Annotated in this window: 179 protein-coding genes and 4 tRNA genes (2 of these 183 only partly in view); 58 read left to right on the forward strand and 125 right to left on the reverse strand. The window is 69.8% G+C overall.

Annotation, left to right across the window (positions count from 1 at the left end):
- The 5 genes from rplA to SM116_RS14865 all read right to left on the reverse strand — a co-directional run.
- Nucleotides 1-676, reverse strand: partial view of a 50S ribosomal protein L1 gene (gene rplA, locus SM116_RS14845; protein WP_320941741.1) — the 5' portion only. The gene continues 14 nt to the left of window position 1, outside the view; only the first 676 of its 690 coding nucleotides appear in the window; its start codon is at nucleotides 674-676; its stop codon lies beyond the left edge, outside the window.
- Between the two features lie 14 nt (nucleotides 677-690).
- Nucleotides 691-1122: a 50S ribosomal protein L11 gene (gene rplK / locus SM116_RS14850; protein ID WP_320941742.1), complete on the reverse strand. Its 432-nt coding sequence runs from the start codon at nucleotides 1120-1122 to the stop codon at nucleotides 691-693.
- A 99-nt stretch (nucleotides 1123-1221) separates the two neighbouring features.
- Nucleotides 1222-2241 (reverse strand): transcription termination/antitermination protein NusG, encoded by a 1020-nt coding sequence (gene nusG / locus SM116_RS14855; protein ID WP_320941743.1) that lies wholly within the window; start codon nucleotides 2239-2241, stop codon nucleotides 1222-1224.
- 54 nt (nucleotides 2242-2295) lie between these two features.
- The gene (gene secE / locus SM116_RS14860) at nucleotides 2296-2568 is read right to left on the reverse strand and encodes a preprotein translocase subunit SecE (RefSeq protein ID WP_320941744.1); all 273 of its coding nucleotides are present in this window, start codon (nucleotides 2566-2568) and stop codon (nucleotides 2296-2298) included.
- A gap of 46 nt (nucleotides 2569-2614) precedes the next feature.
- A tRNA-Trp gene (locus tag SM116_RS14865) sits at nucleotides 2615-2687 on the reverse strand.
- Nucleotides 2688-2885: 198 nt separating this feature from the next.
- Between SM116_RS14865 and SM116_RS14870 the strand changes: the two genes are divergently transcribed.
- Complete coding sequence (locus SM116_RS14870) at nucleotides 2886-3506, forward strand: tetratricopeptide repeat protein (RefSeq protein ID WP_320941745.1); 621 nt, start codon at nucleotides 2886-2888, stop codon at nucleotides 3504-3506.
- A gap of 59 nt (nucleotides 3507-3565) precedes the next feature.
- Here SM116_RS14870 and SM116_RS14875 read toward each other — a convergent pair whose 3' ends face one another.
- The 4 genes from SM116_RS14875 to gabT all read right to left on the reverse strand — a co-directional run bounded on the left by SM116_RS14875 (nucleotide 3566) and on the right by gabT (nucleotide 9305).
- Nucleotides 3566-4930 carry an NAD-dependent succinate-semialdehyde dehydrogenase gene (locus tag SM116_RS14875; RefSeq protein ID WP_320941746.1) on the reverse strand — a complete coding sequence of 455 codons (1365 nt, stop codon included), beginning with the start codon at nucleotides 4928-4930 and terminating at the stop codon, nucleotides 3566-3568.
- Nucleotides 4931-4963: 33 nt separating this feature from the next.
- Nucleotides 4964-6430, reverse strand: coding sequence for an NAD-dependent succinate-semialdehyde dehydrogenase (locus SM116_RS14880; protein WP_320941747.1), 1467 nt, complete (start codon nucleotides 6428-6430; stop codon nucleotides 4964-4966).
- A gap of 31 nt (nucleotides 6431-6461) precedes the next feature.
- Nucleotides 6462-7841, reverse strand: a complete 1380-nt coding sequence (locus tag SM116_RS14885; RefSeq protein ID WP_320941748.1) for a flavin monoamine oxidase family protein — start codon at nucleotides 7839-7841, stop codon at nucleotides 6462-6464.
- Nucleotides 7842-7952: 111 nt separating this feature from the next.
- A complete protein-coding gene (gabT, locus tag SM116_RS14890; protein ID WP_320941749.1) occupies nucleotides 7953-9305 on the reverse strand; it encodes a 4-aminobutyrate--2-oxoglutarate transaminase in 1353 nt (450 codons plus the stop codon).
- Between the two features lie 90 nt (nucleotides 9306-9395).
- On the opposite strand from gabT, the gene SM116_RS14895 reads away from it, so the two are divergent.
- Nucleotides 9396-10931 (forward strand): PucR family transcriptional regulator, encoded by a 1536-nt coding sequence (locus SM116_RS14895; protein WP_320941750.1) that lies wholly within the window; start codon nucleotides 9396-9398, stop codon nucleotides 10929-10931.
- 53 nt (nucleotides 10932-10984) lie between these two features.
- Here the strand turns inward: SM116_RS14895 and SM116_RS14900 are convergent, their stop codons facing one another.
- Both SM116_RS14900 and SM116_RS14905 read right to left on the reverse strand, forming a co-directional pair.
- Nucleotides 10985-13189 carry an OmpL47-type beta-barrel domain-containing protein gene (locus tag SM116_RS14900; protein ID WP_320941751.1) on the reverse strand — a complete coding sequence of 735 codons (2205 nt, stop codon included), beginning with the start codon at nucleotides 13187-13189 and terminating at the stop codon, nucleotides 10985-10987.
- A 47-nt stretch (nucleotides 13190-13236) separates the two neighbouring features.
- Nucleotides 13237-17868 carry an alpha-L-arabinofuranosidase C-terminal domain-containing protein gene (locus SM116_RS14905; RefSeq protein WP_320941752.1) on the reverse strand — a complete coding sequence of 1544 codons (4632 nt, stop codon included), beginning with the start codon at nucleotides 17866-17868 and terminating at the stop codon, nucleotides 13237-13239.
- A gap of 218 nt (nucleotides 17869-18086) precedes the next feature.
- Here SM116_RS14905 and SM116_RS14910 point away from each other — a divergent pair, with 218 nt between their 5' ends.
- Together SM116_RS14910 and SM116_RS14915 are read left to right on the forward strand one after the other, a co-directional pair.
- Nucleotides 18087-19460, forward strand: coding sequence for an NAD(P)/FAD-dependent oxidoreductase (locus SM116_RS14910; RefSeq protein WP_320941753.1), 1374 nt, complete (start codon nucleotides 18087-18089; stop codon nucleotides 19458-19460).
- Between the two features lie 256 nt (nucleotides 19461-19716).
- Nucleotides 19717-20544 carry an endonuclease domain-containing protein gene (locus SM116_RS14915; protein WP_320941754.1) on the forward strand — a complete coding sequence of 276 codons (828 nt, stop codon included), beginning with the start codon at nucleotides 19717-19719 and terminating at the stop codon, nucleotides 20542-20544.
- Nucleotides 20545-20748: 204 nt separating this feature from the next.
- Here the strand turns inward: SM116_RS14915 and SM116_RS14920 are convergent, their stop codons facing one another.
- Nucleotides 20749-22206 (reverse strand): helix-turn-helix domain-containing protein, encoded by a 1458-nt coding sequence (locus SM116_RS14920; protein ID WP_320941755.1) that lies wholly within the window; start codon nucleotides 22204-22206, stop codon nucleotides 20749-20751.
- A gap of 231 nt (nucleotides 22207-22437) precedes the next feature.
- On the opposite strand from SM116_RS14920, the gene aceB reads away from it, so the two are divergent.
- The 4 genes from aceB (at nucleotide 22438) to SM116_RS14940 (ending at nucleotide 27838) form a co-directional block, all read left to right on the forward strand.
- Entirely contained in the window at nucleotides 22438-24078 is a 1641-nt protein-coding gene (gene aceB, locus SM116_RS14925) for a malate synthase A (RefSeq protein WP_320944192.1), read from the forward strand.
- A 28-nt stretch (nucleotides 24079-24106) separates the two neighbouring features.
- Nucleotides 24107-25702, forward strand: coding sequence for an isocitrate lyase (locus SM116_RS14930; RefSeq protein ID WP_320941756.1), 1596 nt, complete (start codon nucleotides 24107-24109; stop codon nucleotides 25700-25702).
- Nucleotides 25703-26151: 449 nt separating this feature from the next.
- On the forward strand, nucleotides 26152-26496 hold the full coding sequence (locus SM116_RS14935; RefSeq protein ID WP_320941757.1) for a YciI family protein: 345 nt from the start codon (nucleotides 26152-26154) through the stop codon (nucleotides 26494-26496).
- A 112-nt stretch (nucleotides 26497-26608) separates the two neighbouring features.
- On the forward strand, nucleotides 26609-27838 hold the full coding sequence (locus tag SM116_RS14940; RefSeq protein WP_320941758.1) for a pyridoxal phosphate-dependent aminotransferase: 1230 nt from the start codon (nucleotides 26609-26611) through the stop codon (nucleotides 27836-27838).
- A gap of 99 nt (nucleotides 27839-27937) precedes the next feature.
- Here the strand turns inward: SM116_RS14940 and SM116_RS14945 are convergent, their stop codons facing one another.
- Genes SM116_RS14945 through SM116_RS14960 form a run of 4 tightly spaced genes read right to left on the reverse strand, consistent with a single transcriptional unit; the run spans nucleotide 27938 to nucleotide 30820 of the window.
- Complete coding sequence (locus SM116_RS14945; RefSeq protein ID WP_320941759.1) at nucleotides 27938-29134, reverse strand: UDP-N-acetylmuramate dehydrogenase; 1197 nt, start codon at nucleotides 29132-29134, stop codon at nucleotides 27938-27940.
- Entirely contained in the window at nucleotides 29127-29546 is a 420-nt protein-coding gene (locus SM116_RS14950) for a MaoC/PaaZ C-terminal domain-containing protein (RefSeq protein ID WP_320941760.1), read from the reverse strand. Before SM116_RS14950 ends, SM116_RS14945 begins: the two co-directional genes overlap by 8 nt.
- Entirely contained in the window at nucleotides 29543-29989 is a 447-nt protein-coding gene (locus SM116_RS14955) for an FAS1-like dehydratase domain-containing protein (protein ID WP_320941761.1), read from the reverse strand. Before SM116_RS14955 ends, SM116_RS14950 begins: the two co-directional genes overlap by 4 nt.
- 9 nt (nucleotides 29990-29998) lie before the next feature.
- On the reverse strand, nucleotides 29999-30820 hold the full coding sequence (locus SM116_RS14960; protein ID WP_320941762.1) for a sulfite exporter TauE/SafE family protein: 822 nt from the start codon (nucleotides 30818-30820) through the stop codon (nucleotides 29999-30001).
- Between the two features lie 377 nt (nucleotides 30821-31197).
- Here SM116_RS14960 and SM116_RS14965 point away from each other — a divergent pair, with 377 nt between their 5' ends.
- Nucleotides 31198-31590, forward strand: coding sequence for an SHOCT domain-containing protein (locus SM116_RS14965; RefSeq protein ID WP_320941763.1), 393 nt, complete (start codon nucleotides 31198-31200; stop codon nucleotides 31588-31590).
- 96 nt (nucleotides 31591-31686) lie between these two features.
- Nucleotides 31687-32610 carry a cytochrome c oxidase assembly protein gene (locus SM116_RS14970; protein ID WP_320941764.1) on the forward strand — a complete coding sequence of 308 codons (924 nt, stop codon included), beginning with the start codon at nucleotides 31687-31689 and terminating at the stop codon, nucleotides 32608-32610.
- 12 nt (nucleotides 32611-32622) lie between these two features.
- On the opposite strand, the gene SM116_RS14975 is transcribed toward SM116_RS14970, so the two are convergent.
- On the reverse strand, nucleotides 32623-34308 hold the full coding sequence (locus tag SM116_RS14975) for an AMP-binding protein (protein ID WP_320941765.1): 1686 nt from the start codon (nucleotides 34306-34308) through the stop codon (nucleotides 32623-32625).
- Between the two features lie 4 nt (nucleotides 34309-34312).
- A complete protein-coding gene (locus SM116_RS14980) occupies nucleotides 34313-35299 on the reverse strand; it encodes a Dyp-type peroxidase (protein WP_320941766.1) in 987 nt (328 codons plus the stop codon).
- A 90-nt stretch (nucleotides 35300-35389) separates the two neighbouring features.
- Between SM116_RS14980 and SM116_RS14985 the strand changes: the two genes are divergently transcribed.
- Nucleotides 35390-35800, forward strand: a complete 411-nt coding sequence (locus SM116_RS14985) for an SRPBCC family protein (RefSeq protein WP_320941767.1) — start codon at nucleotides 35390-35392, stop codon at nucleotides 35798-35800.
- A gap of 6 nt (nucleotides 35801-35806) precedes the next feature.
- Here the strand turns inward: SM116_RS14985 and SM116_RS14990 are convergent, their stop codons facing one another.
- From SM116_RS14990 to SM116_RS15025, 8 genes are all read right to left on the reverse strand, one after another.
- Nucleotides 35807-37084 (reverse strand): RNA polymerase sigma factor, encoded by a 1278-nt coding sequence (locus tag SM116_RS14990; protein WP_320941768.1) that lies wholly within the window; start codon nucleotides 37082-37084, stop codon nucleotides 35807-35809.
- Entirely contained in the window at nucleotides 37081-37434 is a 354-nt protein-coding gene (locus tag SM116_RS14995) for a YciI family protein (RefSeq protein WP_320941769.1), read from the reverse strand. Before SM116_RS14995 ends, SM116_RS14990 begins: the two co-directional genes overlap by 4 nt.
- A gap of 15 nt (nucleotides 37435-37449) precedes the next feature.
- Nucleotides 37450-38019, reverse strand: coding sequence for a dihydrofolate reductase family protein (locus SM116_RS15000; protein WP_320941770.1), 570 nt, complete (start codon nucleotides 38017-38019; stop codon nucleotides 37450-37452).
- Nucleotides 38020-38113: 94 nt separating this feature from the next.
- Nucleotides 38114-39595 (reverse strand): aldehyde dehydrogenase family protein, encoded by a 1482-nt coding sequence (locus SM116_RS15005; protein WP_320941771.1) that lies wholly within the window; start codon nucleotides 39593-39595, stop codon nucleotides 38114-38116.
- Nucleotides 39592-40737 (reverse strand): M20 family metallopeptidase, encoded by a 1146-nt coding sequence (locus SM116_RS15010; RefSeq protein ID WP_320941772.1) that lies wholly within the window; start codon nucleotides 40735-40737, stop codon nucleotides 39592-39594. Before SM116_RS15010 ends, SM116_RS15005 begins: the two co-directional genes overlap by 4 nt.
- Nucleotides 40730-41401, reverse strand: coding sequence for a DUF1028 domain-containing protein (locus SM116_RS15015; RefSeq protein ID WP_320941773.1), 672 nt, complete (start codon nucleotides 41399-41401; stop codon nucleotides 40730-40732). Before SM116_RS15015 ends, SM116_RS15010 begins: the two co-directional genes overlap by 8 nt.
- A complete protein-coding gene (locus SM116_RS15020) occupies nucleotides 41398-41820 on the reverse strand; it encodes a RidA family protein (protein ID WP_320941774.1) in 423 nt (140 codons plus the stop codon). The genes SM116_RS15015 and SM116_RS15020 overlap by 4 nt, the downstream gene beginning before the upstream one ends.
- Entirely contained in the window at nucleotides 41820-43166 is a 1347-nt protein-coding gene (locus tag SM116_RS15025) for a flavin-containing monooxygenase (RefSeq protein WP_320941775.1), read from the reverse strand. Before SM116_RS15025 ends, SM116_RS15020 begins: the two co-directional genes overlap by 1 nt.
- Nucleotides 43167-43270: 104 nt before the next feature.
- Here SM116_RS15025 and SM116_RS15030 point away from each other — a divergent pair, with 104 nt between their 5' ends.
- Complete coding sequence (locus tag SM116_RS15030) at nucleotides 43271-44194, forward strand: LysR substrate-binding domain-containing protein (RefSeq protein ID WP_320941776.1); 924 nt, start codon at nucleotides 43271-43273, stop codon at nucleotides 44192-44194.
- Between the two features lie 117 nt (nucleotides 44195-44311).
- Here the strand turns inward: SM116_RS15030 and SM116_RS15035 are convergent, their stop codons facing one another.
- The 6 genes from SM116_RS15035 to SM116_RS15060 all read right to left on the reverse strand — a co-directional run bounded on the left by SM116_RS15035 (nucleotide 44312) and on the right by SM116_RS15060 (nucleotide 50907).
- The gene (locus SM116_RS15035; protein WP_320941777.1) at nucleotides 44312-46270 is read right to left on the reverse strand and encodes a primary-amine oxidase; all 1959 of its coding nucleotides are present in this window, start codon (nucleotides 46268-46270) and stop codon (nucleotides 44312-44314) included.
- Between the two features lie 26 nt (nucleotides 46271-46296).
- Nucleotides 46297-47808 (reverse strand): APC family permease, encoded by a 1512-nt coding sequence (locus SM116_RS15040; RefSeq protein WP_320941778.1) that lies wholly within the window; start codon nucleotides 47806-47808, stop codon nucleotides 46297-46299.
- A 234-nt stretch (nucleotides 47809-48042) separates the two neighbouring features.
- Nucleotides 48043-48243 carry a hypothetical protein gene (locus SM116_RS15045; RefSeq protein WP_320941779.1) on the reverse strand — a complete coding sequence of 67 codons (201 nt, stop codon included), beginning with the start codon at nucleotides 48241-48243 and terminating at the stop codon, nucleotides 48043-48045.
- Nucleotides 48244-48364: 121 nt separating this feature from the next.
- Nucleotides 48365-49177, reverse strand: coding sequence for an SGNH/GDSL hydrolase family protein (locus SM116_RS15050; protein ID WP_320941780.1), 813 nt, complete (start codon nucleotides 49175-49177; stop codon nucleotides 48365-48367).
- A gap of 72 nt (nucleotides 49178-49249) precedes the next feature.
- Nucleotides 49250-50056, reverse strand: a complete 807-nt coding sequence (locus SM116_RS15055) for an isocitrate lyase/PEP mutase family protein (protein WP_320941781.1) — start codon at nucleotides 50054-50056, stop codon at nucleotides 49250-49252.
- Between the two features lie 95 nt (nucleotides 50057-50151).
- Nucleotides 50152-50907: a DeoR/GlpR family DNA-binding transcription regulator gene (locus SM116_RS15060; protein ID WP_320941782.1), complete on the reverse strand. Its 756-nt coding sequence runs from the start codon at nucleotides 50905-50907 to the stop codon at nucleotides 50152-50154.
- A 54-nt stretch (nucleotides 50908-50961) separates the two neighbouring features.
- Here SM116_RS15060 and SM116_RS15065 point away from each other — a divergent pair, with 54 nt between their 5' ends.
- Nucleotides 50962-51330, forward strand: a complete 369-nt coding sequence (locus SM116_RS15065; RefSeq protein ID WP_320941783.1) for a DUF4406 domain-containing protein — start codon at nucleotides 50962-50964, stop codon at nucleotides 51328-51330.
- Between the two features lie 3 nt (nucleotides 51331-51333).
- Here SM116_RS15065 and SM116_RS15070 read toward each other — a convergent pair whose 3' ends face one another.
- A complete protein-coding gene (locus tag SM116_RS15070; RefSeq protein ID WP_320941784.1) occupies nucleotides 51334-52761 on the reverse strand; it encodes an NAD(P)-binding protein in 1428 nt (475 codons plus the stop codon).
- Between the two features lie 87 nt (nucleotides 52762-52848).
- Nucleotides 52849-53877, reverse strand: coding sequence for an alpha/beta fold hydrolase (locus SM116_RS15075; RefSeq protein ID WP_430691822.1), 1029 nt, complete (start codon nucleotides 53875-53877; stop codon nucleotides 52849-52851).
- A gap of 138 nt (nucleotides 53878-54015) precedes the next feature.
- On the opposite strand from SM116_RS15075, the gene SM116_RS15080 reads away from it, so the two are divergent.
- The 5 genes from SM116_RS15080 (at nucleotide 54016) to SM116_RS15100 (ending at nucleotide 60260) form a co-directional block, all read left to right on the forward strand.
- Nucleotides 54016-54858, forward strand: a complete 843-nt coding sequence (locus tag SM116_RS15080; protein ID WP_320941786.1) for a pyruvate, water dikinase regulatory protein — start codon at nucleotides 54016-54018, stop codon at nucleotides 54856-54858.
- 43 nt (nucleotides 54859-54901) lie between these two features.
- Nucleotides 54902-57286: a phosphoenolpyruvate synthase gene (gene ppsA / locus SM116_RS15085; RefSeq protein ID WP_320941787.1), complete on the forward strand. Its 2385-nt coding sequence runs from the start codon at nucleotides 54902-54904 to the stop codon at nucleotides 57284-57286.
- Between the two features lie 97 nt (nucleotides 57287-57383).
- Nucleotides 57384-58460, forward strand: coding sequence for a LolA family protein (locus SM116_RS15090; protein ID WP_320941788.1), 1077 nt, complete (start codon nucleotides 57384-57386; stop codon nucleotides 58458-58460).
- The gene (locus tag SM116_RS15095) at nucleotides 58457-59428 is read left to right on the forward strand and encodes an ABC transporter ATP-binding protein (RefSeq protein WP_320941789.1); all 972 of its coding nucleotides are present in this window, start codon (nucleotides 58457-58459) and stop codon (nucleotides 59426-59428) included. Before SM116_RS15090 ends, SM116_RS15095 begins: the two co-directional genes overlap by 4 nt.
- Nucleotides 59415-60260, forward strand: a complete 846-nt coding sequence (locus SM116_RS15100; RefSeq protein WP_320941790.1) for an ABC transporter permease — start codon at nucleotides 59415-59417, stop codon at nucleotides 60258-60260. Before SM116_RS15095 ends, SM116_RS15100 begins: the two co-directional genes overlap by 14 nt.
- 75 nt (nucleotides 60261-60335) lie before the next feature.
- On the opposite strand, the gene SM116_RS15105 is transcribed toward SM116_RS15100, so the two are convergent.
- Genes SM116_RS15105 through SM116_RS15115 form a run of 3 tightly spaced genes read right to left on the reverse strand, consistent with a single transcriptional unit; the run spans nucleotide 60336 to nucleotide 64129 of the window.
- Nucleotides 60336-61688, reverse strand: coding sequence for an MFS transporter (locus tag SM116_RS15105; protein ID WP_320941791.1), 1353 nt, complete (start codon nucleotides 61686-61688; stop codon nucleotides 60336-60338).
- Between the two features lie 39 nt (nucleotides 61689-61727).
- Nucleotides 61728-63518: a sulfatase gene (locus SM116_RS15110; RefSeq protein ID WP_320941792.1), complete on the reverse strand. Its 1791-nt coding sequence runs from the start codon at nucleotides 63516-63518 to the stop codon at nucleotides 61728-61730.
- Nucleotides 63515-64129: a PadR family transcriptional regulator gene (locus SM116_RS15115; RefSeq protein ID WP_320941793.1), complete on the reverse strand. Its 615-nt coding sequence runs from the start codon at nucleotides 64127-64129 to the stop codon at nucleotides 63515-63517. Before SM116_RS15115 ends, SM116_RS15110 begins: the two co-directional genes overlap by 4 nt.
- Nucleotides 64130-64254: 125 nt before the next feature.
- Here SM116_RS15115 and SM116_RS15120 point away from each other — a divergent pair, with 125 nt between their 5' ends.
- On the forward strand, nucleotides 64255-65250 hold the full coding sequence (locus tag SM116_RS15120; protein ID WP_320941794.1) for a formylglycine-generating enzyme family protein: 996 nt from the start codon (nucleotides 64255-64257) through the stop codon (nucleotides 65248-65250).
- 19 nt (nucleotides 65251-65269) lie between these two features.
- Nucleotides 65270-66424, forward strand: coding sequence for a flavin-containing monooxygenase (locus SM116_RS15125; protein WP_320941795.1), 1155 nt, complete (start codon nucleotides 65270-65272; stop codon nucleotides 66422-66424).
- Here SM116_RS15125 and SM116_RS15130 read toward each other — a convergent pair.
- The 4 genes from SM116_RS15130 to SM116_RS15145 form a co-directional block, all read right to left on the reverse strand.
- The gene (locus SM116_RS15130) at nucleotides 66402-68201 is read right to left on the reverse strand and encodes a phospholipase D-like domain-containing protein (RefSeq protein ID WP_320941796.1); all 1800 of its coding nucleotides are present in this window, start codon (nucleotides 68199-68201) and stop codon (nucleotides 66402-66404) included. The two genes, SM116_RS15125 and SM116_RS15130, sit on opposite strands and share 23 nt — an antisense overlap.
- A gap of 74 nt (nucleotides 68202-68275) precedes the next feature.
- Nucleotides 68276-70600: a hypothetical protein gene (locus SM116_RS15135; protein WP_320941797.1), complete on the reverse strand. Its 2325-nt coding sequence runs from the start codon at nucleotides 70598-70600 to the stop codon at nucleotides 68276-68278.
- Nucleotides 70601-70725: 125 nt separating this feature from the next.
- Entirely contained in the window at nucleotides 70726-71619 is an 894-nt protein-coding gene (locus SM116_RS15140; protein ID WP_320941798.1) for a hypothetical protein, read from the reverse strand.
- Nucleotides 71620-71743: 124 nt separating this feature from the next.
- On the reverse strand, nucleotides 71744-72397 hold the full coding sequence (locus tag SM116_RS15145; protein ID WP_320941799.1) for a hypothetical protein: 654 nt from the start codon (nucleotides 72395-72397) through the stop codon (nucleotides 71744-71746).
- A gap of 179 nt (nucleotides 72398-72576) precedes the next feature.
- Between SM116_RS15145 and sigK the strand changes: the two genes are divergently transcribed.
- Both sigK and SM116_RS15155 read left to right on the forward strand, forming a co-directional pair.
- Nucleotides 72577-73167 (forward strand): ECF RNA polymerase sigma factor SigK, encoded by a 591-nt coding sequence (sigK, locus tag SM116_RS15150; protein WP_320941800.1) that lies wholly within the window; start codon nucleotides 72577-72579, stop codon nucleotides 73165-73167.
- On the forward strand, nucleotides 73164-73916 hold the full coding sequence (locus SM116_RS15155) for an anti-sigma factor (RefSeq protein WP_320941801.1): 753 nt from the start codon (nucleotides 73164-73166) through the stop codon (nucleotides 73914-73916). The genes sigK and SM116_RS15155 overlap by 4 nt, the downstream gene beginning before the upstream one ends.
- A gap of 40 nt (nucleotides 73917-73956) precedes the next feature.
- Here SM116_RS15155 and SM116_RS15160 read toward each other — a convergent pair whose 3' ends face one another.
- The 11 genes from SM116_RS15160 to SM116_RS15210 form a co-directional block, all read right to left on the reverse strand.
- Nucleotides 73957-74454: a hypothetical protein gene (locus tag SM116_RS15160; protein WP_320941802.1), complete on the reverse strand. Its 498-nt coding sequence runs from the start codon at nucleotides 74452-74454 to the stop codon at nucleotides 73957-73959.
- A 20-nt stretch (nucleotides 74455-74474) separates the two neighbouring features.
- Nucleotides 74475-74888: a DUF4383 domain-containing protein gene (locus SM116_RS15165; RefSeq protein ID WP_320941803.1), complete on the reverse strand. Its 414-nt coding sequence runs from the start codon at nucleotides 74886-74888 to the stop codon at nucleotides 74475-74477.
- Nucleotides 74889-74990: 102 nt separating this feature from the next.
- Entirely contained in the window at nucleotides 74991-75794 is an 804-nt protein-coding gene (locus tag SM116_RS15170; RefSeq protein ID WP_320941804.1) for a DUF1206 domain-containing protein, read from the reverse strand.
- 63 nt (nucleotides 75795-75857) lie between these two features.
- Nucleotides 75858-76523, reverse strand: coding sequence for a phosphatase PAP2 family protein (locus SM116_RS15175; RefSeq protein ID WP_320941805.1), 666 nt, complete (start codon nucleotides 76521-76523; stop codon nucleotides 75858-75860).
- Nucleotides 76520-77461, reverse strand: a complete 942-nt coding sequence (locus SM116_RS15180; protein WP_320941806.1) for a diacylglycerol/lipid kinase family protein — start codon at nucleotides 77459-77461, stop codon at nucleotides 76520-76522. Before SM116_RS15180 ends, SM116_RS15175 begins: the two co-directional genes overlap by 4 nt.
- A 69-nt stretch (nucleotides 77462-77530) precedes the next feature.
- On the reverse strand, nucleotides 77531-78364 hold the full coding sequence (ppk2, locus tag SM116_RS15185; protein WP_320941807.1) for a polyphosphate kinase 2: 834 nt from the start codon (nucleotides 78362-78364) through the stop codon (nucleotides 77531-77533).
- 295 nt (nucleotides 78365-78659) lie between these two features.
- The gene (locus SM116_RS15190; RefSeq protein ID WP_320941808.1) at nucleotides 78660-78992 is read right to left on the reverse strand and encodes a cupin domain-containing protein; all 333 of its coding nucleotides are present in this window, start codon (nucleotides 78990-78992) and stop codon (nucleotides 78660-78662) included.
- Nucleotides 78993-79113: 121 nt separating this feature from the next.
- Nucleotides 79114-79187: transfer RNA gene (locus SM116_RS15195), tRNA-Met, on the reverse strand.
- Nucleotides 79188-79221: 34 nt separating this feature from the next.
- Nucleotides 79222-79293 (reverse strand) — tRNA-Thr (locus tag SM116_RS15200).
- Between the two features lie 70 nt (nucleotides 79294-79363).
- Nucleotides 79364-81139, reverse strand: a complete 1776-nt coding sequence (locus tag SM116_RS15205) for a peptidoglycan DD-metalloendopeptidase family protein (RefSeq protein WP_320941809.1) — start codon at nucleotides 81137-81139, stop codon at nucleotides 79364-79366.
- 171 nt (nucleotides 81140-81310) lie between these two features.
- Nucleotides 81311-82117, reverse strand: coding sequence for an inositol monophosphatase family protein (locus SM116_RS15210; protein WP_320941810.1), 807 nt, complete (start codon nucleotides 82115-82117; stop codon nucleotides 81311-81313).
- A gap of 43 nt (nucleotides 82118-82160) precedes the next feature.
- Between SM116_RS15210 and SM116_RS15215 the strand changes: the two genes are divergently transcribed.
- Nucleotides 82161-83738: a phytoene desaturase family protein gene (locus SM116_RS15215; protein ID WP_320941811.1), complete on the forward strand. Its 1578-nt coding sequence runs from the start codon at nucleotides 82161-82163 to the stop codon at nucleotides 83736-83738.
- Nucleotides 83739-83795: 57 nt separating this feature from the next.
- On the opposite strand, the gene SM116_RS15220 is transcribed toward SM116_RS15215, so the two are convergent.
- Complete coding sequence (locus tag SM116_RS15220) at nucleotides 83796-84629, reverse strand: hypothetical protein (RefSeq protein WP_320941812.1); 834 nt, start codon at nucleotides 84627-84629, stop codon at nucleotides 83796-83798.
- 108 nt (nucleotides 84630-84737) lie between these two features.
- The gene (locus SM116_RS15225; RefSeq protein WP_320941813.1) at nucleotides 84738-85409 is read right to left on the reverse strand and encodes a TetR/AcrR family transcriptional regulator; all 672 of its coding nucleotides are present in this window, start codon (nucleotides 85407-85409) and stop codon (nucleotides 84738-84740) included.
- 88 nt (nucleotides 85410-85497) lie between these two features.
- Between SM116_RS15225 and SM116_RS15230 the strand changes: the two genes are divergently transcribed.
- Nucleotides 85498-86154, forward strand: a complete 657-nt coding sequence (locus tag SM116_RS15230) for a DUF4386 domain-containing protein (protein WP_320941814.1) — start codon at nucleotides 85498-85500, stop codon at nucleotides 86152-86154.
- A 40-nt stretch (nucleotides 86155-86194) separates the two neighbouring features.
- Here SM116_RS15230 and SM116_RS15235 read toward each other — a convergent pair.
- The 9 genes from SM116_RS15235 to SM116_RS15275 form a co-directional block, all read right to left on the reverse strand.
- Nucleotides 86195-86279, reverse strand: a tRNA-Tyr gene (locus SM116_RS15235).
- A gap of 92 nt (nucleotides 86280-86371) precedes the next feature.
- Entirely contained in the window at nucleotides 86372-87271 is a 900-nt protein-coding gene (locus SM116_RS15240; RefSeq protein WP_320941815.1) for a PfkB family carbohydrate kinase, read from the reverse strand.
- Nucleotides 87268-87759, reverse strand: coding sequence for an FBP domain-containing protein (locus tag SM116_RS15245; RefSeq protein WP_320941816.1), 492 nt, complete (start codon nucleotides 87757-87759; stop codon nucleotides 87268-87270). The genes SM116_RS15240 and SM116_RS15245 overlap by 4 nt, the downstream gene beginning before the upstream one ends.
- A gap of 5 nt (nucleotides 87760-87764) precedes the next feature.
- Nucleotides 87765-88595: a hypothetical protein gene (locus tag SM116_RS15250; protein WP_320941817.1), complete on the reverse strand. Its 831-nt coding sequence runs from the start codon at nucleotides 88593-88595 to the stop codon at nucleotides 87765-87767.
- Entirely contained in the window at nucleotides 88592-90475 is a 1884-nt protein-coding gene (locus SM116_RS15255) for a glycoside hydrolase family 13 protein (protein WP_320941818.1), read from the reverse strand. The genes SM116_RS15250 and SM116_RS15255 overlap by 4 nt, the downstream gene beginning before the upstream one ends.
- Nucleotides 90476-90581: 106 nt before the next feature.
- Nucleotides 90582-92042, reverse strand: coding sequence for an alpha-amylase (locus SM116_RS15260; RefSeq protein WP_320941819.1), 1461 nt, complete (start codon nucleotides 92040-92042; stop codon nucleotides 90582-90584).
- Nucleotides 92043-92045: 3 nt separating this feature from the next.
- Nucleotides 92046-92954 carry a sugar ABC transporter permease gene (locus SM116_RS15265; RefSeq protein ID WP_320944193.1) on the reverse strand — a complete coding sequence of 303 codons (909 nt, stop codon included), beginning with the start codon at nucleotides 92952-92954 and terminating at the stop codon, nucleotides 92046-92048.
- A gap of 94 nt (nucleotides 92955-93048) precedes the next feature.
- Nucleotides 93049-94677 carry an ABC transporter permease subunit gene (locus tag SM116_RS15270; RefSeq protein WP_320941820.1) on the reverse strand — a complete coding sequence of 543 codons (1629 nt, stop codon included), beginning with the start codon at nucleotides 94675-94677 and terminating at the stop codon, nucleotides 93049-93051.
- An 85-nt stretch (nucleotides 94678-94762) separates the two neighbouring features.
- A complete protein-coding gene (locus SM116_RS15275; RefSeq protein ID WP_320941821.1) occupies nucleotides 94763-95995 on the reverse strand; it encodes a sugar ABC transporter substrate-binding protein in 1233 nt (410 codons plus the stop codon).
- Between the two features lie 256 nt (nucleotides 95996-96251).
- Here SM116_RS15275 and SM116_RS15280 point away from each other — a divergent pair, with 256 nt between their 5' ends.
- A complete protein-coding gene (locus SM116_RS15280; protein WP_320941822.1) occupies nucleotides 96252-96740 on the forward strand; it encodes a YajQ family cyclic di-GMP-binding protein in 489 nt (162 codons plus the stop codon).
- Here SM116_RS15280 and SM116_RS15285 read toward each other — a convergent pair.
- On the reverse strand, nucleotides 96737-97864 hold the full coding sequence (locus SM116_RS15285) for a tyrosine-type recombinase/integrase (protein WP_320941823.1): 1128 nt from the start codon (nucleotides 97862-97864) through the stop codon (nucleotides 96737-96739). The genes SM116_RS15280 and SM116_RS15285 overlap by 4 nt on opposite strands.
- Nucleotides 97839-98441 (reverse strand): helix-turn-helix domain-containing protein, encoded by a 603-nt coding sequence (locus tag SM116_RS15290; RefSeq protein ID WP_320941824.1) that lies wholly within the window; start codon nucleotides 98439-98441, stop codon nucleotides 97839-97841. Before SM116_RS15290 ends, SM116_RS15285 begins: the two co-directional genes overlap by 26 nt.
- Nucleotides 98442-98537: 96 nt before the next feature.
- On the opposite strand from SM116_RS15290, the gene SM116_RS15295 reads away from it, so the two are divergent.
- Entirely contained in the window at nucleotides 98538-98717 is a 180-nt protein-coding gene (locus SM116_RS15295; protein WP_320941825.1) for a helix-turn-helix transcriptional regulator, read from the forward strand.
- Nucleotides 98718-98754: 37 nt separating this feature from the next.
- Here the strand turns inward: SM116_RS15295 and SM116_RS15300 are convergent, their stop codons facing one another.
- The 4 genes from SM116_RS15300 to SM116_RS15315 all read right to left on the reverse strand — a co-directional run bounded on the left by SM116_RS15300 (nucleotide 98755) and on the right by SM116_RS15315 (nucleotide 105261).
- Entirely contained in the window at nucleotides 98755-101430 is a 2676-nt protein-coding gene (locus tag SM116_RS15300) for an AAA family ATPase (RefSeq protein ID WP_320941826.1), read from the reverse strand.
- A 232-nt stretch (nucleotides 101431-101662) separates the two neighbouring features.
- Nucleotides 101663-102424 (reverse strand): GntR family transcriptional regulator, encoded by a 762-nt coding sequence (locus SM116_RS15305; RefSeq protein WP_320941827.1) that lies wholly within the window; start codon nucleotides 102422-102424, stop codon nucleotides 101663-101665.
- Between the two features lie 181 nt (nucleotides 102425-102605).
- The gene (locus tag SM116_RS15310) at nucleotides 102606-104435 is read right to left on the reverse strand and encodes a right-handed parallel beta-helix repeat-containing protein (protein ID WP_320941828.1); all 1830 of its coding nucleotides are present in this window, start codon (nucleotides 104433-104435) and stop codon (nucleotides 102606-102608) included.
- Between the two features lie 43 nt (nucleotides 104436-104478).
- Entirely contained in the window at nucleotides 104479-105261 is a 783-nt protein-coding gene (locus tag SM116_RS15315) for a FadR/GntR family transcriptional regulator (RefSeq protein WP_320941829.1), read from the reverse strand.
- A 158-nt stretch (nucleotides 105262-105419) separates the two neighbouring features.
- Between SM116_RS15315 and SM116_RS15320 the strand changes: the two genes are divergently transcribed.
- From SM116_RS15320 to SM116_RS15340, 5 genes are read left to right on the forward strand one after another with little or no spacing between them, the layout of a single operon-like run.
- Complete coding sequence (locus tag SM116_RS15320; protein ID WP_320941830.1) at nucleotides 105420-106703, forward strand: mandelate racemase/muconate lactonizing enzyme family protein; 1284 nt, start codon at nucleotides 105420-105422, stop codon at nucleotides 106701-106703.
- Nucleotides 106700-107764, forward strand: a complete 1065-nt coding sequence (locus SM116_RS15325) for a zinc-dependent alcohol dehydrogenase (RefSeq protein ID WP_320941831.1) — start codon at nucleotides 106700-106702, stop codon at nucleotides 107762-107764. Before SM116_RS15320 ends, SM116_RS15325 begins: the two co-directional genes overlap by 4 nt.
- Entirely contained in the window at nucleotides 107761-108618 is an 858-nt protein-coding gene (locus SM116_RS15330) for an SMP-30/gluconolactonase/LRE family protein (RefSeq protein WP_320941832.1), read from the forward strand. The genes SM116_RS15325 and SM116_RS15330 overlap by 4 nt, the downstream gene beginning before the upstream one ends.
- Before the next feature lie 37 nt (nucleotides 108619-108655).
- Entirely contained in the window at nucleotides 108656-109552 is an 897-nt protein-coding gene (locus SM116_RS15335) for a fumarylacetoacetate hydrolase family protein (RefSeq protein ID WP_320941833.1), read from the forward strand.
- Between the two features lie 23 nt (nucleotides 109553-109575).
- Entirely contained in the window at nucleotides 109576-111000 is a 1425-nt protein-coding gene (locus tag SM116_RS15340) for an aldehyde dehydrogenase (NADP(+)) (RefSeq protein ID WP_320941834.1), read from the forward strand.
- 94 nt (nucleotides 111001-111094) lie between these two features.
- Here the strand turns inward: SM116_RS15340 and SM116_RS15345 are convergent, their stop codons facing one another.
- The 12 genes from SM116_RS15345 to SM116_RS15400 form a co-directional block, all read right to left on the reverse strand.
- The gene (locus SM116_RS15345) at nucleotides 111095-111778 is read right to left on the reverse strand and encodes a FadR/GntR family transcriptional regulator (protein WP_320941835.1); all 684 of its coding nucleotides are present in this window, start codon (nucleotides 111776-111778) and stop codon (nucleotides 111095-111097) included.
- 105 nt (nucleotides 111779-111883) lie between these two features.
- Nucleotides 111884-113221 carry an L-fuconate dehydratase gene (locus tag SM116_RS15350; RefSeq protein ID WP_320941836.1) on the reverse strand — a complete coding sequence of 446 codons (1338 nt, stop codon included), beginning with the start codon at nucleotides 113219-113221 and terminating at the stop codon, nucleotides 111884-111886.
- Between the two features lie 22 nt (nucleotides 113222-113243).
- Entirely contained in the window at nucleotides 113244-114332 is a 1089-nt protein-coding gene (locus SM116_RS15355; RefSeq protein WP_320941837.1) for a mandelate racemase/muconate lactonizing enzyme family protein, read from the reverse strand.
- Nucleotides 114329-115093: an SDR family NAD(P)-dependent oxidoreductase gene (locus tag SM116_RS15360; protein WP_320941838.1), complete on the reverse strand. Its 765-nt coding sequence runs from the start codon at nucleotides 115091-115093 to the stop codon at nucleotides 114329-114331. Before SM116_RS15360 ends, SM116_RS15355 begins: the two co-directional genes overlap by 4 nt.
- Entirely contained in the window at nucleotides 115090-115941 is an 852-nt protein-coding gene (locus SM116_RS15365) for a fumarylacetoacetate hydrolase family protein (protein ID WP_320941839.1), read from the reverse strand. Before SM116_RS15365 ends, SM116_RS15360 begins: the two co-directional genes overlap by 4 nt.
- Nucleotides 115938-116942 carry an aldo/keto reductase gene (locus SM116_RS15370; protein WP_320941840.1) on the reverse strand — a complete coding sequence of 335 codons (1005 nt, stop codon included), beginning with the start codon at nucleotides 116940-116942 and terminating at the stop codon, nucleotides 115938-115940. Before SM116_RS15370 ends, SM116_RS15365 begins: the two co-directional genes overlap by 4 nt.
- A complete protein-coding gene (locus tag SM116_RS15375) occupies nucleotides 116935-117258 on the reverse strand; it encodes an L-rhamnose mutarotase (RefSeq protein WP_320941841.1) in 324 nt (107 codons plus the stop codon). The genes SM116_RS15370 and SM116_RS15375 overlap by 8 nt, the downstream gene beginning before the upstream one ends.
- Nucleotides 117259-117273: 15 nt before the next feature.
- Entirely contained in the window at nucleotides 117274-118143 is an 870-nt protein-coding gene (locus tag SM116_RS15380) for an amidohydrolase family protein (protein WP_320941842.1), read from the reverse strand.
- A 19-nt stretch (nucleotides 118144-118162) separates the two neighbouring features.
- Nucleotides 118163-119251, reverse strand: a complete 1089-nt coding sequence (locus SM116_RS15385) for an enolase C-terminal domain-like protein (protein WP_320941843.1) — start codon at nucleotides 119249-119251, stop codon at nucleotides 118163-118165.
- A gap of 31 nt (nucleotides 119252-119282) precedes the next feature.
- Nucleotides 119283-120239, reverse strand: coding sequence for a carbohydrate ABC transporter permease (locus SM116_RS15390; protein ID WP_320941844.1), 957 nt, complete (start codon nucleotides 120237-120239; stop codon nucleotides 119283-119285).
- Nucleotides 120239-121129, reverse strand: a complete 891-nt coding sequence (locus SM116_RS15395; RefSeq protein WP_320941845.1) for a carbohydrate ABC transporter permease — start codon at nucleotides 121127-121129, stop codon at nucleotides 120239-120241. Before SM116_RS15395 ends, SM116_RS15390 begins: the two co-directional genes overlap by 1 nt.
- A 93-nt stretch (nucleotides 121130-121222) precedes the next feature.
- Nucleotides 121223-122518, reverse strand: a complete 1296-nt coding sequence (locus tag SM116_RS15400) for an ABC transporter substrate-binding protein (RefSeq protein ID WP_320941846.1) — start codon at nucleotides 122516-122518, stop codon at nucleotides 121223-121225.
- 190 nt (nucleotides 122519-122708) lie between these two features.
- Between SM116_RS15400 and SM116_RS15405 the strand changes: the two genes are divergently transcribed.
- The 3 genes from SM116_RS15405 (at nucleotide 122709) to SM116_RS15415 (ending at nucleotide 127186) form a co-directional block, all read left to right on the forward strand.
- On the forward strand, nucleotides 122709-123404 hold the full coding sequence (locus SM116_RS15405; protein ID WP_320941847.1) for a GntR family transcriptional regulator: 696 nt from the start codon (nucleotides 122709-122711) through the stop codon (nucleotides 123402-123404).
- A 28-nt stretch (nucleotides 123405-123432) separates the two neighbouring features.
- On the forward strand, nucleotides 123433-124581 hold the full coding sequence (locus SM116_RS15410; protein WP_320941848.1) for a GDSL-type esterase/lipase family protein: 1149 nt from the start codon (nucleotides 123433-123435) through the stop codon (nucleotides 124579-124581).
- A gap of 115 nt (nucleotides 124582-124696) precedes the next feature.
- Nucleotides 124697-127186 (forward strand): glycoside hydrolase family 38 N-terminal domain-containing protein, encoded by a 2490-nt coding sequence (locus tag SM116_RS15415; protein WP_320941849.1) that lies wholly within the window; start codon nucleotides 124697-124699, stop codon nucleotides 127184-127186.
- 481 nt (nucleotides 127187-127667) lie between these two features.
- On the opposite strand, the gene SM116_RS15420 is transcribed toward SM116_RS15415, so the two are convergent.
- The 6 genes from SM116_RS15420 to SM116_RS15445 form a co-directional block, all read right to left on the reverse strand.
- Nucleotides 127668-128309, reverse strand: a complete 642-nt coding sequence (locus SM116_RS15420; RefSeq protein WP_320941850.1) for a Fic family protein — start codon at nucleotides 128307-128309, stop codon at nucleotides 127668-127670.
- A gap of 124 nt (nucleotides 128310-128433) precedes the next feature.
- Complete coding sequence (locus SM116_RS15425) at nucleotides 128434-129249, reverse strand: thioredoxin-like domain-containing protein (protein WP_320941851.1); 816 nt, start codon at nucleotides 129247-129249, stop codon at nucleotides 128434-128436.
- A gap of 78 nt (nucleotides 129250-129327) precedes the next feature.
- Complete coding sequence (locus tag SM116_RS15430; RefSeq protein WP_320941852.1) at nucleotides 129328-130344, reverse strand: synaptic vesicle VAT-1 family membrane protein; 1017 nt, start codon at nucleotides 130342-130344, stop codon at nucleotides 129328-129330.
- A gap of 130 nt (nucleotides 130345-130474) precedes the next feature.
- Complete coding sequence (locus SM116_RS15435; protein WP_320941853.1) at nucleotides 130475-130636, reverse strand: hypothetical protein; 162 nt, start codon at nucleotides 130634-130636, stop codon at nucleotides 130475-130477.
- A 28-nt stretch (nucleotides 130637-130664) separates the two neighbouring features.
- The gene (locus SM116_RS15440) at nucleotides 130665-130940 is read right to left on the reverse strand and encodes a metal-sensitive transcriptional regulator (protein WP_320941854.1); all 276 of its coding nucleotides are present in this window, start codon (nucleotides 130938-130940) and stop codon (nucleotides 130665-130667) included.
- Nucleotides 130941-130981: 41 nt separating this feature from the next.
- Nucleotides 130982-132718: an FAD-dependent oxidoreductase gene (locus tag SM116_RS15445; RefSeq protein ID WP_425563203.1), complete on the reverse strand. Its 1737-nt coding sequence runs from the start codon at nucleotides 132716-132718 to the stop codon at nucleotides 130982-130984.
- A gap of 222 nt (nucleotides 132719-132940) precedes the next feature.
- Between SM116_RS15445 and SM116_RS15450 the strand changes: the two genes are divergently transcribed.
- Nucleotides 132941-134041 (forward strand): fatty acid desaturase family protein, encoded by a 1101-nt coding sequence (locus SM116_RS15450; RefSeq protein WP_430691820.1) that lies wholly within the window; start codon nucleotides 132941-132943, stop codon nucleotides 134039-134041.
- Nucleotides 134042-134084: 43 nt separating this feature from the next.
- Here the strand turns inward: SM116_RS15450 and SM116_RS15455 are convergent, their stop codons facing one another.
- Nucleotides 134085-134798: a GAF and ANTAR domain-containing protein gene (locus tag SM116_RS15455; protein ID WP_320941856.1), complete on the reverse strand. Its 714-nt coding sequence runs from the start codon at nucleotides 134796-134798 to the stop codon at nucleotides 134085-134087.
- A gap of 24 nt (nucleotides 134799-134822) precedes the next feature.
- Nucleotides 134823-135527 carry a GAF and ANTAR domain-containing protein gene (locus tag SM116_RS15460; protein WP_320941857.1) on the reverse strand — a complete coding sequence of 235 codons (705 nt, stop codon included), beginning with the start codon at nucleotides 135525-135527 and terminating at the stop codon, nucleotides 134823-134825.
- A 200-nt stretch (nucleotides 135528-135727) separates the two neighbouring features.
- Between SM116_RS15460 and SM116_RS15465 the strand changes: the two genes are divergently transcribed.
- The 4 genes from SM116_RS15465 to SM116_RS15480 all read left to right on the forward strand — a co-directional run bounded on the left by SM116_RS15465 (nucleotide 135728) and on the right by SM116_RS15480 (nucleotide 139510).
- Complete coding sequence (locus tag SM116_RS15465; RefSeq protein WP_320941858.1) at nucleotides 135728-137371, forward strand: MFS transporter; 1644 nt, start codon at nucleotides 135728-135730, stop codon at nucleotides 137369-137371.
- 169 nt (nucleotides 137372-137540) lie between these two features.
- Complete coding sequence (locus SM116_RS15470) at nucleotides 137541-138206, forward strand: GTP cyclohydrolase II (protein ID WP_320941859.1); 666 nt, start codon at nucleotides 137541-137543, stop codon at nucleotides 138204-138206.
- A 131-nt stretch (nucleotides 138207-138337) separates the two neighbouring features.
- A complete protein-coding gene (locus SM116_RS15475; RefSeq protein WP_320941860.1) occupies nucleotides 138338-138574 on the forward strand; it encodes a hypothetical protein in 237 nt (78 codons plus the stop codon).
- A 141-nt stretch (nucleotides 138575-138715) separates the two neighbouring features.
- Nucleotides 138716-139510, forward strand: coding sequence for an IclR family transcriptional regulator (locus SM116_RS15480; protein WP_320941861.1), 795 nt, complete (start codon nucleotides 138716-138718; stop codon nucleotides 139508-139510).
- Here SM116_RS15480 and SM116_RS15485 read toward each other — a convergent pair.
- Together SM116_RS15485 and SM116_RS15490 are read right to left on the reverse strand one after the other, a co-directional pair.
- Entirely contained in the window at nucleotides 139507-140274 is a 768-nt protein-coding gene (locus SM116_RS15485) for an IclR family transcriptional regulator (protein WP_320941862.1), read from the reverse strand. The genes SM116_RS15480 and SM116_RS15485 overlap by 4 nt on opposite strands.
- Before the next feature lie 75 nt (nucleotides 140275-140349).
- Nucleotides 140350-141903 (reverse strand): amino acid permease, encoded by a 1554-nt coding sequence (locus tag SM116_RS15490; RefSeq protein ID WP_320941863.1) that lies wholly within the window; start codon nucleotides 141901-141903, stop codon nucleotides 140350-140352.
- A 280-nt stretch (nucleotides 141904-142183) separates the two neighbouring features.
- Between SM116_RS15490 and SM116_RS15495 the strand changes: the two genes are divergently transcribed.
- Nucleotides 142184-143239: a homoserine dehydrogenase gene (locus SM116_RS15495; protein WP_320941864.1), complete on the forward strand. Its 1056-nt coding sequence runs from the start codon at nucleotides 142184-142186 to the stop codon at nucleotides 143237-143239.
- Nucleotides 143236-144651: an aldehyde dehydrogenase family protein gene (locus SM116_RS15500; protein ID WP_320941865.1), complete on the forward strand. Its 1416-nt coding sequence runs from the start codon at nucleotides 143236-143238 to the stop codon at nucleotides 144649-144651. The genes SM116_RS15495 and SM116_RS15500 overlap by 4 nt, the downstream gene beginning before the upstream one ends.
- A 6-nt stretch (nucleotides 144652-144657) precedes the next feature.
- On the opposite strand, the gene SM116_RS15505 is transcribed toward SM116_RS15500, so the two are convergent.
- Nucleotides 144658-145101 carry an Lrp/AsnC family transcriptional regulator gene (locus tag SM116_RS15505; protein ID WP_320941866.1) on the reverse strand — a complete coding sequence of 148 codons (444 nt, stop codon included), beginning with the start codon at nucleotides 145099-145101 and terminating at the stop codon, nucleotides 144658-144660.
- A 116-nt stretch (nucleotides 145102-145217) separates the two neighbouring features.
- Between SM116_RS15505 and SM116_RS15510 the strand changes: the two genes are divergently transcribed.
- Nucleotides 145218-146417 carry a trans-sulfuration enzyme family protein gene (locus SM116_RS15510; RefSeq protein WP_320941867.1) on the forward strand — a complete coding sequence of 400 codons (1200 nt, stop codon included), beginning with the start codon at nucleotides 145218-145220 and terminating at the stop codon, nucleotides 146415-146417.
- Between the two features lie 58 nt (nucleotides 146418-146475).
- Here SM116_RS15510 and SM116_RS15515 read toward each other — a convergent pair whose 3' ends face one another.
- Nucleotides 146476-147477, reverse strand: coding sequence for a LacI family DNA-binding transcriptional regulator (locus SM116_RS15515; protein WP_320941868.1), 1002 nt, complete (start codon nucleotides 147475-147477; stop codon nucleotides 146476-146478).
- Nucleotides 147478-147546: 69 nt separating this feature from the next.
- On the opposite strand from SM116_RS15515, the gene SM116_RS15520 reads away from it, so the two are divergent.
- Genes SM116_RS15520 through SM116_RS15530 form a run of 3 tightly spaced genes read left to right on the forward strand, consistent with a single transcriptional unit; the run spans nucleotide 147547 to nucleotide 150490 of the window.
- Nucleotides 147547-148731, forward strand: coding sequence for a Gfo/Idh/MocA family protein (locus SM116_RS15520; RefSeq protein WP_320941869.1), 1185 nt, complete (start codon nucleotides 147547-147549; stop codon nucleotides 148729-148731).
- Nucleotides 148728-149432, forward strand: a complete 705-nt coding sequence (locus SM116_RS15525; protein ID WP_320941870.1) for a ThuA domain-containing protein — start codon at nucleotides 148728-148730, stop codon at nucleotides 149430-149432. Before SM116_RS15520 ends, SM116_RS15525 begins: the two co-directional genes overlap by 4 nt.
- Nucleotides 149411-150490, forward strand: a complete 1080-nt coding sequence (locus tag SM116_RS15530) for a Gfo/Idh/MocA family protein (RefSeq protein ID WP_320941871.1) — start codon at nucleotides 149411-149413, stop codon at nucleotides 150488-150490. The genes SM116_RS15525 and SM116_RS15530 overlap by 22 nt, the downstream gene beginning before the upstream one ends.
- Before the next feature lie 75 nt (nucleotides 150491-150565).
- Here SM116_RS15530 and SM116_RS15535 read toward each other — a convergent pair whose 3' ends face one another.
- Nucleotides 150566-150793 carry a hypothetical protein gene (locus SM116_RS15535; protein WP_320941872.1) on the reverse strand — a complete coding sequence of 76 codons (228 nt, stop codon included), beginning with the start codon at nucleotides 150791-150793 and terminating at the stop codon, nucleotides 150566-150568.
- 561 nt (nucleotides 150794-151354) lie between these two features.
- On the opposite strand from SM116_RS15535, the gene SM116_RS15540 reads away from it, so the two are divergent.
- Nucleotides 151355-151558: a cold-shock protein gene (locus SM116_RS15540; RefSeq protein WP_320941873.1), complete on the forward strand. Its 204-nt coding sequence runs from the start codon at nucleotides 151355-151357 to the stop codon at nucleotides 151556-151558.
- Between the two features lie 57 nt (nucleotides 151559-151615).
- Here SM116_RS15540 and SM116_RS15545 read toward each other — a convergent pair whose 3' ends face one another.
- A complete protein-coding gene (locus SM116_RS15545) occupies nucleotides 151616-152323 on the reverse strand; it encodes a phosphatase PAP2 family protein (RefSeq protein WP_320941874.1) in 708 nt (235 codons plus the stop codon).
- Between the two features lie 182 nt (nucleotides 152324-152505).
- Here SM116_RS15545 and SM116_RS15550 point away from each other — a divergent pair, with 182 nt between their 5' ends.
- From SM116_RS15550 to SM116_RS15560, 3 genes are all read left to right on the forward strand, one after another.
- On the forward strand, nucleotides 152506-153444 hold the full coding sequence (locus tag SM116_RS15550; RefSeq protein ID WP_320941875.1) for an ETEC_3214 domain-containing protein: 939 nt from the start codon (nucleotides 152506-152508) through the stop codon (nucleotides 153442-153444).
- Nucleotides 153445-153611: 167 nt separating this feature from the next.
- Nucleotides 153612-154370 (forward strand): patatin-like phospholipase family protein, encoded by a 759-nt coding sequence (locus SM116_RS15555; protein ID WP_320941876.1) that lies wholly within the window; start codon nucleotides 153612-153614, stop codon nucleotides 154368-154370.
- A 53-nt stretch (nucleotides 154371-154423) separates the two neighbouring features.
- Complete coding sequence (locus SM116_RS15560) at nucleotides 154424-155884, forward strand: MFS transporter (protein ID WP_320941877.1); 1461 nt, start codon at nucleotides 154424-154426, stop codon at nucleotides 155882-155884.
- Between the two features lie 237 nt (nucleotides 155885-156121).
- On the opposite strand, the gene SM116_RS15565 is transcribed toward SM116_RS15560, so the two are convergent.
- The 7 genes from SM116_RS15565 to SM116_RS15595 form a co-directional block, all read right to left on the reverse strand.
- A complete protein-coding gene (locus SM116_RS15565; protein ID WP_320941878.1) occupies nucleotides 156122-159187 on the reverse strand; it encodes an alpha-mannosidase in 3066 nt (1021 codons plus the stop codon).
- Between the two features lie 189 nt (nucleotides 159188-159376).
- On the reverse strand, nucleotides 159377-160591 hold the full coding sequence (locus SM116_RS15570; RefSeq protein ID WP_320941879.1) for an ROK family transcriptional regulator: 1215 nt from the start codon (nucleotides 160589-160591) through the stop codon (nucleotides 159377-159379).
- Between the two features lie 117 nt (nucleotides 160592-160708).
- Complete coding sequence (locus SM116_RS15575) at nucleotides 160709-161695, reverse strand: alpha/beta hydrolase (protein ID WP_320941880.1); 987 nt, start codon at nucleotides 161693-161695, stop codon at nucleotides 160709-160711.
- 74 nt (nucleotides 161696-161769) lie between these two features.
- On the reverse strand, nucleotides 161770-163143 hold the full coding sequence (locus tag SM116_RS15580; protein WP_320941881.1) for an FAD-dependent oxidoreductase: 1374 nt from the start codon (nucleotides 163141-163143) through the stop codon (nucleotides 161770-161772).
- A gap of 75 nt (nucleotides 163144-163218) precedes the next feature.
- Entirely contained in the window at nucleotides 163219-164280 is a 1062-nt protein-coding gene (locus tag SM116_RS15585; protein WP_320941882.1) for a polyprenyl synthetase family protein, read from the reverse strand.
- A 9-nt stretch (nucleotides 164281-164289) separates the two neighbouring features.
- A complete protein-coding gene (locus SM116_RS15590) occupies nucleotides 164290-165039 on the reverse strand; it encodes a demethylmenaquinone methyltransferase (protein ID WP_320941883.1) in 750 nt (249 codons plus the stop codon).
- Nucleotides 165040-165048: 9 nt separating this feature from the next.
- Nucleotides 165049-165741, reverse strand: coding sequence for a TetR/AcrR family transcriptional regulator (locus SM116_RS15595; protein WP_320941884.1), 693 nt, complete (start codon nucleotides 165739-165741; stop codon nucleotides 165049-165051).
- Between the two features lie 196 nt (nucleotides 165742-165937).
- Between SM116_RS15595 and SM116_RS15600 the strand changes: the two genes are divergently transcribed.
- A complete protein-coding gene (locus SM116_RS15600; RefSeq protein WP_320941885.1) occupies nucleotides 165938-167317 on the forward strand; it encodes a flavin monoamine oxidase family protein in 1380 nt (459 codons plus the stop codon).
- A 111-nt stretch (nucleotides 167318-167428) separates the two neighbouring features.
- On the opposite strand, the gene SM116_RS15605 is transcribed toward SM116_RS15600, so the two are convergent.
- From SM116_RS15605 to SM116_RS15630, 6 genes are read right to left on the reverse strand one after another with little or no spacing between them, the layout of a single operon-like run.
- The gene (locus tag SM116_RS15605) at nucleotides 167429-168058 is read right to left on the reverse strand and encodes a hypothetical protein (RefSeq protein WP_320941886.1); all 630 of its coding nucleotides are present in this window, start codon (nucleotides 168056-168058) and stop codon (nucleotides 167429-167431) included.
- Entirely contained in the window at nucleotides 168055-169398 is a 1344-nt protein-coding gene (locus tag SM116_RS15610; protein WP_320941887.1) for a DUF58 domain-containing protein, read from the reverse strand. Before SM116_RS15610 ends, SM116_RS15605 begins: the two co-directional genes overlap by 4 nt.
- Before the next feature lie 18 nt (nucleotides 169399-169416).
- Nucleotides 169417-170415: an AAA family ATPase gene (locus tag SM116_RS15615; RefSeq protein WP_425563192.1), complete on the reverse strand. Its 999-nt coding sequence runs from the start codon at nucleotides 170413-170415 to the stop codon at nucleotides 169417-169419.
- On the reverse strand, nucleotides 170412-170942 hold the full coding sequence (locus SM116_RS15620) for a hypothetical protein (protein WP_320941888.1): 531 nt from the start codon (nucleotides 170940-170942) through the stop codon (nucleotides 170412-170414). Before SM116_RS15620 ends, SM116_RS15615 begins: the two co-directional genes overlap by 4 nt.
- Nucleotides 170939-171652, reverse strand: a complete 714-nt coding sequence (locus SM116_RS15625; RefSeq protein ID WP_320941889.1) for a DUF4129 domain-containing protein — start codon at nucleotides 171650-171652, stop codon at nucleotides 170939-170941. The genes SM116_RS15620 and SM116_RS15625 overlap by 4 nt, the downstream gene beginning before the upstream one ends.
- A 49-nt stretch (nucleotides 171653-171701) precedes the next feature.
- Nucleotides 171702-172241, reverse strand: a complete 540-nt coding sequence (locus tag SM116_RS15630) for a DUF402 domain-containing protein (protein ID WP_320941890.1) — start codon at nucleotides 172239-172241, stop codon at nucleotides 171702-171704.
- Nucleotides 172242-172283: 42 nt separating this feature from the next.
- Here SM116_RS15630 and SM116_RS15635 point away from each other — a divergent pair, with 42 nt between their 5' ends.
- Nucleotides 172284-173555 (forward strand): isochorismate synthase, encoded by a 1272-nt coding sequence (locus SM116_RS15635; protein WP_320941891.1) that lies wholly within the window; start codon nucleotides 172284-172286, stop codon nucleotides 173553-173555.
- Nucleotides 173556-173589: 34 nt separating this feature from the next.
- Here the strand turns inward: SM116_RS15635 and SM116_RS15640 are convergent, their stop codons facing one another.
- From SM116_RS15640 to SM116_RS15680, 9 genes are all read right to left on the reverse strand, one after another.
- Nucleotides 173590-174900 carry a cytosine permease gene (locus SM116_RS15640; RefSeq protein ID WP_320941892.1) on the reverse strand — a complete coding sequence of 437 codons (1311 nt, stop codon included), beginning with the start codon at nucleotides 174898-174900 and terminating at the stop codon, nucleotides 173590-173592.
- 160 nt (nucleotides 174901-175060) lie between these two features.
- Nucleotides 175061-175735: a GntR family transcriptional regulator gene (locus tag SM116_RS15645; RefSeq protein WP_320941893.1), complete on the reverse strand. Its 675-nt coding sequence runs from the start codon at nucleotides 175733-175735 to the stop codon at nucleotides 175061-175063.
- A gap of 280 nt (nucleotides 175736-176015) precedes the next feature.
- The gene (locus SM116_RS15650) at nucleotides 176016-176831 is read right to left on the reverse strand and encodes an ABC transporter permease (RefSeq protein WP_320941894.1); all 816 of its coding nucleotides are present in this window, start codon (nucleotides 176829-176831) and stop codon (nucleotides 176016-176018) included.
- The gene (locus tag SM116_RS15655) at nucleotides 176828-177847 is read right to left on the reverse strand and encodes an ABC transporter ATP-binding protein (protein ID WP_320941895.1); all 1020 of its coding nucleotides are present in this window, start codon (nucleotides 177845-177847) and stop codon (nucleotides 176828-176830) included. Before SM116_RS15655 ends, SM116_RS15650 begins: the two co-directional genes overlap by 4 nt.
- Before the next feature lie 62 nt (nucleotides 177848-177909).
- Entirely contained in the window at nucleotides 177910-178788 is an 879-nt protein-coding gene (locus tag SM116_RS15660) for a permease prefix domain 1-containing protein (RefSeq protein ID WP_320941896.1), read from the reverse strand.
- Nucleotides 178785-179135: a PadR family transcriptional regulator gene (locus SM116_RS15665; protein ID WP_320941897.1), complete on the reverse strand. Its 351-nt coding sequence runs from the start codon at nucleotides 179133-179135 to the stop codon at nucleotides 178785-178787. The genes SM116_RS15660 and SM116_RS15665 overlap by 4 nt, the downstream gene beginning before the upstream one ends.
- 76 nt (nucleotides 179136-179211) lie before the next feature.
- On the reverse strand, nucleotides 179212-180069 hold the full coding sequence (locus tag SM116_RS15670) for a polyphosphate kinase 2 family protein (RefSeq protein ID WP_320941898.1): 858 nt from the start codon (nucleotides 180067-180069) through the stop codon (nucleotides 179212-179214).
- A 71-nt stretch (nucleotides 180070-180140) separates the two neighbouring features.
- Nucleotides 180141-181979 carry a 2-succinyl-5-enolpyruvyl-6-hydroxy-3-cyclohexene-1-carboxylic-acid synthase gene (gene menD, locus SM116_RS15675; protein WP_320941899.1) on the reverse strand — a complete coding sequence of 613 codons (1839 nt, stop codon included), beginning with the start codon at nucleotides 181977-181979 and terminating at the stop codon, nucleotides 180141-180143.
- 31 nt (nucleotides 181980-182010) lie between these two features.
- A complete protein-coding gene (locus SM116_RS15680) occupies nucleotides 182011-182532 on the reverse strand; it encodes a PLD nuclease N-terminal domain-containing protein (protein WP_320941900.1) in 522 nt (173 codons plus the stop codon).
- Nucleotides 182533-182568: 36 nt separating this feature from the next.
- On the opposite strand from SM116_RS15680, the gene SM116_RS15685 reads away from it, so the two are divergent.
- Nucleotides 182569-182925: a DUF4229 domain-containing protein gene (locus SM116_RS15685; RefSeq protein WP_320941901.1), complete on the forward strand. Its 357-nt coding sequence runs from the start codon at nucleotides 182569-182571 to the stop codon at nucleotides 182923-182925.
- A gap of 27 nt (nucleotides 182926-182952) precedes the next feature.
- Here the strand turns inward: SM116_RS15685 and SM116_RS15690 are convergent, their stop codons facing one another.
- A complete protein-coding gene (locus tag SM116_RS15690) occupies nucleotides 182953-183915 on the reverse strand; it encodes a 1,4-dihydroxy-2-naphthoate polyprenyltransferase (protein WP_425563193.1) in 963 nt (320 codons plus the stop codon).
- Between the two features lie 63 nt (nucleotides 183916-183978).
- Here SM116_RS15690 and SM116_RS15695 point away from each other — a divergent pair, with 63 nt between their 5' ends.
- Nucleotides 183979-184353 (forward strand): VOC family protein, encoded by a 375-nt coding sequence (locus SM116_RS15695; protein ID WP_320941902.1) that lies wholly within the window; start codon nucleotides 183979-183981, stop codon nucleotides 184351-184353.
- Nucleotides 184354-184362: 9 nt separating this feature from the next.
- Here the strand turns inward: SM116_RS15695 and SM116_RS15700 are convergent, their stop codons facing one another.
- Both SM116_RS15700 and SM116_RS15705 read right to left on the reverse strand, forming a co-directional pair.
- Nucleotides 184363-185490: an AMP-binding protein gene (locus tag SM116_RS15700; protein WP_320941903.1), complete on the reverse strand. Its 1128-nt coding sequence runs from the start codon at nucleotides 185488-185490 to the stop codon at nucleotides 184363-184365.
- A complete protein-coding gene (locus SM116_RS15705; RefSeq protein WP_320941904.1) occupies nucleotides 185490-186422 on the reverse strand; it encodes a 1,4-dihydroxy-2-naphthoyl-CoA synthase in 933 nt (310 codons plus the stop codon). Before SM116_RS15705 ends, SM116_RS15700 begins: the two co-directional genes overlap by 1 nt.
- Nucleotides 186423-186513: 91 nt before the next feature.
- Here SM116_RS15705 and SM116_RS15710 point away from each other — a divergent pair, with 91 nt between their 5' ends.
- Entirely contained in the window at nucleotides 186514-187047 is a 534-nt protein-coding gene (locus SM116_RS15710) for a hypothetical protein (RefSeq protein ID WP_320941905.1), read from the forward strand.
- The gene (locus SM116_RS15715; protein ID WP_320941906.1) at nucleotides 187044-190040 is read left to right on the forward strand and encodes an ATP-binding cassette domain-containing protein; all 2997 of its coding nucleotides are present in this window, start codon (nucleotides 187044-187046) and stop codon (nucleotides 190038-190040) included. Before SM116_RS15710 ends, SM116_RS15715 begins: the two co-directional genes overlap by 4 nt.
- A 22-nt stretch (nucleotides 190041-190062) precedes the next feature.
- On the opposite strand, the gene SM116_RS15720 is transcribed toward SM116_RS15715, so the two are convergent.
- The 3 genes from SM116_RS15720 to SM116_RS15730 are packed head-to-tail and all read right to left on the reverse strand — an operon-like array spanning nucleotide 190063 to nucleotide 195436.
- Nucleotides 190063-190752: an NADPH-dependent F420 reductase gene (locus SM116_RS15720; RefSeq protein ID WP_320941907.1), complete on the reverse strand. Its 690-nt coding sequence runs from the start codon at nucleotides 190750-190752 to the stop codon at nucleotides 190063-190065.
- Between the two features lie 48 nt (nucleotides 190753-190800).
- The gene (locus SM116_RS15725) at nucleotides 190801-194649 is read right to left on the reverse strand and encodes a methionine synthase (protein ID WP_320941908.1); all 3849 of its coding nucleotides are present in this window, start codon (nucleotides 194647-194649) and stop codon (nucleotides 190801-190803) included.
- A gap of 4 nt (nucleotides 194650-194653) precedes the next feature.
- Nucleotides 194654-195436: an LLM class F420-dependent oxidoreductase gene (locus tag SM116_RS15730; RefSeq protein WP_320941909.1), complete on the reverse strand. Its 783-nt coding sequence runs from the start codon at nucleotides 195434-195436 to the stop codon at nucleotides 194654-194656.
- A gap of 210 nt (nucleotides 195437-195646) precedes the next feature.
- Here SM116_RS15730 and SM116_RS15735 point away from each other — a divergent pair, with 210 nt between their 5' ends.
- Entirely contained in the window at nucleotides 195647-196636 is a 990-nt protein-coding gene (locus tag SM116_RS15735; protein WP_320941910.1) for an o-succinylbenzoate synthase, read from the forward strand.
- Here SM116_RS15735 and SM116_RS15740 read toward each other — a convergent pair whose 3' ends face one another.
- Nucleotides 196637-197284 (reverse strand): TetR/AcrR family transcriptional regulator, encoded by a 648-nt coding sequence (locus SM116_RS15740; RefSeq protein WP_320941911.1) that lies wholly within the window; start codon nucleotides 197282-197284, stop codon nucleotides 196637-196639.
- Nucleotides 197285-197434: 150 nt separating this feature from the next.
- On the opposite strand from SM116_RS15740, the gene SM116_RS15745 reads away from it, so the two are divergent.
- Nucleotides 197435-200260 (forward strand): efflux RND transporter permease subunit, encoded by a 2826-nt coding sequence (locus tag SM116_RS15745; RefSeq protein ID WP_320941912.1) that lies wholly within the window; start codon nucleotides 197435-197437, stop codon nucleotides 200258-200260.
- Nucleotides 200257-202332 carry a YhgE/Pip domain-containing protein gene (locus tag SM116_RS15750; RefSeq protein WP_320941913.1) on the forward strand — a complete coding sequence of 692 codons (2076 nt, stop codon included), beginning with the start codon at nucleotides 200257-200259 and terminating at the stop codon, nucleotides 202330-202332. The genes SM116_RS15745 and SM116_RS15750 overlap by 4 nt, the downstream gene beginning before the upstream one ends.
- Before the next feature lie 72 nt (nucleotides 202333-202404).
- Here the strand turns inward: SM116_RS15750 and SM116_RS15755 are convergent, their stop codons facing one another.
- Nucleotides 202405-230686, reverse strand: the 3' portion of a protein-coding gene (locus tag SM116_RS15755; protein WP_320941914.1) for a hypothetical protein. 3299 nt of this gene lie beyond the right edge of the window; the window shows 28282 of its 31581 coding nt (coding positions 3300-31581); its start codon lies beyond the right edge, outside the window; the stop codon is at nucleotides 202405-202407.

The following is a 230686-nucleotide window of genomic DNA, read 5'->3' on the forward strand; positions in this document are numbered from 1 at the left end:
CGTCCAGCGGGATGCCGGGGCCGAACGTGGTCGACACGGCGCCCTTCTGGATGTAGCGGCCCTTCGAGCTCGACGGCTTCAGACGCACGATCTCGTCGATCGCGGCCTTCAGGTTCTCGTCCAGCTGCTCGGCCGTGAACGAGGCCTTGCCGACGACGAAGTGCACGTTGGCGTGCTTGTCGACGCGGAACTCGATCTTGCCGCCCTTGATCTCCTCGACCGCCTTGGCGGCGTTCGGGGTGACGGTGCCGGTCTTGGGGTTCGGCATCAGGCCGCGCGGGCCCAGCACCTTGCCCAGACGACCGACCTGGCCCATGAGCTCGGGCGTGGCGACGGCCGCGTCGAACGCGGTCCAGCCGCCGGCGACCTTCTCGATGAGCTCGGCGCCGCCGACCTCGTCAGCGCCGGCCGCGATGGCGGCCTCGGCGGCCGCGCCCGTCGCGAAGACGATGACGCGGGCGGTCTTGCCCGTGCCGTGCGGGAGGATGACGGTGCCGCGCACCATCTGGTCGGCCTTGCGGGGGTCGACCGAGAGCTTCAGCGCGACCTCGACGGTCGAGTCGAACTTCTTCGAGCCGGTCTCCTTCGCGAGGGCGACAGCCTCGGTGCCGGTGTAGAACTTGCCCGCCTCGATCTTGCCGGCGGCTGCTTCGTAAGCCTTGGACTTGGTAGCCATTGTCGTTATCCCCCTCAGTCCTCGACCGTGATGCCCATGGAGCGGGCGGTGCCGGCGATGATCAGCGAGGCGGCCTCGATGTCGTTCGCGTTCAGGTCGGGCATCTTCTGCTCGGCGATCTGGCGGACCTGCTCCTTGGTGAGCTTCGCGACCTTGACCGTGTGCGGCGTCTTCGAGCCCTTCTGCACACCGGCGGCCTTCTTGATCAGCTCGGCGGCCGGCGGGGTCTTCAGGACGAACGTGAAGCTGCGGTCCTCGTAGACGGTGATCTCGACGGGGATGACGTTGCCGCGCTGCGACTCGGTCGCCGCGTTGTACGCCTTGCAGAACTCCATGATGTTGACGCCATGCTGACCGAGCGCGGGGCCGATCGGCGGCGCCGGGTTGGCTGCACCGGCGTTGATCTGAAGCTTGATCAGGCCGGTCACCTTCTTCTTCGGTGCCATTCTCTTTTCCTTTCATCGAGCGGATGCGTGCGCATCCGTTCTCCCGCGCGTCCGGCCTCTCCGGACCGCGGTTCTCCCGGCGACGTGCGCCGGGAAGTCTCAGAGCTGCTTGGTGACCTGGTCGAACGAGAGCTCGACCGGGGTCTCGCGCTCGAAGAGCGAGACGAGGACCGTGAGCTTGCCGCTCTCGGGCTTGATCTCGCTGATCGAGCCGGGCAGGCCCGCGAACGAGCCCTCCTTGATGGTGATCGTCTCGCCGACCTCGAAGTCGACCTCGGTGATCACGCTGCGCGCAGCGGCCGGAGCGCCCTTGCCGCCCGCGGCCTTGGTCGCCGGGGTCTCCTTGACCTCGACGTTGGACTTCAGCATGTTGTACGCCTCTTCGAAGCGCAGCGGCGTCGGGTTGTGCGCGTTGCCCACGAACCCGGTGACACCCGGCGTGTGACGCACGACCGACCACGTGTCCTCGTTGAGCTCCATGCGGACGAGCACGTAGCCGGGGATCCGGACGCGGTTGACCATCTTCCGCTGACCGTTCTTGATCTCGACGACGTCCTCCATCGGGACCTCGACCTGGTAGATGTCGTCCTCGACCTCGAGCGTCGACTTGCGCTGCTCGATGTTGGCCTTCACCTTGCGCTCGAAGCCGGCGTAGGAGTGCAGGACGTACCACTTGCCCGGCAGCGAGCGCAGCTCGGCGCGGAACGCCTCGAACGGGTCGAGCTCGGCGTCGTCCGTCTCGGACTCCTCCTCGCCCTCCGGCTCGGGGCCGTCGTACGGCGGGACCTCGTCGGCCTGCTCGGCGAGACGCTCCGCGACCTCCTCGGCGATGGAGTCGTTGAGGACCTCGGCGGCGGCCTCGGCCTCTGCCGCCTCGTCGATGTTCAGCGCGTCGTTCACGATGGCGTCCGCCTCCGGGTCGTCGATGTCGATGTCGTCCAGGTCGGAGTCGTCCTCGTCCTGGTCTTCGTCGTCCACGACATGGATGGCGGCCGTCTCCGCGGACAGCACCGAGCGCTCCTCGGCGGACAGGATGTTGCCCTCCTGCGCCTCGTCGTCCTCACTGGACTGCTCTGCCGCGGTCGCCCAATCGGCGTCGTCGAGATACTTTTCAGCCACTTGCTTCTCTTCCGTTCGCGGAACCGGATGCGTCGACCCGATCCGTGTCGGGGGTCAGGATGCCGCGCCGCCCGGCGTGCCGAACACCACGGTCGTCAGCCAGACGAAGAGCACGTCCAGCCCGTAGACGAGCGCCATCATGACGATGACGAATCCGAGCACGACGCCCGTGTACTTCACGAGCTCCTGGCGCGTCGGCGTGACGACCTTGCGGAGCTCAGCGAAGACCTGACGCATGAAGGTGCTCACGCGTGCGAAGAAGCCCGGCTTCTTCGTGCGGGGCGCGTCGCTTGCCGCGACGACCTCGCCCCTCTCGTCCTGCACCATCGAACCCACCCGTATTGCTTTCCATGTGCCAGCGTTCGCTGACGCGCAGGGCGGACAGGAATCGAACCTGCAACCTGCGGTTTTGGAGACCGCTGCTCTGCCAATTGAGCTACCGCCCTAGAGACCTCGAGGCCTCAGGAGCCCGCATCCCTCCCCGTCACCTGAGTTTCGGGGGCCGCTCCGCGGACGGGCACGGCGAAAGAATGCAGACTTTCACTGCGTCGTCCAGTCTACGGCATGGCTCGGCAGGGCGCGAACCGAGCGAGCCGTGCCGGATGCGGATCCGCAGTCCCGCGCCGCGCGTTAGCATGCCCCACATGCCTCTCACCCAGACACGCCTCGACGAGCTGTGGGACTTCTCGGACGCGCCGGCCTCCGAGCAGCGGCTGCGTGCGGCCGCCGAGGCCGCGAGCGGCTCGGAGCGCGCCGAACTGCTGACCCAGGTCGCGCGGGCCCTCGGCCTGCAGGAGCGCTTCGCGGAGGCGGACGCGGTGCTCGACGAGGTCGCGGCGGGACCGGACGCGGATGATGTCGTGCGCACGCGCACAGCCCTGGAGCGCGGGCGACTGCGCAACTCCGCGGGCGACGCGCCCGCTGCCGTTCCGCTCTTCGCCGCGGCCGAGCGGACTGCCGCCGCGGCGGGACTCACGTTCCTGCAGGTCGACGCGCTGCACATGATCGCGATCGCGTCCCCCGACGGCGCCGCGGCGACGGATGCCGCCCTCGCCGTCCTCGAGGGCGTGACCGACGAGCGGACCCTCCGCTGGCTCGTCGGGCTCCACAACAACCGCGGCTGGGCGCACTTCGACGCGGGGCGCTACGACGAGGCCCTCGCATCCTTCGTCGCGTCTCGCGAAGCCGCCGAGCGCTGGGGCACGTCTCAGCAGGTGCAGTGGGCCGACGAGGCGATCGCCGAGACCGTCCGGCACCTCGCGTAGCCCGAACGCCAGCACCCCCGCGCAGCCGGAGCCGTCACGGGGGTGCCGCGTGCGTCAGGTCAGGCGCCGACGCGCACGAGCTTCTTGTTGACGAACTCGTCGGCGGCCAGCAGGCCCATCTCACGCGAGGTGCCGCTGCGCTTCACGCCGCCGAAGGGCAGCTCGGGGCTGTCCGCGAGGGTGACGTTGACGTAGACCATGCCCGCGTCGATCTTGTTCGCGACGCGGTCGGCCTGCTCGGGGTCGGTCGTGAAGACGTACGACCCGAGGCCGTAGCTCGTGTCGTTGGCGAGCCGGACGGCCTCGTCCTCGTCGGCCACCCGGTAGACGACGGATGCCGGCCCGAACAGCTCTTCGCGATAGACGCTCATCTCCGGGGTGACGTCGGTGAGGACCGTCGGCGCGTAGTACGCGCCGTCGCGCGTGCCGCCGGTCACGAGCGTCGCCCCCTGCTCGACCGCCTTGTCGACCTGTGCGGCCAGGCGCTCGGCCGCCAGAAGCGACGAGAGCGGGCCCACCGTGGTGTCGTCGGCGAACGGGTCGCCCACGACCTGCGACTGCATCGCCGCGGTGAACTTCTCGAGGAAGGCGTCGTACAGCGCGTCGACCACGATGAAGCGCTTGGGCGCGTTGCACGACTGACCGTTGTTGTCCAGGCGGGCATCGACCGCGGCGGTGATCGCCGCATCCAGGTCGTCCGTCGACAGGAGGATGAACGGGTCGGACCCGCCGAGCTCGAGCGCCACCTTCTTCAGGTTGCGTCCGGCCAGCTCGGCCACGGCCGCGCCGGCGCGCTCCGAGCCGGTCACCGAGACGCCCTGCACGCGCGGGTCGGCGATGATCGTCGCCGCCTGCTCGTTGGTCGCGTACACGTTGACGTACGCGCCCTTCGGGAGACCGGCATCCAGGTACATCCTCTCGATGGCGGCGGCCGACTCCGGGCACTGCGGCGCGTGCTTGAGGAGGATCGTGTTGCCGATCACGAGGTTCGGTGCGGCGAAGCGCGCGACCTGGTAGTACGGGAAGTTCCACGGCATGATGCCCAGGAGCACCCCGATCGGCGCCTTGCGGATGACCGCGGTGCCCTCGCCGAGGATCTGCAGCGGCTGATCCGCCGTGATGGTCTCGGCGTTGTCGGCATAGAACTCCGTGATGTCGGCGGCGAAGTCGACCTCGGCGTAGGCCGCGGCGAGCGGCTTGCCCATCTCGCGCACGATGATCGCGGCGAGATCGTCGCGGCGCTCGCGGTGCAGCTGTGCGACCCGGCGGATCAGCTCGGCGCGCTCGGCGACGGGACGCTGCGACCAGTCGCGGTACTCGTCCGCGGCGGTGGCCAGCGCCTCCTCGACCTGGGCGTCGGTGAAGGTGTCATACGTCGCCAGGGTCTCGCCCGTGGCGGGGTTCACGACTGCGTAGTCGCTCATTGCTTATCTCTCCAGATCATTCGGCGGGACTGCTCACTCGGCAGGGATGAGCGTGTACTTCGTCGACAGGTACTCGTGGATGCCTTCGAAGCCGCCTTCGCGGCCCACTCCGGACTGCTTCACGCCGCCGAACGGCGCGGCCGCGTTGGAGACGACACCCGCGTTCAGACCCATCATTCCGGTCTCGAGACGGTCGATCATCCGGTGGCCGCGGGCGAGGTCCTGCGTGTACACGTACGAGACCAGGCCGTACTCGGTGTCGTTGGCGAGGCGCACGGCCTCGTCCTCGTCGCGGAAGGTCGCGATCGCGAGCACCGGACCGAAGATCTCCTCGCGGAGGATGTCGCTGCCGGCCTGCACATCGCTCACGACCGTGGGCTCGAAGAACGTGCCCTCGCCCTCGATGGCCGATCCGCCGGTGCGGACCACAGCTCCCCGGTCGACGGCATCCGTCACGAGCTCGACGGCCTTCGCCACCGCGTCGCCGTCGATGAGCGGGCCGATCGCCACGCCGTCCTCGGTGCCACGGCCGATCTTCATCGCCGTGACGCGCTCGGTGACCCGGTCGGCGAACTCCTCGGCGATCGACTCGTGGACGATGAAGCGGTTCGCCGCCGTGCACGCCTGGCCGATGTTGCGGAACTTCGCGGCCATGGCGCCCTCGACCGCCTTGTCGAGGTCGGCATCCTCGAACACGACGAACGGCGCGTTGCCGCCCAGCTCCATCGACACGCGCAGCACGCCCTGGGCGGCCTGAGCGATGAGCGCGCGGCCCACCTCGGTCGATCCCGTGAACGACAGCTTGCGCAGCCGCGGGTCGGCGATGATCGGGCCGGACACCTTGCTGGAGGTCGTCGTCGCGACGACGTTCACGACACCCTTCGGCAGGCCCGCCTCTTCGAGGAGCTTCACGAAGAAGATCGTCGACAGCGGGGTCAGCGCCGGGGGCTTGATGACCACGGTGCAGCCCGCGGCCAGCGCCGGGGCGATCTTGCGGGTCGCCATCGCCAGCGGGAAGTTCCACGGCGTGATGAAGAACGACGGGCCGACCGGGCGCTGCGACACGACCATGCGACCGGTGCCCTCGGGGTTGATGCCGTAGCGGCCAGTGATGCGCACGGCCTCCTCGCTGAACCAGCGGAGGAACTCGCCGCCGTACGCCACCTCGCCACGGGCCTCGGCGAGCGGCTTGCCCATCTCGAGGGTCATGAGCAGCGCCGCATCCTCCTTGCGCTCCTGCAGCAGCTCCCACGCGCGGCGCAGGATCTCGCTGCGCGTGCGCGGCGGCGTGGCCGCCCACGACTCCTGCGCGGCGACCGCCGCGTCGAGGGCGCGGATGCCGTCGGCCGGGCTCGCGTCGGCGATCGTGAGGATGACCTTGTTGGTCGAAGGGTCGCGCACGTCGAACGTGCGGCCGCCCTCGGCGTCGACCCAGTCGCCGCCGATGAAGAGTCCCGTCGGGACCTGCGACAGCAGGGCCGCCTCGTTCTCTGCGGTCATTGCCGTTCCTTTCCTTGTGCTGGGGACGAGCTCAGGCCTGTGCGACCTCGAGCAGGGTGCGATCCGCCGCGACGATGCGCTCGGCGGCCAGTCGGCCCATCCGGATCGCGCCGTCGACGTGCTGGTAGCCGGCTCCCGCCAGGTCGCTGCAGGCGAACTGGATCGGGCCGACGGCGGCCCGGAGGTCCGGGCCGTAGCGGTGCAGGCCGCCGAGGTCGAAGCTCGCCGCATAGGCTCCGCGGGTCCACTCCTCGCTGCCCCAGTCGCTCTCGTAGTAGACGACCGGGTCCTTGGCCTCGGGGCCGTAGTAGTGCGAGAGCGACTCGAGGATGCGCTCCTTGCGCTCCTGCGGCGACAGGTCGAAGACGCCGTCGGCGTTCTTGTCGGAGACGAACCCGACGAGCGTGCCCCGCTCGTCGCCGTGGTTGGAGTTGTCGTACGCCTCGTGCGTGAGCTCGAACGGGCTGAACGCGGTGCCGGAGAGCCCCTGCTCGCGCCAGAACGGCCGCTCGTAGACAGCGTGCACCTTGATGACGAATCCCATCGACAGGTGCTGATGCATCTGGTGCTGACGGCGCGGGAGGGCGGGCACGAACGAGATGCGGTTGTACAGGACGGGCGCGAGGGCGAGGACCGCCTGGCGCGCGTGGACGGTGATGCCGTCGGCCTCGGCCGTCACGCCGTCGTCGCCCCAGTGCAGCGTGCGGACGGGGGCGTTCAGGTGGACGTCGTCGCCGAGGCGCTCGGCCAGCAGCAGCGGAACCTGCTGGAGTCCGCCGACCACGCGCTTGTCGAGGATGAAGTCCGCGTCGACGAGGTGCGAGAAGCTGCCGGCGCTCGCCGCCATCAGCAGCGCCTGCAGCGTGGAGAACGCGTGGGCGGGCTTCGTGAGCATCGCCCCCGCGATGAAGAGCGCGATGTTCTCGCGCGCCTCCGTGTCGTCGGTCTGCTGCCTCAGCCACTCCTCGAACGAGATCGCGTCGAGGGCCTCCGCATCCGGCGACTCCCACGGCCGGTCGGGGTCGACCAGCGCGACCATCGCGTCGAGCTTCTCGATGAGCTCGACGATGACCTTCTCGGTCTCCGGCTTCACGGGGAAGATCTCGCCCGTGAAGCGGGTCAGCGTGCCGTCCTCGCCGATGTAGACGCTGTCGCCCTCGCGGTAGCGCTCGTACGTCTCGAGTCCGAGCTCGTCGAGCGTCTCGATGAGAGCGTCCTGGTCGGGCGACACCCACTGGCCGCCGATCTCGAGCATCGCGCCGTCGATGACATCCGTCCACAGCCGTCCGCCGACGCGGTCACGCGCCTCCAGGACCGCGACCGACAGGCCCGCCTTCTTCAGCTCGTTCGCCGCGGTCAGTCCCGCCGCTCCGGCGCCGATGATGACGACGTCCCTGGTGATCTCGGTCAATTTCAAACTCCTTCGGTTGCCTGACAGGTCTTGTTCGGTTGTGTGGATGTGGAGGGATGAGACGGCAGCGCCCCGGCCGAACCCCTCACGGCCGGCCGGGGCGGGCGCGTGTCAGTGGGCCGCGAGCGCGGCGGCGACGATGTCCAGGCCCTCGCCCAGCAGGTCGTCGCCGATCGACAGCGGCGGCAGGAAGCGGATGACGTTGCCGTAGGTGCCGCACGTGAGAACGACGACGCCCTCGGCGATGCACGCCTTGGCGACGGCCGCGGTGAGGGCCGCGTCGGGCTCCTTCGTGATCGGGTCGACGAACTCGGCTGCGACCATCGCGCCGAGGCCGCGCACGTCGCCGACACGCGGGTCGGCGGCCTGCAGCGCGCTCAGGCGGGCCGTGAGGATGGCGCCGATCTCCTGCGCGCGACCGGCGAGGCCGTCGTTCTCGAAGGCGTCGATCGCGGCGACGGCCGCAGCGCACGCGACCGGGTTGCCGCCGTAGGTGCCGCCGAGGCCGCCGGAGTGCGAGGCATCCATGATCTCCGCGCGACCGGTGACCGCCGCGAGCGGCATGCCGCCCGCGATGCCCTTGGCCGTCGTGATGAGGTCGGGGACGATGCCGAACTGCTCGCTCGCGAACATCGTGCCGGTGCGGGCGAAGCCCGTCTGGACCTCGTCGGCGATGAAGACGACGCCGTTGGCCGTGCACCAGTCGACGAGGGCCGGCAGGAAGCCGTCGGCCGGGACGATGAAGCCGCCCTCGCCCTGGATGGGCTCGATGATGATCGCGGCGAGGTTGTCGGCGCCGATCTGCTTCTCGATCATCGAGATGGCGCGCTGGGCGGCCTCAGGGCCGGTGAGGCCGTCACGGAACGGGTAGGACAGCGGCGCGCGGTAGATCTCCGGCGCGAACGGGCCGAAGCCGCTCTTGTAGGGCATCGACTTGGCGGTCAGGGCCATCGTGAGGTTGGTGCGGCCGTGGTAGCCGTGGTCGAACGCGACGACGGCCTGCTTGCCGGTGTACTTGCGCGCGATCTTGACCGCGTTCTCGACGGCCTCGGCGCCCGAGTTGAACAGCGCGCTCTTCTTGGCGTGGTCGCCGGGGGTCACGCGGTTCAGCGCCTCGGCCACCTCGACGTAGGACTCGTACGGCGAGACCATGAAGCACGTGTGGGTGAACTGGGCAGCCTGCGCCTGGATGGCCGCGACGACCTTCGGGTGCGCGTTGCCGACCGTCGTGACGGCGATGCCCGAGCCGAGGTCGATCAGCGAGTTGCCGTCGGCGTCGACGATGACTCCGCCGCCGGCGGCGACCGCGTGGACGGGGACGGTGTGGCCGACGCCGGCGGCGACGGCTGCGGCCTTGCGGTCGAGCAGCTCCTGGGAGCGCGGGCCGGGGATGGCGGTGACGAGGCGGCGCTCCTGGGTCAGGGTGGGGCCGCCGACGGGAACGGTGGTGTCGACGATGCTCATGCCCCGAGCGTAGGCCGCGGTTCTCACGGGCTGCACTCGCCCACGTGTACATTCGAGGCATCCATTCTGTCCCCTCTGTACAGGAGCGCCATGGCCGTCGACCCTGCACCCGTTCCGACCCTCGAGAGCCTTCTCGCACGCCGCGAGCTGCACCTCCGGCCCATCGGCGGCATCTCCCCCGACGTCGCGTCGCGTCCCGTGCGCTGGGTGCACAACAGCGACCTCGTCGACCCCACGCCGTTCCTCGCGGACGACCTCGTGCTCCTGACCACCGGCACGCAGTTCGCCGGCGAGGCCGACGACTCCGTCGCCTACGCGGACTACGTGCGCCGCGTGGTGAGTCGCGGCATCATCGCCCTCGGCTTCGGCACCGAGGTCGTGCGCGAGGGGGTGCCGGCGGGCCTCGTGGCCGCGTGCGGCGAGCTCGGCATGCCGCTGTTCGAGGTGCCGTATCGCACGCCGTTCATCGCCGTGGCCCGCGCCAACGCCGAGGCGGTCGCGGCGCAGGCGTACGCCCGGCGGTCGTGGGCCCTCGACGCGCAGCGCGCGATCGCGCTGGCGGCTCTGCGCCCCGACGGGCTCGGCGCGACCCTCGCCGAGCTCGCGAAGCAGCTGCACACGTGGGTCGGGCTGTTCGACGCATCCGGACAGCTCACGCGCGAGCATCCGGCACACGGACTGGATGCGGCGAGCCTCGCCATCGCCACGGACGAGGCGTCCGCGCTCCTGCGGCGCGGATCGCGTGCGGGCGCGGCGCTGCACGATTCTCTCGAGGCCGGCCGCACTCCCCTCACCCTGCAGACTCTCGGCCGCACCGGCCACCTGCGCGGGGTGATCGCCATCGCGGTGGGAGAGCTCGACCCCGAGGGCCGCGGGGTGGTCACCGCCGTCGTCGCGATGGCGGGCCTGGCCCTCGAGCAGTCCCGCGGGCTGGCGCGCGCGATGGCGGCGCTGCGATCCGCCCTGGTCGAGTCGCTCCTCACGGACGAGCCCGCGCTCGCGCGCCGCATCGCCCGCGACCTCGTCGGCGGACTGCCCGCCGCGCCGATCGCCGTGGCCGTCGCGGATGTCAGCCGCTCGGACACCCTCGACGAATGGCTCGACCTGCAGTCCGCGGAGCACCGCAGCGGCCTCGCCTTCGGGTGGCACGAACACGAGCTCGTGCTCGTCACGTCGGCGACAGACACGCGGCTGGTCGCCGCGCTCGCCGACCGGTTCAGCGCGCGGGTCGGCGTCTCGTCGGCGGTCGGCTACGCCGGGTTCTCCGGCGCCCACTCCGAGGCGCGCACCGCGCTGCACCGCGGCGGCGACGGCGTCTCGACCTTCGCGCAGGTGCAGGCGGCCGGCATGCTCGCCGCCCTCGACAACGACGACGCCCGGGCCCTCGCCGCGGGGATGCTGGAGCCCCTCGTGCGCAGCGACGCCGAGGACGGCACGGCCCTCGTCGACACCGTGCGCGCGTGGCTCGAGAACGACACGCGCATCGAGGCCGCCGCATCCGCGCTCGGCGTCCACCGGCACACGGTCCGGGCGCGCATCGCGCTGGCGCAGCGTCTGCTCGGGCTCGACCTCTCGTCGTTCGCGGCGCGCGCCGAGCTCTGGACCGCCGTGCAGGTCGCCGGCTGATACGCCGACGGCGGCGCCCCGGGACGTCCCCGGACCGCCGCCGCCCGCCGCCTCTACCTCGCCGTGAGCGTCGCCGTTCCCGACGAGGGGTTCAGCGTCGCCGTGCCGAGGAACCTCGCAGACACGGTGTACGAGCCATCCTCCCTGAGTGCACTGCGCGGGATCGTGACGGTGCCGCCGGCCTGCACGAGAGCGCTGTACACCTCGGCGCCGCCGAAGGTCACGCGCACCAGGACGTACCCGGTCGTGATCGCACGAGCGCCGTCCGTCACGGCGACTGTGGCGGACGCATCCGCCTTGCCCGCCTTGAGGCTCGTCGCCGCGAGCTTCACCGCCGTCTTCGTGTCGCTCATCACCACGACCGTGGGCACGGCCTGCGTGCGCGTGGCCTCGACGTTGCCCGCGTCGTCGACCGCGCGATACGAGACGGATGCCACCGACCCCGGCACCGTGATCGGGCCGGTGTAGGTGCCCCATGCGCCCCCGTCGAGGCTGAACTCGATGCGGGCGACACCGGACGTGGCATCCACCGCCGTCAGTGTGAGGCGCCGCGTCGCGTCGTCGTACGCGGACTTCGACAGGGGCGCGGTGCCGTCGATGCGGACCGTCGCCGTCGCGGAGGGTCCGTCGGTGCGGTAGATGTCCGTCGCCGAGGCCGTGACGGCGTGCGTGCCGTCTCCTGCGACGTGCACCGTCGCCTGGGCGCCCGCGGTGTCGGCCGCGACGCCGTCGACGTTCGTGTGCACGGTCGCGACGCCCGAGTCGTCGGTCGCGGTGGCGGTCACGTCGACCGGCGTCTGCGACCAGCCGTCCGGCGCGGTGAGCGTCGTGAGGGGCGCGGTGCCGTCGCCGACGACCACGGTCAGCGTGTCGGTCTCGGTGGACCCTGCGATCGGCGCCGCCGCGAACGTGCGGATCCCCGGCGTCTGCCACACCGACGGGTCGACCGCCGGCCAGGCGGCCGGCGCATCCTTCGTCGAGCCGTCGGCGTAGTGCGCCGTGACGGTCTTCGGCAGGTCGACCTGCGTTCCGGCGACCGTGGTCACCGTCGCGTCGTCGATCGAGGTGACGAGCTGATCGGGCTGGTAGGCCGCGAGCAGCCGGTCATACTCGGCCTGCGTGATCGGGAGCACGGTGCCGTGGCGCGGGGAGGTCGGCAGCTGCGACTGGTCCGCCACCGAGTACCAGCCGTTCGGGTCGGACAGGTCGTGCGTCGCGAACGGCACATAGCCCTTGCCGCCGTGGTAGCTCGGCTGGTCCATGAACAGGTACCAGGTCGGCAGGCCGCCGGTCGTGGCATCCCCGTCGTTCGCCTCGAACACCGTGGGGCCCTCACCGCCGGTGAACGTGCCGCCCCACTGGTTGTCGAGGCCGAGGCCGACCTTCTCTTTCACGAGCTGCCATCCGGTCGCCGGGTCGTTCGCCGTGGTCGCGAGCGAGCCGGCCTCGGTCGCGGTGAGCACCTTCGAGCGCTCCAGGCGGGGGATCATGTACGCCTCGTCCTTCGTGAAGCGGTAGAAGTAGTCGCCCTCCTTGATGACGTCGGAGTCGATCATGCCGAGCCCGGTGCCGCGCTTGACGTCGGTCCAGGCCTGCGGCGCGCTGAAGGTCTGGAAGTCGGTCGTCGTGGCGTACATCATCCGCTGGTAGCTCGTGGAGATGCTCCGGCCGCTGGTCGAGGTCGTCGGGTACAGCGCCGACGCCCAGAACACGATGTACTGCTGCGACGCGTCGTCCCAATACGCCTCAGGCGCCCACGTGTTGCCTGCATAGTCGCTCGACACCTTGACCTGGCGCTGCGCGCCCCAGTGCACGAGGTCGGTCGACTCCCAGATCTCCAGGTTGAGCGAACCCGTCTGCTGCGCGACCGTGAAGTTCCCGTTCGGGTAGATCTTCAGGTCGGTCGCGAGCATGTAGAACTTCGAGCCGTCGTGCGAGCGCATGATGAACGGGTCGCGCAGCCCCGTCGTGCCCATCGTCGATGTGAGCACCGGGTCGCCGCCGTTGAGGTCGATCCAGTGCAGCGCGTCGTTGCCCTCGGACAGCCCGAACCGGATCTGCTCGCCGCCGTACTGCTCGCCCTCGAAGTAGGCGAACAGGTAGGCGGTCTTCGGATCCGATGCGGAGGTGGTGGATGGCTGGTCCGCCGCGGCGGCCCGCACCTGCCCCGCGGCCTGTGCGGCGGGAGAGCTGAGCGGGAGCACGGCGGCCGCGACGGCCGTCGCCGCGACGACCGCGGCACCCAGTGCCCTGGTCATGATTCGCATGGTCTTCGCCTTCGTTGTGTGGGTTGTGTTCCGGTCGCTCACGAGGCCTTCACCACCGTGAAGTCGGCACGGAGTCGGGCGGGGGCGTACACGTCGTCGCCGTCGTAGGCGACCGCGACGCTGTACCCGCCCTTGGACATGAGCGCCTCCGCCGGGATGACGATGCGCGCCGTGCCGTGGTCGAAGGCCGCCGTGACGACGGCCACGACCGTGCTGCCGCGCGTGACGGTCGCCCGCACATCGCCGGTCGCGTCGTCCGGGCCGGTGATCGTCACGACCTGGCTGGTCGCGATCGGCACCTTGCGGTCGGCCACGTCGACCGAGAGCGATGCCGTGCGGGGCTTCGCCGTGATCGTCACCGTGGCGGTGGATGCGCCGACCTCCCCGTTGCCCGAGTAGGCCACGGTGAAGGTGTGCGTGCCCTTCGCGATGCGCGGGACGGTCAGCAGCGCCACGCCGTCGTCGAGGATTGCCGTGTCGTTCACGCGGTCTCCTTCGCTGACGGCGACCGTGCCGGTGACCCGGTGCGCCGCGGTCACACGGATCGCGATCGGGACGTTCGACCCGGCGTCCACGGTGGTGGACGCGACCGTGGCCTCGCTCGTGGACGCCGCGAGCGGCGCGCCCTTCGCGGCGACCTCGAGCGTGCTGAACGCCTCGACGTTGCCCGCCTCGTCCACCGAGCGGTAGGCGATGGATGCCGCCTGGTCGCCGATCGCGAACGGACCCGAGTACGTCTGCCACGCGGCATCCCCGATCCGGTACTCGCTGCGATCGACCCCCGACTCGCCGTCGACCGCGGTCAGCGCGACGGTGCGCGCGGCGGCATCGAGGTCCGCTCGCGTGAGCGGCCCCTGCCCGTCGATCTGCAGCGTCGTCGGCCGCGTGGTCGCCGCATTGCCGTCGGCATCCGTCGCCCGGAACTCCACCGTGTGCGCACCGTGACCCGTGAGGGCCGCCGCGGCCGCGGAGGCGCTCTGGGCGGCCGTCCAGTCGCCGCCGTCGATGCGATATTCGAAGGAGGCGAGCGCGTTGCGGTTGTCGGCGGCGGATGCCGTCACCGTCGTGCCGGGCGCCCACCAGCCGTTGCCCGCCTGCGCCGGCAGCGCTCCGAGGGTGATCACCGGCGGGACGGAGTCCACGGTGTGCATCCGCAGGAACGTGACCGACCACGGGGCCAGGTCGTGCACCGAGGAGTCGGACAGACCCGTGACCGTCTGGGTCACCGGTGCCACCGCGCTCGGGGCCGCCTTGCTGTTGGTCGCCGACTTGGCGGCCGCGAGCACCGTCTGGGTGCCCGTGTCGCGCACCTTGACGCCGTTGAGGTTCACGGTCGTCGACTGCGTGCGGTCGGACGCGTTGACCATCTTGACGACGATGTCGCCGGTGGCCGAGTCGCGCGAGACGACGTTGAACAGCTCCTGCTGGGTGCTGGCGTCGTCGTAGGAGATCATCAGCACGCCGTCCTGGAACAGCTGGATCTTCCGGCCCGTGATCTGCACCTTCAGGTGGTAGGTCTTGCCGGTCGTGACCGACACGCCCTCCTTCGCCGCGACCTCGTTCGCGCTGCCGCCGGTGGCCTTCTGCAGCGCCATGCGGGTGTTCCCCCAGCCGCCGAGGTTCCACCAGTAGAAGCTGTTCGAGCCGGTGGCGCCGAAGCCGAGGAGGAAGCCCTCCGAGCCCGCCGTCTTGGTCGCGTCGACCTCGAACGAGTAGTCCGTCCAGTCCTTGCCGTAGGCGCCGGTCACGATACTGCGTGCGTCGGTGACGTTGGTCGCCGTCTGCGCGTAGACACCTCCCGTGGCGCTCCACGTGCCGCTCTGCCGCTGCCATTTGCTCGCGTCCGCGAAGCCGTCGCTGAAGAACGTCGATCCGTCGGCCCCCGTGACCTTGACGTTGTCGAACCTCGCCGCCGTGTTCCAGGTCGACAGGAACACGCCGCCCGAGATCGGCGGGTTCGACAGGAGCCCCCCGGTCTGCGTCGAGGGCACGATCTCATCGCCCTTGTTCGTCGAGAACATCTGCTGCACCCAGTAGTCCGGACTCACCCACGACGTCGTGTTGTCGTACCAGATGGCGTCGGGGGCCCACTGCACGTTGTCGACGTTGGCGAACAGCGGCGCGTACGACGCGAGGTCGACGACATCCGAGTTGCGCTCCAGACCCGTCATGTACGCGGCCTCGCTGACGGCGTTGTACTGCGTGTTGCCCTTCGACGCGTACTCGCCGAGGAACACGTGCGGACCGGTCCGGTCGTACGAGTCGTAACGGGAGTTGTGCGTCAGGAACCACGTCGGGTCGTTGTAGTAGTGCTCGTCGACGAGGTCGACCTTCTGCGACTTGTCGTACGCCCACAGCGTGTCGAAGCGCGTGCCGGAGTCGGCGGGACCCGAGTTCGAGATGATCTTGACGTCCGGGTACTTCGCCCGGATGGCCGCCTCGAACTTGGGGAAGTTCGCCTCGAACGTCGTCGTGTTCTCCTCGTTGCCGAGACCGATGTAGGGCATCGCGAACGGCTTCGGGTGTCCGAGGCTCGCCCGCACCGCACCCCACGTCGTGGTCGCGTCACCCGTGGCGAACTCGATGAGATCGAGGGTGTCCTGCACCCAGCGCTGGATCTGGACCGGGTCCGTCATCTCGGGGATCGTCGAGCCGCAGCCGTTCGCGCCGACCGAGAGGACCGGCAGCGGGACGGCGCCGATGTCCTCGGCGAACTCCATGTACTCCAGGTAGCCGATGCCGTACGACTGGTTGTAGCCCCAGAAGTTCCAGTTGGTCGGACGCGACTCCACCGGGCCGATGGTCTCCTTCCACTGGTACGTGCGCGTGCGGTCGGTGTAGCCCGACTCCGCGTAGCTCTTGAAGGTGCCCACGTTCGTCACGCAGCCGCCGGGGAAGCGGAGGAACTTCGGGTGCAGGTCGGCGACCTTCTGCGCGAGGTCGGCGCGCAAGACGCTCTTGCCGTTCACCGGACCCACCCACGTGTCCTCCGGGAAGAGCGACACCATGTCCAGGGAGAGGGTGGATGCTGCGCCCGTGAGCACCGCCAGGCGGCCGGCGTCGGTGGTTCCCGTCGCGGTGAGCGTCGCCGCGTACTTCTTCCACGTGCCGGAGCCGTCGACGTCGACGGTGGCCGTCGCGAACGTCCTCGAGTTCGCGGCATCCTCCACCTGCACGGTGAGGGTCTGCGCGACCGTGGACTTCGCCCACACCGAGAAGTCGTACGACCTGCCCGACGCGACGGCGACGCCGCTGTTGTAGCCGCTGTTGCGGATGCCCGCGCCGGCGCCGGCGGCCTGCAGCCGAAGGTAGTTGCGGTTCATGTCGTTGAGCCGCCCGTCGTCGTCGACGACGGCCGACGTGGAGCCTGCGCCCGCGCCGCGGGCGAGCTTCTCCCATGCGGTGAGCGACGTGTAGGACTTGTTGTCCGCCGTCGAGAACTCGAACGACCGGTTGCGAACGAGTTCCGCGTAGAGACCGCCGTCCGCCGCGTCGTTGATGTCCTCGTAGAACACGCCGTAGAGGTTCGGCGAGCTCTTGACGAGCGTCCGGTCGGCGGCGACGTCGATCTGCGACGCATCGGCCTTCACCACCTTCGTGAGGGCGAACCGCAGCGCCTGGTCGTCGGGGACGACGGCCAGCTGACCGGATGCGTTGCCGAGGCCGCCGGCATCCGTCCGCAGCGACACGAGGCCGCCCGCGGCGTCGGTCACCTGGAAGGTCGTCGGGGTCGCGGCGAGGTCGCCGAGCGTGACGGCGCCGCCGTCGATCACGACGGGGCGCCCCGCCACCTGCAGCGTCACCGCGGTCGGCGTCGTTCCGGAGCCGGGGGTCTGCGAGGCGACGTGGAAGACCGGGGTCGTCGCGGAGGCGGTGGTGGCGACCACGACGTGGTTGCCGTCGAGCGCGAGCGACGACCCGCCGGTCGCGAGCGTGAAGTCGCTCGGCACGGTGATCGGCGCCGGCGTGCCCGTCTGCAGGGCGAAGTAGTCGAAGGCCGCCGGAGTGACCGTGCCGTCGAGTGCGCCCAGCGCGTACAGGCCGACCTTCGTGACGGCGACGTCGAGGGTGCGGGTGGCGAGGGCCTTCCAGGCGCCATTCACCCAGTAGCTCGTCGTCAGCGTGCTGCCGACGCGCTGCATGCGGAGCGTCTCGCCGGTGGATGCGGGGCGGTCCTCGAACCCGAGCGCGCTGAAGGCGGCGTTCGACTCGGCGTCCGTCTCGATCGCCGTGCCGCTCGGAGAGAGGCCGCCCACGTACGTGAGGCCCTCCCGGACGTAGTTGTCGAGGTCGGAGCCCGCGATGAGGCCCGCGCCCTGGTAGACCTTCGACACGGTCGCGTCGACATGCGTGACGGCGGTGAAGTCGCCGTTGGGGACGTCCCAGAAGAAGACGTTCTTCGCCGAGTTGTTGGTCTGGTAGGTGTCGCCCAGCTGCCCGGTGATCGACAGCTTGCCGCCGCCGACGCTGTAGTTCGCCGCGTCCGGGTTGGTGATGCTCCAGCGAGGATCGAGCGTCGTCGCGTCGAACGAGTCCGCGATGGGCGTGCTCGCATCGGGCGTGCTGTCAGCGGGCGGACTGTCGGCGGCGGATGCCGCGGGTCCGGTCAGCGGCACCGACAGGGCGACCATGCCCCAGACGGCGACGCTCGCGAGCGCAGTTCTCTTCACCTTCGGATGACCTCCTCGTCGGGGCCCGGCATCCATGCGGGGCGCGTTCGTGATGTTAGCGCTCACAGCGCTCGTCACCGCAAGATGTTACCGGTCACATTTTGGTAACGACGCGTCGGTCCGCCGGGTTCCGTCGTGTGACACGGCGTTCTGCGCGGTCCCGCACACAGCACATTCCGTCCGCCGGGGGCGAGGCGTCCGGCGGATAGCCTGGGCGGATGACGGCGACGGTCAACGGTGGTGTCTCGTTCTGGTGGCGGCAGCAGGGGCTGCCCGTGCGCACGCGGCCGCCCCTCCCCGGCGACACGGCCGCGGACGTCTGCATCGTGGGCGCCGGCTACACCGGCCTGTGGACCGCGTACTACCTGAAGACCCTCCAGCCGGATCTGCGGGTCGTCGTGCTCGAGCAGCGCTTCGCCGGGTTCGGCGCGTCCGGCCGCAACGGCGGCTGGCTCACGAACTCGGTGACCGGCGGGCGGTCGCGCTACGGACGGGATGCGGGCTCCGCTCAGCAGCGCGCCCTCAACGAGAGCGTCGACGAGGTGATCGCGGTCGCCGCGCGCGAGGGCATCGACGCCGACATCGTCAAGGGCGGCGAGCTCAACGTCGCCCGCACACCCGCACAGCTGGCCCGACTGCGCGCGACAGCCGCCGACGAGGCGCGCTGGCCGCACACGGACACGCAGCTGCTGGATGCGGCCGCCACCGCCGAGCGCGTCCGGGTGGCGGGAGCACTCGGGGGCCTGTGGCACCCGCACTGCGCCCGCATCCATCCGGCGAAGCTCGTCGCCGGACTCGCGGCTGCGGCCGAGCGCGCCGGCGTCGTGATCCACGAGAACACGCGGGTGCGCAGCATCCGTCCGGGCGCCGCCGTGAGCGATCGCGGAACCGTCCGCGCCGACTACGTGATCCGCGCGACGGAGGGATTCACCCCCGACCTCGAGGGCGTCCACCGCACGTGGCTGCCGATGAACTCGTCGATGATCGCGACCGAGCCGCTGCCCGCAGCCTTCTGGGACGAGGTCGGCTGGAGCGGGCGCGAGACCCTCGGAGACTTCGCCCACGTGTACATGTACGCGCAGCGCACCGCGGATGACCGCATCGCCTTCGGCGGCCGCGGCGTGCCGTACCGCTACGGCTCGCGCGTCGACACCGACGGCACGACGCAGGAACGCACAGTGGGAGCGCTCACATCACTGCTTCACAACTTCTTCCCGGCCGCCGCCGGCGCGCCGGTCGCCCACGCATGGGCCGGGGTGCTCGGCGTGCCGCGCGACTGGTCGGCGAGCGTCGGCCTCAACCGCGCGGCCGGAGTCGGCTGGGCCGGCGGCTACGTCGGCACCGGCGTCACGGCGACGAACCTCGCGGGCCGCACGCTCGCCGACCTCGTCCTCGGCCGCGACACGGACCTCGTGCGCCTCCCCTGGGTCGGCCAGCGCGCGAAGAGGTGGGAGGTCGAGCCGCTGCGGTGGACCGCCGTCAACGCGATCTACACCGCCTACCGCATGGCCGACCGCATGGAGTCCTCCCGCTCCTCCGACCGGGATGCGTGGCCTGCGAGCATCGCGGACCTCATCGCCGGCCAGCACTGAGCCCGTCCTCCGCCGTCCGCCTGCCGGCGCCGGCCGCCTGCCAGCGCCGGGCCGCCTGCCGGTGGCGTGCCGCGTGCGCAACCGCGGGGCTGACGCACGACACGCCGGGGGCGCGGCATCCATCCTCGGCGTGTCACTCGTACGACCCGCAGTTGTGCACGCGCCGGGGCTTCTCCCCGTCACCCGGCCGCGGGCGTCGGTCCACAGATCACGGCACCCCAGGCACCGCAGCGGCTCGACCGGGAAGGGTCGGGGCATGTGCGAGGCGACGGATGCCGTGACCACCCACGCTCGCCTGCTCGCGGCCGGCATCACGCGGCGCGGCATCGCCGCACAGGTCGCGAGCGGCTCGCTCGCCCGGGTGCGCCGCGGCGTCTACGTCCGACCGGGAGCGTGCGCCGCCGCGCGGGCGGCCGCGGCGCACGGAGGCACGCCGGCATGCGTGACCGCCGCGAGGCACGCAGCGCTGTGGGTGCTCTCGGACGACACGGCGGTGCACGTGTGGCTCGGCGGACACGGCCACGCCTATGCGCACGAGGACTGCGGATGCGTCGAGCATTGGGATGACGGACCCGCGGCCGACGCGGGCGATGCCGTCTCCGTGCCGCGGATCCTCGAGCAGATCCGCCGCTGTCGCGGCATCGAGGAGTTCTTCGTGGCGTTCGAGTCGGCGCTGCGACAGGGACTGATCACCGCCGCCGGCGTCGCCTGGCTGCGCACTCGAGGTGATCGCGAGGTCCGCGATGCGATCGCGTTCGCGCGCCCCGATGCCGACAGCGGCCTGGAATCGCTCCTGCGCTGGAGGCTGCGCCACCTCGGCCTGCGCATCCGCTCTCAGGTGACGATCGCGGGTGTGGGCATCGTCGACCTCCTCATCGGCGATCGCCTCATCGTCGAGGCCGACGGCCGCGAGAACCACGACGGCGCGACCCGCCGGCACAAGGATCTGGTGCGTGACACCTCCGCCGCGATGTGGGGCTACATCACCCTCCGCTTCGACTACGCCCTGATCGTGCACGACTGGGATGCCGTCGAGCGGGCGATCCTCGCCCACATCCGTCGCGGCGACCATCTCGCGAGATGACCCGCCCGACGCCGGCGTGCACAACCGCGGGGCTGACGCACGACACGCCGGGGCATGGCATCCACCCCCGGCGTGTCCCCCGCACGACCCGCGGTTGTGCACACCGGGCGACCCGCGGTTGTGCACGCGGGCCGGCCGCCGCCGGGGCGCCGGCCGCCGCCGGGGCGCCAGACCGACGCGGGGCGTCACGGCGGGCCCGGGGCGTCAGGCCGGGGCGTGGGCCTGCAGGAATTCGTACACGTCGGTCGTGTCCACACCCGGGAAGGCGCCGGTCGGGAGCGTCGCGAGCAGAGTCCGCGGCGTGCGGACGTTCGGCCACGAGCTTCCCCGCCAGGCGGCCTCGAGGTCGGCGGGCGCCCGGCGGCAGCACACCTCGGTCGCGTGCGGCGAGACCCCGCGGTTCTGCGTGTCGCGGCCGAGGAACCACTTCGTGTCGTCGAACCGCACCCCCACCGACACCGAGTGCGCGCCCTCGCTGGAGTTCTCGACGCGGGCCGTGCACCAGTACGTCCCGTTGCCGGTGTCGGTGTACTGGTAGTACGGGTTGAAGTGGTCGTCGACGTCGAAGACGACGCGCGACGTCCACTTGCGGCAGCACATCTGCCCCTCGATCGATCCCAGCCGGTCGGTCGGGAAGTTCACGTCGTCGTTCTCGTAGGCCTTCGTGATCGTGCCCGACTCGTGGACCTTCAGGAAGTGCACGCGGATGCCGAGGTGCCGCGTCGCGAGGTTCGTGAAGCGGTGCGCGGCCGTCTCGTACGACACGGAGTAGGCGTCGCGGAGGTCCTCGATCGAGATCGCCCGGTCGCGCTTGGCATCCTCCAGGAACGGCACCACGTGCGCCTCGGGGATCAGCAGCGCCCCCGTCAGGTAGTTCGTCTCCACGCGCTGGCGCAGGAACTCCGCGTAGCTCGCCGGCTCGGTGTGACCGAGCATCCGGCTCGACAGCGCCTGCAGCACGGCCGTGCGCGGGTCGCCCTTCGACGTCAGCCTGCTCGACAGGTACAGGCGGCCGTTCTTGAGGTCTGCGACGCTGCGCGTGGTCTGCGGAAGATCGGGCACGTAGTGGATGGAGAAGCCCAGGTGAGCGGCGATGTCCGAGGCGGTGCGCTGCGTGAGCGGTCCGCCCGGATGGTCGACGGCATCCAGGATGCGGCGCGCCTGCGCCTCGAGCTCCGGAAAATAGTTGTCCTGCGTGCGCATGAGCCGGCGCAGTTCGACATTGGCCCGACGGGCTTCCTCCGGCGTCGCCGCCCGCTCGTCACGCAGCCGGTCGATCTCGGCGTGCAGCGCCAGCATCGCGGTGAGCGCCTCGGTGGGCATCGACTTGCCGATCCGGAACGCGGGGATGCCGAGGGCCTGGAACGTCTGGCCCTTCATGGCGCGCTCGAGCGCCAGCTCCGCCTCTCCCCTGGGGTCGAGCGGGACCGCCTCCAGCAGCCCGTCGAGGCTGGTGCCGAGTGCCCGCGCGATCGCCTGGAGCAGCGTGAGCTTCGGCTCCCGCTTGCCGTTCTCGATCATCGAGAGCTGGCTGGGCGCACGCTCGACGGCGTGTGCCAGGTCCTCCAGCGTCATGCCGCGCTCGGTGCGCAGACGACGGATGCGGCGCCCCAGCGCGAGCGCGTCGATGTCTTCGGCTTCGTCGGCGAGCAGGTCGGTCATGGGCGAGATTCTTGCACAGAAACAGAAGATCGCTGAATCTTCACACTGATTTTGGTCGTGATGGTCCCCGAAGTTCACCCGATAGTGGACATACGACCCCGACCGATCGATCCACAACGCGGATCACGGGATGCCTGCTCCGGCTCACACGCCGGGGCGCGGCATCCCCACCCCCTCGAGACTCATCGCCCACAGGAAGACAGGGACATGACACCTGCAACCGCCACCCCGATGCGCACGCGCACCGGATCGATCCCCACCCAGACCCAGCAGCCGACGCTCGAGATCGGCGGCCGCATCGGCCCCCGCTACGACGAGATCCTGACACCCGGTGCCCTCCGGTTCCTCATCGAGCTGCACGACCGCTTCGGCGCCCGCCGGCACGACCGGCTCGCCGACCGCATGCGCCGCCGCTTCGAGATCGGCAACGGGCACGACCCGCAGTTCCGCGACGACACCCGCCACATCCGCGAGGACGCCGAGTGGCGGGTCGCGGGTGCGGGCCCCGGCCTGGAGGACCGCCGCGTCGAGATCACCGGACCGACCGACCCGAAGATGACGATCAACGCCCTGAACTCCGGCGCCAAGGTGTGGCTCGCCGACCAGGAGGACGCGACGAGTCCCACATGGGCGAACGTCATCGAGGGCCAGCTGTCGCTGCGCGACGCGATCCGCGGCGAGCTCGCGTACACGAGCCCCGACGGCAAGCGCTACGAGGTCACCGCGACGCAGACGCCGACGATCGTCATGCGTCCGCGCGGCTGGCACCTGCCCGAGCAGCACCTGCGCTACACCGACCGGTTCGGGCGCACCCTCCCCGCGTCGGGTTCGCTGGTGGACTTCGGGCTCTACTTCTTCCACAACGCCCTGCAGTTGATCGCGAACGGGCGCGGGCCGTACTTCTACATCGCCAAGCTCGAGAGCTCGGAGGAGGCGCGACTGTGGAACGACGTCTTCTCGTTCAGCGAGGAGTACGTCGGCATCCCCCACGGCACGATCCGCGCCACCGTGCTGATCGAGACACTGCCGGCCGCGTTCGAGATGGAGGAGATCCTGTTCGAGCTGCGCGACCACTGCGCGGGCCTGAACGCCGGCCGCTGGGACTACATCTTCTCGATCATCAAGAACTACCGCGGCCGCGGCGCCCGGTTCGTGCTGCCCGACCGCAGCGAGGTGACCATGACGGTGCCGTTCATGCGGGCCTACACCGAGCTGCTCGTGCAGACGTGCCACAAGCGCGGCGCCTTCGCGATCGGCGGCATGAGCGCCTTCATCCCGAACCGGCGCGACCCCGACGTGACCGCCCGGGCGTTCGAGAAGGTCGCCGCCGACAAGAAGCGCGAAGCCGGCGACGGCTTCGACGGCACGTGGGTGGCTCACCCCGACCTGATCCCCACCGCGCGCGCGGAGTTCGACGCGGTGCTGGGCGACCGGCCCAACCAGCTCGATCGGCAGCGTCCCGACGTGCGAGTGACCGCGGCCGACCTCATCGATGTGCACATCGGCCGCCCGATCACCGCGAAGGGCGTGCACGACAACGTGTCGGTCGCCATCCGGTACCTCGAGGCCTGGCTGCGGGGCATCGGCGCCGTCGCCATCGACAACCTCATGGAGGACGCGGCGACCGCGGAGATCTCGCGCTCGCAGGTGTGGCAGTGGATCCACCAGGACCGCACGACGGATGACGGCACGCCGATCACGCGCGACTACGTGGAGGAGCTGATCGCCCGCGTGCTCCGCGAGGTCACGCATCACGCGGGCGACCGCTTCGACGACGCGGCGGAGATCTTCCGCGAGGTCGCCCTCGGCCAGGAGTTCCCGGCGTTCCTGACGCTGCCCGCCTACAACCGCTACCTCATCGAGTCCGAGTGATCGGCACCCCGGAAGAAGGAACAGGACAATGACTGCCTACCAGGACGACATCGAAGCCATCCGGGCGCTCAAGGAGCAGCACGGCTCGAGCTGGAACGCCATCGACCCCGAGTCGGTCGCCCGGATGCGGGCGCAGAACCGCTTCCGCACGGGACTCGAGATCGCGCAGTACACCGCCGACATCATGCGGCGCGACATGGCCGAGTACGACGCCGACTCGTCGGTGTACACGCAGTCGCTCGGCGTGTGGCACGGCTTCATCGGGCAGCAGAAGCTGATCTCGATCAAGAAGCACCTGAAGAGCACGAACAAGCGCTACCTCTACCTGTCGGGCTGGATGGTCGCGGCCCTCCGGTCGGAGTTCGGCCCGCTGCCCGACCAGTCGATGCACGAGAAGACCGCTGTACCGGCGCTGATCGAGGAGCTCTACACGTTCCTGCGGCAGGCGGACGCCCGCGAGCTCGACCTACTCTTCACGCAGCTCGACGGCGCCCGCGCGGCCGGGGACGAGACGGCGGTCGAGTTCATCCAGTCGCAGATCGACAACTACGAGACCCACGTCGTGCCGATCATCGCCGACATCGACGCGGGCTTCGGCAACCCCGAAGCGACGTACCTGCTGGCCAAGAAGATGATCGAGGCCGGCGCGTGCGCCATCCAGATCGAGAACCAGGTCTCGGATGAGAAGCAGTGCGGCCACCAGGACGGCAAGGTCACCGTTCCGCACGAGGACTTCATCGCGAAGCTCAACGCGGTCCGCTATGCCTTCCTCGAGCTCGGCATCCACAACGGCATCATCGTCGCCCGCACCGATTCGCTCGGGGCCGGTCTCACGCAGAAGCTCGCCGTCACCCACGAGCCCGGCGACCTCGGCGACCGGTACAACTCTTTCCTGGACGTCGAGGAGGTCTCGGCCGCCGACCTCGGCAACGGCGATGTCGTCATCACGCGCGACGGCAAGCTGATGCGCCCGAGGCGTCTCGCGAGCAACCTCTACCAGTTCCGGCCCGGGACCGGCGAGGAGCGCGTCGTGCTCGACTGCATCACGTCGCTGCGCAACGGCGCGGACCTGCTGTGGATCGAGACCGAGAAGCCGCACGTGGAGCAGATCGCCGGCATGGTCGACGCGATCCGCGCCGAGATCCCGAACGCGAAGCTCGTCTACAACAACAGCCCGTCGTTCAACTGGACGCTCAACTTCCGGCAGCAGGCGTACGACGAGCTCGCCGAGCGGGGCGAGGACGTCACCGGCTTCGACCGGAGCGACCTGATGAACGTCGTGTACGACGACACGGAGCTCGCCCGGCTGGCCGACGAGAAGATCCGCACGTTCCAGCACGACGGCTCCGCGCGCGCGGGGATCTTCCACCACCTCATCACGCTGCCGACCTACCACACGGCGGCCCTGTCGACCGACGACCTCGCCAAGGGCTACTTCGGCGACGAGGGCATGCTCGCCTACGTGAAGGGCGTGCAGCGCCGCGAGATCCGGGAGGGCATCGCCACGGTCAAGCACCAGAACATGGCCGGAAGCGACCTCGGCGACAACCACAAGGAGTACTTCGCCGGTGCCGCGGCCCTCAAGGCGGGCGGCCAGCACAACACGATGAACCAGTTCAACTGAGCAGATGGATGCCGCCACCCGACGCGGGTGGCGGCATCCATCCACCCCCGCTCACCTGTCACAGACCCAGGCCCCACCCCGCGAACGCGACAGGCGAGCCGCATCCACCCCCGCTCACCTGTCACAAACCCGGGCCCCAGCCCACGAACGCGACAGGCGAGCCGCATCCACCCCCGCTCACCTGTCACAAACCCAGCCCCCAGCCCACGAACGCGACAGGCGAGCCGCATCCACACCCGCTCACCTGTCACGAACCCCAGGCCCCAGCCCACGAACGCGACAGGCGAGCCGCATCCACACCCGCTCACCTGTCACGAACCCCAGGCCCCAGCCCACGAACGCGACAGGCGAGCCGCTGCATCGGCAGAAAGTTCCGCCGTCGTGTCGATCCCGGCCTTCCCCGTTCGACGTACCGGGTGAGAGCATCCGTTTCGACGAAAGGATCCCTGATGCGATTCCTCATGCTGGTGGTCGCCGACCCCGACCTGCAGAACCCCGACCCCGAACCGATGCCCATCGAGAGCTGGGTCAACGAGATGGTCGAGCGCGGTGTGGACATCACCGGCGAGCGTCTGCGTCCACCTGCCGACGCCACGACGGTTCGGCGCCGCGGCGGCGAGCTCGTCGTCACCGACGGCCCGTTCGCCGAGACCCGCGAGTACATCGCGGGATTCGACATCCTCGAGGTCGCCGACCTCGACGAGGCGGTCGAGGTGGCGTCGAAGCATCCGATGTCCGCCCTCGGCACGATCGAGCTCCGTCCGTACTGGCCACTGGAGCTCGACCTCGGCTGATGCCCGGCTGAACCACTCCGGGAGCACGGGGCGCGCCCCGGCGTACAGCGGTCACCGCCGCACCGTACGCCGGGGCGATTTCGGTCCGGATGCCCGCGGCTACGCTGGTTGCGTGACCGAACGTGCACCGCTCTCCCGCAAGATCTCCGCCATCGCCGAGTCGGCGACCCTCAAGGTCGACGCCAAGGCGAAGGCCCTGCAGGCCGCCGGCCGGCCCATCGTCTCCTACGCGGCGGGCGAGCCCGATTTCGCGACACCGCAGTTCGTGGTGGATGCCGCGGCCGAGGCGCTCGCCGACCCGAAGAACTACCGCTACACGCCCGCGGCGGGCCTTCCCGCGCTGCGCGAGGCGATCGCCGCGAAGACTCTGCGCGACTCGGGCCTCGAGATCTCGCCGAGCCAGGTCATCGTGACCAACGGCGGCAAGCAGTCCGTGTACCAGGCCTTCCAGACCGTGGTGAACCCGGGCGACGAGGTGCTGCTTCCCGCGCCGTACTGGACGACGTATCCCGAGGCGATCCGCCTGGCCGACGGCATCCCCGTCGAGGTCTTCGCCGGAGCCGACCAGGAGTACAAGGTCACCGTCGAGCAGCTCGAGGCCGCGCGCACCGAGCGCACGACCGTCCTCGTGTTCGTGTCGCCCTCGAACCCGACGGGAGCGGTCTACACCCCCGAGGAGACCAGGGCGATCGGCGAGTGGGCCGTCGAGCACGGCATCTGGATCATCTCCGACGAGATCTACCAGAACCTCGTCTACCCTTCGACCGGCTCAGGGACCCCGACGGCCCCGATGAGGGCCGTGTCGATCGTCGAGGCGGTCCCGGATGCCGCGTCCCAGACGATCCTCGTCAACGGGGTCGCGAAGACCTACGCGATGACCGGCTGGCGCGTGGGCTGGATGGTCGGCCCCGCCGATGCCATCAAGATCGCCGGCAACCTGCAGTCGCACCTCTGCTCCAACGTCAACAACGTCGCGCAGCTCGCTGCCGCTGCGGCGCTGAACGGCCCGCAGGACGAGGTCGAACAGTTCCGTCAGGCGTTCGATCGCCGCCGCAAGCTCATGGTCGCCGAGCTGTCGAAGATCGACGGGATGACGGTCCCCACGCCGCAGGGCGCGTTCTACGTGTACCCCAACGTCACCGGGCTGCTCGGCCGCACGTGGGCCGGCAAGACGCCGACGACGTCGCTCGAGCTCGCCGACCTCATCCTCGACGAGGCCGAGGTGGCTGTGGTGCCGGGCGAGGCGTTCGGCCCGAGCGGCTACATCCGCCTGTCGTACGCGCTGGGCGACGAGCAGCTGCTCGAGGGCGTGCGCCGCATGCAGCGGCTCTTCGCCTCCTGAGGCGCCCGCGAGCCCTCGCTCATTTCCCGAGCCCTCACCCGATTCCCGTGAATCGAATGAGGGCTCGGCGATCGGATGAGGGATCGAAAACGGTCGCGACTACAGCTCGACGCCGACGAGCACCGGCTCGGGCTGCAGCAGCAGTCCGAACTCGGACTGCACGCGGCCGCGGATGTAGCGGGCGAGCTCGGCGAGCTCGCCCGCCGTCGCTCCCCCGCGGTTCGTCAGTGCGAGCGCATGCTTGGTCGACAGGCCGGCGCGCGAGCGCGGCAGCTTGAACCCCTTGCGGAACCCCGACTGCTCGATGAGCCACGCCGAGCTGACCTTCACGTCGCGCTCGATCGTCGCCGTGGGCGGGATGTAGCCGTCGAACCTCTCGAGCGGGATGACGAGCATCCCCTCGCCCTCTCCACGCGCCGCTGACGCGTCGCGCAGAGCCTCGGGGCGAGTGGGCCCGGGGTCGAGGTCGGGCGTCACAGGCCAGCGCGGGCACTCCGGGGGCAGCGTGCGCGCGAACTTCTCGCTCACGATCGCATTCTGGAAGAACGACCCCGCGCTGGAGGTGTCGGGATCGTCCGCGTCGAGCACCATGCCTTTGCTCGCACGGATCTCGAGGATCCGCTGCCGGATCCACGCGAGCGTGACCGCTTCCTGCGGCTCGAGTCGCAACGCCGTCCGCAGCTGCGTCCCCGCGACCGGACGGGCGACCTGTCCGACCTCGGGCAGCTCGAGCGTCACCGACAGGATCACACCCGAACGCCGGGCGACCGAGCCGTAGTGCGCCTTGAGCACCGACGTGCGGAATCCGAGCCCGAGCTCGGCGGCGGGCACGACCGACACGGCGCCGGTCCGCTCGTCGATCAGCTCGACCTCGACGAGGGTCTGCACGATCTCCTGGCCGTAGGCGCCGATGTTCTGCACGGGCGCGGCCCCGACGGTGCCGGGGATGCCCGACGTCCCCTCGATGCCGGCGAGGCCCTGCTCGACGGCGTACGCGACGAGGTGGTCCCAGTCGTGGCCCGCCTGCACCTTGAGCCGGGCGAAGCCGGGCCGGGAGGCCGGCATCCGTTCGATTCCCTCGGTGAGCACGCGCACGACGGTGCCCTCGAACGGGTCGTCGCCGACGAAGAGGTTCGAGCCCCCGCCCAGGACGAGCCAGTCGGCGTCCTCTGCCCAGACCTCCCGCATCGCGTCGACGAGCTCGTCGTACGTGTGGGCATCGATCATGCGCGCGGGGGTTCCGCCGGTGCGCAGCGTGGTCAGCTGCGACAGCGGGATGGGGTCGACCTCAGGCATGCGCGACGGGTTGCAGCGCCACCCGCACCTGGGCCTTGCCGAGCACCGTCTGCTCGCCACTGCTCACGGTCAGGTCGATGCGCGCCTCGTCCTCCGACACCGCGCCGACCTTCGCGACGACGTGGACATCGGCGCCGGCCTCCTGGTCGACGAGCACCGGACGGGTGAACCGCACGCCGTACTCGAGGACCCGTCCCGGGTCGCCGAGCCACGCGTCGAGAGTGGCCACGGCGAGACCCATCGTCAGCATGCCGTGGGCGAGCACACCGGGCAGGCCGACGCGCTCGGCGACGGCGTCGCTCCAGTGGATCGGATTGAAGTCGCCCGATGCCCCCGCGTAACGCACCAGGGAGTCGCGGGTCAGGTGGACGGTGCGCTCGGCGACGACGTCTCCGACGGTGAGCCCGGTCATTCTGCGCCTCCGATCACGAGTACGGAGGTCGCGGTGACGACATGGGCGCCGTCGGCATCCGTGATCGCGGTCTCGCTGGTGACCATCGCGTTCGCTCCCAGCGCGCGCACCGACGCCACGGACAGGCGGGCGGTCAGCTCGTCGCCGGCGACGATGGGGCGGGTCCAGCGGAAGCGCTGCTCGCCGTGCACCGTGCGCTCGAGGACGATGCCGCTGTCGGGCTCGGACATGAGCTGGCGCAGGGTGAGCTCCTGCACGACGATGGCGAAGGTCGGCGGGGCGACGAGGTCGGCGTAGCCGAGCGCCCGCGCGGCCTCGAGGTCGGTGTGCTCGGGGGCGTCCGCGAAGACGGCGCGCGCGAACTCGCGGACCTTCTCGCGCCCGACGAGGTACGGGGCGGTCGGCGCGAACTCGCGCCCGACCAGATCAGGATTCACTGCCACCCTGGAATCCTACCGAGCGGCCTCTCGCGCCTTCTTCTCGCGCAGCAGTCGCATGGCCATCTGGACCGCGATGAACACGAGGAAGAGCGCGAACAGGACGTTGGCGACGAACGGGTTCAGCAGCGACGCGATCCAGGCGCCCACGGCCGTTGTCGTGCAGGCGGCGACGCCGACGATCACGGCGGTCACGAGGTCGACGTTGTTCCGCCGCATGTTGCCGACGGTCCCCGAGATCGCCGTCGGGATCATCATGAGGAGCGAAGTGCCCTTGGCGACGAGGTCGCTCGTGCCGAAGCCGAGCATGAGCGCAGGCACGACGATGATGCCGCCACCGACGCCCAGGAGGCCCGACAGGATGCCGGTCACCACGCCGGTCGCGCCGAGGGCGAGGCCGATGCCCCATGTGATGTCCAGCTGCGCGTCGCGCGAGGGGATGACGACGAAGAGACTGATGACCACGACGCCGAGGAAGGCGATGAACGCCCAGCGCAACACGACCACCGACATCCGGTGCAGGAGCCAGGTGCCGATCTGAGCGCCGATGACGGCGCCGACCGCGAGGATGATTCCTGCGATCCAGGCGACCGACCCGTGGACGGCGTACGAGACGACACCCACCGCGGCGGTGGGCACGATGGCGGCGAGCGAGGTTCCGGAGGCCAGCCGCTGATCGAAGCCCAGGAGCAGGACCAGCATCGGCACGATGACCGTGCCGCCGCCGACGCCGAACAGGCCGGAGAGGAGTCCGGCCGCGAGTCCGATCCCGATGCACGCGAACACGAACTTCGGCGTCCGCCTCACGACCGCGGCACCCGCATCCGTCTCGCCCATGCCGTTCCTCGCCTCCCAACGCACCGTCGTCGACGCGGGGCGCGTGAGAGATGCCTCTGTCAGCCTATGCGGACCGCTCCGCGGCAGAGGACCAGCCGGGGGCGGCATCCACTCCGAGCTGCAATTCCGACACCCGTTCCGAATGCCGCACAGCCGATCGAGGGCGCCATTCCACTCGACATCCGCGTCCTTCTCGATCGGCTCTCTCTTCGCCGCGGAAGTGCTTCGCGGGCGCTCGTATCGCGTGCGTCATGGCTCGGGATGGAGAAGCCCCCTTATCAGGCCTCGGTTCTTCTGGCACCATCCACGTCACGCTGATCGAAAAGGACATCGGCTCCTTCTATGCTGTGGTGCACGACCACAACGAAAGGCTGGGAATGAATTTCTGGAACAACTTCGGGAACCTCATCTGGTGGTTCCTGTGGGTCTTCGTCTTCGTCGCTTACCTGTTCGCGCTTTTCGCGATCATCGGCGACCTCTTCCGCGACCGCAAGCTCAGCGGCTGGTGGAAGGCCGTGTGGATCGTCTTCCTGATCTTCGTGCCGTTCCTGACGGCGCTGATCTACCTCATCGCACGCGGCAACGGCATGGCCGAGCGCGGCGCGAAGGAGGCTGCCGCTGTGCAGCGCGACACGGATGCGTACATCCGCACGGTCGCCGGCACGAAGAGCCCGACCGACGAGATCGCACACGCGAGCGAACTGCTGAAGGCCGGCACGATCACGCAGGCCGAGTTCGACCAGATCAAGGCCAAGGCTCTCGCCTCCTGATCCGCGTCTCGACGAGCGCCCCGGGTTCCGCGAACCCGGGGCGCTCGTGTTCGCGCCGATGGCGGGCGGTCCGCCGTTCAGCCGATTCTTGGCCGCATGAGCGAGACTTCACGGGTGGATGCGCTGTTCAGCCCCTGGGCGCCGAGCCTCGTCGGCCTCGGCATCCCGGCTCTCGCCGCGATCGGGTACGCCGCCGGTGCGATGGTCGCGCGCGGGCGCGGCATCCACTGGCCCGCGTGGCGCATCGTGATCTGGATGGCGACGTGCGTGCTCGCCGCATGGACCTTCGCCGGGCCCCCGCAGGCCCTCCGCGCCGTGAACCCGTGGATGGACGGCGTCTCGATCGGCATTTCGGCCGCCCTGCTGCCGCTCGGCGTGGCCCTCGGCGATCCGGTGAAGCTCATCGAGCTGTTGCGCGGCCGGCGGATCGGGTGGGCACGCGGGCGCATCGCGCGGTTCTTCATGTTCCCCGGCGTCGCGTCGCTGCTGAGCGCGGTCGTGCTCACCTACGCGATCACGTCCGAGTGGTATCAGGCCGCGCTCACCCAGTCGCTTTCGTGGGCACTGCTGCTGCTCACGGCCTTCGTCACCGGCCTGGCCGTGAACCTGCCGCTGCTGAGCGACGACCTGATGCCGGAGTGGGCCACGCCCGCCGTGAAGACCCTCGTGGCCTTCGCCGACGGCCTGTTCGACGCGATCCCCGGCCTCGTCATGATGCTCCTCGTCAACAAGTACTCCGGCGGCGCGCTCCTGGCGATCGCGGAGGTCGTCGGCATCCCGATGATCGCCGCGACCGTCGTCATGTGGGTGCGCGCGGACGCCGAGGAGCAGAAGCAGATCGACGCGGAGCTGGATGCCCGGGAGGCGGCCGCGAGCCGTCCTGCGGGCCCCCCGGCGGACGCCGTCGGGGCGCCGACGCGCCCCGAGAGCCCGCGCCCGGACGGCGATCCGGCGGACGCCGAGGGCGAGGGGCTCTGGTGGCTCGACGACCCTCGCTTCGCCGATCGCTTCCGGAAGTGACCCGCCTCAGGGTCAGTCGAACAGGATCGTGTCGCGCCACTCGACGGCCGTGATGCGGCCGTCGTGGATCTCGATCTCCCGTTCGCGCAGCTCGACCCGGCGGATCTTGCCCGAGATCGTCTTCGGCAGCTCGAAGAACTCCACCCGCCGCACGCGCTGGAACGGCGCGAGGTGGTCGCGCGCGTACTGCAGGATCGCTCGGGCGGTCTCCTCGCTCGGCTCGTGTCCCAGCGCGAGCGCGATGTACGCCTTGGGCACGGCCAGCCGTGTCGGATCCGGCGCGGGCACCACGGCGGCCTCGGCGACGGCCGGGTGCTCGATGAGCACGCTCTCGAGCTCGAACGGGCTGATCTTGTAGTCGGACGCCTTGAACACGTCGTCGGCGCGGCCGACGTAGGTGAGGTTGCCGTCCTCCTCGCGACGCGCGATGTCGCCCGTGTGATACCGCCCGCCCGCCATGGCGTGGGCATTCCGCTCGGGGTCGCCGACATAGCCGGTCATGATGTTGACGGGATGCTGCGAAAGGTCGATGCAGATCTCGCCCTCATCCGCGACCTCGCCGGTGACCGGGTCGACGAGCACGACGGGGCAGCCGGGGAGCGGGCGGCCCATCGAGCCCTCGCGCACCGGTGCCCCGGGCGGATTGGCGATGACGGCGGTCATCTCGGTCTGCCCGTAGCCGTCGCGGATCGTCATGCCCCAGTGCGCCTGCACCTGGCTGATGACCTCGGGATTGAGCGGCTCGCCGGCCGAGACGACCTCGCGCAGCGCGCCCGGGCCCGCCGAGAGGTCGGCCTGGATCAGCATGCGCCAGACCGTCGGCGGCGCGCAGAACGTGGTCACCCGGTTCTCGCGCAGCCGGCCCAGGAGCGCAGCCGCGTCGAACCGCGCGTAGTTGTAGACGAAGATCGTCGCCTCGGCGATCCACGGCGCGAAGAAGCAGCTCCAGGCGTGCTTCGCCCACCCCGGCGAGCTGATCGCGAGGTGCACGTCGCCCGGCTGCAGCCCGATCCAGTACATGGTCGACAAGTGGCCGACGGGGTACGAGACCTGCGTGTGCTCGACGAGCTTCGGCGATGTCGTCGTGCCGGACGTGAAGTAGAGCAGCAGGCGGTCGTCCGGCCGGGTCCCCGGATGGGATGCCGGGGGCACCTGTGCCGCGAACGCGTTGTCGTAGTCGGCCCAGTGGTCGGGCCCGTCACCGACGCGGATGCGCGTGTAGGTGCCCGGCACGTCATCGAACTTCGCGGTGTCGGCTCCGGTCGCGATGACGTGCTGCACCTCGCCGCGCTCCACGCGGTCGACGAGGTCCCGCGTGCCGACGGCGGTCGTCGTCGGCAGGACGACGGCGCCGAGCTTGAAGATGCCGAGCATCGCCTCCCACAGCTCGACCTGGTTGCCGAGCATGAGCATGACGGAGTGCCCCTTGGCGACCCCGTGCTGGGCGAGCCAGGCCGCAACCTGGTCGGAGCGGCGCGCCATCTCGTCGAACGAGCGCTCGATGCGACTGCCGTCCTCCTCGACGATCACGAGCGCCGGAGCGTCATTGCCCCGCGCGATGGCGTCGAACCAGTCGACGGCCCAGTTGAACGTGTCGCCGACTTCCGGCCACGCGAAGCCGACGACCGCATCATGGCGGTCCTCGCGCAGCTCGATCAGACGGTCCCGGGCGGCGCGGTACGCCTCGATGTCAGCCATGCGATCAGTCTCCCAAAGAGGCCAGCGTCTCGGCACTGGGCGCGAAGAAGACGTTGCCGGTCTTCGGTGTCGACACGTCGAGGAGGCGATCGTGCAGGCCCGGGGGGTCGCCGATGAACATGCGCTGCAGCATCCGCTCGATCACCCAGAGGCGCCGGGTGTAGCCGAGGAAGTACGTCCCGAACTCCCCCGCCGCCGCGCTCCCGAAGGGCATGTTGTCGCGCAGGATGCCGTGCTCGCCCTGCTCGTCCTGGATGGTGTTGAGGGTCTTGTGCGACTTCTGCCCGCTCTCGGCGTCGGCGAGCTCGACGTTGTCCACCTTGGTCCTGCCCATCACCGCCTGCTGCTGCTCGGTCGTGAGCGCCTGCCAGGCAGTCATGTCGTGCACGTACTTCTGCGCGACGACGTACGAGCCACCGGCGTGGAGAGGATCCTCGTCGCCGACCATCGTCGCCGCCGGCAGTGCCCGTCCGACGGGGTTCGCGGTGCCGTCGACGAAGCCGAGGAGGTCTCGCGCGTCGAAGTAGCGGAAGCCGATCGTCTCGTCGACGACCTCCACGGCCTCGCCGAGTCCGGCGAGCAGCAGCCTCTCGAACTCGAAGCAGAGGTCGGCGCTGTCCGCGCGGACGTGGAAGAGCAGATCGCCCGCGGTGGCGGGAGCCGTGTGCACTGCGCCGACGACGGGCTGGAACTCGTGCAGCTCGGCGGGCCGGGGCAGACCGGTGACGGCATCCCAGACGCGCACGCCGATGGATGCGACGCACACCAGAGACGCCCGCATGTCGCGGAAGTTCACGGTCTTGACGAGATCGTCGATGCCGCCGAGCACGTCGCGCACGATGGCGATCGAACCATCGGCGTCGCTGATCGTGAGGACGAGGAACACGGCTGCGCGGGTCAGCGGCGTGTCGACGGCCTGTGGCGAGTCGCCGGGCGACTCGGCGGGGACGGAGGATTCCGGAAGGTCGCGCGGGGAGGCCTCGAGAGTCATGCGGTCATCGTGGCACGCCACTCCACCCCCGCGAAAGTCACGGCTCACGGTCAGGTGGCGCTGTCCGGGGCAGGGCGTAGCGTGGCGATCATGAGCGCATTCGTGGTCTCCCGTCTGGTCCGCGCCGACCCGCACACCGCGTTCGACGCGTGGACGAAGGTCGAGCAGCTGCAGCAGTGGTGGTGGCCGCAGTGGCCCGACACGACCTTCGAGCTGGACGTCCAGGAGGGCGGCGCCTACACGATCCGCTCTGCGCAGGGCGATGCCGCCGTCAGCGGCGGCTACAGCGAGGTGCGGCCGGGACACGTCCTGACATTCGGCTGGCAGTGGCAGGCGGACATGTCGGATGCCGACACCGTCACGGTGCTCTTCACACCCGACGCGCAGGGGCTCACCGAGGTGACCGTCGTGCACGTCTCGCCCGGCCGGCCCGTCGACCCGGACAACCAGCAGGGCTGGAACGACGTCCTCCAGCGCCTGCCGGATTCGTCGCCCGCCTGAGCCGGATCAGTCCTCGGCGCGCGCGAGCATGAGCGACCGCTCGGCCGCGTTCGCCGTGAGCTCCGCGGCGCGCAGGAACTCGTCGCGCGCCTCGGCCCGACGACCGAGCCGCGCGAGAAGGTCGCCGCGGACGGCGTGCAGCAGGTGGTACTCGTCGAGGGACCCGGCATCCACCACCGCGTCGACGAGGTCGAGACCCGCCGCAGGTCCGTGCACCTCGGCCACCGCGACCGCCCTGTTCAGCTCGACGATCGGCGACGGGAACCGCGCGGCGAGGATGGCGTAGAGTCCGGCGATCCGCCGCCAGTCGGTGTCGTCGGCGGTCGCCGCCATCGCATGCACCGCGGCGATCGCGGCCTGCAGCGCGTAGCGGCCCGGTGCACGGCCGCGCTCGTGCGCGAGGGCGTGCGCCCGCCCCAGGGCGGCGTAGCCGCGCCGGATGAGCAGCCGGTCCCAGCGCGTGCGGTCCTGGTCGCGCAGCAGGACGAGCCGGCCGGTCGCGTCATGCCGCGAGCGCAGGCGCGAGGCCTGCAGCTCGAGGAGCGCGGCGAGTCCGAAGACCTCCGGCTCCGCCGGCATGAGTCCGCAGAGGATCCGCACGAGGCGGAGAGCCTCGGCGCACAGCTCCGCCCGCATCCAGTCGTCGCCCGCCGTCGCCGCATAGCCCTCGTTGAAGACGAGGTAGACGACCTCGAGCACGGCATCCAGCCGCTCGGCGAGCTCCGCACCGGAGGGCACCTCGTAGGGCACGCCCGCATCCCTGATCGTGCGCTTGGCCCGCGAGATGCGCCGGACGATCGTGGGCGTCGCCGTGACGTACGCCCGCGCGATCTCCTCGGTCGTGAGGCCGCCGACGAGGCGCAGCGTCAGCGCCACCTGCGACGCGCGCGGCAGCACGGGATGGCACGTGGTGAACAGCATCCGGAGCAGATCGTCCGAGATCTCGCCCTCGACGATGGATGCGGGGTCCCCCGGCGCCGAATCCAGGTCTGCGCGGAGCTCGCCCTCCAGGAGCGGCAGCTTGCGTGCGAGAGTCGCATCCCGCCGGATGCGATCCACCGCCCGCCGCTTGGCCGTCACCATGAGCCACGCCCCCGTGTTGGCGGGCACGCCGTCGCGCGGCCACTGCTCGAGCGCGGCGAGGTGTGCGTCCTGCGCGATGTCCTCGGCGGTCGTGATGTCGCCGACCAGGCGCGTGAGCACCGCGACGAGCTGCGGCCATTCGATCCGCCACGCCGCATCGACCGCACGGGACACCGTGCGGTCGATGCGCGCGTCGGTCACGCCTCGTCCAGCTCCCGCAGCTCGAGCTCCATGGTCCACTCCGGACCGTGGATGCGCAGGAACCGGGTCCCCCACTCGACGGCCTCGTCGCGCGAGCGCGTCTGCAGCAGGCAGTAGCCGCCCACGACCTCCTTCGACTCCGTGAACGGACCGTCGAGCACGGTCGTCTCGCCGTTCGAGAGCCGGATTCGGGCCGCCTCGTCGAAGGGACGGAGACCTGCCGTATCGAGGAGCACGCCGGCCTTCGTCATCTCCTCGATGAGCCGGCCCATGTCCTCCTCCAGCTTCTCGTCCGGCCCCTGCGGGGGAAGGTTGTCCATGTCGGGCCGGATCAGCATCAGGTAGCGCATGTGTCCGATCCTCCCCTACGCCACGCTGTAGCGCAGGTACACGGCGCCGCTGTCGAAGGAGCGCGATTCGACGAGGTCGAGCGCGAAGTCGGACCCGGCGGGGAACAGCGGGGTCCCTCCCCCGATCACGACCGGATGCACCACGACCCGGAACTCGTCGATCAGCCCGAGGTCGAGGAACGAGTGCACGAGCTTCGGGCTCGCGTAGATCGCGATCGTGCCGCCGGGCTGCTCCTTGAGCCGCCCGAACTGCTCCGCGAGGTCTCCGCGCACGAGCGTCGTGTTGTTCCAGTCGGCGGACTCGAGGGTGGTGGAGCACACGATCTTGTCGACGGCGTTGACCCATTCCGCGTGCGCACGCTCGGTCTGCGAGCTCTCCTCGTTCGGCTGAGTGCTCCAGTAGCCGTACATCCCGAGGTAGGTCTCGCGACCGTACACGGGCAGGTCGAAGTCCTCCTGGATGTGCCGCGCGTACGCGGCGAGCTCCTCGCTGTAGGCGCGGTGGGTCCACTCGAAGCCCGTCCCCTTGCCCGACGACACGTATCCGTCGAGCGTCATGTGCTCGAACGCGACGATCTTCCGCATGAGCGGTCCTTCTTCCGGTGTGCGGAGCCGCCTCTCGGCCCCTTCACCTGTTCCGTCGAACGAGCATCGCGGATTCGGACACCGCCGGGAGCAATCACCCGTGCTGGAACCAGGTGGTCTTCCAATCCGTGTAGTTGTCGAGGGCGTGACGGGACAGGTCGCGGCCGAAGCCGGACTGGCGGAAGCCTCCGAACGGCGTCGTCAGGCCGAGTGCGTCGACGGTGTTCACGGACACCGTGCCGGCCACGAGCCACTCGGCTACGCGGTGCGCGCGGCGGAGGTCGTTCGTCCACAGCGATGCCGCGAGGCCGTAGTCCGTCGCATTCGCGAGGCGGATCGCATCCTCTTCCGTCTCGAACGGCAGCACGGCCACGAGCGGCCCGAAAACCTCGACGCGGTGGAGGTCGTGGTCGGCGCCGAGTCCCGTGACGATCGCCGGCCGCAGATAGGCGTCCGAGCCCGTGATCGTGACGCGTTCACCGCCCCTCACGAGCTCGCCGTCGGCAGCGGCACGCGCGATCGCGGCGCCCACGTCGTCGGCGTGGGCGCGGCTGATGAGGCTGCCGTTGCCGGGAAGGCCGGCGAGGGGATCGCCCGGCTCGTACTCGACGGATGCGGCGGCCAGCAGCCGCACGAACTCGTCATGCGCCGCGCGCTCGACGAGGATGCGCGAGTTCGCCGAGCAGACCTGCCCCTGGTTGTAGAACGCGCCGAAGGCGGCCTTCGCGGCGGCGCTCTCCAGGTCGGCGTCGGCGAAGACGACGTTGGAGCTCTTGCCGCCGGCCTCCAGGGCGACGCGCTTCATGTTGGAGGTGCCGGCATCCACCATCAGCTGCTGGGCGACCGCCGTCGATCCGGTGAACGCGAGCGCGTCGATGCCGGGGTGCCGCGCGATGCGGGTGCCGACGGTCGAGCCGCGGCCCGGCACGACGTTCAGCACCCCGGCCGGGATGCCGGCCTCGAGCGCGAGGTCGCCGAGCCGCAGGGCGGTCAGCGACGTCTCCGTCGCCGGCTTGTGCACGACGCTGTTCCCGGCGGCGAGCGCCGGGGCGAGCTTCCAGGCCGCGATCTCGAGCGGATAGTTCCACGGCGTGATGACGCCGACGACCCCGAGCGGCACGCGCCGGACGAGCGCAGTGGAGCCGGGTGGGGTCGCCGGGATCTCGTCGTACCGCTTGTCGGCGAGCTCGCCGTACCAGCGGAAGGTCTCCGCCGCCCCGGGCACGTCCACCGTCAGCGTCTGGGAGATCGGCTTGCCCGAGTCGAGGGTCTCGAGCAGGGCGAGCTCGTCGAGGTTCGCCATGATCAGGTCGGCGAGGCGGATGAGGGCCTTGCCGCGCTCGGCCGCGCCGATCCGGCTCCAGTCGCCCCGGTCGTACGCACGACGGGCATGCTCGACGGCGAGGTCGACGTCGTGGGCGTCGCCCGCCGCGAGGTCGGCGAGGTGGGTGAGGGAGCCGGGGCTCGTCACCGCGAGGGTGGCGCCGGTGGATGCATCCACCCGCCGGCCGTCGATGACGGCACGGCCGTCGATGACGAGCCCGCGGGCACGGGTCGTCCAGTCGGTGGCGGTCATTCTTCCTCCTCGGGAGCGGTGGCGACGTCGATCGCGGTCCACGCCATCAGCACGGCGGCGTCGAGCAAGGCCTGCTCGGCCGCGGGTCCGACGCACGCCGCGGCGAATTCCTTCTGGTGGTTCGAGTACGGCAGCGAGCCGACCCCGATGTAGGGGTGGATGGCGGGCACGCGCTGCGACACGTTCCCCATGTCGGTGGATGCGCGGTTCATGCGGCCCGCGACGGCGGGGTCGGCGAACACCCGTCCGCGCGCCACGGCGTTCGCCTGGTACGCCGCGAGCGCGCCCTTGTCGGTGCGGAACTCGGCGTAGGGCTTGCTCTCCGGCTCGACCGTGAGCGTCGCGCCCGTCGCGAGCGCGCCGGCCTCGAAGCACCGCAGCACGCGCTCCTCGAGCCGGGCGAGCTCGTCGAGCGAGTTCGCCCGCCAGTACCACCGGCCTTCGGTGCGCTCGGGGATCGCGTTCGGCGCGTGCCCGCCGATCGTCTGGATGCCGTGCACCCGCGTGTCTGCGGGCAGCTGCTGCCGCAGCATCCCGATCGCGACCTGGGCGATCACGAAGGCGTCGTTCGCGTTGACCCCCTCGTCGGGGTAGGCGGCCGCGTGCGCGGACACGCCGTCGTAGGCGATGTGACTGTGCGCCACGGCGAACGGGCGCGCTTCCGCGACGTCGACCGGCGCCGGATGCACCATCATCGCGAGGTCGAGGTCCGCGAACGCGCCGGCCTCGAGAAGCTCGATCTTGCCGCCGCCGCCCTCCTCCGCCGGGGTGCCGTACACGCGGACCGTGATCCCGAGGTCATCGGCGAGGCGCGCGAGCGCGAGACCTGCGCCGACGGCGCTCGCCGCGATGAGATTGTGCCCGCAGGCGTGGCCGAGTGCGGGCAGGGCGTCGTACTCGGCCATGATGCCGATGGTCACGGGGCCGCTGCCGGCCTCCGCGAGCAGGGCCGTCTCGAAGCCGAGATAGGCAGGCGTCACGCGGAAGCCGGCGTCGGCGAGGGCATCGCCGACCCACCCGGCTGCGCGGCGCTCCTGCCATGCCGTCTCGGGGTGAGCGTGGACCGTCTCGGAGAGAGCGATGAGCGGCCGGGATGCCGCCGAGACCGTCGCCTCCGCGGCGACCTTGAGCGTCTCACTCATCCCCGGGGACTCCATAGGACGGGGCGGCGGCCGGGGCGAGTGCGCGCGTCACATAGGCATCGCGCTGCGGCAGCCACCTGTCGAGGAGCCCGCCGAGCTCGGCGACCGGGTCGCCGTCGGTCCAGTCCACACGCAGGTCGGTGACGCGCCACCCGGCCTCGCGGACGACCGAGAGCCCGGCGGAGTGCACCGGCCCGGCCTCACCCCCGGCCGCCATCGCCGCCGTCATCGCGGACAGCAGTCGCACCTCGAGATCACCGGTCGCGACGGCGAACGCCTCCACCATCAGCTGCGGGATGTCGGCGGACGCGAGCATGTTGCCGCCCGCCGCCGTGCCGTCGCCCACGGCATGCCCGAAGAGGCCCAGGGCGCGAGCGCCCGAGTACGCCCCCGTGCCGCCGCGCGCATCGATGACGAGCAGCTGACGGAACTCGACGTCGGGCGCCGCATCCGTCTCCGCGCGCAGCGCATCGCCTGCCGGCATCCCCGCGCGCAGACGGTCCAGCACGGCCGGACCGAGCCGCGGATCCGTCACGTTCTGCGAGTTCACGCCCCCGACGCCGTCGGCGAGGTGCACGCAGCGCGCCGCGACGGCGGGCGACGACGAGCAGATCGCGGAGCCGATGGCACCGGATGCGTCGCGCGCGACGATCGAGAACGTCATTGCGCACCGCCCGAGACGACCGCGGTCGCGTCGATCTCGACAAGCCACTCGGGACGGGCCAGCGCACTCACCACGATCCCGGTCGACACCGGGTGGACGCCCTTCAGCCAGCGCCCCATGACCCGGTAGACGGGCTCGCGGTAGCGCGGATCGATGAGGTAGACGACGACCTTCACGATGTCGGCGAGTGAGGATCCCGCCTCGCCGAGCAGCATCGCGATGTTGGCCATCGCCTTCTCCGCCTGGGCCTCGACGTCGCCGATGCCGATCGACTCGCGGGTCTCGAGATCCTGCCCGATCTGACCGCGCAGGTACACGACGCCGTTCGCGACGACGGCCTGGCAGAGGTCGTTGTCGAGGTTCTGCTCGGGGTAGGTCTCCTTCGTGTTGAAGGGGCGGATGCGGGTGTGCGTGGGCATCATGCGGCTCCGGTGGTGGCGAGGGCTGGGCCCCCGCGCCGGGAGGCTCCACGCAGCGCGTCAGCGATGCGTGGAGTCGGCGCGGGGAGGGTGGGCTGGCGGGCCTCGTCGTAAGCGAGGTATCCGCGCTGGATGGCGATCTGGTCGGCGATGTACTTGGCGTCGTGCCAGACGCCCCAGAGGAAACTCGACCCGCGGCGCGACTGCCACGGGAGCCCGAGGAAGTAGACGCCCAGCTCCCGCGACACCCCGCGCTGGTGGCGAGGACGGCCGCGCTCGTCGAATGTGTCGACCTCGAGCCATGAGTAGTCGGCGCCGAAGCCGACGGCCCAGACGATGCTCGTGATGCCGGCCGCGGCGAGGTCGACCGACAGGACCGGGTCGGTGACGCAGTCGGGATCGCCACCGAGGACGTGCGCCTCCGGCTCCTCCGGGAGGTCGAGGCCGTTGCGCTCGACGAAGGCGTCGGCCTCGCGCAGCAGCGACAGGTAGTTCGCATCCCCCGCCGCGATGTTGGCCGCGAGGTCGGGGGCGAAGGCCATGACGCCGTCACGGTAGGCGCCGGCTCGCCCGAGCAACGTGATGCCCGACCCGGCCAGGCGGCGGAAGTCGACGGTGCGGCCGCCGTTCGCCCCGCTCACGGCGATCGTGACGTGCTCCGCGCCGGCGGCAGGAGCCGCCGCATCCCACTTCCCGAGCACGCCCAGCCACCAGCAGAAGTCGCGGTCGCGGTAGGACCGCGGTGGGCGGTCGTGCGGTCCGACGGCGAGGTGGACCTCTCGGCCCGACGCGCGGAGCTCGTCGGCGATCTGCACGCCCGACGAGCCGGCGCCGACGACCATCACGCCGCCGGGCGGCAGCTGTGCGGGGTTGCGGTACGAGCTGGAGTGCAGCTGGTGGATCCCGGCGTCCCCGGGCACGACGTCGGGGATGATCGGCGTCTGGAACGCCCCGGTTGCCGCGACGACGAACCGCGCCTCGATCGGGCCGCCGCTCGTCGCGGCCCGGAACCCCGGGCGTCCCGCGTTGCGGCGCACGGAGGTGACCTCGACGCCGGTGCGGATCGGAGCGTCGAAGCTCCCCGCGTACGCGGCGAGGTAGTCGGCGACCTGCTCCTTGCCCGCGAAGGCGTCGGGGTCGAGGTCGAACTCCTTGCCGGGGAAGCGGTCGTGCCAGGCGGGCCCGTTGGCCACGAGCGAGTCCCAACGCCACGAGCGCCAGCGCTCCGCGATGCGGTCGCGCTCCACCACGATGTGCGGCACTCCCCCGCGGGTCAAGTGCTCGCTCATCGCGATGCCGGCCTGGCCGCCACCGACGACGAGGACTTCCGTCTGCTCGCTCGACATCCCTACCTCCTCGTAACCGTCTCCTCCATCGTCGCGAGCCGCCCTGCATCTGTACACTTCACAAACTCGACGTACCGCATCAAGAGAATTGATACGATCGCGGTATGGCACGCCTCGGCCGACCCGATCTGACGCTCGTGCAGCTGCGGTACTTCGTCGCGGCGGCGACCCGCCGATCCATGACCGAGGCCTCCCTCGATCTGCACGTCGCGCAGTCCGCTGTCTCGACGGCGATCGCCCAGCTCGAGCGCACCCTCGGCGTGCAGCTGTTCGTGCGGCAGCGCAGCAAAGGGCTCGCGATGACGGATGCCGGCGAGCAGCTGCTGCGCGACGCGCAATCGCTGCTGTCTCAGGTCGACGAGATGACGGATGCCGTCCGCGGCCAGCACCACGACGTGCGGGGGACGCTCCGCCTCGCATGCTTCGTCACACTGGCGCCGTTCGTGCTGCCGCGGCTGATCTCGCGCGTCGAGCAGGAGCATCCGGATCTGCGCGTCGAGATCATCGAGGCCGACGTCGACGGCACGGTGGAGCTGCTGCTCAGCGGCTCCGTCGAGGGCGCCATCGCCTACGACTTCGGCGAAGTGCACGACCTCGCCTTCGACCACCTCTACGCGGCGCCGCCGCACGTCATCCTGTCGTCGGAGCATCCGCTGGCCCGGCACACGCGCCTGCGTCTCGCGGAGCTCGCGGGGCAGGACCTCGTGCTGCTCGACCTCCCGCACTCCCGGGAGTACTTCCTCGGGATGCTGCGCGACGCCGGAGTCGATCCGCAGATCCGCTACAGCTCGCGCAGCTACGAGACCGTGCGCTCGCTCGTCGCCCGGGGTCACGGCTACTCCGTGCTCAACCACATCCCGCAGTCTCCGCGCACCTACGACGGCGGGCAGCTCACGGCACTGCCGATCGCGGATGCCGTGCCGCCCCTGGACGTCTGCTTCGTCCGGGTGAAGGACGTCCGGCCGACGGCACGCGTGAGGGTCATCGCATCCCTGGCCCGCGAGCTCTTCGGCACCCCCGCCTCCTGACCCACCCTCCCCCTCGCGAACCCATACTCCTTTCCCGAACCCTCACCCGATGGACGTCCATTGGATGTGGGTTCGGGAAAGGAGTGTGGGTTCGCGGAGTACCGAGGAAGGGCGCGCTCAGCAGTGGCAGGCGCCCTCGGCGCAGTGCGCCTTCGTCGCCGGCGACGGCGGCAGATCCAGCGCCGGGTTCTGGTCGAAGAACCCGGTGGGCTTGAGCGTGAAGCCCGTGTGGTCGACGGGCATGATCGGCCAGTCCTCCGTGCGCGGGAAGTGCGTGAGCCCGAAGCTGTGCCACAGCACGATGTCCTGCCCGTCGATGTCGCGGTCGGCCGCGGTGTACTCGGGCAGACCGGCGCTCCCGATGCTCTGGTTGACGAAGTCGCCGGCGGGGTACCGCTCGTCCTGCGCGAACCGCGTCACCCACAGGTGCTCGGTCGCGAAGGCCGCGCGGCGCGCGATGGAGGAGTCCTCCGCCATCGCGAGCGTCGGCTGCCCCTCGGGGAACAGCGTGTAGGCGACGTGCTCGCCGACGATGTTTGTCTTGTCGGTGTTGACGATCTCCCACACTCGGCCGACGCTCCCGTCGGCCTTGCGCCTGGCCTGGGACTCGGTGCCCAGAACCCGCCGTGAGCGTGTGAACGCGTTGCCGTGCGGATTGCCCTCCCCCATCGGCACGCGCTGGAGGTCGAGCTCGTGCACGGCGTTGCGCTCGCCGTCCACGGCCATGTCGAGGCGGGCGCAGAAGAGGTGCTGGTGGTACGGCGCCGCCAGCCCCGGCGCGATCTGCGACGCATACGGGTAGTCGCGCTCCGGGTGTCGCGCGGTGAAGACGATGCCGGTCGCCTTCGCCTCGAACTCGATCGTCCCGTCGAGGTAGAGGTACCAGTAGAACCCGTAGTCGTAGTTGCCGACCGTCGTGAAGAAGCTCACGACGAGGCGCCGCTGGCGGCGGGTCGAGCGGTGGTTCGCCCACTCGTCGGTGTGCTTCCACAGCAGCCCGACGTCCTCCTCATGGATGCAGATCGCCTGCGGGATCTCGCGCGGATTGCCGAAGTCGTCGGCCACCACGGGCGACAGGTAGGTGATCTCGCCCAGGCAGTCGCAGCCGAGCTCGAGGGAGTTGGCATCCCGCCCCACGAGGTACTCGCCGGTGTCGAAGTAGTTCTGCCAGGAGCGGTAGGGAGCCGGGTCGCCGTAGGGCACCACCATCTCGGCGATGGATGCGCGGTCCACGATCGAGCGCCGCGTGCCGCGGTCGTCGAACCCGATGCGACTGAGGACGAGACCCTCGCGCGCGTCGAACCCGACGTGCAGGTCCCACTTCCACCACCGCAGCACGTTGCCGTCGAGCGTGAAGCTGGGCCCCTCGGGCTGCGTGATGGCGATGGGCTTGAGGTCGGTGCGCAGCGGCCCGGTGAGCTCGGGATCCTCGAAGTTGCCGTTCGTGAGCGGGATGTCGGCGGGGCCGTCGTCGATGATCCGCACGACGCGGCGGTCGATCATGTCCACGAACGCGACGAGCTGGTCGACGGGGTGCCCCCACGCGTAGTCCGACGGATCGCGCTGCACGAATGCGAGACCGCGCAGCAGCCGCCGCCCCTCCTCGCCCGCGTAGTCGAAGATGCCGGCCGACAGCGGGGCGACCCGCACATCGTCGGGTGTGAGCCCGCGGGTCGCGAGGGCTGCCCTCCATCCGTCGTCCGCCGCCAGGATCTCCTCGATCGCCGCGAACTCCTCCAGCAGCACGGGGGCCTGCCCGACGAGCGCCGGGTCGACATCCGTCGCCGCGACCGTCGCGCCGGCCGTGAGGTCGACCACCAGATCGGTCGTCGCACCCGTGGACGTGTCGAGCAGGATGACGCGTGCCCGCCGGTGCGGCACGGCCGAGGGTTCGGCGGCCCACGCGCGCAGCTCGCGCTTCGCCGGGTCGTGCAGGCCGACGTACGCGAAGCGCACGCGATCGCCGATGCGGCCCTCGTCGACGAGGTGATCGCGCACCGCGGAGATCTCGTCGGCGGTCAGCGCATCCAACGGGTGGGTGCGGCGAACGGTCGGGATGGTGAGCAGCTGGGTCACGATGTCTTCTCCGGGTCCTTGGTCTGTCAGTCGCCGACGAGCGCGGCGAACTCCGCGTCGTCGAGCTCTTCGCTCTGCGCGCCGCGGCGACTGCGCTCCCAGGCATAGCCGACCACCGCGAGGATCGCGATCACGACGAGCGTGCCGATGGTGAACAGCTCGAACGTCGGCCGGCCGACGCCCCACACGTCCTGGAAGTCGTACGTCACGCCCAGCAGGCCTTCCAACGTTCCCGGGAACACCGCCACCCACGACCCGAGCAGCACCCACGCGTAGATGACGACGGTGCAGACCCAGAGTCCGACGGTGCCGCCCGGCACGCGGAAGGGCCGCGGCACGTCGGGGTGCTTGCGGCGCAGGGCGATGATCGACGGGAAGATCACGAGGTACGACAGCAGCAGGGTCGAGATGGCGACCGTCAGCACGACCGTGAACACCGCGGCGGTGGTGCCGTTCAGCAGGACGGTCGCGGCGATGCAGAACACGGAGGCGACGACGCCGGACAGCAGGTTCATGCGCACCGGCGTGCCGAGGCGCGGCGAGAACGCGCCGAAGTAGCGGAAGAACGCGCCGTCGGCGCCGGCCGCGGCCTGCACCCGGTCGGAGGCGATCATCCACGCGCTCGCCTGCGTGAGCACGACGAAGACGAACAGGACGGCGGCGATCCACAGGAGCGTGTCCGCTGCGGGGCCGTAGACCGTGAAGACCTCCTTGAACGCGTCCAGCAGACCGCTCGCACCCTGCACCTTCTGGGCCGGGAGCACCGCGAGGATCGCGAAGATCGGGACGAGGTAGCACAGGATCGAGATGAGGCCCGAGGATGCCACAGCCTTCGGGACGTCGCGCTGCGGGTCGCGCATCTCCTCCGCGGCGCCGTTCGGCGCCTCGAAGCCCACGACGGCGAAGAGGATGACGGGCGTGACCGCGAGGAAGCCGCCGAGGGTCGGCGAGAAGTCCCCCGCCGCGTAGCCGTGCACACCGTACCGGAGGGCGTAGATGCCGACTGTGACGACGAAGATCACCAGCAGAGCCACCTTGACGATGCCGCCCGCCGCCACGATGTGCTTGCCGTACTGCAGGCCGATGATCGCGGTGGCGATCGCGAGCCAGATGAAGACGAGCTTGAACGCGTAGTCGGCGAGACTGCCCGACGTCAGCGGCGAGATGTAGGCGTCCCACGTGGCCGCCGAGATGAAGACCAGCGAGCCGCCCATCCAGAGCGGGTTGGTGACCCAGTAGAACATCGTCGCGATGGCAGCCGCGAGCTTGCCGAAGGCGAGCCGCACCCACACGAACGGGCCGCCCTCGCCGTGGAACGAGCTGCCGAGCTCGGCGACCACGAGCGCGTACGGGAACAGGAAGGTCACGCCGATCACGGCCGTCCAGGTGAAGGCCTCGGCGCCCCCGCCCGCGGCGATCTGCGCGATCACATCGATCGAGATGATCGCGCTGATCGAGAGCAGGATGATGTCGAGCCGGCCCAGGGTCTTGCGGAACGTCTGGGTGCGGATATCGGATGTCTCGGGTTGGACGCTCATCGAGGACTCCTCTGTCCATGGGCCTGCGGGTCGGGTCCGCGTGCCGCGAATGGATCGAGTCAAGCCCACGCGGTCACCCGCGCGCCAATATCGGTCGGCGGACCACTGGATCAACGGAATTGATGCAGTCAGTCCCAGTTCATCAGATCGAGGGATGCCGTGACCGTGCGCGCGTCATCGCCGGGGAAGCCAGGTGTGCGGCGCGGCGGCGCGACCGAACACCGTGCGCGCCGCTCAGCGCCAGTCGGCCACCGCAGCCGCCGCCTGCAGGTCGCGATAGGCGCGCTCCTCCTCGCGGCCGACCCGCCGGCCGCGGTGCTCGAGCCCGCGCGGCGACCATCGCCAGCTGAGCAACGGTGTGCGCGTCCGCTCGGGCGTCCCAGCGTTGACGTGCCGGCTGAACACCGCCGGCGAGTGGATCTCTTGTACCGTCATACTTCCACTCAACCGTGGAAGTGGACCTGGTCATCGAGTCCAATTCATCCTGCGTGGCCTTGCCGTCCCCGCTCTGTGTGGAAGGAGAGCGGGCCAATTCCGCGGACCTGGCGAACGCCCCCTACGGGAGGACCCCCAGGATCGCGTCCCGGTAGGCGGCATAGCCGAGCACATTGGGGTGGAAGAACGTCACCGGGTCGGTCGGATCGCCTCCGATCCACGGCACATCTGCCCCGCCGATGGCGTGGGCCCCGAACGAGATCGGCACGAACACGGCAGGAACGCCCGTCGTGGCCTCGGCGAGCACGGCACCGGCGAGCTGCGCGTCGAGAGCGTCGGAGGCGGCGTTCACGACGGCCGCGAGCGGGTCGGCGGCAGCCGCGCCGGCGGCGAAGGGCTCGGGGTAGCCGGTGACGACGATCGTCGCTCGCGCAGACCTGGCATGGACAGCGCCGATGAGACCCGCCATCTTCGGCCCGACGGTCTGGATCGCGGCCGTCGCCGCGGCGATCGCCTGCTGACACGCGACCGATGTCTCGTCGGGGGCGCACGCGGCGTAGACGCCGCCGATGTTCAGGTCGTTCGCGCCGGCCGTGATCGTCACCAGCGTGGTGCCCTGATTCACGTAGCCGAGCTGCCGGGCCGACACCTGGTCGATGGTCGCCCCCGAGCAGGCGGGCAGCCGCAGCAGGTTGAACCGCGGCACAGCGCCGATCTGCGAGGCGTAGCCGAGGGTCGTCCGAAGGCAGGAATCGAGGGGCGCACCGGCGCCCTGGCCGGCTCCGTACGAGTCGCCGAGGGCGACGTACTTCGCCACGGGAACAGGCTGGGCCGCGAATGCCGGCGCCGCTCCCATCGGGAGGGCGAGGAGCGCGGCAGCCACGGCTGCGATCGCGATGATCCTGCGCGGACGTGCGAGTCGGGTTTCACTCATAGCCGGAGACTAGCCCCGGCAACGCCGGTCAGAACAGGGACCGAGGTCTTCACCTCGGAGATTCTCCCCCGATCAACCGGCGAATCTGCGCTGCACCTCGGCGTAGCTGATCGCGCCGTCGAGGAATCCGAGCGTGCCCGGGCCGGCGAGCTCGCGGGCGGCCCGCTCGAGCGCCGTGATCGCCACCCGCGCGAGGCTGCCGCCGAGGCTCACACGCTTCACCCCGAGCGAGAACAGCGTCGGCGCATCGATGATGTTCGAGCTGAGCCCGGCCACGATGTTGAGCGGGGCCGGGATCTCCGCGACCAGCCGCCGGATGCTGTCCTCGTCGTTCACGCCCGGAACGAAGATGCAGTCCGCCCCTGCGTCGAGGTACCGGTGCGCGCGACCCACGGTCTCGCGGAACGGATCGCCGGATCCACCCATGAAGTAGGCATCCGTGCGCGCATTGAGGACGAACGTGCCGCGGGGCGCGGCATCCCGAGCCGCCGCCAGGCGCTCCGCCGCCTCGTCGACGTCGATCAGGACACCCTGGCGCGTGTCCTCGAGGTTGCCGCCGACGACCCCGGTCGCCACGGCGAGCTCGACGGTGCGGCCGACCTCCGCGGCCGTGTCACCGTATCCCGCCTCGAGGTCGGCCGTCACGGGAACCCCGACTGCGGCGACGATCTCCGCCACCCGGTCGAGCATCCTCCTGAGGTCGATCGCCCCGCCGTCGGGAACACCGAGCGACCAGGCGACGCCGGCGCTCGTCGTGGCGATCGCCGCGAATCCGGCCTGCTCCAGGATGCGGGCGGAGCCGGCGTCCCACGCGTTGGGCAGCACGAAGCCTGGCCCGGAGTGGAGCTCGAGGAACTCGGCGGCATGCTCGTTCGGCATGTTTCGACCTCACATCCTGTCGCACGTGCGGAGGGTCCCACGCGCCGCACCCAGTGTGCCCGGTCGCCGATGCCGGCGCCACGGCCCCGCGCGATTCAGGCGGCCCGGATCAGGCGCACGCCGTGGTCGACGAGGTCGCGCAGCGTCGGATCGCCCGCATCCGTATCGGTCACGATCCCGGTGACCTCCTCGAAGGGCAGCACCGCGTAGCGCGAGGCCGTGCCGATCTTCTCCTCGCTCGCGAGGACGTAGGTCTCGCCCGCGCGTCCCGCGAGCGCTCTCTTCATCGCGGCCTCCTCGGGGTCTCCGGTCGTGAGCCCCGCGGTCGGGTGGACGCCGGTGACGCCGAGGAAGAACAGGTCGGCGCTGATGCCGTTCGCGATCTCGACGGCGGCCGCTCCGCAGGCCACCGCCGAGTGCTTGAACAGTCGGCCGCCGATGACGAAGACGTCCGCGGCGTGGTCGAGGAGCGACGCCGCCACCGTCGGGCTGTGCGTCACGATCGTGCACGGGAGGCTCCTGGGCAGCGCATCCACCATCGCGAGCGTGGTCGTGCCCCCGTCCAGGATGACCGTGCTGCCCGGACGGATGAGGGCGACGGCCGCCGCTGCGACACGGCGCTTGCTCTCGGGCGCGACAGCCGTGCGCGTCGCGTAGTCGGCGACCGCCGGCGAGGCGAGGAGCGCACCGCCGTAGACGCGGACCGCGACTCCCGCCGCGTCCAGCTCGCGCAGATCGCGACGGATGCTGTCCTCCGAGAGCCCGAGCTCGGCGGCGACGTCCTTGGCGACGATGCGTCCGTCGCGACGCAGTCGCTCGAGGAGCAGGTCCCTGCGCGCGGCTGCCAGCATCCCGTTCTCCTGTTTCTCTACGTTGTTGCACGTTTCTGCCGTATTGTAGCGCGCATGAGCACACCCCTGCTGATCCTGATCGCCGGCCCGTACGCCTCGGGAACCGACGGCGACCCCGCCCTGATGGCGCAGAACCTGAAGCGGCTCGAGGAGGCGGCCTGGCCGATCTTCGAGGCGGGCCACGTGCCGATGATCGGCGAGTGGGTCGCTCTTCCCGTGCTCAGCAGCGCGGGCGCGGACGGCCCGACCGACCCACTGGCGGCAGACGTCATGTACCCGACGGCCGAGCGGCTCCTGCACCACTGCGACGCGGTGCTGCGGCTGCCGGGCGCCTCGCGCGGTGCCGACCGGGACGTCGCGATCGCGCAGGAGCGCGGCATCCCGGTCTATCACTCGCTCTCCGAGATCCCCCGCGCCTCGTGACCGTCAGGCCGTCATGAGGTGACGCGATGACGCGGCGAGCAGCGCCTGCAGATTCGCGACCGCGCCCGGGATCGCCGCGCGATAGCGCCGCAGCAGATCGAGGCTCACGTCGTCGTCCGGGGCGATGTCGCGCGTCAGCCGCGAGAAGCGGTCGAGCCGCGAGGTCATGAGCCACTCCCCGACACGCCGATCCGACCGCCACGCGCGCTGGTTCGCGAGGTTCATGAGCGACATCGGGATCCAATCGGCCGGGGCGTCCGACATCGGGATGGGCCGGCAGAGCGCGTTCTTCTCCTCGTCGCCGTCGACCGTCGCCTCGACGTGCGCGATGAGCGCGGCACTGAACACGGGCTGCAGCATCCGGACCATCTGCGGTGTGATCGTCCGCCCTGCGAAGATCGGCTTCGTCGGCCGGCGCGGTGCGCCGATCGCCGAGCAGTCGATGTGCAGGCGCCCGGGAGGGGAGTCGACCGACCCCTCGTCGAGCACGATCCGGCCGGGCTCGATGCGCTGCACCCGACCCAGACGCACCACGTCGGTGATCGTCCGCAGCAGCTCGAGCTCCCCCACCGACACGATCGCGCCGTGGAACATGCGCGGGGTGACCGCGGGGTCGAGGCGCAGGAGCTGCCCGGCATCCTCCATCCGCGCGAACAGCTCGTCCACCGTCGCCGCGCTCGCCGCGATCTCGGCCTGCACCGTCTGCGCGGCGAGCGCATCGACCGCGAGCTCGCCGACGGGCTGCATGCCGGCCCTGTTCTGGAACCACGCGTCGCGCGGCACGACCCACTGGATCTTCTCGGCGGGCACCCCCGACTCGAGGAGGAACAGGCAGGTGTCGACGCCGGTCTTGCCGCCACCGATCACGACGTAGCCCTCCGGGGCGGCGGCCACGCGCGCCAGGCCGTTCGGCGGGATGCAGCGCACCCCCGGCGCGACGGTGAACGTCGGCGTATGCATTGCCGGTATCGACGCGCACATGAAGGTCGCGTCCACCACCTTCCGGCGCACGCGCACCGCGACGGATGCACCCCCGAGCAGCGACTCGACCCGATGCAGACCGTCCACCTGACCCGTGTGATCGTGCGCGGACAGGAAGCGCACCCGGCCCGACGCGACGAGGTCGGCCAGGAGCTGCTCGTAGCAGGCGACGATCTGCGCACTCGACGCCCGCTCCAGGAAGCCGCGGTTGAGCGGCGAGGCATCCCGGCGCAGCTCGTCGCCGAGCGGACGCGACTCGACGCCGTAGTTCGCCGACGGCTGATGCAGCCGCACGAAGGGATAGGCGTCGTTCCAGTGCCCGCCCGGACCGGATCGTCGATCGACGATGACGATCGACGCATCCGTCTCCGTCGAGAGCACGTCGGCCACCGCCATCCCGACCGCTCCACCGCCGATGATCAGGTAGTCGGTCTCGAGCTGCTCGTCCATGTTCGTCCTCGATCCGCGCCCGCATCTCGGGCCCGTTCCATCGTGCGAGCCGAGGATCGGGGGCACAGCCGTGGAAACACGGCACTTTCAGCGGATCGAGGTGGCGTACCAGACGGCCAGCTGCGCGCGCGAGCGCAGTCCCAGCCGCTCGCGGATGCGGTCGACGTGCGACTCCGCGGTGCGCTCGGTGATGAAGAGCCGTTCCGCGATCTGCCGGTTCGAGCAGCCGTCGGCGACGAGGGCGGCCACCTCGAGCTGACGGGAGGTGAGCAGCGGTGCGAAGCGCGCGGTCGATCGGCTGAGCCCGAGACCCTGGCGCATCGCATCCACCACCGCGTCGACATCGCCCACGTAGGCGATGTGTGCGCGCCCGGGGAGCACCGTGAGCTCGGCGCCCGCGATGCCCGCCGCCAGCCGGCGCCCCTCCTGGACGGGGACGGCGCGATCGCCCTCGCGATGGATGACGCGGGTCGGCGTCGTGACGCGACCGAGATCGCCGGACACGTCCATCGCATAGGCCGCTGCGAGCACCCGGTGGGCGGTCTCGGCGGATGCCGCGGAACGCTGGAGGGCCGCGAACGCGGCGCGGAACTCCGCATCCGCTCCCGGCGCGAAGATGTCGGTCAGGATCTCGGATCCGAAGCCCCAGTGGGTGCCGACCAGCTCGAGCACGTGTTCGCGGGCCTCCGGGTCGCCGAGCCGGGCCCCGTCCACCCATCCCCCGTAGAGCACCAGGCGGCGGATGCGTTCGGGATGCCGGGCAGCCCAGCGGACCGCGAACACCGACGACAGCGATGTGCCGACCACATCGACCTGGTCCGCACCGACGGCATCCGCGACGGCGTCGATCACCTCGAGCTCGAGGTCGGCCAGCTCCGCGCCCTCGGGTGCGGCACCCGACAGGCCGTTCCCGGGACGGTCGTAGCGCACCAGCGTGCGCCCGGGCGCGATCGCCTCGTAGAACCGGCGCTGCGGCCCGAGCGCCCAGTCGAGCTCGACGTGCGAGACCCAGCCGGGCAGGAGCAGCAGCACGGGACCGGATCCCGCGGTCGCGTAGGCGACCTCCGTCCCGCCGCTCAGGGCCACGCGGCCGATGCGCTGCTCCACGCCATTCATCATGCCGCGTGTCGCGGGGAATATCGCCGTCATCGGCATCCGCGGCCCGCATCCCTTCTTATGCTCACGGAAAGAACCGTGAAGCTTTCAGCTCTCGAACACGGAAGACCATGCCGGAGTCGCGGCTACAGTCAAGATATGACGGGATCCACCGCCTCACCCCGAGCCGCCACCGCCGCGCGTGCGGCCTACTTCGTCTCGGACAGCACCGGCATCACGGCCGAGACGCTGGGCAACGCCCTCCTGTCCAACTTCCCGGGCTTCGCGTTCGTCAAGCACACGATCCCCTTCGTCGACACGCCCGAGGGCGCGGCGAACGTCGTGCGCCAGATCGCGGACGACGCGGCCGCCGGCCTCGACCCCATCGTGTTCCGGACCACGAAGACGCAGTCCGTCAGCTCGGTCCTCTCCACAGCGCCGGCGACGACCATCGATCTCCTCGGCGGCCACCTCACCGAGCTCGAGGAGGCCCTCGGGACCACCGCATCCGAGCAGCTCGGCCAGTTCCACATGCTCGGCGACCCCACCCAGTACTTCGCGCGGATGCGAGCCGTCGAGTACGCCATCGAGCACGACGACGGGCAGAGCTCGCGAGCGCTGGACATCGCGGACGTCATCATCGTCGCGCCGAGTCGCTGCGGGAAGACGCCCACCACGATGTACCTCGCGCTGCAGTACGGGCTGCTGGTGGCGAACTACCCGCTCACCGACGACGACTTCCCGACCGACGGTCTTCCCCGTCTCGTCGCCCCCTACGCGTCGCGGTGCTTCGGCATCACGACGACGCCCCTGCGGCTGAGCCAGGTGCGGCACGAGCGCCGTCCCGACTCGCGGTACGCCAGCCTCGCGCAGTGCACCATCGAGCTGCGCCGCGCGGAGGACCTCTACCGCCGCAATCGCGTCCCGTTCCTCAACTCCTCGACGAAGAGCGTCGAGGAGATGTCCGCGGTGATCCTGCAGACCCTCAGGCTCCGCCCCTGACCGGCCATCCGGCCCTGACGACCCCCTCACGAAGGAGTACGCCATGAGCAACATCCTCTGGTTCGACGAGATCGGCATGGACGACCTGCCCCAGGTGGGCGGCAAGAACGCGTCGCTCGGCGAGATGGTCTCGAATCTCGCCGGTCTCGGCGTGCGCGTCCCTCGCGGGTTCGCGACGACCGCCGACGCGTATCGCCGATTCCTCGAGCACGACGACCTCCGCGGACGCATCCGCGACGCGATCGCCGGCCTCGACATCGACGACGTGACGGCGCTCACGCACGTGGGCACCGAGATCCGCTCGTGGATCGCGGAGCACCCGATTCCCGCCGACCTCGAGCGCGACATCCGCTCCGCGTTCGACACGCTCGTCACGACGGATGCCGAGCCCGACACCGTGACGTGGGCCGTGCGGTCGTCGGCGACGGCCGAGGATCTGCCCGACGCGTCTTTCGCCGGTCAGCAGGAGACCTTCCTCAACGTCGGCGGCATCGACAACGTGCTCGCCGCGATCCGCGCGGTCTACGCATCCCTCTACAACGACCGGGCCATCGCGTACCGCGTGCACCACGGCTTCGCCCACGACGACGTCGCACTGTCGGCCGGCGTGCAGCGCATGGTGCGCTCGGATGTCGGCGCCTCCGGCGTCATGTTCACCGTCGACACGGAGTCGGGGTTCGACCAGGCCGTGTTCGTGACGAGCTCGTACGGACTCGGCGAGGCCGTCGTGCAGGGCGCCGTGAACCCCGACGAGTTCTACGTCTCCAAGCCCGCGCTGCGCGCGGGACGCCCCGCGGTCCTCAAGCGCGCCGTCGGCGAGAAGGCCATCGCGATGCGTTACACCGACAGCCGCGAAGCGGGATCGAGCACGGCGTTCGTCGATGTGCCCGCCGCCGACCGCGTACGGTTCTCGATCACGGATGCCGAGCTGGAAGAGCTCGCCCGTCATGCCCTCGTCATCGAAGACCATTACGGCCGCGCGATGGACATCGAGTGGGGCAAGGACGGTGTCGACGGCATGCTGTACATCCTGCAGGCCCGGCCGGAGACGGTCGTCTCGCGGGGGTCGGCCAACGTCATCCGCCGCTTCCGCCTGCATGAGCAGGGCACGGTCCTCGCCGCCGGCCGCGCGATCGGTCAGCGCATCGGCGCCGGCCCGGTGCGCGTGCTGAGCGACATCGCGCAGATGAGCGACTTCCAGACCGGAGACGTGCTCGTCGCCGACATGACCGACCCGGACTGGGAGCCGATCATGAAGCGCGCCGCGGCCATCGTCACGAACCGCGGCGGCCGCACGTGCCACGCCGCGATCATCGCCCGGGAGCTCGGCATCCCGGCCGTCGTCGGAGCCGGCGACGCGACCGGCACCCTCCGCGACGGGCAGGAGGTCACCGTCTCGTGCGCCGAAGGCGACACCGGGTTCGTCTACGACGGGATCCTCGACTTCGTCGAGGAGGAGACCCACCTCGACAAGATGCCCGAGCCGCCCGTCAAGATCATGATGAACGTCGGGACGCCCGAGCAGGCGTTCTCGTTCTCCCGCCTCCCGCATGCCGGCGTGGGACTGGCCCGCCTCGAGTTCATCATCAACCGGCAGATCGGCATCCATCCCCAGGCCCTGCTGGAGTTCGACGCGCTGCCGGACGCGCTGCACGACGAGATCGCCGAGCGCATCGCGGCCTACCCCTCGCCGAGGGAGTACTTCGTCGACCGCGTGATCGAGGGTGTCGCGATGATCGCCGCGGCCTTCGCGCCGGAGCCCGTCATCGTGCGGTTGAGCGACTTCAAGTCGAACGAGTACGCCAACCTCATCGGCGGCGACCGGTACGAACCGCACGAGGAGAACCCGATGATCGGGTACCGCGGCGCATCGCGGTACATCTCCCCCGACTTCCGCGCCTGCTTCGAGATGGAATGCGAGGCGTTGAGGTTCGTGCGCGACGAGATGGGCTTCACCAATGTGCAGGTCATGGTGCCGTTCGTGCGAACGGTCGGCGAGGGACAGGCCGTCGTGGAGCTGCTGGCCGAGAACGGTCTGCGCCGCGGCGTGAACGACCTCCAGGTCATCATGATGTGCGAAGTGCCGACCAACGCGCTCCTCGCCGACGAGTACCTCGAGTTCTTCGACGGCTTCTCGATCGGCTCCAACGACATGACCCAGCTCACGCTCGGACTCGACCGCGACAGCGCGCTCGTGGCGAACACATTCGACGAGCGCGACCCCGCGGTGCTGAAGCTGCTGTCGATGGCGATCGAGGCGTGCCGCCGGAAGGGCAAGTACGTCGGCATCTGCGGCCAGGGCCCCTCGGATCACCCCGATCTCGCGCAGTGGCTGGTCGAGCAGGGGATCGCGTCGGTGTCGCTGAACCCCGACACCGTCGTGGACACGTGGCTGCGGCTCTCGCGCACCGAGGCGGCGGTGGCATAGGGCGAGGCAGGGGGAATGCTCAGCGCACCTGCAGTGAGGGAGACTTAGACTCGGCACGAAGGCGGCGCGCCTACGCCGCCTGCGGAGGTGTTTCCCGATGACGTTCCGCCGAGGGTGGATTCCCGCGATCGTCGCGCCGGTCGCCGTTGTCGCCGCCGTGGTCGCGGTTCCCGCGATCGCCGACGCTGCATCGCCGCCGCCTGCCAAGACGGCGGCGCAGGTACTGACGCTCATCGCGGGCAGTCATGATGCCCATTACTCCGGCACGGTGGTGCAGAGCTCCGATCTCGGACTTCCCCAGCTGCCCGCCTCGATGTCATCGAGAGCACCTTCGTCCAGCGGCTTCGACGCGGCAAGCCTCATCGAGCTGGTCACGGGGTCGCACACGGCTCAGGTCTACGTGGACGGCCGGTCGCAGCAGCGCGTCCAGCTGCTCGACACGCTCGGCGAGCGCGACCTCATCCACAACGGCACCTCGGTCTGGACCTACGACGCCCGGGCGCACACGGCGACTCACGTGACCGCATCCGGCGACGCGACCGCACGCGAGACGCCGCAGCCGACCACTCCGGCGACGGTCGCGGATCGCCTCATCGCGTCGATCACACCCACGACGAAGGTCTCGGTCTCGACCGGTTCGTTCCTCGGCCACGGCGTGTACACGCTGACCCTCGAGCCGAAGACCTCGGCCACTCTGGTGCGCTCCGCCGTGATCACGGTGGATGCCGCGACCGGCGTGCCGCTGAGCGCACAGCTCGACGCTCGCGGCCAGTCGACGCCGGCAGTGAGCGTCGCCTTCGACAAGGTGGACTTCTCGCGCCCCGGCGCGGACGTCTTCGCGTTCACGCCGCCCCAGGGCACCGCCGTCCGGGACATGACGGCGCCGTCGCACGAGACCAAGGGAACGCACACCGAGAAGCAGCCCGGCGGACAGAAGCCGACCGTGATCGGCTCCGGGTGGACATCGATCGTCGAGGTCGCCGGCGGCACGGGGCTCACGTCCGGGATGTCGGGCCTCACCGGCAGCAATGCGCAGCTGCTGAACGAGCTCACCCGGCACGTGGACGGCGGACGGATGCTGCAGACCTCCCTCTTCACGGTCTTCCTGCGCGACGACGGCACCGTGCTCGCGGGCGCCGTGCCCGCCGCGACGCTGCTCGCCGCGGCCAGGTGAGCGGACATCCGCCGGATTCCTCGGACGATGACGACGTCATCGTCACCCGCGGCCTGACGAAGAGGTTCGGCCGCTCCAGCAGCCGCGCCGCCGTGGACGGCCTCGATCTCACCGTGCCGCGCGGTGCCGTGTTCGGCTTCCTCGGCCCGAACGGCTCGGGCAAGACGACGACGATCAGGATGCTGCTCGGGCTCGCCTCCCCCACCGCGGGCGGCATCCGCCTCCTCGGCGGCGACATGCCCCGCGCGGGGGCGACCGTGCTGCCGCGCGTCGGCGCGCTCGTCGAAGGCCCGGCGTTCGCGCCGTTCCTCTCCGGCGCCGCGAACCTCGCACGATTCGACGCGGCCGACCCCCTGTCGTCGCGCGCGACACGCGCCGCCCGGGTCAGCCGAGCCCTCGATCGCGTCGGCCTCGGCGCCGCGGCGAACAAGGGGGCGGGCGCGTACTCGCTGGGCATGAAGCAGCGACTGGGACTCGCATCCGCCCTTCTCGGCCCCCGTGAGCTGCTCATCCTCGACGAACCGACCAACGGACTCGACCCGCAGGGCACGCGCGAGGTGCGGTCGCTCATCCGCTCGCTCGCCGACGAGGGGACGACGGTGTTCCTCTCGAGCCACCTGCTCAGCGAGGTCGAGCAGGTCTGCACGCACGTCGCGGTGATGCGATCCGGGCGGCTTGTCGCGTCGGGCACCCTCGAGGCGCTGCGGGCGGAGAGTGCGCCGCGCATCCGCGTGCACACTCCCGATGCGGAGGCCGCGACATCCACTCTGCGGCGACTCGGGCTCTCTCCGGAGCGCTCGAGTGCAGAGGAGGTGGATGCCGTCCTCTCCGGGGGCCCGCCGGTCGAAGCTGTCACCGCTGCCCTCGTGCACGACGATGTGCGCGTGCGAGGGATCACGGTCACCGGCGCGAGCCTCGAGGAGCGCTTCGTGGAGCTCACCGGGGAGGGCTTCGATGTCGACGGCTGAGATGCGCACGACCCACCGACGGCCGTTCGCGCTGCTCGGGTCGGAGCTTGCGACCATGTTCCGGCGGTGGCGGACGATCATCATGCTCGTCCTGCTCGCGCTCGTGCCCGTGCTGATCGCCGTCGCGGTCCGGCTCACCGGAGCGGGATCGCGCGGACGGGGTCCGGCTTTCCTCGGCGACATCACGAACAACGGCGTGTTCGTCATCTTCACGGCGCTGACGGTGTCGATCCCGCTCTTCCTGCCGCTCACGGTCTCGGTGGTCGCGGGCGACTCGGTCGCCGGCGAGGCGAGCTTCGGCACGCTCCGGTACCTGTTGATCGCCCCGGTCGGACGGGTGCGACTGCTCGGTGTCAAGTTCCTGGCGAGCTGCGCCTTCACCGTCGCGGCGGTGCTCGCGATCGTGATCGGCGGCATCGCATCCGGAGCGGCGCTCTTCCCGATCGGTCCGGTGACGCTGCTGTCGGGCGACACCGTGAGCCTCGCCGAGGCGTTCGGCAGGGTGCTCCTGCTCGCCGCCTATGCGGCCGTCTCGTTGCTGGGCCTGTGCGCGATCGGCGTCTTCATCTCGACCCTCACGTCGCTGCCGGTCGGCGCGATGGCCGCGACCGTGCTGGTGGCGGGCGTCTCACAGGTCGTCGACCAGCTGCCGCAGTTCGACGCCATCCATCCCTTTCTGCCGACCCACCTGTGGTTCTCGTTCGCCGATCTGCTGCGCAGCCCGATCCTGTTCGACTCGTTCTGGCAGAACGCGGCGCTGCAGCTCGCCTACGTCGTGATCTTCGGCGCCTTCGCGATCGGCCGCTTCACCACGAAGGACATCCTGACCTGACGATGAGCGCACGTCCACGATGAGGAGGGCCGGGTGCTACCCGGCCCTCCCACCGTCCTGATGGTGCAGCTCCGATCAGGAGAGCGCATCCTGGCGCCGCTGCTCGAGCGCGCGCTCCATGCGCTGGACATCGCGAGGGTAGGTCCAGTAGAGGATCGTGAGGAAGGCGGCGTTGACGAGCATCAGCCCGACCAGCACGAACAGGAACACCTGCGTCAAGCCGATCGTGGCCGCGAACTGACCGGCGACGATCGCGAAGAGCGCCCAGCCGATCGTCTCGAAGACGGTGAGCCAGACGGCGAACGCCTGTCCGCGCAGCTCGGGCAGCACCACCGTGGACACGATCGGGCGATTCACCGGCGGGTTGAGCCCCACGAAGAATCCCATGACGCCCCACAGCACCGCATAGACGGCGTTGTCGGCGTAGACGATCTGCGTCGCGAAGAAGGCGGCGATCGCGAACGCCACCTGGGCGAGCTGCAGCACCAGCACGCGAGCGCGCGGGCCCATGATCCGGTCGAGGACGGGCAGGATGTAGCCGATCGACAGCGTCGAGATCAGGTAGCCGATGCTGTACGGCAGCGCGATGAGGACAGCCGCGGCGTTGGTGATCCCCCGCTCGGTGACGAGGAACTGCACGCCGAAGATGATGACGAGCAGGTGCCCCGACAGCAGGCGCGAGACCATCATGACGGTGTAACTCGGGATGCGGAACAGGCCCATGACCGAGGCCCACGTCACCTTCTGGTTCTCCCGCCTGCTCTCATCGAGGTCGGCGAGCTGCTTTTCGGACGAGCCGATGCCGGGCTCGCGGTAGAGCGCCAGCACGAGGATAGCGACGACGACGCAGACGGCCGCGATCGCCCACATGGCCCAGCGCCATCCGTTGCTGATGCCGAGGAAGAGCGCGATGACGGGTGTGACCACGACAGCGACCGCCTGCAGCGAGGCGAAGAAGTAGCCCATCGCTCGCGGGCGGCGCTCGACGGGGAAGGAGTCCGAGATCACGGCCATCGAGATCGGGCTCGCCCCGATCGCGGCGGCCGCCATGAGGGTGGTGAAGACGATGAGCTGCAGGTAGCTCTGCGAGAAGCCGGCGCCGATGCCGAACAGTCCCGCGGTGAAGCTCGTGAGCGCGAGGGTCCGGCGGCGGCCGATCTTCGACGACAGCCAGACCCAGAGCGGTCCCGCCGGCACGGCGATGAGCTTGCCGGCGGCCGAGATGGTTCCGAGTGCCGCGGTGGTCAGCCCGAGCGACGCCGAGATCGAGGGGAAGACATTGGTGACGAGCCCCGCCTCGGTGTTGTCGACGAGCGACACGCCCGCGAGGATCGAGAGGTTGCGCCAACGATGCGGGACGTGCGCGGCCTGCGCCGCTCCCTCTGGCCGGGTGCTCGCCGCCGGGTCGGCTGGTGCGGTGGTGGTCATGATGCCTGTCTCCTTCGTCAGGTCGTGCGGGGGATGCCGTCAGTGCGTCGACGCGGTGACGGGGGTCGCGGAGCGAGCGAGCGCCTGGTCGAGCCGCCGCAGCATGCCGGCGGGGATGACTCCCAACCGCGCGAGGTCGAGAAGCGACATGCCGGCCGCCATCGAGAGCTGCTCCGACTGGACGAGTCCGGGCGCGCTCTCGGCGAGGATGTCGCGAGGGCCGGCGAGCTGCAGCAGCTCAGGGATGGGGCAGCTCAGCAGGTCGATCGCGTTCAGCTCCGAGGTCGGCGGCAGCGGCTCGGCGGACGCGATGGCGCGTTCGCGCTGCTCCCGCACCAGCAGGTGCTCCTCGCCGAGCTCACCGTCGCGAGGGATGCCGAGCCGCTCGAACTGGCTGTCCGGAGCGTCGTTGCGGAGCATCTCCGCCCGCAGAAGTCGCAGCATCCGCAGTTCGACCTCGTCGTCGACGATCGGCGTGTTCTGCTCCGGGTCGTCGACCAGATCGAACAGCAGGGTGCCGTACTGCCACGGGTTCATCCACATCCCGGAGGCGGGCACCCGCATCGTACGCAGGCCCTTCGTGAAGGCGAACGGCGCAGCCGGCTGCCAGTCGGCGAGCTCCGCGACGCCGAAGCGCGACTTCATGTGCGTCGGCATGAGCGTGAAGTCCTCCAGCGGCGCGTTGGCCTGCTCCGTGGATGCCCGCATATAGACGTACCGGCCGTCGGTGACGTTGACGTGCGCACCGTGGATGCCGAACAGCGCCGCCTCGCGCACCTCCTCGTCGACCAGCAGCACGTCGGCGAGGTCGTGACCCTGCATGTCCGGGGTCGGTTCGACGCCGAACCAGCGGAGCACGGTCGGAGCGATGTCGATGGTCTGCGCGAGCGCCCCGCGGCGGTCGTCGCGACCCCGCGTGCGCGGATCCCACAGGAACATCGGCAGGTGCACGAGCTCGTTGAACCAGGGCTGCACCGACTTCGCCCACCAGCCGTGCTCCCCCAGGAGGAACCCGTGGTCGGTGTTGACGATCAGCAGGGTGTCGTTCCAGAGGTCGTGCTCGTCCATCGCGTCGAGCACGCGTCCGAGGGAGGCGTCGCACATGCTCACGAGCGCCGCATACTCGCGCCGCGCGTGCTCCACCTGCGCGTCCGGCTCCGAGACCTTCTGATAGCCCGGCCAGTCGAACTCCGGGCCGTCGTACTCGTGCGGATAGAGGTCCTTGTACTTCGCGTGCGTGAAGAAGGGCTCGTGCGGATCGAAGAGTTCGAGCTGCAGCATCCATCGGTCCGCCGCGGCGTTCGTCCGGATGAACTCGAGCCCGGCGTCGACCGTTCGGGTCTGCGAGTGCTGGTCCTCGGTCGCCATATAGCTGCGGTTGACCGCATCCTGACGGACGAGGCGCTTCTTGAAGCCGGCGAAACCCGGCTGGGCGACCTCGTTCGAGACGACGCCCTTCCACGGATCGCCCTCCTGGCCGCGGAAGAACTCCCACGTCGTATAGCGCGTGTGGTAGGTCGCGCCGCCGTCCTCCCAGTAATGCGGATGGTCGGAGACGAGATGCGTGTGGATGCCCTGCCTGCCGAGGATCTCGGGCATCGAGTCGTCGAACGGCTCGAGCGGGCCCCAGCTGCGGTGCAGGAAGTTGTATCGCCCCGTGTGCAGCTCGCGGCGCGCAGGCATGCACGGCATGGATCCCGCGTAGAAGTTGTCGAACGTCGTGGCCCTCGACGCGAGGCGTGCGAAGTTCGGCGCGTCGACGAAGGTCTCCGCGTAGGGCGAGAGCATGTGGCGGTTCAGGCTGTCGAACATCAGGATGATGGCCCTCATGCGCGCACCCGCCCCAGCGCGTGCTCGCGGACGTCGGGCGAGACCTCTGTCGCCGGCTCACCGTTCAGGAGTCGCTCGCGCAGTGCGACGAGCGCCTCGACGTGACGATCGATCGCGGCCGCACCCTGGCGGTGCAGCCACTCGCCCATCTCGACGGCGAACTCCAGGTCGTCGCCCTTCCGGCCGATGGACACCGCGTAGCGGTCGCGCTCTCGGAACCGGGCGATCTCGGAGATGCGCGTGGAGATCTCGATCTCGAGGATCTCGAGGACCCGCTCGCGGCCGATGAGACCGGCGTGCGCGAGACGGGCGTAGAGATCCGGGTCCTGGAACCGCGACGGCGGGTTGTAGGGGCCGGTGAGCCAGTCCAGCAGTTCCGCCTCACCCTCCTCGGTGACACGGAAGCGCTTCAGGTCGCTCGCACCGGCCTTCGACTCCACCTCGTGCTCGACCCATCCGCGCTTCTCCATCGCGGCGAGCGTCCGATAGACCTGGCTCATCGTCGTGTTCGAGCGCATGAACCGGCCGGCGGTGTCGAGGAAGCGCGTGAGCTCGTAGCCGGTCGACGGCTCGCTCCGCAACGCTCCCAGGAGGATGATCTCCAGCTTCATGTCTTTCGCCCCTTCGCAAAACCACTCCACTTGTGGAATACAGTGACTATTGCACAAGTGGAATGGTAGAGTCAAGCATCGCCTCGACGGAGCTCGTCGGGGTGCCGACGACACAGGAGCCGTCCATGACCGCAGCCGATGAGTCCTCCTCGACGTGCGGGCCTTCCTGCACCTGCGCGCCGACGTCCGGCCGCATCCCGCTCCCCGCACGCCAGGACGCCGTCCCGGGCGCGCTGCCGGGAGACCATGTCATCGAGCAGGCGCACGTGCCTGCCGGGGTCTTCGCCATGGGCGACGCGACGGGCGATCGCAATCGAGGCGACGGCGAGATCCCCGTCCACGACGTCCGGCTTCCCGCGTTCGACATCGACGCGACGACCGTCACGAACGCGGACTTCGCGCGTTTCGTCGCGGCCACGCACTACGAGACGGATGCCGAGCGCTTCGGCTTCTCCGCGGTGTTCCACCTCGCCCTCGCCGCGCCTCCCGCGGACGTGATGGGCCCGGCTGCAGGGACTCCGTGGTGGCTCGGCGTGCGCGGCGCGGATTGGCGGCACCCGGGTGGCCGGGACTCGGACGTCACGGATCGGGCGGACCATCCCGTCGTGCACGTCAGCTGGAACGATGCGATGGCCTACTGCGCGTGGGCCGGCCGGCGGTTGCCGACGGAGGCCGAGTGGGAGCGCGCGGCCCGCGGCGGTCTGGACGGGGCGAAGTACCCGTGGGGTGACGACGAGGTGGATGCCGGCGGCTGGCGCGCGAACATCTGGCAGGGGCGCTTCCCGACGACGAACAGCGTGGAGGACGGCTGGCTCACCACGGCTCCGGTGCGATCCTTCGCCCCCAATGCGTATGGCCTGTGGCAGATGGTCGGCAACGTGTGGGAGTGGTGCGCGGACTGGTTCAGCCCGCGATACTACGCCGAGTCCGTGCCCGAGAACCCGAGCGGCCCGGCGGACGGAGAGACCCGCGTGCTCCGCGGCGGCTCGTACCTGTGCCACATCTCGTACTGCAACCGGTACCGCAACGCCGCCCGATCTTCGAACACGCCCGACTCCTCGATGGGCAACGCCGGCTTCCGGACGGTCTCACTCGGGCCGCGGCGCGACGCCTCGGGCTAGGGTGTCGCTCGGGAGGGGCATGGACGCGGATGTGGTCGTCGTCGGAGCCGGGCCCGCGGGGCTCGCCGTCGCCGCCTGCCTCGGGCGGGCGGGTGTCGCGGCCATGGTCGTCGACCGGGGGCGAGCGGTGGGCGAGTCGTGGAGCACGCGGTACGACCGGCTGCACCTGCACACGCCCCGCATCCAGTCGGCGCTTCCCGGCCTGCGGATGCCCCGGCGGTTCGGTCGCTGGGTGTCCAAGGACGACATGGCGCACTACCTGCGCGTGTACGCCCGCGAGCACCGCATCACGCCCGTGTTCGGCACCGAAGTCGGGCGACTCGAGCGCGCGGGCGACGGCTGGACCGCCGAGACGGGCGCCGGCGAGATCGCTGCCCGGCAGGTCGTGCTCGCCACGGGTTACGCGCACTCCCGGGCGCGGACGGGCTGGCCCGGTCAAGACGGCTTCCCGGGACGGGTCGTGCACGTCACGGAGTACCGCAACGCCGACGAGTTCGCGGGCGCACGAGTGCTCGTCGTCGGCGCCGGCAACTCAGGTGCGGAGATCGCCGCCGACCTTGCCGAGCACGGCGCGGCGTCCGTGCATCTCGCGATCCGGACGCCCCCGAACGTCATCCCCCGTCAATTCGGGCCGGTGCCCGCGACCCTGCTCGCGATCCCGATGGACTACCTCCCCGCACGCCTCGTCGATCCGGTGAACCGGCTGCTGCAGCGCATCGCGCTCGGCGATCTCACGCGATACGGGATGCCGGCGCCCCACGCCGGCGTGGTCGCGCAGGTCCGTGCGACCGGGGTGACGCCGACGATCGACGTCGGCCTCGTCGCCGCCCTGCGGGCCGGGACGGTGACGCCGGTGGCGGCGCTGGAGCGCTTCGACGGTGCGGAAGCGCTCCTTGGCGACGGGATGCGTCTCATACCCGACGCGGTCATCGTCGCGAGCGGCTACACCCCGGGGCTGGATCCCCTCGTCGGCCACCTCGGCGTGCTCGATGCGCGCGGCGTTCCGCGCGCCGCCGGCGGACGTACCGTGCCCGGCGCCCCCGGCCTGCGCTTCGTCGGGCTGTTCAACCCGCTGAAGGGTCAGCTCCTGCAGATCGGGATGGATGCGCGGTCCGCCGCGCGGGCGATCGCGCGGGAGCTCGCTGCGCCCGTCACGTGCCCTCCGGGTCGATGACGATGTTCCACAGCAGCTCCTCGACCGTGGAGCCGAACGGGTCGACGTACGTGTCGATCCCGTCCCAGCCGAGAGCCTTGAAGATGTCCGGTTCGCGCTCGCCGGGGACCTCGGTGGCCATGAACGCATCGATGCCGATCCGGTTGTTCTCGATGGTCAGTCCGAACTCGTCGGGGCGCTCCCAGTAGCGCGCCGCCGACACGAAGTCATCCACGTCGTCCGGGCTCAGCGGCCGGTCGACCATCGCGGTGTTCAGGCGTCGCAGCCAGATGCGTCGCCGGAGGTCGGCGATCATGGTCTGCTCCGTGTCGTACACCGCGAAATCGAGTTCGCTGTCGTGGCTGTATCCGCGGCGGTTGCAGTTCGCCGAGCCCACGATGAGCAGCTCGTCGTCGAAGATCCAGGTCTTGGAATGGACGTAGAACGGCCAGGCGAGCTCGGCGTCCGACGTGATGCCGAGGACCTCGGCGGACTTGTACTGGCAGATCACGACCTTGTCGCCGCCTGCCGCAGCGAGATGCTCGACGAACGACCGACGATGCGGGCCGGCCTGCCATTCGAACTCCTCCTCGATCTGGTCGTCCCTGTTGCAGAAGACGATGAGCTTTCGGAAGGCGGGCTCCTGCACCTTCTCGATCAGCAGGTCGAGCATCGAGGGGAGCTCACCCATCGCCGCATCGTCGATGAGGTACTGGTCTTCGAGGTAGATGTGGTGCTTCGTGCGCCTCAGCGCGGCGGCGATCTGGTGGTAGATGCCGGTCCGCCCCTCGGGGTCGAGCGTCCAGGTGCCGCTCGCGTAGACGGGCGACTGTTCGGCGGCCATTGCGATGAGCGGCGGTGCCGCCGGGTCCTTGGCGGTGAAGAACGCGTTGCCGACGACGTCGGCGACCGTGAGCGAGGGCACCTGCACCGTCGGCACACCGGGCAGGTCGATGGTGGCTCGCGGCGTGGCGATCCGCAGTCGGTGCGCCTCGTTGACGACCTGCTGGGCCGGCCCGAGCGGATGGAAGGGGTTCTTCCGTGTCGGCCGTCCCACGGTGACCGACGCCTGGGTCAGCACGCGCGCGTCGACCGGCGCCACCGCGACCTGGTCGGGAGCCGGCAGCCACGATCGCTCGCGAGGCATCCCGTCCAGCACCTCCGTGTGCTCCACCCAACGCGAGTGGAAGACGCGGTAGAGCTCCCGCGCGGCCTCTCCGCGCACCTTGCAGCCGACCTCGCACCAGCGGTCCGCGATCCGCTTCTGCTGCACATCCATCGATCCGATATAGGCGAACAGCTCCTGCTCGTTCTGCACCACGACCAGCTTCTGGTGGTGGGTCCCGTTCATGAACAGGTACCGGAAGTCGTCGATCGCCAGCGTGTTCTCGAACCGGTTGAGCTCGCCCACCGTGGTCAAGTTCGCCTCGATGTACTTGTCGGCAGGCTTGGGCGCGGGATGCAGGTTCAACAGCGCACGGAGCATCACGCCTCTGCTCGTCGCATCGGCGAGCACATCGCGCCACCACATGTCGCCCTCCCGCCACTGGCGGCGCTCGGCCGCCTTGACGGCAGGCTGCGGCTCCTGCGAGGGCATCACGGTGCTCAGGCTCGACTCGAACCCGATCCAGCACACGAAGCGATCACCGCTCTGCTCGCCGGCGCGGACGACCTCCGCGCGCAGGTCGGCGTAGTACTCGTCGGCATCCACGAAGAACGACACCTCCGAGCGCTCCAGGACAGGCGACATCCCCGTCGCCACGTCGCCGCCGAACCACGTCATCCCGTCATCGCTCACCGCTCTATCCTCCACTCCTCGGCACGCGGATGCGGGGGCGACCCCGCTCGCCCCCGCATCCGCGTCCCGGACTCTCAGCGCGTCAGATTCGCCGCCTGCCGGAGCAGCGCGGTGGCCTGTGCCGCCAGCGAGGTCAGCGAGCCGTGCGATGGCTCGATGCCCGCGGCCGCCGCCGCGATCACGGTCTTCATCTGTCCGGCGACCTTGTCGCGATGATCGGCGAGGTCGGCGAGCGCGGCTTCCGTGGTGGCGAACGTGCTGTCGTCGCTCACGGATCCGCTCGCGAGGGCACGGGACTCGGCGATCAGCGTGTCGGTCGCGAAGGCACCGACGCTGGAGTTGATCTGCTGGTACAGCGCCTTGAGGTCGCCGACATCCGCGATCGCACTCGGCGTGTCGGCGAGGGCTGCGGCGATGGCGCTGCCGTCGCCCGTGTAGTCGTCGCTCAGCGCGGCGAGGTGCAGCAGGGTCGGACGCAGATCCACCTCCTCGACCCATGTTCCGCGAGTGCTCGCCTGCGGGACGGTGTGGGTCGAGTTCGGATCGTTCGCCTCGTTGCTCTGCGCGGGAAGCGGCCCGTCGACTCCCCCGACCGTGACGCCCTTGCCGGCGAACGCCGCCCACGTCACGTCGATGTTCGGCGAGTAGTAGCCGTGGTTCCAGGCGAAGCTGCTGTTCACGTTGACGTTGGCACCGGTGGTCGAGAAGTAGTAGTCCGGCACGGGGAACATCGTGAACGTCGGCATCCGCTTCGGATCGTTCGTCTGCATATGCAGGATGCGCTGCTCCACGGCGCCGGCCTCGTACTTCACGATGTGCTCGCCGGTCGCCCCGCTGAAGGGGTTGTCGGCGGTCATGGCGGCCGTGTCCCGCTCGAGCTGACGCGTCGTCGGGTCGTCCGCGGCCGGCTGGCCGTGCACGTAGACAGACGCGCCCTGGGGCTCCAGGTCGAACTTCGCGCTCGCGCTGGCCGTCGTCGACAGCAGACCGGTGAGGCCGGCCTGCAGCTCTCCCACCTGTCCCTGCGCATAGTGGCAGGCCACGGTGACGCCGTCGCAACCGGCGGGGGTCGGAGTCTGCGCGCGTCCCGTGTTGGCACCGGAGAACTGATCGTTCTCCTCCGCGCTGATCTCGAACACCGTGTTCTGCGGCGTGATCCCGTCGGCCTGCAGCCGCTCGAAGAACTGCTGGAACGCGAGGTCGTACGCTGCGGCGTTCGACACGTAGCAGGCATCACCGGGACCGACCGCCCTGCCCGACGCCGTCGCGGACGCCGTGGTGCAGGCTGTCGGGTTCCACGCCTTCTTCTCGTGGATGTCCGAGATGTAGCCGTAGGTCACCGGGATGCCGGCCTCCTGCATGTCGGCGATGTAGGCGAGGCTCTGCGAAGCCGACGGGCTGAACCCCGGAAAACCGGGATGGTTGCTCAGGAACGCCCCGTTGATCTGCGCGCCCGACTCGTCCACGAGGTTTCCCGCGGCGTTGGTGACCGCGTAGCCGTTGTGCGAGACATCCGGACTCCCCGCGCCGAGCACCGGAGCGACGTACTTCGCGCCGAACAGCGCCTTGTACCCCTGGTACCCGCCCGGCTCGCTGGGCAGCGCATCCGGGACCGCGTGCGCGCTGTTGTCGCAGACCGGGTCGTTCTGCGCGCAATGCACGCCGACGCCGATGAAGTCCGCGACCTCCGGATCCTTGAACGGATCGGGATCGGCCGCCAGCTGCGCGGCCTCGGCCGAGTTCGGGCCGAAGACGGTCGCGATGTCCTGGGTCGTGTTCTCCAGCACCATGTTCGCGGTCGAGAAGTCACCCACCGAGCATCCGGCGCGGGTGAACGGCACCCACGGCGCGGGCGCGCTCTGCCCGTGACCGGTGGCCGGGACGGTTGCCGAGTACGTCATGGTCGGCGTCGTGTCGTGGCCGGCGGCGGGGTGTGCGGCGGTGTCGACGACGGGACTCGTCCAGTAGGCGAACGAGGTCGCCGGGTCGGTCGTTCCGTCGGGGTTGTAGGTCTTGTAGGTGTTCGTCAGCGGCTGGCCGTGCCGGTCGCCGTAGAGACCCGAGTAGATCGACAGGGAGTCGTCCGCGGTATGGGCGATCAGCGGCGTGTGCACGTTCGAGAAGATCGTGCCGTACTGCGTCAGGAAGTCCATCAGGTGCGGCATCTGCTCGAGGTCCGATGGCACGTTCGGATTGTCGCGCGCGAAGTGGACGTTGTCGAAGACGAGGCTGATGATGTGCTTCACGCCGTTGCCGAGCTGGCAGCCCGCCGTCGAATCGGCGGTGACCGTCGAGGATGCGGGCACGGGGCTCGCCACTGCCGGGGACATCGTCACGACGCCTCCGGCCACCAGAGCGGCGGTCGCTGCCGCGACCACCAGGGTGTGCTTCTGGCGCATTCCTACCTCCAGTCAGGATGGAACGACCGAGCCCGGCCGGGCATCGGCCGGTTCGGACGCTAGTCCTGCACGGAGGCGGAAACAACCCTCCCGCTCGCCGCGCGGGTGACGCGGCGACTCGCGTTTCAGCCTTCGGGCCGAGGCCCCTTACCTCCAGCCGACGCGAGGAAGGCGGCGATGGCCACCGCGGCGACCTCGGCGATGACGTCGACCGCGCCCTTCACATCCACCGCCTCGCCCGCACCGATGCTCAGACCGCCGTCGTCGGTGTGGCCGGCCTCGATCGGCAGCCCCACGAGCACGGCGTAGAGGTAGATCCCGATGAGGGCGATGTTCACGACGATCACGGCGTGCATCACCAACGGCTGCAGCCGTTCGGATGCGCCGACGGAGAGCCCGGCGAGAGCCGACTGAGCGAGTCCCGCCGCAAGGAAGCCGAGTCCGAGCACCGTCGAGACCCCGAGGTGCTCGGGCGTCAGGATGAGGTGGATGACGGCCGCCGCAAGCAGCAGGACGGTCAGGGTGAGCCGGAGAGCGGCACGCCTCCCGATCCGGCCTGCAGCGGAGGGCGCGACGAGCGCCGCGGCGACGAGCACGGCACCGGACGCCGCGAAGACATAGGCTCCCGGCCCGGGCGTGGGAGCGGTCAGCACACCCGCCGGTCCCGGAGCGGCGACGAAGGCGGTGATCCGCCCGGCGCTGTAGAGACTGTCGGCGACGACGGCGAACGCACCCGCGATCGCGATGGGACGGAGGATGCGGGCGCCCCCGGCACGCCCCTGCACGAAGAGCACGGCGAGCACCGCGAGGACGACGAAGCCGAGGAGGCCTCCGTCGAGCGAGAAGCCGCGGACTGCGCTGAGGCCGTTGAAGACCGTGAGCCAGGGGAGGAAGCCGCCCGCGAGCATGAGCACGAGGGCGGTCGCGCCGAGCGCGAGCGCAGCGGTGCGACGCGCGGTCGCAGGATGCGGCATCCCCGAATCGAGCGATGCCGCCGCCGCGACGATGTGAGAAGACATGATCGGCCTTTCTTGGAGCGTCGATTCAACAGCGCGGCCGGGGCATCCGGCGGAGGCGACCCGCCCTGAGCGGCATCTGATGCGCCGCCGCCGGATGCGACCGGTTCACACGGAGCAGGGGGGCTCAGTGGCTCGATCCGACGACGTTGAAGAAGAGGTACAGGTTGGTCGGGATCGGGCCGAGGACCCCGCTCGACGGATCCGCGATGAGGCTGTTCATCACCGCTTCGGACTTGCCTGCGGCGAGCTTCGCCCACGCCGCCTCATTGGTCACCGCGACGACCTTCACGGCCCACCATCCGCCGGCCGGGCCGTCGAGGATGTGGCTGTGGGCAGGCAGCGCGATGTCGCTGACCGCGTCCGGCGCTGCGCCCAGCGCACCGGCGATCCGCGACAGGTCGATGGTCATCGGGTGGTTCGGGCACGATGCGACCGCGCACATCGGGGCAGGATCCGGGTTGCCGAACAGCGGCACGAGCACGTACAGCACGGAACGGTCCGCGTTCGCGACGGGACCGTGGTTCGAGTCGGTTCCGACCTCGCATCCACTCGGCGCGTTCGAGGCGACGCTGGTATCGCAGAAGAAGTTCTGCGAGTACTGCACCGTGACGGTCTGACCGTTCGTCCACGCGGGCGTCTGCGCCGACGAGACCGGGTGAACGGTCGAGCCGCTGGCGAAGGCGGCGGTGCCGAGCGAGAGCGATGCGACGAGCGCACCGGTGAAGAGCGCCGCCACGACCCCCAGTCGGCGTTTCCCGCCGAGTCTTGAGATATCCACGAGCAATCCCCTTTCGGGATTCGCGGCCTCCGATGAGGTGACGATCATCGACTCTGCGACGAGCGACCGCGGACTCTGCGCTGAATCGACACCGGTTATTCGGAACGCTCGTCGGATCGGATGGCGAATCGATCGATCCCGTGCCCGGGTTGTGACGCGTGGTGCGGCATGCTGGGAGGGTGGTGATCGATGGAGCGGACGTGCCCGATGAGGGCGGGGATGCCGTCGACGTCATCGGCCTTCTGATCCAGCGCACGGCGAACAAGGATCGGGATGCGTTCGCCGAGCTGTACGACATGCTGGCGCCGCGCGTGTTCGGTCTGATCCTGCGGGTGCTCGTCGATCGAGCGCAGAGCGAGGAGATCCTCCAGGAGGTGTTCCTCGAGGTGTGGCAATCCGCCGAACGTTTCGCTCCGAACAGAGGACGTGGACGTACGTGGCTGCTGACCATCGCGCACCGCCGGGCGATCGACCGCGTCCGGTCGGCGCAGGCCGGCACCGACCGCGATATCCGGGCGGGGTTCCGGGAACTGGCGACCCCGACCGAGGACATCGCGGACCAGGTCGAACTGAAGATCGAGTCGGAACGAGTGGCGGGAGCCCTGCACAGATTGCCCGAAGCCCAGCGTGAGACGCTCGTGCTGGCGTACTTCGGGGGGTATTCGCAGTCCGAGATCGCGGCGCTCACGGGGGCACCGCTGGGGACCGTGAAGACCCGCATGAGGGACGGTTTGACGAAGTTGCGAGTGGAGATGGGGGTGGCGCAGTGACCGAGGACGAGTTCGCCCTCCTTGCGGCCGGAGCCGCCCTGGGTGCGCTGAGCGACGAAGATCAGCGCGCCTTCCGTCGTGCCCTGGCCGACCATCCCGAGTGGGGTGCGATCGCGGATGCGGATGCCGAGACGGCCGCAGCGCTCGCGGACCTGCCACGTGAGGTCGCTCCCCCGCCGGCGCTGCGCTCTCAGCTCCTCGCCCGCATCGACGAGGCTCCGGCGGACCCGGCACACGAGGTCGTCGAGCCGGCGTCCACGGATCCCGATCCGGCCCGACCGGCGAAGCGCGGGTGGGGGCGACGAGGGTGGCTCGCGCTGGCGGCTTCTGTGGTTCTGGTCGTCGCCATCGGCACGGCCACCGTCATCGCGGTGGAGCAGGCCGCTCAGCCGGCCGCCGTCGTCGCACTCGACCGCATCCAGTCCGCTCCCGATGCACAACAGGCCTCCGCCCCCGTCGAGGGCGGCGGCCAGGCCACCCTGCACTGGTCGGAGTCTCTCGGCCGGGCCGTGCTCGTCACGGGCGAGATGCCCCAGGTGCCCGGAGACCACACGTTCGAGCTCTGGTACGTGCGGGACAAGACCGCGATCCCGGCCGGCACGTTCGATGCGACCGGCGCTTCGACGTCCGCGGTGCTGAAGCCCGGGATGCAGCCGGGCGATGTGATCGCGGTGACCGTCGAGGAATCGGGCGGATCGCCGACCGGACAGCCGACGAGCGACCCGATCCTCACGATCCCGACGGCCTGACCGGAGCGCGCCGGCCGCGGTTCATGCCGCCGCAGCCCGGTCAGTGCCCGGCGTGCGGGTCGAACGAGGAGAGGTCATCGTGACCGTGCTCCCCGGAGCCGGTCGTCGTGGACAGCGCCGGCGTGACGAGCCCCGCAACGAGCACGGCGCCGGCGACGATCCCGATCGCCGGCACGAGGCGCCGTGACGTCGACACCGCGGTGCGTGCTCTCGCGCTCCACGTCAGCATGGATGCCGGCACCACCAGGACGACGACCGCCGCGACGGCGACCGGTGATCCCCCGCCACCGATCGCCACCGCAGCCAGCACCAGCCCCGTCACGGCGCCCGCGACGACAGCGCGGGCAGCGACCGGGCGGCCCCTGCGGAGACTGAGAACCCCCCAGCTCAGCTCCGCAGTGCCTTGCAGGAGCAGCATCGCGGCGACGACCACGCCGGGCACCAGCGCGGCGCGCACGACCTGCGCCGCGAGCGCGAGATGCAGCAGGCCGGCGCCCCAGGCGAAAAGCGCCGGCCAGCTGCGAGCAATGCTGCTCATCGAGTGCGTGCCTCCCGGGCTCAGCCCATCGCGACGCGGGCGCGGCTCTCGCGCTCCGCTCCGAGGCCGACGGCCAGCAGGAGGATCGCGCTTGCGAGGTGCAGGAAGTGGTCGAACGAGTTCAGCGCCAGCACGTTGGCGGCGGTGCCGACCAGGAAGAAGCCGGCGATGCCGAGCAGCAGGTACGCCGCTCCGACCACGGTGTTCGTGATCTTCGCCGCCTTCACCGACAGGAGCCCGAAAACGAACAGGGCTGCGCCGATGAGCAGGTGGGCGACGTTGTGCAGGGGGTTCACCATGAAGATCCCGAGCAGCATCCCTCCCTTCGTGGCGAAGAACGTGACTCCTCCGGTGACGGCGAAACCCAGCAGGCCGACGATGAGGTAGACGGCGCCGAAGATGACGGCGACCAAACGGTTCGGGGACGTGCGCATGGCTCTCTCCTTGTTCCGCGGCGGGTGCCGCTCACAGAGGATTCGGAGCCCTCCCGAGATCGGATGTCCTCATGCCGTTCGCACCGCCTCGGGCGCGGCGCGTCACATCTTGGCGTAGCGTGCGCGGGCGAAGCAGAAGACCCCGTAGATGATGAGCCCAGCGCCCACCACCCAGAGGATGACCGCACCGAAGGGCAGCGCGGCGAGGGTGCGCAGGGCCGAGTCCAGTCCACCGGCCTTCTGCGGGTCGTGCGTGAAGGCGGCGACGATGAACAGGATGCCGGCGACGCCGATGGCGATCCCCTTCGCGATGTAGCCGACGGCACCGAAGGTGACGATGCCGGGCCGGGCGACGCCGCTCGGAAGATTCAGATGCTTCTTGAACGCCCGGGTCGCGCCGCGCACGATGAACGCGACGCCGATCCCGGCGATGAGGAGGCCGATCAGGACCAGCAGGAACACTCCGCCCGGCGTGGCGAGCAGTTGCGCGCTGAACACCTGCGACGACTGCGACGAACTGGACTGGCCGCCGAGCGCATACACCAGCGCGGTCCAGCCGATCGCCAGGTACGCGACGGCCGTGCCGACGTACTTCAGCCGGTAGCCCCATTTCTTCTTGGCATCGGGGTTGCGCTCGAGAAAGGCCTGCACGATCTGCCAGATCGCCAACGCGAGCAGGCCGAGCGCGATGATCCACAGCAGCAGCACGCCGAGCGGCGTCTGCCGGATCTGCGCCATCGCACCGCCCTGGTCGGCAGCAGCGCCGCCACTACCCATGACGATCGAGATCGCCACTGCGCCGATCACGATGTGCACGATGCCGAGCACGACGTAGCCGATGCGGGCGAGCGTGCGGAACACCTTCGAATTCTCTGCCGCTCGGGCGGCGGCCTTGGGAGCACTCACAGCCGGAGCGTATCCACTTCTCGAAGCGGCAGATAGGGGATTGCCATCGACGATGCGTTCTGCTTACGCCTTCGTCGGCGCGGGATCTCTCGAACGCATGGCCCGGCGATCGCGGATCGCCTCCATAGCGCACCACACCAGCGTCGCGACAGCGATGCCCTCCAGCAGTCCTGCGATCACATCGCTGAGCCAGTGCGCGTGGAGATAGGTCCGCGCCCACATCATCCACAGAACCCACAGGACGCCGCCGACCCACACGTACCACTTGCGCAGCAGCAGCGCCAGGGTGACCACCACCGTCGTCGCGACGGCCGTATGGCCGGACGGGAACGACGTCGCCGTGCTCTCAGCCAGCGAATCGGACGGGCGCGCTCTGGCGACGATGTAGGACATCGGCGCTCCGATCGCAACCACCAGGGCGATCGCGATGGCGATGTTCGCGGCATCCCATCGTCGCTTGCGCCAGATGAAGACGACGACCAGAACGATGGCGATCACGATCATGCCGATGGTGCCGCCGACGATGGACGGCACCCACGCGATCACCACTCCCGGCTTGGTGAGGTTCGCGATCATGAGCCCGTGCCACCAGAGGTCGGGAGCAAGAGGCTGGCGGCCATCCACGTAGATCACCCAAGACAGGATGACGAACGCGATCGCCGCCAGAATCCCGACGACCAGAGCCACTGTGCGCCGGGGGTCGTACACCGGCCTCTCGAGCTCGCTCATCGCACCCGGATCGCGGACGGCTGGATGGTCACGGTGAATTCGCGGATCTCGCCGGCCTCTTCGCCGTCGATCTCGAACGGCAACGCCTCGGGAAGGGCGACGGCCACCCGGGACGCCCGGCCGTGTTTGAGCGTGTCGGTGTCCGCGACCTCGTCGTGGTTCCGGATGAGGCGCTTCAGTCCGTTGTCCCACACCATCGACTTCATCGTGGCCAGCCACTGCGCCAGGCCTTCGGCGCTGAGGACGAGAAGATCCAGCTCGCCGTCCGAGGGGTCCGCGTCGGGCACCAGCGTCAGCCCGCCCTGTAGGGTGCCGCAATTGGCGATGAGGAACGTATGTCCCTCCGCGGTCTGCGCGGGTCGATCGTCCGTCGTGACCGTGAACCGCACGACATCGCTCGCGGACACCGCGCGTCCGAGCGATTCGACGTAGGCGAGCCACCCGGCTTTGTCCTTCAGATCCTCGTCGGTCTCGGCGATCATCTGCGCGTCGAGCCCGAAGCCGACCATGACGACGAACGCGTGCCGTTCGGTGCGGCCCCCCGATTCCCTCTCGACCCATCCGACGTCCACCGGGCGGGCTTCGCCGTCGATCGCTCGCTCGAACGCCGCGGGGACGTCGTCGATCGGCACGTCGAGGTTGCGGGCGAAGAGGTTCCCGGTGCCGAGCGGGACGATGGCCAGGTCGACCTCGGCGGACACCTCCGCGAGATGCTCAGCCACCGCGCGGACGGTGCCGTCGCCGCCCGCGACGATCAGCAGGTCCGTGCCGGCCCCCAGCGCGGCCTGTGCGGGGCCCTGGCCGGGATCCTGCTCGGTGGTCTCGAACCAGCGGACATCCGCGGTTGACTCGTCTCCGAGCGCGTCGGCGAGCGCCGCCTCGAGCGGGTCCTTGTCTGTCTTGGAAGGGTTCCAGACGATCGCGATGCGCTTGCCCATCGGGCCTCTTCTCGTTGTGCCCGGTCGAGCCCCGCGGGTGGCGGTGCTCGACCGGATCCAGGGTCGGTGCTACTTCTTGCCCGCCAGGTCGGCGGCGATGTCGGGAACGTAGTTGAACTGCTCGATCGGCGGTCGTTCGTAGTCGTCCGCGTCGGGCCGGTCGGGAATGGAGAGGTCTTCCCGTTCCATCCGGTGATACGGGATGCTGCTGAGCAGGTGGCTGATGGTGTTCAGACGGGCGCTGCGCTTGTCGTCGCTCTCGACGGTCCACCAGGGAGACTCCCGGGTGTCGGTCGCGGCGAACATGGCATCCTTCGCGCGTGAATACTCCTCCCAGCGCAGGATCGACTCGATGTCCGTGGGCGAGAGCTTCCAGCGACGCATCGGATCCTCCAGGCGGGAGAGGAAGCGCGCCTGCTGCTCGTCATCCGAGACCGAGAACCAGTACTTGATCAGGATGATCCCGTTCTCGATGAGCAGGTGCTCGACGACCGGGGCCTGCCGGAGGAATTCGTGGTACTGCTCGTCGGAGCAGTACCCCATGACGTGCTCGACTCCGGCCCTGTTGTACCAGGACCGGTCCATCAGGACGATCTCCCCCTTCGTGGGAAGCCGTTCGATGTAGCGCTGGAAGTACCACTGACCGCGCTCCTTCTTCGACGGCTTCGTGAGCGCGACCACACGGGCGTGCCGCGGGTTCAGATACTGCATCGTGCGTTTGATCGTTCCGCCCTTGCCTGCCGCATCCCTCCCCTCGAAGATCACCAGCACGCGTGCACCTTCCGCGACCACCCACTGCTGCATCTCCACCAGCTCGATCTGGAGACGCTCCAGCTCCGCCTCGTAGAGCCGCTTCGGGATGCGCTTCACGGTGGACTTCGCCGCCTTCTTCTTCTTCGACATCACGCCGCCTCGGATCGTGTCGACCGCGCACAGGGGCGTCGGGATGTCTGTGCGCCCGGAAGGGGCGTGCGCTGGCTCATGATCCTCGTCGATCCGCGGCGCACACAGTCGCCGCTGCCCCCACACTACGTGGCGGCGACGGAAATGCCGCCGCGTCGAGTCGCACCGATCATGCGGATCGCCGCAGACCGGTCGTCGCGGCATCGCGCACGTCCTGATGCACGGCGCGGCCGAGGATCGGCCTGTCAGGACCGCCGATGCCTCGATCGCGGGCCACCCCGCCTACGTTGCAGCTTCAGTGCTTCTTGACCACCGTGAGGAGTACGACCGAGTCTTCGACCGCGTCGATCGAGTGCCGACCGTCAGGGATGGTCATGAGGTCTCCGGGCGAGCCGTTCCACGACACGTCTCCGAACTTGAGGAGCACGCGGCCGTCGAGCACCTGTAGGGTTGCCTCTCCGGGGTTCTCGTGTTCGGCCATGCTCTCGCCGGCACGAAGTGCCATCACCGTCTGCCGAAGCTGGTGCTCATGGCCGCCGAAGACGGTCTTCGAGCTTCTGCCGCTCGAGGCTGTCCGCGCCTGGCCGAGCTCGTGCCGCGCGAGGGCGATGAGTGAGGTCTTCTGCATGTGATCGTTCCGATCTCGGGATGGCCCAGAGAATACTCGCCCCGCCGTTGCGGTAACAGGCTCCTCGCCCGGCACGAAAGCAGAAAGCCCCGGAGAATCGGCGAGATTCCGGGGCTGTCTGTAGCAGGAGCGGGGCTTGAACCCGCGACCTCACGATTATGAGTCGTGCGCTCTCACCAACTGAGCTACCCTGCCGCGAGGCATCCGATCCGGAGATGTGGATGCCGCGAGCCCCGAGTCAGGATTGAACTGACGACCCCTTCCTTACCATGGAAGTGCTCTGCCACTGAGCTATCGGGGCGTGCTGCCCGCGCGCGGGCAACGAGAACAAGAATAACAGAGCCCGGCGCGTGGTCCGAACCCGGCTGGACTCACTTGACGTGCGCGCGCAGCCACGGGATCGGGTCGATCGGCGTCGTGCCGTTCAGCAGGATCTCGAGGTGCGTGTGGGCGCCGTACGACCTGCCGGTGTTGCCGGTGCGGCCGATGTACTCGCCGACGTGCACGTGGTCGCCGACCTGCACCTGACGCGAGCCGTACTGCATGTGGCCGTAGCGGCTCGAGACGAGCTTGCCGTCGATGATGTGGTCGATGATGATCATCACGCCATAGCCGCCGCCGTTGTCGGTGGAGACCCGGACGACGCCGTCGGCGATCGCCTGCACGTGCGCGCCGGCGCCGGGCGTGAAATCGACGCCCTCGTGGAACTCTCCCGGTCGCGGGCCGAAGCCCCAGCTGATCGTGCAGCCGACCGCGAAGGGCCACTGGATCGGCGAGTTCGGGTCGTTCGTGAAGTAGGCGTTCGAGACGTTCTTGATGCCCGAGTCCGCACCGGCCTGGGCCGCCGTGACGGCCGAGTAGTCGATCGAGCGGTCGAGTGCGGTCGGCTGGGCCTGCGTCGGCGCCATGTACGCCTGGATGTCCTGGCTGTCGGTGCCCGACACGTTGATGGCGACGTCTCCGGCGGGCCCGAACGCGCTCGTGTTGGCGGTTCCGGCGGACGCGGCGACCGCCTCGGCGGGCGTGGTCATGCCGACGGCGAGCAGACCGACGATGCCCATGACTCCGATCGAGAAGGATGCTGTGGCGGCCCGGCGGGCGCCCCCCGTGTGCTTCTTCTTACGACGTGGCGCCTTGTGGGCCGGCTTCTGCTCTGACTCGGCGGCCACAGATTCGGCGGCCGGACTCTCGGCCGGCCGCTGGACCGGGGTCTCACCCGTGAAGGAGAACAGTCGCGCCGCCGCCTCGAACTCGTCGACGTGCGCCTCATCGACGCGAGGGTCGGTGCCAGGCTCCTCGACAGTCTCATCGAGGACGGGCTCGGCGACGACGGTGGCCTCGGCCGTGATGGAGGGCTCGTGCTCGTCCGCTTCCGGCGCGGCGGTGACGGATGCCTCGTGTGCGACGACGGCGGGCTCGGCCGTCGCGGTCGGCGGATGCGGGTCTGCGACCGGCTCGGCGGTGGCAACGGCTTCCGCCACGATCGGCGCGGGCGTCGCGACGGGCTCGCCGGCGACCGGACGCGTGCGGTTGCGCCTCGGTGCGTCGACGACGGGGACGGCGGTGATCGAGCCGGTGAGCGCGGCCCCGAGCGTCGGGAGCGCAGGACCCGTCGTCGTGTCGACCTGGCGCAGTTCCATCGCCGGCTCGGCCCGCACGACCGTGCGCGCAGGCGCGTCGACAGCGGGCGTGACGGTTGCGACCTCGAGTGCCGTGGTGCGGGCACGTCGGGTGGCGGAGCGGGAAGAAGCACCGGGAGCCGGGCTGTCGGCAGAGGCCTCAGACGAAGAAACGCCGGTCCTCGCGGTGCTACGAGTCCGGCGGCTGGCCTGCGGGGTCGTCTCCGCCCGCGTCGTGTGCTCGATGAGCGCCGCATCCTGAATCGGAGCGGTCGTCCGAATCGCGGCGTCGGCCGGCGCCTCCTCGATCGAGGAGGCCGTCGTCGACATCGCGTCGGGAGCGACAGGGAGGACGATCGTGTCGGCGACAGGCTCTGCGGCGCGACCCCAGACCACTGCGGGCCGGGGGGACACGGCATCCGTCGACCGGCGACGCGACTCCGCACGGGACCCCGAGAGATCCGCGGGAGCCGACTCGGGCACAGCGGAGGGACGACGCGAGCGCCGCGTCAGGGCGGGCTCGGTCACGGGCGCGTCAGAAGACAATCGTCAAGCGGGCTCTCAGATCGTGTCGCGGGGGGCAACGGTCGGACGAATGAGGAGGTCAGCACTTCCGCCGTTCGGGCGGCGAAAGTAACGAATGGGTAAACCATACCCCGAGTCGCCTGTGAATGCCATGGGCGGCATGCGACACGCCGGTCAGTCGCGGGCGTCGTCTCCGAGGTGCTCGACGAGTGCGTCGAACAGCGCGCCGCCCGCGGCGATGGTCATCCGCTTGCCCGGACGACCTCCCGGCGAGCCGCCGACGCGGCCGCCTGCCTCCTCGACGATGAGGGCTCCCGCCGCGTGGTCCCACGCGTTCAGGCCACGCTCGAAGTACCCGTCGAGGCGTCCCGCGGCGACGAAAGCGAGGTCCAGCGACGCGGCGCCGATGCGACGGATGTCGCGGGCGAGGGGCATCACGCGCCCGAGTCGCTCCAGCGCGGGCGCGTGCGTCGCCGGGTCGTAGCCGAAACCGGTCGCCAGGAGCGCCCCGGCCGGCGACGGCTCCGAGTTGACCGCGAGGCGCTCGCCGCCGAGCCAAGCGCCCGCATCCTTCGTCGCGTGGAAGAGCTCGCCGGATGCGGGGTTGAAGACGACGGCCGCGAGCGCGGTCCACGACGCGGTCTGCGGCTCGCCGGAGACCGCGGCGATGCTCACGGCATAGGACGGGATGCCGTACGCGTAGTTGACGGTGCCGTCGATCGGATCGACGACCCACGTGATGCCGGAGGTGCCGCCTGCCGCGTCGGACTCCTCTCCGAGGAAGCCGTCGTCGGGTCGCTCGGCGGCGACTCGCGCCCGGATGAGGTCCTCGACCTCGCGGTCGGCCTCGGTGACGATGTCCGCGAGCGCGGACTTCGTCGCGGCGATGCGCACGCCCTCGGTGCGGCGGCGATGAGCGAGCTGCCCCGCTTCACAGGCGATGTCGACGGCGAGATCGTGCAGGGCGGATGCAGCGGTCATACCTCAAAACTAGACCCGCCGCGCGTGCGGTTAGCGTGGAGGGATGCAGCGCAGCACCACCGGTCCCCTCACTCACGACGTCGTCATCGTCGGCGGAGGGCACAACGCCCTCGTCGCCGCCGCCTACGTGGGGCGCGCGGGTCGGACCGTCGCCGTCGTCGAGCGTCTCGATCACGTCGGCGGTGCTGCGGTGTCGGAGCGGCCGTGGGCGGGCGTCGATGCGAACCTGTCGCGCTACTCGTACCTCGTGAGCCTGCTGCCGCAGCAGATCATCCGCGACCTCGGCCTCGACATCGCCCTGCGGCGCCGCCGCTACTCGTCCTACACGCCCGTTCCCGGCGATCCGTCGCGTGGCATCCTCGTGGATCGGGAGGATGCCGGGGCGACCGCCGCATCCTTCCTCCGCGCCACCGGTTCGGCGGACGAGTCGCGCCGCTTCGACGACTTCTACGCGCGCCTGGCTCCCCTGGCCCGCGCCGTCTTCCCCACGATGGTCGAGCCGCTGCGTCGGGCGGCCGACATCCGTCCGCTCTTCGGCGAGACATGGGACGACCTCGTCGAACGCCCCCTCGGGGGCATGCTGCGCGATGCGTTCGAGACCGACATCACCCGCGGCATCGCGCTGACGGACGGGCTCATCGGGACGTTCGCGACGGCGGATGACGCGTCGCTCCGGCAGAATCGCTGCTTCTTCTACCACGTCATCGGCGGCGGGACGGGCGACTGGGACATCCCGATCGGCGGGATGGGCCACGTAAGCGCCGAGCTCGAGCGCGCGGCTCGTGCAGCCGGGGCGGACATCCGGACCGGCGTCGCCGTCGCGGCCGTCGCCCCCGACGGCGAGGTGACGCTCGCGGACGGGCAGGCGCTGCGCGGACGACTCGTGCTCAGCGGCGTCGGACCCGCGGTGCTCGCGGATCTGCTGCGCGCCGGCGGAGCGGATGCCCCGGAGCGCCGCGCCGAGGGCGCGCAGGTGAAGGTCAACATGCTGCTGAGCCGCCTGCCGCGTCTGCACGACGAGACCGTGTCGCCCCGGGCGGCCTTCGCCGGCACCTTCCACGTGAACGAGACGATGACCCAGCTCGACGACGCCTACCGGGTGGCCACCGGCGGTGGGATCCCGCATCCCCTCCCCGCCGAGATCTACTGCCACACCCTGAGCGATCCGACGATCCTCTCGCCCGAGCTGCAGGCGTCCGGTGCACAGACGCTCACGCTGTTCGGTCTGCAGGTGCCGCACCGGCTCGTCGAGGGTCGCGACAACGACGCGATGCGAGCGGAGCTGCTGGATGCCGCCCAGGCCTCGCTGGATTCCGTCCTGGCCGAGCCGATCGCGGATTGCGTCTACCTCGCCCCCGACGGCACACCGTGCATCGAGGCGCGCACGACCGCCGATCTCGAGGAGAGCCTCGCGCTGTCGGGCGGCGACATCTTCCACGGCGCCCTATCGTGGCCGTGGGCGGAGGATGCCGACGACCTGTCGACGCCCGCCCGCCGCTGGGGTGTGGCGACCGAGCACGACGCGATCCTCCTGTGCGGGTCCGGCGCGCGACGCGGCGGAGCCGTTAGCGGCATCGGCGGGCACAACGCGGCGATGGCCGCGCTCGAGCTGCTCGCCTAGGCCGTCCTCGAACGTCGAAGGGCGGCTCCTGCATCGGGGCGACCCTTCTGGTGCGGCTCAGGATGCCGGCGGTATCGGAGGTGCCGGCGGTGTGGGCGGTTGCGTCGGATAACCGACCGGATGCGGTGCGGGAAGCGGCGGAACGGGCTGCGCGTACGTCGGGCGGCCGGTGTAGTACGCCTGCCAGTCGGGCTGGCCGTCGGGCATCACGGGAAGCGGAGTGCGGCCGTCGGCGTACGTCGGCCACGGCAGCGGCTTCGGTGCACGCGGCGGCCGCGGGATGAACAGCATGTTGACGAGGGGAACGAGAGCCGTGCCGAGCGCGGCGAGGATCGTGACCGCGACGACGAACCGCCAGTAGAGGTCGTGGAAGTCGACCCACTCGTGGAGCATGAGCGGCAGCACGAGCATGATCGCGAGGACGGCGACGAGCGCGATCGTGACGTAGGCGACGATCGTGGTGAAGGTCGTGGGGCGCCGCTCGTGCGCCCGCCAGTAGAGTCGCACGTGCAGCACGGCGAGCTGCAGGATCAGCACGATCAGCAGGAACGACACGACGCGGCCGACGAGGCTCAGGTCGGAGCCGGGCATCCAGATCATGAAGGCGCCGATGAGGAGCGTGACGATCCAGACCGCCATGCTCGTGAGGGCGAACCACACCGGGCGGCGGGCGGCGAGGCGCACGTCCATGATCGCGACGGCTGCGAACGCGATGAGCAGCAGGATCGTCAGGAACGCCCGGCCGACCAGTCCGTTCTGCGAACCGAACAGCACCCACACGACGCACACGAGCGCCGCCGCGATGAGCGCCCCGATGACGACCCAGATTGCGGTCGTCAGGAGCGATGATCGGGATGCCGCGGCATCCGCCGGTGAGACGGGCTCGGTCATGTCAGCCTCCGTTCGCAGGCCCCAACGGCCGTGCTGTCATCCTGACACGTCGAGGCGCGGGGTGTGCAGGCTCGCTGCGGCCTGTGGATGAGCCGCGCCTCGCCGGAATCAGACCCGGGATGCCGAGACCCAGCCGGTCTCGTGCAGGCGAGCGAAGGCGTCGAGCAGCAGGTCGAGGGCGAACTCGAACTCATAGCGCTCATCGCAGGCCCCTGCGGGGTTGCGCAGGGCCGTGTCGGCGGCGATGGCCGCGACACGGGGGAACCGCATCGCGAGGGCCGCTGCGGCCTCCGGGTCCCCCGCTCCCGCCGGAGGGCCGGAGAACGCCTCCGTCGTATACCCCCAGATGCGGAGGCCGAGCGCGTGCATCGCGTAGTGGGTGAGATCCACGCTGAAGCCGTGATCGATGAAATCGCCGGCCACCGCATCCATGTGGGCGAGCGCGGTCAGCGTGGGACGCGTCGCCTCGCCGATCGCCGTCGGCATCCACGGATGCCGCGCCTGCGCGTCACGGGCGCCGAGCACGCGGCCGCGCACCCGCGCGCGCCATCCCTCCTCGATCGGGACCGGGTAGGACTGCACGACGGCGTCGATCATGCCGCCGACCAGGTCCTCGCGATCGGCGACGTGCTTGTAGAGCGCCATCGGGACAACGCCGAGGCGGGCCGCGAGCGCGCGCATGCTGACGGCACCCAGGCCGCCCTCATCGGCCAGGGCGATCGCCTCGGCCACGACCGTTCCGCGATCCAGCGGGGTGGCCCGTCCGCGCTGAGGCGTCATGCCGGCGCTTCCTCTTGCATCGGTGTACATCGTACACCTATGCTGAGCTGCGACCGGTGTACGGCGTACACCTTCTGGAGGGACAGCCATGAACCACGACCGCTCGCTCGCCCGCACGGCGGGCATCCTGTATCTCGTCACATTCGCCACGTCGATTCCCGCGCTGGCGCTGGAGACGCCGCTGCTGGAGCACGGCGTCCATCCGGAGTTCGCGATCTGGGGGGCGCTGCTGGAGATCATGCTCGCGTTCGCCTGTGTCGGCACGGCGGTCGCACTGCTGCCGATCACGCGGCGGTACAGCGAGCCGCTCGCCGTGGGCTTCGTCGTCTCGCGCACCCTGGAGGCGAGCCTCATCCTGGTGGGCGTGCTGTGCGTCATGACTCTGACGTCCCTGCGCACCGCGGGGGTAGACGCGATGAGCACGCTGCACGGCTGGACCTTCCTGCTCGGCCCGGGCGTGATGCCGGCGGTCAACGCTTTGCTCCTGGGCACGGTGGTGCTGCGTGCGCGGCTCGTACCCGCAGTCATCCCGATCGTCGGTCTCATCGGCGCGCCGATCCTGCTCGCGTCGTCGCTCGGCACGCTGTTCGGGGCCTGGACCCAGACGTCCGCCGTCGCAGGCCTCGCCGCTCTCCCCGTCGCACTGTGGGAGCTGAGTCTCGGCCTGTGGCTGACCTTCACGGGAGTGCGCACGAACGGGATGCCGGCACCCGCGGCCGTCCCACTCCCGCAGCGCGTGTCATGAAACGCAAGAAGCCCCCGGCATGCGGGGGCTTCTTGCGTCGTGGTGGCGAGTGAGGGATTCGAACCCCCGAAGGCTACGCCGGCTGATTTACAGTCAGATCCCTTTGGCCACTTGGGTAACTCGCCGAGGCGCACCCGCCCAGCTTGTGCAGTCGACCGGAGGCGCGATTGACAATCTTACCCGCGAACGCGCCGACCTCGAAATCGAGCCACCGGCCTCAGGATCCTGTGTGGTCCTTGACCTCGAGCGCGGCGGGCACGCGAAGCAGCCCGCCCTCGAAGCGGCAGGTGGCGGCTGCGGTGTCCATCGCGAGCTGCAGTGCCACGCCCCAGTCCTCGACCCCGCCGATGAGCGCCCGCGCGAGCACCGCGAGCACGGCATCCCCCGCGCCCATCGTGTCGACGATGCGCCCCGGAAGCTGCGAGATGCCCCGGTCGATCACCGCGCCGTCCACCGCGACGGATGCACCCGCCGCACCCTTGGTCGCGACGACGACTGCCGCCCCGAGACCCGCGATGGCATCGCGCACCTCCTCCAGCGGACGGCCGTAGAGCAGCTCGGCATCCTCCTCGCCGACCTTCACCAGGCTCGCGCGGGCCGCCGCGTGCTCGAAGCCCCGCACGAACCCGGCACGATCGCGCAGCAGGCCGGGTCGCGGATTCGGGTCGACCGCGAGCCGTCCGGCAACGGCATCCAGCAGAGTCGCCGTCTGCTCCGCATCGTCGAACGGAAACGAGCTGACGACGACGAGCGGTGCCTCCGCGAGCGCGCTCCGCTGCTCGTCGCCGAAATGGATGCGTCGCCCCTGCGCCGCCCCGTTGAAGACGTAGACGGGCTCGCCGCCGCCGGAGCGCGTGCTGACCGCGCGCGCCGAGCCGAAGGGCGAGGGCGACGCGAGCAGCTCCACGCCGAAGTCGGCGAGGTAGGCGCGGATGTGTGCGCCGGCCTCGTCGTCGCCGACCATGGCGATCATGGTCGTCGCCACGCCGAGCAGCTGCAGCCCGACGGCGACGTTGAGGCCCGCTCCCCCGACGAGCTCGCGCACGCCGGTGTCGTCGCGGAGCTCGTCGATGAGGGCGTCGCCGACGACGACGACCCGTCCGGTCCCGTCGCTCATGCCGACGCTTCCGCCACGGACTCGACGAAGGCCTCGGCGCGGTGCCGGGTCCCGTCGATCCGGCGGTCGACGCTGGCCCGCACCTCGTTGGGCGCGAGCGGAGCCGCGAGCCGCACGTTCTCATGGCATGAGAGGTCCGCGCACATGTACGTGCCGACGCTGTCGCCGCGGTCGCCCGCATCCCCCGCCAATCGCGCCGTGAAGAGCGACACCTGATCCGCAGGCTGCATCGTGTGGCAGAGATTGCACATCGCGGCGCGCGCGTGCGACGAGCCGTTCGCGGCGCGCAGGACCACGCCCGTCGGCTGCCCGCCCTGGTCGATGACGAGGTATCCGCGGCCCTTCGTCCGCGGATCCCGCCACGCGAGGAAATCCAGGTGGTCCCAGTCGGTCAGCACGAAGTCGTGCGGGAGCGCCAGCAGGCGCAGATCGTCGGGAGCCGCGTTCACGAATGCAGCGCGGAGCTGCTCTTCCGATATCGGACGCATGACCTTCAGTTTAGGAACGCGCCGCCGTTTCTGGGCCACCCCAGCCGGTCGGCGACGGCGTCCGCCGCACGTGAGGGGAACTCCTCCCAATCCGGCTCGAGCAGCGCGCGGGTGAGGGCGAACAGGCGGCGCGCCGCATCCTCTACCGGCTGATCGAGCGCATCCGCGATGAGCGCCGCCTCTCGCGGGAAGTCCTGCTCGAACCGGCGCACGGGGTCGATGGTGTCGCGTGCCGTGGTCGACCCGTGCGGGAAGCGTCCGCGGATCGCGCGGACGAGCAGCTGGGTCGCCCACTGCCGCACGAAGCCCTGGCCGTTGAGCACCTCGCCGCGCCGCACGCGGCCGACGCCGATGAGCAGCTTCACGAGCACCAGTCGCGCGTCGTTGGCCGGGTCGAAGGAGTCGGATGCGGCCGCCCGCGCCCGCGACTCGGACAGCAGCAGCGCCGTCGTGCTGCGCTGGTCGTCCACCACCACTGTCGCGTCGCCCGCGACGGCGCCGGCGAGCTCGCCCGCCTCTGAGAACGCGAACTCGAACACGTGCCCGTCGTCGTACACCGCGACGAAGCCGATCTCGCCCTCGCGCGCGGTCAGGACGATCCGGTCCTGGTCGGGCAGCCACGACAGGTCCGGGCGCACCTCGGGGCCTCGGCCGTCCGCGATGAGGGCGAAGAAGTCGTGGTCCGACCATTCGTCACGGCGGGCCGCCGCCTCGTCCGAGGCCGAGCCGAGCAGCACCAGTCCGATCAGGTCGTCGCGGTCGCGGACGCCCGCGGCCAGTCCGGCGGACAGCGCCTCGAACCGCGTTGCATCCAGATCCTTCGGCACCGAGCTCACCGGATGACCGCCTTCGCCGTCGCGGTCTTCGAGACCACGGGAACCGCGACACCGGCCAGGCGCCACATCGCGAACACCGGTCCGTCGGCCGCGATGTCGACCGAGCCGTCGTCGGCGACGGCGAGAGTCGCCTCGCCGAAGAGGGCCTCGGCATCCGTCGCATCCACCGCCGGCGCCGCGAGCCCCAGATCGACGTCACCCCGCGACGCGAGCACGAGGACCGACTCGGCCTCGGACTCGCGCACGAAGACGATCGTGTCGTCGTCGACGTGCAGCCAGCGGAATCCGCCCTCGCGCAGAGCGACGCTCGCGCGGCGCAGGCCGATCAGCTGCCGGTACAGGTCGATCCGCGATGCCACCTCGGGCTCATCGATGCGGTTCCACGGGATCGGGGTGCGGCTCATCTCGCCGTCCACGCCGGTCAGGCCGAACTCATCGCCGGCGAACACGACGGGGATGCCGGGAAGCGTCATCGACAGGCCGACCGCCAGCGGGATCGTGCCCTCGGCCGCGATGGTGGCGAATCGCGCGGTGTCGTGCGTGTCGAGAGGGAGCATGCATCCCGCCCGCACCCGCCACGGGATCTGCCCGGTGAAGCGCTCCAGCTGCTCCGCGAACTCGCGCGCGGTGTACCGCGGCCGTCCGGCGGGGATGCCGAAGAACCAGTCGTCCTTCGCCGTGGGAGCATCACCCAGCCACGCCCACAGGCCCCGGGTGAAAGAGGGGTACGTCATCCCGCCGTGCCACGCGTCGCCCTGCAGGTCGCTCGCCGCGTCGTTCGTGGACTCGCCGAGCAGCAGCGTGTCGGGATTCGTCTCGACCATCGTCTGGCGGAGGATGCGCCGCACGTCGGTGTTGAGGTCGATCGCACCCAGCCGGCCGGTCATGTTGGCGACGTCGATACGCCAGCCGTCGATGCCGTAGGGAGGCTTGAGCCATTTCGCGACCACCGAGTCGGGGCCTTCGATGAAGCGTCGCCGCAGCTCGTGCGAGCTCCAGTCGAACTTCGGCAGACTCGGCACGCCGAGCCACGACTCGTAGCGGGTGTGCTCGGCATCCAGGAAGTAGTAGAAGTCGCCCTCCGGCGCGCCCGGGTGCTCGTACGCGGCGCGGAACCACTCGTGCGCGGAGCCGGAGTGGTTCGACGTCAGGTCGCCCATGATGCGGATGCCGCGGGCGTGCAGCGCCTCGATGAGCCGGACGTAGGCCTCATCGCCCCCCAGGAGCGGGTCGATGAGCTCGAAGCTCGACGCGTCGTAGCGGTGGTTGGACTCCGCAGGGAAGATCGGCGTGTGGTAGACGACCGACACCCCGAGGCTCTCGATGTGGTCGAGGCGCTCGACGATCCCGTCGAGGTCGCCGCCGTACAGCTGACCGCTGCGGCCGGGGGCGTCCGGGTCGACCGGGGTGTCCCACGACACGGGGATGGCCCAGTCCGGCACCGGCCGGTCGTCCGCCGCCTCGGACCGCGCGAAGCGGTCGGGGAAGATCTGATACAGCACGGCGTCGTTCATCCAGGAGGGCGGCTCGTTGCCGGCGACGAGTGCGAAGTCGAAGCCGTCGAGCGGCTCGAGGGTCGTCGGGCCGCCCTGGCCGATCGCGACGTGCGTGCCGTCTTCGAGCACGAGGTGCCAGCGGTAGCCGTGGCGCGGGTTGGCGACGGTGATCGTCGCCTCCCACCAGTCCCAGCCGCCGGCGGAGCCGATCAGCTCGGCCTCCCACCAGGCCGGCTCGTGGTCGGGGTTCGAGCGCACGGACACGCGGGCCACGGGGCCGTAGCCGTCGGGCACGCGCAGGCGCACCTGCACCTGATCGCCGAGCGAGGGATGCTGCGTCGAGACGTGCAGCGGGGAGCTGTCGTGATGCGGGGTGAGAGGCATGGGAGAGGATCCCTTCTGTCGAGAAGCGAATGCTGTCGCGTGGTTGCACGGCAAGACGCCATGACAGAGCCCCTGTGTTGTTGTTCAGTTGTGCGGTGCGGCGGCCTCAGCCGGTCGCACCGAGATGGATCGCGGCGGTCTGCCCCGCATCCAGGTCGAACGTAGCGGCGCCGTCCGACACCCGGACCGTGGCGCCGCCGGCGCACCCGTCCATACTCGGCCCGTCGGCGATGACGTCGCAATAGGTTCCGGCGGGGAGGGTCGTCGGCACGGCGAGAGTCGCGGGCGAGGAACCCGGGTTCGCTGCGATGACGGCGCGTCCGGTGCGCTCGAAGCCGTAGGCGGCGCCCTTCGAGACGCCCGGCCGGCGCTCGGCGGCGCCCGCGGCATCCCGCCATTCGATCATCCCGGCGATGGACTTCCAGGCCTCCGCGCAGACTCCCTCGCCGTCGGCGTACGACGCCTTCGGCCCGGTCGCTCCGGCGCACTCCCACCCGGTCACGTGGCCCGACGCATCCTGCGGGGGACCCGCATCCGGATCCGAGAACGCGTAGCCCGAGTAGACGACGGGCGTGCCGTAGTCGTCGGCCAGCATGAGCGCGTCGGCCATGAGATCGAGAGGGCCGTCGCGGTAGGTGACGGCGGCATCGCCGCGCTCGGTGTCGTGGTTGTCGACGAAGACGACGGCGGATGCGGACGGCACGTGGTCCGCGCGTGCAGGGTCCATCAGCACGCCTGCCGTCAGCTGGGGGCCGAGCTCCCGCGCATAGGCGAACTCGAAGACCTGCCCGATCCGGGTGTACTCCTCCGGCTGGATCGGCTCCTCTGCGCCGCGGATGACCTCGCTGATGACCGGAGTGCCCTTCGGCAGCATCGCGACGATGGCGGCGACGTCCTCGGCCGCCATGTGCTTGGCCGCGTCGATGCGGAATCCCGCGACGCCCAGGCCGAGGAGGTGCGTCAGATAGCCGGCGATCGTCGTCCGGACGTGGGCGGAGGCGGTGTCGAGGTCGGCGAGGCCCACGAGCTCGCACGTCTGCACTTGTGCACGCGAGGTGTAGTCCTGGATCGACCCGTCCGGCGTGAGCGTGCAGTGGTGGAAGTCCTTCGGGCCGTACAGACCCGGGTATGCGTACTTCGTGAAGGCCGTGCCCGCGAATCCGGTGCCGGCGCCCTGGGCCGTCATGTGATTGATCACCGCGTCGGCGATGACCTTCACCCCGGCGGCCCGGCATGCCTTCACCATGTCGGCGAACTGCTGCTCGGTGCCGAGTTTCGAGTCGACGGTGTAGCTGACCGGCTGGTAGGAGGTCCACCACTGGGTGCCGGTGATGTGCTCCTGCGGCGGCGAGGTGAGCACCCATGAGAATCCGGCGGGACCCAGGGTCGATCCGCACTCGGTGCCGATCGACGTCCACGGTCGCTGGAACATCTCGACGCCGACGCCGGTGATGCCCGCAGGGATGGATGCCGACTCCTTCGGCTGTGCGGCCGCACTCGCGCAGGCGCTCAGGCCCAGCGCGAGCGCGACTGCGACGGCCGCGACGACGACGGATCGCCGAAGCATCCCTTACTTGCCGCTGCCGGCGGTGAGACCGCCGACGATGAAGCGCTGCAGCGAGAGGAACAGGACAACAGGGACGATGGCGGCGAGCACCGCGCCCGCCGCGAACACGCCCCACTCCTTCGCGTCGGTCGACACGTACTGGTACAGGCCGACTGCGAGCGTCTGCTTGTCCGGGTCGATCAGCACGGTCGACGCGATCAGGAAGTCGCCTGTGATGCCGATGAAGGCGAGGAGTCCGATGACCGCGAGGATGGGTGCGACAAGGCGCAGGATGATCGTGAAGAAGATGCGCGCGTGCCCGGCCCCGTCGATCTTCGCAGCCTCGTCGATCTCGGACGGGACCGTGTTGAAGAACCCGTACATGAGGAAGGTGTTCGCGCCGAGTGCGCCGCCGAGGTAGATCATGATCAGCCCGAGCTGAGAGTTCAGGCCGAGCGCCGGGAAGATGTCGCCGATCGACGACAGCAGCAGGAAGATGGCGACCACCGCGAGCAGCTGCGGGAACATCTGCACCAGCAGCAGCGTGAGCAGGCCTCCGCGTCGACCCCGGAAGCGCATGCGGGAGAACGAGTACGCCGCGAGGGCGCACAGGAACACGCTGCCGAGGGCCGCGGAGAGACCGATGACGAGGGTGTTCACATACCAGGCCGCGTAGGGCCGGATCGGATTGCTGAACAGGTCGATGTAGTTCTGGAAGCTGACCTCCGAGAACAGACCGTTCGTGCTGAGCAGCGTTCCGCCCGGCGCCACCGACGCCGATAGGACATAGACCAGGGGGAACGCCGAGAACAGGAGCATGACGACGCCCACGATGTGGCGCCAGCCGGTCTCGCGGAAATAGCGACGGAACGGACGCCGGGGCGCGGCCGCGCCGTTGCCACGGGAGTCGGCAGCGGGGCTTGTCGCCTCCATCCCGTCGAGCGTGACGGAGCGGGCATCGACCTCGCCCCGGGCGAGCTCGTCCAGGTCGCCGGTGGTCTTGGTCGCAGGAGTGTTGTCGCTCATGTCAGTTCAGCTCCTCGAGCACCTTGGTCTGACGGAATCCCAGCCAGGAGATGCCTGCGACCAGGAGGAAGATGATGATCGAGAACGCGCTGGCCAGGCCGTAGTCGCGGTTCGCGCCGACGAAGGCGACCTTGTACACCATGGAGATCAGGAGGTCCGTCGCTCCCGCATTGATGCTGGCGTCCGCGAACTGCGGGCCGCCGTTGGTCATCATGTAGATCAGGTTGAAGTTGTTGAAGTTGAACGCGAACGACGAGATCAGCAGAGGAGCCACGGCCACCAGCAGCAGCGGGAACTTCAAGTGGCGGAAGATCTGCCACACGCTCGCCCCGTCCATGCGACCGGCCTCGACGACATCCTCGGGGAGCGACTGCAGCGCGCCGGTGCACACCAGGAACATGTAGGGGAATCCGAGCCAGAGGTTCGTGAACAGGATCGCGAACTTCGCCAGCCACGGGTCGGTGAGCCATGGGATGGATGCACCGCCCAGCAGCACCTGGTTGATGAAGCCGAAGTCTGTGTTGAACAGCCCCGCCCACACGAGCGCGGAGAGGAAGGCCGGGAATGCGTAGGGCAGGATCATGACGACCCGGTAGTACTTCTTGCTCTTCATGCGCGGATCGTTGAAGACGATCGCGAGGAAGAGACCCAGGATGAACGTCGTCCCCACGGAGAGGATGGCGAACGCGAACGTCCAGACGAGAACGGCGAAGAACGGACCGCGGATGGACTGGTCGCTGAAGGCCCGGACGAAGTTCTCGAAGCCGACCCAGACGGACCATCCGACCTCGAGCTTCTGGCCGTCCTTCGCCTGGAAGGATCCGTGCCCGTTGTCGTAGTAGACGGTGCCGGTCTTGGTGTCCGTCATCGTGTCGGCCTTCGGATCCCACTTCAGCGTGGAGAGGAAGACGTACGCGTTCGAGCCGTCGGTGGTCTTGAGGTACCCGTCGTTCGGATCCTTCGTGAGCGGAACCGAGAGGTTGCCGATCGCATCCTGATTCTGGGCGATCTCGCCGAACGACAGCGTGCGGTAGCCCGGCGCGCCCGTGGCGGTGTCCCCGGACATCTCCGGGTGCGCCACCTTCTCGAGGGGCCGGTTCTCGCCGCCGACGTAGACCTGGTTCGTCTTGGGGTCGGTGGCCAGGAGGAAGAAGTCGCCGGCACGCTCCAGGACCGAGACGGGGTAGATCGGGGAGTTCTCGACGCGCGTCTGCGACTGCAGCAGCAGCGCGTTGACCGCGTCCTCCTTCGTCGAGTTGTGGCCGGTGCCGTAGTTGGTGAAGGCGATGTAGGCCGAGAAGAGGACGACGAAGATCTGGAAGATGAAGAGGAAGATGAGGCCCGGCGTCAGGTACTTGGCCGGCAGCATTCCCGGCCGCAGGTAGATGACGTTGACCACGACGGCGACGACGCCGATGATGAGCGGCACGAGCCACTGGCCCTGCCCGACGAGCACGAGGATGGCGTAGACGGCGAGGGCGTCGATGATGCCGAGCATCACGATCTTCGCGACCCAGACCTTCCAGCCGAGGGAGGCCGCTTCGGCGTACGCGGCCGCCCGCTTCTGGCGACGCTGCGCGGCACGCTCGGCCGGTGAGGTCGGCGGCTTGTCGAGGATGGGTGCGGTCATCGGCGTCGCTCCTGTGCGATCGATTGCGATCTGGTTCGGATGGAACGGCGGGCGGTGCCGATGGCACCGCCCGCCGTTGCGAAGGTCAGCCCGCGGCGACCTTGCCCTGGATGTTCGTGGTCATGGTCTGCCACGTGGAGACGGCCTCGCCGCCCTTCATGATCGCGACCTCGGACTTGCCCCAGTCATCCCACACGGCACCCATCTGCGGGATGCTCGGCATCGGGACGGCGTCGGCGCCGACCTTGGCGAAACCGGCGATGATCGGGTCGGACTGCGCTGCGGTGAACGCGCTCGTCAGTGCCGGGGGACGGCCACCGGCCTTGTAGAGCTCGGTCTGGACCTTCTCGGTGCCGATGTAGTTCACGAGGAACTCGTTGGCGAGCAGCTTGTTCTTCGACTTCGAGCTCACGAAGAACGCCTGCACACCCGCGAACGGACGAGCCGCCTGGCCGCCGGCCGACGGGATCGGGTCGATGGCGATCTTGATGCCCTTGGCCTGCGCATCCGGCACGTTCCACGGACCGGTGATGAAGTAGGGCGACTCGCCCGCGTTGAACGCCGCCTTGGCGAGGTCACCGGTCAGGCCCGGCTTGAAGATGCCCGCGGCGCCCTGCTGGCCGAGCCACTTGGCGAAGTTCTTGCCCGCGTCGTCGCCGATCGTCAGCTTCGAGGCGTCATACGAGCCGTCGGAGTTCTGCGCGAAGACGGCGCTGCCGAACGAGGTCTGGAACGGGTACGTGTGGTACGGGTCGCCGTTGGCGGCGTCGAGGCCGATGAGGAACGGGTACTTGGCGCCGGAGGCCTTGCCCGCCGAGATCATCTCGTCGTAGGTCGAGGGTGTCGGGTTCGGGGCGAGCGCGGTGTTGCGCATGATGGCGATGTTCTCGATCGCGTACGGCAGACCGTACTGCTTGCCGTCGTAAGTGACGGCCTGGATCGCGATCTTCTCGAAGTCACCCGACTTCGAGCCGAGCTCGACCGGTGCGACGACGCCGTTCTTGACGAATCCGCCGATCCAGTCGTGGCCGCCGATGGTGATGTCCGGGCCCTTGCCGGTCGGGACCTGAGCCGTGAAGTCCTGCTGGATCTTCCCGTAGTCCTTGATGACCAGGTTGACCTTGACGCCCTTCTCCTTCTGGAACTCGGCTGCGACGTCCTTCATCGCGGCCGCGCGGTTGGCGTCGACCCACACCGTGAGCGAGCCGCTCGAGGTGGGCTTGTTGGCGGCGGTTCCGCCCGAGCACGCGGTGAGCGCGACGGCGCTGGCCGCGACGAGCGCGAGGAGACCGAGCGCCCCCTTCTTGTTCACCTTCATCGGTGTTTGCCTCTCTGATCGGGAGATCGGGGCGGAAGGCACGAACGGCGGCTTCATCGACCCCGGAGCTTGATTGCAAGCGCTTACATTCTGCAGGACGCCGCCGTTCGGCGCAAGGGCGAGTTCGGGGACGATGCAGAATCGTGATGGATGCATGCGCTTGCACGATGACCGAGTCGCCGGACGCGACAAGATGGCATCGCGCAAGCGCTTGCAGATCATGGATGCCGCGTTCCCCCGCCGTTAGGCTGGGACGATGGCGGATTCCAGCTTCGACATCGTTTCCAAGGTCGACCACCAGGAGGCCGACAACGCGCTCAACCAGGCCCGCAAGGAGGTCGAGCAGCGCTACGACTTCAAGGGCACAGGCGCCTCGATCGAGTGGAGCGGCGAGGCCGTGCTCATCAAGGCGAACAGCGAGGAGCGCGCGAAGGCCGTCCTCGACGTCTTCCAGTCGAAGCTCATCAAGCGGGGCATCTCGCTGAAGAGCCTCGAGTCGGGTGAGCCGCAGGCCAGCGGCAAGGAATACCGCATCACCTCGACGATCAAGGACGGTATCTCGTCTGAGAACGCGAAGAAGATCAGCAAGATCATCCGCGACGAAGGCCCGAAGTCCGTGAAGTCGCAGATCCAGGGCGACGAACTGCGCGTGCAGTCCAAGAGCCGCGACGACCTCCAGGAGGTCCAGCGCCTGCTGAAGGCCGCCGACCTCGACGTCGACCTGCAGTTCGTCAACTACCGCTAGCGGGAGCCTCTGACCTGGGGTTTTTCTGTTTCAATCCGCACGGAGTCCGCAGAATTGCGGATTTGGGTCATGAAGGAGGCCGTCGCGGACCTGGTCCGGTCCTCAGCTGACGGCCAGAGGTGGCTGTAGACGTTCAGCGTGATCGACGGCGTCGAGTGGCCGAGCGCACGCTGCACCGTGACGACGTCGCATCCCTGAGCGATCAGGTTCGAGGCGAACGTGTGGCGCAGCGTGTGCAGCGTGACCCCATCTGATAGTCCGGTCGCAGCTCTGATCCGACGCCATTCCTCTGCCGCATTGTTGCGGTTCCAGAGCCGCCCGAGCGGAGTCACGAAGAGCTGCTCATCCTGATCGGTGACCTGCTGCCGCTTGACGTGCGCGGCAAGCGACGCCATGAGCTCGTCAGGAACGTACACCGTTCGCTCAGACTCGTATTTGGGCGGGACAATCCTCGCGGTCTTGATGGTTGCGCCCTGAACCTGCCGTGCGACCGTGAGCGAGCGGCCGAGGAAGTTGACGTCGCGCAGCTGCAGACCCGCGGCCTCTCCCAGCCGGAGACCCGCGAATACGCACACCTCCACAAATCCCCGGAAGTCGCCTGCGGCGTCGAGCATTGCAAGAACTTCGTCGGCGGTCATGATGCGCATCGCCGCCTCGGCTTTGCGACCACGCGGAGCCTTCACGCCCAGAGCCGGGCTCGCGACGATCAGCTTGTCCGCGACCGCAGCCCGAAAAGACATCTGGATGTAGTTCAGACGAGTCTTGATGGTGGATGGCGCGAGGCCGCGCTTCGATTCGCCGGCGACCCACGCTTGGATGTGCGAAGACTTGATCCCGGCGATCGCGCTCTCTCGCCACGGCACGCTCTTCACCGCCACGGTCGCAGCCTCGTACGTGCCCGCCGCCCACGACTGTCGTTCCATCCAGCGCGCAGTCCACTCATCCCATGTGATGCGCCCGGCCTTCGGGTCGACGTACTGGCCGGTGACGACCGCTGCCGCGATTTCGTCGAGCCATCGCTGTGCATCCCGCTTCAGTGTGAAGTGCCGAGCGTGCTCCTTGCCGGCATCATCGCGATACCGGGCCCGCCAGGTGCCGTCACTGCGTTGCTTGATCGACGCCATCCTCGGCCTCCTCTTGCGTATCGCCTCGCTGACGCAGTTCTTCGATCTGCGCGCGGACTCGGGCGATGAAGGCCCGCTGGAAGTCATGGCCTTCGTGCGGGAACGGTCCATAGAGAAGTTCCTCGACCTCGAACTCTCCTCGGAGGTGCGCCTCGGCCCGGGCAAGACCTTGGAGCGCGTAGTCGACCGCGTTGTGCGCAAACAGCTCCGGCGTGAAGTCCTCATCGTCGTCTTCGCCCGCGACCATGTCATACGCCATTGCGAGTCGTCGCTGTCGCTCGAACGAGGCATACGCCAGATCTGCGATCTGCGTGAGTGCGTCGTCCAATTCCCGCGCACGCATCACGCGGCTGAGGGATTGCTCGGTCAGTGTAAGCGCCTGCGCGTGGATGCCGAAGACCGACCCCAGCGCCTCGGATTCCGTCAACCGGAGCGGACGTTCACCCTTCTCGATCGACCAGACGGTGGCTTGGGACCACTTGAACCCGAGCTTGCGCATGCGCTCGGCGAGCTCCTTCTGGCTCATCGTGCCACGTAGCACGGTGAGGTTGCGGCCGATCAGCTCATCATCGATCATGCCTTGAGGCTACTCCAGAAACCTATTGATCTCGACTAGATAACGTGGTTCACTAAGTTTAGCCGTCACCGGCAACTAGGAATTGAGGTGAGTCGGATGGATCGAATTCTCTTCCTTGACGAGGTGGCGGCGCGTTTGCGCCGCACTCCCGCCCAGCTGAGATGGATGCTGCACACCGGCGCAGCACCGAAGTCGGCGAAGATCGCCGGCCGCCGGTGTTGGCGCGAGTCGGACGTGGAGAAGTTCATCGCCGAGGCCTTCGCCGACAATCCGTGACGCGGCCCGTGGCGGCACAGCCACACCGCCCCGACGACTACAGTCCGATCGACGGGCCGCTGCGAGTGGGCGTGACAGAGATCACCGGACCACTAAACGGGTCGACGTGCGGAGGAGCAGGTCGCACCACCTGCGCCGCACGACGCAGCTCCGCACGTGCCGCTTCGATCGAGTCGGCGATGGTCACTTCAGGCGCTCCCCGCATCATGGTCTCAGCGAGGATCTCGCGTGCCGCAGCATCCGTGCCGGCAACCACGATCACCTCATTACTGAGCCGGCCGCGGGTCATGCCTACGTAGAGACCCGCCGCGTCGACGCCAGGACCCACGATCGAGGCATCCGTGGTCTCCCCTTGACTGCCGTGAACCGTCGACGCATAAGCGAGGTTCAGGTGCTCCGCGGCGTACTTCACAGTGACCCTGCGGATGTCGCCGCTGTCGGTGATGCTGGCGAGCTCGACGTGTGTGGGCGTGATGTGAGCAACCGTCCAGAGTGCACGATTGTCAACGCCCGCCTCACGATCGTTCCGACGAGTTTGGACGAGGTCGCCCTCGAGGATCCGTTGCTCGTCGCGGCCTAGTGCAATCCGCCTCGTCGAGAGCTGACCCATCTCCACGCGCTGCTGCTGGATGCGCTCGTTGAGCGCGTTCGCCTCGTCGTTCGTGGCCGTGACCAGTGCCACGCGTTTGCGCAGCCCGGCCCAGTGGAACCACGCGTCGGCCATCATGCCCCGTGCGGTCTCATCGCTCCCTACGCGAAGCAGATGGCCGCGCTCGCCGAGGGCGCGGGCGACGTCCTTCGCAGCGTCCGCTGTTGCGGGGTCCCGCAGGCGAAGCGAGAGCGCGGCGTACTCCGGGTCGCGGAATCGGTGCACAGCCGTCAGCTCGACGACTGCGGTGCTGCGACGTGATACCGAAGCCATGGCACCAGAGTGGCCGACCGGCGCCGCCTGAAGCGGATCCCCGATCATCGCAATGCCGGCGCCCGTGGCCGCGGCGACCCGGGCGAGAGCGTTGGCGGTGCGCAGGTCGACCATGCCGGCCTCGTCCACGACGATGCGGTCGCCGCGTCTCAGTGGATAGTGGAGCGGGGCGAGGTAGGTTCGACCGGTCTCCGGGTCGACATCGCCACGATGCAGCTGGACCCACTGCTCCTGACCGGCGCTGTCTCGGAACCATCGCCAGCCGTGGTCGGCGAGCAGGGCATGCAGGCTCGACGCGGATGCGCCGATCTCGAGCGCCGCGACGCTTGCCGCCTTCCTGGTCGGTGCAACGACGATCATCTGTCGACCTTGATGCTGCAACGCGCGGTGAGCGATACGCAGAACCGTGGTCTTGCCGGCACCCGCGGGACCCGTGATCGTGACGAGTCGATCCGTGCCGGCGATGGCGGCAGCGGCATCGAGCTGATCCCCATCCATCCCGGCACCGGTGCTGATAGATACTGCCGCGAAGAGCGCCACACTGTCGCGCGTCAGCGGTACGCCCGGCTGGCTCAGGGCATCAAGCTGTGCGCCGAGATCGACCTTGAGGGTCGCCGTGGGCAACGCCATGTATCCCTTGATGTGCGATGGTCGCGTGGCATCGTCGAGCAGGTCGATCGTGTGCTCGCGGGCGCGAGCGGTGATGTCGTCGATGAGCTCCTGCAGCATTGCGCGCTCTTGTACGATCTCGGACGCCGCAACGGCGCGCATTGCACCGGCACGCACGTCGTACTCGCTGAAGCGCCCGCCGTTCGAAGCTGAGCGGGCATCCGCATCCGCGACTGCCCTTGCGGCGAGGAGTTCACGATCGACCGCGCCGATGGAGACAGCCGTGAGCTCGATGGGCGTGCGCGGCACGACGAGAGAAGGATCGAGCGCCGCGATCTCGCGGCGAACCGCAAGCTCCCACTCGTCCTCGTCGAGGCGCCTGGGCTTGTTCGGCCGCTGAAGCGCCCACGCCCGGCGGTCGACCTGCTGGAGGATGTCGTGGCTCGGCTGCTGCCCCGGATGGTCGGCCAGCCACTCCCCCAGGAGGCGCGCTCGATTGGTCTCGATCTGGTTTGACCGCCGCGACAGCGGCCCCACTGCATGAGCAAGTTGGGCGATCTCGCCGGCCGCGTCGAGTGAGTAGCCATGCTTGGCGAGCGCCGAGATCCACTGCGGGTCCGTGCGCGCAGCGAGTTCCCCCTCCGCGTTGACCAGGGTGTGCAACTTCATCGCCACACGCGAGTCGACGGTCGACCACTTGCCATCGCGGCCGAGGACCTTCGCATTCAGCCACAGGTGACGATGGATGTGGGGATCGAGCGCGCGCGATCGCCGATGCTTGAGCTCAACGACCTCGATACGCGCAAGCTCCTCGCGGACGACGCCGCCGTGCCCGCGTCGCGCGTTGAGCTCGCGCTGCCACGTGAGGATGATGCGGTCGCGCAGGCGGTCCTGCAGGTCCTCGAACTCGTCCGCGAGTTCGGGGTGGAGCAGGGCGGCGATGCTGTAGGTCTTGGGTGCGTTGATCGTTCCGTCGAGGACCAGGTCAGATCGAGACGAGAACTGCGGGATGCCGCGGGCCTCGTCCGTGATCGGATCGCGCCCCTCGATCCAGCGCCGCAAGCCGTCTTGGTCGAGCTCGTCGTGTCGGATGCGCCCGCTGGCGCAGATGAACCGCGTGACGGTGATCTCGCCGCTTGCGCCGTAGGCGACGAGAGCCTGGGCTCCGTCGGTGGTGCGCACGTGTGAATCACACGTGCCCGCGAACGCGTACCCGATCGCCTGGCGCACACCGTGGGATGCTTCGCCGCGCTTCCACCGCGCCAAGCCTCCCCGCATGCATTCAGGCTACTCGCATTCCATGTCGTTCGTAACTAGGAATCACCATTGGTGCCTGCGTGCATCGCTCGTTTGCATTGCATTGCTCGTCTGCATTGATGGTTTCGTTGTCGCGGCACTCCCGAAGGGGCGTCGGTCAGGGAGCGAAGTAGTCCGGGAACGAGGTCCGAAAGCGCGCGCAGTCCGCCAGTGCGCGATGAGAGTGAACGTGGATGGCGGCGATCCCCGCGTCCTCATCCCGATTCGCGAGCGCATCCGCGATGGCTTGATGCTCGATGCATAATGCGGGATCGTCGACGGCGACGCCGAGGCTCAGGTGCCGTAGCCGGTCGAGGTTGATCTTCATCCCGCGCACGAACCCCCAGAGGTGGGACAATCCGGCGAGGTCGAACACGAGTCGGTGGAGCAGCTCGTCCGTCTCAAAGAATGCGTGCGCATCCCGCCGGTCGAAGGCCGCGCGGTTGAGGTCCACGACACTCTGCAGTTCGGAGACATCGACGTGGCATGCGGCGATCGCCCGCCGGAATGCCTCAGTCTCGAGCGAGTTCCGCACGAACACCGCATCCCGGACGTCCGTCATTGAGATCGGGGCGACCTGACTGCGCACCCGCGGCACGATCGTGATGAGGCGCTGGTCTGCGAGGCGCGTGAACGCCTCCTGTACCGGAGCGCGGCTTACGCCGAGCCACATCGCGATGGCGGCATGTGACAACGGCGCCCGGGGCTGCAGATGGAGGCTGCGGATGGCCTCGCAGAGCTCGTCGTAGACGTAGTCGGAGATGCGGCCGCGGGCTGTCGGCGGGCACCCCGGCCCGCTGCCGATGGGCTCGAGCGCATCGAGAGCCCTGGCACCGACCTGCTTGGGAACGCCGCGGCCCGCGTCGAGTAATGCCGTCACGGTGCTCCCCTCGTATGGTCGGGATCGATGCAAGATCCGACTTGCGGACTCGTATGCACGCTCGCACCCGCCTGCCGTGACGCACTACCGAAGAAGGAGATCGCGATGGAGCACCGTATCCACACGGGTCGCGTCGTGGTCGTCACGGGAGGTTCGCCGGGATTCGGGCGCGGGATCGCGCTCAAACGGCCACCCGTCGTGGCCATACGGCCACGGCGCCGATGAGCGGGGAGTGGAATGGACCGGGCGCGACTCGGTCGCCCCGGGCGACGCCCATGTAGTCGTGATCCCATGCCGTGGACGTCGCGTCCGGATCGATGTAGACCTGCTGCGGGACGACGGCCACGCCGAGGGACTCCCGTCGCACCCGATCCGCTGACGCGCCACAGTCCGGATGCGACAGGAACGCCAGCCTCCATACATCGCCGACGCGCTCCAGATCCACGGCAAGCTCGGTGACGAGCCCACGGGACTCCTCGGAAGCGGTCGTCACGTTTCCGGAGAATGTACACGGTTGATCGGGTACGGACTTGTCGTACTCGGACAGATCCACGGCGTCGCCGAGGATGTTGTTCACCCAGTGGGCATCGCCGACGCTGCACACACGTCGCATCGACACCGGCAGGGTGCTGTGCGGCCGCAGGTACGGCGTTTCGCGTTCGTCGTCCCACACCTCGAGGCGGCCGAGGATGAGGTTGTGGGCGACGAGCATGCCGCGCGAGTTCGTCAGCAGGCCCCTGCGCGAGAGCATGATGTTGTTCACCAGCTGGATCGGCCCGTGGTTGACCTCGGTGAACACGTCCCGCACGTTGTCGTGCATGAGGTTGTCGACCAGCCGGGTTCCCTGCGCCATCCAGTCCAACCAGATCGCCGCCGGCTCCCCGCAGCGATACAGGTGGTTGCCGCGGATCACGACGTCGATCGCCCCGTGCAGCTTGATGCCCGCCATCTCCCAGCCGGTCCAGATGCCCTGCGCGTTGCAGTCGTGGATCTCGTTGCCCTCGATCACACTGAACGCGCAGCCCAGCGACCCGACGATCCCCACCTGACCGCAGTGGTGGATCTTGTTGTTGCGGATGACGTGGGAGCCGATTGTCTCCCGCGACCAACCGTCGCGTTCCAAGGCGTCCTGGATCGTCAGGTAGTAGCCGTCGGTCGTGCCGCGCTCGCCGTCGAACTCGTCACGGTTCTTGGCGAGAGCGATGCCCGCGCACCGGGAGTAGCAGATCTCGTTGTCCTCGATCACCCAGCCGCGGCTCCAATACGCGGTAACCATGCCTTCCTGACCGACGGTCGGCGCGACCCAGTTCGTCGCGGCATTGCGGATCTCGAATCCGCGCACGGTGATGTGATCTATGTGCTCGGCGGTCGGGGTGAAGACGGTGGCGCGGACCGAGACTTCGACGTCGTCGATGTTCGGGTCGGTGCCGGCGGGGAGACGGGCCGTGATCGTGGTCACACCCTCCAAGTCATAGACGGCGGGCGCGTAGGCGGCGTGCCCCTCGATGCCGGCCACTTCGACGATCGGCCGATCCTGCAATCCGTCCACCGTCGAGGACCAGCCGAGACCGATTCCGGTCTCGAGAGCATCCAGAGACGGGACTTCGGGGAGCCAGGCGCCGTCCAGAAAGATGTTCCCGCGGCGGTGGCGCCGATCGTTGCCGACGAACCAGTCGCCGTGGACGACCTCGGCGTAGGGGTTGAAGTCGCCGAAGTACCGGTTGGGGATGACGAGCCTCCAGAGCCCGTCATCGACGCGGCTCCAGTTCTCGAAACGATCGGACCCTGTCAGGACGACGTGGTCGCTGGGTACGGCGGTGTATGTGATGGGGGAATCCTCCGTGCCGCCGCGTGGGGGGTCGATGCGTTCCCGGTACGTGCCGGCCCCGACCAGGATCGTGTCGCCGGCGTGTGCGCGAGCGGCTGCGGCCGAGACCGTGCGCACCGGCCGCTCCGCGGACCCGTCATCTGCGTCGTCGCCTGCACCTGAGACATGGAACGTCGTGGTCATGAACTTCCTTTCAGAGAGCGTCGTCTGCCCATCGAGGGCGTGATCACGCACCCTGCGCGGAGGTCGCGTGCTTCCGCATGATCGCGTCGACGCGCAGGGTGAGGTCGGATGAGCCCACCTGCAGGTCCCGCAACGGCGTGTCGAGGTCGGCTCCATAGAAGAGCTTCGCGGCGCTGATGTGCTCCGCCATCACGCGGGCGGCGCCGGCTGCATCGCCGACGGAGATGCGCTCGAAGAGCACGCCGTGCAGTTCCGCCCCGACGACATGCTCGTCGGTGAGGCTCCGGACCATCATCTGATGCGCGAGCGTGGAGATCGACGAGAACATCACCTGGAGCACCGGGTTGTGCGACGCGTCCGCGATCGCCGTGTGGAACGCGAGATCGAAATCCGCGGCAGTCCGGAGCGGGGCGCTCTCCAGCTCCGCGAGGGCCATCGCGAGCCGTTCGAGGTCCTCCTGGGTGCGGTTGGCGGCAGCCAGCGCGGCGGTGTTCGTCTCGAGCATTTCTCTGGCTGCGATGAGGTGCCGAGCGGTCACCAGCCCGGTCCGCGAGAGCAGTTCCGGGCTCGCACCGTCATCCTTGGGGTCCATCTCCCTGACGAAGCTGCCTCGGCCGAGAGACACCTCGATCAGCCCCCGCTCTCGAAGGACGCGCAGGGACTCGCGCACCAGGGAGCGGCCGACGGAGAACCGGGTCATCAGCTCGCGTTCCGAGGGAAGCTTCACGCCAGGAGCGAGCCGCCCGGAGACGATGTCGTCTTCCAGCGTGGACACGATGAACGGCAATCCCCAGATCTTCGATGGGGCTCCTTCGGCAGGATTCATCGGGAACTCCTTCTGGGGTGAGTGTGTCTCGGTCGAGCAGCAGTATCTGGGATCAGCGTATATGAATCTGGACAGACTGGTAGTACCAGTCCGTCCAATGTGCAAGAATCAGGATCGCCAAGGTAGGTGCACCTCGGCTGGAAGCTGAAGGGAATCTCGTGGCGGATCGAGTCGAGGGAAGCGTGATGGCGCGCGATGTCCGTCCCGTGGATGAGCGCGGTAGCGCGCATGGGACTTTCGGGAGGATCGTCGCCATCGACACCTTCCGGCCGCGCAGCCAGGAGAGCGTGTGCTTCGTGCAGCTGCACACGGATGCCGGCGAGGTCGGGCTCGGCGAGGCGTTCATGGGCGCGTCCGCGGTCGAGGCGTACATCCACGATGTCGCCGCCGGGAAGCTGGGCGACATCGAGCAGCCGACCCCCGAACACGTCGCCGCCGCGCTGCAGCCATACGTCGGCTACCAGGGGTCGGGCGCCGAGACACGAGGCAACGGTGCCATCGATGTGGCACTGTGGGACATCTTGGGTCAGCGCGCCGGCCTGCCCCTCGTCGACATGTTCGGGGGCGCGGTCCGCGACCAGATCGACGTCTACAACACCTGCGCCGGCCCCGGATACGTGTCCAACGCCGTCGGGCAGAGCGTCTCGAATTGGGGGCTTCCCGCAGACGGCCCAGCCGACGATCTGCAAGATCTGGACGCGTTCCTCCATCGTCCGGCCGAGCTTGCCCGCGACCTGAAGGCCAGTGGCGTCAAAGGTATGAAGATCTGGCCGTTCGACGTGGCCGCCGAGCGCAGCGGCGGCCTGGAGATCACCGCCGCCGAGATGCGGGCGGCGCTCGACATCGTCGAGGCGATCCGCAGCGAAGTCGGGATGGACATGCACCTCATGATCGAGCTGCACGGGTTGTGGTATCCGCGAGCGGCGCAGCAGATCATGCGCGAACTCGAACCGTACCGGCCGTACTGGGTCGAAGATCCGCTTCGTGCCGACGCCGTCGACGCAATGATCGGCCTCCACCGCGAGGTGAACGTGCCCATTGCGCTCGGCGAGACCGGCACCGGCCGCCGGGGGCTGCTCCCGCTCATCCGCGATCGCGCGATCGATGTCCTCACCCTCGACATCGGATGGACCGGGGGGATCACCGAGGCACGCAAGCTCGCGTCGCTCGCCGACACGTACCTCACCCCGATCGCGCCGCACGACTGCACCGGCCCGGTCTCGCTCGCGATCGACACGCACCTGGTGTGCAATGCGCCGAACGGCCTCATCCAGGAGACTGCACGCGCGTTCCTGGCGACCTGGTACCCCGAATTCACGACCGGCTACCCAGAACCCGTGGATGGTGTCATCCGGCCGACGCGCACGCCCGGCCACGGCGTGAAGCTGCGTTCCGACTTCGTCACGCGTGCGGACGTGATTCGCCGCACCACCCGGCTGTGAGCGCCACCATGCGTGCGGCGCGCTTCCACGGTCGCCGCGACGTTCGCGTCGAGTCGGTGCCCAAGCCTGTTCCCGGCGCCGGCGAAGTGCTCGTCGAGGTCGAGTACTGCGGGATCTGCGGAACGGATGTCGAGGAGTTCCGCGAAGGACCGCTGGTCGTGAATATGGAGCCGCACGCACTGACCGGCACGATGGCGCCGCTCGCCCTCGGTCATGAAGTGGTGGGCGTCGTGGTCGCGCACGGACTCGGCGTCGACGCATCCCGCATCCCAGTGGGCACTCGCGTGATCCCCGACGTCGTGGTGGGCTGCGGCGAGTGCTGGTGGTGCCGGCGTCATCAGGAGGGCATCTGCGAACGCCAGGCGGTGCGCGGATTCAACCTCGACGGAGGCCTGGCAGAGTTCATGATCGCGACGGAGGAGACGCTCGTCGTCGTGCCGACGTCGCTGGATGCTGTCCAGGCGGTGTTCGCCGAGCCGGTTGCGGTCGCCGTCCGCGCGGTCCGCGCGGCGGGCGACCTCGGGGACGGCGCGGTCGTCGGCGTGATCGGGGCCGGAACGATCGGGCTGCTCATCGCACAGGTGGCGCGAGCGGCCGGCGCACAGGTGCTCTGCTCGGAGACTTCCGCGGCCCGCACTGCGGTGGCTCGCGCGGCCGGTTTCCGCGCAGCGGCCCCGGCGGGTTTCGCTGAGATACTGCACGCCATCTCGGACGGGCGCGGCGCAGACGTGATCTTCGAATGCACGGGACTGGGCGCGGTGGCGGTCGCCTCGCTCGATCTCGTGCGCCGCGGAGGCACCCAGGTGCAGGTCGGGATCTCCGGCGGCACCGCGGCGATCGACATCGCCTCGTTCGTCCTCGGCGAGAAGCGACTTGTCGGAACGGCGGCGCACCTGTGGGACATCGACGTCGCCCCGGCGGTGCAGCTCATCGCATCCGGCGTCGTCGACGTGTCCGCGCTGCCGAGCCACGTGGTGCCCCTCGAGGATGCCGCAAACGTGTTGGCCGATCCCGACCCGTCGATCTACAAGCAGCTGATCAGCCCCAAGGAGCGCTCGTGAAGACCTACACCGCCGACGTGGTCCTGGCCGCTGCCGCCGAGGTGGGCGAGGGGCCGTGCTGGGATGCCGCGACCGAGCGCCTGATCTGGGTCGACATCCTTGCGCACCAGGTGCACACCTTCGACCCGGTCACCGGTGTCGACACGGCGGTCGATGTCGGGGCCGACGTCGGCGCCGCCGTGCCGACCACCGACGGGTCGCTCATCCTCGCGCTCCCGAATGGGCTCGCCCGGCTGCACGACGGCGTCGTGACCCACATTGTGGACATCGAAGCCGACCTTCCCGGCAACCGGTTCAACGACGCGAAGACCGACCCCCGCGGACGCTTGTTCGCCGACACCATGCACTACGACCAGGCCCCCGGCCAAGCGGGGCTGTACAAGTACGACGGGGTCGGCGTCATCACGGTGGCGTCGGGGGTGGGACTTGGCAATGGGCTCGGCTGGAGCCCCGACGGCGCCGTCATGTACTTCACGGACAGCCTCACGAACCGTGTCGACCAGTTCGACTACGACCTCGAAACCGGTACCGCGACCGATCGGCGACCTCTGATCCAGTTCGATCTGCAGCCGGGACAGCTGCCGGACGGACTGTGCGTCGACGACGACGGATGCCTCTGGGTCGCCATATTCGGATGCGGCGAGGTCCGCCGCGTCAGCCCCGACGGCGACGTCATCGGCGTCGTGTCGCTCCCCGCATCGCAGATCACGAGCTGCGCATTCGGGCCCGGCGGCGTCCTCTACGTCACCTCCGCGGCGATGGGCGTGCGCGACCGCGAACCCCTCGCCGGAGCGCTGTTCGCGGTGCGCACCGACACAACAGGCCGCCCCGCCACCCCGTTCCGCTGGTCGTGACGCGCCTGTTGTACCCCCCCTCGACCAGGAGACCCGCATGCCCGAGAACCTCGCACCGATCGCCGCGCCCCCGACCTCGATCTTCCGCACCGATAACGGAGTCGTGCTCCGCACCCCCACCGGCGACTTCACCCTCGCCGCCGCGATGGCCGAAGTGCTCTCGTGGAGCGGCACCGAGCTGACCGCGCGGGTCGCCGCGGCATCCGCCCCTGCGACCTTCACCGAGCGGATGCCGCTGCTCGACGGCCGCGGCGAGGTGTGGGCTGCCGGGGTCACGTACGAGCAGTCACGCGACGCACGCATGGAGGAGAGCGAAACGGCGGCATCCGTCTACGACCGCATCTACGACGCGGAGCGTCCGGAGCTCTTCTTCAAGGGCGCCGCGTGGCGTGTGGTCGGCAGTGAGGGCACGATCCTGGTGCGCGCCGACTCGGAAATCGACGTACCTGAGCCCGAGCTCGCGCTCGTGCTGAACTCGGCGGGCGAGATCGTCGGCTACACGATCTGCGACGACGTCAGCTCCCGCAGCATCGAGGGGGAGAACCCGCTCTACCTGCCGCAGGCGAAGGCATACGCGGCGGCGTGCGCGGTCGCGTCCTGGTTCGTGCCCGCGACCGAAGTACCCGACCCGACGAATCTCACCATCCAGCTCGTGATCGAGCGCAATGGCGAGGCCGAGTGGGCAGGACGCACCTCCACGAACCTGCTGCATCGCGCACTTCCCGACCTCGCCGGCTTCCTGTTCCGCGAGAACGTGTTTCCCGATGGAGTGGTGCTCTCCACCGGTACGTGCCTGGTGCCAGATCTCCCGTTCACGCTCCAGCAGGGAGACGTCGTGCGCGTCGGAATCGAGTCGCTCGGCGAACTCCGCAACCATGTGCAGCGCGGAATCGGCACCGGCATCGTGCAGGTCTCGCGCGACCTCGCCGCCTGAACCCGCAGCCCAAGAGAGATGACATGACCGCCACTTCCACGATTGAAGACGTCACTGCGAAGGTGGATGCCGCCGTCGGCGCGTTCGATCGGCTGCGCCGGATGAGCCCGGCCGAACGTGCCGCGCTCCTGGACGCCATCGCCTACGCCCTCGAGGCGAACGCGACGACGCTCGTGCCACTCGCGCAGCGGGAATCCCATCTATCGCCGCCGCGACTGACAGGCGAACTGGGCCGCACGACGTACCAGCTTCGCTCCTTTGCGCAGCACCTACGAACCGGCGACTTCGCCGGCGTCGTCATCGACCACGCGAAGGCCGACACCCCGCTCGGGCCAACGCCCGACCTGCGCCGACACCTGATTCCGCTTGGACCCGTCGCGGTGTACTCGGCGAGCAACTTCCCCTTCGCATTCAGCGTCGCCGGCGGCGACACCGCCTCGGCGCTCGCCGCCGGGTGCCCCGTGGTCGTCAAGGCGCACTCGGGACACCCCGAGCTGTCCGCGGCAACCACCGCCATCGTGCAGGGCGCCCTCGCCTCGGCCGGAGCCCCGGACGGCACGCTCGACGTGGTCTACGGCCAAAACGCCGGGGTGAGCCTTCTGCAGAACCCGCGAGTGTCAGCGGGGGCGTTCACCGGCTCCACGGCCGGCGGACGCGCCCTGTTCGACGTGGCCGCGGCGCGGCCCCGACCCATCCCGTTCTACGGCGAGCTCGGCAGCGTGAACCCTGTGATCGTGTCCCGGGAGGCATCCGGATGCCGCGCTGAGGAGATCGCGACCGGACTCGTGGACTCTTTCACGCTCGGCGGGGGGCAGTTCTGCACCAAACCCGGTGTCGTGTTCGTGCCCGAAGGCTCGGCGATTCCCGAACTCGCCCGGAAGGCCGTGAGGAACGCGCCGGCACAGCAGCTGCTCAATGACCGCATCACGGCGGCCTACACCGCCGCCGAGCCGCACTTTCATGCGGTGCCGGGCGTGGACACCCTGGTACGCGGCGCAGCGACCGAGGAAGGGGTCACTCCCAGCCTCTTCCGAACACCGCTGGCGAGCCTGCTCGCGCACTCCGACACACTCCTGGAAGAGCGGTTCGGCCCCAGCGCGGTCCTCATCGAATACCCGTCCGACGCGAACCTCGCGTCGCTGCTGGATCCATTCGACGGCAGCCTGACCGTGACGATCCATGCGCTCGGCGCGGACGACGCCGGCGTCGCGGACGCCCTCGATCGAGCCACCCTCATCGCCGGTCGTGTCGTCTGGAATGGCTGGCCCACGGGTGTCGCGGTGTCGCCCGCGATGACCCACGGCGGCCCCTACCCATCCTCGACGAACGCGCTCCACACGTCGGTCGGCGTCACGGCGATCCGACGATTCCAACGCCCTGTGACCTTCCAGAACGCGCCGGATGCGTTGCTTCCCGAACCTCTGCGCGATGCGAAACCGTTGGTCTGATCCGTTACGAACAATGCTGGCGTGGCCGCGCGCGGCGCGACCCGACGGCCCGCGCGGGCGTGGAATGGAAGGGCCTCGGCAAGCGACGGACTTGTCAAGATCGACTCTCCATGTCCGATCGCAGCCACTGCTCGATCCCGGCGACGTGCGCACATGTCAACGCGGAAGCCAGCTGCGCGTCACGCGAGCGCATCGCGGCAAGGATCGATGCCTGCTCCGCAATCGTGCGTTCACTCGCGCCATGCTGGGTGATGCCGCGCCAGACTCGCGCACGAACCGTACCCCCGGACATCGATTCGAGCAGTCGGCTCAGGTACTCGTTACCCGAGATGTCGGCAATCGCCTGGTGAAAGGCGAGGTCGTGATCCACAAGGCCCTCGATGGATCCGCCCGGGTCCACCAAATCGAGGATCGCGGCGAGGCGATCGACCTCTTCGTCGGTGGCCGCACGGGTCGCGAGGTCCGTCGCTGCAGGTTCCAGGATGCGGCGGACCGCGAAGATCTCGAGCACGGAACGGTCCGAGTGCAGGTCGACCACGAACGAAAGCGCTTCGAGCAGCAGGCGGGGCTCCAAACTGGTCACGTAAGTGCCGTCTCCGCGTCGGACATCGAGGATGCGGATGACCTCCAGGGCCTTGACCGCCTCGCGGAGCGAGCTCCTCGACAGACCGAGGCGCTCGCTGAGCTCCTTCTCGGGTGGCAGGCGATCGCCGGGGGCGAGTTCTCCGGAGGTGATCATCTCTCGGATCTTCGAGATCGCCTCGTCAGTGACGGCCATGCGCCAGCCGCCGGTGTACACATGCCGCACGCCGCCGTCGAATTCGAATCCGGCGGATGCCGCTGGACTCATGAATAATCGTCGGCACAGTGATGTCCTCCGGCGTCAGCCGACGGCGGCCTGGGTGCGGACGCCGCGGAACCGGGTCCGAGCCGCCCAATACGTGCCGTCCGGATACGCGTATTCCCGCAACGACTCCTCGTGCATCTCGGCGGAATAGCCGGGTGCGGTAGGCACGCGGTACGCGCCGTTCTCGACGATGCAGGGGTCGACGAAATGCTCGTGCAGGTGATCGACGAATTCGGTGACCCGGTTCTCCAGGGTGCCCGAGACCGCGATGTAGTCGAAGATCGAGAGGTGCTGGACGAGCTCGCACAAGCCCACGCCGCCCGCATGCGGGCACACAGGGATGCCGAACTTCTTCGCCATCAGGTAGACGGCGAGGATCTCGTTGATGCTCGCGAGACGCGCCGAATCCAGCTGGCAGAAGTCGATGGCGTTCGCTTGGAAGAGTTGCTTGAAGAGGACGCGGTTCATGCCGTGCTCTCCGGTGGCGACGCCGATGGGGGCGACGGCGCGGCGGATCGCGGCATGACCGAGGACGTCATCGGGGCTTGTGGGCTCTTCGATCCAGAGAGGTTTGAACTCGGCGAGCGCGCCCACCCAGTCGATCGCCTGCGGCACGTCCCACACTTGGTTGGCGTCGATCATGAGGTGCGCGTCGGGCCCGATCACCTCCCGCGCGATGCGGCAGCGGCGGATGTCCTCCTGCAGATCGGCGCCGACCTTGAGCTTGACATGCCGGTATCCGGCGTCGAGCGCCTCGCGCAGGAGGCGCCGCATCTTCTCGTCGGAATAGCCAAGCCACCCCGCACTGGTGGTGTAGCACGGGTATCCGGTGCGCTCCAGCTCGGCGATCCGCTCGGCGCGCGTGGGTTCGAGCTTCCGCAACAACCCGATTGCCTCGTCACGTGTGAGAGCGTCGCTGAGGTACTGCAGGTCCGCGATGTCCACGAGCTGCTCGGCCGGCATATCCGCGAGCAGCCGCCAGAGCGGCTTGCCTGCCCGACGAGCCGCCATGTCCCACAGAGCGTTCATGACTGCCGCCATCGCGAGATGCTCGACACCCTTCTCGGGTCCCAGCCACCGCAGCTGCGAGTCCGCCTTGAGCGCACGGTAGGTCCCACCGAGATCGTCGAGCAACTCGTCGACGTCAGCTCCGAGGAGCGGTTCCGCGCGGTGCCGCGCGGCCAGCACGCAGATGTCGGTGCCGCGTCCGATCGTGAACGTGAATCCATGCCCGGTCAGGCTCGGGTCGTCCGTGCGAAGGATGACGTAGGCGGCGGAATAGTCCGCATCCTTGTTCATCGCATCCGAGCCGTCCGCGGACAGAGAGGTGGGGAAGCGCACGTCGACGACTTCGACGTCGGTGATCTTGGTCATATCGCGTCTCCGTTGTTCGGCCTCAGGCCACGGTCAGGGCGTCGAGGGCGTCGGGGTTCCAGTCGATGCCGAGGCCCGGGGTCGAGGGGGCGATCGCGTGGCCGTCGCGCACCTCGAGTCGGGTGGTGGTGACTCCACGCAGCTGCGGGATGTGTTCGACGTACCGCCCGTTGGGGATGGCGCACACGAGGCTCACGTGCAGTTCCATGAGGAAGTGCGGGCAGACGTCGACGTTGAATGACTCGGCGAGGTGGGCGACCTTCAGCCAGGGTGTGATGCCGCCCACGCGGGCGACGTCGACCTGGATCACGCTGGCCGCCTGGTGTTCGAGGTAGTTCCGGAAGTGGCCGACCGAGTACATCGACTCCCCCACCGCGATCGGGATGGTGGTGGATGCGGCGAGCCGGGCGTGCCCGGACAGGTCGTCGGCGGGAAGCGGCTCCTCGAGCCACCCGACCTGGAACGGTTCGAGGGCGTGCGCGAGCTGGATGGCGCGCGCCGCGGTGAGGGACTGGTTCGCGTCGACCATGATGTCGACGTCCGGGCCGAGGGCGTCGCGCAGCGCCCCGATCCGGGCGGCGTCCTCCTCGATCCGGGGCTTGCCGACCTTGACTTTCACCCCGTGCCACCCGTTCGCCTGGGACTCGAGCGCGTTGTCGACGAGTTCGTCGATCGTCAGGTGCAGCCATCCGCCCTCGGTGTCATACAGGGGAGCCTTCTCCATCGCCCCGCCGGAGAGCTTCCACAGCGGGAGTCCCGCGCGCAGGCTTGCGATGTCCCACAGCGCGGTGTCGATCGCGGCGAGGGCGAGGGAGGTGATCGCCCCGACCTGGGTGGCCCGGGTCGAGCCGGCGAGGGTCTGCCAGATGGCCTCGATCCGGGTCGAGTCCAGCCCCGGCAGGATCGGCAGCAGATGCTCCCGCAACATGGCCAGCACGGCGCGGCCGCCGGTGCCGATCGTGTACGAGTAGCCGGTGCCGACCAACCCGTCCGATGTCTCGATCCGCACGATCAGGGTCTCCTGCTTGAGGAAGCTCTGCATCGCGTCGGTGCGGACGGTTTCCACCGGGATGTCAATCAGTCGCGCCTCGGCGCGCAGGATGGTGGTCATCGGGTCTCCTGGGTGTCGTGGCGGACGCGGAGGTGGGTCATCCCGCCGTCGATGTCGAGCGCGGTGCCGGTGATGGAAGCCGACTCCCGGCTGGAGAGGAAGACGATCGCGGCGGCGACCTCCTGCGGGGTGACCATGCGGCCGGTGGCCTGCCGGTTGTCCAGCGCGCGCCGTTCCGCGACCGGGTCGGGGAAGCGCTGCAGCATGGCGTCCACGAACGGACCGGACACCGTTCCCGGGCGCACGCAGTTCACACGGATCCCTTCCGCGACGTGGTCTGTGGCCATCGCGTAGGTGAGGGAGAGCACCGCGCCCTTGGAGGCGGAGTACAGTGCGCGCTGCGGCAGCCCGTTCAGCGCAGCCACCGAGCAGAGGTTCACGACGGATGCGGCACCGGACCGCCGCAGATGCGGCAGGGCGGCGGCGGTGACCCGGGCGATGCCAGTGACGTTGATGTCCAGCACCCGCGCCCAGTCCTCGTCGGTGTTCTCGTCGATGGCGCCGACCGCACTGACTCCTGCATTGTTGACGACGACATCGATGCCGCCGAGGTCTTCCGCAAGCGTGTCGACCGCGGAGCGAACCTGGTCGCGGTTACGGACATCCGCAGCGTGGAAGACCGCGCCGACGGGTGGTTCGGCCGCACCGACGTCGAGGATCCCGACGCGGGCCCCGGCGGCGAGGAATGCTTCCGCCGTGGCCCGGCCGATACCCGAGAGTCCCCCGGTGATGACCACGGCCAGGTCTTTCACCCCGGTCATGCCTGCACCAGCTTCTGCCGTGCCGCGCCCAAACCCTCGATCGTCAGTTCCACGACGTCGCCGTCCCGCAGGTACGGGTTGCCTTCGATGCCGAGGCCGACGCCCGCGGGCGTGCCGGTGTTGATCAGGTCGCCCGGCTCAAGCACCATGAACCCGCTGAGGTAGCGGATGAGTTCCGCGACGGGGAAGATCATGTCGTCCGTCGTGCTGGCCTGGCGCGGCACACCGTTGACCTGCAGCGACAAGGCGAGCGCCTGCGGGTCGGGGACCTCGTCGGCCGTGACCAACCAGGGACCGAGCGGGTTGAAGGTCTCGCAGCTCTTGCCCTTGGTCCATTGGCCGCCGCGTTCGAGCTGGAACTCCCGCTCCGACACGTCATGCGACACCACGTACCCGGCGATGTAGTCGAGCGCGTCGTCGTCGGGTCCGAGGTACCTGGCGGTGCGCCCGATCACGACGCCCAGCTCGACCTCCCAGTCGGTCTTCGTCGACCCGCGCGGGATCAGCACATCGTCATACGGACCGACCACCGTGTCGGAGCCCTTGAGGAAGATGATCGGCTCGGCCGGGATCTTGGCGCCCGTTTCCGCCGCGTGCCCGGCGTAGTTCAGGCCGACGCAGATGAGTTTTCCCGGGCGGGCGATCGGAGCCCCGATCCGTAACGACGACGCGTCCGGTAGCGGCTCGAGGTCCCCGGCGTCGACGGTCTCGGCAACCCGGGCGACCGGGCCCGACGCCAGGAAGGCTCCATCGATGTCACTGGTGAGCGGTCGCAGGTCGTAGGTGGATCCGTCGAGATGGACGACGGGGATCTCGCTGCCCGGTGCGCCGAGTCGGGAGAACTTCATGAGTCTGCTCCTTGGAAGGGGGATGCTGCGGTACTCGCGCAGCGGGGATCGATGAGGGAGGAGTTGGCCAGGTCCGTCCAGAGCGCGTCAGGGACGGATGCGTGCATGCGTTGTGCGCCGGATGCGACGTGCCGCGCGGTGCGCATCCCGAGGACGACGGTGCGGACCGCGGGATGGGTGAACGGGAATCTCACGGCGGCCTCGGGCAGCGTCACATCGATCGCTTCGGCGTGCTTGGCGATCAGCCGGGCGTGCTCGATCAGCTCCGCCGGCGCCTGTCCATAGTCGTATGCCGCGGCGTCGGACACGTGCACGGAGCTGAGGATGCCCGAGTTGTAGACCCCGGCGGCGACGATGGCGACATCCCGGTCGAGTGCGAGCGGGAGCAGGTCGTCGAGGGCCGATTGATCCAGCAACGTGTACCGGCCGGCGAGCATGACGACATCGATGTCGCACTCCGCGACGAACCGCGCCGGTATCGCCGACTGGTTCATCCCAACCCCGACCGCACCGATCACGCCCTCGTCGCGCAGCTCGATCAGGGCACTCACACCCGTCGTCGACGCGGACTCCCAATGCTCGTCCGGATCGTGCAGATAGACGATGTCGACACGGTCGAGGCCGAGCCGGTCGAGACTGGACTCCAGGGAGCGCAGGATCCCGTCGCGGGAGAAGTCCCAGCGGCGACGGCTCGTCGCCGGCACGCGGAAGCCCTGATCGTCGAGGTCCCCCCTGCGATAGTCGGGGTTCGGCTCGAGCAGTCGCCCGGCTTTGGTCGACACGACGAACTGGTCGCGCGGGCGATCAGCGAGGGCTGCGCCGAGGCGCCGCTCGGACAGGCCGAGACCGTAGTGCGGGGCGGTGTCGAAATAGCGGATGCCGGCGCCCCACGCAGCCTCCACCGCCGCGTGGCACGTCTGATCGTCGGTCTCGACGTTCAGGTTCCCGAACTGCGCCGCACCGAACCCGAGTGGGCCCAGCCGGGTGAGCACATCACGCATGGTGGAACACTTCCGTCATGGGTGCCCACTGCTCGCCGGCGGCGGCCGTGTCCAGGCGCTCCTGGCACGCGTCGGTGATCGCCCACCAGCGCCGCGTGTCCGAGTCGGCGGCCATGGCTGCCATGTCGGCCGCGAAGTCCTCGCCCACGTACTCGTAGTACGAGAACAGGTACCCGTCTCGCAGGAAGATCGAGAAGTTCGTGATGTTGCTGCGGCTGATCTGCGCGAGCACCGCTGGCCACACATCGGCGTGCAGCCGCAGATACTCGTCTTGCCGCTCCGGGCGCAACCGGACCACGGATCCGTACCTTTGCATGAGAATCCTTCCGGGTCAGACGGTCGTCGATGGGCGCAGCAGCGCCCGCTCGTCGATGCGGTAGAACGATGCGGCCGTGCCGCCGAGCACGGCGGCCCGCTCCGCCTCCGAGCGTTCGGCCAGAAGTTCCGCGGTCGCCTGCCAGACAGACCTGTAGTCCCCAGCAAGCAAGGTGACCGGCCAGTCCCCTCCGTACATCAGCCGCTCCGCCCCGAACACCTCGAACGCGTGATCCACGTACGGCGCGAGATCCCGCGCCGCCCAGCCGGCCGCCGCGGCGGTGTTCAGCCCGGACAGCTTCGCGTACACGTTCGGGCCCTCCGCGGCCTCGGCGAGAGCGCCGGCCCACGGCATCCATTCCCCCGCCGCGATCGGAGGCTTCCCGAGGTGATCTATGACCAGACGAAGCGACGGGTGATTCTTCGCGATCGTCGACACGTGGCGAAGATGGCGCTCGTTCACCGCGACGACGTCGAAGGTCAGGCCGCGCTCGGCGAGCAGTGCGAGTCCGTCTTGCACGGCCGGTCGCACCAGCCAGTCCCCATCGGGCTCGTTGTGGATGAGGTGGCGGATGCCGACGATGCGAGGATCCGACGCGTAGTCGTCGAGGAGATCCGCGGCCCGCGCAGGATCCTCCAACGGCACCCAGCCGACGATCCCCGCCACCCGCGGATGGCGGGCGGCGACGCGCTGCATCCACCGCGTGTCCTCCACCGAGTCCGCCGCCTGCACCAGGATCGTCGCATCCACCCCGCACGCGTCCAGATCGGGGATGAGTTCCTCGATCGCGTAGGTGCGGCGGAGGATTCCGGTCTCGGGGGTCAACCACGGATACGAGACCTGCTCGAGATCCCAGACATGCTGGTGGGCATCGATGACAACCACGATGATCGGTTCCTGGGGATCAGCGGTAGGACATGGCGTGGGAGGCGATGGCGGGCGCGTCGGCTCCCCACAGCTCCTCATAGCCCATCCCGGGGGCCGTCGGAGCATGGACGAGTCCGAGGGCGTCGACTTCGGGCCCACGAGTCACGGGGTTGGAGGAGACGAGACTCTCGAAGTAGGTCGTGTTCGGGATCGACATGCACAGGTGCGTGTTGGGCAGCCCCATGCCGTGCACCTCGGCGCGCAGGTGGAACGAGTCGGCGAGGTGCGCGATGCGCAGCGCGCCGGTGACCCCGCCTCGAAGCGCGGTCCCTGTGCGGACTGCGGACGCGCAGCCGCTCGCGATGAAGTCGGCGGTGTTCATGTGCGCGCCGGCACTGACCTCGGCCACCAGCAGGGGGACGTCGACGCGTTCGGCGAGTCGCTTGTACGCGGTGATGTTGAACTCGCGCATCGGCTCCTCATACCAGAGGTAACCCGCATCGGTGAGGGCCCGGCCGACGTAGACCGCGTCGAGCAGGTCGAAGCCCGCCGACCCGTCGTACATGAGCGGCACATCCCCGCCCACATGCTCACGGAGCGAGGCGATGAGGCGGGCGTCTTCGCGCGGGTCGCCCCACGCGTGCAGCTTGATGGCGCTGTATCCGAGTTCCAGGCACTGGTCGGCGACGTCGAGATACTCCTGGATGCTGGAATACGTGACGGTCGAGGCATAGGCCGGGATCGAGTCGCGGAACGACCCGATGAGACGGTGCACCGGCTCGCCGGCCGCCTTCCCGGCGATATCCCAGAGGGCGTCGTCAACCACGCCGATGACGTACGTCGGGAAGTTCTCGATCCGGTCGAGCTCCCACATCCGATGCCACAGCCACTCACGACGGAGCGGATCGGCGCCGATGAGCTCCTGACGGAGTCGGCGCTCCACAAGGTCGGCCAGGATCACCCCCCGGCTCGACTGCGCGTAACCCCTGATGCCCGCGTCGGTGGTGAGGACGAGCCACCCCGTCGTGCGGGCCGGCTCCGAGCCGGGCAGCCCGTGACGCCAAGCGAAGGCCGGGTCCACGGCGGGCTCGTCTGAGAGGAGGACGTCGACGGAGACGATCTTCATTGAACTGCTACTCCTTGACATTGTGGGGTTCTCAGCTCTTCACAGAGCCGGAGAGAAGTCCTCGGATGAGGAAGCGTTGGAAGGCGATGAAGAGGATGGCCACGGGCACCACCACGATGAGCCCGGCCAGGGCGGCCTCGGGGTAGTGGATCGGCAGGTCGGTGGCGCCCATTGCCGGGTTGAGCGCGCCAGTACCGGAGATGAGGTTCCCGAGCCCGACCGGCAGGTTGTAGAGGCCGGTGTCGGACAGCATCACGAACGGGAGGAAGTAATTCGACCAGTTCGCGACGAAGCTGAAGAACACCAGGATGGCGATGATCGGCTTCGCGAGCGGCAGCGCCGTGTGCAGGAAGACGCGCACCTCCCCGCATCCGTCGATCCGGGCGGCCTCGAGAAGTTCCCTGGGCAGCGACGTGGCGAAGTAGACGTAGGCGAGATAGACCCCGAACGGGTAGAAGGCGGCGGGCAGGATGACGGATGCCGCGGTGTTGGTCAGATGGACGGCGTTCAGCTCGAGGAAGAGCGGCAGCACGACCGCGGTCGCGGGAACGACCATCGCCACGAGCGTCAGGGTGAGGATGAGCTTGCGCCCGGCGAAGCGCATCGTGGCGAGGGCATACGCGGCGGGAACGGCGACCGCGACGCTCAGGACGACGGAGCCGACGGAGTAGAAGACGGAGTTCGCCATCCAGGCGTAGACGACTCCGCCGTTGTACTGCACCAGGTGCTGCCACGCGAGGAGCGCCGTCTGGATCGACCCGAAGCTGAGCGGGTTGCCGGTCGCCATCTCCGCGTTCGTCTTGGTCGGTGCGAAGAGGAGCCAGACGAGGGGGACGAGGCAGAAGACGGCGAACCCGAACAGCAGGAGCAGTCGGACGACACCCGCTGCGGAGATCCTCGTGCGCTTGCGGCGACGTCGGGATCGCTCCCGGGTCGTGGGGGGTTCGTTCGAGACGCCGGGTTGGGCTGGGGCGAGTTGCGAGGTCATCAGTCTGCCTCCGTCTGGAAGAACCGGGAGCGTTGCACGAAGAGAAGGGCGACGACCGTCGAGACGACGAGCAGGATGACGGAGACCGTCGCGGCCTGCCCGAACTGGCCCTGCTGGAACGCGAAGACGTAACCCAGCTGGTTGAGCGACCACCAGTTCGAGCCGGCTTGGGTGATCCCGTAGAAGAGCGACGGCTCGACGAAGATCTGAACCGCCCCCGCGAAGCAGAGGATGAGCATGTACACGATGTACTTGCCGATCAGCGGAAGCTTGATGGACATCGCGATGCGGATGGGTCCGGCACCGTCGACGCGAGCGGCTTCAATGACGTCGAGGTCGATCGCCTGCAGCGCGCCGAACATGATCACGATCCACGAGCCGACCCCGGTCATGAACGCGATCGTCGCAAAGATGAACGGCAAGTGTGCGTTGGTAAAGACGTCGTTGGTGTTGTGCCATCCCATGGCGTGCAGGAGCGGAGCGAAGGGGCTGAGATCCGGCTGCAGCATGAAGTACCAGAGGAGGACCGCCGCAGACCCGGTCACCGCACCGGGGAGGAAGTAGATAAGACGGAGCGCGCCGCTTGCGCGGCCCACCCGTTCGTGCAGCAGGAGCGCGAACAGCAGGGAGCCGCCGAGCATGATCGGGATCCAGATGACCATGAACGTCATCACGTTGCCGACCGCCGGCCAGAACCGGAAGTCGGACAGCACGGCGACATAGTTGGAGAGGTCGAACCCGCGCCGCCCGCCCTGCAGGTCCGCGAACGACTCGTAGATCGCGTAGGCGGTAGGCAGGATACCGAATGCCAGCAGCAGCACCACGTAGGGGGCGGAGAAACCGTACGCGGTGAGATTCGCCCGCGTCCGCGCCTTTGTCCCTCGTGCCATGAGAGAACCTCCTTCGGTTCCAGGCCGTGAGGGGCAGAGCATCCGCCCGCCCCTCACGGCCCTCAGAGATGGATCAACGAGATCTCGCGATCCCTACTTGGTGACGACTTCGTACCCTGCCGCCTGCGCCAGTCCGGAGAGCTGGTCCTGCAACGGCTTGAGCGTGCTGGCGATGTCGCCGCCCGCCTTGATCGATGCGACCACAGTGGACACGACCGTCGCGTCGACCTGGTAACGCGTGGCGCCGACCGCGGGGTTGATCTTCGCCGCCTGGTCCTTGAGCACCGGCACCGGGTCCTCGGCGTAGTAGCCGCTGGCGGTGACCGTCTGCGACCACGTCGTCGCGGCCGGAGCGTAGGCCGGGTACGTCGGAGCGGTCTTCTGGTAGGCGTCGTTCGTGCTCACCCACTGGGCGACCGCGGCCGCGGCCGCAGGGTCGGCTGCGTGACGCGACACGACATAGATGCCGCCCCCATATGCGCCGGACCAGTTGGTGGTCTCGCCCGTCCACGTCGGCATGGCACCCGCGACGATCGTGCCCGCGGGCGCGCCGTACCCGGTAGAGGCCTTGATGACGTACTCGCCCATCCACGACGGCCCGGGCATCATCAGCACCTTGCCGTCCTTGGCGAGCTTGTTCATGCCCGCATCGAACGGGGCCAGCCGCGAGACGGAGCCGTCGGCGAGCAGCGGGTCGAGGGTGTCGGCAACGCGGGTGCACTTAGCGTCGGCCGTGTTGATGTGCACTTGGTTGCTGGACTTGACGTCTGCCAGCGGGCAGCCGCTGCTCCAGAGGAAGTCGTACCAGATGTTCGCGCCGCCGGCAGCTCCGATGATGTAGCCGGGGTGCTCGGCGGCGACCTTCTGGCCGAGCGCCTTGTACTCGTCCCACGTTGTCGGTACCTGGTAGCCGAACTGCGCCATCAGCGGCTTGTTGACCCAGAGGATGGACTGCGCGAGGTCGTTCTGCAGGCAGTAGAGCTTTCCGTCGATCTTGCAGATGGAGTTCTTCGTCGAGAAGCCGTCCTGGACGTTCTTCGGAACCGCCTTGTCGAGCGGCGCCGCGAAGTTGAACAGCTGGCTCTGCAGGGCCGCGATCTCGTTCGTCGTCGGGTCGAAGATGACGTCGGGCCACCCCGAGCCGACCCGGTTCGCGAGCTGGATCTTGCTCAGCATGCCGCTCCCGTCGACGACCTCGATCTTCATCTTCACGTCCGGGTGCGCCGTCTGGTACGCCTTGAACGCGGCCTCGCGCGTCGCATCCGTCCAGACCACCAGCGGCGAGCCGGAGGTCTTGGCCGGCGTGCTCGTGCCCGCGCAGGCCGACAGCGCGATCGCCGAGACCGCGGCCACGGCGGCGACGGTGAGGACCTTCCGCAGGCCCTTCATAGATGGTTTCACTGTGCTTCTCCCTTGATGCAGAAACCTGATGTCTCGTATTTCGAAGTTTGGGCTGGAAACTTCGTACACGATGCTGTTATCGTCATGCCATGACACGACCGTGTCAATGCGAGCGACGATGCAAACACGATAGAAAGACCAGCAGCGTCGGATCATGCTCCATCCTGAGGAGGACGATATGGCGGATCCCCTGGCAACGGACCCTTTCGAGCTGTCGCTGCGCCGCCCGGCCCCGCGCCGCGTGCTGGCCGATGAAGTGTACGAGATCCTGCGTGAGAGTCTCCTGTCACAGCGCATCGCACCCGGCGCGCGGTTGAACCTCGACCAACTCGCCCGCGAGCTGCACGTCTCGAACACCCCCGTGCGCCAGGCCCTCGCCCGACTCGAAGCCGACGGCCTCGTGACGAAGGAGCCGTACATCGGGTTCACCGCATCCCCGCTCCTCGACTCGCGCACCATCGAGGAGCTCTACGACCTCCGCCTGCTGATCGAGCCCGCGGGCGCCGGCCGAGCCGCGAAGCGCGGCCCGGCGGAATGGATCGCGAAGCTCGAGGAGATCGTCACGGCCGCCGAGGGCATGCTCGAGGAGCAGTTGCCGGAGCATGCTGAGGCGCTCGGGAACGCCGATGCCGAGTTCCATCTCGCCGTCGCGAGCGCGGGGGGCAACGGGGTGATCGTCGACTATCTCGGCCAGGTGCTGACCCAGATGAGCAGGTACACGCTCTATTCCAGCCGGCAGGCTGCGCACCACGCGTGGGAGGAGCACCGGACCGTTCTCGAGGCGATCGAGCGCGGTGACTCGGACGAGGCGTTGAAGGCGATGCGCGCGCATCTGCGCAACGGCTGGGACCGCGTTCACGAGCTCGTGAACTGATCGAAGTGCTCCCGACGGAATGGTTGTCATGATGGGCACCGACGTCCCCCTGCACATGATTGCCCAGGCGACTCGCGGCGCCCTCGGCGTTGAGCTCACGGAGGCCGGTCTGCATATCCGCAGGCTGCCGGCCTGGACCGTTGCGCAGTACGCCGACGACCGCTTCCTCGATGTGGTCACGCAGAACGGATCCGGAGTTCGGCTGGACTTCGAGACGACGTCCTCCTGGATCGAGCTGGGCTGCCGGTGGGACGTGCTGCGCTCCGAAAGCGTCACGCTGCCACTTGCCTCGCTTGTCGTCGAGATAAACGGGACCGGCACCCAGGCTTACCCGCTCGAAGCAGGGTACGGAATAGACCTTGTCGACTCGACTGGCCGGATCACACAGTTCCCGGGCCGGGAGACCCGCATGCGACTCGAGCTTCCCGGAGCGCCAACGTGTCGCGCCGTGACCGTCTGGCTCCCGCAAAGCGCACGCGTGACCATCACCGGCGCTCGATCTGACGCCGCGCTGGCAGTGCGCGCCACGGCTCAGCCTCGCTGGCTTCACTACGGCAGCTCGATCAGCCAATGCAATGAAGCACCTGATCCGCTCGGTGCCTGGCCTGTCCTAGTCGCGCGTCGTCTCGGTCTGGATCTGACCAACCTCGGATTGGCCGGGCAGGCCCACCTCGACCAGTTCGTTGCCAGAACGATCCGAGACGCGGAACCCGACCTCATCACTCTCAAAGTCGGTATCAACATGGTTGCGGCAGGGACGATGAAGGCGCGTACTCTGCGCTCGGCCCTTCACGGATTCCTGGACACCATCCGTGAATCCCTCCCGACGACACCGATCACTGTGATTTCGCCGATCTTCAGCCCGGACTTCGAAACCACGCCGGGGCCAAGTCACGTGGCAGACCTCGAGCGGCTCGAGTCCGGCACCGTGACGGGTGACGACCGTCTCACACTGCGGGCGACTCGGCAGATTCTTCGCGATGTCGCAACACAGCGTATGGCGAATGATCAACATCTCGGCTACCTCGACGGAACGGCCCTCCTCGATTCCGCAGACATCGATCTGCTTCCGGACCGGGTCCATCCGAATCCGACCGGATATCGAGCGATGGCCGAACGATTCGTCGGCACCAGTACGAGTCTCCCCGGCTTCGCCGGCCTCACCCGTCACGAATGAGTCATTGCATGCTCGCGCCCCTGAACTGCTTGAATACAAGTATACTAACGCTGATATCAGCCACCGCTCCCGCCTGCATCGAGGACGATCAGGCCAGTCGACGAAAGCAAGACGAATGAGCCTCCTCCGCCCCTCCACTGCCGTCGACGGCGACACGACGCGGCCGGCGATCGAAGAGATCCTCGTGCTGCACCACAGCCACCTCGACGTCGGGTACACGCACTCGCAGCCGATCCTGTGGCGACTGCAGTCCGAGTACCTCACGCAAGTCCTGGACTGGTTGGAGGACACCGCCGGCGGCCCCGCGGCATCCCGTCCGAAATGGACCTGCGAGGTCACCGAACCCGTCCGGCGATGGCTTCTCACCGCTTCCGCTGATCAGCGCGATCGGTTCGTCACCCTCGCCCGTGAGGGACGGATCGGCTTCGGCGCCCTGCGCTGGAACACTGCCGCGCTGACGGATCGCACCGCGCTCCGTCGTCTCGTGGACGGGAAGCGGCAGATCGAGGATCTGACGGGGATGCCCATCCGCGTCGCCTCTCAGCATGACGTGAACGGCATCCCGTGGCCCCTCGCCGATGTCCTTCTCGACGCTGGCGTCGAACTGTTCATCATGGCGATCAACACCTACCTGGGACGGGCCGTCACGCCGCGACCCGGCGCATTCCACTGGGAGGCGCCCTCGGGTCGCCGACTCAGAGTCTTCAACGGCAACCACTACACGATGTTCGACCAGCTTCTCAACGCGTGGGACGACTCCGTAGAGCGGATGCAGCAGGGATGGTCAGACTACGCCCAGCACCTCCAGCGCATCGGCTATCGGCTGCCCTTCGCGTACCTGACCACGACCTGCTCCCCCACGCTCTGGGACAACGCCCCGCCGAACCCGTTCATGCCGGAGCTGATCGGCCGCTGGAACGCGTCGGCTGCCGCCCCGCGCCTTCGCTACGCGACATACGACGACCTGCTCGAGAACGTCCGGGACCTCGACCAGGCCTCCCTGCCGGTCGCGCGCGGCGACTGGACGGACTTCTGGAGCTTCGGTTACGGCAGCACGCCGATCGAGACCGCGCTCAACCAGGCCTCGAAGCCCCTGCTGGAGGCGGCGGTCCGGTTGGATGCGCAGCCCGAGCTGCTCGCTCAGGCCACCGACTGCGTCGACCTGTACGACGAGCACACGTGGAGCCATTGGGACACCGAGCTGTCGCACCCGCAAGCCCGCACGCAGGACGCACTGAAAGCCGCTGTGGCATACGAAGGACACGAACTCGCCAGCATGGCGGTCATGGACGCGCTCGACCGGCTGGCCGAGAACCCACTCGCCGACCGAGGAATGTCGGGCATCCTGGTCTGCAACACCTCCGATCACATCCGCGAGGAGTATGTCGAGGTGCCGGCAGCCTGGATCGAGCCGCAGACCACGGCGACCGAGCGAACGTATCGCGCCAGCCGCCTCATGAGCGGCAATCGATCGTGGGATCGCCGGCCGGGCGAGCCTCTCCGCACGCTGGGCCCGATCCGGGTCGAGGCAGGCACCTGGCGGATCATCGGCCTCGACGAGCTCCCGTCGCCCGTCTCCTCCGGATCCATCCGGACGGGCGTCGGCCCTGCGGTCGTCACCTACCGCGGGGTGAACGGCGACGACACCGACCATGCCGAATCGACCACGGGCTACCTCGAATCACCGTTCCACCGGCTCACCTACAACCTCAAGAGCGGCCGCATCCTGTCGATCATCGACCTCGCGCGTGACCGTGAGCTGCTGGCACCGCGGCCCGGGATCGACTTCCTCTCCGTGGTCCGCGAGTCCCCCGACCCGCTCGTCGATCCGACCCGCCTCGCGTTCCACCTGCGTGATCTCAGACGCGAGCAGCTCGATCAGTCGAACTGGCTCGACTGGACGCGGCGCCTCGACCACGCCGACAGAGTGTCCGGTCTCGCCGTCACAACCTCGGACCGCGAGGTCACGCTCGTGCGGACCCTCCACGTGCGCGGTGTGCCTCCGGTCACCCAGCGCATCGGCCTCAGCGCCGACGACCCGACGATCCACATCGAAGTGACCCTCGACCTCCCGAACGACGAGTCACCGCACGGCCTCTATCTCGCTCTCCCGCTCGCCCTCGACGCGGGCTGGGGCGCCGCATTCGACACCGCGGGGCAGATCGTCGAGCTCGACCGTGACCAGCTGCCCGGATCCAGCCGCGGCTGGGTCACCGCCGAGGCGGTCGCGATGGCCTGGGACGACCAGTCCGCCGTGGCGCTGCTCACCCCGGATGCGCCGCTCGTCCAGTTCGGCGGATTCCACTTCGGACCGCCTCCCGACGCGATCGAGCGGACGCGGCATCCACTCCTGCTGAGCTGGATCAGCAACAACTACTGGGACACCAACTTCCCCCGTACCCAGGCCGGGCGGCTCGTGCTTCACTACAGACTGTTGACCCAAGACAGGCCCGATCACGACGCCGTCCTGCGGCGCGTGTCCGACATGCGCACACCGCTGCTGACCTGGCCGGTGACGACACATGGACGTTCTCCGTCCACGGGTCCATTGCCCGGCACTCCCACCGAACGCACGATCGCGGCCCTCGAAGGCGCGGGACGTTGACGTCTGCACTCAGTGTGGCGTAGGTCGGACCGCCGTCCGTAGGCCCCGGCCATGCACACCTGGCGGACAGCGCGGATCGCCTCTTCGATTCACGGCAGGGACGAGGTTTGCGCAGCACGCGCGTCGGCGACGGGCGCAATCGTGAGAGGCGGTCGGGTCAGAAGTCAACACGCGGCTATCCACCCCTAGAGGCGCCACCGGCCAGTCCGCAAAAAGTCCGCAGAATCCTCACCGCAGGTCACTCGACGCCGTCCGCGGGCAACCCTACTTCCGCGTGATTCCGCGGTTCCCGTCCGAACCCGTCGCCCGACTACCTGCCGGATGCCGTTCGTCAACTACCGCTGACGCGCCCCTTTGCCGGGGTCTTCCGGGTTCAATCCGCAGGGAGTCCGCAGTAATCGTTCGGACTCGGGCTGGTCGTCGCGCACGACCGGCGGCGGCCTCGGCGCAGACGATCGGCCGAACATGCGGACGCCGGAGGTCAGCGCATGGCCGCCTGGATGCGGCGGTCCAGGTCGTCCAGCTCCGCGAGCAGGTCGTTGGCGACCCACACCCGGTCGCGTTTGCGGCCCGTGATCTCGCGGATCACCGCCGCGTCCTCGAGCCGAGCGATCGCGGTGTACACGGCGGAGGTGTTGGCGCCGGCGTGAGCCTCGACCTCTGCGGCGGTCATGCCGGGGTGGTCGTAGAAGACGGGCAGCAGGGTCGCTGCAGCGGAGCCCCTCCGAGCCTTCACCTGGGCAGCCCACTCCTCCGGTCGCGCCTTGATCCTCTCGATCGAGATGCGAGACTCGGATGCCTCGACCTGCGCCGACCGCATGAACAGCAGTGCCAGCGGCTCCGGGTCGCCCGACCGATAGAGCCCCAGCGCCTCGAAATACTCCTCCCGTCGGGCGAGGATCCCGCTGGCCAGCGGGATCACGGCGTGCCGAGCGACACCCCGGCGACGCAGCGACGCCGAGACGAGCGCCCGCCCGATCCGGCCGTTGCCGTCGGTGAAGGGGTGGATCAACTCGAACTGGGCGTGGGCGATCGCGGCTTGCATCAGCGCGGGCACATCGTCGCGGTTCAGGTAGGCGAGCAGGTCATCCATGAATTCAGGCACACGCTCGGGTGCGCTCATCCTGGAATTGTGACGACGCTATTCCAGGTTTGCAATTGTAATCTGGAACAGGGAAACCTCCTTCCCGCTGCCTCATGATTCGCCGGAGCCGGCTTCCGCCCTCGGTCCCACCGCTTCCGGAACGTCAGTTCGCAGAGGCCTCGTCGGCGCTCCCGCTCGGATTGGGTACCGTGCCGCCGTAACGCGCTGCGACGCCTCCCGTCTGCACGGGGACCCCGTCGACGGGGGCGCCGTACTCCGGCGAGTACGTGCGGCTGAATCGGAAGACATCGACGAATCGCTGCAGTCGCGCGTCAGCGGGATCCGAGAGCTGCAGCTGGTGGCCCCACGAGGAGATGACGATGGGGCTCGGCAGGTTGTCATCCGCCCACGGGGCGAGGGTGAGGTATCGGTTGGACTGGCCGGGCAGCCCCGGAATCTGCTCCCGGATCACGGTTTGCTTGCCGACGAAGTCGACGAGCTGCCGAACCTGGGCTGCCGGCAGCGAGGCGCGGTACGCGATCCAGACTCCGCCGTGCTCCAGCGTGTGCACCGCGCGCTCGCTCGGCACCGGCTTGTCGTACACGCCGGCGTTCATCCACACGGGATCGTGCGGGCCGCCGGCGGGCGGCGCGCTCACGTAGGTCACCTTGCCGGTGACGTGGGTGTGCTCCTCGGCGCCGCCGAGCGCGGTGCCGTTCGCGTCGACCGCCGTCGACCACGCGATCACGCCGGGGATGCCGGAATCGTCGGCGACCGTGGTGACGGGCCGCTGGGTCGTCGCGGGTGCGCCCGCCGCGGGCCCCGCGGGGATGATCTCGCCGCCCGCCGAGGCGCCCGACGCCGCTGACGGGCTCAGGCGGCTGGAGCCCGATTCGGGAGGGCTGCCGGCCGCACACGCACAGAGAAGGATGCTCGACGCAGCAAGGAGCACGGTCAGACGACGGACACGAGGGCGCATGCCACCATCTCAGCACGTGCAGTCACGGAATCGCCTGGAGCCCGCACGAGGATCGCGCTCGTACAGCGTATGACCAGGTCAGCTCGTGAGGACGACCTTCCCGATGTTCCTGCGCTCCTCGATGTGCCTGTGCGCCGTCGCGACCTCCGCGAGGGGAAAGCTGCGGTCGACGTGCGGGCGCACCCACCCCGCATCCACACCCGCGAGAAGTGTCCGCATCCACCCCGCCGTCATCTCGGCCTCGCCCCACATGTGACCGAGATTGACGCCGAAGACGGCCTTGTTCGCATTCATGAGCGCCACCGGATGGAACAACGGCATGCCCGCGGCGACCCGGCCGAGGCGCAGCGGTCCGGCGAGCTTCGACGACGTCGCGGTCGAGACCCCGAACATCCCGAGCCGGCCGCCCGAGCGCAGCGCGCGGTAGCTCTTCTTCCAGTGGGCGCCGCCGAGCGGATCGGTGACGAGCGCGACGCCCTTCCCGCCGGTGAGGCGGTCGACTTCTTTCGTCCAATCCGTCGTGCGGTAGTCGATGAGCTCATGGGCGCCCCGCTCGAGGAGGAACGGATGCTTCGCGCTGCTGGCGGTGCCGTAGATCGTCGCGCCGACATGCCGGGCGATGTCGATCGCGGCGAGACCGACGCCGCCGCCCGCGTTGTGGATGAGCACCGTCTCGTCGGCCTTGAGCGAGCCCATGACCACGAGCAGCTGCCACGCCGTCAGGTATGCCACGGGAAGGGACGCCCCCTCCTCGTGCGAGAGGCCGGACGGCTTCATGAAGACCTGGCCGACGGGAACCGAGACGACGTCTGCGTAGCCCCCGAATCGGGTGAGCCCGATGACCTCGGTGCCGACCAGCGCGGGATCGACTCCCCCGCCGACCGCGTCGACCGAGCCCGACACCTCGTAGCCGACCACGACGGGCGGTTTCGGAGCATCGGGGTACAGACCCTCCCTCGCCAGGATGTCGGCGAAGTTGATGCCGCTCGCCCTGACGCGAATACGCGCCTCTCCAGGGGCCGGTCGGGGGTCGGGGCCCTCGCGCAACTGGAGCTTCTCCGGGCCGCCATGACCGACGATCACCGCCTGCAACATGGGAATCCTCCCGTCGAGCGACTGTCGTGCGACCGCCGCGCACGCCGACGATGTCGAGGCCGAGCCTACGCCGGCCGGGTCACTCGCTGCTCCTCCTGGATGCTGCCGGCTCGCAGCAGGCGCTGCGGGATCATCGGCCGAAGAGCTTGGCGAAGAAGCCGTCGCTCTTCTCGCTCTCGTGGCCCGGGCAGCGCTGTGAGACGGGCACGCCGCGCATGACCTGGTCGACGTGCTGTCCGCATCCGGACCAGGTGGTCTTGCCGCAGGTGCGGCAGGTGACTGCAGAACACATGGGTGTCTCTTCTTTCTGTGGTGGGGGGTCAGGCGAGCATGAGGAAGAGCTTCTCGAGCTCTTCGGTGGTCAGTCCCTGCTGGTCGCGGGCCGCATCCGGGTCGGCGATGCAGTCCTTCATCGCCGACGACACGATCGCGAATCCGGCACGGTCCAGCGCGCTGGAGACGGCGGAGAGCTGGGTGACGATGTCGCGGCAGGATCGGCCGTCCTCGACGGCGGCGATGACACCGTCGAGCTGTCCGCGGGCGCGGCGCAGCCGGTTGAGGATGCGCTTGTGCGCATCGGGGTCGGTCGGGTTCATGGGGTGCGTCCCTTCGGGATCGGAGGTGGATTCACGGGCGTCTACGCCGCCTTGAGCGCCTGGTCGTCCGCGAGCACGTCGGGCTCGCGTTCACCGAGCCAGGCGCGCAGGGTCAGCATGCCGCCGGAGAGGGATGCCGAGTCGAAGCCGGCCTGGGTGAGCACCCGGTGGGCGATCGCCGAGCGCACCCCGGACTGGCAGGTCACCCGCACGGGCCGTCCGGCGGCGGCGGCATGGACCTCGTCGAGCCGGTCGCGCAGCTCGGTGTGCGGGATGTGCAGCGATCCGGGCAGGTACCCGGTGTCGTACTCCGCGCGGGTGCGCACGTCGAGGATCAGCGCACTGTCCGCCAGCTCGTCCAGCTGCTCCGGGTACCACAGGGAGAGCGTGCCGTTCAGAACGTTCTCCCCCACCATGCCGGTCAGGTTGACCGGGTCCTTGGCCTGCCCGTAGGGCGGGGAATAGGCGAGGTCCAGGTCGATCAGGTCGCCGACCCGCATTCCGGCGCGGATCGCGGTGGCCAGCACGTCAATGCGCTTGTCCACACCCTCCGTGCCCACCGCCTGCGCGCCCAGCAGCAGACCATCGGTGGCGCGGATCTGCACCACGAGATGGATCTGCGCCGCGCCGGGGAAGTACCCGGCGTGCTGGTTGGGGTGCAGGTGCAGCGTCCGGTACGCGACGCCGGCAGCATCCAACGCGGCCCGGTTCGCGCCGGTCAGAGCCGCCGTCAGCTTCCCGACGCGCACGATCGCCGTGCCCACCGGCTGCGGCACCGCACGCGCCCGGTCGGGGCGCAGGATGTCGTCCGCGATCAGCCGCCCGGCCCGGTTGGCCGGGCCGGCGAGGGCGACCGGCCGGCGGATACCGGTGACCGCATCCACCGACACCGTCGCATCTCCCGCTGCCCACACGTGCGGCGCGGAGGTGCGCCCGTGCCCGTCCACGACGATCGCGCCACGCTCGCACACGATACCGGCCGCTTCGAACGGTGCCGTGTCCGGGCGCACCCCTACCGACAGCACCACGATGTCGGCAGGCAGCCGCTGCCCGTCAGCGAGGACCACGGTGTCGGCATCCCGGCCGTGTTCCACGGCCGCCGCACCGATGCCGGTGCGCACCTCGATGCCCAGCTCCGCGAGCTCCTGCGTGACCAGCCAGGCGAGCTCGCTCTCCAGCGGGGGCAGCGGATGCGGGGCGAGCTCGACGATCGACACGTCCAGCCCCTGACGGGCAAGCGCTTCGGCCGCTTCCAGGCCGATGAACCCGGCACCCAGAACGACAGCGCGGCCCGCGCCGCCCAGGACCGCGTCGCGCAGAGCCACCGCATCCTCCACCGTGCGCAGCGTCCGCACCCGCGGCGAATCCAGCCCCGGCAACGGCGGGCGCACCGCCGACGCCCCCGGCGAGAGCACCAGCGCGTCATACGCCAAGTCATACGAGCCCTCCGCGGTGGCCACCGTCACGGTCTTCGCGGAGGTGTCCACCGCCGTGACCTCGCTGCCGGTGCGCACATCCAGGGCAAGCGCCGCACGCAGCGACTCCGGCGTCTGCACCAGCAGAGAACGCTCCTGCGCGATCTCACCACCCACGAAATACGGCAGACCGCAATTCGCGAACGACACATGCGCGCCCCGCTCCAACACCACGATCTCCGCGCCCTCATCCAACCGCCGAGCCCGCGCCGCAGCACTCATACCACCCGCGACACCACCCACGATCACAATCCTCAACGTCGCCTCTCCTTCACGAGATACCCCCTCGGGTATACCCAGCATACACCCCCGGGGGTATGCGAGATTCCGCTGCACCCGTCGAGGACTCTCGCGTTCGTGATCATGCACCGCCGGCCGCGGCGGCCCGAAGCCTGACATCCGTGGGCGGCGCGGGAACCGGCCGATGCGCCTGGCCGATCGCGGGCGTATCCTGATACCGGATGGCCCAGACCCTGTCATCGGCGCGACTATCCTGCGCGCGCCGCAGTGGACAGGGGTATCTCCATGACCGTCATTCCGTCGGGCCAGGGTCGATCGACAGTTCGATCGACGATGCCCAAGACGCCCAACAGTTACACCGAGCTGTCACAGCGGGTGACTGCGAGCGGCCTCATGCGGCGTCGCTACGGGTATTACTGGACCAAGCTCGTCGCGGCTCCCGTGGCCATGGCGGCCGCGCTCGTTATCTTCGTCGTCATCGGCAACACGTGGTGGCAGCTGTTCACGGCCGCCGGCCTCGCCATCCTGTTCACGCAGATCGCGATGCTCGGTCATGACGCCGCTCACCGGCAGATCTTCCGCTCCGGTCGATGGAACGACTGGACGACGCTCGTCATCGGCAACCTGCTCGTCGGCATGAGCTACGGCTGGTGGCAGCACAAGCACACACGGCACCATGCGAACCCGAACAAGGTGGGCGCCGACCCCGATATCGAGCTTCCGGTGATCTCCTTCACACCCGATCAGGCGGCTCGGCGACGCGAGTCCCGCTGGTTGGGCCTGGGATGGCTGATGGCGCACCAGGGCCTGTTCTTCTTCCCGATCCTGCTGTTGGAAGGCTTGTCGCTGCACGCGTCGAGCATCCACCGCGTCTTCTCGCGTGAGCCGCTGCGGCGCCGATGGGTCGAGATCCTCTTCATCTCGATTCGTCTCGTCTTGTTCCCACTGCTGGTGTTCCTCGTGCTGTCCCCCGGAATCGCATTCGCGTTCCTCGGCGTGCAGCTCGGACTGTTCGGGGTGTACATGGGAATGGCATTCGCGCCGAACCACAAGGGCATGCCGATCGTTCCCGCCGACGTCAAGGTCGACTTCCTGCGACGCCAGGTGCTGATGAGCCGCAACATCCGCGGCAACCGGATGCTGGACACGATGATGGGCGGCCTGAACTACCAGATCGAGCACCACCTCTTCCCTTCCATGCCGAGGCCCCACCTGCGCGCCGCATCCGACATGATCGAGCAGTACTGCCGAGACAAGGGCGTCGCGTACACGCAGACCGGGCTGTGGGAGTCATACGGGATCGTGGTGCGCTACATCAATCGCGTCGGGCTGGGCGAGCGGGATCCGTTCGAGTGTCCGCTCCTCGTCCAGCGGCAGACCGTGTAGGCGCGACGGAGTTCCGCCGCAGAGCCGGCCCGCTCCCGGCGAGTCACAGATCGACGCGGCCCGCGATGACATCAGCCGCGACGACACTGATGCGAGCCTGCGTGGAGCGGGCGCGCTTGCGGATTCGCGCGAACGCCTCATCCATGTCGATATTCAGCCGCTGAGCGAGGTATCCCTTCGCCTGTTCGATCACCACGCGGCTGTCCAGTGCGCGCTGGAGCTGAGCCTGGGCGAGCTCGGACTCCTCGACCAGCCGCTGCTGGAGGATGCTGATGGTCGCGATGTCGGCCAGAGCCTGCGCCGCGGCGGCGTCGGCTGCATTGAGCACCCCGGGTTCGTCGCGCAGGAGGTTGAGCGATCCCAGCGTCGATTCCCGCAGCCGCATCGGAATCGCGTGAATGGATGCGAACCCCGAGGCCCGGGCATCGGCCGCGAACGCAGGCCAGCGGTCGGCGATGTGGTCGATGTCGGCCACCGACACGACCTGGCCGGTCGTCGCTGCTTCCACACAGGGGCCGGCACCGGCCCTCAGCTGCATCAGCTCGACGAGCTCGCTTCGCTCGCTGGTGGAGACGATCACCTCGAGCTTGTTCGACCGGCTCAGGAGCAGGATCCCCGCCGCGGACGCGTCGAAGAGCGAGATGCACTCGTCGACGAGGCGCTGGAGCACGTCGACGACGTCGAAGTCGTCGACCAGCGAATCGGCCAGGGCGACGAAGGTTCCCAGCAGGTGATGCTCGCGCGTGAGCGCCGTCATGGCGTCATCCTAAGCCTTGGCCCGTCACAGGTTCAGATCGAGCCGCCGCGCGATGACGTCGACGGCCACGTCGCGCACCGGTCGGCCCGCCGCGTATGCGTGGCCGCGCAGGAGCAGGAGGGCATCGTCCACGCCGATCCCGTTCCTGGCCGCGACCATGCCGGTCGCCTGGTGCACCTCGCGGCGCGAGTAGGGCCCGTTCTCCGCGTCGCCGTCTGCCGCCTCGAGTCGGCTCAATGCGCGCCGGAGGAGAGTGCGGGAGACGATGCCGGCGAGCGTGCTCAGTCCTGCGATGTCGGCATCCGACAACTCGCGGGCGGCCATCGAGTAGAGGGCGATGGACCCGATGCCGACCGCGCCGACGAACAGCGGGAACGCGTAGAGCGACCCCACATCGAGTTCGCGCAAAGCCGCCCACGCGCCCGGCCACAGCACTCCCCCGTCGACCTGGATGTCGGATGCCGCCACGGGCCGCCTCGTGCGCAGCGCCTCCCACGATGGGCCCTCACCGAGGTCGATCTGGATCTCGTCGATCCGTGCGCCGAGACGCGTGCTGGCGCACACGGTCTCCGAACCCATCGGCGACCCGAGCGTCGAGATCACCGCGCCCGGCATCGAGACGACCGCCCGCAGCGGCGAGCACAGGTCGTCGCCTTCTCCGGCGATGAGTGCGGCGGCGGCGATCGAGAACGCGTCGCGTGGTGGGTCGTCGCCGACTGTGCTGGACATCCCTCCCCGCCGTTCGCATCGGAATGGTGCAGGCGCTGGGTCTAGGTGCCCTCATCGTGATCGTACACCGCGTCCGCGCATCTGAGCCGAGCACGAGAACTCCGCGCAACCGGGGCCTCGCGTCGTGCCGGTCGCTGTCTGGCGCTCGTCCGTAAATGCTAGATAAGCTAGCTATTAGCTGAACAAGCGAAAGGGCGACCATGTCGGATGCAGCATCACGGACCTCGTCATCCAGGTGGGCGGGGCTCGTCTTCATCAGCCTCGCGGTGTCGCTGATCATCGTCGACTCGACGATCGTCAACGTCGCCGTGCCGCAGATCGTCGACGAGCTCTCGCTCTCCTCCACCCAGGTGCAGTGGGTGCAGGAGGCGTACACCCTGGTGTTCGCCTCGCTGCTGCTCGCGTTCGGATCATTGGCGGATCGGGTCGGGCGACGGCGGATGCTCGTGATCGGCACGCTGATCTTCACGGTGTCGTCGCTGTTCGCAGCGCTCGCTCCGTCCGGCGAGCTGCTCATCGCCGCCCGGGTGATCCAGGGTGTCGGCGGTGCGATGATGCTTCCGACCACGCTCGCGCTCATCAACGCGACCTTCCACGGCCGCGAACGCGGTCTGGCATTCGCCGTCTGGGGCTCGACGATCGGAGGGATGGCCGCCGTCGGCCCGCTGCTCGGCGGATGGCTGACGACCGCGTACTCCTGGCGACTCGCGTTCGGGATCAACATCCCGCTCGGCATCCTGATCGCCATCGGGGTGCAGGTGACCGTCGCCGAGTCGAAGGACCCGAACGCGCGACGCGTCGATGCGATGTCGGCGGTCCTCTCCGTGATCACGTTCGCCTCGCTCGTGTTCGGTCTCATCGAAGGGCGGACGCTCGGATGGTGGCGCATCGACAAGCCGTTCACGATCGGACAGTGGACGTGGCCCTGGGACCTCTCGCCGGTTCCCGTCGCCTTCTTCCTCTCCGCGATCGCGGCGGGCGCGTTCATCATGCGCGGGCTGCGCCGGCAGAAGGCCGGAAAGTCGACGATGCTGGCGTTCGACCTGTTCCGGATCCCGAGCTTCCGCAACGGCAATCTCGTCGCGATGGTCGTCTCGCTCGGCGAGTTCGGCATCATCCTCGCGCTGCCGCTCTGGCTGCAGTTCGTGCTCGGGTTCGAGGCCGTGCAGACCGGGCTCATCCTGCTGGCCCTCGCCGGCGGATCGTTCGCCGCCAGTGCACTGACGGCGCCGCTGAGCGGCCGCATCCCCCCGCCGACAATGGTGCGCTGGGGCCTTGTCGCCGAGATCGTGGGGATCGTCGGCCTCGCCGTGATGGTCCATCCGGATGCGAACTGGGTGACGCTGCTGCCCGGACTGTTCGTCTACGGCCTCGGCGTGGGACTGGCCACCGCGCAGCTGACCGGCGTCGTGCTCACCGACGTGCCTGTGACGCAGAGCGGCCAGGGATCGGGAACGCAGTCCACCGCTCGCCAGGTGGGATCGGCGCTCGGCATCGCCATCCTCGGCACGATCCTGTTCACCGTGACCGGTGGGATCCTGGCCGCCGACCTCGCCGACAAGGGGGTGCCGTCCGACCAGGCGAAGCAGGTCGTATCGGCCGTCGTCGACAGCGCCGGCGCAGCGATCCCCGGGCTGCGCGGCTCGCCGACCACCGCGCCGCTGGCGGCCGCGGCGGAAGACGCGTTCTCGACCGGCACCCGGCTCGCCGCCTTCTCCGCCGCCGCCTTCCTCGCCCTCGGCCTGCTCGCGACAGGATCGTTGCGCACGCGACGTCCGCAGGTGTCTGCGCGCGACGACGAGGACGCTCAACCCACGCCCGAGGACGTCCCGGCGACAGAGTGACCCTCGAGCCCGTGACCTCTGATCCGGGCGCCGTCTTGCTGTCCGAGACAATTCCTAGCTAAGCTAGCTACATCGCAAACTAGCTAAACCAGCGGAAATATGTTGGACGGTTCGGTCCTTGAACTTCTCCACAACCGACCAGCGCCCGCATCGAACGCGAGGAGAGGCCATGCTGACACTGCACGAAGGGCGAGGGACGACCGCCGCCGCAAGCATCCGAACCGCTGTCACCGTCCCGATCCGCTTCCCCGACGGCTACGCCACGGTCGCGCGGGTCCTGACGTTCGAAGGCCTCGCCGACGGACGCGAGCATCTGCTGCTCGCGTTCGGCGATGCGTGGACCGAAGACGGGGCCGTGGATCCGGGGCCGTCCCCCCTGGTGCGGCTGCACAGCGAATGCCTCACCGGCGACGTATTCGGCTCGGAGCGCTGCGACTGCGGACCCCAGCTCCGCGAGGCAGTCGAAGCGCTCGAGCGGGAGGGCGGCCTGCTCCTGTACCTGCGCCAGGAAGGGCGGGGCATCGGCCTGTACTCGAAGCTGGATGCCTACGCGCTGCAGGATGCCGGACTCGACACCTACGAGGCCAACCTCGCCCTCGGCCACGACGCGGACGAGCGCGACTACACGTGCGCCGCGCAGATGCTGGCGGCGGTGGGCGTCGAGAGCGTGCGCCTGTTCACGAACAACCCGGACAAGTCCGGGCAGCTGCGCGATCTGGGTATCGGAGTGGATGCCGTCATCCCCACTGCCGTCCATCTCACTCCCGCGAACGCCCGTTACCTGCAGGCCAAGCGGGACCGCACCGGCCATCACCTCGACCTCCCCGCCGCCTGAGCGCCGCGGGCAGAGCCGGCCCCTCGGGGAAATGTCGACGACTTTCGGAATTTACTAGCTTAGCTAGCGATTTTTCGCTAGCTTATCTAGCGAAGCACGGTGTCGTGCATTCCGAGAGAAGGGTTCCAGCAATGCGTAAGAAGTTCATGATGGCGATCTGTGCCGGTGCGTTGGTCGCGGGCGCGGCGATGGCGACGCCGAGCGCCGCCCTGGCGGACGGCTACGGCGTCCAGATCAACGACGGATGCGGCGCCACCTACGGCCAGCTCGTCTCCGAGGCACGGCAGATCGGCCACATCAGCGGCGGCGTGCACGGCGCGGCGTACTGGATCAACAGCGGCCTCGCCGCCGCCCACGGCTGCAGCTGAGCCAGACAGCAGCACGCCGGGGGGAGACGCCCGCCGATCGAGCCCGAGGCTCTCGGCGGGCGTTCTCATTCCCGCAGCGCTCGCGACATGACCTGCACGCGAGTTCTGAAGCCGCCGGGCCCGAGCCAGTAGTCTCGAGGCATGCGGCGAAGCGAGCAAGCAGCGCCGAACGTCACGCTCACGAGCATGGGCCGCGGCTTCGAGGTGATCTCGTCGCTCGCCGAGCTCACCTCTCGGCGAGGCACCGGCGCGACCGTGCAGGAGGTCGCACGAGCCCTCGGGCGCGAGCGGTCCCAAGTGTCGCGAACGCTGTCCGCGCTCGCCGCGAGCGGCCACGCGGTGAGGGATGCAGAGGGCCGGTATCGACTCGCGTGGGGCTGGTACGCGACCGCTCGAGAGGTGGTCGACGGACGACTGCACACCGTCGGACTGTCGATCATCGACCGCCTCGCCGACACGACCGGCGAGGCGTGCTTCCTCGGCGTGCTCGCCGGTGACAGCACGGTGACGATCGCCGAGAGTCTTCCGCGGGGCTCGCGCATGATCGGCTCATGGCTCGGACGCGCCTACCCCGCCTTCTGCAGCGATGCCGGCCAGGCCGTGCTCTGGGATGCCTCCGACGATGAGATCCGTGCCGTCTTCGCACACACGGACTTCCGCAGCCGGGGCCCCAACGCGCCGCGGTCGGTGGACGACTTCCTCGGGCGGCTGCGAGAGAGCCGTGAGCGAGGGTTCGCCATCGTCGATGAGGAGGCGGAGCCCGACCTGTACTCCGTATCCGCGCCCGTCTGGGATTTCCGCGCAGAGGTGGTCGCCGGTGTGCAGATCGTCGGCGAGCGTGCGTCTCTCGAGCCGCGGACAGTCGAACTCGCCGCAGCATGCCGGGCGGCCTCGGCGGAGTTGTCCGCCGCGCTGGGTCACGGCGGACGCGACTAGCTGAGGCCGTCGACCTGCGTCCGCGCGGCGAGGGCGCTCAGGCGCGCCCCGGCCGCGCGCAGCGCCTTCTGCGCCGCCTCAGCCCGGCGACCGCGCAGCCGGGAGCCGGCGATGCCGATGGATGCGACGATCCCCCGGCCGTCGCGCACCGGCAGGGCGTACTCGAGCACGCCTTCGACGTACTCCTCCTCGGCATAGACGAGGCCGTTCCCCCGGTCTCGCTCGAGCAGGGCATGCAGATCGCTCACCGAGCGCGCGGCATGGGGCCCGCCGACACCGACGAACTGGACGTCGCACAGGAGCGCCTCGAGGTCGGACCTCGACTGGTCCCACAGAAGCGCGCGGCCGGCGCCCGTGCACCAGATCGGGGTGACCGATCCCGGACGCAGGTACGGGGCGCCCGAGCTGGGAGCCTCGCAGCGCAGGGTGAGGGCGCGGCTGCCGTCGGAGGAGACGACCTGCGCCGACAGGTCCAGCTGCGCGGCCAGCTGCCGCAGCTCCTGCCGAGCCGCGCGCAGCCAGGGCTGGTTCATCGCACCCGCGGTCCGGAAGTACGCATCCCCGACGCGCAGGACGGCCGCTTCGTCGCGTTCGAGGTAGCCGAGCTCGCGGAGCTCCTGGGTGAGCCGCGAGACCCGGCTGCGCTCGATGCGGGTGGCCTCCGAGAGGCGTGACGCGTTATACGCCAGCCTGCTCGATCGCTCCCGCTGCACCACCGCATCGACGAGGGTCAGTCCCTGCAGGAAGGAGGACGGCTGGGTCATCGGTCGGACCTCTTCCGTGCGGGAGTGGATCGATGCGGGGTGCGGCCCCGCGGGGAGCGGTCCGTCGCCGGACGTTCAGGCGCCGCCCTCACGCTGTACAGAGGTTAGCGTGTCGTCCCCGGGCCGCGGCTCCTCCGCTGCGGGATCGTCGACGAGGTCGACCGGAGCCTCCTCGGAGACCGTCACGGTCGCCTTCGCGCCGCGACGACCGTAGCGCCACCAGAAGAACAGGTAGCAGAGCCCGACGAACGGAAGGCCGAAGTAGAGGGCCGCCACCTGTGTGGGATCGAAGGCGATGGCGATCACCGAGGCGAGCAGCAGGAGGAAGGTGACGATCGGCAGGACCGGGTACAGGGGCGTCCGGTACGGGAGCGAACTCAGGTCGCCGCCGTTGCGGATGAACCTCCTGCGGTGGAAGAACTGCGATGCGACGATCGACATCCACACGGCGACCACGGCGAACCCGGCGATCGAGACGAGGACCAGGTAGACGGTCTCGGGCGCGATCACACTGGAGACGAGCGAGACGAGGCCGAGGGCGAGGCTCACGCACAGCGCCACGAGAGGGATGCCGCGGCGCGTCAGCCGCGTCAGGGCACGCGGCGCATGGCCTTCCTCGGCGAGGGAGAACAGCATCCGGGCGCACGAGAACAGGCCGCTGTTGCCCGCGGAGAGCAGCGCGGTGATGATGACGAAGTTCATGATGTCCGCCGCGTACGGAATGCCCACGTACTCGAACACGTCGACGAAGGGGCTGCTCGTCACGCTCGCCTTGTCGTAGGGAAGGATCGCGGCGATGACGGTGATGGAGCCGACGAACAGGATCAGCAGTCGCCAGACCGTCGATCGCACCGCCCGCGGGATGTTCTTGCCGGGGTCCTTCGTCTCGCCCGCTGCGACGCCGATCAGCTCCGAGCCGCTGAACGCGTAGAACACGGCGAGAGCCGTCACGAGGACACCGCCGATGCCGTTCGGGAACAGACCGTGCGGGGTCATGAAGTTGCTGAAGAGCACGGCGGGCGGATGCTCCGACGACAGCGGGGTGAAGCCGAACACGGCTGCGCCGCCCAGGGCGATCAGCGAGACGATCGCAACGACCTTGATCAGCGAGAACCAGAACTCCAGCTCGCCGAAGACGCGGGCTGAGATCGCGTTGATGGTGAACAGCCCCGCGGCGAACAGGAGGCACCAGACCCACACGTCGACGTGCGGGAACCACCGCTGCATGAGGATGCCGGCGGCCGTGAACTCGGATCCGAGCGCGACGACCCAGCACAGCCAGTAGAGCCACGCGGTGGTGAATCCCGTCGCGGGCCCGATGGACCTCGCCGCGTAGATGTGGAACGCGCCGGAGACGGGGTAGGCGATGGCCAGTTCGCCGAGGCAGGCCATCACCAGGTACACGACGAGTGCGCCGACGAGATAGGCGATGATCGCGCCGAGCGGACCAGCCTGGCTGATCGTGTAGCCGGAGCTGAGGAACAGGCCCGACCCGATCACACCGCCGAGCGCGATCATGATCAGGTGGCGAGCATCCATGGACCGCTGCAGCCTGCGCAGCGGGACCTGGGTGGCGGTGGTGTGGGGAAGCGCGTTGGGAAGCACTTTCTCGGGGGATGTGGGGCTCATGGCCTCTCGCAATCGGGTCAGCGGTGATCGGATGGCTCCGTGCTACATCATCACACCAATGTGTTGATTTTGCACGTCAGCTGCCGGGGACGATACCCGGCCCCCTCACCGCGCACAAGGGTCAGGAGCCAGGATGTCGGCTCGTCGAGGCATGACGAGCAGAGTGTCGGCGCCCTGGTCGAACTGTCAGTGCACGTGTGCGATCTGCCAGGCGCGCACCGACACCCGCGTTGCGCACACTGGTCGGGTCCCTCCCCCACGACTGAGAAGGAGCCCCGCCGTGAACCGTCACGACATCGCACTGATCGGCTTCGGTGGCGTCAATCGAGCGCTGGCCGAGATCATCCACCATCGCGGAGACGAACTCGCCGAAGAACTCGGGTTCGTCCTCCGGGTGGTCGCCATCACCGACCTGCGCCTCGGCTCTCTCATGCAGGCCGACGGAGTCGACCTCGGGGCGGTGTTCGCCATGACCGGAGCGGACACGTTCGCCGGCTGGCGCGGCGGCGCCGCCGTGCCGCAGAACGACTACGTGATCCGCAACACCACGGCCGACATCGTCGTCGAAGCCACCTTCACGAATCCGCTCGACGGCGAGCCCGGGATCTCCCACGTGCGCGCCGCGCTCGAGAGCGGCAAGAGCGTCGCCACGACCAACAAGGGTCCGGTCGCCCTGGCCGGTGCAGAACTCGATCGCCTGGCCGCCGCCCATGGCGTCCGCTTCGAGTACGAGGGCTCGGTCGTCAGCGGAACGCCCATCCTGCGATTCGTCAGCGAGACCCTGAAGGGTCTGCGCGTGAATGCGGTGCAGGGCATTCTGAACGGCACCAGCAACTACGTCCTCGGGCAGATGGAATCCGGCATGACGCTGGATGCCGCGGTGGCCGAGGCCCAGGCGCTCGGGTACGCCGAGGCCGACCCGACGGCGGACATCGAGGGGTCCGACGTGCGGCTGAAGGTCGTCATCCTCGCCAACGAGGTTCTCGGCGGAAGCATCACGGCGGAGGATGTGTCGTGCCGGGGCATCTCCGGGGTGAGCTCCGCCGACATCATCGCCGCCGCCGCGAACGGCAGCCGCTGGAAGCTGGTCGGCTCGGCATCCCGCGATGCAGACGGGCGCATCACGGCGAGCGTCCAGCCCGTGGCGCTGCCGTCGACTCATCCTCTCGCTGCCGTGAGCGGCCCGACGAACGCCGTGTCGTTCGACACCGACCTGCTCGGCACGGTGACCGTCGCCGGACCGGGGGCCGGACGCGTCGAGACCGCCTACGCCCTCCTGTCGGACATCATCGCCATCGACGCCCGGCAGCGCGCCACGGCGGAGGCGAACCAGTGAGCGCCCCCGCGGTCGTCGGATCGCACGCCGTCGACGGTCCGCCACCGCTGATCGTGACCGATCCCTACCACGGGACGACCATCGGCTCCGTCCCCCAGAACGGACCCGGCGATGTCGACGCCGTGATGGAGCGAGCACGAATGGGTCTGCGGATCTCCCGGTCGCTGTCCCGCTTCTCGCGGCACCAGATCCTCGACCGCGCGGCGGCGCTCCTCGCCGAGCGGGCGGAAGAGGCTGCGGGACTCATCGTGCGCGAGGCGGGCAAGACCATCCGGCAGGCGCGCAAGGAGGTGCGGCGAGCACGGATGACGCTGTCCCTGTCGGCCGATGCGGCGCGCTCCGACGCAGGTGAAGTCATCCCGTTCGACGCATTCGAGGGCTCGGAGAACCGCCGCGGCTGGTACACCAGGGAACCGCTGGGCATCATCCTCGCGATCACCCCCTACAACGATGCGCTCAACCTCGTCGCGCACAAGCTCGGGCCCGCGATCGCCGGCGGCAACGCCGTCGTCCTGAAGCCGTCCCAGCTGACGCCGCTCACCGCGCGATTCCTCGTGGATCTGCTGATCGACGCGGGCCTGCCGGATGAGATCGTCACCGTCGTCCACGGCGATCGCCGTCTTGCGCAGACGCTGGTCGCCGCGCGCGAGGTGCGGATGGTGTCGTTCACCGGCGGCTTCGCGACCGGTGAGGCGATCGCTCGCAACGCGGGCCTGAAGAAGCTCGCGATGGAGCTCGGAGGCAACGCGCCGGTGATCGTCTTCGCCGACGCGGACATCGATGCGGCCGTGGAGTCGTGCGTGTCGGGGGCCTTCTGGGCGGCCGGGCAGAACTGCGTCGGCGCCCAGCGCGTGCTCGTGCAGCGCGAGGCCTACGCGGCCTTCCGCGAGCGCTTCGTGGCGCAGACGGTCGCCCTCCGCGCCGGCGATCCCGCCGATGAGGCGACCGATGTCGGACCCATGATCACGGTGGCCGCGGCGCAGCGCGCAGAACGGGTCGTCGCGGATGCGGTGTCCGCCGGCGCACGGGTGCTGGTCGGTCATCGACGCGAGGGCTCGGTCTACTGGCCGACAGTCGTCGAGGAGGTGCCGTTGTCGTGCGAGCTGTGGACGGACGAGGTGTTCGCGCCGGTCGTGGTGCTGTCCGTGTTCGACACCGAGGAACAGGCGATCCTGCAGTCGAACGAGATCGAATTCGCTCTCCATGCCGCGACCTTCACCGCTGACATCACCCGTGCGCTGCGCGTGTCGGGACAGCTCGAGGCCGGAGGCGTCATGATCAACGACTCGTCGGACTACCGTGTCGACAGCATGCCGTTCGGCGGGGCCAAGTACGGAAGCATGGGCAGGGAGGGCGTGCGGTTCGCGTACGAGGAGATGACGCAGCCGAAGGTCATCTGCATCAACGCGTGACCCGCCTCACGTCCGATCGATCGCCCGGGTGAGCGAGATCGCGGTCACGGTGTTCGCCACCCCGGGAATCGCGGCGATCTGCTCCCAGACCTGACCGATCCGGTCCATCGAGTCCGCTTGGAGCGTGACGAACAGGTCGTACTCCCCCGAGAGCACGTCGCATCGCATGATCTCGGGGATGCGGCGCAGCTCGGCCACGACCCGGTCGTCCCGCATCCGGTCCGCGCGGTAGATCATCACGATCGCGGTGACGCGCGGACCGGCCGCGCCGCCGCGCACGACGGTGTATCCGTCGATGACACCGTCGCGCTCCATCCGCTCGATGCGCTGCCGGACGGCGTTGCGCGAGAGATGCACCTGCGTGGCGATCGTGACGAGCGGGATCCTCGCATCCCCCGTGAGCGCCTCGAGGATCTGCAGATCGAGCGCATCCAGACGAGACCCGGCCATGATCACTCCTATGCGCTATGCGCAATTGTCAATGCTTATTTCACACGCTAGCGTAGCTTCAGTGCGCGGCCCGCGCTCTGTCGATGCGCAGACGCGCGCTTGTCGAGGAGGATCCCATGTGTCAACGCCCCGATCGGAGCCGTGCAGAGACGCTGTCGGAGCTGAGCCTCGCCGTCCACGGCGGCAACCGGCTCGATTCGACCCGTGCGCTGAGGGTCCCTCTGGTGATGGCGAACTCCTATGCACTGCCCGACGACCCCAGCGACATCAGCTGGTCAGCAACGGCGCCCGGGCTCTACACGCGCAACACCGGGGTGAACCAGCACGCGCTCCAAGAGAAGCTCGCAGCGCTCGAGGGCGGGGAGGATGCCGTGGCCCTGGCGTCGGGTGTCGCGGCACTGCACGCGGTCTTCTTCACGCACGTCCGCAGCGGTGATCACGTCGTCGTCAGCGACGTGACCTACGAAGCCACCTGGCGGCTGTGGACCGAGCTGCTCCCCCAGCGATACGGCATCGAAGCCACCTTCGTCGATGTGACGGATCTCGACGCCGTGCGCGCCGCCATGCGCTCGAACACCCGCCTGGTGTGCATCGAGGCGATCGCCAACCCGACGACGAAGGTCGCCGACGTGGCGGCGGTCGCGCAGATCATCCACGAGGCCGGCGCGCTCCTCATGGTGGACTCCACGTTCACGCCGCCGCCGTTCTATCGGCCGCTGCAGGACGGTGCCGACCTCGTGGTCCACTCCCTGACGAAGTACATCAACGGTCACGGCGACGCGATGGGCGGGGCGGTCATCGGCTCGCGCGAGCTGATCGAGCCGATCAAGGCCGACGCGATGGTGGATGTCGGCGGGGTGATCTCACCCTTCAACGCCTGGCAGATCCACCGTGGCTCCGTGACGCTTCCGCTCCGCCTGCGCCAGCACTTCGCCTCGGCTCAGGCGGTGGCCGAGTTCCTCGCCGCCGACCCCCGTGTCTCGTACGTCTTCTACCCCGGTCTGCCGTCGCATCCGGAGCACGACGTCGCGACACGGCAGTTCGGCGCGCGGGGCGGCGGCGGGATGATGGCCTTCGCCGTCGCGGGCGACCCGGCCACGCAGAACCGGTTCGTGGCGAATCTCCGCCTGATCACATCCGGCTTCTCGCTCGGACACGACGATTCGCTCATCGTCCACACCGGCACCGAGGGCGGCCGGGTGGCGAGCTACCCCGAGCCCTTCCGCAGGATGGGCCACCTCCGACTCTCCGTCGGACTCGAGGAGGCCTCGGACCTCATCGCCGACCTCGATGCGGCCCTCGACGCGACGTTCTGACGCCCGCGGCTGTGGGCTCCCGCGCCCGGAGTTCACTCGATCGCGATGCGGGACCCCGTCAGGTCGAATCGCGACGCAGGAGGTCGGTGGGAAGCTCGATCCGCCGTTGCGCGATCTGCTCGCCACGCCGCAGACGGTCGACCGCGTCGATCGCCCGGGCCGCCATCTCTCGGATCGGCTGGTGGATGCTCGTCACGGCCAGCGGCGCACTGGGCGGCCGCGGGTCGCCGTCGAAACCGACGACGCCGACATCCTCGGGCACCCGGACGCCCGCACGCAGCAGCGCGGACACGACCGCGTTCGCCATCGTGTCGTTGAGTGCGAAGAGGCCGACGGGCCCGCCCTCCGCGAGCCCGACGAGCCGGTCGACCGCCGCCCGTGAGATGCGTCCATCCCACCCGACCTCGACCGTCGCGAGATCGTCGACGCCGGCCGCCGCCAGCGCCTCCCGGAAGCCCCGCGTCCTGGCACGGCCGTATCGGTATTGGAGCGGGCTGAGGGCGAGGGCGAAGCGCTCGTAGCCCCGCTCGACGAGATGCCGTCCAGCCTCGAAGCCCCCGCGCTCGTTCGTCGCGGACACCGTCACGAGGTCGCGGTGCGGCTCCCCGTGCGGATCGAGCAGCACCGTGGGGATCGCGAACTCGGCCAGGTAGTCGATCTGGCCCGCCGTCGGCGTGACCACCGCCGTGATCACGCCGGACGAGTGCCGTGCCGCCGCTCGGACGTGCCAGTCGTCCGATGCGGACTCACGCTCCTGTGTGAGCACGAGGTCGTACCCGAGCGCGAACGCCTGCTCGTGGGCTCCGACGACCGCACGGCTCACCCAGGCGCCAGTGAGGCGGCCGAACACGAGCTCGATGATCCGCGCGTCCGGCGGCCGAGGACGGCCCCGAGGGGTCGAACTCCGGTCGTATCCGAGCGTCGCCGCGGCCTCGAGCACCCGACGGCGCGTCTCGGGAGACAGCTCGCCGCGACCGGTGAGCGCGCGAGACGCGCTGGCTGCAGAGACGCCCGCGAGCGATGCCACGTCCTCCAGCGACGTCCTCGGCGTTTCGACCACGATCCATTTTTGCGCACGAATGGCCCCAACGGTGGCGCCGCGTGCCAGCATCGACCGAGGAGGTCGAGGATGACAGAGAAACTGCGGGTCGCGCTCATCGGCACGGCGTTCATGGGCCGGGCCCACTCACACGCGTGGCGATCGGCGCATCGGTTCTTCCCGCTTCCGCTGGAGCCGGAGCTCGCCGTCCTGGTGGGGTCCGACACCGGGCGGACGCGGGAGCGCGCCGACGTGCTCGGCTGGGCGGAGTCGACCACCGATTGGCGCGCTGCGGTCGCCCGCGACGACATCGACGTCGTCGACATCTGCGTGCCGGGCTACCTGCACGAAGAGATCGCGCTCGCGGCCCTGGCCGCCGGCAAGCATGTGCTCTGCGAGAAGCCCCTGGCGAACGACGTGCCGTCCGCGGAGCGCATGACGGATGCGGCGCGGGATGCGGCGGCCCGCGGCATCCGGTCGATGTGCGGTTTCAGCTACCGGCGCACCCCCGCCCTCGCCCTCGCGAAGCAGCTGATCGACCGCGGCGACCTCGGGGCGATCCGCCATGTGCGTGCGCAGTACCTGCAGGATTGGCTCGCCGACGCCACCGTGCCGATGAGCTGGCGGCTCGACGCCTCCCTCGCCGGATCCGGCGCTCTCGGCGACATCGGGGCACACAGCATCGACACCGCTCAGTGGCTCACCGGCGAGCGGATCACCGCCGTCTCGGCCACCCTGCGGACGTTCGTCGACCGGCGCCCGCAGGCTGCTGTCGGCGGTGAGCTCGGCGGGGTCGCGGATGCCGACGCGCCGATGGCCCCCGTCACGGTGGACGACGCGGCCGCCTTCACGGCAGGTTTCTCCGCAGGCGCGCTCGGGGTCTTCGAGGCCACGAGGTTCGCGACGGGCCGGCGGAATGCCAACCGGATCGAGATCAACGGCGAGCTCGGATCGATCGCCTTCGACTTCGAGCGGCTCAACGAGCTCGAGTACTTCGACGCGCGCGAGCCGCGCGAGACGCAGGGCTTCCATCGCGTCCAGGTGACGGATGCCGTGCACCACTACACGGAGCATTGGTGGCCGGTCGGGCACGGCCTGGGCTACGACCACCTCTTCACCAACCAGGTCGCCGACTTCGTGACCGCCATCGCAGACGGCACACAGCCCACGCCGAGCTTCGACGAGGCGCTCGACGTGCAGCGGGTTCTCGCCGCCGTCTCGGAGAGCGCGGCGAACTCCTCGACATCCACACCCGTGAACAGAGGCACACAATGACAGACACCAGGCACGCGCTCGTCGTCCGCGGCGGCTGGGAGGGACACCAGCCCGTCGCCGCCACCGAGCGCTTCCTCCCCTTCCTCGCCGCGAACGGATTCGACGTGCGCATCGAGGAGTCGACCGCGGTGTACGCGGACGCCGCGGCGATGGCCGAGACGGACCTCATCGTGCAGAGCGTGACGATGTCCACGATCGAGCCGGCCGAGCTGGCGGGACTGCGCGGCGCCATCGAGGCCGGGACCGGGTTCACCGGATGGCACGGCGGGATCGCCGACTCGTTCCGCGCATCTTCCGACTACCTGCAGCTCGTCGGCGGTCAGTTCGCGACGCATCCCGCGGTCGGACCGGGTGAGACCCGGCTGGAGGGCGAGGAGAACTTCCGCGACTACACGGTGAACATCACCGACCTGGGGCGCACGCACCCCATCACCGCAGGACTCGACGACTTCGACCTGCACACCGAGCAGTACTGGGTGCTGGTCGACGAGCTCAACGATGTTCTGGCCACCACGACCCACCCCGCGGAGGCGTGGCAGCCCTGGCATCGCCCGCACACCTCGCCTGTCGTGTGGACGCGCGCGTGGGGCCGCGGCCGCATCGTGGTGACCACGCCGGGGCACAGCCTCGACGTCCTCGACAACCCGTCCGTCCGCACCATCATCGAAAGGGGAATGCTGTGGGCCGCCCGCACCGCATAGGCATCGTCGGACTCGGGGTCATCTCCCGCGCCTACCTGGAGACCCTCACCCCGTCGCCCGAGGTCGAGATCACCGCCGTGGCGGACCTCGACGCCGCGCGCGCCGCGGAGGCGGCGGCAGCGCTGCCCGCCGCCCGCGCGCTCAGCGTGGACGAACTCGTCGGCTCCGACGACGTCGACGTCGTGCTCAACCTCACCACCCCCGGCGCGCACGCGGAGGTGTGCCTCGCGGCCATCGCCCACGGCAAGGACGTCTACACGGAGAAGCCGCTCGCAGCGACGCTGGAGGACGCGCAGCGCATCATCACGGCAGCCCGAGGAGCCGGCGTGCGCGTCGGGTGCGCCCCCGACACCGTGCTCGGGACCGGCATCCAGACCGCGCGCGCCGTCATCGACGCCGGAGAGATCGGGATGCCGGTCGCCGCCATGGCGATCATGGCCACACCGGGACATGAGCGGTGGCACCCCAACCCGGACTTCTACTACCTGCCCGGCGGCGGGCCCCTGCTCGACATGGGCCCGTACTACGTCAGCGCCCTCGTCCAGCTGCTCGGACCCGTCGTCTCCGTGATCGGCGCGAGCAGCAGGCTGCGGTCGGAGCGGGTCATCGCCACCGGGCACCGCGCAGGGACGCCGATTCCCGTCGAGGTCGACACTCACGTGACGGGGATCCTGACCCACGCGTCGGGCGCCCTGTCGACGCTCACCACGAGCTTCGACGCCGTGGCGACCACCGCCCCGCCGATCGAGATCCACGGCACCGACGCCTCGCTGACCGCACCGGACCCCAACACCTTCGCCGGCGATGTGACACTCCGTCGCCTCGGTGCGGACGACTGGCAGCTGATCGAGCCACGCGGCGGCTATCGCGACTCGGCCCGCGGCATCGGGCTGCTCGACATGATCCGCACGCCCGAGCGAGCCGACGGTCGCGCCTCCGGTGCCATGGGGCTGCATGTGCTCGACGTCATGACGGGCCTGCTGAGATCGGCCGCATCCGGCACGCGGATCGACACGAGCTCGACGGTCGACCGGCCCGCCCCTGTGCCGTACAGCTGACCGGGGTGAACCTCGGCTGAGCCACAAGCCCGCCGGTCCGCCGAGCTGACGCCGGCGCACCGGGATGCAGCCGACCTATGCGGCGATCTCGCCGTTGGCCACGCTCTCGATCCAGTCGACGGCGTCGTCGGGCAATCCGAGGCGACCGACATCGTCGCGCGACCACCAGGACGAGTCGGGGCTGCCCCCGTTCGCCGCGAGGACGTCGGCGAGGATCGACGGGGGAAGCGCCTCCCCGTTATGGGCGATCAGCCAGTCCCTGCTGTCGGGTCGAAGGTGCGGCCATACGGCCTGAAGCTCCATAGCCGCATACTCGCACGGGGGTCCGACATGCGGCCCGAAATCCGCATCATCTTCGGCTCACGGGATGTCTGGCTCCGCATCGGGTAGACTGGGTGGATTGGTTGAGTCATCGCCGTGTTCTGTATCCGGCGATCTCCCGGTCATATTGGCGCCGCACCGAGCGCCGCCCACCATAATCCATCCCTTTCTGACGACCTGCCGACGAAGGCATGGTCCTTGACCTGAACGAATCGATTTCTCATCTCCTCACCCACGATCACCCCGCCGTCCCACGGCGACCTGAGCTGGCTGCGACCGGCCGACGACGTGCACGTCGCAACGCGCGACGGCGAGTACGCAGGGCACGTCATCGTCGATGACGCCGACTTCGCCGTCTTCGGTCCGACCGGGCAGGCACTCGGCAGCTCGACGACGCTGACCACCGCTCGACGGATGCTTCAGGCGTTCGCTGCTCGGGGCGCGAGCATCCCTGCATCGCACCCTCCCCACACTCCGCGCCGGCGCCGCCGACGCGGAATCGCGGATCACTCGCGTGGTCCCAGACAACGAAGGAATGACGTCATGGCCACCGGCACCGTCAAATGGTTCAACTCCGACAAGGGCTATGGCTTCATCGCCCCCGACGACGGAGGCGCGGACCTGTTCGCCCACTTCAGCGCGATCGCCGGATCCGGCCACCGCAACCTGGAGGAGAACCAGAAGGTCGAGTACGACGCCGAGACGGGCCAGAAGGGCCCGCAGGCGGCGAACATCCGCCCCCTCTGAACCACCTGATTCTGTGCGCGACCGGCCGTCGGCCGGTCGCGCACAGTTGCGTCCGGCTCACACCCGCAGGAACGGCACCCTCGGCATGAGCAGGTCGGCCACGACCACGCGGACCCCCGGGGTCACCGTCACGCCCCAGAGCATCGATGCCACGGCATCCGTCGGATAGTGCACCCCGTCGATCGCCACAGCGAGCGCGATGCCGAGGACGGCGAGCGTGCCGGCGACGATCCAGACGGGCATCCATCGGCTTCCGCGCAGGACGAACCCCAGCGCGATCACGAACGTCGTCACGAACACCACGTGGCCGCTCGGGTATGACGCGTCGAGCTGCGCGGGCGTGAACGGATACGTCAGCAGGTGACCGTCCGGGCGCACCCGGTGCACGAAGATCTTCACCACATCCGACGACAGCCACGTCACCGCAACGACTCCCGCGAAGGCGGCCGCAACCGGGAGCCGTCGGGTGACCGCCCAGATGACGCCCGTCACGATGACGGTGAGGACGATCGCGGGCATCGGCCCGATCGCCGTGTACGCGAAGCCCGCCGCCACGCCGATCGCGCCGGTGTGCAGCTGGTTGAGCGCGTGCGAGAGCGCCTGGTCGAGGTGATGCGCACGCAGCACCAGCCCCGTCGCAGTCACCAGCGCGGCGCCGAGCACCGCGATGACCACGACGAACACCGGATGCCTCGAGGGACGCAGGATGCCGTTGACGGTCGTGGGTGCCGGCGCGTGGGTCAGAAGGTCGACGTCGGTAGTCACCGAACGAGCCTTGCAGGTCGAGTCTGTGACTCAGGTGAGCTACGCCGAGCGCGCGGGTGGCCGGTGAAGATCCGCACGGGCTCCTCGTTTTGCCCCGCCGGCGCGCGTATCGTCGGTCACGATCGAGATCGCGGCCCCCGCAGCGTGGGCGGACCGCACGGAAGCGCGGTTTGGGGGCAGCCGTGAGCGAATCCGACGAGTCGACACCGCCGCCGTCCAACCCGGCGCCGAGACAGCACTGGTGGCAGACCACCTGGCAGTGGATCAGCGCGCCGTTGAAGGCGATCACGTGGCTCGCCGCCCTGCTCGCGGCCATCACGGCGCTCTACGCCTACGGTCCTGCGGCGTATCGCTTCATCGCCTGGCGGCAGGTCGAGTACGACATCATCGAGAACATCCACGCCGGATTCAACATCGCGTACGTGGATGCGCAGCTCGGCAAGCCCGCGCTCGTGAAGGCCGTCTCGGCCCAGCGCCGGCTGACCCAGTACATCTACGTCCGTCGCGACTACGTGGTCATGGCGGATGCGGATTCCGCGGGTGAGGTCGAGCTGTACTCGGTGCTCAGTTGCGACGCATCCTTCGCTCCGACCTTCTCCGCACCGAACGGAACGCTAGTGAGCCTGCAGTCGCAGCCGCTCGCCCGCGCCGCCGCGTGGCGCTACCCGAAGGAGCAGCAGGGCGATCCGAACAAGCGGCTGCTCGCGTACTTCCCGCGCTCGACGGCCGACTCGCTCGGTCAGGAGCTCGAATACGATGCGGATGCCGGCACCTCAGCGACGTCGGGCACGTGGACGTTGGTGGGCTACAACGACGAGTGCGGGAGGGGCGCGGACTCGCTGGCCGCGGATCGCTCGATCTGGCAGACGACGGCGCCGGGCAACCCCCGCGTCAAGGCCTTCCGAGCGCACAACGCAGCGAACATCTACGCCGAGACGGCGCCGAACTCCGGACTCGCTCTGGATACCGCACAGGGGTCCCTCGTCGCCAACGGCGGCATCGGCGGCGACGATCGGAGCGCCGGCATCCCGCCGGATGCCGAGCTGACGGCCTTCGTCTCCCCGGTATCGAACGAGCTGCTCTTCCCGATCCCGACGGGCACGACCCGGACCTTTCCGTAGGCGCGCCCCGGAGAACGCTGACCGTCGCGTCTCCACTTGCTGAGAGGCCGCTGCCGCAGCCGCGGAACGACGGCGATCTCCTTCACGGCGACTGAGGGCGGACAGCCGTTGCACAGCCGCACGCTGATACGTTCTCCCACACACCTCGATGACTTTGGAGCAGCCACGTGAGCGACGACACCACCCTCGGCCTCGCGCTCGGCGGCGGCGGCGCATTCGGCGCGGCGCACGTGGGTGTGCTCCAGGTGCTCGCCGAGCGCGGTCTGCGCCCCGGCATCGCCACGGGCACGAGCTCGGGGGCTCTCATCGCGGCCGCGTACGCCGCCGGCGTCGGGCTCGACGACATCGAGCGCGCCGCGCTCGGCTTCCGCTGGAAGTGGATCGCGTCGTGGTCGCTCCGTCCGCGCTGGGGTCTTCTCGACACGCACGCGGTCACCCGCTCCGTCCATCGCGTCTTCGGTGAGGATCCGCTCATCGAGAACTTCTCCCGCCGGTTCGGGGCCGTCGCGACCGACCTCCGCACGCGTCGCGCGGTGATCCTCGACGAGGGCCCGCTCAGCACCGCCCTGCGTTCGAGCATCGCGGTTCCGGGACTGCTCCCGCCCGTGCGGCGTCACGGCGCGCTGCTCATGGACGGCGGCATGGTCGACAACGTCCCGGTATCGGCCGCGCGCGCGCTCGGCGCCACCCGCACGATCGTCGTGCGCCTGCACGCCAAGTGGGAGAACGTGCGGATGATGCGCACCCTCACCCGCACCGCGGACCTCCTGGCCGACCCGTCGGTCGTTCTCATCCAGCCCGAGATGGAGCGCATGGCCCAATGGACGATGGGCGATGTGCCGCGCCTGATCGCCGAAGGCCGCCGGGCTGCGACGGAGGCGCTGGATGCTGCGCTCCTCCGCGACGACGTCATCCTGACCGCCTGACGCATTTCACGGGCTGGGAATAGCCTGCACGCGACGCGGGGTTGCACCCCGTTATGGCGAACGACATCGGGTTGAGATCTGAACGAGGCGCGATCCTTCTCGCCGTCATGGTGGCCACAGGACTCGTGGCCATCGACTCGACGATCATCGCGACCGCCGTTCCCTCGATCGTCGACGATCTCGGGTCGTTCTCGTCTTTCCCCTGGCTCTTCTCGGTCTACCTGCTGACCTCGGCCGTGACTGTGCCTGTCTATTCGAAGCTCGCCGACACCATCGGCCGCAGGCCCGTGCTCCTGTTCGGCATCTCGGTGTTCCTGCTCGGCTCGATCCTGGCGGGCATCGCGTGGAGCATGCCGGCGCTCATCATCGCGCGGGCCGTGCAGGGCATCGGCGCCGGCGCCATCCTGCCGCTGTCGATCACGATCGTCGGCGACATCTACACGATCGCGGAGCGCGCCCGGGTGCAGGGCTACATCGCGAGCGTGTGGGCGATCGCGGCCGTCGTCGGCCCGACACTCGGCGGGATCTTCGCCCAGCTCGGCATCTGGCGCGGCATCTTCCTCGTCAACATCCCGCTGTGCATCGCGGCCGCCTGGCTGCTGCTGCGCAACTTCCGCGAGACGGTCGAGCGCCGGCCGCACAAGATCGACTATGTCGGAGCTGCACTGCTGACCGCATCCATGACGCTCATCATGCTGGGCGTGCTCGAGGGCGGCACGGCGTGGGCGTGGAACTCCGCGGCGGGCATCGGCATCTTCGCCGCCGGCGCGGTGCTGCTCGCCGTGTTCGCCGTCGTGGAGCATCGTGTGTCGGAGCCGGTGCTGCCTTTGTCGATCTTCCGCCGCCGGATCATCTCGTCGACGACGGTCCTCGGTTTCGGGATCGGCATGGGCCTCGTGGGCCTCACGGCCTTCATCCCGACCTACCTCGAGGTCGGCACGGGCGCCTCCCCCCTCGTCGCCGGCCTCGCCCTGGCGACCTTCACGATCGGTTGGCCGATCGCGGCCGCCCTCGCCGGACGGTTCTACCTCCGGTGGGGATTCCGCGCGACCTCGATCGGCGGCGGAATGCTCGTGCTCGCCGGAACGGTGGTGCTCGCTCTGCTGGCTCCGCATCCGTCCGTCGCGCTGGTCGCGATCAGCTGCTTCTTCATCGGCGCGGGCTTCGGCTTCGCGGCCGTCCCGAGCCTCGTCGCGGCGCAGTCGAGCGTCGAGTGGAGCGAGCGCGGGGTCGTCACGGGCGCGAACATGTTCGCCCGCTCGCTCGGCCAGGCGCTCGGCGCCGCGATCCTGGGTGCGATCGCGAACTCGATCATCATCCGGATGGGTGGCGACGCCCACGACGCGCACACGATCGTCTCCGCATCGGTGGCGGTGTTCATCGCGGTCGCGGTGGTCGCGGTCGGCATCCTGGTGTCGGCGATCTGGATGCCGAAGGTCGTCGACATCGTCGGATCGCACGCCGTGACCGAGAAGGCTCCGGATGCGACGGGGCCGGTGCCGACCGCGGGCTGAGGTCGCGGGTCACCCCGTTTCGTCTCGCTCCGCTCGCTCAACGACCGGCGCGGCGCGGATCACCACGTTTCGACTCGCTCCGCTCGCTCAACGACCGGCGCGGGACGGGTCACCACGTTTCGTCTCGCTCCGCTCGCTCAACGACCGGCGCGGCGCGGATCACCCCGTCTCGACTCGCTCCGCTCGCTCAACGACCGGCGCGGCGCGGATCACCACGTCTCGACTCGCTCCGCTCGCTCAACGACCGGCGCGGCGCGCGCGGAGCGTCACGATCTCGAACGGCCGTACAGGAAGGACGATGGTCGCGCCGACGACCGGCTCGGAGACGGCATCCTCGAGAAGGTCCGTCCGCACGATCGACGCGACATCGGCATCGAACGTGACGGATGCTTCGCCCCGGCGCCCGAGCGGCTCGTACAGCCGCACGATCACATCGCCGGAACGGTCCTCGGCCAGCTTGACCGACTCCACCACGACGCCCTGAGCCTGAACGAGCGGTTCGACCGATGCCCGACCGGGACGCAGCGCGAGGTTGAGGCGGTAGCCCTCGGCGACCGCATCCGGCACCTCCGCACCGACCGTCAGCGACGACCGGAACACGTGTCGGCCCTGATCCGCGTCGGGATCCGGATACAGCGGAGCCCGCAGCAGCGACTGCCGCACCAGCGTCGTCGTGCCGCCGCCCTCTCGCGCGTGACGCGTGACGTCGTGGCCGTAGGTCGCATCGTTCGCGACGGCGACGCCGAACCCGGGCTCGCCGACATGGACCCATCGGTGGGCGCTCGTCTCGAACCGCGCCTCATCCCACGAGGTGTTGCGATGGATGGGGCGCACCACATGACCGAACTGCACCTCGAAGCTCGCCGTCGTCGTGTGGATGTCGACCGGGAACGCGAGTTTCAGCAGGCGCTGCCGCTCATGCCAGTCGACCTCCGTCGTCACGTCGATGCGCGCCGATCCCGCCGACACCGAGAACTCCTGCGCGACCCGAGAATCGCCGAAGGCCCGCTCGACCCGCACGGCCACGCGCTGCGAGGACTGCTCGACCACGACGATCGACTCGACGGATGCCACGACCTCGCCGTGACGCCGGTAGTTCTCGTCGACATCCCAGGCGTCCCACTGCGCGGGGATGTCGCGGAAAACCTGCAGCTCGCCGGCAGCCTGACCGGGAGCGATCGCCTCGCGGCCCGACGCGGCATCCACCGCCGAGACGATGCGGCCGGAGGCGTCCAGCACGAAGCGGACACGATCCGTCGAGAGCACGTACGTGTCGCCCGCGCGCGCGAGGCGTGCATCGGACGCCGTGTGCGCGGGTCCGGAACCCAGCGCGGGAACTCCGTCGACCGCGAAGGGGCCGGCATTGAAGAGGGCGGATCCAGCGTCGGGTGCCGGGTGCGACCCCTCGACAGGCTCGGGGACCGAGGAGGGGGGCTCGGGGACCGAGGAGGGCGGCTCGGGCAGCGGGCCGGTGAGGGCGGCCAAGGCATCGGCGATCACCTGCTCGAGGGCGACCCGCACGCGGGCGTAGCCGGCCTCGGCCTCGCGGTGCACCCAGGCGATCGACGAGCCGGGCAGGATGTCGTGGAACTGCTGGAGCAGCACCGTGCGCCACGCATCCTCGAGCACGTCGTACGGGTACTCCGTGCCGGCCCGCACGTGCGCGGTCGCCGCCCAGAGCTCCGCCTCGCGCAGCAGGTGCTCGCACCCGCGGTTGCCGCGTTTGGTGCGGGCCTGCGACGTGTACGTCCCGCGGTGGAACTCGAGGTAGAGCTCGCCCGCCCACACCGGCGGGTGCGCGTACTCCTCGCGCGCCTCGGCGAAGAACTCCTCCGGGCCGGTGAGCCGCACGCGCGGCGAGCCCTCGAGCGACCGGGTGCGCGCGGCCGCCGCGAGCATCTCGCGCGTCGGCCCTCCCCCGCCGTCGCCGAAGCCGAAGGGCACGAGCGACGAGTTCGCCGCGCCCTTCTCCGCGAACTGGCGCTCCGCCCGCGCGAGCTCGTGGGCGCGAAGCTCGGCTCCGTACGAGTCGACGGGCGGGAAGTGCGTGAACATCCGGGTGCCGTCGATGCCCTCCCATTCGAACGTGTGGTGCGGAAAGACGTTGCGCTCGTTCCACGAGATCTTCTGGGTGAGGAACGAATTCAGCCCCACGCCCGCCATGATCTGCGGCAGCGCGCCGGTGTATCCGAACGAGTCGGGCAGCCAGCCGATCGTCGAGCGACGCCCGAAGGCGCGCTCGAAGAAGCGCTGCCCGTAGACGAACTGCCGCACGAGCGCCTCGCCGCCCGGAAGGTTCGTGTCGGCCTCGACCCACATTCCGCCGACGGGCACGAACCTCCCCTCCGCCACACGCTCGGACAGCCGGGCGAACAGACCGGGATACCGTTGCTCGACCCACGCGTACTGCTGTGCAGAGGAGGCGGCGAAGACGAAGGCCGGGTCGGCGTCCATCAGGTCCAGCACGTTCGAGAACGTGCGCGCGCACTTGCGGATGGTCTCGCGCGTCGGCCACAGCCAGGCCGAGTCGATATGCGCGTGTCCGACGGCTGCGACGCGGTGCGCACTGGCGTTGGCGTGCGCGGCGAGCGCGGGGGCGAGCGCCTCGCGGGCGACGGATGCCGTGCCCCCGATGTCATCCGGGTCGGAGAGGTCGACGGCGCGCTCGAGTGCTCGCAGGATCTCGGCGGCCCGCGGCGAGGTCGGAGGCAGCTGGCCGTACAGTCCGCGCAGGACCGCGACGTCCTGAACCAGCTCCCACGCCTCGCGATCGCGCAGCACGAGGTCCGCGCGGCGCAGGGCGTACAGCGGAGCCGTTCCCGCAGTCGCCTTGTCTCCGAAGCGGGTCGGGGCGAACGTCCAGTTCTGGCCGATGTCGGGGTTCGATGCGGCCTCCACGTAGACGTCGACGGCAGCGCCCGATACGGGGATGTGGGTGTTCCGCGGTTCGAGGGCCTTGACGATGCGGCCGTCGGGCGCGAAGACGAGCCCCTCGGCCTGGAACCCGGGCTGGCCGAGGTGGAACCCGAGGTCGACCTCGAGCTCGGCCGATTCCGCGTCCCAGTCCTCCGGGATCCGTCCCCGCAGGCGGAACCACGTCGTGCCCCACGGCGTGCCCCACGGCGTACCGACGGCGAACGGGACGAACTGCTGCGCGACGGCCTCGGCGAACGGCACCGGCTCGTCCGGCACAGTCCACGCGGTGATGTCGAGCGGCACGGAGGCGCGCTCGACGGCCGGCGCTAAGCGGTCACGGATGAAGCGATCGACACGTCTGAGAACGAGGGCGGAGTCGTCGAACATTGGAGATTCCTTCCGTCGACGGAGGCGGGAGGCGGCGGTACCGGACGGGTGAAGACTTCCCCCGAATGTCCCTGCGCTCCGCGACTCCACCCCAGTAGGAGTCGCGGAAGTCGAAGACCCGCCCGGTACCGCATGTTCTTGCTTCGGGGAAGATATTACACCATTTGGATGAAAAGCGGAAGACTTCCGTCACCGCGTGATCAGCAGCCCCTCGGGGCGCGGCGAGAACGCATGGTCGAGCACGAGGCTCGCAGCGCCCACGGCGGCGACGTCGTCGCCGAACTGCGAGCGCTCGAACTGGATCTCGTGGGGCAGCACCCACAGCGGCGAGCTGTGGACGCGGTCCGGAATGCGAGCCAGCAGGAACTCCTGCGCCACCGGGAAGAACGGGCCCCCGAAGTAGACGCGGTCGACATCGAGGAGGTTGGCGAGCTGGACGAGACCCTGCGCGATGTCGTCGGCCGCGGCATCCAGAATCGCGATCGCCTCCTCGTCGCCGTCGGTCGCCGCCTGCACCAGCTGCCCGAAGAGGCCGCGGACCTCCTCGGTGCCGAGCGACCCGTCGTGCGCCTGCAGGACGCCACGGGAGATCGCGGCATCCACCAGCACGCTCGGCATGGCGGTGATCGCCGGGCGGCGCGGCCGGCCGTCGGCCGAGCCGACCGTGAGGGCGGCGATGTCGCCGGCGTTACCCGTCACACCGCGCACGACCTCGTTGCGCAGGATGATGCCGGTGCCGAGGCCGGTGCCGTAGTAGAAGAAGATCGCGTTGCGGTCGTCGGCGGTGCCGCCGGCCCAGAGCTCGGCCACGGCTGCGGCCGTGACGTCCTTCTCGAGGAGCACCGGCATGTCGAGGGCGTCGGCGAGCTCGTCGCGGATCGCGACATCGCGCCAGCCGTGCAGCAGCGGCGGGTTCAGGACGGTGCCCGCCGCCACGTCGATGGGACCGGGCGCCGCGACGCCGACGCCCATGATGCGCGTGCGATCCACGCCCGCCTCGGCGACGAGGTCGTCGACCGTCTCGGCGATGCGGGCGATCGTGACCCGGGCCTCGGCCGACTCGGGAGTCGCGATGACGCGGTCGGCGACGACGTGCGACGCGAGGTCGAGGAGCACGACGGTGATGACCGTCGGGTCGAGGTGCACGCCGATCGCGTAACGCCCCGCGGCGTCCAGGCGCAGGATCGTGCGCGGCTTGCCGACGCCCGCCGAGACGGTGCCGGCATCCACGATGAAGCCCTCGTCCAGAAGGCGCCGCGTGACGTTCGAGACCGTCTGGGGGCTCAGGCCCGTGCTCTCCGCGAGCTCCACGCGACTGACGCCGTCCGTCGAACGCCGCACCGCGTCGAGGATCACCGCCTGGTTGTACCCGCCGACTGCGGGCAGATTGGCTCCTGCCTGCATTGGCCCTCCCGATCTGTAGCGACGACATTACCGCGCCGCGCCTGCTCGCAACCTACCGTGACGCGCTGTCCGTGCACCGGTGGCGCGCTGTGTGTGACGCTCCGCCCGCCTGACTGCTCACCGAGAGCGGTGCGCAGACAGCGCACCGCGGATCCAGCCGTCGACGATCGCGAACGCGCGGTCGCGCGCGGGCGCCGCCGACAGGAAGACGTCGTGGATGGCGCCCTCGATGCGGCCGACCGTGATGACGTCGCCGAGCTTCAGTGCGGCCCGGGCGATGTCGTCGACCCACAGCACCGAATCGGCCGAGGTCGTCTCGCTCGTCCAGCTGAAGGGCGACGAGCTGCGCGCCGAGAGCAGCACGAGCACCGGGCAGTCGATGCGGAGCCCGGAGGCCACCGTGGCGTGGCCGGCGAGGATCGCCCGCATCCATCCCGGCCGTGTCGTGAAGCCGCGCCCGGGGCGCCAGTCCTCGCGATAGCCGGGGGTCGGGATCGCCCCGATCTCGCGCTGGGCGCGGGTGTAGAAGCCGAGGTCGACGTCCGGCTGCGGCCGGCGTGGATCGAGTCGCGCCGCGGCGCTCACGAGCGGGGCGATGGCCTGCCGGCCGAGCGCTCCGACCTGCAGCTCGAGCCACGGTGCGTTGAGGATGACGGCCTCCGCGGCACCGCGATGGCGGTCGGCCCACAGCGCGAGGATGAGCCCGCCGGTCGAGTGGCCCTGCAGGATCAGGCGGCGGCCCGGGCCGATGACATCGAGCGCGGCCGCGATGTCGGCGTCGTACGCGGTCAGGGTGTCGATGTCGCCCGGGGTCTGGCCCGCCCGCAGACTGCGGCCGTACTTGCGCAGGTCGAGCGCGTGGAAGCGGGCGCCCAGCCCCGTCCAGAAGCGCGCGACGGCCGTCTGGAAGAAGTAGTCGGACCACCCGTGCACGTAGAGCACGTCGACTCCGGCGAGCGGTCCCGTGAGGTCGCGCACGAGACTCGGGCGCGAGCGGACGATCGTCGCGACGACGGGCCCTTCGTCGTCCGTGCCGAGATCGAGCGTGCGCTGCTCGAACGGGGGGCCGAGGATGTCGGCATCCCATCCGCTCCGCGTGCTCACGACACGAAACTACCGGGCAGCCGCCTTCGCGCGCCCGCGCTCGACGCACGCCGTACGTGCTGCGGCTTCGGGATCTACTGCGCCCGGGACGCGTCGAGCATGTCCTGGCGGGGGACGACCTTGATGCGAGCCCGCTCCTCGGCGGCGCCGAGCGCCATCTCGTGGCTGTCGAGGCGGTGCCAGCCCTCGAGGTCGGTCCACTCGATGCCGCGGGACTCGAGCAGGGCGGGGATGCTGGCCTCCGACGGGTCCTCCGGGTCCCACCAGGTGCCCTGGCCGTTGATCAGGTGGCGGATCGTCTCCATGGCGTCCGACTTGGTGTGGCCGATCAGGCCCACCGGGCCGCGCTTGATCCAGCCCGTCGCGTACACCCCGGGCACCCGCTGGTTGGAATCCTTGTGCAGCACCTGGCCCTCACGGTTCGGGATGACCCCGTGGCGCTTGTCGAAGGGCACGCCGGGTAGGGGCGAGCCGAAGTAGCCGACCGCGCGGTACAGCGCCTGGACCTCGACCTCGCGCAGCTCGCCGGTGCCCTCGACACCGCCCTCGCCGTCGGGACGCGTGCGCTCGTAGACGAGCGCGCTGACGCGGCCCGTGTCATCCGTCTTGACCTCGACGGGCTTCGCGTAGAAGTGCAGGTGAAGACGGCGGGATGCCTCGCCCCCCGCGTTGTTCACGCTCGGCCGTCGGCGCCACGACTGCAGCACGCGGTCGATCACCATGACCTGCTTGTTGCTGGCGATGGCCGCGCGGGCCGCATCGTCGTAGACGAAGTCCTCGTCGTACACGACCATGTCGACGTCGCGCAGCTCGCCGAGCTCGCGCAGCTCGAGCGGCGTGAACTTGACGTTGGCCGGGCCGCGGCGGCCGAAGACGTGCACGTCGGTGACGGCGCTGGACGCGAGGCCCTCGTAGACGTTGGCGGGGATCTCGGTCGCGAGCAGATCGTCGGCGTGCTTGGCGAGCATGCGGGCGACATCGAGGGCGACGTTGCCGTTGCCGACGACGGCGACGGATGCGGCATCCAGCGGCCACTCGCGCGGGAAGTCCGGGTGTCCGTCGTACCAGCTGACGAAGTCGGCCGCGCCGTACGACGCCTTGGCACCGATGCCCGGGATCGCGAGGTCGGCGTCGCGGATCGCGCCGGTCGCGAAGATGACGGCGTTGTAGTGGCGCTTCAGGTCGTCGAGCGTGATGTCCGTGCCGAAGCGCACGTTGCCGAAGATGCGGATGTCACCGCGGTCGAGCACCTCGCGCAGGGCCGTGATGATGCCCTTGATGCGCGGGTGGTCGGGCGCGACACCGTAGCGGACCAGTCCGTACGGTGCGGGGAGCTGGTCGAACAGGTCGATCGAGACGTCGAACTTGCGCTCGGCCTTGAGCAGGATGTCTGCGGCGTAGATGCCGGCGGGGCCTGCCCCGACGATCGCGAGTCTGAGCTTGGTCATGGATTCCTTTCGGTTCCCGGTTGCCGTGCTCGTCGAGGGGCGGTGCGACGCGTCGACGGGCTCAGCGACCGGTCCTCAACTGGAGCGGTCAGCGACGGCTTGGGCGAACAGGGACAGAGCCTCGCGCACGGGCCCGTCGGGCAGCGGCGCGATGGCGTCGACGGCGCGCTGGGACCAGGTGTGGGCGAGCGCGAGCGTCGCAGCGGTGGCCTCGTCGTCGCGCAGGGCGATCAGGTCGGCGTCGAGGATCGCCGTGTCGGCGCCCTCGGCGATGCGGGCGACGCCCTCGTCGATGCGGGCGCGCAGACCGGTGGCCGCGTCGTCCGTCCGCTGCGACAGCAGCAGGTACGGCATCGTCGGAACGCCGGCGCGGAGGTCGGTGCCGGGGACTTTTCCGGTCTCGTCGGCGTCGCTCGAGAGGTCGATGACGTCGTCGATCAGCTGGAAGGCGATGCCGGCGGCCTCGCCGAACTCGAGCATCGGCTGCTCGAACTGCTCCGGTCCGTTCCCGAAGAGCACGCCCGCCTGGGCGGCCGCGGCGATGAGCGACCCGGTCTTGTCGGAGAGCACCCGGATGTAGAACTCGACCGGGTCGTCGCCGTCCTGCGGACCCACGGTCTCGTGCATCTGACCGAGCACGAGCCGCTCGAACGTGTCGGCCTGCAGCTGGATCGCGCGGTCGCCGTGGCGCGCCATGATCTGGCTCGCGCGCGAGAAGAGCAGGTCGCCCGTCAGGATCGCGACGCTGTTGCCCCACACCTCGTGAGCGCTCGGAACACCACGGCGCACGTCGGCGCCGTCCATCACGTCGTCGTGATAGAGCGATCCGAGGTGCGTGAGCTCCAGGGCGGTGGCGCCTTCGATCACGGAATCCGTCGGTCCCTCGCCGAGCAGCGACGCGAGGATCGCGAGCATGGGCCGCACGCGCTTGCCGCCCGCCTCGTACAGATAGCGGCTCGTGGCGTCGGCCAGCGGGTCGGCGATGCGCAGTTCGGAGGCCAGCTGCACCTCCACGCGCGCCAGAGCCGCTTCGACCGTCTTCAGCAGGCGCCGCGACCGCACGCCCGCGAAGACGCGGTCGGAGAGCCCCAGGCGGCCGGCGATATGCGAGCCGGGCAGGGCAGGGCGCGGAGTCACGCCTCCAGCCTACCGATCGTGCTCCTGGGCGATCGCTTCTGAGACGGACCGCTTGACGGCACGATGCAGAGCGACGATGCCGAACGTCAGGTCGCGGTACGCGACATCCGTCCATCCCGCCTGCCGGATGCGCGCCATGAGCGGGCGCTGAGCGGGCCAGTCGCGGATCGACTCGTTGAGATAGTCGTACGCCTCGGCGTTGGAGCTCACGACCTTCGCGACCACCGGGAGGACGCGGTCGTTGTAGAACGAGTACAGCGCCGCGAACACCGGCGACTGCGGGTGCGAGAACTCGCAGATGACGAGGCGTCCCCCGGGCTTCGTGACGCGCAGCATCTCCTCGAGCGCCTTCGCCGTGTCGACGACGTTGCGGAGTCCGAACGAGATCGTGACCGCGTCGAACTCGTCATCCGCGAAGGGCAGGTTGGTCGCATCCGCCTCCACGAACGAGAGATTCGGGATGCCGCCGTGCCTGCGCCGCCCCTCGGCGATCATGCCGGGCGAGAAGTCGCCGGCCACCACCTCGGCCCCGCTGCGGGCGAGCGCGACACTGGAGGCGCCGGTGCCCGCCGCGAGGTCGAGGATGCGCTCCCCGGCCTTCGGGGCGACCGCATCGCGCGTCGCGATGCGCCACAGGCGATCCTGTCCGAGGCTCAGGATGTCGTTCGTGCGGTCATAGCCCGCGGCGACCTCGTCGAACATGCCGCTCACGCGCTTCGGGTCCTTGTGCAGGTCTGCGCGGTTCGGCTCGGGGGTCACCGTTCGAGTCTATTCACCGGGGTGGCGCGGGGGCTGGACGGTCGCCCAGCCGCGGCCGGAGCCCCAGACCGAGTAGAGCCCGGTGATGATGGACTCGACACCCAGGCGGAAGAGGGCGTCGCCCGGGCGCTCGCCCAGATCGTCGACGGATGCCGCGAATGCGGCGTAGGTGCGCGCCAGCAGCGGCTCCTGCGCGGAGCTGCGCGGCGCGTAGACGTCGTCGGGCGACGGCGAGTCGAGCGCGGCCCCGAAGATGTACGTCTCGAGGACGCTCATCGAGGCGATGATGCTCTCCTCGGGCCAGCCTGCGGCCGCGTATCCCGCGATCACCCGCTGGTACATGAGGGAGGTGTGCGGGGTCTGCGCGAGCGGCACCTCGACGATGACCGGTACGAGCTCCGGGTGCTCGCGCAGCCGGCGCAGGTAGCTCCACGCCCAGCGCGCGAGCGCCTCCCGCAGCGGGAGCGTGCCGAAGCCCGACGTGTCGAGGCCCGCCGCGAAGCGTTCCTGCACCGCCGCCAGGACCGCCGCGCGCGAGGGCACGTGGTGGTACAGGGCACTGGGCGCGACGCCGAGTCGGGCCGCGATCGCACGCATGGTCAGGCCGCGTGCGCCGTCGCGACGCAGCACTGCGTACGCGGCATCCGTGATGCGCTCCGCATCCAGCACCGCCTCGCGCGGCCGCCCGCGTGGTCTGTCCATGTCTGTCCTGAAAAATGAACACTGGATGCGCCGCATCCATCGATATTCCCCTCATTTTCGCGCAGAAATTGAACACGGGGGCGACTTCGTTCCGCCGAGCGATGCCCGCGTCCATACGATCGTCGGGCCGGACGGCGTGGATGCATCCGGTGGGGGCCCGGCGCATCGTCGCGTCGCCCGACCGAGGAGGACCATCGTGACGCCAGCTTCCGCACCCGTCGAGCTCGACCGGGATGTCGTCGTCATCGGAGCGGGCATCAGCGGCCTGGTGACCGCCCGCCGACTCGTGGAGGCCGGCCACACCGTCGCCGTGCTCGAGGCCCGCGATCGGGTCGGAGGGCGGACGTGGTCGCAGGAGATCGACGGATCGTTCTTCGAGATCGGCGGCCAGTGGGTGTCGAGCGACCAGGACGCGCTCAAGGCGCTGCTCGCCGAGCTCGGCAAGGAGACGTTCCCCCGGTACCGCGACGGGAACTCGGTGTATGTCGCCCGCGACGGCGATCGCCGGGAGTTCCGGGGCGCGTTCCCCGTGGCTTCCTCGACCCTCGAGGAGATCGACCGGCTCGTGGCCGCGCTCGATGCGCTCGCCGCCGAGATGGATGTCGACGCGCCCTGGGCGCACCCGCGCGCGGGCGAGCTCGACTCCATCCAGTTCAGCTCCTGGCTCGCGTCGCTCTCGGACGACGAGGAGGCACGGCGGATCGTCGACCACTACATCGCGGCCGGAATGCTGACCAAACGCTCACACACGTTCTCCGTCCTGCAGGCGATGCTCATGGTCGCCTCGGCCGAGACGTTCGAGAACCTGATCGACGAAGGCATCCTGCTCGATGCGCGGGTCGTCGGCGGGATGCAGTCGGTGTCCGAGCAGATCGCCGCCGAGCTCGGGGATGCGGTCTTCCTGGGCGCTCCCGTGCGCCGGCTGTCGTGGGGCCCGTCATCCGTCGTGGCCCTCGCGGACGGTGTGACGGTGCGTGCGCGGTTCGCCGTCGTGGCGGTGCCGCCGCCCCTGTACTCGCGGATCTCGTACGAGCCCGCACTGCCGCGCCTGCGGCAGATCGCCCACCAGCACCAGTCGATGGGGCTCGTCATCAAGGCGCAAGCCGCGTACGACCGCCCGTTCTGGCGCTCCGCCGGGCTGTCCGGGACGGGCTTCGCCTCGCACGAGGTCGTCTGCGAGGTGTACGACAACACGTCGCCGCACGAGGAGCGCGGGATGCTCGTGGGCTTCGTCGTCAGCGAGCGGGCCGAGGAGATGTGGGCCCTTCCCGCTGAGGACCGCAAGCGGGCGATCCTGGAGTCTTTCGCCGCGTACTTCGGTCCGGAGGCGCTGGCCCCGGCGGCGTTCCTCCTGGCGGACTGGGGCAGCGAGGAGTGGACCCGCGGCGCGTACGCCTCGAGCTACGAGCTCGGCGGGCTCAGCCGCTGGGGCCACGTGCAGAACGAGCCGGTCGGCCCGATCTACTTCGCAAGCTCCGACATCCAGGGGGCAGGCTACATGCACGTCGACGGAGGCGTGCGCATCGGGGATGCCACGGCCACGCGCATCGCGGAGCGGCTGACCGCTGACGCTTGACCCGCGCGCCGACAGCGGCGTTTCGACTCGCTTCGCTCGCTCAACGACCCGCAAGAGGTGAGTCGACGACCGGGGAAGGCCGGACCGACGTGAGGCGTGACGCGGATCGGGTCAGCGACGCGGGGACGACAGCGTCAGCACCACGGCGATCAGTCCCACACACGCCGCGGCCACGATGGCGAACAGCGCGGCGGTCGGCGCGTCGAAGACGCGCACGCCGCGCAGCGATGCCGACGCGAACAGCACGGCGGCCAGCAAGGCCTGCGCCGGCACCTGGATGAGCACCCACCGCACGAGCGGCCGCCGCAGCACGCGCACCTGCATCCGGGACCGCCACGGCACGACCATCGTCAGCCCCCCGAGCACCTGCAGCAGGTGGACGATCGCCAACGTGGCGTACGGGCGCCAGTCCGCCGCATCCGCCGGACGCGCCAACGGGGCGAGTCCGATGACGAGAGCGCACCCCCACGTGCCGAGCGAGCCGGGTGCGAACGCGCCGACCACCGCGAGCGCCACCGCGATCACGGCATACGGCGGGTCCATGAACGCGAACGCCGCGGCCGCGACGACGACGACCGCCGCACGCGGCACGACGCCGGAGACACTGCCGGCGACCAGGAAGCGACTGCGCAGCAGCGTCCCCCGCCGGCCCGCGAATCTCGACGCGGCCGAACCGCCATCCGAGGTGCCGGCCGCGGGCGCGGTCCCCGCGCCGGCGGCAACACCCTCCGACACCGTCATCTCCGCCTCCGCATCCGCGCCATCGCGCGCAGCGCTGCGGCGCGCTCGGCTTCCGACGCATCCCACGCCAGCAGGTCCGCACCCATCCCCCGGACGTCCGCGAGCCGGTCGTCGCGCTCTCCGAGGATCACGCGCGAGGCGGCCTGCATCTCACGGCGCATCCGCTCCGGCCGCAGGCGCGGCAGCGTGTCGACGGCGAGCACTCGATGACCCGCGGCCCGCCAGAGCCCGACCAGGCGCACCGGCTCGTCGTCGAGGAAGGTCGAGAGGAGGACGACGAGTGCGCCGGGAGCGACCGTCGGGGTGCGCACCCGCGCGTAGCGCAGCTGAGCAGAGGCATGCACGATCGCCGCTCGCAGCCGCTCGCGGTGACGCGCGCCCGATCCGCGCGGCACCGCTCCGCGCGCCCGGGAGAGCACCTGGAACGACACCTGGTCGGCCTGCGCGAGATACGCGGATGCGAGACTCCACGCCGCTTCGCGGGCGACATCCATCGAGGTGGGGTACGGAGTCATCCGATCGCCGAGGATCCAGCCGTGGACCACCCCGTCGAGGTCGTCCCCGTCGTCGAGCACCAGCGCGACATCGAGGTCGGACGTCGCGAACGTCCGTCGCACGTAGAGGTCGCCGGGGCGCCGCGCCAGTCGCGCGGTCGCCTTCCAGTCGATCCGTCGCAGCCGATCGCCCGGCGCGTAGGGGTGGATGTCGCGGAACTCCCCGCCGTCACCCGCACGCGTCGCATCGTGCGCGCCGGTGAGCCCGCGCAACGCCGCCGGCAGTGGCAGGAACGGCACGGGCACCGCCCGCGGCTGGATCACGCGACGGATGCGGACCCCCTCGGTCGGCTCGCCGATCCACACGGCGTCCGCGCCGACGGCCCGGACGCTCGCCGACACGACGTCCAGCTCACCGGAGTGCCGGATCGGCACCCGCACCACGGCGGACGCTCCGGGCCCGGCGAACACCGCGCGGAGCGTCTCAGCCTCGCGCGCGACCGCGGTCACGATGACGATCTCGGCATCCCGCGCGTCCACGTCGACACGGATGCGGGCCGCCGTCGGGTCCGCGGCATCCCGCGCCTGTTCGGTCAGGCCGATGTCGGGCGCGGCCTCCGGACGGCGACGGGCGAGCGACACCGCGACCGCGACGACCAGCACCATGCCGAAGACCACGACGTCGGCGCGACCGGCGATCGCACCGACGGAGAAGAGGATCGTGCCCGCGCCGATTCCGACGCCGGGCGCCGGGGTCAGACCGCGGGGCTGCGGCCCGTGCCGGCGCCGCGGCGCGACGGGCGGCTGCGGCAGAGCCGCGTCGGCCTCCTCACCCCACCTGGTCACTGCCGCCGCCGATCCCGCTCAGGCGCGCCCGACGGACGCGGGACCGGGAACGCGCCCGACGATGCCCGCGACGACGGTCGCCGCATCCGTCCCCGCCGCCCACGCGGCCGGCGTGAGGGTGAGCCGGTGTGCGAGAGCCGGCACCGCGACCCGCTTCACATCCTCGGGAGTCACGTAGTCGCGCCCCTCGATCACCGCGAGCGCCCGCGCGACGAGCATCAGCGACTGGGACCCGCGCGGCGACGCCCCGACCTCGACGGACCGGTCGGCTCGCGTGGCCGACGCGAGGTCCACGCAGTACCGCATGATGTCGGGATCGACATGGAGCCGCTCGACGCCCGCCTGCATCGCCAGCATGTCATCGGCCGAGACGACCTGCGGCACCTCGGTCGCCTCCATGCGACGCGCGACGCGGTTCGCAAGGATCCGCTCCTCACCCTCGCGGTCGGGATACCCGACCGCGAGCCGCACCAGGAACCGGTCGAGCTGCGCCTCGGGCAGAGCGTATGTGCCCTCGTACTCGATGGGGTTCGCCGTCGCGATCACATGGAACGGCCGCGGCAGCGGATAGCTCGAGCCCTCCACCGTCACCTGGCCCTCGGCCATCGCCTCGAGCAGCGCGGACTGCGTCTTCGGAGCCGTGCGGTTGAGCTCGTCCGCGAGCAGCAGGCCCGTGAAGACCGGCCCCTGTCGGAAGACGAACTCCCCCGTACCCGGCGCGTACACGAACGACCCGGTGATGTCGGACGGCAGCAGGTCGGGCGTGCACTGCAGCCGCCGGAACGGCAGGCCCATCGCAGCGGCGAGAGAACGGGCGGCGAGGGTCTTGCCGAGTCCCGGCACATCCTCGAACAGCACGTGACCGCCGGCGAGGATCGCCGCCAGCGCGATGCGCAGCGGCTCCTGCTGCCCCACGACGACGGTGCCGACCGCGGACAGGATGTCGTGCGCCGAGCGGGAGACGCCGGCCGCGTCGAGCGCATCGACGGAGGTGTGGGCGGATGCGGGGTCGGTCACGGAGTGTGTCGTCCTTCCTGGATGGTGGCGGCGGGTCGGCCGGGAGCGATCGCGTCCAGTGCATCGAGGCAGTGCTCGATCGCGCTGAGCGGTGGACGCGGGCCACCGCTGCGCATCAGCAGCGCGTAGGCGCTCTCGCCGATGAGCGCCTCGATCCGCTCCCGGTGCGCCGGGTCGTCGAGATCGAGACCATGGCGCGTGAGCCGCCGCCGGGCGAACAGGCGGACGCGCTTCTCCCCCGGCTCGCTCACCTGGCCGTCGCGGTCGCGCAGCGCCCAGGAGAGCTGCGCGGCATCCGACCGCACCCCCGGACGCGGTCCGGGCCGGAGGCGGTAGGCCGGCGGAGCCGTCGACCCCGCATAGCCTCCCCAAGCGATCCCGGCGGCCACGACGGTGACCGCGAACGCGAGCGTCGAGGCGACCGAGATACCGACGAACCAGAGGAACAAGCCGGCCGGCACGGCGATCGCGAGCGCACCCACGACGGGTCCGAGCGGGATGGCGCGCGCGCGCGGCGGCCGGCTCACTGCGGCACCGCCTCCGGCCGGGAGGCGCCGTCGTTCCACGACTGCTGGAGCGCGAGCAGGCACCGCCGTGCGGTGGAGACCGCCGCCGCATCCGCCGGTCGCCCGCTGAAGCGCACGTCCTCGTACACGTGCACGAGCTCTTCCGCCGCCTGCCGGTCGGCGTCGAAGCGGGCGATGATCCGGACGGCGTACTCCGTCGGCGTCTCCGACGGACGGCGGGCGGCGCCGGCGGCGACCGCGGCATCCTCGAAGCCGAGCCACGCCTGCACGACGGCATCCGACGGATCTCGCTGCTCGTCGAGGGCGGCGAGGGCACGCGCGATCCCGCGTCGTACGACGGGAGCATGGATGATGCCGCCGTCCGGCGCGGGAAGGGCGGCGTCGTGCAGCGTGGGCACACCGGTCATGCGCCGGCCCTCGAGCCGCAATCTGATGCGCATGAGCGCCCGCAACAGCAGAATCAGCAGCGCCAGAGTGCCCAGCACGATGAGCGCGTTCTGGATGAGCTGCACGAGGTTCATCGTGTCGTCGGGCCGGCCGCCCGGCGTCTGCACCGGCTCCGGCGTGCGGGTGATCCGCGGCGCGGCGGGCTCACCGCTCCACCGCGGCTTCTCGATGAAGATCGGACCGGCCAGGAGCACGCCGACGACGGCGCCGACGGCGAGGATCACGACCGCGACGACCAGTCCCCTCGAACGCGGATGGCCCATGCCGTTCACGCTACGTCCTGCACGGTGGCGTGGGCCAGAGGGGGCGCGCTCAGAGGCCGAGTGCCACCAGGCGGTCGAGCCACACGTCTCCCGTGGCGGTGTCGAACGGCGGCAGCTCCGCGCGCACCCGGTTCTCCAGGTCGACCGCGAGCGTCTCGAGGTGCTCGACGACGTCCGCAGGATACGCATAGCGGACGCGATGTTCGGCCCACTCGTCGCGGTCGTCGATCCAGATGCCGCGGCCGTCGTCCGCGCGCACGACGTCGAGGTCCATGTCGATGGCCTCGGGGACGCCGGCATCCGTCCACCGCAGATCCCACGCGAGGTCGATGTAGAACCGGACCTTTCGCGGATGATCGCGGTTCATCGTCGCCGCGTAGTCCCCGCTCGGCGGCAGCAGGGTGACGTTCGGACCCGCCGCGGTGAACGAGGCGCCCGGACGCCTGCTCCCCCAGCCGACGGGCTGGCCGACCCAGTCGCCCCACTGGTCGCTGCCGAGGTAGACGACGTCGTTGATCCAGTGCGGCGAGCCGTCCCACTTGCGCCACCGGAAGGCGAGCGGGGTTCCGGGATCGGGGCGGGCACTCACGATCGCCAGTCTAGGTTCGGGCGCGAGTCTAGGCTGGAGGTCGTGCAACATCTGGTGGTCGAGACCCGCGAGATCGCCCCCGTCGAAGACCTCCTCGAGTTCACCGACCCCGCCGCCCCGCTCGCCTGGCTCCGTCGCTCGGACGGCTTCGTCGGGTCGGGACCGGTCGTGTGGCGAATGGATGCCGGCGGCCCCGGCCCGAGCGGACACGGCGGACGTCTGGAGACCCTCTCGGCGGCGTGGTCCGAGCTGGTGGCTGCCGCATCCGTCGACGATCAGGTGCAGCTTCCCGGAACCGGGCTCGTGGCCTTCGGCGCCTTCGCGTTCGACGAGGGTTCCACCATGCCGTCGTCGCTGATCGTCCCGTCGCTCATCGTCGGACGGCACGCCGGTCGCGGCTGGGTGACGCGCATCTCGATCGGCGAACCCGCGGGCGAGCCGCATCCCGTCCCCTACGGGCCGTACTGGGCGGGGACGCTCGGTCCCGGTGCACTCGGCCCCGAGGGGTATCAGTCGGCGGTGCGGCAGGGACTGGACGCGATCGCGGCGGGCGAGGTCGGCAAGGTCGTGCTGGCGCGCGAGCTCGTCGGCAGCGTCCCTGCGGGCGCCGACCTGCGCAGGCTCGCGCGCGCCCTCTCGAGCGGCTACCCCGACACGTGGACGTATGCGGTCGACGGCATCATCGGCGCGAGCCCCGAAACCCTTGTGACGGTCTCGGGCGGCACCGTGACGGCGAGGGTGCTGGCCGGCACGACTCCGCGGGGGGCGGATGCGGACGCGGACGTCGTCGCCTCCTTCGCCCTCGCCACCTCCGCGAAGGACCTCGACGAGCACGAGTACGCCGTGCAAAGCGTGCTCGCCGCCCTGCGTCCGCACACCACGGCGCTCGCCGCCAGCGAGCAGCCGTTCACCCTCAAGCTGCCGAACGTGTGGCACCTGGCCACCGACCTCGAAGGAGACCTCGCGGACGGCTCGAGCGCGCTCGAGCTCGTGCGGGCGCTGCATCCCACGGCTGCCGTCGCGGGATCCCCGACGGCTGCCGCGATCGCCGCCATCCGCCGCATCGAGCCGTTCGACCGCGGGCGCTACGCCGGTCCGGTCGGCTGGATCGATGCGCACGGCGACGGCGAATGGGCGATCGCCCTGCGCTGCGCGCAGTTCCCGGGGCCGATGCCGCGCCGGCACGCGGAGTACATCGCCGGGCAGCGAGTCGTCGCCCACGCCGGTGCGGGGATCGTCGCCGGCAGCGATCCCGAGTCGGAGCTCGTGGAGACGCGGGTGAAGTTCCGGCCGATCGTGGACGCTCTGGCCTGAGCGCCCCGGCGCCGGGCCCGCCGCCTGGACCGGTTCAGACGGTGCGCCGCCCGCGCGACAGCTCGATCGCGAGGTACACCGCGAGCCCCACGACCAGACCGGTCACGGCATCGGAGAGCACGGGCACGAACAGGTGTGTCAGGAGCGCCACACCCGCGCCCGCCGCCCACGCGACGAAGGCGCTCGGGCGCACCCGGGCCTCGGCACGGCCGGCGTTCCGCTTGCGGAGGATGACCTGGTCCGCGATCAGCACGGCGCCGAGCGGCGGCACGAGCACACCGAGGAGCACGAGCCAGTTGACGAACAGGCTCCAGGCGCCGAGCAGCGCGACGACGACGCCGATGACCCCGAGGATGAGGGTCAGGATGCGCATCTTCGACCCGACGAGGTGCGACCAGCCCAGAGCCCCGTTGTAGAGGCAGTGCGTGCACACCGAGCCGAGGTTCACGACGACGAACACGAGCACCAGCATGTCGAGCAGCGGGTTGCCCGGGCCGGTGAGGATCGGCGTGAAGTCGCCGCCCGCGGTGCCGGCGTTCGCGATCGCGCCGGCCGCGACGAGCACGCCGCCGGTGAGCTGGGCGATGAGGCTCGCGACCGGGAAGGCCGTCGAGGTCGCGACGACGGCCTGCCTGCCGTTCTTCGACCAGCGCGTGAAGTCCGCGGTCATCGTGCCCGAGTCGGCGAAGGTGGCCATGATCACGGTGACGGCGACGCCGAAGGTCATCGCACCGCCGCCGACGCCCTGATAGTCCGCGATGGCGCCGAGGTCGGTCGTCTGCGCCGCGACGGCGATCGCCGCGATCGCGGCGACGAGGAACAGCGGCGCGGCGATGGCGCCGATCCACGACAGCGCCGTGATGCCGAGGTAGGTGAGGCCGATGAACAGGACACCGGCGATCGCGACGATGATCGTCTCGTTCCAGCCGAACGCCTTGTGGAGGCTCGCGCCGGTCGCGCCGGTGTTGAACGCGAACCAGCCGACGACGACCGTGGAGAGGAAACCCGAGGCGATCGCGTACCCACGGGTGCCGAACGTCTCGGTGGCCTGGAGGGCGAAGCTCTTGCCGGTCTCGCCCGCGCGATAGCTGAGCAGCCCGACATAGACGAACATGATCAGGTTCGCGACGACGATCGCCGCGAGGCCCTGCCAGAAGCCGAGCATGGCGACGACGAGTCCGCCCGGGACGGCGTTCGTCAGGATCATCGGGAAGCCGAACCAGACCGCGGAGACGGTCAGGAGCGACTTGCGATGGGTCAGCGGGACGGGTGTGTGCTCGAACTCGGACTCGAGCTCGCGCCCGGTGTCGGTCTCGGCTGCTACGGCGGTGGGTTCGGAGGCCATGTGTCGTCCTTGGTGCGCGACGGGGCGGTGCACGGATCGGCTCGGTGCCGCCGCGCGCACGACGGTCGCCATCTCGAATGGTATTCCATTCTCCGAGATTGGTATACCTCGGTGTGATGAGGGGCACCGAGGGCGCGTCAGCGAGGGATGCGACGCAGGATCAGCGGGCTGCGGCGTCGCCCAGCGTCCGGTCCTCGTCGCGCCACGTGGGGTCGTCGAGGTACCGGATGTTGCCCATGTGGGCGAGGATGAGCGTGCTGGCACGAGCGACGTCGCGCTGGGCGATCGCGTCGTACAGTGCCTCGTGCTCCGCCGCGACCTGCTCGATGTTCTCGTGCTGCACGAGCAGCCACCGGATGCGGCTGCGCAGCAGCCCGTCGATCTCGAACAGCAGGTCGTTGCCGGCGATCGCGGTGACGGTCTCATGGAAGTCGGCGGCGGCCCGACGAGCCTTCGGCGCGTCGCCGGCGCGAGCCGCGGCGAGCTCCGTGTCCAGCACGCCGCGCAGGCGCTCGAGGCCCTCGCGGGTGCGGCGATTCGCGGCGAGACGGAAGGTCAGCACCTCGAGCGCGGAGCGCACCTCGTTGAGGTCGGCGACGTCGGCGGGCGTGAACTCGCGCACGGTCGCCCACGTGCGAGGCCGCGGCGTCACGAGCCCCTCGGCGACGAGCGTCTTCAGCGCGTCGCGAACCGGGACCCGGCTGACGCCCAGATCCGCCGCGAGATCCCGCTCGACGAGGCGACTGCCCGGCTTGCGCACACCGTCGAGGATCTCGTCGCGGATGACGCGGGTGGCGCGTTCCACTTCGGATTCGTACTCGACCTCTGACGTCACGCGCCCATTCTCGCACCCCCATGCAGCGGAATGGGACGCAGTCGAAGGGGTGGTATACCGGTCGGACCAAAACGGTCCCCGAGCGGGTCGAGGGGGCGGGGCCAACGGTGATCGTCGGTGCGACCCCTCGACAGGCTCGGGGACCTGTCGAGGGGGCGGGGCCAACGGTGATCGTCGGTGCGACCCCTCGACAGGCTCGGGGACCTGTCGAGGGGGCGGGGCCAACGGTGATCGTCGGTGCGACCCCTCGACGGGCCCGGGGACCTGCCACCGGGGGTCGTCAGAGAGCGCGCTGGTAGGTGCGGAGCGAACGGACCGCCCACGCGAACGCCAGCACCGCGAGCAGAGCGAGGCCCCCGGCCTGCCACCACCCGGCATCCGGATACGAGCCGTCGAGTCCGCCGCGACCGAGCTCGACGGCCCACGTCATCGGATTCCACCTCGAGACGTTCGCCACCCACTCCGGCATGAGCGATGCGGGCATCATCGTCGTGGACAGGAACGTCGCCGGCAGCACGATCAGCTGCGACAGGCTGATCAGCGCGATCTGGCTGCGCGAGATGAGCGCGACCGCGGTCGAGCAGCAGCAGAAGATCGTCGCCAGAAGCGTCGCGACGCCGAGGGCGACGAGCATCCCTCCCGCGCCGCCCGGGTAGCGCGCCCCGGCCAGCCAGCCGATCCCGAGCACGACGATCGACTGGGCGATGTTGATGACGAGCTGCTGGATCAGCTGCCCTGTCACGATCGCCGAGCGCGAGATCGGCGACGTGAGGTACTGGTCCATCACGCCGGAGTTGATGTCGTCGATGTAGCCGGTTCCGGCCCACGCTCCGGAGTAGAGGACCGTCATCATGAGGATGCCGGGCACCAGATAGTCGATGTACCCCGCGCCGCCGAACTGCGGCAGCGCGCCGAGCGAGTGGAAGACGCTGCCGAACAGCACGATCCAGATGATCGGCTGCACGAGCGACATGACGGGGCCCCACACCTGGCGGAGCACCGCGATGAGCCAGCGGCGCAGGACCTGCCCCGTCTGGGTGAACCAGCCCGCGGTCGCGGGCCGCGCCGTGCCGATCGGCGCTGCAAGAGTCGTCATGCTGCCTGTCCTTCCAGGACGTCGTCGGCGCCCTGCGCGCCGTCGAAGGTGTGACCGACGAAGTGCAGGTACACATCGTCGAGGGTGGGGTGGGATGCCGAGACCTGCCCGTAGCGGATGTGCGCGGCATCCAGCGCGGCGATCACGGAGCCGACAGCGGCGGAGGCGTCGTCGGTGCGGGCGGCCAGCACCCCGTCGACGGCGGATGCCTCGATCACGACGTCGCGCAGACCCGGGACGTTCGAGACGGCGGCGCGAACGCGGGCCGCGTCGGGCTCGACGAGGCTCACGCGCACCGAGTCGCCGTGCAGCGCGGCCTTCAGCTCGTCGGGCGTGCCCTGCACGACGGCGCGGCCGCGGTTGACGATCAGCAGCTCGTCGGCGAGACGATCGGCCTCCTCCATGTAGTGCGTCGTGAGGATGACCGTCAGGGCCTCCTCCCCCGAGAGCCGCCGGATCTCGGCCCACATCGCCGCCCGCGCCTCCGGGTCGAGCCCGGTCGTGGGCTCGTCGAGGAACAGGACGCGCGGCCGGTGCACGAGGGCCGCCGCGACATCGAGTCGGCGACGCATCCCGCCCGAGAAGGTGCTCACGAGGCGCTTGGACGCCTCGGCGAGCCCGAACTCCTGGAGCAGCCGCCTCGCCCGCGCGACCGCGTCGGACGCCCCGATGCCGCGCAGCCGCGCCGCGATCGTGAGGTTCTCCGTCGCGGTCAGCAGCGGATCGGTGCTCGCACCCTGCGAGACGTAGCCGATCGCCGCGCGGACCGCGCCCGGCTCTCGCAGGACGTCGTGCCCGGCGACCTGGGCCGTGCCGCTCGTCGGCCGCGAAAGGGTCGTGAGGATCTTCGTGGTGGTGGACTTGCCGGCGCCGTTCGGGCCGAGCAGGCCGAAGACGCGGCCGGCCGGAACGGTGAAGCGGAGGCCGTCGAGAGCGCGGACGGCGGGCCGGCGGCCGCGGCCCGGATAGACCTTCACGAGGTCTTCGGCCGTGATGGCCGGGGTGTTTTCAGGCATGGCGAAGCATCCTTTCCTTCGATCGATGTGTTGCGGGGTGGTCGCCTCACGGCGACCGGGGTTCAGGACCGGTGGCCGAACAGCATGCGGCCGAGCACGAACATCCACACGGCGAGGCCGACCGCGAGGGCGACGGGGGCCCACCACCACCCGGCGGTGAAGGCGAGAACGGCCGCCGCTGCGAACGTGAGCACCCAGATCCCGACCGTGTAGACGCCGAATCGCGCTGCCGTCGCGGGCTCCTCCTCGAACCGGTTCGGCGGCTGCGCGCCGCGCGCCTGCCGCGTCCACGCCTTGTGCCGGTTGGTCGTCGTCGCACCGAGCCATGCGAGCAGGGCGATGGATGCCACGAACAGCACAGCCGCGACCACGACCAGCCACAGCTGGTCGAGGTGTGCGGCGAACGTCCCGCCGAGCGCGAGCGCCGCGAGGGTCCCGCCCGTGCCGAGGCCGAAGCCGACGGCCCGGCCGACCGGCAGCGGGTGATTGGTCGTCGTCTCCTGCTGCAGCGCGTCGGCGGTCACGAATCCCAGAGCGAGGGCCACGACGGCGCCGAGACCGAGCATCCCGGCCGTGGAGATGTCGAGGAGGCCGCTCTTGCCGAGCACGAAGAGCACGACGGCGACCGCGGCCACGAGGCTCAGCACGACCGTGCGGACGACGAATGCCGGCCGGGGACGCACGCGGTGGCGCAGCGCGAGCGCGGTGTAGTCGTCGCGGACGGGCGTGGCATCGGGCGCATCCTCGAGGAGGGCGCGGATGTCGCCCAGCTCGGCGATCGCGCGGCGCGCGGCATCCGTCGGCGACACGCCGGACGCCTCGAGCTCGTCGGCCCGCGCGATGAGGTTGGCGCGGATCTCCTCCTTCAGGTCCTGCGTGTCGGGGGTCATCTCGACGCCCGCGAACGCCTCATCGAGCAGCCGGTGGATGTCGTTGTTCATTTCGTTTCCTTCACGTCGAGAAGAGAGTCGATGATCGCGCGGGTCGCAACCCAGGCCGCGACGTTCGAGGTGTAGACGGCGCGGCCGGCGTCGGTGATCCGGTAGTACTTGCGGCGCCCGCCCTGGGTCTCGTCGCCCCAGTAGGACTCGACGAGCCCGTCCTTCTCCAGGCGGCGGTACGTGGCATAGAGAGTGGCTTCCTTGATCTCGCGGTCGCCGCCGGTGGCATCCCGGATCGCCTTGTAGATCTCGAAGCCGTAGCGGTCGCCGCGGCGCAGCACCCCGAGCACGATCGTGTCGGTATGGCCACGCAGCAGGTCGGCCGCGAAAGCGTCGTCGTTGGTCATGTCAAGTACTGTATCAGATCAAGTACTAGTCCGCACCAACTACTTGGCGTGGCCATTCAGGCGGGACCGGCTGCGGTCAGCTGACGAGCAGGCGCTTGCGCTCCGCATCGACGTCGTAGGTCGCCGCCGGCCAGCGCGGATCGATGTCCTGCAGCGCGCGGATCAGCAGCTGCTGCACCGCGAGGCGCGCATACCACTTGCGGTTGGCCGGTACGACGAACCAGGGCGCATCCGCCGTCGAGGTGCGCTCGAACGCGACCTGGTAGGCATCCATGTAGTCGGGCCACAGGCGACGCTCGTCGATGTCGCCGGGGTTGTACTTCCAGTGCTTGTCGGGGCGGTCCAGACGCGCCATGAGACGCGTGCGCTGCTCGTCGCGCGAGATGTGCAGCATGACCTTGACGACGCGGGTGCCGGCATCCGTCAATCGCTTCTCGAAGTCGACGATCGCTCCGTACCGGCGCTCGATCTCGTCGGCCGAGGCGAGTCGGCGGACGCGTCCGATCAGGACGTCCTCGTAGTGGGAGCGGTCGAAGACGCCGATCATCCCGGTCTCGGGTGTGCGCTTCTCGATGCGCCACAGGAAGTCGTGGGCGAGCTCCTCCTCGGTCGGCTTCTTGAACGCCGTCAGCCACACGCCCTGAGGATCGACGCTTCCCATCACGTGCCGGACGATGCCACCCTTGCCCGCGGTGTCCATCGCCTGCAGCACGAGGAGCACGGATGTGTGGCGCCCTCCGCCGCGGCTCGACGCGAACAGGCGCTCCTGCAGCTCGTCGAGCTGCGCGGCACCCCGTGCGAGATCGTCTTCACCGTCGCTCTTGCCGCCGTCGTAGGCAGGCGTCGCCTCGGCATCGACGTCGGCGAGCCGAAAGCCCTCGCCCACGCGCAGCAGCTCGGCGACGTCCGCCGTCCAGGAGATCTTCTTCGACATGTGCACATCCTGGCGGATCGCACGGCCGCACGACACCCGCTCGCCGAGAGGGCGTCCCGATGCTCGGAGCCTCAGCGCTCGAGCGGGACCTCGACGAGCTGCGGCCCGCGCACCGGCGAGGTGAGCGCCTCGTCGAGGGCGGAGCGCGTCGAGACGACGATGTGCTCCCACCCGTATGCCGCCGCGAGCTCCGCCAGGCGAACGCGCTGCGGTGTGTACATGACCCGATCCATGTCGGCGGGTGCCGCGATGCCCGCGACCTCGAGATCGTCGAAGATCGTGCCGCCGCCGTCGTTTCCGACGATGACCTGGATGCGTGGTGCGACCTCGGACGGCGGCACCAGGAGCGCGCCGACATCGTGCAGCAGCGCGAGGTCGCCCAGGAGGACGCGCGTGATTCCCGCTGCGCCGCGTGCCTGCGAGACGAGGGCGATGCCGAGCGCGGTGGAGACTGTGCCGTCGATGCCCGCCAGCCCCCGGTTCGCATGGACGGGCACCTTCTTGCCCGGCAGCACGGCGTCGGCGACCCGCACCAGACGCGACGACCCGAAGACGAGACGGTCGTGCGGCCAGGACGCCCGCCAGACCGCGTCGACGAGCGCGACCCGATCGACGGGTGCGCGCAGCACGCCGACCTCTGCGGCGATCGCGCCGAGCCGCTCATGCGGGACGGCGGACGACAGGCCGGCCGCGTCAGGCGGCGGCGGGGCGAGATCGACGGATGCGTCGCGCGACGCGTGCATCCACTCCGCCAGCCACTCGCGGTCGGCCTCGCCGCCGCCGACGGCGACCCGCGCGACCGAGGCGGTCTCGCCGTTGAGATTCAGCGGCTCCCCCGGTCCGCGGAGGGCGATGACCTCGACATCTGCGCGCGACAGCAGCGCCGTGACCTCACGGCTCAGGGTGGGATGACCGAAGACGACGGCGCGCTCGATGCGTCCGCCGAGCTCGGGATCGCGCAGCAGCTGCCGGTAGCCGTGCACGACACGCCGGCCGTAGCGGGCGCCGCTGACGATCTCGGCGATGAGCGGCCAATTGCCGACGTGCGCGAGGATCTCGGCGTCCGGCCCGGCGTCGGCCCCGGCGATCACGACGGTGCGCGGTCCGCGTGCCAGGACGACGGTGGCGTCGTCGACGGGCTCGTCGGTCTCGCCGACGCCTCCGCCGCCCTGGTAGAGGGCTCCCGAAGCGTCGTCCTCGGGCAGGATGTCGGGGTCGAGGTCGACGGGATGCTGCGTCTCGTCCCGCTCGCCGGCGCTGTCGCGGTCCGCGACCGGATCGACCGGGACGTGAGCGGCCGTGAACCAATCGGGCAGGCGACCGGCCAGCGGCTCGCGGTAAGGAAGGTTCAGGTGCACGGGACCGGCCGGGATCTCGTCCGTGCCGAGCGCGGCGCGCAGCGCCTCGAGAGCGACGGACCGCAGCACGGCGGTCTGCTCGCCCGTCCCGTCGGGGTCGACGGCATCGGGCACCGGGAGATCGGCATCCATCCGCACCGCCGCCCCGTACACGCCCGGCTGCCGGGTGGTCTGGTTCGCGCCGACGCCGCGCAGCTCGGGCGGCCGGTCGGCGGTCAGCAGCAGGAGCGGCACCCCCGAGTGGTGCGCCTCGAGCACGGCGGGCAGCAGGTTCGCGACCGCGGTGCCCGAGGTGCAGACGACGGCGGCCGGCATCCCCGACTCGCGTCCGATGCCGAGCGCGAGGAAGCCCGACACACGCTCGTCGATGCGCACATGCAGATCGATCGCGTCCGCGTGTGCCAGGTGCGCAGCGACGAGAGCAAGGGCCTGCGATCGCGACCCGGGGCTCAGGACGACGTGGCGCACGCCGGCATCGACGAGGGCGCCCAGCAGTGAGGCCGCGGCATCCGACGCGGGGGATGCATCCGAGGGGACCGCTGAGACGTCCACGCCGTCGGCGACGGTATGCGCGCCGCCCACGTCAGCCGTTCGCTCCGTGCCGCCCGAGCCCGTCCCCGTCGCCGTCCCTGGAGGAGGTGTCGTCCGTCGAGGACGACGGCGTCGGCGCCCCGTCGGCGTTGCGGCGCGGCTTGCCCGGCCGGTCGGAATCGGGCCTGGCCTTGTCGGGCTTGGGAGGCTTGTCGCCGCGCGCCTTGTCGCCCTTGGACTGCGGCGGGAGATCGTCCTCGGCGTCGAGGCGGGCGAGCTCCTCCTCCAGCTGGCGGATGCGCTCGTCCTGCGCCGACAGCGGAGACACCGACCGCAGGAAGGCGGGGTCGTCATCCGGCGAGTCGGGGATCGTGATCGCGACGTCGCGGGCGCGAACGCGCCCGACCCAGAACCAGAGGATGCCGCCGAGCACGGGGATGAGGATCACGATGAGGATCCAGACGGGCTTGCTCACTCCGCGGTGCCGGATCGACGGCTGCGCGGCGCAGTCGATGACGCTGAAGACCCAGAACATCAGGACCAGCGGCACCAGGATGATCAGCAACCGCGTCACAGCTTCATCCTAGGGTGGCGCGCCTAGGATGGCTCTGTGAGAATCCGCTCCACCCTGGTGTATTCGGTGCTGCGGCTCCTGGCTTTCCTCGTGCCGTTCGGCATCATGATGCTGTTCCCGGTGTTCCAGCAGCTGTACTGGCTCGCGGCGGTCTTCGCCGCCCTCATCGGCCTCAGCCTGTCGATGCTCTTCCTGCGCCGTCCCCTGAACGAGATGTCCGCGGGCATCGCCGAGCGTCGCGCGGCGCACCCGCGGAAGAAGCCCTCGGACGAGGACCTCGAGGATGCCGCGGACGACGCGATGCACGAGTACGACGACTCCGGCGTCCCCGCAGCACCCGCCGACGCGCCCGCGGATGCCGCGGCGTCCCGCCGGCGCGACGACCAGAGCTGACGGCCGCGGCTCGAGGCCGGCGCCGGCTCAGCCGACGAAGGCCCAGAACAGCAGCGCGGCATAGAGCAGCGAGCCGAACGAGGTCAGCGACAGCGCGACCACGAGCTCGCGCGGCGCCTTGTACGTCCACACGATGAGGATGGCGGGCCCGAGCAGCAGCAGCGTCATGAGGGTCAGCCACGCGATCGGGTAGAAGACCGCGATGAGCACGCCGATCGCGAGCGCGAGGGCGACGAGCACGGTGTAGAACACCTGCGTGCCACGGCGACCGATGCGCACCGACAGCGTCATCTTGCCTGCCGCGCGGTCCTGGTCGATGTCGCGCAGGTTGTTCGCGAGCAGCACGGCGCAGGCGAAGAATCCCGCTGCGACAGCGCCGAACCACGCCTCCTGAGGGAGGACGCGCACCTGGATCCACGTCGTGCCGAGCGTCGCGACGAGGCCGAAGAACACGAAGACGAACAGTTCGCCGAGGCCCGCGTAGCCGTACGGCCGCTTGCCGCCCGTGTAGAACCACGCGGCGACGATGCACAGTGCCCCGACCGCGATGAGCCACCACTGCTGCGTGCGGACGACGAGGGCCAGGCCCGACAGCGCGGCGAGCGCGAAGAAGACCAGCGCGACCGTGAGAACCGCGCGGGGCTTGGCGCGGCCGGCGCCCGTCAGCCGTGCGGGGCCGACCCGGAAGGCGTCGGTGCCGCGCACGCCGTCGCTGTAGTCGTTGGCGTAGTTCACGCCGATCTGCAGGAAGACCGCGACCGCCAGGCATCCGAGCGCCAGCACCCAGTGCAGCAGCCCGTCGACGAGGTGTGCAGCGCCGGTTCCGATGATCACCGGGGCGACAGCCAGGGGCAGCGTGCGCAGGCGTGCGGCTCCGACCCAATCGCGGAAGGTGGCCGGCTTCACGGCGACCTCGGGTCTCTTGGCGGGGTTGCCGCTTCGTCCGCTCGCCTTGCCGCGCCTGCCGTTCTTCGCTGTGCTCGCTGCCACCCCCGCATCATACGGGTCGCGCACATGCCTCTCGATGTCCGACCACGGGAGGACGATGTCCTCATGCTGAGCATCGGATCCATCGTGCTGACCGTGGAGGACCTGCCGCGGGCGCGCGCCTTCTGGAGTGCCGCCCTGGGGTACGTCGACCGCGGCGAGCCGAGCGACGACTGGGTCATCCTCGACCCGCCGGACAAAGGCGGGTGGAACGGCCCCGGGACGAGCATCGCGCTGTCGGTGACGGGCTACCCGCAGCACTATCCGCCGCGGCTGCACCTCGACCTGTACGCCGACGACCCGTCGGCGCAGATCGCGCGGCTACGGGGACTCGGGGCGCGCGAGGTCGATTGGCACGGATATCCGGACGGCGCCGACTACATCGTGCTCGAGGACACCGAGGGCAACCGGTTCTGCGTCGTCGACGTCTCGGATCGCTGACCCGACGGATCAGGCGAGTCCGCGACGGATCTGCTCACGGTCGGGCTTGCCCGACGACAGCTCGGGGATCGCGTCGACGCGCACGAGCCGCGCGGGCCGCGCCGGCGACCCGACTTCGGCCGCGACGACCGCACGCGCCTTGGCGAGAAGAGCCGAGTCCTGGTCGCTCCAGCCGGCGACGACGATGACGGATGCTTCGCCCCACCGCTCGTCCGGCACTCCGACGACCACAGCATGCTCGAGGCCCGTGACCGTGTGCACGGCACGTTCGACGCGGTCGAGGGAGATGTTGATGCCGCCCGACACGATGACGTTGTCGATGCGGCCGCGTACCCGCAGCACGCCGTCCTCGATGACGCCCGCGTCTCCGGTGCGGTACCACCGGGTGCCGTCCGCATCGCGGGGGAAGACCGCATCCGCCAGCGCGTCGTCGCCGAGATATCCGGTCGCGAGGGTCGGGCCGGACAGCTGGACCTCGGCGTCGACGATGCGCGCCTCGACCCCGCGGAGGGGAACGCCGTCGTAGACGCATCCGCCGCTGGTCTCTGTCGATCCGTAGGTCCGCACGATCCGCGCCCCGAGGTCGACGGCGCGGTCGCGGACGGCGGGCGGCAGCGCCTGTCCCCCGACGAGAATCGCCTCGAACGAGCGCAGTGCGCGGGCGGTCTCGGCGTCGGTGGCCGCCGCGTCGAGCAGTCGCGAGAGCTGCGCCGGCACGAGCGAGGTATAGGTCGGGCCGCCCTCGCGGCGGGCGAGCGATAGGGCCGCCGTCGTGAACGACGCCGGCGAGAACGCACCCTCGAGGATCGCCGGCTCGCGGCCGGCGACGAGCGCCCGCACGAGCACCTGGAGCCCGGCGACGTAGCTCGCGGGCAGCGCCAGCAGCCACGACCCGTCGCCGATGCGCGCCGCGGTCGCGAGGGCGCTGGCCGTGAGCGCATCCCGGCTGAGCACGACGGATTTCGGGATGCCCGTCGACCCCGACGTCGTCACCACGACGGCGGTGCGGTCGGGCACGATCCCGTGCGCCGGTGCGAGCATGCCGAGACCGAGGGCCGGTCCGCGTCCGACCAGGGCACCCCTGAGGGCCTGCAGCACGTCGTGCGGGTCGTCCCCCGAGAGGGGCTCGAGCCTCATCAGAAGTGCCAGGGATACGGCGACCAGTCGGGGTCGCGCTTCTGCAGGAACGCGTCGCGGCCCTCGACGGCCTCGTCGGTGCCGTAGGCGAGACGCGTCGCCTCACCGGCGAACACCTGCTGCCCCACCATCCCGTCGTCCACCGCGTTGAAGGCGAACTTCAGCATGCGGATCGCCGTCGGCGACTTCGTCAGGATGGTGCGGGCCATCGCAACGGCCTCGCGCTCGAGCTCGGCATGCGGGACGACCCGGTTCACGGCGCCCATCTCGTACGCGCGCTGCGCCGAGTACTCCTCGGCGAGGAAGAACACCTCGCGCGCGAACTTCTGGCCGATCTGCCGCGCGAAGTAGGCGGAGCCGTAGCCGGCGTCGAACGAGCCGACATCGGCATCCGTCTGCTTGAACCGGCCGTGCTCGGCCGACGCGATCGACAGGTCGCAGACGACGTGCAACGAGTGCCCGCCTCCGGCCGCCCAGCCCGGGATGACGGCGATGACGACCTTCGGCATGAAGCGGATGAGCCGCTGCACCTCGAGGATGTGCAGGCGGCCGAGGGATGCCGCGGACGGCGCCGCGGGCACCTCCGATGCCGGGCTGGGACCCGTGACGGCCGGGCTCTCGTACTGATAGCCGGAACGGCCGCGGATGCGCTGGTCGCCGCCCGAGCAGAACGCCCAGCCGCCGTCCTTCGGGCTCGGGCCGTTGCCGGTGAGCAGCACGACCCCGATGCTCGGGTCCTGCCGGGCGATGTCGAGCGCCCGATACAGCTCATCGACGGTCTGCGGCCGGAACGCGTTGCGCACCTCGGGACGGTCGAACGCGATGCGCGCGATGCGGCCGTCCGTGGAGACGTGCGCGGTGATATCCGCATAGCCGTCCGCACCGGGCGCGGGCACCCACACGGACTCGTCGAAGAGCTCCGAAACCGTCACCGGTCCAGCCTACGCGCGGGGGCTGCAGTGCCATCGGTCGCGCGGCGTCACACGCCCGCAGCAGCGTCAGGGCGACCCCTACCCTGGAGACGTGACACTCCGCTCCGCACTCGCTGCTGCCACCGCATCCGCCGCCCTCGTCCTCGCTCTCGCCGGCTGCTCGTCCGCGACACCGGCAGCAGGATCCTCCGCGTCGCCCACGGCGACCGCTGGCGCGACGTGCGCAGGGGTCACGGTCATCGTCGATCCGGGCGACCTGAAGGTGCCGGCATCCGACAAGAAGAAGACGTGCGTCGCGACCGACGCGCCGATCACCGCCGCCCAGGCCCTCACGAAGGCCGCAGTGACGACGGAGGGCACGAAGCAGTACGGCGACCAGGTCGTGTGCCGTGTGAACGGCATCCCGTCGGCGCAGCTCGACATCCCCGCATCCGACGGCAGCACGTACCACGAGCAGTGCCAGGGGATGCCGGCTGCCTTCGCCTACTGGGCGCTGTGGCTGAAGCCCGCCGGGGGCACGTGGGCGTATGCGCAGGAGGGCATGTCCACCCAGAAGGTCGAGCCCGGACAGAGCATCGAGCTGCTGTTCACCCTCAACGACAAGCCCACCACTCCCGCACCATGACCCTCAGACCCGCGCCGTTGCGCGCGGCGGCGATCCTGGCCGCCGTGTTCATCGGGGCGCGGGTGGTCTACCGCATCCTGTTCGACGGGACGGATGCCGGCGGCCCGGTGCTCATGCCGCTGCCGGCGATGCGGCTGCCCGAGCCGTTCGCGCACGTCGTTCTGCTCGGTCCCGTCACGGCGGGCGGGCTCGGGGATGCGGTCGCCTCGGCGATCCCCATCGCGGCGCTGATCCTCGCGTTCGGCGTGCTGAACGCGCTGGTGGACGTATCCCGCGGCTTCGCGGTGCTCGCGCGGCGCGGACCTTTGCGCGCGGTCGCGCGAATGCTCGCGATCGCATGGGCGACGCTGCCGGCGCTGGCCGACGCGGTGCGCTCCGTGCGATTCGCCTTCCGGGTGCGCGGTGAGCGCTTCGGAGCGCGTGCCCTCGTGCCGATCCTGGAGCGGACACTCGAGCGCGCGTCATCCGTGGCCGCCGCGCTGGAGCTGCGGGGCTTCGGTGCGACCCCGCGGGTGACATCGCTCGCCGCGGACTGCGTCCGGCCCGTCGTCATCCGCGACGCCGCCTTCGCCTACGCGGCTGCGCGCCCGAGCGGGTCGAGCCGTCACGATCCGCCCGATGCGGCCGCAGACCGTGACGGGCGAGCAGATCACCCCACACCGCCGGGCCTGCGGATTGGCGAGTTCGCGCCGCCGGTGGGCTCCCTCACGGTCGTGACGGGAGAGACCGGTGCGGGCAAGTCCACGCTGTTGCGAGGGCTCGCCGGGCTGCTCTCCCACGTCGACGGCGGCTCGATCGACGGCCTCGTCCGGATCGCCGGTTTCGACCGGGTCTGCCTGCCGCCGCGCGACACCTCCCGGTTCGTGGGGGTCGTGCTGCAGAATCCGCGGGAGGCGTTCGCGACCGAGCGCGTGCGCGACGAGATCGGTCTCGCCCTGGAACTGCGCGGCGTCGCGTCTGTCATCGTGTCCGCGCGGATCGCCGAGGTCGCCGAGCACGTCGGAGTCGTGCATCTGCTCGACCGGCCCGTTCGCACGCTGTCGGCCGGCGAGGCGACCCTGGTGGCGATCGCCGCCGCCGTGGTCGAGCGGCCCATCGTGCTGCTCGTGGACGAGCCTCTGGCGGACCTCGACGTCGAGGCTCGCACGCGGGTCATCGCCGTGCTGGACGCGCTCGCGCACACGGCCGGGGTGTGCGTCGTCGTGGCCGAGCACCGTGCCGCGGCGTTCCTGCCGGCTGCGGATGCGTGGTGGGCCATCGAGGACGGCGCACTCGTGCCGGGCTCGGCCCCGGTTCGGGTCGCTGCGCGCGTGTCGGGGCCGCGCCCGGTGAGCGGTTCCCGGCGGGTGCTGGACGTCGCTGACCTCGCGGTCGAACGGGATCGGTCCGTACTCGTCCGCGCGGCGTCGCTCGCTCTGGACTCCGGCGAGATCGTCGCTCTGGTCGGCCCGAACGGGGCGGGCAAGTCCACGCTCCTCGCCGCTCTCGCCCTCCCCGCCACGGGGATGCCGGTCGTGGCCGCCGGTCGCGTCGCGCTCGTGCCGGATGCATCAGACGACCTGTTCACGCGCGACACCGTGGGCGCGGAACTCGACGCGGCCGACCGCCGCGCGCGCGCCGTGCGCGGAACCTCTGCGGCCCGCCTCGCACGCCTGCTCGGCGGTGAGCGTGTCGATCCGCGGCGGCATCCCCGCGATCTGTCCGCAGGCCAACGTCGCTGCCTCGCGATCACGGTGCAATCGGCGGGCGATCCGCAGGTGCTGCTGATCGACGAGCCCACGCGGGGGCTGGATGCGTCTGCCCGCGGGCTCGTCGCCCATGCACTGCGAGAGGCGGCGGATGCGGGGACCGCCGTGCTCTTCGCGACGCACGACGCGGACTTCGCTGCCGCGCTGGGCGCGCGCATCCTGCCGATGCACAGTGGTGTGGTGCCGGCTGCTCGCGCACCCGAAACGCCACCCGGACAACCCCGTTTCGACTCGCTCCGCTCGCTCAACGACCCGCAAGACGTCTCCCCCGGACAACCCCGTTTCGACTCGCTCCGCTCGCTCAACGACCCGCAAGACGCCCCCCACCCGGTCGTTGAGCGAGGGAGCGCCAGCGACCGAGACGAAACGCCACCCGGACAACCCCGTTTCGACTCGCTCCGCTCGCGCAACGACCGGCCGGGCTCGGGGAGCGCACGACCCCGGTCGCCGCGGCACTGGCTGCCGCTCGTCGCGTCGGCGGCGGCGAACCTCGTCGCGCTCGCGGCATTCTGCTGGCCGTTCGTCGCGGACGCGCTGCCGACCGAGGCCGCGGCCGCTGTGCCCTTCGCCGCTCTCGCCCTGGCACCGCTGGCGGCGATCGCGGTCGCCGCATCCCTCGACGGGACCGTCCGCTCCGCGCACACGATCGCGCTGCTCGGCGTCCTGGCCGCGGTCGGCGCCGCTGTCCGCATCGCGAGCAGCGGAGTCGGCGGGGTCGAGGCCGTATTCATCCTGCTGATCCTCGCCGGGCGCGCTTTCGGAGCCCGGTTCGGCCTGCTGCTCGGCGTCGCGACCATCGCGATCTCGAGTGTCATGTGGGGCGGCATCGGCCCGTGGACGCCCTTCCAGATGTTCGCGTGCGCCTGGGTCGGGGCGGGTGCGGGCATCCTGCCTCGCCGGGTGCGCGGCTGGGCGGAGATCTGGATGCTGTGCGCCTACGGCGTCCTCGCCTCCTACCTGTTCGGTCTCCTCCTGAACCTCTGGTTCTGGCCGTTCGCGGTCGGCGCCGGCACCGGCATCTCATACGTCCCGGGCGCTCCGATCGGCCAGAACCTCGCGAGCTTCCTCGTGTACTCGCTCATCACCTCGACGCTGAGCTGGGACACGCTCCGCGCGATCACGACCGTCGTCGGGGTCGTCGTCATCGGTCGCGCCGTGCTCGCGTCCCTCCGGCGGGCGAAGCCCATCGCGTCGCCCGCGCCTGCGCGCGCGGCGAAGGCCGAAGCCTTCTCACGGGCCCGCTGAAACCCCGCGCACAGGAGATGCCTCAGGCGACGCGGGCACGGGCCGCGGCGGCGAACCGGCCGCGCTGCGAGCGCGGGAAGCGCTCGATCATCGCGGTGAGCTCGGCTGCATCCACGTCGGCACCGAAGGGCTCCGTGCTGGGCTCGAGACGCATCCCGTCGGCGAGGCGACCGGCGATCACGGGATCGAAGCCGAACGCGTCGACGAGCCGGGCGACGGCCGCCACGTCATCCGGATCATCGCCGGCGATCGCGATCGCCTTGCGGCCCTCCGCGCCCGCGGGCCGAGCCTCCTCCTCGAGGTCGCGGTAGCCCATGTGGTTGAACCCCTTCACGACCCGCGCGCCCTCGAGGAACGCCTGGACGGTCTCGCTCGTCGAGGTCAGGGGGTCCTCGAAGTCGGGACGGTAGCCGTCGACATCCCACCAGTAGTTCATGGCGTCGATGACGAGCTTGCCGCGCAGCGGCTCGACCGGGATCGTCCGGTGCTTGCCGAGGGGCAGCGCGAGGATGACGACGCCCGCGCGGGTCGCCGCATCCAGCGCCGTCGTCGCCTCCGCGCCCGGAGCGAGCACCTCGACCGCCTGGGCGATGCGCGTGGAATCCCCGGACCCGGCCACCAGCACGCGACGACCGGATGCGACGGCGAGCCGGGCCAGCACCAGCCCGACCTTGCCGGCGCCGAGGATGCCGATCGTCTGCGGGTCTTCCACGGATTCCAGCCTATGCAGGTGCCGCTCGGACCGGGCGGATCAGGAGGCTCAGACAGAGAAGTACTTCGCCTCGGGGTGGTGGAAGACGAAGGCGTCGGTCGACTGCTCGGGATGCAGCTGCAGCTCCTCGCTGAGCTCGACGCCCATGCGCTCGGGACGAAGGAGCTCGACGACCTTGCGGCGATCCTCCATCTCGGGGCACGCGGGGTAGCCGAGCGAGAAGCGCGCGCCGCGGTACTCGAGCTTGAACAGCCCGGCCTTCTCGACCGGCTCCTCGGCGGCGAAGCCGAGTTCCGAACGGATGCGGGAGTGCCAGAACTCGGCGAGCGCCTCGGTCAGCTGCATCACGAGCCCGTTGAGCTCGTAGTAGTCGCGGTAGCGATCCTCGGCGAAGAGCTTCGCGGTCACCTCGTCGATCTTCGCGCCCGCCGTGACGAGCTGCACGGGCAGCACGTCGACCTGCCCGGATTCGCGGGAGTGCACGAAGTCTGCGAGGCACAGGTGCCGGTCGCGCCGCTGGCGCGGGAACGAGAAGCGCAGCCGGTCGGTCCCGATCCCGCCGGTGTCGACCCCGGCCCCTGAGCCTGTCGAAGGGCCTGAGCCTGTCGAAGGGGTTGAACCTCCGTCGGGGGCGAGCAGCCCGGCTGTGCCCAGCACGCCCGTCGGGTCGTCGGCGTGGTGGAGCACCACGACGTCGTCGCCCTCGGAGACCACCGGGAAGTACCCGTACGCGACGGAGGCGTCCAGCATCCCTTCCGAGAGGATGCGGTCGAGCCAGTACCGCAGTCGCGGCCGGCCCTCGCGCTCGACGAGCTGCTCGTACGTGAGACCGTCGTCGCCGCGGCCGGGCTTCAGACCCCACTGCCCCATGAACGTCGCGCGCTCGTCGAGGAAGGCCGCGAAGTCGGCGAGCGCGAGGCCGCGGACGATCCGCGTGCCCCAGAACGGCGGCGTGGGCACGACGTTGTCGGCCGCGACGTCGGAGCGGGCCGGCATCGCCTCGGGCTCGGTGAGCGTCAGCGTCGATCCGGCGCGGTGGATGCGCTTCTTCAGGGGCGGCAGGCCGACGCCATCGGGATCCTCGCCGCGCGCGATGCGCACGAGCGGTTCCATGAGGGCGAGGCCCTCGAAGGCATCCTTCGCGTAGCGCACCTGGCCGTCGAAGAGCCCGGCGAGGTCGTCCTCCACGTAGGCTCGGGTGAGCGCGGCGCCGCCGAGGATGACGGGCCAGCGCTTCGCGACACCCCGAGCCTGAAGCTCGAGGAGGTTCTCCTTCATCACGACCGTCGATTTCACGAGCAGGCCCGACATGCCGATGACATCGGCGTCGTGCTCCTCGGCGGCGGCGATGATGTCCGCGATGGGCTGCTTGATGCCGAGGTTGATGACGTCGTAGCCGTTGTTCGTGAGGATGATGTCGACGAGGTTCTTGCCGATGTCGTGCACGTCGCCGCGCACCGTCGCGAGCACGATGCGGCCCTTGCCCGAGGCATCCGCCTTCTCCATGTGCGGCTCGAGCAGGGCCACGGCGGTCTTCATGACCTCCGCCGACTGCAGCACGAACGGCAGCTGCATCTCGCCGGCGCCGAAGCGCTCGCCGACGACCTTCATGCCCTCGAGCAGGTGGTCGTTGATGATGGCGAGGGGCGCCATGCCCTCGGCACGCGCGAGGTCGAGGTCGGCTTCGAGCCCCTTGCCCTCGCCGTCGATGATCCGGCGCTCCAGGCGCTCGCCGACGGGGAGCGCGGCGAGCTCCGCGGCGCGCTGGTCGCGCAGCGCCGCGGTGTCGACGCCGGCGAACAGATCGAGCATCCGGGCGAGCGGATCGTATGTGACGTTGCCGTCGGCGTCGTACTCGCGGCGGTCCCAGACGAGGTCGAGCGCCACCTGGCGCTGCTCGTCGGGGAGGGAGGCGAGCGGCACGATCTTGGCGGCGTCGATGATGCCGCTCGACAGGCCCGCCTCCGCCGCCTCGTGCAGGAACACGGAGTTCAGCACGACGCGGGCGGCGGGGTTCAGGCCGAACGACACGTTCGAGACGCCGAGGGTCGTGTGGATGCCGGGATACTTCCGCGTGATCTCGCGGATCGCCTCGATCGTCTCGATGGCGTCGCGGCGGGTCTCCTCCTGGCCCGTGGCGATCGGGAACGTCAGGCAGTCGACGATGATGTCCTCGACCCGCATCCCCCACTCCCCGACGAGGGAGTCGATCAAGCGACTCGCGATGCGAGTCTTGTCGGCGGTCGTGCGGGCCTGGCCGTGCTCGTCGATCGTGAGGGCGACCACCGCGGTGCCGTGCTCCTTGACGAGCGGCATGATGCGGCCGAAGCGGCTGTCCGGGCCGTCGCCGTCCTCGTAGTTCACCGAGTTGACGACGGGGCGGCCGCCGATCAGCTCGAGGCCGGCCTGCACGACCGGCGGCTCGGTCGAGTCGATCACGAGCGGCAGCGTGGATGCCGAGGCGAACCGGGAGACGACCTCTCGGATGTCGGCGACGCCGTCGCGTCCGACGTAGTCCACGCAGACGTCCAGGAGGTGGGCGCCGACGCGGATCTGCTCGCGCGCGATCTCGACGCAGTCGTCCCAGCGCTCCTCGAGCATCGCCTGGCGGAAGGCCTTCGACCCGTTCGCATTGGTGCGTTCGCCGATGGCGAGGTACGACGCATCCTGGTCGAACGACACGTGCTGGTAGAGGGATGCGACGCCCGCATCGATCTCGATCACCCGCGCCGCCGCCCCGGTCCCCGAACCCGCCCCGGTCCGCGATCCCGCCCCGGTCCCCGAGCCCGCCCCGGTCCCCGAACCCGCCCCGGTCCCCGAGGCCGCCCCGGTCCCCGAGCTTGTCGAGGGGTCGGACAGACGCCGATCGGATGTGCCGCCCCTCGACAGGCTCGGGGACCGATCAAGGCTCGGGGACCGATCAGGGGCGAGACGGTCGACGACGGCGGCGAGGTGCTCGGGCGTCGTGCCGCAGCATCCGCCGATGAGGCCCAGCCCGAACTCGCGCACGAACTGCTCGTGCGCGGTGGCGAGCTCCGCCGGTGACAGCGGGTAGTGCGCGCCGTCCGCCGTGAGCACGGGCAGCCCGGCGTTCGGCATGCAGGCGATCGGCACCGTCGAGTGCTTCGACAGGTGCCGGAGGTGCTCGCTCATCTCGGTCGGGCCGGTCGCGCAGTTCAGGCCGATCGCGTCGACGCCCAGCGGCTCGAGGGCGGTCAGCGCCGCGCCGATCTCGGAGCCCATGAGCATGGTGCCGGTGGTCTCGACCGTCACCTCGACGAAGATCGGCAGCCGGATGCCGCGCGCCACGATCGCCTGCTTGCAGCCGTTGACCGCCGCCTTCGTCTGCAGCAGGTCCTGCGAGGTCTCGACGAGGAACGCGTCCGCTCCCCCGTCGATGAGTCCCTCGGCCTGCAGCGCGAACGTCTGCTTCAGGTGGTCGTACGTGGTGTGACCCAGGGAGGGCAGCTTCGTGCCCGGCCCCATCGAGCCGAGGACCCACCGCATCCGTCCGTCCGCCGCCTCGGCCGCCTCCGCCCGCTCCCGGGCGATGGCCGCGCCGGCAGCGGCGAGCTCGGCGATGCGGTCGTCGATGCCGTAGTCGGAGAGGTTCGACCAGTTGGCGCCGAACGTGTTGGTCTCCACGGCATCCACCCCGACCGCGTAGTACGCGTCATGGATGCCGCCGACCACGTCCGGCCGCGTGATGTTGAGGATCTCGTTGCAGCCCTCGAGCCCCTGGAAGTCGCCCTCGACCGACAGGTCGTGGCGCTGGAGCATCGTGCCCATCGCACCGTCGGCGATGACGACGCGCTCGTGGACGGCATCCAGCAATGCCTGCGAGCGCGCCGGGCGCTCGACGCCGTCGATGTCCAGGGCGAAGCGGGGCTGCGTCATCCGTTCAGCCGTTCTTCGCGTCGCGCCAGTTCACCCAGTGCTGCACCAGGTCGTGATCGTAGTGCGGGCCCGAGATGCCGAGCGTGAACAGGCGGACGCCCGCATCGTAGAGGGCTCCCGCGGTCTCGACATCGCGACGGGCGAGCTCGTTCGACACGACGAGGTTCGACGTGTCGCGGCCCTCCTTCTCGGCCCACTTCTCGATGACCGAGACCTTGTGGGCGATCGCATCCGGCTTGACGAAGGAGTGCCAGATGTCGGCGTGCTTCGCGACGAGGCGCAGCGTCTTCTGCTCGCCCGCCCCGCCGATGAGCACCGGGATGCGCCGCGTCGGCGCCGGGTTCAGCTTCGCCCAGCGCGCTTCGATGCGCTCCAGGCCCGCGGCGAGGTCGTTCAGGCGCGAGCCGGGCGTGCCGAACTCGTAGCCGTACTCGTCGTAGTCGCGCTCGAACCACCCCGCGCCGGTGCCGAAGATGAACCGGCCTCCGGAGATGTGGTCGAGCGTACGGGCCATGTCGGCCTGCAGGTCGGGGTTGCGATAGCTGTTGCAGTTGACGAGGGCGCCGAACTCGACCCGCTCGGTCTGCTCGGCCCAGGCGCCCAGCATCGTCCACGACTCGAAGTGCAGCCCGTCCGGCTCACCCGAGAGCGGGTAGAAGTGGTCCCAGTTGAAGAGGATGTCGACGCCCATGTCCTCCAGGCGCCGGACGGTGTCGCGGATCTCGGTGTAGGTGGCGTGCTGCGGTTCGATCTGCACGCCGAGGCGCACGGGGGTGTCGAGAAGCATGCGACCAGCCTAGAGGCGCGGGATCCCGCAGGGTCCCGTGTGTCGTGCCGCTCGGTTCACGCGTGCCCGGCGTTCGGGATTCAGTCTCACCGCGGGGGGCGCATCGCGCGCACGCCCCGTTCACGTGCGGCCGCGGACGCGCGGACTGAATCCCGAACGTCGGGGCGGCGGCGGCCGCCGCGAAGCCGGTGCACGGGGCATCATGGGGTCATGCCGCGCGACCTGCCTCCGCTCTCCGACCTCGTCGACACCGCACGCGTGGTGGCACTGCCGATGGCGACGCGCTTCCGCGGCGTCGACGTGCGCGAGGCCCTGCTGCTCCAAGGCCCGGAAGGATGGGCGGAATTCTCGCCCTTCGCGGAGTACGGCGACGCCGAGGCATCGGCCTGGCTCGCCGCCGCCATCGACGACGCATGGATGCCGCGCCCCCCGGCGGTGCGCGACGCCGTCCGTGTGAACGCAACGGTGCCGGCCGTGCCGGCCGATCGCGTCGCAGCTGTCCTGGCCCGCTTCGACGGCTGCCGCACGGCCAAGGTCAAGGTCGCGGAGCCCGGGCAGACCCTCGCCGACGATGTGGCGCGCATGCGCGCGGTGCGCGAGGTCATGGGTCCGGAGGGGCGTGTGCGCGTCGACGCCAACGGCGGGTGGAACGTCGACGAGGCCGAGCGCGCGATCCACGCCCTCGCCGAGTACGACCTCGAGTACGCCGAGCAGCCGTGCGCGACCGTGGACGAACTCACCGAGCTGCGGCGTCGGGTGAAGTACATGGGTGTGCCGATCGCGGCGGACGAGAGCGTGCGCAAGGCCGCCGACCCGCTCGCCGTGGCGCGGGCGGGGGCGGCCGACCTGCTCGTGGTGAAGGCGCAGCCGCTCGGCGGCGTGCGCCGCGCGCTGCAGATCGTCGCCGAGGCCGGGCTCCCCGCCGTGGTCTCGAGCGCGCTCGACACCGCGGTCGGCATCTCGATGGGAGTCGCGCTGGCCGCCGCCCTGCCGGACCTCGACTACGGCTGCGGGCTCGGCACGGGGTCGCTCTTCGCCGGAGACGTCGCGGACTACGGCGTGGTCGCCGGGTCGCTGCCGGTGGCGCGAGTGACTCCGGATGCGGCACGCCTCGACGAGTTCGCGGCATCCCCCGATCGTCGCGACTGGTGGATCGCGCGCCTCGAGCGCTGCTGGGCCGTCCTCGAAGAGACCGACTGATCAGCAGAGGATGAGGCGGGCGACCTCGTTCAGACGCGCGCTCGCGGCAGCACGGAGCGCCTTCTCACCCTCGAGCGACTCGTCCGCGACGCCGCGGATCAGCGCGCGGACCGCAGAGGACTCCCACACGATGAGCATGAGCCGCGCGGCCTGCTCGGCATCCACCCGGAATTCGATGCCCTTCAGCGCACCGATGTCGGTGATGATCTTCGCGACGCTGCGCTGCATGGCGGCGTCCTGGTCGAGGAACGCGCGCGCGACATCGGGGTCGCGCAGGGCGCGGATGCGGATCTCGCTCATGAGCAGCACCCCGAGCCGGTCGTCTGCGCCGACGTCGAGGACCTGCTCGAGGATCTCCGAGATCTGGCTCTCGTCGAACGCCTCCGAGCGATCCGCGACCAGGCTGTCGATGCGGGCCTGCACGGCCTCGACGCGATCGGATGCGACGCGGGCGGCGAGCTGCAGGAACAGCTCGTCCTTCGAGTCGAAGTTGGAGTAGAACGCACCGCGGGTGAACCCCGCACGCTCGCAGACCGCCTCGACGGATGCGGCGTCCAGCCCCACCTCGGCGAAGACCTCGAAGGCCGCCTCCATCAGTCGCGCGCGGGTGTTCTCGCGGCTGCGTGTCGCCACTTTCGCGTCGGTCATCGGGGCTTCTCCTCTCGGTCGCGATTCTCACACGGAGCACTCAGATTTGCAGGTCCCGATTCCTTTACGATACACGTATGTATCGGATACAGCGTCGTATCGAACTGATCTGAAACGACGCGGAGCCCGCTCCGCTCTCCTGGAGGCATCGTGTCCACTCTCCTCTCCACGCTCGGCCGGTGGTCGTTCCGCCACCCGTGGCGTGTGCTCGTGTCGTGGATCCTCCTGCTCGTGCTCGCCCTCGGCGGCGTCGCCCTCTTCGCCAAGGGCACCGACAACTCGTTCTCGATCCCCGGCACCGAGGCGCAGGCCGGTCTGGCGCAGCTCAGCCGCACGTTCCCGCAGGCGAGCGGCACGAGCGCGCAGTACATCGTGGTCGCCGCGCCCGGCGACACCGTCACCGAGGATCCGTACAAGGGCGACATCATCGCCTCGGTCAAGGATCTCGAGAAGCTCCACGGCGTGAACGCGGCGACAAGCCCCTATGACGAGCACGTGACCGGGCTCATCTCGGACGACAAGAGCGCGGCGATCGTCCGCGTGCAGTTCGCGGGACAGTCGACGAGCATCTCGAAAGACACGAAGGCGACGCTCCAGACGAAGGTCGACGCCCTCGCCTCGCAGCTGCCCTCCGGCAGCACCGTGAAGCTCGGCGGAGACCTCTTCGCGACGTCGGTGCCGGGGGTCTCCCTCATCGAGGCCGTGGGCCTGCTCGTCGCCCTGGCGGTGCTGATCGCCACGTTCCGCTCGTTCGTGATCGCAGGGCTGCCGCTGGCGACCGCGCTCCTCGGGGTCGGTCTGTCGATGGCGCTCATCTTCATCGCCACCGCGTTCGCATCGGTCTCGTCGACCACGCCGCTGCTGGCGCTCATGCTCGGACTCGCGGTCGGCATCGACTACGCCCTGTTCATCACCGCCCGACATCAGGACCAGGTGAGATCCGGGATGGATCCGGAGGAGTCGGCATCCCGCGCCACCGGCACGGCGGGCTCGGCCGTCGTCTTCGCGGGCATCACCGTGCTCATCGCCCTGATCGGCCTGAGTTTCGCCAACATCCCGTTCCTCACCACGATGGGCATCGCCGCATCCGTCGCCGTGGCCATCGCCGTGCTCGTCGCCGTGACGCTCACTCCGGCGCTGCTCGGGTTCGTCAAGGGACGCGTCGTCGGCTGGCGCCACCGCCCCGCTCCGGAGGGCGCCCGCGCGAGGCCGAAGCGGCAGAACCGCTGGGTCGTGCTCGTGACGCGGCATCCGATCGTCACGACCGTGTCGGTCGTCGTGGGCCTCGGCCTCCTCGCCCTCCCGGCGCTGAGCCTCGCCCTCGCCCTGCCGAACGCCGGTCAGCTGCCCAAGGAGTCGCAGGCGCGCCAGTCGTACGATCTCGTGGCGGAGCACTTCGGCCCCGGCTTCAACGGCCCGCTCATCGTCACGGGCACGATCGTGACGTCGAACGACCCGCTGACCCTCATGAAGGATCTCGGCGATGAGCTCGGAAAGCTCCCCGGGGTGAAGGCCGTCGCCCTCGCGACGCCCAATCAGACCGCCGACACCGGCATCGTGCAGATCATCCCCGACTCGGCGCCGGACTCGGTCGCGACGGCGAACCTCGTGCGAGAGATCCGCGCCCAGCACGATCACATCCAGAAGAAGTACGGCGTCGACATCAAGGTGACGGGATTCACGGCCGTCGGCATCGACATCTCCGACCGGCTCGGCGGCGCCCTGCTGCCGTTCGCGATCTTCGTCGTCGGCCTGTCGCTCGTGCTGCTCGCCATCATCTTCCGCTCGGTGTGGGTGCCCATCACAGCCGCTCTCGGGTATCTGCTCTCGGTCGCGGCCGCGTTCGGCATCGTGTCGGCCGTGTTCATCCACGGCGTCGGCGCCGACCTGCTGCACGTCACGAGGGTCGGGCCGATCATCAGCTTCATGCCGATCATCCTCATGGGCGTGCTCTTCGGCCTCGCGATGGACTACCAGATGTTCCTCGTCACGCGCATGCGGGAGGACTACGTCCATGCGCGACGCGCCCGCCACGGGCACAGCGATCGCCCGATGGCGATCGACGCCGTGCGCAGCGGCTTCACTGCCTCGGCGCGCGTGGTGACCGCGGCTGCGATCATCATGTTCTCGGTGTTCGCGGCGTTCGTTCCCGAGGGCGACTCGTCGCTGAAGCCGATCGCCCTGGGCCTGGCCTCGGGCATCGCGATCGACGCCTTCGTCGTGCGCATGACGCTGATCCCCGCGGTCATGGCGCTGTTCGGCGACAGGGTGTGGTGGATGCCGCGCTGGCTCGAGCGCGTCCTCCCGCACTTCGACATCGAAGGCGAGGCCGTCGAGCGCGAACGCGCGCTCGCCGAGTGGCCCGAGCCGCACACGACCGCGGCGGTCGTCGCCGAGGGCCTCTGGCTCGTCGAGGACGAGCGCACGCTCTACAGCGACGTCGCCCTCCGCGTCGAACCGGGCGAAGCTCTCATCACGACCGCGGCCGATCCGCGATCGACGGAGGCGCTGTTGCTCACGCTCGCCGGACGACTGCATGCAGGCGACGGGCGGCTCAAGGTCGACGGGCACCTGCTGCCGGCCCGCGGCTCGTGGGTGCGGCGGCGCGTCGGCGTGGCGCTCCTGCAGCGCACGCGCCGCCCGCTGCCCGACCTCGCGCAGGCCCTGCGCGGGGGCTCGCGCATCGTGGTCGTCGACGGCGCCGAGGCCCTCTGCGCGCCCGAGGTGCGCGCGCAGGCCGTCGAGCTGCTGCGGGATGCGGCATCCCTGACTCCCCTGGCCCTGATCGTGTCGGCGACCGACCCGGCTCCCGTACAGGCCCTGCTGCACGACGCGGGGTGGGTGGATGCGCCGGTGCTCGCCGTCTCGAGCGACCCCGCTCCGGATGAGGGCGCCGACGACACCGGCCCGCTCGCAGGTGCTTGGCCCACAGCTTCCGAACCCGCAGATTCTCCGTCCGCAGAGGTGAACGCATGATTCTCCACATCGAGCGCGCCCGCTCCCGCCGCCCCGTGACATGGCTGACGATCGTCGGCGCCATCCTCCTGCCGGTCGTCGTCGGCGGCATCCTCGTCGTGGCGCTGTACAACCCCACGTCGCGCCTCGACTCGATGCACGCGGCGATCGTGAACAACGACCAGCCCGTGACGATCAACGGGCAGATGGTGCCGCTCGGGCGTCAGCTGACCGCGGGTCTCGTCAAGGGGTCGCCGACTCTCGACAGCAACCTCGACTGGACGATCTCGAACACGTCGGATGCCGCGAAGGGGCTGAAGGACGGCACCTACCAGGCCGTCATCACGATCCCGAAGGGCTTCTCGGCCGCCGCGACCTCCATCGGCGGGACGACCCCCGAGCAGGCGACGATCCGGGTGACGACATCGCCGCAGGCGCTCGTGGTCGACGAGGCGATCTCGCAGCAGGTCGCGACCACCGCCGCATCCGTCATGGGCACGACCCTGACCGAGACCTACTTGAACAAGGTGTTCCTCGGGTTCACGACGCTCGGCGACAACCTGCAGAGCGCCGCCGGCGGAGCGTCGCAGCTCGCGGACGGCGCGAAGCAGACCGCTGACGGCGCGACCAGCCTCGCCGCGGGCGTCGCCGGGTTGTCGAGCGGAGCCTCCGGAGTCTCGAGCGGGGCGAGCGGGCTATCCGGCGGTGCCGCGAACCTCTCGAACGGACTGAACGCGTGGGCCGACGGCGCGGCGAAGGCCGCCGCGGGCCTCGACAAATGGGCAGCCGGCGCACAGCCGATCGCCGACGGGACGAGCGCGCTCGCCGGCGGCCTCACCAAGACCTCGGAGCAGCTGGCCCAGATCCCGGCGGTGCCGCCGAGCGCCGTCGATGCGATCAACGCCGTCGCCGGCAACCCGCAGAAGTACAAGGACCAGGCGGCCGCGTCGGCGGCCGATCTGCAGCAGCTGGCCTCGTCGTGCACGCCGCAGGGTAGTCAATTCTGCCAAGAACTCCAGGTCGCGGCCGACAACGCCCAGAAGGCCCTGCCCACGTTCAACAGCATGATCGACAGTTCCGGTCAGATGGCGGCGGTCGTCAACGGGCTTCCCGCCCTGCAGGGCGGGATCGCGACCATGGCGGCCAGCGCCGGGCAGCTGGCCGGCGGAATGCAGCAGCTCGCCACCGGGGCTCAGGGCGCCGCATCCGGAGTCGATCAGCTCGCCGCAGGCGCGCGGCAGCTCGCGGGCGGCGGTTCGCAGCTCGCCGGCGGCGCATCCCAGCTCGCCGGTGGCGCATCCCAGCTGGCCGTCGGCGCATCCGGTGCCTCTGACGGGGCGTCCCAACTCGCGGGCGGTGCGACACAGCTCGCGGGCGGGGTGTCGTCCCTCGCGAGCGGTCTCGACAAGGCCGCCTCCTCCATCCCGCGCTACACCGATGCGCAGGCGAAGGACCTCGCATCCGTCGTCGCGACGCCCGTCGCCACCAAGGGCGGCTCGTCGTCGCTGTTCGGCGCATCCGCGATTCCGCTGCTCGCGACGCTCGCATTGTGGGTCGGCTCCATCGGCACGTTCATCGCCGTGCAGGCGGTTCCGCGGGGGTCGCTCACGTCGCGCCGGTCGTCCGCGATGCTGGCGCTCCGCGCGTACGGCCCGGGAGCCGCGATCGGCGCCGTCCAGGGCCTGCTCGTCGCCGGGGTCGTGCAGCTCGCGGCGTCGTACGACTGGGGCACCTGGTCGCTGTTCGCCGCAGTCTGCGTCGTCGCGGGGCTGGCGTTCGCGGCCGTCAACCAGGCGCTCGTCGCCGTCTTCGGCGGTGCGGGCCGCTGGCTCGCTGCGCTCGTCGGCGTGCTCGTCATCGCGACCGGCATCGTCTCGACCGTGCCGGCGGTGCTCCTGTCGATCGCATCGATCATGCCGACGGCTCCGGCCTACACCGCGATGCTCGGCGTCCTCGGCACCTCCGGCGGCGTGGGCGGCGCCATCGTCGGACTCGTCGTGTGGGGCGGCCTGGCCTTCGTCGCCACGATCGTCGCGGTCACCCGCCGCAGGACCGTGTCGGCACGCGAGGTCCTCCGGGTCCAAGTGGCCTGAGCCTTCCCCGCAGAACGTGGAGACGCGCCGCCTCGAGCTGGGTCGAGGCGGCGCGTCCGCGTAGACGGCGCGTCACGTGATGGAGACGGTGCCGACCGGCTTCGAGATGTTGTACGCCGGGTCGGGCGTCAGCCGCACGATGAACGACCTGCCCGACCGCGCGGTGCTCGGGATCGTGAACGTGATCGTCGCGGTGGTGGAGCCCGCCGGGATGATGACGTAGCCCGACGTCGGCCCGGTGTAGTCGATCCCGGCCACCGCCGTGGATGTCGGGTCGATCGACCAGTAGACCTTGGTCGCGGTCGTCGCCGGGGCCGACAGCGTCACGGTCAACGTCGCCGTGGTGGTCCCGCTCGTCGGCTTCTTCACCGAGGTCGCGGACGTGATCGCCAACGCGGGCGCAGGGGGAGGCGCACCCGCGTAGGCGAGCTCATCGGTGCGCAGGCGGTAGTCGTCGATGGAGACGACGGTGCCCGTGCCCGTGCCGAACACGCCCTGAAGGCCGTCGGCAAGTGGAGAGTTGAAGACGTACGACGTCAGCACCTGACCGTTGAAGGTCACGGTGACGACGGTCGCCTTCAGGACGATGTCGAGGACGTAGCTCGTGCCGGCCGTGATCGTCTGGGCGATCGCCGCGTCGATGACGCGCGTACCCCGGCTGACATGGCCGATGACGATCCGCTGACCGGCGACGTCGATCGCGACGAACTTGTAGTCGCCCGCGCTGTACCAGTCGAACATGAAGCCGCTGAAGCCGGTCGCGCGGAACGTCGACGTCAGGTTGACGTAGGCATTCGGGTCGAACGCCTTCGGGACGGTTCCGCCCGTGGTCGGGACACCGACGAGGGATGCGGCGACCCCGCCCGCTCCGGCGGTGCCCTCATAGCGGCCCGCCGTCGTCGCGAAGGTGCCCGACACCGCCGTCTGGATCGTGCCGCCGCTGCCCTCGAAGTAGTCGGTGCGGTCGATCGTGATGGCGGGCTGGATGACCGTGAGCGCGATGTTGTCGAAGATGCCGTGCGCCTGGTTGGATCCGAAGCCGGCAAGGCCCTTGTTGAGCGCCACCTTGTCGCCGTTGGGCATCACGCGCGGCGCGAAGGTGTACGAGAACGCGTTCTGCCCGCTCAGCGTCACCGTGACCACGAGTCCGTTGACGATGACGTTGAGGTCGTAGAAGGTGTTCGACTTCACGCCGCCGGGCACCGTGCCCTGCGCGTCGTACCACCAGCCGTTCGCGTCGCGGTGGCCGATCACCATCTTGTTGATCGACTGGTCGACACCGGCGAACTTGAAGTCGGTCGGGCCGAAGTAGTCGAAGATGACGAAGGCGTTGCCCTTCCAGCCGCCCGTGGGCTTGTCCATCGAGATCTTCGCCGACAGCTCGTAGTAGACCGTCTTGTAGACGTCGTCGTACCAGACGGCGACGGCATCCGACGTGGTGTCGGTGGCCGTGACCTTCAGCTGCCCGCTCGAGACCGTGAAGGTGCCGGATGCGGTGGCGAACCCCTGCAGCGTGCCGTCGTTGAAGTCCGCCCCGCGCACCGTGTCACGCCGGCCGCCCGGGATGTTGCCCGCCTGCGGGTCGGTCGGGCCGCCGGTCTGCGTCTGCCACTGTCCGTGATCGTGCTGGGTGATGAGCCCGAGCTCGCCGTTGGGCTCGCCGTTGCGCACCGGATCGTCGCCGGTGTCGGTGGCCCGCGTCGGGTCGGCGCCCTGGCTGCGGCTGAGCGCGTAGAGGAACTCCGGCAGCCACGGGTCGACCTGGCGGCTGACGGTCGCGATGCCGAAGGTGGAGAACGGCACGAGGTAGCTGTTGAACTCGCCCACCCAGTCGATCAGGCGGTCGCCGCCGGTGTTGGCGATCAGGATGTCGAGGCCCGCGCCGCCGAAGACGCGGTCCTGGAAGCTCGAGTTCACGCCGTCGGGCACGTCGTTCAGGTAGGTGTCTCCGGGCGTCGTGCACGTGCCGTTGTTCGCCATGACGGCGCATCCCGAGTGCATGTCGTCGTCGGCGTTCGACAGGTCGTTGCCCCAGCCGGCCCAGATGGTGTCCTGACCGGTGCCGCCCACCATCCAGTCGTTGCCGAGGTCGCCGAAGATGACGTCGTTGCCGTCCGTGCGCTGGTTCGCGTTCCACGCGGTGCAGTTGCCCTGGTTGTCGACCGCGACGCACGCGCCCTGGCCGGTGGCGCCGGTGTAGAGGTTGCCCGTCAGGTCTTCGTTGTTGAGGAAGAACAGGTACGGGAACGAGGTCGCGGGCGGCGCCGCCGTGCAGGTGTGACCGCTCGGCGTGTAAGCGGTGCAGCCCCACACCGCGCCGGTCGTGTCGAACCGGATCTCGCGCCGCGGGTCGTACTCGTTGTACAGGTAGAACTCGCCCAAGCGCACGGAGTTGTGGTTGTTGGCGTGCCACGGGTTGGTGTCGTCGCCGAAGTGGAGCACGTCGCCCGGGTTCCACGGGTGGGCGAAGTCGATGTAGACGATGCCGTCCGGGTTGTAGGTGACGTCGAAGTGCTGGATGAAGCCGCCCGCCGTGTAGCCCGCCTGGCCGGCGCCGATCGCCTCCGAGCCGCTGATCGCGTCATCGCCGGCGCCGCCGTGGATCGCGTCGTCGCCCCAGCCGCCGAAGATGATGTCGTCCGAGTTGTTGGCGTCGAACAGCGGCTGGTCGGCCACGTGGTGGAGGCCCGCATCCACATCGCTGCCGAGGTTGTACGGCGTGAGGTCCGCGGCCTTGTTCAGCGCGTCCTTGACGTTGATGATCGCCGCCTGCACCTGGCCCGGCGTGTAGATGAACTCGTTCAGCACGTTGCCGTTGCTGGCCTTGGTGTCGGGGTCGGTCGGCAGGAGCGCCGAGATGCCGTACAGCGGCTCGCTGTAGCAGGTTCCCGTTGCGTTGCCCGTGCAGCCGCCCACCCCGGTGGAGCTGTTGCGGCTCGTGAAGAGGCGTCCGTCGTCGCCGAGGATGCCGTCATCCCCTGTTCCGCCCGAGATCCAGTCGTTGCCCCAGCCGCCGATGAGGTCGTCGTTCTGCGCGTCGCCGTAGATGATGTCGCTGTCGGCGCCCGTGTACACCGTGTCGTCGCCGGACTCGCCGTGCACCTCGTCGCGGCCGCCGATCTGGCTCGTCTTCCAGGATCCGTACGACGTGTCGAGCGGTACCGAGCAGGTCGGCTGCGTCGGCGATCCGTTGCAGGTGCCCTGGGCCGGGAGGCCGAAGTTGGCGGGCACGAAGTCCGGGCCGCCCGGCGTGTAGTCGAGCAGCGTCACGCCGCGGACGACCAGGCGCTGACCGCCGTAGTTGTCGTAGACGAAGGTCACGTAGTTCGCCTGGCCGACGACGCCGTTCGGGTTGATGTCGTTGTGGTTGATGCCGACGATGCGGATGATGTCGCCGTTGTCGCCCACGATCGTGTCGGCGTCGCGCGCGTGCATGTCCTTCGGCAGCGTGCCGTCGCCCAGGATGCCGCCCGCCGTCGACGGTGTGGATGCGGTGCCGGAGACCTGGTTGTCGATGCCGACCTGGCTGCCGGCGCCGCCGAAGATGATGTCGGCGCCGCGGTCGCTGAGGCCCGGCACGTACGCGAGGGACTGGACGCGGTTGCCGAGCGCGTCGAGGAACGGCACTCCGTCCGGCCGCAGGTCGGGCGTCGTGAGGCTGAAGAAGTCGCTCGAGCCGCCGACGATGTCGTCCTGGCCGAGGTTGCCGAAGATCACGTCGTTGCCGGCGTTGCCCTCGATGTAGTCCTCGCCGTCCGTGGCGGCCTCCGCCGACGGGACGACCACCAGCAGGCCGGTGTAGTCGCAGACCAGGTGGCCTGCGGTGCCCAGGCAGCCGTCGGGTGTGCGGGAGGCGCCCACGTGGTACGCGACCGCATCCGTCGGGGCGATGACCGCCGCATCGATCCAGCGCTTGTACGCCTTGTCGATGCCGCCGTCACCCTGGATGACATCGTTGCCCAGCTGGCCGAACACCATGTCGTTGCCCTCGCCGCCGGCGAGGTAATCGTTGCCGAAGGTGGCCGCCCACTTCGTGCCCTGGTCGGACGCGAGGTCGTGGTACAGGTTCGTGACGTCGTACTCGGCCCACCACGGCGCGCCGTCGGGGTCACGGTAGGTGCGCTGGATGCCGTCGACCAGGAGCTGACCGGAGTTGGCCTCGTTCCAGCTGCCGCCGCACATGCTCGGGAAGTCGCTGCGGCTGTACATCAGCGTGCCGCAGAGCGTCTGGAAGCGCAGGCTCAGGTAGTCGGTGCGCAGGAGCGCCGCCGCATCGCCGAGCACCAGGTCGTCGGCCTGGTCGCCGTCGATCATGTCGTTGCCCGCGCCGCCGATGAGCACGTCGCGTCCGAGGCCGCCGAAGATGACGTCGTCGGCGCCCTTGTCGAGGTTCGCGCTGGCGATGGAGATCAGAGTCGAGATGTCCGTCGTCTGGATCCGCTGCAGGCGCGGGTCGGGCTCATTCGGGTCGGCGACGTTCTGGACGACGACGCCGTGGTCGCCGAAGACGATGTCGTCGTTCGCGCTGTCGGGTCCGGCGACGACCGTCGTCGAGCCGAGACCGAGGCCGGGCGCGCCCTCGCCGTAGATGAGGTCGGAGCCCGCGACGAGCAGATCGTCGACGACACCCGGGATGCCGCCCGCGACCGGGATGATCGTCGTCCCGTTCGGGATGACGCCGGCGCCCGTGACCGAAGGCAGCGGGCTGCGGTTCACGATCGCGATGTCGAGCGCCCGGGTGAGGACGTTCACGTTGACGCCCGAGTCGCCGTAGATCTGGTCGGCGCCGCGCCCGCCGCGGATCTCGTCGTCGCCCGAGCCGCCGGCGAGGTAGTCGCCCGCCTGGCTGCCGATGATGAGGTCGTCGCCGAGGCCGCCGTAGGCGGTGAACCCGACGGTCGGCAGGTTGGTCGGCGCGAGCTCGGCGAACAGGCCGGAGCCGTCGATGATGTCGTTGCCGGCGACGCCGTGCCAGTGGGCGAGACCGAAGACCCACTCGTCATCCTCGTTCTGCGCATCCGGGATGTTCGTGAACGGATCGAACGGCTTCGGTCCGAACTCCATGCCGCGGGTGTCGCCGGGGATGCCGGAGTACCAGATGCCGTCCTGCGACGTGTCGCCGTAGACGACGAGCGGTGATCCGGGACCGGCGGTGTGCGTCTGGTCGCAGGCGACACGGCTCTCCGGCGTGCCGTCGCCGTTCACATCGATGCCGAACAGCAGCGTGGATGCGGCGCGGTTGCAGACCGTGATGACGTCGCCGCCGATCATGATCGCCGTCGTCGGCAGGGTCTCGTCCCATGTGGTGACGGTCAGCGTCGGCCACTCCCACACCTGCAGTCCGCCGACGAGGTGCATGCTGGGCGCCCACGCGGTGTTCGCGAAGAACATCGTGCGCCCGTCGGCGGAGAACCCGGAGATCGTGAACGGACCGGCGAAGGCGCTGACCTTGACCTGCATGCCCGCGCGTGTGAAGCCGAGGGCGGCCCACGTCCCCGTCTTCAGCTCGAGGCTCGACGTGTGCACGTTCATCTGCGCGGTGACCGTGATCGGGGTCGGAACCGCGATGCGCGCGTCGGTGAGGGCTGTGGCCGCCGGCAGCGCGCCGCCGGTGCCCGGGAGCGGGCCGGAGAGCAGCATGACCGAGCCCTTGCCGCAGCCGGGGTAGGGGTCGGTGATTCCGAGCGACAGGCAATCGACGTCGGCGAAGCCGAGGATCATGCGCGTGAAGTTCTCGCCGATCAGCTGCACGTGCTGGTACTGGTGCAGGTACGGGTCGCCGGCGACGAAGCCGCTGCCCGGCAGCATCCCGTTGAAGGCCCATGGCAGGCCGTCGAGGCGGGTGAGGGCGAACTGGCCGCCGATGCTCGAGCGCGTCATCGAGAAGACGTTCTGCAGCGGCGTGTTGCCACCGCCGTGCACGGTCGTGATGCCGCCGTGCGGGCCGGGCACGAACACGCTCGCGGACGCGGGTAGAGCCACCGGCAAGGCGATCGTGCCCGCGACGAGGTCGCCGCGCTGCAGCGTGAGGGTCAGGGCCGTGACCGCGGTGAGCCGCCACGAGCCGGGCAGGCCGTCGATCATGACGAGCTGGCCGACGACGAAGCCGTCGAGGATCCAGCTGCCGCTCGCGCGGGTGACCGTGCCGCCGTCGCCCTGGGCGTTCGGTGTGATCGTGAGGGCGCCGGTCGCGTTGCCGGCGGCGATGCCGCCCTTGACCACGGCGTCGCTGGCGGTGACCGTCTGCACGGAGGTTCCCGTCGGCGCCACACCCGAGACCAGCTTCAGGTACATCACCGTGTTGTCGGTCGTGTCGCTCGGGTCGTCGTCGCCGAACCCGGTCACGAGGAACTTCGTCGCCCCGATCATGACCGTCTGCCCGGCGAGGAAGCCCTGCGCCTTGAAGTCGAACGGCGATGGACGAGACAGCCGATGCGTCGTGCCGGACGGGATGCCGGCGCCCGCGCCCTGCACGGCGAGCACCACCGTGCCGGTGAGCTTCACCGCGACGTCGGGCTGCAGCGTGCCCTGGATGTCGAGGCGGTCGTTGCCCGAGCCGAGGAAGAGGTTCAGCACCTCGATCGTGCTCTTGCCGCCATCCGTCGTGTACTGGCCGTCGACGACCGCGACGCTGCCGAAGCTGATGCCCCCGGGGAAGACGACGTGTCCGTTCACGACCGGCTCGCCGAAGGTCGGGCCGGTGACGACGCCGAAGTCGAGGTCGCGTGCCATACCGAAGCCGCGGAGCGTCGTGGAGGTCATCGCGCCCCACGTGTTGGCCACGCTGTCGTCGTTGTAGATGTTCAGGACGTCGATCTGCGTCGACTCCGGCGCCTGCTGCGCGATGGCGAAGAGTTGCGTGTCCTTCTCCCCCGGCAGCTTGAGGCCGAGCTGCAGCGAGCGGTCGGCACCCGACGGGCCGCCCTCGACGGCGAGCGGGCCGCGCAGGCGGTTCAGCAGATGCTGACTGGCCGGGAAGGTCTTGACGCCCGTGCGCGTGATCGGCTGGTAGTAGCCGAGGTCGGCCGTCAGCTGGACGAACTGCTGCGTGGACCAGTTCGCGCCGGTGAAGGTGATCTGCGCCGCGATGCGCGTCACGGTGTAGGGACCGGCGCCGAGCCCCACGAGGCTGTCGTAATCGGTCGGTCGGAACTCCAGCTCGTTGTCGAGGGTCGCGTTCGTGCCGCGGATGTTCTGGATCTTCACGCGCACGCAGTTGTTCGCGGCGTCGCACACCTTCACCCACTGGCCCTCGAGGAAGCCGTCGACGAGCCAGCTGCCGGCGTTGCGCGTGAGGCGCCAGTGGTTCTTGCCGTCATCGCCCAGCGTGATGGCGATGGAGCCCGCGCCGTCCCACGCACCCTGGCGCGTGACGGCGTTGACCGTCGTGCCCGACACCGTGCCGGTGCACCCCACGAGCGGCGTCGTCGTGGTGAAGCTCTTGCCGTCCGCGGCCACCGACAGGATCGTGTAGATCGTGCCGCCGCAGGCGCCGAGGCTGATCCGCATCCCGGCCTTCAGGCCCTCGTCGATGAAGCTGCCGGTGTCGCTGCCGTTCACCCGAGTGACCGTGCTGCCCGAGAAGGACAGGTTGCCGAGGAAGACCCGCGACTGGACGTCGCCGCCGATGATCGCGTACTGGGCCGGCGAGATCGGCGTGCAGTTCGCGCCGTTCGCGTCGCAGATCGCGGTGACGTCCACGAGCCCGTCGGGCATGATCGCGATCTTCACGTCTGTCGGCGTGTACGGCGGCGTGTTCGGCACCGGCAGGTGCGGCTGCGTCGTCAGGCGGATGAAGTAGCCGTCGCTCGGGCCGGGGATCGTGCACGCGGCGTTGCCGCACTGCTGCACGACCGTGTCGGTGCCGGTCGGGATGATGACGACGTTCGCGCTCTCGTCGTCGTACACGAGCACGTCGCTGCGCTGGTTGCCCGACCGCAGGTTCGGGAACCTGTAGGACGTCGTGATCGTTCCGCCCTGGCCCCAGTTGATGACGGCGACCGTCGGGTCGTCGGCGACCGAGTTCTCGCGCGCCTGGAGCGTCAGCAGCACCGGGCTGTTCCAGTTGGTTCCGTCGAAGCTCAGCTCGTACCAGGTGCCGGTCGTGTCGGTGTGCTTCACCCAGCGAGAGCCGAGGCCCGGGTCGAGGATCTGCAGCAGGCGCTGAGAGTCGGCATCCATCGTGATCTTGACGGTCACGGTGAGGGCACCCGGGTCCTTCGCCAGCTGCACGAGCACCTGGTCGTTCAGGCGCGTGGTCGCGTCGCCCTCGATCACGATGCCGCGGTCGTCGAGTGCGCAGAGGTTCGGGGTCGCGGCCGTGCACGTCGGCGACGGAGCGACGTGCACCGCGTAGACACCCGGCGTGTCGTTGTCGTAGACGGTGACGTTCACCTGGCGCACGGCGGCGCCGTCGAAGCTCTTGTCGGCGGAGATGACCGAGTGCTGGATGACGACGGTCCGGTCGCCCTCCGAACGCGGGTCGTCGACGGCCCAGATGTACACGTACTGGTCGGCGGCCCAGTCGCCGTTCGTGAAGGTCAGGACGACCGCGCGGCCCGCATCGTCGACGATCTGACCGTTGCGGACGTAGTGGCGCTGGAAGTCGCTCTTCTGCGAGCACTCGCCCAGTGCTCCGGTGCCGACGCACAGCCAGATCGTGTCGCCGATGCCGTCGGTCAGGCCGTAGCCCGTCGGGTTCTGCAGCGTGTTGTTCGCCTCTTCGGACGGCGATCCGGCGGCCGAGACCGTCACGTAGACGTTCGCGGCCGGGGCGTGGCTCAGGTGCACCTTGTAGCTGTCGACCTGGGTGATGGGTCCGGTCGTGGTGCCCTCGCGGACGCTCGTCGAGCTGCCCGTCTCGGTGATGACGACGACGCCCTTGTCCGGTGTGGCGAGGTTGTAGGCCACGCCGTCGACGACGATGCCGTTGTAGCGCGGGTCGAGCGAGGTGACCATGTGGTTGACCGAGCCCGAAAGCCCCTCGAGCTCGCGGGTCACGATGTCGGTCGTGACGTCGCCGGCGACCGAGATCTGGTCGCTGCCGAGGCCGCCGATGACCCGGTAGGCCACGCCGTAGGCCGTGGAGAGGACGAAGAACTGGTCGTCGCCCTCGAGCCCGTCGACCTCGACCACCTCGACGGTCGTGTACTTGACGTTCAGGCCCGCGCCGTAGATCGCCTTGTCCGTGATGACGAAGTCGTCGGCGAACTCCGTGCCGAGCACGACGAGCTTGTCGAAGCCGGTGCCTCCGTCGACGTTGACGGGCGCGTTGACGTTGTACTGCACCTCGTCGTCGCCGCCGCCGGCGCGGATGTCGAGCGGGCGCGAGGTCGAGAAGCCGAGCCCGATGACCGGCACCGCGACATTGTTCGCGTCGCGCGGGATGACGTCGTCCTGCCACATCGTGTTGTCGAGGTCGATGTTCGAGCCCACGAGGTGGTTGTACGTGATGTGCGCATCGGCGTTGTTGCAGACCTTGTCGCCGTTGTTGTCGAGACGGATGCCGCTCGCCAGGGTGCAGATGCCGTTCACGACGCCGTCGAGGTCGCCGGCGCCACCGTCGATCGGGAACACTCCGCCCGCCGGGGTGAACGTCACATCCTTGATGTCGCAGATGCCGTCTCCGTTCGCATCCGTGTCGCAGACCGCGGCGATCGCGAACGCGCGCACGACGAACAGGTCGTTGTCGTCGTCGCCGTTGAGCTGGATCTCGGCCTGGTTCGAGTACACGGTGAACGAGTCGTTCCCGGTGCCGCCGGAGGCGAGGAGCGGGGCGTGCGGGCCCGGGCTCAGCCAGCCGCGCGTGGTCGGCACGAGGGCGGGGAACGTGTCGGCGGGCAGCAGTGCGCCCTCGGTCGCATCCCGCTTCGATCCGAAGATCTGCCCGATCTGGAACGTGTCGTCGCCCGCGCCGCCGTCGAGGGTCATCGTCGCCCGCGTGTCGTCGACGTAGAAGGCGTCGTTTCCGCCCATGCCGTACACCGTGATGCGGCCGTTGACTGCGGCGTCGTACGTGATGCGCTGGACCATCCAGCTCGGCTCGTTGCCGACGGTGCGATCGCGGTAGGCGCCGATTCCGCCGTCGGCGGCGCCCGAGCCGGCGAGCAGGGCGATGTACGCGGGCTGGTCGGCCGTCTCGGTCGGCGTGCCGCACACGGCCGGCACACCGGACGTCGTGAACGGCGTCTCGTTGTCGATGCAGGTCAGGGCGCGCATCAGGAAGATGTCGTCCGTCGGCTTGCCCGCGCCGTTCGCCGAGACGGGGGCGTCGTAGCCGTACACCGCCAGGTCATCGACACCGTCGTTCGGAGCGCCCGTGTCGAGCACCTCGATGTTGTCGTTGCGGATGTTGCCGTGGCTGCCGTTCGTGTAGACGACGTAGTGGTCGCTCTCGCCCTGGCCGTCGAGGTTCAGCACGTGGCCGGCGCCGACCCCGTAGCCGGCGGGGGCGGTCAGTCCCGCCGGGCTCGTCAGGACGTTCATGGACTGGAGGTACCAGACGGTGATGCGGTCCTCGCCGTCCGCGGTGTTCGACGCCGAGGTGGCGTTGCCGTGGACCGTCGTCTTCGAGCCGAGGAAGATGTAGCCCTGGTCGCCCCAGTGGGTCTTCGAGCCCGCATCCGTCTGGACGAGGTCGAGACCCGACGGGTCGCCGAGGGTGATCGTATCGGCGTCGCTGCCACCCCAGATGTTCGTCTGGTTGGCGGTGTTCGTCGACGGCGCGCACGAGCCCATCGGCTCGTCGCCCGGGCCGCCTGCGGTGACGACGCATCCGGCGATGATCTTGCCGCGGAGGATCATCGTGGTGCCCCACTCGGGGGTCGGGTTCGCCAGGGTGCCGCCGGTGTCGAGGTTGCCGTAGTCGCCGCGGATGTCGATGGTCTTCGCGGCCAGGATCTGGGAGTTCTGGTGGGTGACGACGTCGTCGGCCACCTGGAGCTCCACCGAGCCCTGCTCGGCGAAGACGGTGCCGTTGGGGACGATGCGCGGGGCGTCCGCATCCTGGTTCGGCAGCCGCGTGCCGGACTCGGCGAAGCGGGCGCTGCCGTTCTTGATGAGGTAGAGGTCCTCGCCCAGGGCCGTCGATTCGGCCACCGTCAGGACGATGTTCCCGGTCAGGGAGTGCGCCAGTACGAGGCGCAGGTACTTCTGGGTCTCGGTGTAGTAGATGCCGCCGGTGGCTTCGAGACCCACGTCGTCGCCCGCCATCGCGAGGGAGGCGTCGGACGTGCCGTCGGCGTTGTTGCCGCAGTACAGGTTCACGCACTCGAACGGAGGCGCACGGTTCGAATCGACCAGGACGTGCTTGGAGAGCAGGCCGATCGAGCCGCCGTTGGCGTCGATGTCCACGCTGTCACCGCGGACGTTGTCCACCGAGTCTGCCCGGGCGTTCAGCACCGAGCCGCCCGTGGTGCGCAGCGACACGTTGCCGGTGGAGAGGCTCGTGGTGCCGAAGGTGTAGATCGTGTTGATCGGCATGTCGCCGGTCAACTCGTCGATGTAGACGCCCTGCGTCGTGCCGTCGCCCGCCGTGTCATCGACCGTCAGCACGCCGTTGGAGATGCCCGTCGGGTGACCGTAAGCCGTGTCGACCTCGAGGAAGTCCGTCGGGAGGCCCACACCGCCGAGACCGCCGGCGAGGCCCGCGTACATCGTGATGTTGCGGCCCGCGACGTCGATCGTGGGTCGGCCGTCGGCATCCAGGATCCGCAGGAGCGAGCGCAGGATGACGTCGCCCTGCGTCGAGATGATGCTGCCGACGAGCATGTCGCCCACGAGTTCGTCGGCGGTGATGTCGCCGTTCGTGCGGAGGAAGATCTGCGGGACGTCGCCGGCCATGCCGGGGTCGTCGACCGGCCCGGCTGCGGCACCGCCCGTCCAGGCGACGTCGGTGTGCGCCACGATGTTCACCGTGGTGTCGGGTGTCGTGTCCGCCGAGACGACGTGGGTGCCGCTGTCGATCGACGAGGTGAAGCAGGTCTTCGGCTCTTCGCCCCCGACCGAGACGTGGCACACGTCGATGTCGTCGCCCGCCCGGAGGGTCATCTCGTAGGTCGAGTCGATCTCGTTCGCGGCGACCGTGCCGAGGGCGCGGAGGATGTGCGCGAGGTTGGCATCGGTGCCGTCCGGACGGAAGTGCGTCTGGTAGGTGTGCGAGTCGGGCGGCAACGGCCCCGAGTCGGTGAGCGCCGGGTTGTACTGGTTGTAGTACGTGTAGCCGTAGTACGACGTCCCCGGGTTGTACAGGTCCACCTCGACGAGGACGAGTGCCCCGGTGTCGTTGCCGGCCTTGCTGTCGTTGATCACGACGTCGATGTCGTCGCCGGCGTTGATGTGGTCGATGACGACGGTGATGGCGTTCGTCAAGGCCTCGTCGGTGCGGCGGAACGTCGTGATGTCCAGCACCGCGTCCTTGCCGGCATCCACCGTCACGACCACGTCGTGCAGGCACGGGGCCGAGCCGTACCCGACGCAGAACTCGGGATCCGGGTGGATGAACTTCACGAGCTCCACCTCGATCGGGTTGCGCTCCGGGTCGGGGTTCGCGTGCGTCGGGCTCTGGTGGCCGATGTCGCCGAAGGGGGCGCTGAGATCGAGGACGTTCGTGCGGATCAGCTCGTGGCCGGAGCCGGAGAGGATGTCGCCGGACTCGTTGTGGATCCACGTGGTGCCGATCGGGTTCTCGATGTAGTCGTCGAGCCGGATGAACGGCTGGCGCACCGAGCACGTGTGGGCGCACGAGTTGTAGATCTTCACGAGCGTCGTCGGGAAGCGGTAGTGGATGTCGAAGTCGAACGACGACGCCGGGCCTGCCTCGTTGAGTCCGGGCGAGTTGACGCCGGTCCCGGGCGGGATGGTGTCGACGCGGATGTCGATGCGCGGCGAGTTCGCCGTGTTCACCACATCGATGATGTTCGTCACCATGTTGAGGTTCGAGGCGTTCAGCAGCTTCACGTAATCCCACGTCTGCTGGAACTCGAAGCTGCCGCCGCGGCCCCAGATCACGCCGCCGTCGGTGCTGCCGTCGGGGCCGCCGAGTCCGCTGAGGTCGTTCGTGAGGAACCGGGCCTGTGCGCCGTGGTCGTAGATGATGTCGTCGACCGTGAACGTCGTGCCGGTCAGCTGACCCGTGGTGTGCGTGTTGGTGAAGGGGTTGTCCTCGTAGCAGTGCCCGTTGTCGTCGCACACGCGGACGTTGACGATGTTCGTGATGTTGCCGGCGGAGTCCACCTCGAGCACGGGGTTGGGCTCGCCGAGCATGATGACGCGCACCTGCCAGAACGTCTGGCGCGACAGCGACGTGGCGCCGTGGCTGTTCGCGTCGCCGAAGTCCAGGAAGCCGCGGGAGCGGGAGTCGTCGCGGTTGAACGTGCCGTTCTGCTGGTTGACGGTGACGGTGAGGTCCGCCGTCCGGATCAGCGAACCGCTGCGGCCGGTGACCTTCGCCAGGGTGGTCGCGTCGATCGTGGCGTCCGCGTTGGATGCCCCGCCGAAGCACGAGCAGCGAGCGTGCGCGTGGGACGTGACGTTCCAGTTCAGGTACTCGGCGATCAGCTGCGTCGCGACCTGCCCCTCGATGTCGGCGGTCGTGTCGAGGACCACATCCGTGGTGCCGCGGACGTAGACGAACGTCTTCGCGTTGGATCCGGCGCCGAAGGCCGAGACCCCCGTGTCGGAGCGCGCCTCGATCGAGACGGGGTCGACGAACGAGTGCAGCAGCACCTGGCGGCCGGTCACCGTGCCCGACAGCAGCACCCGGGTCGATGCGGATGCGCCCCACAGCGACGGTGCGCCTTCGCCCACGTGGATGTCGGTGTAGGTCTTCGCCGCCCCGGCGAAGGTGCCGAGCTCGGCGGTGCCCTGCGCATAGCCGTAGAGCGCGGTGTGCGCCTCGACTGTGGCGGTGCCGTTCTGCGAGACGAGCGCCCCGGCGATGCTTGCGAGAGTCGTGTAGTCGATGTGCGCGGTCTCGCCTCCGGAGCCGCCGGCGAAGAGCCCGCCGGAGTCCGAGGACGCCTTCACATAGGGGTTGAGTGCGCCGTTCGCGGAGATCGTGAGCGCGCCGAGGGAGGTGAGCGTCGCCCCGGATTCGACCGACACGGTGCTCGTCATCCGGACGTCGGCCCGAGCCTGCGCGTCGTTGACCGAGATGAGACCGCCGCTGTCGTTCGACGAGATCGCCTTCGCGTTGGCGTGCCCGTCGGTGGAGACCTGCATGCTGCCGCCGGTGACGGATGCGCCGCTTCCGACCGTCGTCGTGACGGTGGCGTCGACCCAGGCGAACGAGGCCGCCGTGCTGACGCTGATCGCGCCGCCGCCGCCGCCCGTGGCCGATGCGGAGACGACCTGGTCGCCGCCGATCGCCGAGAAGGGGACCGTCGCGCCGATGCCGTCGAGCTTCTCGTTCTTCGGGCCGGGGCCGGCGACCGGGGCGATCGCGAAGATCAGCTTCTGGACGTTCGCGCCGGCACTGGTGAAGTCGATGCCCTCCGTGCGGAACGTGTGCGTCCCGCCGCTGAAGGTGAAGCTGACGCCGTCGACCGTCGTGGCGCTGTTCGAGATCGCGATCGCGCTGCCGCCCGAGGTGTTCGAGAACTGGTACCCGCTGGAGTCGCAGCCGGAGACCGGGCAGCCCACCACGTAGTAGCCGTGGCCGTCGAACAGGCCCGTGATGGGTGCCTGGTTCGCGGCGGTGATCGTGTAGATGATGCTGCTGCTGCCGCTGCCGGAGATGGAGAGCGGGGTGACGCTGTGGCTGCCGGCTCCGCAGTCGGCGGCGCTCGCGGTCGCGTGGCACTTCGTGTCGGCGAACTGGTAGCTCTGACCGCTCTTGCGAATGATCCAGTAGTAGGCGCCGTTCACCAGGCCGATGCTCGTGGTGACCCCGAGCGCGACGCTCGACGTGTAGAAGCGGACGATCTGGCCCGAGCTGAAGCCCATGTCGTCGAACGAGTTGTTGCTGTCGGCATCCACCGCGAAGTAGACGTTGTTCGTGTCGGTGCCGGTGGTGGCCACCCACGCGCTACCGTTCCACTGCGTGTCGACCTGTCCGGACGTGAACGTCGCGTTCGTCGTCGGGGCGTGGTAGGTGACGTAGTCGCCGTTGTGGAAGCCGCTCGTGCCGGTGACCTTGCCGCCGGAGACATCGCCGGCGTTGACGTTGTCCGTCGTCGTGGACGCGCCGACCGGCCGCAGCTTGATCGTGTGGTCGTCGACCTTGTACACCTCGTACAGCGTGTTGGCCGTCAGGCCGCCGATCGCCGACAGCGGGCTTCCGCTGACGAGCTGGTAGAGCAGCACGTCGCCCGTGTTGAGGCCGTGCGAGCGGGTGCCGAAGCTGATGGTGTCGAGTGTCGTGTCGACGTTCGAGTCCGAGAAGACGACGCCCAGCTGCACCGTCGTCGCGTCGATCACGATGATCGAGTAGGTGCGGCCCGGGGTCAGACCCGAGATCGTGGGCTGGCCGAGCGTGTTGTACGTGACCGTGTCGCCGGTGTTCGAGTTGTGGTTGGCGCCGAAGGTGATCGTGTGCGCCGTGCCGTCGACACCTCCGACGGCGTCGAACGTGCCGTCGGATGCCGCCGGCAGCGGCGGGTTGGCCTGCGCCGAGAGCGTCACGAGGCCGCCGGCCACGATGGATGCGCCGCCCGTGATCTTCGCCGTCGACGTCGGCTTCATCCACGCCGTCGCGCTGAAGGACGAGACGTTCAGCGCACCGCCGGTGGCGCTGTAGGTGCTGGCGTCGGCGTCGTACGAGCTGATCGCCTTGGCCGAGATCGCACCGCTCACGCGGATGACGGATGACGGGCCGCCGAGAGTGACGCCGACGGTCGGCGTTCCGTGCGCCGTCGACGACGAGCTCGCGATCTCGATGAGTCCGCCGCCGATGTTCCTGATGCCGGCCTCGGACAGGTCGTTGCTCTGGGCGAGGAGCGTCAGCGTCGCGGCGCCCGTCGTCGAGTTCACGCCGTCGAACACGCGCACGTGCCCGAGCAGATTGACCTCGGTGTCGCCGGATGCGATCGCCGTCGGGTTCGCGTTCGGCTGGGCGCTGATGATCGCGCCGCCGGTGCGACGGTAGAAGGAGTCGGCGTAGTTGCCGGCCAGCGCCCGCAGCAGCACCGTTCCCTTGGGTGCGGCGACGGTGGCGCCCGCCTCGACCTCGGCCTTGGTCGATGCCTGCGCCGTCGCGGTCAGGTCCGCCGACCCGACCGACAGGCCGAGCGCGAAGTTCTCCTGAACCACCGAGGCATCGGCCGTGTTCGCCGTGATGAAGGTCGTGCCGTCGAAGTTGTGCCAGGCCTCGACCGTGACGTTCGAGTCGGTGCTGCGCGCCGAGCCCGAGCCGACGATCGCGGAGCGGATCTGCGAGCCGTCCGTGGCCGTCACGGTCGCGCTGCCGATCGCGGCCCCGAGACCGAGAGCAAGTGCCCGGTAGATGCCGGCGGCCGAGGTGCGCACGTCGCTGCGGACGACGATCGCGTTGGACGTCGTCAGCGTGCCGCCCACCAGGGCCTTGACGCTCGGCGAGACGGTCGCGTCCTGGCTGCCGATCGAGACGCCGGCTCCGAGGCCGCCACTGAAGCCGCGGCCCTCTGCGAGCGCCCGCGCGTCGACGAAGGTCAGGACGTTCGCGGCGCCGATGGTTCCCGTCGTGCCGTTGAACTCGGCGGACACGCTGCCCTTGCTCTCGGCGGTGCCGGAGACGAGGCCCACGCCGACGCCGAGACCCGCCGCCAGCGAGTACCCGTCGACCTGCGAGTCGCCGAGCGAGCGTGCGATGACGTTGAGCGTGCCGGAGGCGGAGGTCGAGGTGCCCGATCCGACCGATGCCACGATCGTCGGCGAGTTGGTCGCCTTGGCCTTGGCCCCGGAGATGCCGGCCCCCAGTGCCGCACTGCCGAGCGAGGCGCGGGCGAAGGCGGGCGCCACGACCGTCGGCGAGTTGTCGCCGATGATGGAGTTGTAGACGTACGTGGGGCGGATCGCCGCGCCGGCGGCGTCGGTGTTGTAGCGGGCGCGCACCGTGACATCCGGGCCGCTGAGCACGCCGTTGCCGAGCGTCCGGGCCCGCACGGTCGGACGGAGGTCCGCTGTCGTCTCGATGAAGCCGACCGTGACGCCCACGGCTGCGCCGAAGCCGACGGCATCCGCGATCGCCGTGACGACGGCCGCCGCATCCAGCAGGACGTTCCCGCCCGTCGCACGCACCTCGGCGCGGTCGCCGAGGTAGACGTCGACGGTCGGCGTCGCCGTCGCGGTGCCCTGCGTGTAGGAGCCGCTCGCGAGGAGGGCGAAGCCGGCGGCGACGGCATCCGCGTACACGTGCGCGGTGTAGTCGGTGGCGATCGTGATGCCGCCTCCGGTCGTCGCGACGTAGGCCGGGTCGCTCGCGTTGGCGGCGGCGTTGCCTTCGCTCGGACCGACGTAGCTGGCGACGGTGGTGTTGTCGGTCGTGTGGATGAAGACGAGCGACCCGCCGAGCAGCGACACCCCGACGTTGGTGCTCGAGGCGGTCGGCGTGCTCGTTCCGCCTGCCGTCATCGAGAGCGAGCCGGCGGTGACGTGCGCACGGTCGTCGATGTGGGTCGCGATGGTGCCGGTCGTGGTGGCCTCGAGGGTGACGCCCGACAGCGAGATGGGCGCGACCTGCACCGCGGTGCCGGTGACACCGGCGTTGGCGGTCCGGGTGGCAGTGAGGGTCACGGCCCCGGAGCCGAGGGTGACGGTCTCGTCGAAGCCGATGTAGGCCTCCGTGGTGCCCGAGACGGTCGCGGTCGGGTTCGTGATCAGGATGTCCGCCACCGCGGCGAGGCCCACCATCTTGGCCGTGGCCGTGGCATCGGGCGTTGCGATGGCGGTGATCGTCAGGCCGGTGCCCGACACGGTCTTGCCGTTGCCGACGAAGGCGCGCGTGGTGCCCTGCGAGCGGGCGTCGGGCTGCAGCAGCTGGACGCCGAGCGCCCCGCCGGATGCACCGCCCGCCATGGCGGTGGCGTCGTCGTCCGAGGTGGCGCTGACCGAGACCGTCCCCGACACCGTCGCGCCGCCGAGGGCGGCTTCCGTGGCCGCGTTGACCACGGCGAGCGCGTAGGCGACCGAGACGGCGATGATGCCGACCGCGATGATCTTGGATGCGTCCGCGGTCGCCGTGTTGTGCGAGTTCGACGTCGCCGACGCTGTCGTGCCGCTCGTCACCTGGCCGAGGTAGTTCGCCTTGGTGCCGCCCGAGACGGTGGCGCTCGGAAGCTTGACGTCGACCGAGAGCAGGCCGATGGTCGGGCCGTCCGAGGTCGCCGTGGCGTTGTCGGTCGAGTCCGCGGTCACGGTGAAGGAGCCGCTGCCGCCGGCGCTGCCCGAGTCACCGCCGGCGATGGTGTCGCCGCTGACGGTGGCGAGCGTCTCGGTGCCGGTCATCGCCACGCCGCCGAAGCTCGCGAAGTCGCTCGTGGCCAGGGCATCCATGTGCGCGTCGGCGTTGATGGTGAACGACGATGCCGACGTCACGGAGCCGTTGAGCTTCGCGCGCACCGCTCCGGACACGGTGGCCGTGACGCTCATGAGGGCGAAGGATCCGCCGAGCGAGACGCCGCCGCCGCGGATCTTCCCCTCCGCGACGTTCTGGTAGCCGCCGCGCGCGCCGTTGACGAGGTGCGCGTCGATGCTGACGGCGCCGGAGAGCGCGGTGTTCGCGGTCGACTCGATGACGGCATCGGTGTCGCTCGAGACGGTGGCCTGCGACACCACGACGGTGACGGAGCCCACGAGCCCGGCGGAGACGACCTTCGTGTCGGTGAGCCCGTCGTTGCTGGCGATCGCGGTGACCGACAGGCTCGCGGTCTTCGTGGGCGTCGACGGGATGCTGCCGCCGAAGGACGCCTTGGTGGAGCCGGCGATCGTCACGAGGCTCTTCTGGGCGCTGACGCTCAGCCCGCCGACGGCGAGCGACGTGGCGGATGCCTCGGCGACATTGGTGGCCGTCGCGTGGATGTCGACGGCACCGCCGGGTGCCGAGACCGACGAGTTCGAGAGCACCAGCGCCTGCGTGGTGGCCGAGGAGGTGATCTGGGCGTCGGCGATGTTCACGGCAGCGGCACCGAGGCCGCCGATCGACACGATGATGATGTCGACGGTCGCCGTGTTGCGGCTCGTCGCGCCGACCTCGACGCCGGCGGCACCTGCGGTCAGGTTGCCCTCGACGCTCGCCGTCGTGGCGCCCGCCACCAGAGCGGACGGCACGGCGACGCTCACGCCGAAGAGCGCTCCGCCCGCACCCATGCCGGTCGTGGTCGTCGCCGTGTTCGTCGAGGTGGCGGTGAACTGGATCTTGCCGCTGCTCGAGATGCTCTGGTTGTTGTCCGCGTCGGACGACGTGGCCGAGACGACGGCGCCCGACCGCACCTCGGCGTCGGCGATGCTGACCGCGATACCGGCGAGGCCTGCGGCTGCGACCACGACGAGGTCGGCCTTCGCGTCGTTCGCGCCGTTCGCGGTGACCGAGACGGATGCCGACGACGTGACGTTGCCGTCGAGCTGCGCCTTGGTGGCTCCCGAGATGAGAGCCTGCGCCGCGAAGATGGCCGCGGTGCCGAAGAGCGCCGCTCCGACGTTCTCGCCGTGGGCGATCGCCTCGTTGCGCTGGTTGGCGCCGCTCATGCGCGCCGTGACGTTGATGGAGCCGGAACTCGTCAGAGAGGCCGTGTTCGTCACGGCGGCGACGATGTCGGCGCCGGCCGCGATCTCGGCCTTCGCGAAGGCGACGTTCGCGCCGACGGCGGACACCCCGACCACGATCACGTTGGCATTCGTGCGGTTCTCGGCCACGGCGTCGACGGTGATCGAGGTCGAGCCGGACACGATGCCGGAGATCGTCGCCGTGGTGTGACCCGAGACCGTCGCGACGGCGATCATCGCCTGGATGCCGAGGCCCGCCAGCGAGACGCCGATCGTCTCGGCGTCGACCACGTTGTGCGCGTCGGCCTGGACGAGGACAGCGCCGCTCGTGTTGACGGAGCCGCCCAGCTCGGCCTCGGTGTCGCGGTCGCTCGTGGCCGAGTTGTACGTGACGCCGGCCGCGCCGATGCCGCTGGTCGCGTTGACAGTCACCGGTGCGATCGGCTTGCGGTCGCCGACGGCCTTGACCGTCACACCGCCGGTGAGCACTCCCCCGCCGGTGGTGAACGATGCCGCGCGGGTCGTGCCGGTGTAGCTGATGATGGCGACGACGCCGCTGATGCCGACACCGACGCCGCCGACCACGCCGATGGCCCATGACGTCGGCGTGAAGTGGTCGGTCGCGGTCACGGTGATCGCGCCGATCGCGCCCTCGGCGCCGAGCGGCACCGATCCGATCGTCGCCAGCGTGTCGCCCGAGATGTCGATGACCGAGACGGCCGCACCCGCGCCGCCGAGGGCGATCGTGATGCCGATCGCGTAGCCCGACACCGTCTTGTTCGAATCGGCCGTCACCGTGATGCCGCCGGTGGCCTTCGCGACCGCCGCACCGCCGTCGATGTGCGCCTTCGTGGCGCTGGTGTCGGTCAGGAAGAGGATCTGCCCGCCGATCGCGACGGCTCCGACGGAGCCCGTGACCGCGATGATCGTGATCGTCTCGTCGAGGTCTGCGACGACGCTCACGCCGCCCGCGCCGGCCGACACGTACGCCGTGCCGTAGATGCCGGCATCCACGTTGCCCTTGACGTTGAGGATCGCGACGCCGACGCCGATCGCCCCGGCGCCGCCTGCGACCGCCCCCGCGATGACGAAGACGTCCACGCTCTCGCGCGCGGTGACGGCCACGCCCTGGTTGGCGTGCACCCGGCCGTAGATGCCGGAGGTGATGCCCGCCGGGGGGGCCGGCTGGGTGAACTGCTGCGAGACCGCGCTGCTGTCGCCGTAGGAGCCGCCCACCGTCGAGTTCGACTGCGAGGCACCCGACGTCACGCGGAAGCGGTAGTCGTCGTCGGCGTTTTGCCACCGGCTGGTGTCGAGGTTCGGCGTCTGGTCGGCGTCGGCGATCGCGACGAGTGCGCGGTAGTGGTGGCCGCCGAAGGTGACATAGGCGTTGGCGGCGTAGGCGCCGTGCAGCACGAACGCGGTCGAGGTGTCGGTCGGGGCGCCGCCCAGGGCGGACTTCCAGCCCTGGGTGCCGCCGCCCGATGCCGTGTCGTCGGCGACCTGCTGGCCGCTGTCGCTGCCGCCGCCGTCCGTGGCCGTCTGCGGGTGGTCCTCGTGCCAGGTGGCGCCCTCGACCGGCGCCACGCCGGTGGAGTTCTGCTTGGCGATCCAGGTGTGTCCGCCCGGCGTGGTGACGACATCGCCGGTCGAGTAGTGCTCCGTCGGGCTCCAGGCTCCGCGCTGGGGACCCGTCGCATCCGACGAGTACGACGACGTCGGTGCGGTGCCGATGGACCACACCGAGACGGCGCCCGCGGCACCCACGAACCCGCCGCCGACCGACACCGCGTAGGACTGCACGTTCTTGATGCCGAGCGCGGTCACCGACACGTCGTGTCCGGCCCACACATCCGTGCCGACCGCGAGGTACGCGTTGGCGGTGATGGATGCCACGCCGATGTCCACGCCGCCCGCCGCGCCGACGAAGCCGCCCGCGACCCCGCCCGCGAAGGTGAGCGACTCGAACCGGTCGGTGGCCGTCACGATGACGTCCTGCGCGCTGTTGACGCCCGCGACGATCGTGTCGTCGCCCGTCACGAGCGGCGTGCCGTGGTCGTCGCGGTTGACCGTCGTACCGAGGTCGATGAACGCCCTGGTGGTCACCGTGAAGATGTTGACGCCGACGTTGACCGTGACGCCCACGAACCCGGCGCCGACGCCTGCGACGAGGCCGAACAGCTTCTCGTGGCTGTCCGACTGCACGATGAGTCCGCGACCGGTGCCCTGCGGGAAGCCGCTGCCCGAGATCGTGCCGCTGTCGACGCCGGAGAGCCCGGCCCCGTTCGCGAGGACGATGACGACGTTGTTCTGGCCGAGGTGCGCATCCGTCGTCTTGTCGACGACGGCGACGCCCACGCCGACGCCGACGCCGACGTAGCCGGCGGCGATCGAAGCGGTGATGAGGATGAGCTTCGAGTCGGAGTGGGCGAAGACGCCGATGTTGTTCCCCGCGCGCAGCGTCACGCCGTTGCCGGTCGTGGCGTTCGTGTACTCGTGGATGACGCTGACGCCGACCGTGCCGGCCACGCCGACCGTTCCGCCGCCGGCCGCCGCGTTGACGGAGATGACCGAGTCGAGCGCGTCTGCGTGGATCTCGATGTCGTCCGCCGCATTGACGATCGCGTTGGCCGCGATCGTCGCGTCGGTGTGCAGCTCCACGACCCGCACCGTGGCGGATGCTCCGACGCCGGCGCTGCCGCTGACGGCGATGGATGCCGCGATCCCGAGGGTGCGGAAGTTGTTGACGGCCGAGACCAGCACCGACTGGGTCGTCGCGGCGGCCGCGTCGTTCGTCGTGCACGCGACGTCGCCGCAGTTGATCTTCGCGCCGGCGCCGACGGTCGCGGAGGTGTGGACGGTGACGACCGCGATCGCGCCGGAGATGCTCACGGCGAAAGTTCCGCTGCCGCCCGCGGCGATGCCGATCGAGCCGAGGTAGTCGGAGTTGGATGCCGTGACCGCGACGCCCGTGAACCCGGGACGCGTGGGCGCGCTGATGGTCTGCGGGCCGAGGTCGGCGGCGGGGCCGGCGGGGAGCATGCCCGAGGGCACGAGGCTCTGGGAGCGGCCGCTGCCGGTCGAGGTGAAGTCGATGGGGTTCGACGCCTGCGGGATGTCGCTCGCGGTGTTGCAGTCGCTGGCCTTGCCCGTCGCCTCGCACTTGGTCTTCACGAGCTGCACGTGGTTCAGATCCACGATGCCGTTCACGTTGCCCGGCGTGAACAGGTAGTACGTCTGGCCGTCGACGAGTCCGCCGATCGGGGCGCCTCCACCGGCGCTGTAGACGACGGGGTCGCCGTTGTGGAGGGTCATGGGGGTGGTGCCGTCGTCCTTGTACAGGACGTACGGGAGGACGAGGTAGTCGCCGGCGACGCTGACCGCGTGCTCCGCGGTGAAACGCGGGCTCTGGTCGGCCTTGACGCCGGGGTCGGTGGTCGAGACGAACCGCTGGTTCTCGCCCATCTTCGCGCCGGCCGGCAGGAACATCGTGATGTAGCCGCCCTGGCACTGGGGCTCGTCGTAGTTCGGCGCGATCGGGGGGTCCAGGCCCGAGCACAGGCGGATCTCGGTCGGCGACACCACGAAGACGTAGTAGGTGCCTCCGTCGGTCAGGTTGCCGATCGCCGCGCCGCCGCCGGCGTCGTAGAGGACCTGCTGGCCGTTCTTGAAGCCGTGGTTGTAGCCGAGGTTGAGGATCGTGTGGTCCGCCTCGAGGCCGGTGCCGTTGATCGGGTCGAGCGGGCTCGTCGGGTACGGCGTGGGCCAGCCGCCCAGCCGGCCGCGCGGATCGAAGCGGATGTCGACGCCGTTCGTGGCGTAGGTGCCTGCGTTGACGACCGAGTGGCTGATGTGGCCCGCGAGGGCGAGCGCCGTGATCCTGGCGTTCGCGTCGATGAGCGCCGTGGTGGTCTTCGTGACGACCGGGACGGCGACGCCCGCGCCGACGGCTCCGGTACCGCCCACCGAGATGTTGCCCGCGATCGAGTACAGGGTCATGGCTTCGTCCGCCGAGACGATCACGTTGCCGCCGGCCCGCACGTCGGCACCGCTGCCGATCGTCGCGGTCGTGGTGATGGTGACGGCGGGCACGGTGACGTTGACGGTGACCGCGGCGGTGCCGCCGAAGGCCCCGCCCACCGAGATGCTCTTGATGTCGTCGCTCGAGATCGCCTGCACGACGACGTCGCCGTTCGCGCGCACCGTGGTGCCCGCGCCGATGGAGGCGGATGTCGTCTTGTGGATGACCTCGACATCGACGCCCACGCCGACACCCGCCGTGCCGCCGATCGCGAGGATGCCGGCGAGTGCGAGTACGGTCGTGTGGTCGGAGGCCAGGACGATCACGTCCTGCGTCAGGCCGGCGGGCGAGTTCGTGCACGAGACCCCCGCGCAGTTGACCTTGGCGTTGGCCCCGATGGATGCGGTGGTGGTGTCGGTGAGCACATCGACCGTGACCGAGCCGCCGACCCCTGCGGAGTCGCCGCCCGCCCCGCCGACCGCGAGCAGCAGGTAGTCGCCGGTCTGCTCGGCGTTGACGGTCAGGTCGCCGCCGGCGCGCACGTCGGCGCCGTCGGCGATGGATGCCGTCACGACCGTGTCGCGGACGGCCACGGTGACCGAGGCGCCGACACCGGCGCTGCTGGTCGAGATCGCGAGGTTGCCGCTCGAGAGCTTGGCCGTCACGGTCTTCTTCGCGTGCACGGTCACATCGCCGGCTACGTCGACGACGGAGTCGCCGATGCGCGCGCTCGTCTTCGGTCCGGAGCCCCCCTGACCGGCGACGAAGACGAGCACGGCGCCTGTGGCGGCGACGGAGCCTGCGCTCGCGCCGCCCGCGATGGCGAGGACCAGCCAGTCCTCGGCCGAGGTCGCCTCGACGGTGACCGCACCGCCCGCGCGGACGGCGGCGTTGTCACCGATCCACGCGCGGACATCGGAGTTCGACACCTCCACCACGACGGTGATGCCGACGCTGGCAGAGCTCTTGCTGAGCGACAGCGAGCCGCCCACATCCACGAGCCGGAGGTCGTCCGAGGCCTTGGCGGCGACCGTCTGACCCGAGCCGCCGACCGCGACCACCTGGTTCACCTGGGCGCCGTCGCCGATCCATGCCCGGGTCGTCACGTTGAGGATGTTGATGATGAACGCACCGGTGACCGCGACGCCACCGCTGCTGGCACCGCCTGCGAGCGCCACGTTCGAGAGCTTGAGCCAGTCGACCTTGCCGTCGAGCGGCTTCGGAACCTTCGGGACGAGCGGGATCAGCTTCGTGTTCGCCGTCAGGGCGATCGCGCCCGAGGCATCTGCGGCGGCGTTCGCGCCCAACGATGCCGACGTCGTGATCTCGAAGTAGTTCACGACGAACGATCCGCCGATGGCGGCGCCGTCGTTGGTCGAGAGCGCTCCGGCGATCGCGAGCGCCTGGATGCCGAAGTACCGCTGCGCGTTGATCGTGATGCCGCCGGCGGGCGCGGAAAGGACGGCTCCCGCATCCACCTGCGCGTACGTCTTCAGCAGCAGGATCTGCACGGCTGCACTGCCCGCGAAGGCCGTGCTCTTGCCACCGCCCGCGGCGAAGCCCCAGACGACGTAGGTGCCGCACTGCAGGGTATCGGCGGCGTCGCACTTTCCGGTCCCCGCCGCGGGCTGTGTGGCCTCGACAGTGATGCCGGTCTGACCGGTGATGTGCGCACCGGCGCCGACCTGCGCGAGGTTCGTGAGGTCTTGGACGTTGAGGCCGATCGCGGCGCCGACTTGGGCGCTGTCCGACTTCAGGTTGATGGCCGAGCCCATCGAGAAGGCGTTGGCCGTGGCATCCCACGAGCTGCGGACCACGACGGTGCCCGTCGTGGCGATCACGGTGGTGCCGGCGGCGATGCGCGCCGTGCTCGTCGCGGAAAGCCAGTTCACCGCGACGGCGGCGGCGACGCCCGTCGAGCCGCTGCCGGTGCCCGACTGGCTGCCGGAGGTCGAACTCGCACCGTTGGCGCCGTTGGAGCCGTTCGTGCCGCCGTTGGACGACGGCATCCCCGACGTCGCGCCACCCGTGCCCTGCGTGTTGGGGTTCTTGTTGTCGGAACCGGTGACCTGGTCCTTCGACTCCTTGTCGCCCGACTTGCCGCCTTCGTCGGCGCCCGACGCGCTCGCCGTCGACGTGGCTTCGGTGTGCGTGAGCGAGGTCGCGATCACCGAGACCGCGGTGCCCGTGACCGAACGGGCGATCTCGGCGAGGGTCGCCCAGCCGATGATCACGTTGACGGCGAGGTCGACGCCGATCGCGGCCTTCTTGCCCGCGGCCTTGGCGTCGCCGGTGGTCTTGACGCGCAGCTGGTGGTCTGCAGTGACCTTGACCTCACCGGTGTTCGAGAGCGCGGCGCCTGTGCCGATGCGCGCGGTCACAGTGTCGTCGACGCTGACGACGAGCGGCACGACGGGGGTGATGGCGACGGATCCGCTGGATGCCGTGCCGCCCTTCGCGGTGGTCGCCATCTCGCGCTGACCCCACGCCTGCACCGTGAGCCCCGCCCCGCCGGTGAAGGCTGCGCCGTCGGCGATCTCGGCGCGGACGCTGCTGCCGTCGATGACCTGCAGGGCGAAGGATGCGCCGACCCCCACCGCGTTGCCGACCTTGGCCGAGGCGGTCGCGGTGGCCGAGTCGTACTCGATGCTGCGCGCCGTGACCTCGGCGCCCTTGCCGCCGGCGCCGGTGAGCGTGACGTGGGCGCCGTTGGGCACGAGCGCCTCGGTCGTGTTGCTCAGGATGTTGAGCGCCAGGGCGCCCGCGACGCCGACGCTCGTCGCGTCGCTCGAGCCCGCGTACGCCGTGGCGACGATCTCGTGCTCCGGGAACCGGATCAGCTCGTCCGTCGTCGGCGAGGCCGGATACGTGTCGGTGGCGACGACGGTGGCCCCGGGCTGGACGACCCACTGGTGGCTGCCGTTGCGCTTGTAGAACCCGACCACGTTCGAGCCGTCCGCGGTGGTGAGGTGGAACCACGTGTTCTCGGCGATCTCGTCGGTCGGCAGCTCGGACTTCGTCTCAGCCGTGAACTTGGTGACGAACGTCCACGTGGAGCCCGCCTTCTTCCAGACGCTGCCGGCCGGGTGGCCGTCCTTGGCGAAGGTCAGCAGGTAGTAGCCGTCCGTCGCCGCGTCGGCGGGCAACTCGTCGACGGTGCCCTGGAGAGCCGCGTCGTCCTGGATCGTCCAGCTGGAGCCGTCGAAGGTGTAGGTTCCGTTGTGATCGGACCCGTCGGTCGTCTTGACGAAGTAGATGTCGTCCTTCGACGGTCCGGGCAGCTGCTCGCCGGACTCGACGATCTCCCAGTCGGAGCCCGTCCAGTGGCGCACCACATCGCTGTCGTCGGTCGTCTTCATGGTGGCGATGACCGCGAGACCTGCGGCGTTGATCGTGCTCGCCCCGGTCGTCGCCCGGTTGACGATGGTGACCTTCTGCACCGCGACGCCCGCGCCGATGCCCACGGACGCCTTCGTCGCCGAGTCGCCGCGGGCGGTGGCCGTGGCATCCGTGTTCGCCTGCGACTTCAGGGTGACCACGTCGCCCGACGTGATCGTGATGCCGTCTGCCAGCCATGCCTTCGAGGTGGTGGCGACCACGTTGATCGCGATGGCGCCGGCGATCGAGAGGGATGCGCCGCCGTTGTCGTTCGTGGCCGCCTTCGGCGTCGACGACGTGCTCGATCCGGTGCCGGTCTCGGACTGCTTCTGGCTGGAGGCCTTCGAGAGGTTGTCGTCCGCCTTCTTGTTGACATCCTTGCCGCCGGCGTCCTTGCCCTCGGACTTGTCGGCGCCCTTCGCGGCGGCCTTGGCGGTGGTCTCGACCTTCACGGCCTGGTCGGCCTGGAAGGCGACGGCCCCGGTGGCGGTGATGCTCCGCGCGCTGCCGGAGTCGGCGACGATGTCGTCGAGGACGGCCAGGGCGAGCGAGATGCCGAATCCGGCGGTGTCGCCGACGGTCGCCGAGCCTTCTGCCGTGGTGGTCGCGGTGACGGTCTGGGAGGCCGTGGCGGTGACGCTCGCGGCGGTGAGCGCGGAGGCGGCTGCGCCGATCGACGCGCTCGAGTGGAGGGTGGCAAGGGTGATGGCGACCGCGGGAACGATCGTGACGGATCCGGACTTGCCTCCGGCGGTGGCCTCCGTCGTGAGCGTGACGACCTGCGTCGCCGTGAGGCTCACTGCACCGGCTCCGGTGAGCGGGGGCCCGCGCGTCGGGTCGGCGACCTGCTGGATCCCGGCGTACACGATCTGCGTCACCAGGGTGAGGGCGAAGGATGCGCCGATCCCGACGGTCGCGTCGCCGTCCTGGGTCGCCTTGCCGGAGGCCTTGCCGCCGCTCTTGGACTGGGCGGTCATCGACACCGCGCCACCGCCGGCGATCGCGACGCCCGGCGGGATCGGTGCGGGCCCCACGGCCGGGTCGGAACGCAGGTCAGCGCGAGTCTGCTCATCGACGATGTCGAGGGCGAACGCGCCCGCGAGGCCGAGGGTGCCGCCGGTGTTGCCGGCGCCCGCCTCCGCCGTCGCCTGGAACGCGTGCGCGTCGTCGGCCCCGACGGTCTTGACCGTCGCGCTGAGGGTCAGCGCATGGGCCTGCACCGAGGCTCCGATGCCCACCTCGGCGAGGTTGCGCAGCATGACCTTCGTGACCGCGAGC

The sequence above is a fragment of the Microbacterium rhizosphaerae genome, assembly GCF_034120055.1.
Lineage (GTDB): Bacteria > Actinomycetota > Actinomycetes > Actinomycetales > Microbacteriaceae > Microbacterium > Microbacterium rhizosphaerae.

What these genes read in the sequence shown, in the direction of transcription:
- rplK (WP_320941742.1), bottom strand. Translation starts at nt 1,122, where the DNA reads ATGGCACCGAAGAAGAAGGTGACCGGCCTGATCAAGCTTCAGATCAAC.
- secE (WP_320941744.1), bottom strand. Translation starts at nt 2,568, where the DNA reads ATGGTGCAGGACGAGAGGGGCGAGGTCGTCGCGGCAAGCGACGCGCCC.
- SM116_RS14870 (WP_320941745.1), top strand. Translation starts at nt 2,886, where the DNA reads ATGCCTCTCACCCAGACACGCCTCGACGAGCTGTGGGACTTCTCGGAC.
- SM116_RS14875 (WP_320941746.1), bottom strand. Translation starts at nt 4,930, where the DNA reads ATGAGCGACTACGCAGTCGTGAACCCCGCCACGGGCGAGACCCTGGCG.
- SM116_RS14880 (WP_320941747.1), bottom strand. Translation starts at nt 6,430, where the DNA reads ATGACCGCAGAGAACGAGGCGGCCCTGCTGTCGCAGGTCCCGACGGGA.
- gabT (WP_320941749.1), bottom strand. Translation starts at nt 9,305, where the DNA reads ATGAGCATCGTCGACACCACCGTTCCCGTCGGCGGCCCCACCCTGACC.
- SM116_RS14895 (WP_320941750.1), top strand. Translation starts at nt 9,396, where the DNA reads ATGGCCGTCGACCCTGCACCCGTTCCGACCCTCGAGAGCCTTCTCGCA.
- SM116_RS14900 (WP_320941751.1), bottom strand. Translation starts at nt 13,189, where the DNA reads ATGACCAGGGCACTGGGTGCCGCGGTCGTCGCGGCGACGGCCGTCGCG.
- SM116_RS14910 (WP_320941753.1), top strand. Translation starts at nt 18,087, where the DNA reads ATGACGGCGACGGTCAACGGTGGTGTCTCGTTCTGGTGGCGGCAGCAG.
- SM116_RS14915 (WP_320941754.1), top strand. Translation starts at nt 19,717, where the DNA reads ATGTGCGAGGCGACGGATGCCGTGACCACCCACGCTCGCCTGCTCGCG.
- SM116_RS14920 (WP_320941755.1), bottom strand. Translation starts at nt 22,206, where the DNA reads ATGACCGACCTGCTCGCCGACGAAGCCGAAGACATCGACGCGCTCGCG.
- aceB (WP_320944192.1), top strand. Translation starts at nt 22,438, where the DNA reads ATGCGCACGCGCACCGGATCGATCCCCACCCAGACCCAGCAGCCGACG.
- SM116_RS14930 (WP_320941756.1), top strand. Translation starts at nt 24,107, where the DNA reads ATGACTGCCTACCAGGACGACATCGAAGCCATCCGGGCGCTCAAGGAG.
- SM116_RS14935 (WP_320941757.1), top strand. Translation starts at nt 26,152, where the DNA reads ATGCGATTCCTCATGCTGGTGGTCGCCGACCCCGACCTGCAGAACCCC.
- SM116_RS14945 (WP_320941759.1), bottom strand. Translation starts at nt 29,134, where the DNA reads ATGCCTGAGGTCGACCCCATCCCGCTGTCGCAGCTGACCACGCTGCGC.
- SM116_RS14950 (WP_320941760.1), bottom strand. Translation starts at nt 29,546, where the DNA reads ATGACCGGGCTCACCGTCGGAGACGTCGTCGCCGAGCGCACCGTCCAC.
- SM116_RS14960 (WP_320941762.1), bottom strand. Translation starts at nt 30,820, where the DNA reads ATGGGCGAGACGGATGCGGGTGCCGCGGTCGTGAGGCGGACGCCGAAG.
- SM116_RS14965 (WP_320941763.1), top strand. Translation starts at nt 31,198, where the DNA reads ATGAATTTCTGGAACAACTTCGGGAACCTCATCTGGTGGTTCCTGTGG.
- SM116_RS14970 (WP_320941764.1), top strand. Translation starts at nt 31,687, where the DNA reads ATGAGCGAGACTTCACGGGTGGATGCGCTGTTCAGCCCCTGGGCGCCG.
- SM116_RS14975 (WP_320941765.1), bottom strand. Translation starts at nt 34,308, where the DNA reads ATGGCTGACATCGAGGCGTACCGCGCCGCCCGGGACCGTCTGATCGAG.
- SM116_RS14980 (WP_320941766.1), bottom strand. Translation starts at nt 35,299, where the DNA reads ATGACTCTCGAGGCCTCCCCGCGCGACCTTCCGGAATCCTCCGTCCCC.
- SM116_RS14985 (WP_320941767.1), top strand. Translation starts at nt 35,390, where the DNA reads ATGAGCGCATTCGTGGTCTCCCGTCTGGTCCGCGCCGACCCGCACACC.
- SM116_RS14995 (WP_320941769.1), bottom strand. Translation starts at nt 37,434, where the DNA reads ATGCGCTACCTGATGCTGATCCGGCCCGACATGGACAACCTTCCCCCG.
- SM116_RS15000 (WP_320941770.1), bottom strand. Translation starts at nt 38,019, where the DNA reads ATGCGGAAGATCGTCGCGTTCGAGCACATGACGCTCGACGGATACGTG.
- SM116_RS15005 (WP_320941771.1), bottom strand. Translation starts at nt 39,595, where the DNA reads ATGACCGCCACCGACTGGACGACCCGTGCCCGCGGGCTCGTCATCGAC.
- SM116_RS15010 (WP_320941772.1), bottom strand. Translation starts at nt 40,737, where the DNA reads ATGAGTGAGACGCTCAAGGTCGCCGCGGAGGCGACGGTCTCGGCGGCA.
- SM116_RS15015 (WP_320941773.1), bottom strand. Translation starts at nt 41,401, where the DNA reads ATGACGTTCTCGATCGTCGCGCGCGACGCATCCGGTGCCATCGGCTCC.
- SM116_RS15020 (WP_320941774.1), bottom strand. Translation starts at nt 41,820, where the DNA reads ATGCCCACGCACACCCGCATCCGCCCCTTCAACACGAAGGAGACCTAC.
- SM116_RS15025 (WP_320941775.1), bottom strand. Translation starts at nt 43,166, where the DNA reads ATGTCGAGCGAGCAGACGGAAGTCCTCGTCGTCGGTGGCGGCCAGGCC.
- SM116_RS15030 (WP_320941776.1), top strand. Translation starts at nt 43,271, where the DNA reads ATGGCACGCCTCGGCCGACCCGATCTGACGCTCGTGCAGCTGCGGTAC.
- SM116_RS15040 (WP_320941778.1), bottom strand. Translation starts at nt 47,808, where the DNA reads ATGAGCGTCCAACCCGAGACATCCGATATCCGCACCCAGACGTTCCGC.
- SM116_RS15045 (WP_320941779.1), bottom strand. Translation starts at nt 48,243, where the DNA reads ATGACGGTACAAGAGATCCACTCGCCGGCGGTGTTCAGCCGGCACGTC.
- SM116_RS15050 (WP_320941780.1), bottom strand. Translation starts at nt 49,177, where the DNA reads ATGAGTGAAACCCGACTCGCACGTCCGCGCAGGATCATCGCGATCGCA.
- SM116_RS15055 (WP_320941781.1), bottom strand. Translation starts at nt 50,056, where the DNA reads ATGCCGAACGAGCATGCCGCCGAGTTCCTCGAGCTCCACTCCGGGCCA.
- SM116_RS15060 (WP_320941782.1), bottom strand. Translation starts at nt 50,907, where the DNA reads ATGCTGGCAGCCGCGCGCAGGGACCTGCTCCTCGAGCGACTGCGTCGC.
- SM116_RS15065 (WP_320941783.1), top strand. Translation starts at nt 50,962, where the DNA reads ATGAGCACACCCCTGCTGATCCTGATCGCCGGCCCGTACGCCTCGGGA.
- SM116_RS15070 (WP_320941784.1), bottom strand. Translation starts at nt 52,761, where the DNA reads ATGGACGAGCAGCTCGAGACCGACTACCTGATCATCGGCGGTGGAGCG.
- SM116_RS15075 (WP_430691822.1), bottom strand. Translation starts at nt 53,877, where the DNA reads ATGAATGGCGTGGAGCAGCGCATCGGCCGCGTGGCCCTGAGCGGCGGG.
- SM116_RS15080 (WP_320941786.1), top strand. Translation starts at nt 54,016, where the DNA reads ATGACGGGATCCACCGCCTCACCCCGAGCCGCCACCGCCGCGCGTGCG.
- ppsA (WP_320941787.1), top strand. Translation starts at nt 54,902, where the DNA reads ATGAGCAACATCCTCTGGTTCGACGAGATCGGCATGGACGACCTGCCC.
- SM116_RS15090 (WP_320941788.1), top strand. Translation starts at nt 57,384, where the DNA reads ATGACGTTCCGCCGAGGGTGGATTCCCGCGATCGTCGCGCCGGTCGCC.
- SM116_RS15100 (WP_320941790.1), top strand. Translation starts at nt 59,415, where the DNA reads ATGTCGACGGCTGAGATGCGCACGACCCACCGACGGCCGTTCGCGCTG.
- SM116_RS15105 (WP_320941791.1), bottom strand. Translation starts at nt 61,688, where the DNA reads ATGACCACCACCGCACCAGCCGACCCGGCGGCGAGCACCCGGCCAGAG.
- SM116_RS15110 (WP_320941792.1), bottom strand. Translation starts at nt 63,518, where the DNA reads ATGAGGGCCATCATCCTGATGTTCGACAGCCTGAACCGCCACATGCTC.
- SM116_RS15115 (WP_320941793.1), bottom strand. Translation starts at nt 64,129, where the DNA reads ATGAAGCTGGAGATCATCCTCCTGGGAGCGTTGCGGAGCGAGCCGTCG.
- SM116_RS15120 (WP_320941794.1), top strand. Translation starts at nt 64,255, where the DNA reads ATGACCGCAGCCGATGAGTCCTCCTCGACGTGCGGGCCTTCCTGCACC.
- SM116_RS15125 (WP_320941795.1), top strand. Translation starts at nt 65,270, where the DNA reads ATGGACGCGGATGTGGTCGTCGTCGGAGCCGGGCCCGCGGGGCTCGCC.
- SM116_RS15135 (WP_320941797.1), bottom strand. Translation starts at nt 70,600, where the DNA reads ATGCGCCAGAAGCACACCCTGGTGGTCGCGGCAGCGACCGCCGCTCTG.
- SM116_RS15140 (WP_320941798.1), bottom strand. Translation starts at nt 71,619, where the DNA reads ATGTCTTCTCACATCGTCGCGGCGGCGGCATCGCTCGATTCGGGGATG.
- SM116_RS15160 (WP_320941802.1), bottom strand. Translation starts at nt 74,454, where the DNA reads ATGAGCAGCATTGCTCGCAGCTGGCCGGCGCTTTTCGCCTGGGGCGCC.
- SM116_RS15165 (WP_320941803.1), bottom strand. Translation starts at nt 74,888, where the DNA reads ATGCGCACGTCCCCGAACCGTTTGGTCGCCGTCATCTTCGGCGCCGTC.
- SM116_RS15175 (WP_320941805.1), bottom strand. Translation starts at nt 76,523, where the DNA reads ATGAGCGAGCTCGAGAGGCCGGTGTACGACCCCCGGCGCACAGTGGCT.
- SM116_RS15180 (WP_320941806.1), bottom strand. Translation starts at nt 77,461, where the DNA reads ATGGGCAAGCGCATCGCGATCGTCTGGAACCCTTCCAAGACAGACAAG.
- ppk2 (WP_320941807.1), bottom strand. Translation starts at nt 78,364, where the DNA reads ATGTCGAAGAAGAAGAAGGCGGCGAAGTCCACCGTGAAGCGCATCCCG.
- SM116_RS15190 (WP_320941808.1), bottom strand. Translation starts at nt 78,992, where the DNA reads ATGCAGAAGACCTCACTCATCGCCCTCGCGCGGCACGAGCTCGGCCAG.
- SM116_RS15210 (WP_320941810.1), bottom strand. Translation starts at nt 82,117, where the DNA reads ATGACCGCTGCATCCGCCCTGCACGATCTCGCCGTCGACATCGCCTGT.
- SM116_RS15215 (WP_320941811.1), top strand. Translation starts at nt 82,161, where the DNA reads ATGCAGCGCAGCACCACCGGTCCCCTCACTCACGACGTCGTCATCGTC.
- SM116_RS15220 (WP_320941812.1), bottom strand. Translation starts at nt 84,629, where the DNA reads ATGACCGAGCCCGTCTCACCGGCGGATGCCGCGGCATCCCGATCATCG.
- SM116_RS15225 (WP_320941813.1), bottom strand. Translation starts at nt 85,409, where the DNA reads ATGACGCCTCAGCGCGGACGGGCCACCCCGCTGGATCGCGGAACGGTC.
- SM116_RS15230 (WP_320941814.1), top strand. Translation starts at nt 85,498, where the DNA reads ATGAACCACGACCGCTCGCTCGCCCGCACGGCGGGCATCCTGTATCTC.
- SM116_RS15240 (WP_320941815.1), bottom strand. Translation starts at nt 87,271, where the DNA reads ATGAGCGACGGGACCGGACGGGTCGTCGTCGTCGGCGACGCCCTCATC.
- SM116_RS15245 (WP_320941816.1), bottom strand. Translation starts at nt 87,759, where the DNA reads ATGCGTCCGATATCGGAAGAGCAGCTCCGCGCTGCATTCGTGAACGCG.
- SM116_RS15255 (WP_320941818.1), bottom strand. Translation starts at nt 90,475, where the DNA reads ATGCCTCTCACCCCGCATCACGACAGCTCCCCGCTGCACGTCTCGACG.
- SM116_RS15260 (WP_320941819.1), bottom strand. Translation starts at nt 92,042, where the DNA reads ATGCTTCGGCGATCCGTCGTCGTCGCGGCCGTCGCAGTCGCGCTCGCG.
- SM116_RS15265 (WP_320944193.1), bottom strand. Translation starts at nt 92,954, where the DNA reads ATGGAGGCGACAAGCCCCGCTGCCGACTCCCGTGGCAACGGCGCGGCC.
- SM116_RS15270 (WP_320941820.1), bottom strand. Translation starts at nt 94,677, where the DNA reads ATGACCGCACCCATCCTCGACAAGCCGCCGACCTCACCGGCCGAGCGT.
- SM116_RS15275 (WP_320941821.1), bottom strand. Translation starts at nt 95,995, where the DNA reads ATGAAGGTGAACAAGAAGGGGGCGCTCGGTCTCCTCGCGCTCGTCGCG.
- SM116_RS15280 (WP_320941822.1), top strand. Translation starts at nt 96,252, where the DNA reads ATGGCGGATTCCAGCTTCGACATCGTTTCCAAGGTCGACCACCAGGAG.
- SM116_RS15285 (WP_320941823.1), bottom strand. Translation starts at nt 97,864, where the DNA reads ATGGCGTCGATCAAGCAACGCAGTGACGGCACCTGGCGGGCCCGGTAT.
- SM116_RS15290 (WP_320941824.1), bottom strand. Translation starts at nt 98,441, where the DNA reads ATGATCGATGATGAGCTGATCGGCCGCAACCTCACCGTGCTACGTGGC.
- SM116_RS15295 (WP_320941825.1), top strand. Translation starts at nt 98,538, where the DNA reads ATGGATCGAATTCTCTTCCTTGACGAGGTGGCGGCGCGTTTGCGCCGC.
- SM116_RS15310 (WP_320941828.1), bottom strand. Translation starts at nt 104,435, where the DNA reads ATGACCACGACGTTCCATGTCTCAGGTGCAGGCGACGACGCAGATGAC.
- SM116_RS15315 (WP_320941829.1), bottom strand. Translation starts at nt 105,261, where the DNA reads ATGAATCCTGCCGAAGGAGCCCCATCGAAGATCTGGGGATTGCCGTTC.
- SM116_RS15335 (WP_320941833.1), top strand. Translation starts at nt 108,656, where the DNA reads ATGCCCGAGAACCTCGCACCGATCGCCGCGCCCCCGACCTCGATCTTC.
- SM116_RS15340 (WP_320941834.1), top strand. Translation starts at nt 109,576, where the DNA reads ATGACCGCCACTTCCACGATTGAAGACGTCACTGCGAAGGTGGATGCC.
- SM116_RS15345 (WP_320941835.1), bottom strand. Translation starts at nt 111,778, where the DNA reads ATGGCCGTCACTGACGAGGCGATCTCGAAGATCCGAGAGATGATCACC.
- SM116_RS15350 (WP_320941836.1), bottom strand. Translation starts at nt 113,221, where the DNA reads ATGACCAAGATCACCGACGTCGAAGTCGTCGACGTGCGCTTCCCCACC.
- SM116_RS15355 (WP_320941837.1), bottom strand. Translation starts at nt 114,332, where the DNA reads ATGACCACCATCCTGCGCGCCGAGGCGCGACTGATTGACATCCCGGTG.
- SM116_RS15360 (WP_320941838.1), bottom strand. Translation starts at nt 115,093, where the DNA reads ATGACCGGGGTGAAAGACCTGGCCGTGGTCATCACCGGGGGACTCTCG.
- SM116_RS15365 (WP_320941839.1), bottom strand. Translation starts at nt 115,941, where the DNA reads ATGAAGTTCTCCCGACTCGGCGCACCGGGCAGCGAGATCCCCGTCGTC.
- SM116_RS15370 (WP_320941840.1), bottom strand. Translation starts at nt 116,942, where the DNA reads ATGCGTGATGTGCTCACCCGGCTGGGCCCACTCGGGTTCGGTGCGGCG.
- SM116_RS15375 (WP_320941841.1), bottom strand. Translation starts at nt 117,258, where the DNA reads ATGCAAAGGTACGGATCCGTGGTCCGGTTGCGCCCGGAGCGGCAAGAC.
- SM116_RS15385 (WP_320941843.1), bottom strand. Translation starts at nt 119,251, where the DNA reads ATGAAGATCGTCTCCGTCGACGTCCTCCTCTCAGACGAGCCCGCCGTG.
- SM116_RS15390 (WP_320941844.1), bottom strand. Translation starts at nt 120,239, where the DNA reads ATGACCTCGCAACTCGCCCCAGCCCAACCCGGCGTCTCGAACGAACCC.
- SM116_RS15395 (WP_320941845.1), bottom strand. Translation starts at nt 121,129, where the DNA reads ATGGCACGAGGGACAAAGGCGCGGACGCGGGCGAATCTCACCGCGTAC.
- SM116_RS15400 (WP_320941846.1), bottom strand. Translation starts at nt 122,518, where the DNA reads ATGAAGGGCCTGCGGAAGGTCCTCACCGTCGCCGCCGTGGCCGCGGTC.
- SM116_RS15405 (WP_320941847.1), top strand. Translation starts at nt 122,709, where the DNA reads ATGGCGGATCCCCTGGCAACGGACCCTTTCGAGCTGTCGCTGCGCCGC.
- SM116_RS15410 (WP_320941848.1), top strand. Translation starts at nt 123,433, where the DNA reads ATGATGGGCACCGACGTCCCCCTGCACATGATTGCCCAGGCGACTCGC.
- SM116_RS15415 (WP_320941849.1), top strand. Translation starts at nt 124,697, where the DNA reads ATGAGCCTCCTCCGCCCCTCCACTGCCGTCGACGGCGACACGACGCGG.
- SM116_RS15420 (WP_320941850.1), bottom strand. Translation starts at nt 128,309, where the DNA reads ATGAGCGCACCCGAGCGTGTGCCTGAATTCATGGATGACCTGCTCGCC.
- SM116_RS15425 (WP_320941851.1), bottom strand. Translation starts at nt 129,249, where the DNA reads ATGCGCCCTCGTGTCCGTCGTCTGACCGTGCTCCTTGCTGCGTCGAGC.
- SM116_RS15430 (WP_320941852.1), bottom strand. Translation starts at nt 130,344, where the DNA reads ATGTTGCAGGCGGTGATCGTCGGTCATGGCGGCCCGGAGAAGCTCCAG.
- SM116_RS15435 (WP_320941853.1), bottom strand. Translation starts at nt 130,636, where the DNA reads ATGTGTTCTGCAGTCACCTGCCGCACCTGCGGCAAGACCACCTGGTCC.
- SM116_RS15440 (WP_320941854.1), bottom strand. Translation starts at nt 130,940, where the DNA reads ATGAACCCGACCGACCCCGATGCGCACAAGCGCATCCTCAACCGGCTG.
- SM116_RS15445 (WP_425563203.1), bottom strand. Translation starts at nt 132,718, where the DNA reads ATGCTGGGTATACCCGAGGGGGTATCTCGTGAAGGAGAGGCGACGTTG.
- SM116_RS15450 (WP_430691820.1), top strand. Translation starts at nt 132,941, where the DNA reads ATGACCGTCATTCCGTCGGGCCAGGGTCGATCGACAGTTCGATCGACG.
- SM116_RS15455 (WP_320941856.1), bottom strand. Translation starts at nt 134,798, where the DNA reads ATGACGGCGCTCACGCGCGAGCATCACCTGCTGGGAACCTTCGTCGCC.
- SM116_RS15460 (WP_320941857.1), bottom strand. Translation starts at nt 135,527, where the DNA reads ATGTCCAGCACAGTCGGCGACGACCCACCACGCGACGCGTTCTCGATC.
- SM116_RS15465 (WP_320941858.1), top strand. Translation starts at nt 135,728, where the DNA reads ATGTCGGATGCAGCATCACGGACCTCGTCATCCAGGTGGGCGGGGCTC.
- SM116_RS15470 (WP_320941859.1), top strand. Translation starts at nt 137,541, where the DNA reads ATGCTGACACTGCACGAAGGGCGAGGGACGACCGCCGCCGCAAGCATC.
- SM116_RS15475 (WP_320941860.1), top strand. Translation starts at nt 138,338, where the DNA reads ATGCGTAAGAAGTTCATGATGGCGATCTGTGCCGGTGCGTTGGTCGCG.
- SM116_RS15480 (WP_320941861.1), top strand. Translation starts at nt 138,716, where the DNA reads ATGCGGCGAAGCGAGCAAGCAGCGCCGAACGTCACGCTCACGAGCATG.
- SM116_RS15485 (WP_320941862.1), bottom strand. Translation starts at nt 140,274, where the DNA reads ATGACCCAGCCGTCCTCCTTCCTGCAGGGACTGACCCTCGTCGATGCG.
- SM116_RS15490 (WP_320941863.1), bottom strand. Translation starts at nt 141,903, where the DNA reads ATGAGCCCCACATCCCCCGAGAAAGTGCTTCCCAACGCGCTTCCCCAC.
- SM116_RS15505 (WP_320941866.1), bottom strand. Translation starts at nt 145,101, where the DNA reads ATGGCCGGGTCTCGTCTGGATGCGCTCGATCTGCAGATCCTCGAGGCG.
- SM116_RS15510 (WP_320941867.1), top strand. Translation starts at nt 145,218, where the DNA reads ATGTGTCAACGCCCCGATCGGAGCCGTGCAGAGACGCTGTCGGAGCTG.
- SM116_RS15520 (WP_320941869.1), top strand. Translation starts at nt 147,547, where the DNA reads ATGACAGAGAAACTGCGGGTCGCGCTCATCGGCACGGCGTTCATGGGC.
- SM116_RS15525 (WP_320941870.1), top strand. Translation starts at nt 148,728, where the DNA reads ATGACAGACACCAGGCACGCGCTCGTCGTCCGCGGCGGCTGGGAGGGA.
- SM116_RS15535 (WP_320941872.1), bottom strand. Translation starts at nt 150,793, where the DNA reads ATGGAGCTTCAGGCCGTATGGCCGCACCTTCGACCCGACAGCAGGGAC.
- SM116_RS15540 (WP_320941873.1), top strand. Translation starts at nt 151,355, where the DNA reads ATGGCCACCGGCACCGTCAAATGGTTCAACTCCGACAAGGGCTATGGC.
- SM116_RS15560 (WP_320941877.1), top strand. Translation starts at nt 154,424, where the DNA reads ATGGCGAACGACATCGGGTTGAGATCTGAACGAGGCGCGATCCTTCTC.
- SM116_RS15565 (WP_320941878.1), bottom strand. Translation starts at nt 159,187, where the DNA reads ATGTTCGACGACTCCGCCCTCGTTCTCAGACGTGTCGATCGCTTCATC.
- SM116_RS15570 (WP_320941879.1), bottom strand. Translation starts at nt 160,591, where the DNA reads ATGCAGGCAGGAGCCAATCTGCCCGCAGTCGGCGGGTACAACCAGGCG.
- SM116_RS15580 (WP_320941881.1), bottom strand. Translation starts at nt 163,143, where the DNA reads ATGACCAAGCTCAGACTCGCGATCGTCGGGGCAGGCCCCGCCGGCATC.
- SM116_RS15595 (WP_320941884.1), bottom strand. Translation starts at nt 165,741, where the DNA reads ATGGACAGACCACGCGGGCGGCCGCGCGAGGCGGTGCTGGATGCGGAG.
- SM116_RS15605 (WP_320941886.1), bottom strand. Translation starts at nt 168,058, where the DNA reads ATGACGGTGTCGGAGGGTGTTGCCGCCGGCGCGGGGACCGCGCCCGCG.
- SM116_RS15625 (WP_320941889.1), bottom strand. Translation starts at nt 171,652, where the DNA reads ATGGGCCATCCGCGTTCGAGGGGACTGGTCGTCGCGGTCGTGATCCTC.
- SM116_RS15640 (WP_320941892.1), bottom strand. Translation starts at nt 174,900, where the DNA reads ATGGCCTCCGAACCCACCGCCGTAGCAGCCGAGACCGACACCGGGCGC.
- SM116_RS15650 (WP_320941894.1), bottom strand. Translation starts at nt 176,831, where the DNA reads ATGACGACTCTTGCAGCGCCGATCGGCACGGCGCGGCCCGCGACCGCG.
- SM116_RS15655 (WP_320941895.1), bottom strand. Translation starts at nt 177,847, where the DNA reads ATGCCTGAAAACACCCCGGCCATCACGGCCGAAGACCTCGTGAAGGTC.
- SM116_RS15660 (WP_320941896.1), bottom strand. Translation starts at nt 178,788, where the DNA reads ATGAACAACGACATCCACCGGCTGCTCGATGAGGCGTTCGCGGGCGTC.
- SM116_RS15665 (WP_320941897.1), bottom strand. Translation starts at nt 179,135, where the DNA reads ATGACCAACGACGACGCTTTCGCGGCCGACCTGCTGCGTGGCCATACC.
- SM116_RS15670 (WP_320941898.1), bottom strand. Translation starts at nt 180,069, where the DNA reads ATGTCGAAGAAGATCTCCTGGACGGCGGACGTCGCCGAGCTGCTGCGC.
- SM116_RS15695 (WP_320941902.1), top strand. Translation starts at nt 183,979, where the DNA reads ATGCTGAGCATCGGATCCATCGTGCTGACCGTGGAGGACCTGCCGCGG.
- SM116_RS15700 (WP_320941903.1), bottom strand. Translation starts at nt 185,490, where the DNA reads ATGAGGCTCGAGCCCCTCTCGGGGGACGACCCGCACGACGTGCTGCAG.
- SM116_RS15715 (WP_320941906.1), top strand. Translation starts at nt 187,044, where the DNA reads ATGACCCTCAGACCCGCGCCGTTGCGCGCGGCGGCGATCCTGGCCGCC.
- SM116_RS15725 (WP_320941908.1), bottom strand. Translation starts at nt 194,649, where the DNA reads ATGACGCAGCCCCGCTTCGCCCTGGACATCGACGGCGTCGAGCGCCCG.
- SM116_RS15730 (WP_320941909.1), bottom strand. Translation starts at nt 195,436, where the DNA reads ATGCTTCTCGACACCCCCGTGCGCCTCGGCGTGCAGATCGAACCGCAG.
- SM116_RS15735 (WP_320941910.1), top strand. Translation starts at nt 195,647, where the DNA reads ATGCCGCGCGACCTGCCTCCGCTCTCCGACCTCGTCGACACCGCACGC.
- SM116_RS15740 (WP_320941911.1), bottom strand. Translation starts at nt 197,284, where the DNA reads ATGACCGACGCGAAAGTGGCGACACGCAGCCGCGAGAACACCCGCGCG.
- SM116_RS15750 (WP_320941913.1), top strand. Translation starts at nt 200,257, where the DNA reads ATGATTCTCCACATCGAGCGCGCCCGCTCCCGCCGCCCCGTGACATGG.